Annotated in this window: 212 protein-coding genes and 1 pseudogene (2 of these 213 cut by a window edge); 117 read left to right on the top strand and 96 right to left on the bottom strand. The window is 69.1% G+C overall.

Annotation, left to right across the window (positions count from 1 at the left end; all coding sequences use genetic code 11):
* The 3 genes from ACLQ2O_RS11400 to ACLQ2O_RS11410 all read right to left on the bottom strand — a co-directional run.
* Positions 1-1,397 carry the 5' portion of an FAD-dependent oxidoreductase gene (locus tag ACLQ2O_RS11400; RefSeq protein ID WP_425830121.1) on the bottom strand. It extends 13 nt beyond the left edge of the window, so 1,397 of the gene's 1,410 nt are visible here — the first part of the coding sequence; the start codon lies at positions 1,395-1,397; its stop codon lies beyond the left edge, outside the window.
* The gene (locus tag ACLQ2O_RS11405) at positions 1,394-2,614 is read right to left on the bottom strand and encodes a M28 family metallopeptidase (RefSeq protein ID WP_425830123.1); all 1,221 of its coding nucleotides are present in this window, start codon (positions 2,612-2,614) and stop codon (positions 1,394-1,396) included. The genes ACLQ2O_RS11400 and ACLQ2O_RS11405 overlap by 4 nt, the downstream gene beginning before the upstream one ends.
* 263 nt (positions 2,615-2,877) lie before the next feature.
* Positions 2,878-3,024: a hypothetical protein gene (locus tag ACLQ2O_RS11410; protein ID WP_425830125.1), complete on the bottom strand. Its 147-nt coding sequence runs from the start codon at positions 3,022-3,024 to the stop codon at positions 2,878-2,880.
* Positions 3,025-3,139: 115 nt separating this feature from the next.
* On the opposite strand from ACLQ2O_RS11410, the gene ACLQ2O_RS11415 reads away from it, so the two are divergent.
* The 4 genes from ACLQ2O_RS11415 to ACLQ2O_RS11430 all read left to right on the top strand — a co-directional run bounded on the left by ACLQ2O_RS11415 (position 3,140) and on the right by ACLQ2O_RS11430 (position 5,726).
* Entirely contained in the window at positions 3,140-3,505 is a 366-nt protein-coding gene (locus tag ACLQ2O_RS11415) for an ArsR/SmtB family transcription factor (protein ID WP_425830127.1), read from the top strand.
* 66 nt (positions 3,506-3,571) lie between these two features.
* Positions 3,572-4,234 (top strand): three-helix bundle dimerization domain-containing protein, encoded by a 663-nt coding sequence (locus tag ACLQ2O_RS11420; RefSeq protein WP_425830129.1) that lies wholly within the window; start codon positions 3,572-3,574, stop codon positions 4,232-4,234.
* Positions 4,231-5,313, top strand: coding sequence for an ACR3 family arsenite efflux transporter (gene arsB, locus ACLQ2O_RS11425; RefSeq protein WP_425830131.1), 1,083 nt, complete (start codon positions 4,231-4,233; stop codon positions 5,311-5,313). Before ACLQ2O_RS11420 ends, arsB begins: the two co-directional genes overlap by 4 nt.
* Complete coding sequence (locus tag ACLQ2O_RS11430) at positions 5,313-5,726, top strand: arsenate reductase ArsC (protein ID WP_425830133.1); 414 nt, start codon at positions 5,313-5,315, stop codon at positions 5,724-5,726. The genes arsB and ACLQ2O_RS11430 overlap by 1 nt, the downstream gene beginning before the upstream one ends.
* A 407-nt stretch (positions 5,727-6,133) precedes the next feature.
* Here the strand turns inward: ACLQ2O_RS11430 and ACLQ2O_RS11435 are convergent, their stop codons facing one another.
* On the bottom strand, positions 6,134-6,313 hold the full coding sequence (locus ACLQ2O_RS11435; RefSeq protein ID WP_425830135.1) for a hypothetical protein: 180 nt from the start codon (positions 6,311-6,313) through the stop codon (positions 6,134-6,136).
* Positions 6,314-6,404: 91 nt separating this feature from the next.
* Between ACLQ2O_RS11435 and ACLQ2O_RS11440 the strand changes: the two genes are divergently transcribed.
* From ACLQ2O_RS11440 to ACLQ2O_RS11465, 6 genes are all read left to right on the top strand, one after another.
* A complete protein-coding gene (locus tag ACLQ2O_RS11440) occupies positions 6,405-7,847 on the top strand; it encodes a TetR family transcriptional regulator (RefSeq protein ID WP_425830137.1) in 1,443 nt (480 codons plus the stop codon).
* Entirely contained in the window at positions 7,844-9,043 is a 1,200-nt protein-coding gene (locus ACLQ2O_RS11445) for an NAD(P)/FAD-dependent oxidoreductase (protein WP_425830139.1), read from the top strand. Before ACLQ2O_RS11440 ends, ACLQ2O_RS11445 begins: the two co-directional genes overlap by 4 nt.
* Positions 9,044-9,085: 42 nt before the next feature.
* Positions 9,086-9,238, top strand: a complete 153-nt coding sequence (locus ACLQ2O_RS11450) for a hypothetical protein (protein ID WP_425830141.1) — start codon at positions 9,086-9,088, stop codon at positions 9,236-9,238.
* 47 nt (positions 9,239-9,285) lie between these two features.
* Positions 9,286-10,242: a sigma-70 family RNA polymerase sigma factor gene (locus ACLQ2O_RS11455; RefSeq protein ID WP_425830143.1), complete on the top strand. Its 957-nt coding sequence runs from the start codon at positions 9,286-9,288 to the stop codon at positions 10,240-10,242.
* A 214-nt stretch (positions 10,243-10,456) separates the two neighbouring features.
* On the top strand, positions 10,457-11,080 hold the full coding sequence (locus ACLQ2O_RS11460; protein WP_425830145.1) for an HAD-IA family hydrolase: 624 nt from the start codon (positions 10,457-10,459) through the stop codon (positions 11,078-11,080).
* Between the two features lie 196 nt (positions 11,081-11,276).
* Positions 11,277-12,023: an SDR family NAD(P)-dependent oxidoreductase gene (locus ACLQ2O_RS11465; RefSeq protein ID WP_425830147.1), complete on the top strand. Its 747-nt coding sequence runs from the start codon at positions 11,277-11,279 to the stop codon at positions 12,021-12,023.
* Between the two features lie 333 nt (positions 12,024-12,356).
* On the opposite strand, the gene ACLQ2O_RS11470 is transcribed toward ACLQ2O_RS11465, so the two are convergent.
* The gene (locus tag ACLQ2O_RS11470; RefSeq protein ID WP_425830149.1) at positions 12,357-13,271 is read right to left on the bottom strand and encodes a hypothetical protein; all 915 of its coding nucleotides are present in this window, start codon (positions 13,269-13,271) and stop codon (positions 12,357-12,359) included.
* 165 nt (positions 13,272-13,436) lie between these two features.
* On the opposite strand from ACLQ2O_RS11470, the gene ACLQ2O_RS11475 reads away from it, so the two are divergent.
* Positions 13,437-13,892, top strand: a complete 456-nt coding sequence (locus ACLQ2O_RS11475) for a hypothetical protein (protein WP_425830151.1) — start codon at positions 13,437-13,439, stop codon at positions 13,890-13,892.
* A gap of 83 nt (positions 13,893-13,975) precedes the next feature.
* Here the strand turns inward: ACLQ2O_RS11475 and ACLQ2O_RS11480 are convergent, their stop codons facing one another.
* The gene (locus ACLQ2O_RS11480; RefSeq protein WP_425830153.1) at positions 13,976-14,791 is read right to left on the bottom strand and encodes a helix-turn-helix transcriptional regulator; all 816 of its coding nucleotides are present in this window, start codon (positions 14,789-14,791) and stop codon (positions 13,976-13,978) included.
* Positions 14,792-14,926: 135 nt separating this feature from the next.
* Between ACLQ2O_RS11480 and ACLQ2O_RS11485 the strand changes: the two genes are divergently transcribed.
* Both ACLQ2O_RS11485 and ACLQ2O_RS11490 read left to right on the top strand, forming a co-directional pair.
* A complete protein-coding gene (locus ACLQ2O_RS11485; protein ID WP_425830155.1) occupies positions 14,927-15,844 on the top strand; it encodes an SDR family NAD(P)-dependent oxidoreductase in 918 nt (305 codons plus the stop codon).
* A 778-nt stretch (positions 15,845-16,622) separates the two neighbouring features.
* Entirely contained in the window at positions 16,623-16,766 is a 144-nt protein-coding gene (locus ACLQ2O_RS11490; RefSeq protein WP_425830157.1) for a hypothetical protein, read from the top strand.
* A gap of 94 nt (positions 16,767-16,860) precedes the next feature.
* Here the strand turns inward: ACLQ2O_RS11490 and ACLQ2O_RS11495 are convergent, their stop codons facing one another.
* Entirely contained in the window at positions 16,861-18,213 is a 1,353-nt protein-coding gene (locus ACLQ2O_RS11495) for a hypothetical protein (protein WP_425830159.1), read from the bottom strand.
* Between the two features lie 260 nt (positions 18,214-18,473).
* Entirely contained in the window at positions 18,474-20,825 is a 2,352-nt protein-coding gene (locus ACLQ2O_RS11500; protein ID WP_425830161.1) for a sialidase family protein, read from the bottom strand.
* 157 nt (positions 20,826-20,982) lie between these two features.
* Here ACLQ2O_RS11500 and ACLQ2O_RS11505 point away from each other — a divergent pair, with 157 nt between their 5' ends.
* From ACLQ2O_RS11505 to ACLQ2O_RS11525, 5 genes are all read left to right on the top strand, one after another.
* On the top strand, positions 20,983-23,466 hold the full coding sequence (locus ACLQ2O_RS11505; protein WP_425830163.1) for a glycoside hydrolase family 20 zincin-like fold domain-containing protein: 2,484 nt from the start codon (positions 20,983-20,985) through the stop codon (positions 23,464-23,466).
* Between the two features lie 133 nt (positions 23,467-23,599).
* Positions 23,600-24,436, top strand: a complete 837-nt coding sequence (locus ACLQ2O_RS11510; protein WP_425830165.1) for a family 16 glycosylhydrolase — start codon at positions 23,600-23,602, stop codon at positions 24,434-24,436.
* 45 nt (positions 24,437-24,481) lie between these two features.
* The gene (locus ACLQ2O_RS11515; protein ID WP_425830167.1) at positions 24,482-25,483 is read left to right on the top strand and encodes an ArsR/SmtB family transcription factor; all 1,002 of its coding nucleotides are present in this window, start codon (positions 24,482-24,484) and stop codon (positions 25,481-25,483) included.
* Between the two features lie 128 nt (positions 25,484-25,611).
* Entirely contained in the window at positions 25,612-31,839 is a 6,228-nt protein-coding gene (locus ACLQ2O_RS11520; protein WP_425830169.1) for an RHS repeat-associated core domain-containing protein, read from the top strand.
* On the top strand, positions 31,832-35,782 hold the full coding sequence (locus ACLQ2O_RS11525) for an RICIN domain-containing protein (RefSeq protein ID WP_425830171.1): 3,951 nt from the start codon (positions 31,832-31,834) through the stop codon (positions 35,780-35,782). The genes ACLQ2O_RS11520 and ACLQ2O_RS11525 overlap by 8 nt, the downstream gene beginning before the upstream one ends.
* Before the next feature lie 73 nt (positions 35,783-35,855).
* Here the strand turns inward: ACLQ2O_RS11525 and ACLQ2O_RS11530 are convergent, their stop codons facing one another.
* Positions 35,856-36,761 carry a ParB N-terminal domain-containing protein gene (locus tag ACLQ2O_RS11530; protein WP_425830173.1) on the bottom strand — a complete coding sequence of 302 codons (906 nt, stop codon included), beginning with the start codon at positions 36,759-36,761 and terminating at the stop codon, positions 35,856-35,858.
* A 399-nt stretch (positions 36,762-37,160) separates the two neighbouring features.
* Here ACLQ2O_RS11530 and glf point away from each other — a divergent pair, with 399 nt between their 5' ends.
* The gene (glf, locus tag ACLQ2O_RS11535; protein ID WP_425830175.1) at positions 37,161-38,378 is read left to right on the top strand and encodes a UDP-galactopyranose mutase; all 1,218 of its coding nucleotides are present in this window, start codon (positions 37,161-37,163) and stop codon (positions 38,376-38,378) included.
* 21 nt (positions 38,379-38,399) lie between these two features.
* On the opposite strand, the gene ACLQ2O_RS11540 is transcribed toward glf, so the two are convergent.
* The 3 genes from ACLQ2O_RS11540 to ACLQ2O_RS11550 form a co-directional block, all read right to left on the bottom strand.
* Positions 38,400-39,260: a PEP/pyruvate-binding domain-containing protein gene (locus ACLQ2O_RS11540; protein WP_425830177.1), complete on the bottom strand. Its 861-nt coding sequence runs from the start codon at positions 39,258-39,260 to the stop codon at positions 38,400-38,402.
* An 11-nt stretch (positions 39,261-39,271) separates the two neighbouring features.
* A complete protein-coding gene (locus ACLQ2O_RS11545) occupies positions 39,272-41,065 on the bottom strand; it encodes a PEP-utilizing enzyme (protein WP_425830179.1) in 1,794 nt (597 codons plus the stop codon).
* A gap of 1,124 nt (positions 41,066-42,189) precedes the next feature.
* Positions 42,190-42,969, bottom strand: coding sequence for a class I SAM-dependent methyltransferase (locus tag ACLQ2O_RS11550; protein ID WP_425830181.1), 780 nt, complete (start codon positions 42,967-42,969; stop codon positions 42,190-42,192).
* 109 nt (positions 42,970-43,078) lie between these two features.
* On the opposite strand from ACLQ2O_RS11550, the gene ACLQ2O_RS11555 reads away from it, so the two are divergent.
* The 4 genes from ACLQ2O_RS11555 to ACLQ2O_RS11570 are packed head-to-tail and all read left to right on the top strand — an operon-like array spanning position 43,079 to position 46,895.
* A complete protein-coding gene (locus ACLQ2O_RS11555; RefSeq protein ID WP_425830183.1) occupies positions 43,079-43,870 on the top strand; it encodes an aminoglycoside 6-adenylyltransferase in 792 nt (263 codons plus the stop codon).
* A gap of 9 nt (positions 43,871-43,879) precedes the next feature.
* Complete coding sequence (locus ACLQ2O_RS11560; RefSeq protein WP_425830185.1) at positions 43,880-45,160, top strand: protoporphyrinogen/coproporphyrinogen oxidase; 1,281 nt, start codon at positions 43,880-43,882, stop codon at positions 45,158-45,160.
* Entirely contained in the window at positions 45,157-46,344 is a 1,188-nt protein-coding gene (locus ACLQ2O_RS11565; protein ID WP_425830187.1) for a glycosyltransferase, read from the top strand. The genes ACLQ2O_RS11560 and ACLQ2O_RS11565 overlap by 4 nt, the downstream gene beginning before the upstream one ends.
* On the top strand, positions 46,341-46,895 hold the full coding sequence (locus tag ACLQ2O_RS11570) for a 2'-5' RNA ligase family protein (protein ID WP_425830189.1): 555 nt from the start codon (positions 46,341-46,343) through the stop codon (positions 46,893-46,895). The genes ACLQ2O_RS11565 and ACLQ2O_RS11570 overlap by 4 nt, the downstream gene beginning before the upstream one ends.
* On the opposite strand, the gene ACLQ2O_RS11575 is transcribed toward ACLQ2O_RS11570, so the two are convergent.
* Complete coding sequence (locus ACLQ2O_RS11575) at positions 46,883-48,043, bottom strand: cytochrome P450 (RefSeq protein ID WP_425830191.1); 1,161 nt, start codon at positions 48,041-48,043, stop codon at positions 46,883-46,885. The genes ACLQ2O_RS11570 and ACLQ2O_RS11575 overlap by 13 nt on opposite strands.
* A gap of 108 nt (positions 48,044-48,151) precedes the next feature.
* On the opposite strand from ACLQ2O_RS11575, the gene ACLQ2O_RS11580 reads away from it, so the two are divergent.
* Entirely contained in the window at positions 48,152-49,840 is a 1,689-nt protein-coding gene (locus ACLQ2O_RS11580; RefSeq protein WP_425830193.1) for an ABC transporter ATP-binding protein, read from the top strand.
* Positions 49,837-51,657, top strand: a complete 1,821-nt coding sequence (locus ACLQ2O_RS11585) for an ABC transporter ATP-binding protein (RefSeq protein WP_425830196.1) — start codon at positions 49,837-49,839, stop codon at positions 51,655-51,657. The genes ACLQ2O_RS11580 and ACLQ2O_RS11585 overlap by 4 nt, the downstream gene beginning before the upstream one ends.
* Positions 51,658-51,664: 7 nt before the next feature.
* Here ACLQ2O_RS11585 and ACLQ2O_RS11590 read toward each other — a convergent pair whose 3' ends face one another.
* On the bottom strand, positions 51,665-52,423 hold the full coding sequence (locus tag ACLQ2O_RS11590; protein WP_425830198.1) for a class I SAM-dependent methyltransferase: 759 nt from the start codon (positions 52,421-52,423) through the stop codon (positions 51,665-51,667).
* Positions 52,424-52,582: 159 nt separating this feature from the next.
* Here ACLQ2O_RS11590 and ACLQ2O_RS11595 point away from each other — a divergent pair, with 159 nt between their 5' ends.
* A complete protein-coding gene (locus ACLQ2O_RS11595) occupies positions 52,583-53,470 on the top strand; it encodes an NAD-dependent epimerase/dehydratase family protein (protein ID WP_425830200.1) in 888 nt (295 codons plus the stop codon).
* On the opposite strand, the gene ACLQ2O_RS11600 is transcribed toward ACLQ2O_RS11595, so the two are convergent.
* Positions 53,471-55,405: a glycosyltransferase gene (locus tag ACLQ2O_RS11600; RefSeq protein ID WP_425830202.1), complete on the bottom strand. Its 1,935-nt coding sequence runs from the start codon at positions 55,403-55,405 to the stop codon at positions 53,471-53,473. It lies immediately after the preceding gene.
* A gap of 74 nt (positions 55,406-55,479) precedes the next feature.
* On the opposite strand from ACLQ2O_RS11600, the gene ACLQ2O_RS11605 reads away from it, so the two are divergent.
* The 8 genes from ACLQ2O_RS11605 (at position 55,480) to ACLQ2O_RS11640 (ending at position 62,245) form a co-directional block, all read left to right on the top strand.
* Entirely contained in the window at positions 55,480-56,124 is a 645-nt protein-coding gene (locus ACLQ2O_RS11605) for an MOSC domain-containing protein (RefSeq protein WP_425830204.1), read from the top strand.
* A 303-nt stretch (positions 56,125-56,427) separates the two neighbouring features.
* Entirely contained in the window at positions 56,428-57,297 is an 870-nt protein-coding gene (locus ACLQ2O_RS11610) for a glycosyltransferase family 2 protein (RefSeq protein WP_425830206.1), read from the top strand.
* A 41-nt stretch (positions 57,298-57,338) separates the two neighbouring features.
* Positions 57,339-57,707 carry a VOC family protein gene (locus ACLQ2O_RS11615; RefSeq protein ID WP_425830208.1) on the top strand — a complete coding sequence of 123 codons (369 nt, stop codon included), beginning with the start codon at positions 57,339-57,341 and terminating at the stop codon, positions 57,705-57,707.
* A 223-nt stretch (positions 57,708-57,930) separates the two neighbouring features.
* The gene (locus tag ACLQ2O_RS11620) at positions 57,931-58,083 is read left to right on the top strand and encodes a hypothetical protein (protein ID WP_425830210.1); all 153 of its coding nucleotides are present in this window, start codon (positions 57,931-57,933) and stop codon (positions 58,081-58,083) included.
* Positions 58,084-58,088: 5 nt separating this feature from the next.
* The gene (locus ACLQ2O_RS11625) at positions 58,089-59,939 is read left to right on the top strand and encodes a YcaO-like family protein (RefSeq protein ID WP_425830212.1); all 1,851 of its coding nucleotides are present in this window, start codon (positions 58,089-58,091) and stop codon (positions 59,937-59,939) included.
* Positions 59,932-60,942 (top strand): M24 family metallopeptidase, encoded by a 1,011-nt coding sequence (locus tag ACLQ2O_RS11630; protein WP_425830214.1) that lies wholly within the window; start codon positions 59,932-59,934, stop codon positions 60,940-60,942. The genes ACLQ2O_RS11625 and ACLQ2O_RS11630 overlap by 8 nt, the downstream gene beginning before the upstream one ends.
* Before the next feature lie 27 nt (positions 60,943-60,969).
* Positions 60,970-61,560 carry a class I SAM-dependent methyltransferase gene (locus ACLQ2O_RS11635; protein ID WP_425830216.1) on the top strand — a complete coding sequence of 197 codons (591 nt, stop codon included), beginning with the start codon at positions 60,970-60,972 and terminating at the stop codon, positions 61,558-61,560.
* A gap of 268 nt (positions 61,561-61,828) precedes the next feature.
* On the top strand, positions 61,829-62,245 hold the full coding sequence (locus ACLQ2O_RS11640; protein WP_425830218.1) for a hypothetical protein: 417 nt from the start codon (positions 61,829-61,831) through the stop codon (positions 62,243-62,245).
* Between the two features lie 10 nt (positions 62,246-62,255).
* Here ACLQ2O_RS11640 and ACLQ2O_RS11645 read toward each other — a convergent pair whose 3' ends face one another.
* On the bottom strand, positions 62,256-63,104 hold the full coding sequence (locus ACLQ2O_RS11645) for an LLM class flavin-dependent oxidoreductase (RefSeq protein ID WP_425830220.1): 849 nt from the start codon (positions 63,102-63,104) through the stop codon (positions 62,256-62,258).
* Positions 63,105-63,153: 49 nt separating this feature from the next.
* On the opposite strand from ACLQ2O_RS11645, the gene ACLQ2O_RS11650 reads away from it, so the two are divergent.
* Positions 63,154-64,200 carry a JmjC domain-containing protein gene (locus ACLQ2O_RS11650; protein ID WP_425830222.1) on the top strand — a complete coding sequence of 349 codons (1,047 nt, stop codon included), beginning with the start codon at positions 63,154-63,156 and terminating at the stop codon, positions 64,198-64,200.
* On the opposite strand, the gene ACLQ2O_RS11655 is transcribed toward ACLQ2O_RS11650, so the two are convergent.
* Genes ACLQ2O_RS11655 through ACLQ2O_RS11675 form a run of 5 tightly spaced genes read right to left on the bottom strand, consistent with a single transcriptional unit; the run spans position 64,194 to position 70,639 of the window.
* On the bottom strand, positions 64,194-65,219 hold the full coding sequence (locus ACLQ2O_RS11655; protein ID WP_425830224.1) for a hypothetical protein: 1,026 nt from the start codon (positions 65,217-65,219) through the stop codon (positions 64,194-64,196). The two genes, ACLQ2O_RS11650 and ACLQ2O_RS11655, sit on opposite strands and share 7 nt — an antisense overlap.
* 54 nt (positions 65,220-65,273) lie before the next feature.
* Positions 65,274-66,176 (bottom strand): glycosyltransferase, encoded by a 903-nt coding sequence (locus ACLQ2O_RS11660; protein ID WP_425830226.1) that lies wholly within the window; start codon positions 66,174-66,176, stop codon positions 65,274-65,276.
* A 2-nt stretch (positions 66,177-66,178) separates the two neighbouring features.
* Entirely contained in the window at positions 66,179-67,048 is an 870-nt protein-coding gene (locus ACLQ2O_RS11665) for a class I SAM-dependent methyltransferase (RefSeq protein ID WP_425830228.1), read from the bottom strand.
* Between the two features lie 10 nt (positions 67,049-67,058).
* A complete protein-coding gene (locus ACLQ2O_RS11670) occupies positions 67,059-68,867 on the bottom strand; it encodes an ABC transporter ATP-binding protein (RefSeq protein ID WP_425830230.1) in 1,809 nt (602 codons plus the stop codon).
* Positions 68,864-70,639, bottom strand: a complete 1,776-nt coding sequence (locus tag ACLQ2O_RS11675; protein ID WP_425830232.1) for an ABC transporter ATP-binding protein — start codon at positions 70,637-70,639, stop codon at positions 68,864-68,866. Before ACLQ2O_RS11675 ends, ACLQ2O_RS11670 begins: the two co-directional genes overlap by 4 nt.
* 356 nt (positions 70,640-70,995) lie before the next feature.
* On the opposite strand from ACLQ2O_RS11675, the gene ACLQ2O_RS11680 reads away from it, so the two are divergent.
* A complete protein-coding gene (locus ACLQ2O_RS11680) occupies positions 70,996-72,810 on the top strand; it encodes an alpha/beta hydrolase family protein (protein ID WP_425830234.1) in 1,815 nt (604 codons plus the stop codon).
* Here the strand turns inward: ACLQ2O_RS11680 and ACLQ2O_RS11685 are convergent.
* A complete protein-coding gene (locus ACLQ2O_RS11685) occupies positions 72,800-72,958 on the bottom strand; it encodes a CopG family transcriptional regulator (protein WP_425830236.1) in 159 nt (52 codons plus the stop codon). The genes ACLQ2O_RS11680 and ACLQ2O_RS11685 overlap by 11 nt on opposite strands.
* A gap of 34 nt (positions 72,959-72,992) precedes the next feature.
* On the opposite strand from ACLQ2O_RS11685, the gene ACLQ2O_RS11690 reads away from it, so the two are divergent.
* Positions 72,993-73,745, top strand: a complete 753-nt coding sequence (locus ACLQ2O_RS11690; RefSeq protein WP_425830238.1) for a glycosyltransferase — start codon at positions 72,993-72,995, stop codon at positions 73,743-73,745.
* A 156-nt stretch (positions 73,746-73,901) separates the two neighbouring features.
* Here the strand turns inward: ACLQ2O_RS11690 and ACLQ2O_RS11695 are convergent, their stop codons facing one another.
* On the bottom strand, positions 73,902-74,504 hold the full coding sequence (locus ACLQ2O_RS11695; RefSeq protein ID WP_425830240.1) for a CGNR zinc finger domain-containing protein: 603 nt from the start codon (positions 74,502-74,504) through the stop codon (positions 73,902-73,904).
* A 71-nt stretch (positions 74,505-74,575) separates the two neighbouring features.
* Between ACLQ2O_RS11695 and ACLQ2O_RS11700 the strand changes: the two genes are divergently transcribed.
* Positions 74,576-74,827, top strand: coding sequence for a hypothetical protein (locus ACLQ2O_RS11700; RefSeq protein WP_425830242.1), 252 nt, complete (start codon positions 74,576-74,578; stop codon positions 74,825-74,827).
* A gap of 50 nt (positions 74,828-74,877) precedes the next feature.
* Here ACLQ2O_RS11700 and ACLQ2O_RS11705 read toward each other — a convergent pair whose 3' ends face one another.
* Entirely contained in the window at positions 74,878-75,651 is a 774-nt protein-coding gene (locus ACLQ2O_RS11705) for an LLM class F420-dependent oxidoreductase (protein WP_425830244.1), read from the bottom strand.
* A 75-nt stretch (positions 75,652-75,726) separates the two neighbouring features.
* On the opposite strand from ACLQ2O_RS11705, the gene ACLQ2O_RS11710 reads away from it, so the two are divergent.
* The 4 genes from ACLQ2O_RS11710 to ACLQ2O_RS11725 all read left to right on the top strand — a co-directional run bounded on the left by ACLQ2O_RS11710 (position 75,727) and on the right by ACLQ2O_RS11725 (position 78,452).
* On the top strand, positions 75,727-76,410 hold the full coding sequence (locus ACLQ2O_RS11710) for a TetR/AcrR family transcriptional regulator (RefSeq protein ID WP_425830246.1): 684 nt from the start codon (positions 75,727-75,729) through the stop codon (positions 76,408-76,410).
* Between the two features lie 106 nt (positions 76,411-76,516).
* Complete coding sequence (locus ACLQ2O_RS11715) at positions 76,517-77,164, top strand: DUF3159 domain-containing protein (RefSeq protein WP_425830248.1); 648 nt, start codon at positions 76,517-76,519, stop codon at positions 77,162-77,164.
* Positions 77,165-77,166: 2 nt separating this feature from the next.
* On the top strand, positions 77,167-77,595 hold the full coding sequence (locus tag ACLQ2O_RS11720; RefSeq protein WP_425830250.1) for a hypothetical protein: 429 nt from the start codon (positions 77,167-77,169) through the stop codon (positions 77,593-77,595).
* Positions 77,596-77,897: 302 nt separating this feature from the next.
* Entirely contained in the window at positions 77,898-78,452 is a 555-nt protein-coding gene (locus ACLQ2O_RS11725) for a hypothetical protein (RefSeq protein WP_425830252.1), read from the top strand.
* Here ACLQ2O_RS11725 and ACLQ2O_RS11730 read toward each other — a convergent pair.
* From ACLQ2O_RS11730 to ACLQ2O_RS11740, 3 genes are all read right to left on the bottom strand, one after another.
* Positions 78,441-79,307 carry a hypothetical protein gene (locus ACLQ2O_RS11730; RefSeq protein ID WP_425830254.1) on the bottom strand — a complete coding sequence of 289 codons (867 nt, stop codon included), beginning with the start codon at positions 79,305-79,307 and terminating at the stop codon, positions 78,441-78,443. The genes ACLQ2O_RS11725 and ACLQ2O_RS11730 overlap by 12 nt on opposite strands.
* A 101-nt stretch (positions 79,308-79,408) precedes the next feature.
* On the bottom strand, positions 79,409-79,747 hold the full coding sequence (locus tag ACLQ2O_RS11735) for a PadR family transcriptional regulator (protein WP_425830256.1): 339 nt from the start codon (positions 79,745-79,747) through the stop codon (positions 79,409-79,411).
* 158 nt (positions 79,748-79,905) lie between these two features.
* Entirely contained in the window at positions 79,906-82,242 is a 2,337-nt protein-coding gene (locus ACLQ2O_RS11740) for a chitobiase/beta-hexosaminidase C-terminal domain-containing protein (protein ID WP_425830258.1), read from the bottom strand.
* 184 nt (positions 82,243-82,426) lie between these two features.
* Here ACLQ2O_RS11740 and ACLQ2O_RS11745 point away from each other — a divergent pair, with 184 nt between their 5' ends.
* From ACLQ2O_RS11745 to ACLQ2O_RS11755, 3 genes are all read left to right on the top strand, one after another.
* On the top strand, positions 82,427-83,386 hold the full coding sequence (locus ACLQ2O_RS11745) for a helix-turn-helix domain-containing protein (RefSeq protein ID WP_425830260.1): 960 nt from the start codon (positions 82,427-82,429) through the stop codon (positions 83,384-83,386).
* 4 nt (positions 83,387-83,390) lie between these two features.
* Positions 83,391-83,825: an SgcJ/EcaC family oxidoreductase gene (locus ACLQ2O_RS11750; RefSeq protein WP_425830262.1), complete on the top strand. Its 435-nt coding sequence runs from the start codon at positions 83,391-83,393 to the stop codon at positions 83,823-83,825.
* Positions 83,826-83,964: 139 nt separating this feature from the next.
* Positions 83,965-84,951: a hypothetical protein gene (locus tag ACLQ2O_RS11755; RefSeq protein WP_425830264.1), complete on the top strand. Its 987-nt coding sequence runs from the start codon at positions 83,965-83,967 to the stop codon at positions 84,949-84,951.
* 122 nt (positions 84,952-85,073) lie between these two features.
* On the opposite strand, the gene ACLQ2O_RS11760 is transcribed toward ACLQ2O_RS11755, so the two are convergent.
* Complete coding sequence (locus ACLQ2O_RS11760; RefSeq protein WP_425830266.1) at positions 85,074-85,292, bottom strand: DUF2945 domain-containing protein; 219 nt, start codon at positions 85,290-85,292, stop codon at positions 85,074-85,076.
* Positions 85,285-85,620 (bottom strand): hypothetical protein, encoded by a 336-nt coding sequence (locus ACLQ2O_RS11765; RefSeq protein ID WP_425830268.1) that lies wholly within the window; start codon positions 85,618-85,620, stop codon positions 85,285-85,287. The genes ACLQ2O_RS11760 and ACLQ2O_RS11765 overlap by 8 nt, the downstream gene beginning before the upstream one ends.
* Positions 85,621-85,715: 95 nt before the next feature.
* On the opposite strand from ACLQ2O_RS11765, the gene ACLQ2O_RS11770 reads away from it, so the two are divergent.
* Both ACLQ2O_RS11770 and ACLQ2O_RS11775 read left to right on the top strand, forming a co-directional pair.
* Positions 85,716-86,096, top strand: coding sequence for a MerR family transcriptional regulator (locus ACLQ2O_RS11770; protein WP_425830270.1), 381 nt, complete (start codon positions 85,716-85,718; stop codon positions 86,094-86,096).
* A gap of 93 nt (positions 86,097-86,189) precedes the next feature.
* Complete coding sequence (locus ACLQ2O_RS11775; RefSeq protein ID WP_425830272.1) at positions 86,190-86,888, top strand: hypothetical protein; 699 nt, start codon at positions 86,190-86,192, stop codon at positions 86,886-86,888.
* A 21-nt stretch (positions 86,889-86,909) separates the two neighbouring features.
* On the opposite strand, the gene ACLQ2O_RS11780 is transcribed toward ACLQ2O_RS11775, so the two are convergent.
* Positions 86,910-87,335 (bottom strand): MarR family winged helix-turn-helix transcriptional regulator, encoded by a 426-nt coding sequence (locus ACLQ2O_RS11780; protein WP_425830274.1) that lies wholly within the window; start codon positions 87,333-87,335, stop codon positions 86,910-86,912.
* Positions 87,336-87,415: 80 nt separating this feature from the next.
* On the opposite strand from ACLQ2O_RS11780, the gene ACLQ2O_RS11785 reads away from it, so the two are divergent.
* From ACLQ2O_RS11785 to ACLQ2O_RS11795, 3 genes are all read left to right on the top strand, one after another.
* Positions 87,416-89,215 carry an ABC transporter ATP-binding protein gene (locus ACLQ2O_RS11785; RefSeq protein ID WP_425830276.1) on the top strand — a complete coding sequence of 600 codons (1,800 nt, stop codon included), beginning with the start codon at positions 87,416-87,418 and terminating at the stop codon, positions 89,213-89,215.
* 179 nt (positions 89,216-89,394) lie between these two features.
* Positions 89,395-89,697: a DUF6355 family natural product biosynthesis protein gene (locus tag ACLQ2O_RS11790; RefSeq protein ID WP_425830278.1), complete on the top strand. Its 303-nt coding sequence runs from the start codon at positions 89,395-89,397 to the stop codon at positions 89,695-89,697.
* Positions 89,698-89,781: 84 nt separating this feature from the next.
* Positions 89,782-90,132 (top strand): DUF6355 family natural product biosynthesis protein, encoded by a 351-nt coding sequence (locus tag ACLQ2O_RS11795; protein WP_425830944.1) that lies wholly within the window; start codon positions 89,782-89,784, stop codon positions 90,130-90,132.
* A gap of 7 nt (positions 90,133-90,139) precedes the next feature.
* Here ACLQ2O_RS11795 and ACLQ2O_RS11800 read toward each other — a convergent pair whose 3' ends face one another.
* Complete coding sequence (locus tag ACLQ2O_RS11800; protein ID WP_425830280.1) at positions 90,140-90,835, bottom strand: TetR/AcrR family transcriptional regulator C-terminal domain-containing protein; 696 nt, start codon at positions 90,833-90,835, stop codon at positions 90,140-90,142.
* 55 nt (positions 90,836-90,890) lie between these two features.
* On the opposite strand from ACLQ2O_RS11800, the gene ACLQ2O_RS11805 reads away from it, so the two are divergent.
* The 16 genes from ACLQ2O_RS11805 to ACLQ2O_RS11880 all read left to right on the top strand — a co-directional run bounded on the left by ACLQ2O_RS11805 (position 90,891) and on the right by ACLQ2O_RS11880 (position 111,690).
* Positions 90,891-92,477 (top strand): FAD-dependent monooxygenase, encoded by a 1,587-nt coding sequence (locus tag ACLQ2O_RS11805; RefSeq protein WP_425830282.1) that lies wholly within the window; start codon positions 90,891-90,893, stop codon positions 92,475-92,477.
* Between the two features lie 195 nt (positions 92,478-92,672).
* A complete protein-coding gene (locus tag ACLQ2O_RS11810) occupies positions 92,673-93,506 on the top strand; it encodes a SigB/SigF/SigG family RNA polymerase sigma factor (RefSeq protein ID WP_425830284.1) in 834 nt (277 codons plus the stop codon).
* Positions 93,507-93,637: 131 nt separating this feature from the next.
* Entirely contained in the window at positions 93,638-94,234 is a 597-nt protein-coding gene (locus ACLQ2O_RS11815; RefSeq protein ID WP_425830286.1) for a TetR/AcrR family transcriptional regulator, read from the top strand.
* Positions 94,231-95,394, top strand: coding sequence for a GDSL-type esterase/lipase family protein (locus ACLQ2O_RS11820; protein WP_425830288.1), 1,164 nt, complete (start codon positions 94,231-94,233; stop codon positions 95,392-95,394). Before ACLQ2O_RS11815 ends, ACLQ2O_RS11820 begins: the two co-directional genes overlap by 4 nt.
* A gap of 108 nt (positions 95,395-95,502) precedes the next feature.
* A complete protein-coding gene (locus tag ACLQ2O_RS11825; protein ID WP_425830290.1) occupies positions 95,503-96,813 on the top strand; it encodes an NAD(P)/FAD-dependent oxidoreductase in 1,311 nt (436 codons plus the stop codon).
* Positions 96,814-96,840: 27 nt separating this feature from the next.
* The gene (locus ACLQ2O_RS11830) at positions 96,841-98,823 is read left to right on the top strand and encodes a prolyl oligopeptidase family serine peptidase (protein WP_425830292.1); all 1,983 of its coding nucleotides are present in this window, start codon (positions 96,841-96,843) and stop codon (positions 98,821-98,823) included.
* Positions 98,820-100,562: a CocE/NonD family hydrolase gene (locus tag ACLQ2O_RS11835; RefSeq protein WP_425830294.1), complete on the top strand. Its 1,743-nt coding sequence runs from the start codon at positions 98,820-98,822 to the stop codon at positions 100,560-100,562. Before ACLQ2O_RS11830 ends, ACLQ2O_RS11835 begins: the two co-directional genes overlap by 4 nt.
* A gap of 56 nt (positions 100,563-100,618) precedes the next feature.
* On the top strand, positions 100,619-101,989 hold the full coding sequence (locus tag ACLQ2O_RS11840; protein ID WP_425830296.1) for a serine hydrolase domain-containing protein: 1,371 nt from the start codon (positions 100,619-100,621) through the stop codon (positions 101,987-101,989).
* A gap of 3 nt (positions 101,990-101,992) precedes the next feature.
* On the top strand, positions 101,993-102,658 hold the full coding sequence (locus tag ACLQ2O_RS11845; protein ID WP_425830298.1) for a TetR/AcrR family transcriptional regulator: 666 nt from the start codon (positions 101,993-101,995) through the stop codon (positions 102,656-102,658).
* Entirely contained in the window at positions 102,655-104,361 is a 1,707-nt protein-coding gene (locus tag ACLQ2O_RS11850) for a CocE/NonD family hydrolase (RefSeq protein ID WP_425830300.1), read from the top strand. Before ACLQ2O_RS11845 ends, ACLQ2O_RS11850 begins: the two co-directional genes overlap by 4 nt.
* Positions 104,362-104,558: 197 nt before the next feature.
* Positions 104,559-105,815: a PucR family transcriptional regulator gene (locus ACLQ2O_RS11855; protein ID WP_425830302.1), complete on the top strand. Its 1,257-nt coding sequence runs from the start codon at positions 104,559-104,561 to the stop codon at positions 105,813-105,815.
* Positions 105,816-105,957: 142 nt separating this feature from the next.
* A complete protein-coding gene (locus ACLQ2O_RS11860; protein WP_425830304.1) occupies positions 105,958-107,178 on the top strand; it encodes a sensor histidine kinase in 1,221 nt (406 codons plus the stop codon).
* Positions 107,175-107,822 carry a response regulator gene (locus ACLQ2O_RS11865; protein WP_425830306.1) on the top strand — a complete coding sequence of 216 codons (648 nt, stop codon included), beginning with the start codon at positions 107,175-107,177 and terminating at the stop codon, positions 107,820-107,822. The genes ACLQ2O_RS11860 and ACLQ2O_RS11865 overlap by 4 nt, the downstream gene beginning before the upstream one ends.
* 134 nt (positions 107,823-107,956) lie before the next feature.
* Positions 107,957-109,453, top strand: a complete 1,497-nt coding sequence (locus ACLQ2O_RS11870; RefSeq protein ID WP_425830308.1) for an alpha/beta hydrolase — start codon at positions 107,957-107,959, stop codon at positions 109,451-109,453.
* A 33-nt stretch (positions 109,454-109,486) separates the two neighbouring features.
* Entirely contained in the window at positions 109,487-110,140 is a 654-nt protein-coding gene (locus ACLQ2O_RS11875) for a hypothetical protein (protein WP_425830310.1), read from the top strand.
* A 62-nt stretch (positions 110,141-110,202) separates the two neighbouring features.
* Positions 110,203-111,690, top strand: a complete 1,488-nt coding sequence (locus ACLQ2O_RS11880; protein WP_425830312.1) for an alpha/beta hydrolase — start codon at positions 110,203-110,205, stop codon at positions 111,688-111,690.
* Between the two features lie 62 nt (positions 111,691-111,752).
* Here the strand turns inward: ACLQ2O_RS11880 and ACLQ2O_RS11885 are convergent.
* From ACLQ2O_RS11885 to ACLQ2O_RS11895, 3 genes and pseudogenes are all read right to left on the bottom strand, one after another.
* Positions 111,753-112,576: pseudogene (locus tag ACLQ2O_RS11885) on the bottom strand (phytanoyl-CoA dioxygenase family protein).
* 32 nt (positions 112,577-112,608) lie between these two features.
* Positions 112,609-113,343, bottom strand: a complete 735-nt coding sequence (locus tag ACLQ2O_RS11890) for a lipoate--protein ligase family protein (protein ID WP_425830314.1) — start codon at positions 113,341-113,343, stop codon at positions 112,609-112,611.
* A 35-nt stretch (positions 113,344-113,378) separates the two neighbouring features.
* The gene (locus tag ACLQ2O_RS11895) at positions 113,379-114,269 is read right to left on the bottom strand and encodes an aminoglycoside phosphotransferase family protein (RefSeq protein WP_425830316.1); all 891 of its coding nucleotides are present in this window, start codon (positions 114,267-114,269) and stop codon (positions 113,379-113,381) included.
* A 272-nt stretch (positions 114,270-114,541) separates the two neighbouring features.
* Between ACLQ2O_RS11895 and ACLQ2O_RS11900 the strand changes: the two genes are divergently transcribed.
* Entirely contained in the window at positions 114,542-115,540 is a 999-nt protein-coding gene (locus ACLQ2O_RS11900; protein WP_425830318.1) for a hypothetical protein, read from the top strand.
* 55 nt (positions 115,541-115,595) lie between these two features.
* On the opposite strand, the gene ACLQ2O_RS11905 is transcribed toward ACLQ2O_RS11900, so the two are convergent.
* On the bottom strand, positions 115,596-115,742 hold the full coding sequence (locus tag ACLQ2O_RS11905) for a hypothetical protein (protein WP_425830320.1): 147 nt from the start codon (positions 115,740-115,742) through the stop codon (positions 115,596-115,598).
* 120 nt (positions 115,743-115,862) lie between these two features.
* Between ACLQ2O_RS11905 and ACLQ2O_RS11910 the strand changes: the two genes are divergently transcribed.
* Positions 115,863-116,471 (top strand): flavodoxin family protein, encoded by a 609-nt coding sequence (locus ACLQ2O_RS11910; RefSeq protein ID WP_425830322.1) that lies wholly within the window; start codon positions 115,863-115,865, stop codon positions 116,469-116,471.
* A 6-nt stretch (positions 116,472-116,477) separates the two neighbouring features.
* Here the strand turns inward: ACLQ2O_RS11910 and ACLQ2O_RS11915 are convergent, their stop codons facing one another.
* Positions 116,478-116,705 carry a hypothetical protein gene (locus tag ACLQ2O_RS11915; RefSeq protein ID WP_425830324.1) on the bottom strand — a complete coding sequence of 76 codons (228 nt, stop codon included), beginning with the start codon at positions 116,703-116,705 and terminating at the stop codon, positions 116,478-116,480.
* A gap of 95 nt (positions 116,706-116,800) precedes the next feature.
* Between ACLQ2O_RS11915 and ACLQ2O_RS11920 the strand changes: the two genes are divergently transcribed.
* The 4 genes from ACLQ2O_RS11920 to ACLQ2O_RS11935 are packed head-to-tail and all read left to right on the top strand — an operon-like array spanning position 116,801 to position 120,466.
* On the top strand, positions 116,801-117,829 hold the full coding sequence (locus ACLQ2O_RS11920) for an ABC transporter substrate-binding protein (RefSeq protein WP_425830946.1): 1,029 nt from the start codon (positions 116,801-116,803) through the stop codon (positions 117,827-117,829).
* Entirely contained in the window at positions 117,826-118,581 is a 756-nt protein-coding gene (locus ACLQ2O_RS11925) for a class I SAM-dependent methyltransferase (protein ID WP_425830326.1), read from the top strand. Before ACLQ2O_RS11920 ends, ACLQ2O_RS11925 begins: the two co-directional genes overlap by 4 nt.
* Complete coding sequence (locus ACLQ2O_RS11930; RefSeq protein WP_425830328.1) at positions 118,578-119,687, top strand: FecCD family ABC transporter permease; 1,110 nt, start codon at positions 118,578-118,580, stop codon at positions 119,685-119,687. The genes ACLQ2O_RS11925 and ACLQ2O_RS11930 overlap by 4 nt, the downstream gene beginning before the upstream one ends.
* Positions 119,684-120,466 (top strand): ABC transporter ATP-binding protein, encoded by a 783-nt coding sequence (locus ACLQ2O_RS11935; RefSeq protein ID WP_425830330.1) that lies wholly within the window; start codon positions 119,684-119,686, stop codon positions 120,464-120,466. Before ACLQ2O_RS11930 ends, ACLQ2O_RS11935 begins: the two co-directional genes overlap by 4 nt.
* Here the strand turns inward: ACLQ2O_RS11935 and ACLQ2O_RS11940 are convergent.
* Positions 120,463-123,135 (bottom strand): LuxR C-terminal-related transcriptional regulator, encoded by a 2,673-nt coding sequence (locus ACLQ2O_RS11940; RefSeq protein ID WP_425830332.1) that lies wholly within the window; start codon positions 123,133-123,135, stop codon positions 120,463-120,465. The two genes, ACLQ2O_RS11935 and ACLQ2O_RS11940, sit on opposite strands and share 4 nt — an antisense overlap.
* A gap of 135 nt (positions 123,136-123,270) precedes the next feature.
* Here ACLQ2O_RS11940 and ACLQ2O_RS11945 point away from each other — a divergent pair, with 135 nt between their 5' ends.
* Genes ACLQ2O_RS11945 through ACLQ2O_RS11965 form a run of 5 tightly spaced genes read left to right on the top strand, consistent with a single transcriptional unit; the run spans position 123,271 to position 127,954 of the window.
* Entirely contained in the window at positions 123,271-124,065 is a 795-nt protein-coding gene (locus ACLQ2O_RS11945) for an ABC transporter ATP-binding protein (RefSeq protein WP_425830334.1), read from the top strand.
* Complete coding sequence (locus ACLQ2O_RS11950; protein ID WP_425830336.1) at positions 124,058-124,777, top strand: ABC transporter ATP-binding protein; 720 nt, start codon at positions 124,058-124,060, stop codon at positions 124,775-124,777. Before ACLQ2O_RS11945 ends, ACLQ2O_RS11950 begins: the two co-directional genes overlap by 8 nt.
* The gene (locus ACLQ2O_RS11955; RefSeq protein ID WP_425830338.1) at positions 124,774-125,625 is read left to right on the top strand and encodes a branched-chain amino acid ABC transporter permease; all 852 of its coding nucleotides are present in this window, start codon (positions 124,774-124,776) and stop codon (positions 125,623-125,625) included. Before ACLQ2O_RS11950 ends, ACLQ2O_RS11955 begins: the two co-directional genes overlap by 4 nt.
* Positions 125,622-126,638 (top strand): branched-chain amino acid ABC transporter permease, encoded by a 1,017-nt coding sequence (locus tag ACLQ2O_RS11960; protein ID WP_425830340.1) that lies wholly within the window; start codon positions 125,622-125,624, stop codon positions 126,636-126,638. The genes ACLQ2O_RS11955 and ACLQ2O_RS11960 overlap by 4 nt, the downstream gene beginning before the upstream one ends.
* The gene (locus ACLQ2O_RS11965; protein WP_425830342.1) at positions 126,635-127,954 is read left to right on the top strand and encodes an ABC transporter substrate-binding protein; all 1,320 of its coding nucleotides are present in this window, start codon (positions 126,635-126,637) and stop codon (positions 127,952-127,954) included. The genes ACLQ2O_RS11960 and ACLQ2O_RS11965 overlap by 4 nt, the downstream gene beginning before the upstream one ends.
* A 25-nt stretch (positions 127,955-127,979) precedes the next feature.
* On the opposite strand, the gene ACLQ2O_RS11970 is transcribed toward ACLQ2O_RS11965, so the two are convergent.
* Both ACLQ2O_RS11970 and ACLQ2O_RS11975 read right to left on the bottom strand, forming a co-directional pair.
* Positions 127,980-128,477, bottom strand: coding sequence for a GNAT family N-acetyltransferase (locus tag ACLQ2O_RS11970; protein WP_425830344.1), 498 nt, complete (start codon positions 128,475-128,477; stop codon positions 127,980-127,982).
* Between the two features lie 76 nt (positions 128,478-128,553).
* Entirely contained in the window at positions 128,554-129,414 is an 861-nt protein-coding gene (locus tag ACLQ2O_RS11975) for a LysR family transcriptional regulator (protein ID WP_425830346.1), read from the bottom strand.
* Positions 129,415-129,503: 89 nt separating this feature from the next.
* Here ACLQ2O_RS11975 and ACLQ2O_RS11980 point away from each other — a divergent pair, with 89 nt between their 5' ends.
* Both ACLQ2O_RS11980 and ACLQ2O_RS11985 read left to right on the top strand, forming a co-directional pair.
* On the top strand, positions 129,504-130,403 hold the full coding sequence (locus ACLQ2O_RS11980; protein ID WP_425830348.1) for a TIGR03564 family F420-dependent LLM class oxidoreductase: 900 nt from the start codon (positions 129,504-129,506) through the stop codon (positions 130,401-130,403).
* A gap of 113 nt (positions 130,404-130,516) precedes the next feature.
* A complete protein-coding gene (locus tag ACLQ2O_RS11985) occupies positions 130,517-131,503 on the top strand; it encodes an ABC transporter substrate-binding protein (protein ID WP_425830350.1) in 987 nt (328 codons plus the stop codon).
* A gap of 54 nt (positions 131,504-131,557) precedes the next feature.
* Here the strand turns inward: ACLQ2O_RS11985 and ACLQ2O_RS11990 are convergent, their stop codons facing one another.
* Both ACLQ2O_RS11990 and ACLQ2O_RS11995 read right to left on the bottom strand, forming a co-directional pair.
* Positions 131,558-132,124: a sigma-70 family RNA polymerase sigma factor gene (locus ACLQ2O_RS11990; RefSeq protein ID WP_425830352.1), complete on the bottom strand. Its 567-nt coding sequence runs from the start codon at positions 132,122-132,124 to the stop codon at positions 131,558-131,560.
* 126 nt (positions 132,125-132,250) lie between these two features.
* Positions 132,251-132,796, bottom strand: a complete 546-nt coding sequence (locus ACLQ2O_RS11995) for a hypothetical protein (RefSeq protein ID WP_425830354.1) — start codon at positions 132,794-132,796, stop codon at positions 132,251-132,253.
* A 133-nt stretch (positions 132,797-132,929) separates the two neighbouring features.
* Between ACLQ2O_RS11995 and ACLQ2O_RS12000 the strand changes: the two genes are divergently transcribed.
* The gene (locus ACLQ2O_RS12000) at positions 132,930-134,336 is read left to right on the top strand and encodes a PepSY-associated TM helix domain-containing protein (RefSeq protein WP_425830356.1); all 1,407 of its coding nucleotides are present in this window, start codon (positions 132,930-132,932) and stop codon (positions 134,334-134,336) included.
* On the opposite strand, the gene ACLQ2O_RS12005 is transcribed toward ACLQ2O_RS12000, so the two are convergent.
* Both ACLQ2O_RS12005 and ACLQ2O_RS12010 read right to left on the bottom strand, forming a co-directional pair.
* On the bottom strand, positions 134,333-135,127 hold the full coding sequence (locus ACLQ2O_RS12005; protein ID WP_425830358.1) for an endonuclease/exonuclease/phosphatase family protein: 795 nt from the start codon (positions 135,125-135,127) through the stop codon (positions 134,333-134,335). The genes ACLQ2O_RS12000 and ACLQ2O_RS12005 overlap by 4 nt on opposite strands.
* 29 nt (positions 135,128-135,156) lie before the next feature.
* On the bottom strand, positions 135,157-136,215 hold the full coding sequence (locus ACLQ2O_RS12010; RefSeq protein WP_425830360.1) for an aldo/keto reductase: 1,059 nt from the start codon (positions 136,213-136,215) through the stop codon (positions 135,157-135,159).
* A 117-nt stretch (positions 136,216-136,332) separates the two neighbouring features.
* Here ACLQ2O_RS12010 and ACLQ2O_RS12015 point away from each other — a divergent pair, with 117 nt between their 5' ends.
* Both ACLQ2O_RS12015 and ACLQ2O_RS12020 read left to right on the top strand, forming a co-directional pair.
* Positions 136,333-137,166 carry a helix-turn-helix transcriptional regulator gene (locus tag ACLQ2O_RS12015; protein WP_425830362.1) on the top strand — a complete coding sequence of 278 codons (834 nt, stop codon included), beginning with the start codon at positions 136,333-136,335 and terminating at the stop codon, positions 137,164-137,166.
* A gap of 42 nt (positions 137,167-137,208) precedes the next feature.
* Entirely contained in the window at positions 137,209-137,847 is a 639-nt protein-coding gene (locus tag ACLQ2O_RS12020; RefSeq protein WP_425830364.1) for a DUF2461 family protein, read from the top strand.
* 9 nt (positions 137,848-137,856) lie between these two features.
* Here the strand turns inward: ACLQ2O_RS12020 and ACLQ2O_RS12025 are convergent, their stop codons facing one another.
* The 6 genes from ACLQ2O_RS12025 to ACLQ2O_RS12050 form a co-directional block, all read right to left on the bottom strand.
* Complete coding sequence (locus ACLQ2O_RS12025; protein ID WP_425830366.1) at positions 137,857-139,494, bottom strand: carboxylesterase/lipase family protein; 1,638 nt, start codon at positions 139,492-139,494, stop codon at positions 137,857-137,859.
* Complete coding sequence (locus tag ACLQ2O_RS12030) at positions 139,491-140,111, bottom strand: TetR/AcrR family transcriptional regulator (RefSeq protein WP_425830368.1); 621 nt, start codon at positions 140,109-140,111, stop codon at positions 139,491-139,493. Before ACLQ2O_RS12030 ends, ACLQ2O_RS12025 begins: the two co-directional genes overlap by 4 nt.
* Positions 140,112-140,232: 121 nt before the next feature.
* A complete protein-coding gene (locus ACLQ2O_RS12035) occupies positions 140,233-141,216 on the bottom strand; it encodes an ABC transporter substrate-binding protein (RefSeq protein WP_425830370.1) in 984 nt (327 codons plus the stop codon).
* A complete protein-coding gene (locus ACLQ2O_RS12040) occupies positions 141,213-141,995 on the bottom strand; it encodes an ABC transporter ATP-binding protein (RefSeq protein WP_425830372.1) in 783 nt (260 codons plus the stop codon). The genes ACLQ2O_RS12035 and ACLQ2O_RS12040 overlap by 4 nt, the downstream gene beginning before the upstream one ends.
* On the bottom strand, positions 141,995-143,032 hold the full coding sequence (locus tag ACLQ2O_RS12045; RefSeq protein ID WP_425830374.1) for a FecCD family ABC transporter permease: 1,038 nt from the start codon (positions 143,030-143,032) through the stop codon (positions 141,995-141,997). Before ACLQ2O_RS12045 ends, ACLQ2O_RS12040 begins: the two co-directional genes overlap by 1 nt.
* Before the next feature lie 132 nt (positions 143,033-143,164).
* A complete protein-coding gene (locus ACLQ2O_RS12050) occupies positions 143,165-144,034 on the bottom strand; it encodes a helix-turn-helix domain-containing protein (protein WP_425830376.1) in 870 nt (289 codons plus the stop codon).
* Between the two features lie 85 nt (positions 144,035-144,119).
* On the opposite strand from ACLQ2O_RS12050, the gene ACLQ2O_RS12055 reads away from it, so the two are divergent.
* The 3 genes from ACLQ2O_RS12055 to ACLQ2O_RS12065 all read left to right on the top strand — a co-directional run bounded on the left by ACLQ2O_RS12055 (position 144,120) and on the right by ACLQ2O_RS12065 (position 147,964).
* Positions 144,120-144,284: a hypothetical protein gene (locus tag ACLQ2O_RS12055; protein WP_425830378.1), complete on the top strand. Its 165-nt coding sequence runs from the start codon at positions 144,120-144,122 to the stop codon at positions 144,282-144,284.
* 213 nt (positions 144,285-144,497) lie between these two features.
* Complete coding sequence (locus ACLQ2O_RS12060) at positions 144,498-146,015, top strand: alpha/beta hydrolase (RefSeq protein WP_425830379.1); 1,518 nt, start codon at positions 144,498-144,500, stop codon at positions 146,013-146,015.
* A 113-nt stretch (positions 146,016-146,128) separates the two neighbouring features.
* A complete protein-coding gene (locus tag ACLQ2O_RS12065) occupies positions 146,129-147,964 on the top strand; it encodes a carboxylesterase/lipase family protein (protein WP_425830381.1) in 1,836 nt (611 codons plus the stop codon).
* A 3-nt stretch (positions 147,965-147,967) separates the two neighbouring features.
* Here ACLQ2O_RS12065 and ACLQ2O_RS12070 read toward each other — a convergent pair whose 3' ends face one another.
* Entirely contained in the window at positions 147,968-148,564 is a 597-nt protein-coding gene (locus ACLQ2O_RS12070) for a TetR/AcrR family transcriptional regulator (RefSeq protein WP_425830383.1), read from the bottom strand.
* Between the two features lie 111 nt (positions 148,565-148,675).
* Here ACLQ2O_RS12070 and ACLQ2O_RS12075 point away from each other — a divergent pair, with 111 nt between their 5' ends.
* Positions 148,676-149,644 (top strand): aldo/keto reductase, encoded by a 969-nt coding sequence (locus tag ACLQ2O_RS12075; protein ID WP_425830385.1) that lies wholly within the window; start codon positions 148,676-148,678, stop codon positions 149,642-149,644.
* Positions 149,645-149,673: 29 nt separating this feature from the next.
* Here ACLQ2O_RS12075 and ACLQ2O_RS12080 read toward each other — a convergent pair whose 3' ends face one another.
* The 5 genes from ACLQ2O_RS12080 to ACLQ2O_RS12100 all read right to left on the bottom strand — a co-directional run bounded on the left by ACLQ2O_RS12080 (position 149,674) and on the right by ACLQ2O_RS12100 (position 152,973).
* On the bottom strand, positions 149,674-150,417 hold the full coding sequence (locus tag ACLQ2O_RS12080) for an SDR family NAD(P)-dependent oxidoreductase (protein WP_425830387.1): 744 nt from the start codon (positions 150,415-150,417) through the stop codon (positions 149,674-149,676).
* Positions 150,418-150,507: 90 nt separating this feature from the next.
* A complete protein-coding gene (locus tag ACLQ2O_RS12085) occupies positions 150,508-150,669 on the bottom strand; it encodes a hypothetical protein (protein WP_425830389.1) in 162 nt (53 codons plus the stop codon).
* Positions 150,670-150,911: 242 nt separating this feature from the next.
* On the bottom strand, positions 150,912-151,334 hold the full coding sequence (locus ACLQ2O_RS12090; RefSeq protein WP_425830391.1) for a protein-tyrosine phosphatase family protein: 423 nt from the start codon (positions 151,332-151,334) through the stop codon (positions 150,912-150,914).
* Positions 151,335-151,550: 216 nt separating this feature from the next.
* Positions 151,551-152,258 (bottom strand): hypothetical protein, encoded by a 708-nt coding sequence (locus ACLQ2O_RS12095; protein ID WP_425830393.1) that lies wholly within the window; start codon positions 152,256-152,258, stop codon positions 151,551-151,553.
* Positions 152,259-152,340: 82 nt separating this feature from the next.
* Positions 152,341-152,973: a hypothetical protein gene (locus tag ACLQ2O_RS12100; protein WP_425830395.1), complete on the bottom strand. Its 633-nt coding sequence runs from the start codon at positions 152,971-152,973 to the stop codon at positions 152,341-152,343.
* Between the two features lie 150 nt (positions 152,974-153,123).
* Here ACLQ2O_RS12100 and ACLQ2O_RS12105 point away from each other — a divergent pair, with 150 nt between their 5' ends.
* Positions 153,124-153,480 (top strand): PRC-barrel domain-containing protein, encoded by a 357-nt coding sequence (locus ACLQ2O_RS12105; protein WP_425830397.1) that lies wholly within the window; start codon positions 153,124-153,126, stop codon positions 153,478-153,480.
* Here the strand turns inward: ACLQ2O_RS12105 and ACLQ2O_RS12110 are convergent.
* From ACLQ2O_RS12110 to ACLQ2O_RS12150, 9 genes are all read right to left on the bottom strand, one after another.
* Entirely contained in the window at positions 153,446-154,078 is a 633-nt protein-coding gene (locus tag ACLQ2O_RS12110; protein ID WP_425830399.1) for a methyltransferase family protein, read from the bottom strand. The genes ACLQ2O_RS12105 and ACLQ2O_RS12110 overlap by 35 nt on opposite strands.
* Positions 154,078-154,989: a cation diffusion facilitator family transporter gene (locus tag ACLQ2O_RS12115; RefSeq protein WP_425830401.1), complete on the bottom strand. Its 912-nt coding sequence runs from the start codon at positions 154,987-154,989 to the stop codon at positions 154,078-154,080. The genes ACLQ2O_RS12110 and ACLQ2O_RS12115 overlap by 1 nt, the downstream gene beginning before the upstream one ends.
* A gap of 93 nt (positions 154,990-155,082) precedes the next feature.
* Positions 155,083-156,375: a glycosyltransferase gene (locus tag ACLQ2O_RS12120; RefSeq protein WP_425830403.1), complete on the bottom strand. Its 1,293-nt coding sequence runs from the start codon at positions 156,373-156,375 to the stop codon at positions 155,083-155,085.
* Complete coding sequence (locus ACLQ2O_RS12125) at positions 156,372-157,049, bottom strand: glycoside hydrolase domain-containing protein (RefSeq protein ID WP_425830405.1); 678 nt, start codon at positions 157,047-157,049, stop codon at positions 156,372-156,374. The genes ACLQ2O_RS12120 and ACLQ2O_RS12125 overlap by 4 nt, the downstream gene beginning before the upstream one ends.
* Positions 157,050-157,553: 504 nt before the next feature.
* On the bottom strand, positions 157,554-158,159 hold the full coding sequence (locus ACLQ2O_RS12130) for a vitamin K epoxide reductase family protein (protein WP_425830407.1): 606 nt from the start codon (positions 158,157-158,159) through the stop codon (positions 157,554-157,556).
* The gene (locus ACLQ2O_RS12135; RefSeq protein WP_425830409.1) at positions 158,143-158,811 is read right to left on the bottom strand and encodes a DsbA family protein; all 669 of its coding nucleotides are present in this window, start codon (positions 158,809-158,811) and stop codon (positions 158,143-158,145) included. The genes ACLQ2O_RS12130 and ACLQ2O_RS12135 overlap by 17 nt, the downstream gene beginning before the upstream one ends.
* A gap of 102 nt (positions 158,812-158,913) precedes the next feature.
* Positions 158,914-159,354 carry a DUF6153 family protein gene (locus tag ACLQ2O_RS12140; protein ID WP_425830411.1) on the bottom strand — a complete coding sequence of 147 codons (441 nt, stop codon included), beginning with the start codon at positions 159,352-159,354 and terminating at the stop codon, positions 158,914-158,916.
* Positions 159,355-159,365: 11 nt separating this feature from the next.
* Positions 159,366-159,917, bottom strand: coding sequence for an AAA family ATPase (locus ACLQ2O_RS12145; protein ID WP_425830413.1), 552 nt, complete (start codon positions 159,915-159,917; stop codon positions 159,366-159,368).
* 26 nt (positions 159,918-159,943) lie between these two features.
* A complete protein-coding gene (locus ACLQ2O_RS12150; RefSeq protein WP_425830415.1) occupies positions 159,944-161,332 on the bottom strand; it encodes a cytochrome b in 1,389 nt (462 codons plus the stop codon).
* A gap of 152 nt (positions 161,333-161,484) precedes the next feature.
* Between ACLQ2O_RS12150 and ACLQ2O_RS12155 the strand changes: the two genes are divergently transcribed.
* The 3 genes from ACLQ2O_RS12155 (at position 161,485) to ACLQ2O_RS12165 (ending at position 163,473) form a co-directional block, all read left to right on the top strand.
* Positions 161,485-162,057, top strand: coding sequence for a GNAT family N-acetyltransferase (locus ACLQ2O_RS12155; protein WP_425830417.1), 573 nt, complete (start codon positions 161,485-161,487; stop codon positions 162,055-162,057).
* A gap of 75 nt (positions 162,058-162,132) precedes the next feature.
* Positions 162,133-163,062 carry a prolyl oligopeptidase family serine peptidase gene (locus ACLQ2O_RS12160; protein WP_425830419.1) on the top strand — a complete coding sequence of 310 codons (930 nt, stop codon included), beginning with the start codon at positions 162,133-162,135 and terminating at the stop codon, positions 163,060-163,062.
* A 156-nt stretch (positions 163,063-163,218) separates the two neighbouring features.
* Positions 163,219-163,473 carry a GlsB/YeaQ/YmgE family stress response membrane protein gene (locus tag ACLQ2O_RS12165; protein ID WP_425830421.1) on the top strand — a complete coding sequence of 85 codons (255 nt, stop codon included), beginning with the start codon at positions 163,219-163,221 and terminating at the stop codon, positions 163,471-163,473.
* Positions 163,474-163,703: 230 nt separating this feature from the next.
* Here ACLQ2O_RS12165 and ACLQ2O_RS12170 read toward each other — a convergent pair whose 3' ends face one another.
* The 7 genes from ACLQ2O_RS12170 to ACLQ2O_RS12200 form a co-directional block, all read right to left on the bottom strand.
* Positions 163,704-163,928, bottom strand: a complete 225-nt coding sequence (locus tag ACLQ2O_RS12170) for an alpha/beta hydrolase (protein ID WP_425830423.1) — start codon at positions 163,926-163,928, stop codon at positions 163,704-163,706.
* Positions 163,928-164,644 (bottom strand): alpha/beta fold hydrolase, encoded by a 717-nt coding sequence (locus ACLQ2O_RS12175; RefSeq protein WP_425830425.1) that lies wholly within the window; start codon positions 164,642-164,644, stop codon positions 163,928-163,930. The genes ACLQ2O_RS12170 and ACLQ2O_RS12175 overlap by 1 nt, the downstream gene beginning before the upstream one ends.
* Positions 164,641-165,321 (bottom strand): GOLPH3/VPS74 family protein, encoded by a 681-nt coding sequence (locus ACLQ2O_RS12180; RefSeq protein ID WP_425830427.1) that lies wholly within the window; start codon positions 165,319-165,321, stop codon positions 164,641-164,643. Before ACLQ2O_RS12180 ends, ACLQ2O_RS12175 begins: the two co-directional genes overlap by 4 nt.
* An 18-nt stretch (positions 165,322-165,339) precedes the next feature.
* Complete coding sequence (locus tag ACLQ2O_RS12185) at positions 165,340-166,056, bottom strand: ABC transporter permease (RefSeq protein WP_425830429.1); 717 nt, start codon at positions 166,054-166,056, stop codon at positions 165,340-165,342.
* A gap of 25 nt (positions 166,057-166,081) precedes the next feature.
* Positions 166,082-166,966: an ABC transporter ATP-binding protein gene (locus ACLQ2O_RS12190; protein ID WP_425830431.1), complete on the bottom strand. Its 885-nt coding sequence runs from the start codon at positions 166,964-166,966 to the stop codon at positions 166,082-166,084.
* A gap of 98 nt (positions 166,967-167,064) precedes the next feature.
* Positions 167,065-167,667 (bottom strand): response regulator, encoded by a 603-nt coding sequence (locus ACLQ2O_RS12195; protein WP_425830433.1) that lies wholly within the window; start codon positions 167,665-167,667, stop codon positions 167,065-167,067.
* Complete coding sequence (locus tag ACLQ2O_RS12200; RefSeq protein ID WP_425830435.1) at positions 167,664-168,779, bottom strand: sensor histidine kinase; 1,116 nt, start codon at positions 168,777-168,779, stop codon at positions 167,664-167,666. Before ACLQ2O_RS12200 ends, ACLQ2O_RS12195 begins: the two co-directional genes overlap by 4 nt.
* Before the next feature lie 163 nt (positions 168,780-168,942).
* Between ACLQ2O_RS12200 and ACLQ2O_RS12205 the strand changes: the two genes are divergently transcribed.
* Complete coding sequence (locus tag ACLQ2O_RS12205) at positions 168,943-169,398, top strand: pyridoxamine 5'-phosphate oxidase family protein (RefSeq protein WP_425830437.1); 456 nt, start codon at positions 168,943-168,945, stop codon at positions 169,396-169,398.
* Positions 169,399-169,427: 29 nt separating this feature from the next.
* Here ACLQ2O_RS12205 and ACLQ2O_RS12210 read toward each other — a convergent pair whose 3' ends face one another.
* Positions 169,428-169,877 (bottom strand): winged helix-turn-helix transcriptional regulator, encoded by a 450-nt coding sequence (locus ACLQ2O_RS12210; RefSeq protein ID WP_425830439.1) that lies wholly within the window; start codon positions 169,875-169,877, stop codon positions 169,428-169,430.
* A 130-nt stretch (positions 169,878-170,007) separates the two neighbouring features.
* Between ACLQ2O_RS12210 and ACLQ2O_RS12215 the strand changes: the two genes are divergently transcribed.
* Positions 170,008-170,904, top strand: a complete 897-nt coding sequence (locus tag ACLQ2O_RS12215) for a nitrilase family protein (RefSeq protein WP_425830441.1) — start codon at positions 170,008-170,010, stop codon at positions 170,902-170,904.
* Here the strand turns inward: ACLQ2O_RS12215 and ACLQ2O_RS12220 are convergent, their stop codons facing one another.
* The 8 genes from ACLQ2O_RS12220 to ACLQ2O_RS12255 all read right to left on the bottom strand — a co-directional run bounded on the left by ACLQ2O_RS12220 (position 170,905) and on the right by ACLQ2O_RS12255 (position 180,019).
* The gene (locus ACLQ2O_RS12220) at positions 170,905-171,972 is read right to left on the bottom strand and encodes a LacI family DNA-binding transcriptional regulator (RefSeq protein ID WP_425830443.1); all 1,068 of its coding nucleotides are present in this window, start codon (positions 171,970-171,972) and stop codon (positions 170,905-170,907) included.
* Positions 171,973-171,981: 9 nt separating this feature from the next.
* Positions 171,982-173,958, bottom strand: coding sequence for a DUF2264 domain-containing protein (locus ACLQ2O_RS12225; RefSeq protein WP_425830445.1), 1,977 nt, complete (start codon positions 173,956-173,958; stop codon positions 171,982-171,984).
* Positions 173,955-174,872: a carbohydrate ABC transporter permease gene (locus ACLQ2O_RS12230; protein WP_425830446.1), complete on the bottom strand. Its 918-nt coding sequence runs from the start codon at positions 174,870-174,872 to the stop codon at positions 173,955-173,957. Before ACLQ2O_RS12230 ends, ACLQ2O_RS12225 begins: the two co-directional genes overlap by 4 nt.
* Positions 174,869-175,810 carry a carbohydrate ABC transporter permease gene (locus ACLQ2O_RS12235; protein WP_425830448.1) on the bottom strand — a complete coding sequence of 314 codons (942 nt, stop codon included), beginning with the start codon at positions 175,808-175,810 and terminating at the stop codon, positions 174,869-174,871. The genes ACLQ2O_RS12230 and ACLQ2O_RS12235 overlap by 4 nt, the downstream gene beginning before the upstream one ends.
* Positions 175,807-177,099 carry an extracellular solute-binding protein gene (locus ACLQ2O_RS12240; protein ID WP_425830450.1) on the bottom strand — a complete coding sequence of 431 codons (1,293 nt, stop codon included), beginning with the start codon at positions 177,097-177,099 and terminating at the stop codon, positions 175,807-175,809. The genes ACLQ2O_RS12235 and ACLQ2O_RS12240 overlap by 4 nt, the downstream gene beginning before the upstream one ends.
* Positions 177,100-177,228: 129 nt before the next feature.
* The gene (locus ACLQ2O_RS12245; protein ID WP_425830452.1) at positions 177,229-178,194 is read right to left on the bottom strand and encodes a hydroxyacid dehydrogenase; all 966 of its coding nucleotides are present in this window, start codon (positions 178,192-178,194) and stop codon (positions 177,229-177,231) included.
* Between the two features lie 123 nt (positions 178,195-178,317).
* Entirely contained in the window at positions 178,318-179,265 is a 948-nt protein-coding gene (locus ACLQ2O_RS12250; RefSeq protein WP_425830454.1) for a hypothetical protein, read from the bottom strand.
* A 25-nt stretch (positions 179,266-179,290) separates the two neighbouring features.
* Entirely contained in the window at positions 179,291-180,019 is a 729-nt protein-coding gene (locus tag ACLQ2O_RS12255) for a helix-turn-helix domain-containing protein (RefSeq protein WP_425830456.1), read from the bottom strand.
* Positions 180,020-180,245: 226 nt separating this feature from the next.
* Between ACLQ2O_RS12255 and ACLQ2O_RS12260 the strand changes: the two genes are divergently transcribed.
* Together ACLQ2O_RS12260 and ACLQ2O_RS12265 are read left to right on the top strand one after the other, a co-directional pair.
* Positions 180,246-181,049 (top strand): alpha/beta fold hydrolase, encoded by an 804-nt coding sequence (locus ACLQ2O_RS12260; protein ID WP_425830458.1) that lies wholly within the window; start codon positions 180,246-180,248, stop codon positions 181,047-181,049.
* Positions 181,050-181,142: 93 nt separating this feature from the next.
* Positions 181,143-181,295 carry a hypothetical protein gene (locus ACLQ2O_RS12265; RefSeq protein ID WP_425830460.1) on the top strand — a complete coding sequence of 51 codons (153 nt, stop codon included), beginning with the start codon at positions 181,143-181,145 and terminating at the stop codon, positions 181,293-181,295.
* 6 nt (positions 181,296-181,301) lie between these two features.
* Here ACLQ2O_RS12265 and ACLQ2O_RS12270 read toward each other — a convergent pair whose 3' ends face one another.
* On the bottom strand, positions 181,302-183,404 hold the full coding sequence (locus ACLQ2O_RS12270) for a hypothetical protein (RefSeq protein WP_425830462.1): 2,103 nt from the start codon (positions 183,402-183,404) through the stop codon (positions 181,302-181,304).
* 172 nt (positions 183,405-183,576) lie between these two features.
* On the opposite strand from ACLQ2O_RS12270, the gene ACLQ2O_RS12275 reads away from it, so the two are divergent.
* Positions 183,577-183,777, top strand: a complete 201-nt coding sequence (locus ACLQ2O_RS12275; protein WP_425830464.1) for a three-helix bundle dimerization domain-containing protein — start codon at positions 183,577-183,579, stop codon at positions 183,775-183,777.
* A gap of 9 nt (positions 183,778-183,786) precedes the next feature.
* On the opposite strand, the gene ligA is transcribed toward ACLQ2O_RS12275, so the two are convergent.
* A complete protein-coding gene (gene ligA / locus ACLQ2O_RS12280; RefSeq protein ID WP_425830466.1) occupies positions 183,787-185,781 on the bottom strand; it encodes an NAD-dependent DNA ligase LigA in 1,995 nt (664 codons plus the stop codon).
* A 10-nt stretch (positions 185,782-185,791) separates the two neighbouring features.
* Entirely contained in the window at positions 185,792-189,037 is a 3,246-nt protein-coding gene (locus ACLQ2O_RS12285; RefSeq protein ID WP_425830468.1) for a BTAD domain-containing putative transcriptional regulator, read from the bottom strand.
* Between the two features lie 171 nt (positions 189,038-189,208).
* On the opposite strand from ACLQ2O_RS12285, the gene ACLQ2O_RS12290 reads away from it, so the two are divergent.
* On the top strand, positions 189,209-189,718 hold the full coding sequence (locus ACLQ2O_RS12290) for a hypothetical protein (protein WP_425830470.1): 510 nt from the start codon (positions 189,209-189,211) through the stop codon (positions 189,716-189,718).
* 6 nt (positions 189,719-189,724) lie between these two features.
* On the opposite strand, the gene ACLQ2O_RS12295 is transcribed toward ACLQ2O_RS12290, so the two are convergent.
* Positions 189,725-190,273 (bottom strand): TetR/AcrR family transcriptional regulator, encoded by a 549-nt coding sequence (locus tag ACLQ2O_RS12295; protein ID WP_425830472.1) that lies wholly within the window; start codon positions 190,271-190,273, stop codon positions 189,725-189,727.
* 45 nt (positions 190,274-190,318) lie between these two features.
* Between ACLQ2O_RS12295 and ACLQ2O_RS12300 the strand changes: the two genes are divergently transcribed.
* The 4 genes from ACLQ2O_RS12300 to ACLQ2O_RS12315 are packed head-to-tail and all read left to right on the top strand — an operon-like array spanning position 190,319 to position 195,229.
* Complete coding sequence (locus tag ACLQ2O_RS12300; RefSeq protein WP_425830474.1) at positions 190,319-191,263, top strand: SDR family NAD(P)-dependent oxidoreductase; 945 nt, start codon at positions 190,319-190,321, stop codon at positions 191,261-191,263.
* 9 nt (positions 191,264-191,272) lie between these two features.
* Positions 191,273-193,354: a phosphate acetyltransferase gene (pta, locus tag ACLQ2O_RS12305; protein WP_425830476.1), complete on the top strand. Its 2,082-nt coding sequence runs from the start codon at positions 191,273-191,275 to the stop codon at positions 193,352-193,354.
* On the top strand, positions 193,351-194,541 hold the full coding sequence (locus ACLQ2O_RS12310; protein WP_425830478.1) for an acetate/propionate family kinase: 1,191 nt from the start codon (positions 193,351-193,353) through the stop codon (positions 194,539-194,541). The genes pta and ACLQ2O_RS12310 overlap by 4 nt, the downstream gene beginning before the upstream one ends.
* A gap of 58 nt (positions 194,542-194,599) precedes the next feature.
* Positions 194,600-195,229 carry a carbohydrate ABC transporter permease gene (locus ACLQ2O_RS12315; RefSeq protein ID WP_425830480.1) on the top strand — a complete coding sequence of 210 codons (630 nt, stop codon included), beginning with the start codon at positions 194,600-194,602 and terminating at the stop codon, positions 195,227-195,229.
* Here ACLQ2O_RS12315 and ACLQ2O_RS12320 read toward each other — a convergent pair.
* Positions 195,219-196,184, bottom strand: a complete 966-nt coding sequence (locus ACLQ2O_RS12320) for a Gfo/Idh/MocA family protein (RefSeq protein WP_425830482.1) — start codon at positions 196,182-196,184, stop codon at positions 195,219-195,221. The two genes, ACLQ2O_RS12315 and ACLQ2O_RS12320, sit on opposite strands and share 11 nt — an antisense overlap.
* A 90-nt stretch (positions 196,185-196,274) precedes the next feature.
* Between ACLQ2O_RS12320 and ACLQ2O_RS12325 the strand changes: the two genes are divergently transcribed.
* The 7 genes from ACLQ2O_RS12325 to recD are packed head-to-tail and all read left to right on the top strand — an operon-like array spanning position 196,275 to position 208,501.
* On the top strand, positions 196,275-197,003 hold the full coding sequence (locus ACLQ2O_RS12325) for a FadR/GntR family transcriptional regulator (RefSeq protein ID WP_425830484.1): 729 nt from the start codon (positions 196,275-196,277) through the stop codon (positions 197,001-197,003).
* A complete protein-coding gene (locus ACLQ2O_RS12330) occupies positions 197,003-197,770 on the top strand; it encodes an SDR family oxidoreductase (RefSeq protein ID WP_425830486.1) in 768 nt (255 codons plus the stop codon). Before ACLQ2O_RS12325 ends, ACLQ2O_RS12330 begins: the two co-directional genes overlap by 1 nt.
* Positions 197,771-198,814 carry an L-idonate 5-dehydrogenase gene (locus ACLQ2O_RS12335; protein WP_425830488.1) on the top strand — a complete coding sequence of 348 codons (1,044 nt, stop codon included), beginning with the start codon at positions 197,771-197,773 and terminating at the stop codon, positions 198,812-198,814.
* 40 nt (positions 198,815-198,854) lie between these two features.
* Positions 198,855-200,081: a D-mannonate dehydratase ManD gene (manD, locus tag ACLQ2O_RS12340; RefSeq protein WP_425830490.1), complete on the top strand. Its 1,227-nt coding sequence runs from the start codon at positions 198,855-198,857 to the stop codon at positions 200,079-200,081.
* A gap of 58 nt (positions 200,082-200,139) precedes the next feature.
* Complete coding sequence (recC, locus tag ACLQ2O_RS12345; protein WP_425830492.1) at positions 200,140-203,451, top strand: exodeoxyribonuclease V subunit gamma; 3,312 nt, start codon at positions 200,140-200,142, stop codon at positions 203,449-203,451.
* Complete coding sequence (locus ACLQ2O_RS12350; RefSeq protein ID WP_425830494.1) at positions 203,451-206,729, top strand: UvrD-helicase domain-containing protein; 3,279 nt, start codon at positions 203,451-203,453, stop codon at positions 206,727-206,729. Before recC ends, ACLQ2O_RS12350 begins: the two co-directional genes overlap by 1 nt.
* Complete coding sequence (gene recD / locus ACLQ2O_RS12355) at positions 206,726-208,501, top strand: exodeoxyribonuclease V subunit alpha (protein WP_425830496.1); 1,776 nt, start codon at positions 206,726-206,728, stop codon at positions 208,499-208,501. Before ACLQ2O_RS12350 ends, recD begins: the two co-directional genes overlap by 4 nt.
* Positions 208,502-208,544: 43 nt before the next feature.
* Here the strand turns inward: recD and ACLQ2O_RS12360 are convergent, their stop codons facing one another.
* A complete protein-coding gene (locus ACLQ2O_RS12360) occupies positions 208,545-209,447 on the bottom strand; it encodes an NADP-dependent oxidoreductase (protein ID WP_425830498.1) in 903 nt (300 codons plus the stop codon).
* A gap of 166 nt (positions 209,448-209,613) precedes the next feature.
* Between ACLQ2O_RS12360 and ACLQ2O_RS12365 the strand changes: the two genes are divergently transcribed.
* Positions 209,614-210,228, top strand: a complete 615-nt coding sequence (locus tag ACLQ2O_RS12365) for an HD domain-containing protein (protein ID WP_425830500.1) — start codon at positions 209,614-209,616, stop codon at positions 210,226-210,228.
* On the opposite strand, the gene ACLQ2O_RS12370 is transcribed toward ACLQ2O_RS12365, so the two are convergent.
* Positions 210,148-211,086: a sigma-70 family RNA polymerase sigma factor gene (locus ACLQ2O_RS12370; protein ID WP_425830502.1), complete on the bottom strand. Its 939-nt coding sequence runs from the start codon at positions 211,084-211,086 to the stop codon at positions 210,148-210,150. The genes ACLQ2O_RS12365 and ACLQ2O_RS12370 overlap by 81 nt on opposite strands.
* 122 nt (positions 211,087-211,208) lie before the next feature.
* Here ACLQ2O_RS12370 and ACLQ2O_RS12375 point away from each other — a divergent pair, with 122 nt between their 5' ends.
* On the top strand, positions 211,209-211,577 hold the full coding sequence (locus ACLQ2O_RS12375; RefSeq protein WP_425830504.1) for a DoxX family protein: 369 nt from the start codon (positions 211,209-211,211) through the stop codon (positions 211,575-211,577).
* A 35-nt stretch (positions 211,578-211,612) separates the two neighbouring features.
* Here ACLQ2O_RS12375 and ACLQ2O_RS12380 read toward each other — a convergent pair whose 3' ends face one another.
* Together ACLQ2O_RS12380 and ACLQ2O_RS12385 are read right to left on the bottom strand one after the other, a co-directional pair.
* Positions 211,613-213,328, bottom strand: a complete 1,716-nt coding sequence (locus ACLQ2O_RS12380; RefSeq protein ID WP_425830506.1) for a cation:proton antiporter — start codon at positions 213,326-213,328, stop codon at positions 211,613-211,615.
* A 148-nt stretch (positions 213,329-213,476) separates the two neighbouring features.
* The gene (locus ACLQ2O_RS12385; RefSeq protein WP_425830508.1) at positions 213,477-214,325 is read right to left on the bottom strand and encodes an SDR family NAD(P)-dependent oxidoreductase; all 849 of its coding nucleotides are present in this window, start codon (positions 214,323-214,325) and stop codon (positions 213,477-213,479) included.
* Between the two features lie 52 nt (positions 214,326-214,377).
* Between ACLQ2O_RS12385 and ACLQ2O_RS12390 the strand changes: the two genes are divergently transcribed.
* The gene (locus tag ACLQ2O_RS12390) at positions 214,378-214,953 is read left to right on the top strand and encodes a TetR/AcrR family transcriptional regulator (protein WP_425830510.1); all 576 of its coding nucleotides are present in this window, start codon (positions 214,378-214,380) and stop codon (positions 214,951-214,953) included.
* 115 nt (positions 214,954-215,068) lie between these two features.
* Here the strand turns inward: ACLQ2O_RS12390 and ACLQ2O_RS12395 are convergent, their stop codons facing one another.
* From ACLQ2O_RS12395 to ACLQ2O_RS12420, 6 genes are all read right to left on the bottom strand, one after another.
* Complete coding sequence (locus ACLQ2O_RS12395; RefSeq protein ID WP_425830512.1) at positions 215,069-215,698, bottom strand: ferritin-like domain-containing protein; 630 nt, start codon at positions 215,696-215,698, stop codon at positions 215,069-215,071.
* Positions 215,699-215,710: 12 nt separating this feature from the next.
* Entirely contained in the window at positions 215,711-216,370 is a 660-nt protein-coding gene (locus ACLQ2O_RS12400; RefSeq protein WP_425830514.1) for a ferritin-like domain-containing protein, read from the bottom strand.
* An 86-nt stretch (positions 216,371-216,456) separates the two neighbouring features.
* Complete coding sequence (locus ACLQ2O_RS12405) at positions 216,457-217,155, bottom strand: class E sortase (protein ID WP_425830516.1); 699 nt, start codon at positions 217,153-217,155, stop codon at positions 216,457-216,459.
* 63 nt (positions 217,156-217,218) lie between these two features.
* Complete coding sequence (locus ACLQ2O_RS12410) at positions 217,219-218,379, bottom strand: PrsW family intramembrane metalloprotease (RefSeq protein WP_425830518.1); 1,161 nt, start codon at positions 218,377-218,379, stop codon at positions 217,219-217,221.
* Complete coding sequence (locus ACLQ2O_RS12415; RefSeq protein WP_425830520.1) at positions 218,376-218,999, bottom strand: hypothetical protein; 624 nt, start codon at positions 218,997-218,999, stop codon at positions 218,376-218,378. Before ACLQ2O_RS12415 ends, ACLQ2O_RS12410 begins: the two co-directional genes overlap by 4 nt.
* Positions 219,000-219,047: 48 nt before the next feature.
* Positions 219,048-219,191, bottom strand: coding sequence for a hypothetical protein (locus tag ACLQ2O_RS12420; RefSeq protein ID WP_425830522.1), 144 nt, complete (start codon positions 219,189-219,191; stop codon positions 219,048-219,050).
* 679 nt (positions 219,192-219,870) lie between these two features.
* Between ACLQ2O_RS12420 and ACLQ2O_RS12425 the strand changes: the two genes are divergently transcribed.
* Both ACLQ2O_RS12425 and ACLQ2O_RS12430 read left to right on the top strand, forming a co-directional pair.
* Positions 219,871-220,377 (top strand): histidine phosphatase family protein, encoded by a 507-nt coding sequence (locus tag ACLQ2O_RS12425; RefSeq protein ID WP_425830524.1) that lies wholly within the window; start codon positions 219,871-219,873, stop codon positions 220,375-220,377.
* 51 nt (positions 220,378-220,428) lie between these two features.
* Complete coding sequence (locus tag ACLQ2O_RS12430; RefSeq protein ID WP_425830526.1) at positions 220,429-221,127, top strand: HNH endonuclease family protein; 699 nt, start codon at positions 220,429-220,431, stop codon at positions 221,125-221,127.
* A 19-nt stretch (positions 221,128-221,146) separates the two neighbouring features.
* Here ACLQ2O_RS12430 and ACLQ2O_RS12435 read toward each other — a convergent pair whose 3' ends face one another.
* Entirely contained in the window at positions 221,147-221,977 is an 831-nt protein-coding gene (locus ACLQ2O_RS12435) for an oxidoreductase (protein ID WP_425830528.1), read from the bottom strand.
* A 114-nt stretch (positions 221,978-222,091) separates the two neighbouring features.
* On the opposite strand from ACLQ2O_RS12435, the gene ACLQ2O_RS12440 reads away from it, so the two are divergent.
* The 5 genes in view from ACLQ2O_RS12440 to ACLQ2O_RS12460 are tightly spaced (at most 44 nt apart) and all read left to right on the top strand, a layout consistent with a single transcriptional unit that may run on beyond the window.
* Complete coding sequence (locus tag ACLQ2O_RS12440; RefSeq protein ID WP_425830530.1) at positions 222,092-222,448, top strand: VOC family protein; 357 nt, start codon at positions 222,092-222,094, stop codon at positions 222,446-222,448.
* Positions 222,449-222,492: 44 nt separating this feature from the next.
* Positions 222,493-223,461, top strand: a complete 969-nt coding sequence (locus tag ACLQ2O_RS12445) for an acyl-CoA dehydrogenase family protein (RefSeq protein ID WP_425830532.1) — start codon at positions 222,493-222,495, stop codon at positions 223,459-223,461.
* Entirely contained in the window at positions 223,458-224,744 is a 1,287-nt protein-coding gene (locus ACLQ2O_RS12450; protein WP_425830534.1) for a PIG-L family deacetylase, read from the top strand. The genes ACLQ2O_RS12445 and ACLQ2O_RS12450 overlap by 4 nt, the downstream gene beginning before the upstream one ends.
* A complete protein-coding gene (locus tag ACLQ2O_RS12455) occupies positions 224,741-225,454 on the top strand; it encodes a glycosyltransferase (RefSeq protein WP_425830536.1) in 714 nt (237 codons plus the stop codon). Before ACLQ2O_RS12450 ends, ACLQ2O_RS12455 begins: the two co-directional genes overlap by 4 nt.
* Before the next feature lie 22 nt (positions 225,455-225,476).
* Positions 225,477-227,066: the 5' portion of a catalase gene (locus ACLQ2O_RS12460; RefSeq protein ID WP_425830538.1), read on the top strand. It continues 564 nt past the right edge of the window; 1,590 of the gene's 2,154 nt are visible here — the first part of the coding sequence; the start codon lies at positions 225,477-225,479; its stop codon lies beyond the right edge, outside the window.

A 227,066-nucleotide genomic window follows, 5' to 3' on the forward strand; every position in this document is an offset into this window, starting at 1 on the left:
CCCGAGTCCGTGGCGGGCTTGGTGTCGACGACGGTGAGTAGGCCGCCGGCGATACCGGTTGCCAGACCACGCCCGGCCGGTGCGGACAGCTCGACCGCCTGCGGCGCCGGGCCGCAGCAGCCACCGGCTGCCTCACCAGTGGTCGGGCTGTCGGTGAGGTTGGAGGAGCACACACCGGTCTCCGGCAGGTCGAGCTGGACGTCGCGCGCTGCGTCCCAGTCGCCGGCCAGGGCGGCGACCACGGAACGGGCCTGCTCGTACCCGGTGGCCAGCAGGAACGTAGGCGCGCGGCCGTAGGATTTCGCGCCGACGGCGTAGTAGCCCGGTTCGGGGTGGGCGAGCTCGTCGGCGCCGTGCGGCGGGACGGTGCCGCAGGAGTGCTGGTTGGGGTCGATCAGCGGCGCCAGCGCCCGGGTGGAGCCGAGGATCGGGTCGAGGTCGAGCCGCAGCTCGCCGACGATGTCGTGGTCGGGGCGGAACCCGGTCGAGTTCACCACCGTGTCCACGGCGACGCGCCGTTCACCGGCGACCAGTTCGATGCGGCCGTCGCTGGTCTGGTCGACGGCCTCGATCCGGAAGCTGCTGACCAGCTCGACCCGGCCTGACTGTACGAGGTTGTGCAGGCGGGATCCGAGGGCGCCGCGGGCGGGCAGTTCGTCGGCGTCGCCGCCGCCATAGGTGCGGGCCTGGTCCGCGCCGCGCACCACCCACACGACCTCGGTGCCGGGAACCTCTTCGGCTAGCACGCCGAGGTCGAGCAGCGTGGTCGCGGCGGAGTGTCCGGCGCCGACGACCGCCGTACGGCGTCCGGCAAACCGGTCACGGTCGCGGCCCAAGACATCGGGCAGCGCCCGGGAGACGTTGGCCGCTGCGGCTGCTTCGCCGCGGGCCGGGATTCCGGAGCCGCCGAGCACGTTCGGGCGCCGCCAGGTGCCGGCCGCGTCGACCACGGCCGAGGCGAGCAGTTCGGACCCGTCGGCCAGGCGGATGAGGAACGGTGCGTCTTCGCGGCCGGCGGTGCGGATCCGGTCGAACCCGACGCGGGTGACGGCTTCCACGGCCGAGTTGTAGCGGATCTTGTTGCCGAGTTGCGGGGTCTTGGTCAGTGGTGCGAGGTAGGAGTCGATCAGGTCGCCGCCGGTGGGCAGGATGCCGGGGTCGGGTTCGGTCCAGCCGCCGGCCTGTTCCAGGAGCCGGCGGGCGGCGCTGTCGATGTCGTAGCGCCAGGGGCTGAACAGCTTGACGTGGCGCCATTCGTCGATTGCCGCGGCGACGGTCGGGCCGGACTCGAGGACGACGAAGTCGAGGCCGCGTTCGGCGAGGTGCGCGGCAGCGGCCAGGCCGATCGGGCCTGCGCCGATGACCACGACCGGTAGGTCGGATCCAGTGACGCTCATGGTGTTTCTCCAAGCTGTGCAGGGTTTTCGATGAGGTGGTTCACGGTCGCCACGACGAGGTTGGTCGCGGCGAGCAGCGTTCGTGCTTCGACCCGGTCGGGGGTCTCGACGGTGGTCTGGTAACCGGGCATGCCCATGCCGATACCGATCGCGGGCAGCCCGACGGCGGCGTAGCGGCGGTTGTCGGAGGCCATCGCGCCCGCTTGCAGCGGCACACCGGTCAGGCGGCCCGCCTGGTCGACGGCTGCCAGGAGCGGTTCGGCCGGTCCACCGGCCTCGACCGCGGCCGCGCTACCGAGCTGGGCGGCGCCATCGACGTTGATCACGTACGTGCCGGGAGCGAGCTGGGGCGCGTGATGTGCGGATCCGCGGGCGCCGACTTCTTCACCGTCGAGCAACGCGACCGACAGGCCAACGCCGGTCGGAAGGTGGCCTGCGAGCAGCCGGGCGGCTTCGAGGACGACCGCGACGCCGGAGGCGTTGTCGCCCGCCGCGGGGTGGCGCAGCTGCGGGTCGTCGCTGACACCGTCGAAGTGTGCCGTCAGCAGCACCGCGACCTGACCGGCCTCCGGTTTCGCGAACACCCCGTAGACGTTGGTCCCGGTCGCGGTGACGGTCCGCATCGGCACCGACGCCGTCACCGTGTCGCCCGGAGTGCGGGTCAGTTCGGCGTGCAGATCGGTGCGTACCGACAAGATCGCGACCTTGCCCGTGGGCGGTCCGGCGATCATCTTCGGCATCCAGCCCGCCTCGTCGACGCCGCGGGGAACCAGCAGTCCGGCAGCCTGCTCGGCTTCGGCCCGGGCCACGGCCGCTGTGTCGGCGGCTGCGACGGCGACCCAGCCTCCACGCCACGAGTCGGCGTCCGCGGACACGAGCGGGCCGGATCTCGGTGTGGCGACTTCGGCGGAGCTGAGTTGCTCGGCGAAGTCGCGCCGATGGACCAGTACCCGCCGCCCGATGCTCAGGCTCGGGGTTGCCTGCAGTTCCTTCACTCCACCGGCCTCGAACGCGTCGAGCATGACTGCGGCGCCCAAGCCTCGCAGTTGGTCGGCCAGCCAGTGAGCGGCAGCCTGCCCGCCCGGCGTACCGATCCGGCGCCCGTAGTACTGGTCGGAGGCGAGTTCTCGGACCGTGGCCGCCATGGCCTCGGCAGCCGCGCCGCCCCGGGCTGCGGCGGCCTCAGCCGCGAGCGGCCAGGGCGACGCGGTGCTCATCCGCAGCACCCGCCGGCAGTGGCCTTGTCCGCAGTCGCCTCGGCGATCGGGGCGGAGCCGCAGCACGAGCTGGCCTCAACCGCTGTGTCGGTCCCGCAGCAACCGCCCGTCGACTCAGCCGTGGCCTGCCCGGCCGGGGTGCTTCCGCAACAGCTGCCCGCGGACGGGGGAGCGAACGCCTGCGCCGGGTCACCGGCGAACCCGCCGGCCGGACTGGTCGTGGTGGTCTCGGTAGCCATCGTCTTGTCCTTCGTGTCGAGCGGTCAGCGGGGGAACTGGATGTGGGTGTGGCGGGCGCGGACCCGGTCGCGGTGAGCCTCAGAACGGCACGCCGCAGTACAGACCTCGCTGCACGACTCGCAGAACTCCACGCTCCCCAGACGGCCGAGCCGCCGAATGAGCTTCACCATCACTGGCTCCTTTCCGCGCCGTCGGCCGGGTTACCCGGCCGGGCACTAAGTTGATGTTCATCTAAACAGCGATCCCCACCTTGCATCCTGGTTAGACAGAAGTCAAGATAGACATATGTCGAAACAAGATCTGCCTCTGGTCCGCAGCGGTGGGTGCTGCACGCCGATCTCGGTCGCGGCCCTCGACGAGGCCACGGCGACCGAAGGGGCGGCGGTGTTCAAGGCCCTGTCGGACCCGATCCGGCTGCGTCTGATGTCGATCATCGCCTCGGCCGGCGAAGAGGTCTGCGTCTGCGACATCACCCCGCACTTCAACGTGTCGGGCCCGACGATCTCCCACCACCTGCGGGTGCTGCGCGAGGCCGGACTGGTCGACTGCGAGCGCCGCGGCACGTGGGTCTACTACTGGCCACTGCCGGACCGGCTGCAGTGGGTCTCCTCGCTCCTGTCGGTTCCTGAGGCCGCCGCGCTGGTCCACTAAGCATCGGCGGCGCCTCGACTCGCCGCTGCCCCTCGTTCCGCGTGCCCTCATCAGGGAGACATCGTCATGCCCACATCTGCCGAAGAACTCGCGCTGCTCGACACCGACACGGTCCTCGGGCGAGCCGCCGAGCGGCTGGCCGACAAGTACACCGGCATCTTCAGCCCCGAGACCGTCGACCGGGTCGTGCACGAGTCCTACGTCGCGCGCTACCGCACCGCCAGAATCCACCGGCACCTCCCGGCTCTGGCAGAACACTTCGCCGGCGACCGGCTCGCCGCCCTGGCCCACGCCAAGGGCGCGAATACCAACCCCGTCCCGCAGGTGCTGTTCTTGTGCGTCGCCAACGCCGGACGCTCCCAGATGGCCGCCGCACTGCTGGCCCACCACGCCGCCGGCGCGGTCACCGTCCGCTCGGCCGGCTCCCACCCGGCCGTGGACCTCGAGACCCCGGTCGCCGCCGTACTGGGCGAGCTCGGCCTCGACCTGCACCAGGCCTACCCGAAACCGCTGACCGACGACGTCGTCCGTGCCGCCGACGTGGTCGTCACGATGGGCTGCGGTGACGCCTGCCCGGTCCTGCCCGGCAAGCGGTACTACGACTGGGCGATCGACGACCCCGCCGGACAGAGCCCGGCCGCGGTACGCCGGATCCGCGACGACATCGACACCCGCGTCCAAGCGCTGCTGGCCGAGCTCGTCGACCAGGCCCCCGGAGCCACCGCGTGACCCACACCGCTACGACAGCTGTCGATGGTCCGGTCGTCGCGAAACTGTCGTTCCTCGACCGGTTCCTCGCGGTCTGGATCATCGCCGCCATGGCACTCGGGCTGATCCTCGGCCGGGTCATCCCCGGTTTGGACGACGCACTCGACGCGGTCAAGGTCGGCTCGGTCAGCCTGCCGATCGCGATCGGGCTGCTGCTGATGATGTACCCGGTCCTCGCCAAGGTCCGCTACACCGAAACCAGCCGCGTCACCGGCGACCGCAAACTCCTCATCGCTTCTCTCGTCCTGAACTGGGTCGTCGGACCTGCACTGATGTTCGCGTTGGCCTGGCTCCTGCTGCCCGATCTGCCGGAGTACCGGACCGGTCTGGTGATCGTCGGGCTGGCGCGGTGTATCGCCATGGTGCTGATCTGGAACGACCTGTCCTGCGGCGACCGCGAAGCCGCCGCCGTGCTGGTCGCGATCAACTCCGTGTTCCAGATCGTCGCCTTCGCAGGCCTCGGCTGGTTCTACCTGCAGACCCTGCCGGGCTGGCTCGGCCTGGAGACCACGAGCGCGGAGTTCTCGATCGGCGCGATCGCTGTGAGCGTGCTGGTGTTTCTCGGGATCCCGCTGCTGGCCGGTTACCTGACCCGCACCATCGGCGAACGATCCAAGGGCCGCGACTGGTACGAGTCGCGGTTCCTGCCCAAGATCGGCCCGGTCGCCCTCTACGGGCTGCTGTTCACGATCGTCATGCTGTTCGCGCTGCAAGGCGACGCGATCACCAGCGCCCCGCTCGACGTCGTCCGCATCGCCCTGCCGCTGCTGGCCTACTTCGTGATCATGTTCGGCGGGTCCTTCGCCCTCGGCCACCGCCTGCGCCTCGGCTACGCCAAGACCGCGACCCTGGCGTTCACCGCCGCCGGCAACAACTTCGAACTCGCCATCGCCGTCGCGATCGGCACTTTCGGTGTCACCTCCGGCCAAGCCCTCGCCGGGGTCGTCGGGCCCCTCATCGAAGTCCCCGTCCTCGTCGGCCTGGTCTACGTCTCCCTGTGGGCACAGCGCCGCTTCTACCCGAACCACCAGGAGAACTGATGTCCGAAACCACACCTGAGGTGCTGTTCGTCTGCATCCACAACGCCGGCCGGTCCCAGATGGCCGCCGGGCTTCTGCACCACCATGCGCAAGGCCGCGTCGTCGTGCGCTCCGCCGGATCGCAACCGGCTGACCAGCTCAACCCTGCCGTCGTCGAAGCCATGGCCGAGATCGGGCTCGACATCTCCAAGGAGTTCCCCAAGCCGCTCACCGACGACGCCGTACGAGCCTCCGACGTCGTCATCACCATGGGCTGCGGCGACGAATGCCCCTACTTCCCGGGCAAGACCTACCTCGACTGGGAACTCGACGACCCCGCGGGTCAAGCCATCGACGCCGTGCGGCCGATCCGCGACGACATCGACCGCCGCGTACGCGCCCTGCTGACCGAGCTCGTCGGCGACCAGCAGTAGCTGAGACACAGCCGAGCGAGAACCGAACGCACCCGGCTGCGTCACACCGGGACGTCGACGGTGAGCACCGGGAGCAGTCCGAAGAACGCCAGGGTGACGAAGACACCGGCGAACCACAAGGTCAGTCCCTGAGCGAAGCTCGCGAAGGAACGGACCGCACCTGGTCGTCCATCGGCGGCTCAGCTTTCCAGCCCGGCGGCGAACCGCAGCGCCGCCGGCATCGAGCGGATGGTGGCGATGTCGGGATCGGTTTGATCGGATCGTCCGCGACACTTCGCTGCCCAGCCGTTGGCGTGATCCGTAGCCGCACCGACCGTCGGGCGTTCGCCACGACGAGCCGCTGGAACGGTGCCGGGCGAAGCGGACTGGCGAAAGGGGCTGCCGTCGGCGTCGTCGAGGTGTCGGCATCATCGGCCACACCGCTGCACGGTTGCTGTCGGCTCACTCTCGCCGGCGGGACGGCGCAGCAGTGCTTCGCGCAGCAGGATCTCGCCGGGGGAGACGGTCAGGTCGGCGCCACGAATGCCGGTGCCGTAGTCCGCCACCTGTTGATCGGTGCCTTGGGCAACCAGTGCGTCGGTGACCACGGTTTCGGTGGCTGCGGTCCCGGCTGCGAGATCGGCGCGTAGTGATGTGCGTTCAACGGCGACCTCTGCGGCCGCTCCCGGTGAGTCGACCGTGGAGCGGATCCGAGATGCCGCGGTGCTGCGGTTCGGCCGCGACGGCTTCCCGGCGTCGCTGCGCACGATCGCCGCCGACGCCGGGGTGACCGCGGGGCTGGTGGTGCATCACTTCGGTTCCAAGGACGGACTGCGGCGGGCCTGCGACGAGCATGTGCTGGGCGTCATCCGTTCCGAGAAGTTGCGGGCAGCAACGGCGTCGAGCGCCGCCGGGATGCTCGCGCAGCTGGCAGAGGTGGAGCAGTACGGTCCGTTCGCGCTGTACGCCGTACGAAGTCTGCAGGCCGGTGGTGAGCTCGCCACGACGTTCATCGAGCAGATGGTGCGTGACGCCGAGCAGTACCTCACGGCGGGTGTCGAGGCGGGCACGATTCGACCCAGCCGGAATCCGGCCGGACGGGCGAAGTATCTGACGTACCAGAACGTGGGATCGCTCATGCTGTGGATCTCACTGCGTCCCGAGACGGTCTCGGTCGACGACATCCGGTCGGCGCTGCGGGAGATCTCCGACCAGATCACGCTGCCTGCCCTCGAGCTGTTCACCGAGGGCTTGTTCGTGTTCGCGGTCGCTACCGGTTCGTTGAGCGACTCGGTCACCGACGCGGTGGCGGAGAACCCGACGATGGGGCAGATGTTCGCCCGCAACGGTCTCGACCCGACGGACGGCTTTTACTCGACGATGGCGCTGTTCTTCGCGCTGTTGATCGCGGCCTTCGCGGTCACGTCGGTCCTGCGGCTGCGCTCGGAGGAGCGGACCGGGCACACCGAAGCGGTACTCGCGACCGCGGTGAGCCGGCGCCGGTGGATTTCGGCCTGGGTCGGGTTCACTGTCCTCGCCGCGATCGTTCTCCTCCTGGTCAGCGGTCTCGGTGTCGGCCTGGCCGCGGCGCTGTTCGGCCTCCGCCCGGGCCTGGCAGTGTGGGCCTGGCTGCTCGTCGGCCATGCCTTCTTCTTCGGCACGTTCGGCGCACTGCTCGACCTGCCGTCACTGGTCGTGGACCTGTCGCCGTTCAGCCATCTCACCGTCATGCCGCCGGCCGGCCTGGAAGCCACACCGCTGATCGCCCTGACTGTGATCGGCGGGGCTCTGACCTTCGTCGGTCGAACGCTCTTCAGCGCCGCGACCTCGACGCGCCCTGAGCAGGTGCAACTCACCCGATCAGGTCACGACCGCGCGACTGCTCCCTTCGTGGACGATGAGGTCGGCGGCCTGATCGGCAGCCTCGGCATGAGCCTGCTCGGCCTGCCGCACGAGTTTCAGGCCGCGGCGCTTTACGGGCTCGTAGCAACTATCGGCAGAGCGGTGATGAGCTGCTCCCGGTTCGCCGTGGGCCCAGTCCTGTTGTCCTGTGCTCCAGCTCACATTTGGTTCTGTCAGCAATCGAGGCGCTGCTCCGCTCAAGTCGTCGAAGCAGGCGAATCGACAGGAGCAACCCAATGAAACATCGCATCGTCGTCCTCGGCGCCGGATATGCCGGGGCCTACGTGGCCGGCAACTTGGCCCGCCGCCTTTCACCGGCGGACGTCGAGATCACCGTGGTCAACGCTGAGCCGGACTTCGTCCAGCGGCAGCGCCTGAACCAATTGGCGGCCGGCCGGGAGATCAAGGCTCCGAAGCTCGGCGAGGTCTTCGCGGGCACGGGGATACGACTGCGCGTGGCCCGTGTCACCGCCGTCGATCCTGAACGCGGGATCGTTGCCGTGGCCGACTCCAACGGCGGTGGCGAGGTCGGCTACGACACGCTTGTGTACGCGCTCGGCAGCCATGTTGCTGATCAGCACGTCCCCGGTGTGGCCGTGCACGCCTTCGACGTCGCCAGCCGGCCCGCGGCGCTCCGACTGCGTGAACGCCTGGACAGACTGGAAAACCGGGGAGAAGGGGGGAGCGTGGTGCTCGTCGGTGACGGACTGACAGGTATCGAGACCGCCACCGAGATCGCGGAGTCCCGGCCCCGCCTGTCGGTGACGCTCGTAGCCCGCGGCGAACTCGGAGCCCGCCTCTCCGCCGGAGCACGCAGCCACCTGCGCCGGGCCTGCGATCGTTTCGGCATCACAGTCCTGGAGCACACCAGCGTCGATGCCGTCGAAGCGGCGCGGGTGGTGTGCGCCGACGCCAGCGTTCTGGCGTCCGACGCAACCGTGTGGACGGCGGGGTTCGCGGTCAGCCCGATCGCGGCCGCTGGTGGTCTCGACGTGACCGACAACGGTCAGATCGTCGTTGATCGCACCATGCGGTCGATCTCGCACCCCAATGTCTACGCGGTCGGCGACAGTGTGTACACCCTCGGCGACAATGGCCGGCAGTTGCCGATGAACTGCGGATCGGCCGGCTTCACCGGCCGGCAGGCGATCAACGCGATCGTGGGGCGTCTGACCGGCCGGAAAATCGCCAGCATCAAGCTGGTCTATCAGTACAACGCGATCAGCCTCGGGCAACGGGACGGGATCCTGCAACTGATCGACGGTGCGGCACAGACGAGGCCGAAGTTCCTGGGCGGCCGGAAGGCAGTGCGCGTCAAGGGGGCCATCCAGAACGGGGCGTTGTGGGGGACCTCGCACCCGACCTTCAGCCTGCCCAAACGCCGGCACCGCCTGGCTGCCCCGTCGGAAAGGTCTGCCGAGAAGACAGCAGGATAGCCACCTGCTCAGCAGATTCGTCACCAAGAATGGAGTGTTATCGTGCGGATCACGGCCCGTGCGGACCTCGCCGCCAGCATGCTGAGCCTGCTGGACGACGACCGCTGTCACCGCACCACCGTTGGTGTCATCACAACCGTCGACAACCCCACCTTGCTCCAGTGGGTCCGGCGCGATGCACTCGCCGAGAAGTGAACCAATGCGTCCGTATCCGGACGCAAGGTCCAACCTAGGGTGGCAGCGTGGACAGCATCGTCACTGATCCTTTCGACACTGACCGGTTCGAGGCCAGCCGGCCCCGGCTGGCCTCGCTGGCCTACCGACTGCTGGGCTCGGCCGCCGACGCCGAGGACGCCGTGCAGGACGCGTTCCTGCGCTGGCAGGCCGCGGAACGGCAGCTGATCAAGGTGCCCGAAGCATGGCTGACCAAGGTCGTCACCAATCTGTGCCTCGACCGGCTGCGTTCGGCGCAATCCCGCCGCGAACGCGTGCGCGCCTGGCTGCCGGAACCGCTCCTCGACGGCGACCGGATGCTCGGTCCGGCCGACACATTCGAGCAGCGCGAATCGGTCTCACTGGCCGTGCTGACTCTGATGGAGCGCCTGTCACCTCTCGAGCGGGCCGTCTACGTCCTGCGCGAAGCGTTCTCCTACAGCCACGCCGACATCACCGAGATCCTCGACATCACCGAGTCCGCAAGCCAGCAGCACCTCCACCGGGCCCGGCGCCGCCTCACCGCCGTGGGCCGCCGCGGCGGCGAAGTGGACCCAGCCTCCGCTCGCAGGATCGTCGAGGAATTCCTCGCCGCCGCCTCCTCGGGCCGCACCGACCGGCTGGTGGCGCTGCTCACCGACGACGCGACCGCAATCTCGGACTCCAACGCCGTTGGCCCTGCCGACACGCTGCTGCAGTACAACACCCCACAGGGCATCGCTGCCGTCGCAAGAGCCGGACTCAAACCCACACCTGCGAAACGGCGACTTGCCGGCGGCACGCCTGGCATCCACTACGCACTCGTCAACGGCGCCCCCGCCATCCTCTTCGTACTCGACGACCAAGTCATCGGCGTCGTCACGTTCGACATCACCAACGGCAAGATCGCCACCATCCGCGGGATCGCCGCCCCCACTCGCCTCACCCGCCTCGCTGAAGCCTGGCGGCAACACGAGCCGGACCCGCCACTCATCACCCAATGGTGACCGGACTTCCTGGGGACCGCCAGCGACGGAGATCGATGATCATGGACATCAGCATGTACTACTTGAGCACCGGGCGCCTCGGCGCCATCGTGGCCGCCCTGCTCGGGCTGGCATTGGCCCAGTCCCACCGCAACACCCGGCCAAGGCCCAGACGGCCCTGAACTCCTGCAGTTCGCAGCCGCGCGGCTACCCCTTCAACAACGGGAGAACATCCGTGAGCCGAATCGGACCACCCATCGAGGCGCTCATCTTCGACCTCTTCGGCGTGATCATCGCCTTCGACAATGACATCGTGCCGGCTCGGCTCGCCAAGCATTGCACCGATCCTGACGACGCCCTTCGACGCCTCGACGGGCTCATGGCCCGCCGCGAGATCATCACCGGCGAGGTGACCTTGCAGCAAGTACATCGCCAACTCGTCGATGCACACGGACTCACGCTGGCCTACCCGCGGTTCGAAGCCGCCTGGCTAGAGCCCTACTCCTGGCCCATGCCCGGCATGGCCGACTTCGTCAAGGCCCTCTCAGAGAACCACCGCCTTGTTCTGCTCTCCAACGTCGACCACTACTACTGGCAGGTCGTGCGGGCGATGCAGCCGGAGCTCGAGTTCTTCACAGAGCTGCTGGTGTCCTGCGACCACGGGTTCGCGAAGCCGGAGTCTGAGGCCTTTCTGCGGGCGAGCCAGGCCGCCGGCGCAGACCCGGCGCAGTGCCTCTTCGTCGATGACACGAGGACGAACATCGAGGCGGCTCAGGCACTCGACTTCCAAACACACCGGTTCCTCGATACTCCCGGCCTCCACCGGATCCTGCAAGGCGCAACGGCAAGGAGCTTCTAGCCTCCGCACCCGGACACGGGGCACCAGCGTGAGCCGCCAAGGCCGACACGACCGGTAGCTGCACGCTCGAAGCTCGTGTGCCGATGCGCGTTCGGCCCGGCTGGACCATCGACGCCTCCACCAGCATTTCCCCAAGTGCCCGAGTTCTCCCCTGAGGTGGGTGTCATAGCCGGGTGGCGCGTTTCGTCGTAGAGGCATGACGAGCGCAGAACAGACCTCGGTGCTGATCACCGGAGGCAACAAGGGAATCGGTCTTGAGGTGGCCAGGCGGCTTGGGGAACAGGGATGGATGATCTTCCTCGGTTCACGCGATCGAGATCGGGGACGCGCGGCCGCTGACCGGCTGACCGGCGATGGCGCGGACGTGATCATGGTGCCGCTCGACGTGACCTCGGACGAGTCGGTGCGCGACGCGGAGCGGCTCGTCCGAGAGCACACCGACCGGCTGGACGTGTTGATCAACAACGCGGGCGTGTCGGGTCGGGGCACCACGCCCGCGGACGCGACAGCGCACGAGATCCATTCCGTCTACGACACCAACGTCTACGGACCGGTGAGAGTCACGCACGCATTCCTTTCCCTGCTGGAGACGGCGGATCATCCACGGGTGGTCATGGTGTCCGGTCCCGGTGGTTCCATCAGGATCGTGACCGACCCGGCCCAGCCCGTCTCGAAGATGCACGAGCTTGCCTACACCTCATCGAAGGCAGCGCTGAACATGATCACCGTCCGCTACGCCCAGGCGCTCCCGGGGATCAAGTTCAACCTCGCCGCTCCGGGAGATATCGCCAACCGCAAATACGCCGCCACCGACATGAACAGGAACACGGGCAGCGGCTTGACGATCACCGAGGCCACCGACTCGATCATCCAACTCGCGATGATCGACGCGGAGGGGCCGACCGGCACCTTCATCGACCGTCTTGGCGCTGCTCCGTGGTGACCGCCGCCAACCCGCGCCAGTCAACGCTGCCGAGATCACAGGTCACGGCAGCACCGGCCGGTCACCGGATACGACCGTGTCTTGTGACTTGTTCAGCGGGTCCCGGTTCACAAGACCGCCAAACCAGACGGTAACGGCTCTCGGTCTGACCGGACGCGCGTTCGCCGGCGTCGCGACGATGACCGCGCAACTCACCGAGCACGCCAGATCGTCCTCCAGCCTGGCGGTGGCGGTGGCGGAGAACCCGACGATGGGGAGATGTTCGCCCGCGACGGTCTCGGCCCGATGGGCGCTTCTACGAGATGAACTATCTGATCGATGCCCAGCACCGCTTCAACTCCGCACGGCCGGCGTTCTCGCGATCACCGGGTTTGGGGGTGCCGCGGCGCCAGACTTCGGCGATCGCGCTGGTTGTGGTGATGTCGTTGGTGGGGTCGCCGTGGACCAGTAGCAGGTCGGCGCGGAGCCGGGGGCGATGCGGCCGCGGTCGGTCAGGCCGAAGTACCGGGCCGGAGCGCTGGTGACGGACGCGATCCGGGTCGCCAGGTCGCGGGCGGTCGAGTCCTCCGGCCCGGCATCGGCGTACACGTGGGCCAAGCCGTCGATCCCCGCGTCCAGCGCGATCTCCACCTCTCGCGCGGTGGTTGCATGAGCGATCGTCAGCAGCCCGGCGGCCTGTCCGGCTTCGACCAGCGCGGCCACGATGCCCGGTGCGAGGGCCGGAAGCACAGTGCCGTACGTCGAGCCGCCGTCGATGACGACCTTCAGGTAGTCGATGCCCTGCGCCACCCGTGCATCGACGAACGTCTTCGCCTGGCTCGCGTCGGCCACCCCGTCGGAAGTGCCGGCCGTGGCGCCGAGGCCGTCCAGCATGGCCTGGTCCATTCCCGCCAGCAATTGACTTGGGTGCCCGCCGGGCGCGGTGGCGAGGAGCCCTGCGCTGCGGAGATCGGCCACGTTGTCGCTCTCCGCGGCGAGCCGGCGCTGCTTGTCGAGGTTCGCCGGGAGGCAGAACATGTCGAGCTCCGTGGTCACCCCGTGGGCCAGCGCCTGGGCGAGGCTGCCGTCGGAGGTGTGGGTGTGTGCGTCGATCAGCCCCGGAAGCAAGGTCTTTCCAGTCCCGTCGACTTCGACGTCCACCCGGCGACTGTCTGGTTCGGCAATCCGGTTGCCGTCGATCAGTACGTCGGTCCGGGCCGCGGTCTGCTCGCCGTCGAAGACACGGACATCGCGGATCAGGGTGCGCATTGTTCTCTCCCGGGATCTCGGAGCCGGCAGGTCCGGCTGCTGGAGATAGGAGTGCGAGCCGGGTACCAGGTGTGACGTCACCACAGCTGGTACGGCGTACAAGGCCCCGGTACGCCGTACCGGCTGGTCCGGATCGCGGTGAACCAGGTGCTGGCGCGTCGTGCGGTGATCAACCGCCGACGCGAGACGTACGTCGGCCAGTGGCTCCCCGAACCGTTGCTCACCGAAGATCCGGAAGACCCGGTCGAGCGGCTCGACTCCTCGTCGATGGCCTTGCTGGTGGTGCTGGAGCTCCTCGAGTTGCTCGCCCCCGACGTGACGCTGTGGACCGACGGCGGCGGCAAGGGCGCGGCCCGAAGTCTGCAGCCTGTCCACGGCCGCGACCGCGTTGCCGAACTCTTCATCGCCGTCTCGGCCGCCTCCGCGATCTCCCTCGACATCCACTACCGAACGGTTAACGGCGACCCCTCAGCCGTACTGTTCACCGGCGACGCCCCCTTCGCGGTCCTCGTCCTCGACCTCACCCCACCTGGCGACCGGATCGCCGGCATCTACTCGGTCACCAATCCCGACAAGCTCACCCGGATCACCCCACGCGAACACTGTCCCAGCTGTCCCTGACCGAGCAGGAGTGCGCCGGTTGGCGAGAACGAACCGCACTCACCTGACATGCTCCGACGTACGACCTACTCGCCGCGGTCCAGTCAGCCGACCGGTGCCGAAGCCGGGGGAGCGGAAGGCGTGAAGAGCATGACCCAGTGGTCGCTTTCGGGGTCGTGGAGCAGCTGGCTGTCGAAGGCGAGCAGGCCTCTCTCCGGATGGTTCACGCGCTTCATCGCGGACGTCCAGGTCCCGATTTCTCCTCGCTCCCAATGGCTGCTGAACTCGGGACTGCTCGTGGAGAGCTCGCTGAACAAGGACCGAAGACGGTCGTCGTCCGGGTAGACACTGAGCGCTTTGCGAAGCTCGGCGGCGGCCACTCGGGCCAGTGTCTCTGCCCCGTCGATCCCGAGGACCGCGCGCAGTCCCGTCGACGTGAAGGCCTGGTGGACGATGTTGTGGCCGAACGGGCCGTCGCCGAAGATGGGCCCGAACAGCTCCGCCGCGGCACGGTTGAACGCCAGCATGTCGAGCCGGCCGTCGTGAACCGTGACCGGCATGGTGTCGTCCAGACCGTCCAGCAGTTGCTGGAGCCCCGGCCGGATGTGCGCGGCTGGTGCTCGCTGCTGCGGAGGCAGCTCACCGGCAAGCCGGAACAAGTGGTGGGTCTCGGCTGTCGAGAGTTGGAAGGCTCGTCCCAACGCGCTGAGGACTTCCCGGGAGGGGCGCGGTGCTCGTCCCTGCTCGAGGCGCGTGTAGTACTCGACGGAGATCCCGGCGACGTCGGAGAGTTCCTGACGGCGCAGCCCCGGCACGCGCCGGACGGAGGACCGCAGGTCGCCCGGCCGATCGGGTGGAGTCATCTGCGCCCGTCGGTGACGCAGGAACTCCCCGAACTCCGGCCGACCGTTGTGCCCCATCGGCCGATTGTCCCACCGGTTCGATCGGCGTGGAGCCTGCTGCATGGTCCTCTCGATACCAGCCTGGAGAGGGTCTTCCTCCTTCTCGCGTCGTTCCACACGCTGAGAGCCACGCGACAGACCTAGGAGAAGCAGATGGCCGCAGCAACTCGAACTCTTGTCATGACCGGTGCCACCCGGGGGATCGGTCTCGCAGCGGCCCGCGAGGTCCTTCGCCGCAGCCCTGACACCCACCTCGTGGTGCTCGGGCGAGCCTCCTCGACCGTCGAGGTGTTACCGGGCCTGCAAGATGTCTCTCCCCACGTCTCGACGGTGGACGTCGATCTGTCGAGCAGCGCGAGCGTCGATGCTGCCGGCGTACGGCTGGAAGATCGTCTCGATTCCGGTGAGCTGCCTCCTCTGCGGGGCCTCGTCTTCAACGCGGGGGTCCATCTGGCCAACGCGCTGGAGACCACGGTGGACGGATACGAGCGGACGTTCGCCGTGAACGTCATGTCCACTCATCAGCTGCTGAGACAACTGCACCCCCATGTTCAGGCGCCGGCGCGCATCATTGTCACGGTCAGCGACGCGCACTTCGGAGATCTCCGACACACCGGGGGGACCATGCCCGCACCACGATGGGCTATCCCGGAGATCTCCCGCCCCGGAGCGTTCGACCGTTCCGGGAGCGTCCGCGCCGGTCGGCGCGCCTACGTGACGAGCAAGCTCGGCGGTGTGCACCTGGTCCACGCATGGGCCCGCCGGCTGCCCGACGGCACCGACATCGTCGCCTACAACCCCAGCCTCGTGGTCGGAACCGGGCTCGCGCGCGAAGCAGGGGGAGTCTTTCCCTTCCTGATGAGCAAGATCATCCCGCTGCTCGCGATCACGCCCCTGGTGGACACGCCGATTCCGGCAGGCCACAAGCTCGCTGACGTCGTCCTCGGCGTCACGCCTGCCGGGACCGGCGCCTACATCCATCGCACGAAGGCCACGGCCTCGTCGGCCGAGTCCTACGACATCGACCGCGAACGTGAGCTCTGGAACTGGCTCGAGGTGGTCGCCCGTTGACCGGGAGACCAGCTCGATCAGGCACCTGTGGCGACGGTGATGCGCAGTCCGTTGCTGAAGGCATCGATTTGCCCGCGCGAAGCTGTCGGCGCTGATCGCTCCGGGGCAGGGGTATCCCAGTGCCTGCCTCGTCCCGGGGCGCTCTGGCAGACTTTCCTGAAGTCATCCCAATCCGCCTGGCCTGCCTCCGTGCGTCCGGCGACGCAGGGAGGAAGGAGCGCCTTGACCGATCTCGGTGCGCGTCGTCCGAACGATGCCGAGACAGAGCCAGAGGCGCCACAGGACACGCGATCAGCGACCGCGGTGGCCCTTCCCAATGCTCCAGGTGCCCGGATCGCCATCACGGTCGGGAACTACGGCAACGTGTTCCCGCAGACCGGTGAGGAAGGTGCCGGGGTCGGCGATGAGGGCGCCGAAGACAGCGATGGCAACCGCTCCGCCGACCTGACGGAAGGTGTTGAAGACTGCGCTGGCGGTTCCGGCGTGCTCGGCGGGAACACCTCGCAACCAGCTTGGGCCTGGCCCCCCGCCCCGGCGCTCTGGCAAGCCTTCCAGCAGATCTACCAGGTCGTTGGCTCTGACCCACCGCAGGTGATCTCGCCGATGCTCGGTCGGGTTCGACTACTCGGCCGCCGGCCACTGTGCCTTCGAGGACATCAAGTCGTACTACCGCAACATCGCGGTCTGGATCGCGAGCCCGACCGTGGCGCCCGCGCCCACCGCTACCTGATCCGCCACTGGACGCTCCGGCAGAGCTCGCGTAGCGACGCCGGACCTGGTGGACGCGTTGTACGCCGAGGTGCTGGTCGACGCTGTCACGGGAGCTGCCGTGTATGCCGAGGCCTCCCGCTACCCCGCCGCCGTCGAGGAAGCACTGGATCGGGCGGCGGCCGAGGATCTCGTGGCCGGCAGGTTGGAGTAAGGCGACGGTGATCATGACCGTGTCCGCGCGAAGTCGTTACACCTTGTGACTGAATGGCCAACGCCCGCCGCTGCTGACGCGCACGGCGTCCGCGTCAGTGGTTGTACGTGGCTTCAAGTTTGGTGCGGCGGGTGGTGACGTCGTCATGATCGTCGCCGAAGACGATCAGGTGCAGCGTGGTCTGGTTGATCGTGTTGTCGGTGCGGCGGGGGTCGTGGCCGCCGGTGACGATGAGCCCTCCGCGCTGCAGCGCGGGCCGCAGCGCGGCCAGCAGTGCGGCGATGGATGCGGAGGTGGTGAGTTTCGTCGACTCCGACGGACGGTCCAGGGCGTCGGGGCGGATGGTGTGCAGCGCCAGCAGCGGGATGGACCCGCTGGTGATGCGGAAGTTGAGGTCGAGCATGACGAGTCTGCCGTCGTAGGTCTGGGCGCAGTCGAGGCTGCACATGCCGCGGTAGCCGACGTCGGCGGCGCGCTGGGCGATCGCCAGGCATTCGGTGAGCAGGTCGGCGGGCAGGGGGACGATGAGCCCGAAGCGGCCGCCGGCGTAGACGCCGTCAGCGTCGATACGCTGGTCGGTCACGGCGAGCAGGCGAGCCCGGCCGTCGGCGGCGACGTACAGTTGCACGCCCCAGTTGTGGTGGAGGTTCAGGTACTCCTCGACGACCACCTCGGTGAGGATGTCGGTGAACGCGGGCAGGATCACCGGGTCCCCCGCTCGGTGCAGGTAGACGTCGAGGCTGGCGCCGTGAGCGGCGTTGGTGGCGGCTTTGAGCACCCAGGACTTCTCGGCGGGGGTGGCTTCGGCAAGCTCGTCGATGGTGACGATCTGGCGGCGGGCCTGGAAGCGGGGGTCGACGAAGGTGCTGATGCTGGCTTTGTTGTTGAGGTAGCCGACGAGCTCGGCGCTTTTCACGGAGCGTTCGTCGGGGTACAGCGCCGTGGGCTGCGGGTATTCCATGGACATGAGCAGGCCGTCGCTGAGGGCTTCGGTGACGCGGGCGGCGAACTCGGCCTCGGTGCGGAACTCACGTGGATCGGTGCCGACGGGCAGGCCGCCGTCGCGGAGGGCGGCGAGGAGGTTGGGTTCAGTGCCGCCCGCGCTGGTGATGACGGGGGTGTCGCCCGCGATGGCGAGGGGGCGGGCGGACAGGACGTCGCGGGTGTTGCGGTGCCTGCTCGACGGAACAGCCGGTTCCTGGGCGGGGCGTGCGCAGACGGCGATACCGGGGCCGTAGATGTCGGTGAGAGTGCGAGGGGAGGCCAGGATCGGTGTGAGCGCAGAGGCGGTAATGGGAGATCTCTCTGTGAGGTGGTGCTTGTACCCGGTCCTGGCGTGAAGTCGTGCGAAATGACCGGGAGCGGTGAAACGCGCCTGGATGAGGCGGCGTCCACTCCGGGGTGAGGACGCCCGCGGGTGTGAACCCGGGGCGGGCGTAGATGTCAACTGTCTCACGTTTCGCGAGGCTCGGCGCTGTCGGCGGCGCGAGAGCAGAGGCAGCGGGCCGCCAACGCACCTCTGTGCACCTCAATCAGCGCGCGATGATCGTCAACGATGAGAACCTGCGTGCACCATCCAACGAGCCAACGCCTAGCCGGCAAGGCAGTCCGCTCACCTGTGGCAGACAGTGATCAACCTCGGCTGTAAATCAGCGCTTCTGTCTTCTGCTCGGCCTGTGACCTGCCGGCTGGGACGCCGAGCAACCGTCAAGTGTTGTTCAGGTCGATGGTGCGGGACCAGATGCGTGGGACGGCGGGACGGACAGGTGCCCAGTCGGCACCGCGGTCGCCGAAGACGACCAGCTGGTTCGGGCCGGTTGCCACGACGGTTCCGTTGCCGGAGTTGCGGTAGTCGATCGTGATCGGGTCCGTCCAGGCTGTGCCGTTGCCGTCGTCGGACACCAGCAGCGACTGGCCGGGGCGGCCGATGGACAGCACGAGTTTGCCGCCGGGCATCGAGAGCAGGGTCGGGTAGATGCCGGTGACGGTGAGGGCGGCCGGTCCGGCGCGGAGCGGGGCCGGCGTCGTCCAGTGGAATCCGTTGTCGGTCGAGCGGGACACGTACATCGGCTGGAAGCTTCCGGTGCGCATCACCGCGAGCAGGGATCCGTCGGCCACGCGTTCGATCGCTGCTTCGTCGAAGCCTTCGTACCGCGGATCGCCGGACAGACCAGGGTTGACGGCGATCGTCGCCCGCAGGTTCCAGTTGACTCCCCGGTCGGTCGAGGTCAGCAGGATCTGCCGGTACTTGGGGTCGCCCTCCAGGTAGCCGTAGGCGGACTGGTGGAGCGTGCCGTCGGGATCCTCGACGGCGTTGTGCACCAGGACGAAGCCACCCATGGTTCGTCCGGGTCTGCTCGAGTGCGGATCGATGGGGCGCATCGGTTGGGGGCTGGTCATGGTGCCGGTGCGCTGGGTCCACGTGCGGCCCTGATCCCGCGAGATCGCCGTCACCACGTCGGCCTTGCGGTTCTGCGAGCCCGGTGTCATGAAGGTGTGGTAGAGCATCGCCATCAGGTCACCGTTGCGCAGCCGGGTGAAGTTGAAGGACTGTTCGTCGGCGAACGGATTGCGAGGATCCTGGCGCTGCCAGGTCCGTGCCCCGTCGGTGCTGGCCGACAAGCGGGTTCCGACGGCTCCACTCGCGTCACCGTGGGCGGCGTAGGTGGTCAGCAGCTCCGGAGCAGCGCCGGTGATCGAGACCGCGGAGTGCGGCATCTGCAGTACCAATCCCGTCGTCTGCTCGACGGTCACATCCGGTCCGACCTGCAGGAGGGATCCGCCGGCCGGTGGAAGCTGCGCGGCGGCGCCCGGTGTGAGGTCGTCGACGAAGATCTGGTCGCCGGCCGTCGCGGTACCGTAACTCGCGAACTGGTAGCCGGTGATCGAGCCCACCGCACGTACGCCGACCGGCCCGAGTACGCCGACAGCCAACCCGTCGACCGTCACCTGGGCGCGTTCCTGGTCCGGCGCGACCCGAAGCCGCAGCGTGCTCCAGGTCCCGGACGGAACCGTCCCCGGTGGAGTCAGAGCTGTCCAGCCGAGCCAGTCGAACCATCGGACCGACCCGTCGGCGAACACCGCGATCTGGTAGACGACCCGAGGCGCTCCGGCGACACCGTCGAGTGCACCCAGTACAGCGAACGAGAAGCCGTTGGTCAGGCTCACGGGATGGACGGCGAACTCGAGATCGACACCGCGCTGCGGGACGACCGGGCAGACGACGACGGCCTGTGCGGTGGTCGACCGGTCGTCGACGAGCAGCGATCTGCGGCCTTCGTGAGCTCGCGTGTCGCTCACCGTCGCAGCCGACTTGCCCGGCGGGGTGGCGCAACCCGTCGGCACGTTGCCGACCGGTTCGGTCTCGAACCCCCGGACTTCGTCGACCGAGAGGTCGTCGAAGTACACCTCGTCGCCCTGGGGTGCCGTCCCGTAGCTGGAGAGCTGGTAGCCGCTGAGGTCGATCGCGGCGGCACCGGCCACCGGTCGTCCTGTACCGACCACCTGGTCGCCGACCGCGACGGAAACAGACAGCTGATCGGTGGGCACCTGCAGGCGAAGCACGGTCCAGTTGCCGGTCGCAACGGTCCCGGCGGGGGCGAGCTGGGTCCAGGTGGCTCCGTCGTACCACTGGACGGCACCGTTCGCGACCACGCCGAGATGGAAGGCCGAGCGGGACTGGCTCAGCAACGAGACGGTGAATCCGTTCGCGAGGCTCACGGGCTGCACGGCCAGCTGCAGATTCAGGCCGCGCTGGGGAGCGAAGGGGCACTGGACGACGGTCTGCAGGCTGCTCGACCTGTCGTTGATCCACAGCGAACGGGTGCCGGTGTGCCCTCGTGTACCGCTGACCGTCGCGGCCGCCTTACCGGCCGGCGTTGTGCAACCGGTCGCGACCTGGCCGATCGTTTCGGTCTCGAAGGTCCGGACCGAGGTGACGGGTCGCGCGGTCGCCCCGGCCGCGGCCGGAGTGGGGGCAGCCCACTGCTGGAGCACTGTGCACAACAAGGCGGTGAGGACGAGTAGGCAGAGTGACGGTCTGGGGCGCGCAGTACTCATCGGTGGCTACCTCCGGCTCGGGCGTTCGCTGTGAGTGTGATCGAGGGCAGCGAAGGCGGGCCAGGGTTTCGTCTGCGCTCGAAGGGGCTGCGTTCGGCGAGAGATGACGGTTCGATGACCGCACGAACCGCGTCTCCGGCGAGTAGGGGTGATCACGATGACGGAGCTGAACCGCCGTACCGTGCTGGGCTCGATCGGTGCTGCCGCCGTCGGTCCCATGATCGGTCACCTGTCGGGCAGTCGGATGCCGTTGACGGCTGCCGCCGCGGCGGCACTGCCGACGATTCCGGCCGTTCAGAGCTGGACACCGGGCACGGGGACCTTCCGGTTCACGGCGACGACGAGGCTCGTCGTCGACATCACCACGGCGAGCGGCCTGAGTACGACGGCCGCCACCTTCAGCGACGACCTGGTCGAGGTCTGCGGGCGCAGGCTGAGTCCGGTGCAGTCGACCGCGCCGGCGGCCGGTGACATCTTCGTCTCCCTGGCCACCGCCGACACCGACCTGGGCGCCGAGGGGTACCGGATGACGATCGGCGCCGCGATCCGGATCGAGGCCCGGACGGCCAGGGGAGCCTTCTACGGCACCCGCACCGCGTTGCAGCTCCTGCGTTCCTCGTCGACAGTTGCCGCAGGCACCATTCGGGACCTGCCGCGGTACGCGGAGCGCGGTCTGCTGATCGCCAACGAGAACAAGCAGTTCAGCGGCCGGTGGTGGCAGGACCAGATCCGCGAGCTGGCCTATCTCAAGCTCAACATGCTCTGGCTGTACGTCGGCTACCCGAAGGCCCCGGCCGGTGAGATGGCAGCTGTGGCCGAGTTCGCCCGTCGCTACCACGTGACCGTGGTGCCGCAGTTCAACATGCCCGGTCACCTGGACGGGGTTCCGGGCCGGCCCTACCTCAAGGGCAATCCGGCGCGCGGCATCCCGGACCGGCCGCAGAGCCTGGACCTGTCGGTCCAGGCGGGTTACGACTGGGCCCAGGGCAAGCTGTCGCAGCTGGTGCCTGCCATCGGGTCGTCGTACTGGCACACCGGCGCCGACGAGTACATGATCGGTGGTCGCTACGAGGACTACCCGCAGCTCACGACGTACGCCCGGGAACATTACGGGCCGTCGGCCTCGGCGCGCGACACCGTGTACGGGTTCATCAACCTGGTCAACGACGCGGTGCGCGCGCAGGGTCGCACACTGCGGATCTGGAACGACGGCATCTACCCGAACGCCGTCGTCCCGATCGCCACGAACGTCCAGGTCGAGCACTGGCTGGACTCCGGCCGATCCGCGGCAGATCTGCTGGCCGCCGGGTACCAGGTGCAGAACTGCCACCTCAAGCAGCTGTACTACGACGTCGGTGGCCCGAGCGTTCTCGACCCGGCTGTTGTCTACGAGCAGTTCAGGGTCGGTGCGTTCCACGGCAGTTCTGTGGCCGACGATCACCCCGGCCTGCTCGGTGCGAAGGCTCACGTCTGGGTCCCGGTCGGCACGACGATCGGCGAGGCCGAGATCGGCACGACCCTGTTCGCTCCTCTGCGATCCCTGGCCCAGGTCACCTGGGGCTCCCCGAAAGCAGCACCCCGGTACGCCGATTTCGCGCCCCTCGTGAGCCGGGTCGGTCACGCACCGGGGAGCGGTTACTGGCTGTCCGAGACGGCCGGCCTGCCCGGCCGGGCCTTCGTGAAGCCGGGTGAGCAACACGTGCTCGCGACTGCGGGACCTGCCGGAGGCGTTCTGCACTGGCGGTACCGCGACGTCCTGGCCGCAGAGCACTGGCCCGGGCCGGTCGTCACCGGCCAGCCGATCGGCTTTCGGCACGGCGAAGAGCACCACGTGTTCGCGCGGCTGGCCGACAACTCGCTGGCCCACTGGACCGGGGCGCCCGGCCAGCTCGACGAGCTCCCGCACCTGAGCGACTGGGGAACCGGCGCCGGGACGGTGTACTCGGACCCCGCCGGCTGTGCCTACTTCGATCAGCAGCACATCTTCTACCGCGGCTCGACCGGAGCTCTGGAGCACCGTTTCCGGGATCGTTCCTCCGGCACGGTGGTGTCCGAGAGCTGGGGCGGCGAGCTCACCGGCGCACCCACCGCCATCACCTACCTGGACGAATTCCACGTGTTCGGCGCGGGGCCGGACGGCGCCGTACGGCACTGGTGGTACACGCCGCGGCAAACCACGTCACCCCAACGGGAGACCTGGGGACCTGGTGGCGCCGTGACGAGCGGGCTGTCCGGCTACGCCGTCGGCGATCAGCTGCATGTCTACTTCCGCGGTCCCACCGGGAGGCTGACGCACTACTTCCACGACAGGTCCGACGACCGGCTGGTCCAACAGGACTGGGGTGGTGAGCTGACCGGCGATCCGGTCGCCTACGTGTTCGGCACCGAGCAGCACGTCTTCGGCCGCGGTCCGGACGATTCGCTCAGACACTGGTTCAGTACGCCGGGGATGGCGCAACCGCCCGGCCGCGACAGCTGGACCACGCCTGGAGTGGTGACCTCCGGTCCGGCGGGATACGCCGTCGGCAACCAGCAGCATGCGTACTTCCGCACGAACGACGGCCGGCTGGGGCACCGCTTCTGGGACTCGGCCGCACACCGCCTCGTCGTCGACGACTGGCCGGGCGACATCCCGGTCTGAGCTCGCGGGGTTCGCCCCCGGCCCTCACGGGCTTGACCTGTTCCTGCCAACGTCCGGACACAGTGGGTGTCCGGGGCTGTACTGAGCGTCAGACCTCGCTCGGTGCGGCCGCCGAAGCTATCCAGGAGGACCGATGTTACGTAACACCCGGAAAAAGATCGTGGCCCTGACGGGCGGACTGACCGCGGCGGCACTGCTGACCGCCGGGTCCCTTGCGGCGGGTCCGGTGACAGCTGCCGTACAAGCCCCGGACACTGTTCGCGACGACGGTGTGACGGCGGCGACGACCTTCGGCTGGGGTACTCCGCTGGCCGGGTCGGACGAGTTCGACTACACCGGTGCGCCGGACAGCTCGAAGTGGAACCAGGCCGGGGAGTGCTGGCCGGGCCACGCCGGCAACGGCCGGCGCTGCGCCTCGAAGTCGACTGTTGCCAACGGCTTCCTCCGCCAGACCGGTCTCGCGAACGGTGACTCGGCGTGGCTCGCTTCCAAGGTGGAGAAGCAGTACGGCCGGTGGGAAGCCCGGATCCGGTCGACGCCGCAAGGCGCCGACAACGGTCGTCAGTACCACCCGTTGCTGATTGTCTGGCCGTCGTCCGACCGCTGGCCCCAGGACGGCGAGTACGACTTCCTCGAGAACGGCGCACCCGGCCAGGCCTGCGCCGAGTCCTTCATGCACTATCCGCACAACGCGGGGATCGCCACCCAGCAGATCTTCGCCAAGGAGACGAACTGCGGCTCGGCACTGACCGAGTGGCACAACGTGGCGCTGGAGTGGACCCCGGACGTCGTCCGCGGATTCATCGACGGCAAGCAGTGGTTCAGCTACTCCGGCGGCGCCAACAGTGTTCGCAAATGCATCCAGTGCATGCCGTCCGGCCATCTGACCATCCAGCTGGACAACTTCTACGGCACCACGATGCAACCGGCCACCTACGACGTCGACTGGGTCCGGATCTACAACCTCTGACCCCGACCGGTCGCCGAATCCCAGCCGCCCCGCGGGAGGAACGCCGTGCTTCGGATCCACTTCACCGGCCAGGACCTGCGGCGCATCACCGTGGCCGCCGGGCCTGCTTCGATGTGGGAACTGCTGCTCAGCCTGCACATGGTTCAGCATCGGGACGGGCGGCTGGTGTTCGGCGACTGGCGCCGTGATGTCCGGGCGAAGGTCGCGCCGGACCAGCTGAGGCTGCTGCTCGAGCTGGCGCCTGCCAGCGGCTACTCACCCGATTTCCTCACCCCGGCGGAGCCGCCGGCAGGCTTCGAGGCCGCGTTGCAGACCGTCCTGTCCACTCCGCGGCAGTCGCTTCGGCAGCAGCTGTCCATGATCAGCGGCAGGCGGCCGCCGTCGACGTGGATCCAGGCCTTGGCCAACGGCGAACCACGGGCCCTGCGAAGACTGGACGACGCGATCCGCGCCTACCACGAGGCCGCGATCGCGCCGTACTGGAGCTCGATCGGCATGCTGGTCGCGGCTGATCAGGCCCGGCGTGGCCGGACGCTGGTCAGTCACGGGGTCGACGACCTGCTGTCGTCCCTGCACCCGCGGGTTCGGTGGGAGCCACCGGAGTTGCAGGTGCTCGGGATGCGTGACCGCCATCTGCAGCTGGAAGGGCGGGGCATCCACCTCCAGCCGTCCGCGTTCTGCTGGCAGGTGCCGACCAAGTTGCGCGATCCCCGGCTGCCGCCGATCCTCGTCTACCCCGTCGACCACACACCGGGCATCCTCGGCCCGGGCCTCGGCGGGGCAGTCCAGGCAGCGGACCCGCTGAGTGTGCTGCTCGGCGTCACGCGGGCGACTGCGCTCGAGGCGACCTTCTCCGGTTGCACGACCACCCAGATGGCCGAGCTCTGTCAGGTTTCGCTCGCATCGGCGAGCCATCAGGCAGGCGTGCTGCGTTCGGCCGGGTTGATCACGACGCGCCGGACGGGCTCTTCCGTCCGCCACGAGATCACCGAGCGTGGCCTGTGCCTGTTGTCCGCGCGTCAGCAGTTCGGCAGGCCGGCCCACTGAGCGGTGGGGCGACGCGAAGAGGCTTGGCTCCGCTGGGGGAGCAGGTCCCTTCGGCCGGAGACTAAACGATCGCGCGCGGTGGACCGCTACCTCACTCTGTGGGCGAAGCCGTGAGCGAGGAGACCATCATGTCGGATTCGTCCCACCGACCCTTCGGACGCCGTACCCTCCGCCGTTGTTCCCGGAACGGTCTGGCCACGGTGGTGAGTCTGGCGCTACTCGCCGGCAGTCAGGACGGCGGCCTGACCGCTGCGGCGGCCGCGTCCCCCGCTGATCCGCAGATCGCCCTGCGCCGGGACGTTTCGGTGCCCGGCGTCGAGGCGAAGCCCGCCGCGCGCCCGGCCGATCCGGCGATGGCCGACGCGACCCGGAAGCGTACGCCGCAGCTGATCTGGCCCACGGCCGGAACGGCGGAGGTCGCCGTACCGCGGATCGGCGACGGTACGAGCCGCGGCCGGTGGGACGCTCTGCTGTCGGGCCGTCCCAAGGTGACCAGGCAACGCGCCGGCAACCTGCCGGTGTGGATCGGCCCCGGGACCGAAGCCGTCCGGAACTGGGTGTCCACCGGAAAGACCAGTGGCCCGGCCAAGGTCCGGGTGTCGATCAGCGGTCGCCAGGGGGACGCGCTGGCCGTCGAAGTCCGGCGTACAGACGGACTGAAGGCCGCGGGCACGGTCGGGCTGACGCTGGACTACTCCGCCTTCGCCGACACCTACGGTGGCGGTTGGGCGAGCCGGCTGCGCCTGTACGACGTGAAGTCCGGCAAGTCGTACGCGAGCAGCAACAAGGGCGACGGCACCGTGCGGGCCGAGGTCCCGGCCAACTCGTCGCTGCGGATGGTCGCGGCCGAGTCAGGTGGTGGCGGCGACTACGGCAAGGGAGACTTGTCCGGCGGCGCGGCCAAGTGGACGGTCGGGGGACCGTCGGGTGCCTTCGAGTGGTCGCTGCCGGTGGAGGCGCCGCCCGGCATCGGCGGACCGCAGCCGTCCGTCGCCCTGCAGTACTCGTCGTCCACCCTCGACGGCCTCACCTCGTCGTCGAACAACCAGGTGTCGGCGACCGGACAGGGCTTCGACGTCGCCGGCGGTGGAACCATCGAGCGCCGGTTCAAGAGCTGCTCCAAGGACAAGGGCAACAACGGCGCCAAGATCACCGGTGACTTCTGCTTCGCCGGCGAGAACGCCGGCCTGGCGATGACCGGTAAGACCGGTGACCTGTTCCTGGTGGCGAAGACCTCCACGTCGGAGACCTGGCGGCTGCGCGGTGACGACGGCACCGTGGTCGAGAAGCTGTGGGGCGCCGCGAACGGCGACGAAGGTGTCGCGGCCGCCGAGAAGGGTGAGTACTGGCGGGTGACCACCAAGGAGGGGATGAGGTTCTACTTCGGGCTGAACCGGCTGCCCGGCTGGGCGTCCGGCCGGCCGGAGACGCGCTCCGCGATGACGATGCCGGTGTTCGGCAACCACGCGGGAGAACAGTGCAACCGCGCCGCTTTCGCCGACTCGTGGTGTCAGCAGGCGTTCCGCTGGAACCTCGACTACGTGGTCGACCGGCACGGCAACACGATGAGCCTGTACTACGACAACGAGACCAACAACTACGCCCGCGCCGTCGTCTCCACCGCGGTCAGCCCGTACACCCGAGCCGGCAACCTGGTCAGGATCGAGTACGGCCAGCGCGACGGACAGGCCTACACCCAGAACCCGATCGGCAAGGTCCTGTTCACGCTGGCCGAGCGGTGTGAGGGCGCGAACTGCGGCCCGGCCCAGCCGGCGACGTACCCGGACACTCCGTTCGACCTGCGCTGCACGAGTACGACGAACTGCAACAACCACTTCACGCCGACGTTCTGGTCACAGAAGCGGCTTGCCAAGGTCACCACGCAGGTGTGGCGGGACACCGGCTTCAGCGACGTACAGACCTGGACTCTCCGGCACGAGTACACCAACGGCGCCGGTAGCGGACGGGCACTGTGGCTGGAAGGGGTGACGACCAACGGCAAGGTGGGTGGCGACGCCCAGATGCCGGAGACCAACTTCGACGGTGTCGGCCTGGACAACCGGGTCGATCCGGCCAACCCCGACCTGCCGAGCATGGTGTGGTTCCGCATCCAGTCCGTGCACTACGGCACCGGTGGCGACCTGGCGGTCAGCTACTCGGGCAAGCAGTGCACCGCCTCGAGCCTGCCGGATCCGGCCAACAACGACCGCCTGTGCCATCCACAACGCTGGACCCCACCGGACCAGGGCGAGCGCCAGGACTGGTTCCACAAGTACGTCGTGACCGAGGCGAACGAACTGGACCGCAGCGCGACTTCCAGTGTGCCCGCGGCGCCGGTCCCGGTGACCAGCAAGGTCGAGTACCTCGGTACGCCGGCCTGGCACTACGACGAACAGGACGGTCTGGCGGACACCACGACGCACACCTGGAACCAGTGGCGTGGGTTCGAGCGCGTCCGGCTGCGCAAGGGCGCCGCCAGTGAGCCGCAGTCGGTCACCGAGACGCTGTACTACCGCGGCATGGACGACGACCGCAGGTCGGACGGCTCCGCACGGGACGTCAAGCTGATCGACTCCACCGGCGTCGCGGTCGACGACATCAACGAGTTCTCCGGTCAGGTGCGTGAGCAGATCACCTACAACGGGTCGGCGGTCGTTGACAGGACCATCAGCGACTACTGGCGCTCCGACCAGCCCACAGCCGTCGAATCCCGTCCGTGGGGCACCCGGTACGCGTACCTCACGGGACAGAAGGGCATCACCCAGTACCAGGCCGTCGACGGCGGGGTGCTGCAGGTCGCGAACCGGCAGGAGTACGACACCAGGGGCCGGCTCCTCTGGAAACACTTCGCCAACGACGCCGGCACCACAGCCGACGACAGCTGCACCCGCTACGAGTACCTCGACAACCCGGTCACCGGGCTCCAGGAGCTCCTCAGCCGCGAGCAGACCGTCGCCGTCGGATGCGACAAGCCCTACACCAAGGACCAGGTGCTGAGCGACGAGCGGATGTACTACGACAACAACACCTCCACGACCGCCACCCCGACCCGTGGCCTGCCGACCAGAGGTGAGCGGCTGGCCGGCTTCGACGGCGGCGGCAACCCGACGTACGAGACGGTCTTCACCGCGACGTACGACGCCTACGGGCGCCGGACCACCATCTCGAACGCGGAGAACAAGACGGCGCGGGTCACGTTCTTCCCCGAGTACGGACCGACCAGCAAGGTCACCGAGACCGCACCGAACGGCATGCAGTCGTCGGAGGAGTTCGAGCCGGCCTGGGGCGAGCAGATCGCGGCCACCTCACCGGACGGCAAGCGCGCGGAGGTCACCCTCGACCCGCTCGGCCGGACCGCGAAGGTCTGGAACCCGGGACACTCCCGCGGTTCCGGCCCGGCCGACATCGAGTACGAGTACCTGCTCCGCGGCGATGCCTCGTCGGCGGTTGTCACCAGGGCCAGACTCGGCGAGGGCCGCTACGACGTGACCTACGAGCTGTACGACGGGCTGCAGCGGCTCCGGCAGACGCAGGAAGGTACGCCGGCCGGAGGCCGCCTGGTCACCGACTACCGCTACGACAGCCGTGGCAAGCAGAACATCGTCTCGGGGGCGTACTTCAACCAGGCCGCACCGAGCACCGAGATCCTGTACGTCGACGACGCCGTCGTCCCCAAGCAGGAAGTGAGCGTCCTCGACGGCGCCGACCGGCCGGTCGCGCAGATCTTCCGGTCCGAGGGACAGGAGAAGTACCGGACCAGCCACCAGATGACCGCGACCCGGCAGAGCATCGACCCGCCTCAGGGGCAGGCACCGACGACCAGGCTCACCGACGCTCGGGGCCGGCTCACCGAGGTGCGTCAGTACCAGGGCGACAGCTGGACCGGGGCCTACGACAGCACCAGGTACACCTACACCGCTCTCGGTCAGCTGAAGACGCTGACCGATGCCGGGGGCAACGTCTGGAGCTACCAGTACGACGTCCAGGGCCGCCGGACCACCGAGACCGACCCGGACCGCGGAACCACCAGGTACCAGTTCAACGCGGCCGACCAGATCGTGTCGAGCACCGACGCCCGCGGCGTGACGACCGCGTTCACGTACGACGACGTCGGGCGGAAGACCTCACAGCGCAGCGGGTCGCCGACCGGACCGGTGCAGATCGCCTGGACCTACGACACGCTGGCCAAGGGGCGTCCGAGCTCGATGACGCGCTACGTGAACGGGAACCCGTACACGACCCAGTTCACTGGCTACGACGACGCCGGCCGGGCGACCGGTCAATCCGTGACCCTGCCGGCCTCCGAAGGAGCATTGGCCGGGACCTACACGGTCTCGCAGACCTATACCGACGACGGCAAGGTGGCGACCCGCGAACTGCCCGCGGTCGGCGGACTGGCCGCCGAGACCCTCTCGACGACCTACAACGACCAGAGCCTGCCGACGGCCATGAGCAGCGAGCTGGGGACGTACGTCCGCGACAGCAGCTACACGCCGTTCGAGGAGACGGACACGCTGACGCTCGGCGAGACCAAGGGGCGCTGGGTCCAGCAACGGTTCGAGTACGAGTACGGCACCCGCCGACTGACCCGCGTGGTGACCGACCGGGAGCTGTCGCCGCGACGGATCTCGGACACGCAGTACAACTACGACCCGGCCGGCAACGTCACCAAGATCACCGACACCCCGTCGACCGCCAGCGACGAGTCGATCGACACCCAGTGCTTCGGCTACGACTACCTGCGTCGGCTCACCCGCGCCTGGACACCTGGATCGGGTGACTGTGCGGCCGCTCCGACGGCGGCCGGTCTGGGCGGCCCGGCGCCGTACTGGCACAGCTGGACGTTCGACAAGTCCGGCAACCGGCAGACCGAGAAGAAGGTGACACCGACCGGTGACACCACGACCAGTACCTACAGCTACGGCGTCGGTACGTCGGCCAACGCGCTGAAGAGCGTCACCACCGCGGGGCCCGCCGGCACGACGACGAACAACTACACCTACGACGCCACCGGAAACCTGACGTCACGCACCCAGGGCGGAAGCAGCGAGACGCTGAGCTGGACCGACGACGGCAAGCTCGCCGCCACCAGCAAGGGCTCGTCGTTCGTGTACGACGGCGACGGCAACCGGATCCTGCGCCGCGACTCCAGCGGGACCACGCTCTCTCTCGGCGAGACCGAGCTCCGGCTCGGCACCGACGGCAAACTGAGCGGCACCCGCTACTACACGTTCGGCGACGACCTGGTCGCCGTCCGGACCGACGGCAAGCTGAGCTGGCTGCTGGCCGACCTCCACGGCACTCCGGCCATCGCCGTGGACTCGACCAGTCAGGTCGTTCAACGTCGCAGGACCACGCCGTACGGCGACGTCCGCGGTACGGCGCCCGTGGACTGGCCCGGGCAGAAGGGATTCCACAAGGGCACTGCCGACCCGGACACCGGACTGGTCCACCTGGGTGCCCGGGAGTACGACCCATCGCTCGGCCGGTTCATCTCGGTCGATCCGGAGGTCGATCCGGAGGAACCGCAGTCGCTGAACGCCTACGCGTACGCGAACAACAGTCCGGTGACCTTCGAGGACTCCGACGGCCGGGTCGCGGTCGTCCTGGTTCCGGTGGCCCTGAGCGTGGTGGTCCTCGCGGTCGTGGTCGTGATCGTCGCGATCCTCGTCGCGATGGTCATCGAGCAGCTGGTCCCGGTCATCACCTGGGTCGCCGACCGGGTCTGGAGCTGGCTGGGGGCGGTGTTCCGGGCCGTCGCGCGGGCGATCGTCGTCTGGGTGACGGTGTTTCGGACCGTCCTGAAGGTCGTGATGAAACGGGTCGTCAAGTACGTGGCGAAGGTCATCGTCAAGATCATCTGGCGGTACAAGAAGGTCGCCGACAAGATCCGCAAGGCGGTGCGCAAACCACCACAGTCGATCAAACCGAAACCCAGCAAGCCGCGCCCACCGGTGCGGCAGAAACCCAGCGCCGGCGGGAACAAACCCGGGGGAGCCAACCGGCCGGGCGGCAAACCGGACAAACCGAACCGCGGCAACCCCGGGGAGCGGATCAAGCAGGATCGCGCCCAGCAACGCGCCGAGCAGGAGCGCCGCCTGGAGGAGATGCGAGAGCAGGTCCGGGAGCAGGTGGGCAACCCCCGGCGTGAGGAATGGCAGAACGAGACCGCCCAGGAGGTCAACCCGCATCCGACCAAGTACCCCGACGGCACCTCGAAGTGGAAAGAGCCCTTCAAGGGCGGAGACTTCGGTTCCATGACCGGAACGAGCGGTGGCTGGAAGGTCATCCTGACCGGCGGGTTCCTGGTCGAGGTCGTGAAGCTGATCAAGTGGTTCGGGAGTGCCGGTGGCTAGGCGGCGCGGTCTGTTGGCCGGCTTCCTCGCGCTGCTCCTGGCGGTCCCCGGGCTGGGAACCGCCGAGGCGGTCGAGCAACCTTCGACACCGGTCGACGCCACGAAGCCGGTCGAGCAACCTTCGACACCGGTCGACGCCACGAAGCCGGTCGAGCTGACGCACCTGCGCACAAAAAGCACCGAGGTGTACGCCGACTCCTCCGGCATGCGCACCCTGGTCGCACACCCCAGCCCGGTCCGCGCCCGCCGTGGGAAGGACTGGGTGCCGATCGACACCACCCTGCACCGCGGTGCCGACGGCACGGTGCGGCCGGGGGCGACCGTGACCGGACTGGCGCTGTCCGGTGGTGGTGACCGGGCGCTGGTCACCCTCACCGACCGCTCGACGAGCCTTGGTCTCACCTGGCCGACCGCGCTACCGAAGCCGGAGTTGGAGGGTGACACGGCGACCTACCGTGAAGTGTTTCCAGGAGTCGACCTCGGGGTCCGGGCGGAGCCGGACGGATTCGCGCAGTTCCTGGTGGTGAAGAACCGGACGGCCGCCGAACGGCTGACGAAGATCGACTTCGGCCTGACCACGGCCGGCCTCCGGGTCCAGGACGGCCCGGCCGGATCGACGGTTGCCGTCGACAACAATGGCCGTCCGGTGTTCAGCGCCGACAAGGCGGTGATGTGGGACAGCGCGGCCCGGCACGCGACGATGCCGACCAGGCGGTCCGGCACCGGGCTGAGCGTCGTACCGGACCGGGCACTGCTCACCGCGCCGACCACCGAGTTCCCGGTCTCCATCGATCCGTCCTGGACCGCGGGGCATCAACTGTGGACGCACGTCAACCAGATGTCGCCGAACCAGTCGTACTGGAACTACGACCGGGCCGAAGGTGCGAAGGTCGGACTGTCCTGGGACCTGGCCGTGCGGTACCGATCGTTCTTCCAGTTCGACACCAGCGCGCTGGCCGGGTCGAAAGTGGTCTCGGCAGCTTTCGACATCGTGCTCGACCACTCGCCGTCCGGCAGCCCGACGCCGGCGGCGCTGTGGCGGACCGCCGCGATCGACGCCGGGCAGCCACTGACGTGGAGCAACTCCGGTGGCCAGTGGCTCGAGGAGCTGGCCCGGGCCAGCGGCAACGCGTGGACCGGTCATCAGCCGGACATGGGTATGCGCTTCACCAGCGACACGGTCCGGACCATGATCCAGGGGATCGCGACGGCCAGGACGACCAAGGCCACCTTCGGCCTGCGGGCGCCGGACGAGGGCAACAAGTACCAGTGGAAGAAGTTCTTCCCGAACACCGCCGCTTTGGTGGTCCGTTACAACAACGTACCCCGGCCGCCGAGCAAGGTGAACTTCTCCCGGCCACGGCCGTGCGGTACGCCGGACGCGCCGACCGTGGTCAGCGGGCTGGTCCCGCCGTCGTTCTCCGCGGTGGCCAGTGACCCGGACAACGACAACCTCACCACCAAGCTGTCGATCCGCCTGGCCGGCGACGACTCCGTGGCCTACGAGTCGACCTCCACCACGACGACCTCCGGCGCGGCGTTCGCCTGGCCGCAGTTGGCCTCCGGCGCGCTGACGCCGGGCGTTCCCTACTACTACATTGCCAGTAGCAACGACAACGTGCCCGACGACGGGATCGATTTCGGCGCCGAGAGTCCGCGCTGCTATTTCGTGCTGGACGCACAGTCGCCGGCGGTGCCACAGCTGACTTCGACCGACTTCCCGGCCACCGGGGAGCCCGGCATCCCGGCCCGCACCACCGGGGTGGTCACCATCCGGCCGGGCGCCGGCGAGACCGACGTTGCCGAGTACCTGTACGGCGTCCAGCAGGACCGGGTCCTGTCCCGCGTCAAGGCCGGTGCCGATGGAGTGGCCAAGCTGCCGGTGACGGTCTGGCCCGATCCCACCACCGGTATCCCGCAACAGCGGCTCTACGTCCGCGCGGTCGACCGGGCCGGGAACGCCGGCGCGGTGACCCGTGCCTACGATCTCGTTGCCTCCGGCAATGATGCGGTGATCCCGCGGGTGCGTGGGGACATCAACGGGGACGGACGCGCGGACGTCAGCGCCGTACTCGACCAGGGGTGGGGGCGGACGGCGGTCTGGAACGTCCTGTCCAAGCCCGGTGGGTTGCAGACCGGGACTCTGGCCTGGGACTCGGGGGAGAACGGCGGGTTCGCGCTCTACCGGACCAGGCCGGTGCAGGGCGACTTCGACGGTGACCAGCGGTCCGACACCGTCCTGTTCCGCGAAGAGGCGGGTCGCCGGATCTCGGCGTACCTGCTGAAGTCCGACGGGAACTCCTACACCGCGGGCTCTACGCCGGTCTGGTACTCAGGATCGGCAGGCTGGCCGTTGAGCGGCGCCCGGATCGTGTCCGGCGACGTCAACGGCGATCAGCTGGACGACATCGCGGTGCAGCTCGACAACGGCAACGGCACGTGGCGAGTAATGCTGTATCCCGGTGGCAACCTGGGTACGCCGGTGCAATGGGTCACCACCAACGGCGACTGGTCACGCAGTGCCCCACTGCTCGCGGACATCGACGGTGACGGCCTCGACGACCTCGTCGACATGATGAACCTGGGCAACTGCCGTACGCAGGTCACCGTGCGCAGATCCACCGGGACGTCGTTCAGCGCGACCTCGACCACGGTGTACGACGGGTCGTCGTACTGCTGGGAGAAGAGCCGGCCGGTCGTTGCCGACGTCAACGGTGACGGGCTGGACGACGTGGTGGCGATGTACGAGCACGGGCCGTCCGATCTCGCGCTGCGCGTGTTCTTGTCCAACCGGACCGCCCTGACCGAGTCGCAGTGGTACCGCGGAGCGCTCGATCCGGCCAAGGCGGCGCTGAGCGCAGGCGACTACACAGGCGAAGGGAAGGACGACGTCGCGCTCGTGTACGCGCTGGGCGGCGGCGGCCGGGACGTGTTCACGCTCGTGTCGAACGGGTCCTCGTTCGCTGCGCCGGTCTCGAAATGGCGTGAGCCCGCGGTCGGTGCCACCACCGGTCCCAAGTTCGACATCGACAACCGAGCCTACGAGTTGGTCGCGCGGCACAGCAGCAAGTGCCTCGACGTACCGAACGCGAGCCAGACCGACGGTGTGGCCTTCCAGCAGTACCAGTGCGTCGGCACGCTCCAGCAGAGGTTCCGGCTGGTCCAGATCGCAGGCACTGACCAGTTCGAGGTGCACACGGTGCACGCGAACGGTGTCGCCGTCGACGGCAGACCGCGCTGCCTGGACGTTGACCGGATGCTGCAGGACGACGACGTTGCCCTGCAGCAGAGGCCCTGCTCGAATACGGCCAGCCAGCAGCTGACGGTGGAGTATCTGGAGGGCAGTAGTTACGACACCGTGGTGCGCTTGCGCTTCGCGCACAGTGCGAAGTGCGCCGGGGTACGGCAGTCGTCGCTGGGAGACGGCGCGCCGGTGGTCCAGCAGACGTGTTCGGCGGAAGCCAGTCAGCAGTGGATCCTGCGGCCGGTCTTCACCGGGCAAACACTGAGCGGCCGCTACCGCATCGCCTCGGCCCGCGGTGGCAAGGTGCTGGACATCGTGGACTGTGGGACGAATCCGTCCACCATGGACATCCGGACGTGGTACTGGGTGCCTGCAAGTCCCTGTCAACGCTGGCAGATCGTGCCCAAGGGCGATGACATCTACCAGCTGCACGACCCGAACTCGCGGACCGACATCGACGTCCAAGGCTGCCCCGGCAGCGCTGGATCGCCTGTGGTTCCGGTGCTGCCGAACGACACCGCGGAATGCCAGGCCTGGCGTATCGAACCAGCAGCCGACAACACCTGGAGCATCGTGCAGAACACCTCCGGACGCTCGATGGACGTGGCCGGCTGCAGTGACCTGGTCGGCGCCGACGTGATCACCTGGCCGTACTGGAACGGCGCCTGCCAGCGCTGGGTGCTGACGCCGATGAACTGACTGCGCCGTCCATACTTCGTCGGGAGCCACTCTGCTGTACAGCGCGGCGTGCACCGTGCCGGCGGTCTTCGTGTCAGCCGGTACGGTCCTGTGATCCGAACGCCGAGTTGGCGATATCCCCCCACCTCACGGCATTTCGGCGGCTCAGTTCAGCGATCCGCTGCAAGCTGAGCGCCGGTAGGCCATGCACCGCTTGACCTTCGATGAGGTCCGCCTGGAGCCGAAAGGAGCTGAGGACCGTCCGTCCCGCTTCCGTGTACCGCAGGGAGGGGTCGCGCATCAGGCTGTCCAGGAGTGCGCCGGGCGCGCGATCCTCGGGCATCGAAGAGGCGCCAGTGGACCGGTTCTTCGCCCTCGTGGTCGCCTGACGTGGTTGTACCGGATCCTCACCTCGCTCGAGCCGCGCTTTGACATCACGCACCGTTGACGCCGATATTCCCGCGGATCTGGCCACCTCACGGAGTGAGGCGTCCGGTCGGCGCTCCAGGATCTCAGTGGCCATCCTGCGTCCTGCGGCCGCGTTGATGGGCCGGACTCTCCCGTCCAGGCCGCGCCGCGCAGTGCGAGCGCTGGCTCGGCGATCCGCGCGTCTGATCACTCCCACGACCTTCGCCGACAGTCCGACTTCGCGTCCGACTGCGCGGTCGGACCAGTCTGGGCGGATCGCGATGATCCCAGCGGCGGCCGCCTTGCGGTCGGCCGGTTCAAGAGGCAAGCCATGCGCACCATTCGCGCGGACGGCTCTCAAGAAGGCCTCTTCGTCGTCGTCGTCAACGAGGATGGCAAGGATCTGCGCCGAACCGCGCAGGTGTGCCGCACGCCAACGGTGCAATCCATCGACGATTCGCAACGACTCCCGCTGAACCAGTACCGGCGCGAACTCCGCATCCGAATCAGCGAGCCGAACCGCGTAGTCCTCGTCGACGCCGACCCGTCGGAGCACCACTCCGGGGCTGAGTCTGCTGAGTTCGATCGGCACTGCCGCTACCTCATGGTCGGCGCTACTCCACGACGAACTGGGCGGTCGGGAAGACAAGCTGGCACCCCCATCGAATCCTGCAGGGTCGCGGACCGAGCGCCCCGAGGCGGACGGAACCTGGCAAGCGGACTAGATTGGTAACGTTCAGCGACACTACGACGGCATTGCGGTCTGCGCCAGGTACAACCCATACAGTTCGCGTTGTATCAGTCGCGAGATCTCGTTGCGCGTACTCTCGTTCTTCCGTTCGAGTGCAGACGATCCGCAGTTGCACAGTTGCGACCACGCAGTACGGCGAGGAAGCGTTGGTGTTCGTCTGTGGCGAGTTCGCCGGAGGGGTAGGTGTGCTGACGTGATTGCCGAAGCGCAACGGCGCTGCTGTCGAACAGGCCTGGTCTGATGACAGGGCAGGCCTCCTGCACACCTCGACCAGGTGATGCCCTGCAACAGACAGATCTTGTGGTCGTAGGGTCCGGCCTCTTCGGTCTGACTGTGGCCGAGCGGGTAGCGCGCGACTCCCGACGTCGGGTCTTGATCCTGGAGCGACGCCCGCATCTCGGCGGCAACGCCTATTCGGAAGCCGACAGCACGACCGGTATCGAGGTCCACCGCTACGGATCTCATCTCTTCCATACTTCGAGCGACCGGGTCTGGCAGTACGTCAACCAGTTCACGGCCTTCACGAACTATCGCCATCGGGTCTTCACCGTCCATCGCGGACAGGTTTATCCAATGCCGGTCAACCTTGCGACGATCTGTGCGTTCATCGGCCGGCACCTCAGCCCAACTGATGCGCGCGCATTCGTGGCGGCGCAGGCACAGGAGGCCGCCGGCGCCGCCGGGAACTTCGAAGAGAAGGCCATCTCTGTCGTCGGACGCGCTCTCTACGAGGCCTTCTACCGCGACTACACCGCGAAGCAATGGCAAACTGATCCGCGCGAGCTTCCGGCATCGCTGGTCGGCAGGCTCCCGGTCCGGTACACCTTCGACGACAGCTACTTCGACGACAAGTACCAGGGCCTCCCGCTCGACGGATACACCACCTGGCTGCGCGGGATGGCGGACCATCCGAACATACAGCTCGAACTCGACGTCGACTTCGCCGAAGTGCGGCACCTCGTTCCACCGACGACGCCCGTGGTCTACACAGGCGCGTTGGATGAGTACTTCGGCCGAAGCCGCGGCGCGCTCGGCTGGCGTACGCTGGACTTCTCTCGCGAAGTCGTCGACACGGGGGACTTCCAAGGGACCGCGGTGGTCAACTACGCCGACCGCGAGGTCGCGTTCACGCGAATTCACGAGTTCCGGCATCTCCACCCGGAGCGGACTTCCTATCCCAGGGATCGCACCGTCATCATGCGTGAGTTCTCCCGAGCCGCTGGAGAGCGGGACGAACCGTACTATCCGGTCAACACGCCCGCGGATCGGCAACTGGTGAAGTGTTACCGCGAACTCGCCGCCGCGGAGTCGCGCCGGGCCAACGTGCTGTTCGGTGGTCGGCTGGGGACCTATCAGTACCTGGACATGCACATGGCGATCGCATCGGCGCTGACCCTGTACGAGAACAGGATTTCTCCGCACTTCTCGCAGGGGCGTCCGCTGTGGAGTGCCGACTGAGGTCCGCGTCGGCTACTGGTTTCACAGCCTCCGCAAGACATCCGCGACGCCGAACTTCTGCCCGGCGGTCGATGGCAGCGTGGTGATCGCCCGGGATTGAAGGATGCTCACTCGAGGACGCTCGCCGTCCTGTGCGGCCCACTCGACATCTTGTGGGCCGCCGAGCGCCTGCTCGAGTGCCAGGCCGACGCGGGCCACTTCGGCGACCAGAGGCGAGTCGGGCGTGATGCCGCCGTCGGCAGCAGGCCCGTCGAGGACGCTGAGCGAGAGACGATCAACGCGGTACCGGAGCGGGTCGACGCTTCCGTCGCAGACGAGGGCGGCGGACTGCGGCACCAGCTCGACCACCAGGACCGCCGGATCCGGCCGGACAGGGTCGACCGAGAAGAGCACACCGGCCCAGTCGGCACGCACCATTTCCTGAACAAGAACGGGCATCTGCCGAAACGACGGTTCGTCGGCCTCTGCACCGGACTCGGCCTCGAGGTGGGTCCGGTAGCGCTCGGCCCGGCCATCACGTCCACTGGCGCGGCAGCGTGCGACCGCATCGATGATGGCCTCGATGCCGCAGACATCGAGGAAGCTGGTGAACTGACCGGCGAAGGATCGCTGCGGCCCGTCTTCTGCGACGGCGCTGGAGCGGACGGCCACCGCTCGGCCATGACCGATCCACCTGCGGCACGCGGCGGTCAGTTCGGCGTGTGTCAGCGGGTGGCACTCGGACCCGTCCTGTTCCGCCTCTTGACCGGCACCGGTCAGTACCGGCGCGTTCTCGGTGATCACGAAACCCGGCGGCACGGCGAAACCGTCGCGGCGGAGCCGCCCGAGGACATGAGCCTTCCCGCCCACCAACCGGCGATCGTCAACCTCCGACAGCGGCACGATGCGACTGGTCAGCTTTCCTCCTCGACCGGGATGACGGTTCCGGCGGAGCCGTCGAGGACGACCCGCTGGCCGGTGGACAGCGTGCTGCAGGCGGAGCGCACGCCGACGACCGCCGGTACGCCGTACTCGCGCGCGACGATCGCGGCGTGGGCCATCACGCCACCGATCTCGGTGACGAAACCCCCGATGATGTCGAAAACCCCCGTCCAGACGGCGGATGCGGTCGCCGCCACCAGGATGTCGCCGGGTTGGACCAGGTCGAGCTCGGTATCACTGCGAACCACCCGCACCCGTCCTTGCACCCGGCCAGGACTCGCCGCGTGACCGGACAGGCCGACTGCCGGCCGCGGCTGGTCGCCGTCCGCGCCGAAGAGCAGGCGGATCGCTGGATCGCCTCCGGCGGTCGGCTCGTTGCCAAGGCCGGCGGGCGGCTGCCAGCGCTTCAACGCGTCGATGATCTCGAGCCGCCGTCGAACACGATCCTGGATGCGGCGACGCATGCCGGTGGGCGCACCGGTGCTCCAGGACGCGGCGGCTTCGTACAAGGCCTGAGCGACCTCGAACCTGTTCAGCAGGAAGACATCATCCTGCGTGCGCAGAAGGTCGGCGTTCACCAGTACCGTCGCGAACTCCCGGATCTTGCGCCAGAAGACGAGGTGGAACCAGTTCTCCAGGTAGAACGAGTGATCCTCGACGAACGCGCAGACCTGCCGCGCGGAGTCCAGGGCGCCGTCGAACTGTTGCCGTGCTTCGGGCGAGCTGAGGAGGCGTCGATAGGAGGCGGCCAGTTCGTCCGCCTGTCGACGGCGGTCGGCGGCCGTGGGTCGGGCGGCGGACCCGGAGGTGTCGCCGAGTCGTTGCCGGATGTGGTTCCAGACCACTTCTGGGTGGTCCCGCCATGATCTGCTGTCGTGCTTCAGCCCGCTGTCGCTCGCGATGTTGAACCAGGGATCCGCGAGGTCCTGCCACGCCGCCAGCCATGCACGTCCTGTCTCACGTTGCTGCAGGAGGGGAAGAGCTTCGAAGTAGTCGTGCCCGTGGATCAGGTCCTCGAGACCGTACTGCGTCGCAGTCGCGGCGAGCCGTACGACTCCGTCCTGGGCGCGAAAGAGCACGCTGTCGTGGCCGGCCAGCAGGTGGGCGACAGTCTGGTCGGTGACGCCGGGGAAGTAGTGCTGGGCCAGGTCGTACAGGCTGAGGTAGGCCGAATATCCCAGCGTCAGCAGCTCGAAGTGATGCTGCCAGGCCGTGAACAGATTGGCGATCGTTCGGTCGTACCGCTCGAGGAGCAGCCTGCTGCTGGCCCTGACGGCGCCGTCGCGCAGGACTTGATCCTTTTCCAGCGTGGGCAGATCCGGGACGGCAACGGCGTCGGTGTCGGCGATCAGCGCCGTCACCCGGTCCAGCCATCTGCGGTGAAGGCGTGGCCAGTTCGCGTAGTAGTAGTCGGATCGATCGGCGAAGACCTCGGCGCGGACCGCTCGCTCCTGGGTGTCGGTCACCGGCACCGGGCTCAGATACGAATAACCGTTGAGGATCCGGTGTTCGGTGCCGTAACCGCCGGGCAGGGAGAACACCCGTGAGGTCCATTGCCCTTTGGCCAGGCGCACCGCCTCGTTGACGATCGAGTCGAAGGGGTACTTCACGCCGGGATGGTGCAGGCTGTCCTGGAGCCAGAACGCGCTGCTTTCCCACGTCGAGTTCTCGGGGCTGAAGAGAAGGTACTCGGGATACATCTCCTGCCAGCCCTCGGCACCGGGCGGCGTCTTGATGTCGTGCGGAGCGGACTCTCCCGCCTGCATGCGGCCTCCTGCCTCTGCCGGATCTCACGGCGTCACAGCGCACCAAGTCCGGGGAGTTTACCCGCGCTGCAGGCTGAGCATAAGGTCCGCAGGGCCGGCCGCCACTTCCTACGATGGCAGCGAACGGCTGGGCCCTGGACCTGGGAGGCGCGGTATGGCGGACGATCCCGACCACGGGGCCTGGGTTCTCTCAGCGGTCCGCCTGGCGTCGGCGCGGACGCTCCTGCACGATGCCTCGAGACCGGTCACGTTGTGGCGCCAGCGGGCCCGGTACGCGCTCCTGGTCGGGATCACCCGCTCGATCGGCCTCAGCGCGAGCTCGGTCGGTCGTCGGCACTGCCGGGTGATCCACGCTACGCCTGGTCACTGCGTCCTGATGTACCCCGAACGCGAGGCTGACGTGGTCGAAGCGAACCTCGCCGCGTCGCGGGACTGGCTGACCGGGATCGGCATCCTCACCACGCTGCACCGCGCCGATGAAGCAGTCGGCCTGGAGCCCGGATCATGGCCGCGGTTCGAGGCGGCCTGGCGCCTGGTTCAGCGCGACCCGGCGCCGAAGGAGGCGTTGCGCACGAAGTTCTCCGGTAGCTCGCCGATCTCCCTCGACGATGTCGGTGCGGCGTTGGCGACCGCGCGGCATCCGTTCGCCCGGCAGATCAGCAGGGAATGGCGGTCGGTCGTCGCATGCTGGGATCCCGCGGGGTTCCCTGCGTTCCTGGGCCACATGTCGGTGGAAGACCTGCTGGCACGTGAGGTGGTGCCGAACGGGCTCGGCCTGGCACGTCTGGACGCGCGCGGCTTCCGGCCGGCGTTGGTGGGCGAGGTGCTGTCCGGCCGCGAGCTTCTGGCGCGTGGAGCTCAGCTCGGGCGGTGGTTCATCGTGGAAGTTCCGCGGCTTGTCGCCGGAATCAACGACGGACAGCCGGCAGCTGGTCGGGTCGGCGTCCTGCTGTCGGTTTCCGACGACATCGTGCTGGTGGGCAGCACGCCAGTTGTTGCCGCCGCTCATCGTCTCCTTGCCCGGGAGTGGGCCGTCAGCGGTGTCGGCGTGCTGGTAGCAGGGATGTCCTCGCCGGGGTCGGGGAGCACCTTGGCCGACTTGAGCCGGGCTGCCCTTGCCGATCTCACTGTGCGGACTGCTGAATTCCGAGCACATGAACCAGTCGGGCCGTTGCCCGGTAGGGATCTCGGCGACTCGCCTCGTACTCGACGGCCTGGAGCAGCAGCAGTTCGTCCTCGGGCAGGCTGTCCAGGTCAGCGCGATGATCGCTGAACACGCCGACTCCGTACCAGGCCTGCTGTGAAACGCCGTATCGCTGCAGGACGGCCGTCAATCCCTCGACCGTGTCGCCACGGGTGGCGGCGCCGAGCCATCCGGTCGTGCTCTGAGCCCCGAAGCTGGCGAGCGCCTCGGCAAAGTCCCCTTGCAAGGCCGGTCGGTAGGCGAGCGCGGCCGCGTTCTTGGTGACCACCGAGACGAGTCCGCCGGGGGCGCAGAGACGAACGAGGGCGCGGACCTGGGGCTCCGGATCGGCGCTGTACATCAGAACGCCGTGGCACAGCACTCCGTCGAAACCACCGGCGGGCAGTTCATCGGCCGCTTCTTCGGCGGTCATCGCAAGGACTGTCATCCGGGCCCGCAGTCCGGGGGGCAGGCTGCTGATCAGTTCTTCGGCCCGGCGCCGCATTAGCGGCGACGGCTCCACCAAGGTGACATGGTGTCCTTGACGCGCGAGCGCGACCGCCTGCTGACCGCCGCCGGCGCCCACGTCGACGAGTCGGGCCGGCCGTACGGCGAGGTGCTCGCCGATCTGGCGCGTGATCAACTCGATGCGCACTCGCCCTCGCGGGGTCCGGTAGTGCTTCAGGAACCGGTCGACGACGGCGTGATCCTCGTTCCACATCCGAACCATCGTATGGACCATGCCGCTGCGTCGCCACCGCGCGACACCGTGTTGTCAGGGCATCTCGAACTTCATAGAGTGCTACAAACCACGGCAGACTGGGGCGACGATGAATTCGGACAAGCTGATCAACAGCATCAGCCAGGCTCTGCAGGATGATTCGCGCGTGTTGGCGGCGTGGCTGAGTGGTAGCCGCGGGCGGGGCACGGCTGATCGTTACAGCGATGTGGATGTCTGGCTGGTGGTGTCGGCTGACGACGTGGCCGGTTTCATCGAGGACTGGCCCGAACTGTCCGATCGGATCACGCCGACGGTGCTGCGGCAACAAGTGGGTGGCGGGCCGGTGTTCAATGCGGTCACGCCGGACTGGCAGCGCTTCGACATCGCGATCGGCACCCCCGAGGACGTCCCCAACCGCAGCCGCTCGACGCTCCGGCCGCTGTTCGACCGGGCCGGTCTGACCGAGAAACTCAAGGACGTCGGTGAGGCGTTGGCGCCGAATCCTGGCCGGGTCGCGGGCCTGACGACCGAGTTCTTGCGGGTCCTCGGTCTGCTTCCTGTGGTGGTCGGGAGAGAAGAGTACGTGGTCGCGGCGTCCGGCACGGGTTTGCTGCGGCAGTTGCTGATCCAGTTGATGCTCGAGGACGTCGCGGTCGAGGACCGCGGCGGCGTGCTGCGTCTGAAGGGACTGCTGCCGCCGCAGCGGCTGGCCGAGTTGGCCGAACTGCCGGCGATCGAGGCGACTCGCGCCGCCGCCCTGGCCGGTCACCTTGCCTGCGCCCGGGCCTTTCTGCCGCTGTCCAGGGAACTGCACGGTCGCTGCGATCTGGAGTGGCCCGAGGAACTGGAGGCAGCCGCCCGTCGGCACCTGCGAGCCGAGCTCGATCTGGAACTCGACTGAGGTCCGGCCGTGCGGACCGTGGTGGTGGGCGCCGGCCCGGTCGGTCTCGGCGTCGCCTATGCCCTTGGTGATCAGGACTGCATCGTGCTCGAGCGGGAGTCCGAGGCGGGTGGTCTGTGCCGCTCGTTCACGGTCGGCGGTGCGACGTTCGACTACGGCGGCCACGCCTTCTTCACCAAGCACGCCGAGGTCGACGAGTTGCTGACCCGGTTCGCGCCGCACGAGCTGTACCGCCAGCCACGCAACGCCTGGGTCTACGCGTACGGCACGTTCGTGCCCTACCCGTTCCAGTCCAACCTCTTCGGCCTGCCGGTCGACGTCGTCGCGGACTGTCTGCTCGGTGCGGCGCGGCAAGCCGCGGCTGCCGGCGACCCACCCGCCAGTCTTCGGGAGTGGATCACCGCATCCTTCGGTGACGGCATCGCCCGGCATTTCCTGATGCCGTACAACGAGAAGCTGTGGGCGCATCCGCTCGACGTCGTGGCACCGCAGTGGACAGGTGAACGGATCGTGCAGCCCGATCTCGAGGACATCGTGCTCGGTGCGCTGTCGCGACGCGACTACCGCAAGTACCCCAACGCCAACGTCCGCTATCCCCACCAGGGCGGCTTCGTCGAGCTCTACCGCCCGCTGAGCACAGCGGTAGAGCACCGGATCCAGTACGACGAGTTCCGGCAGGTGGATCTGGCCCGGCGGACAGTGGTGACCAAGTCCGGGACGGCGTTGCCGTTCGACGCTCTGGTGGCGACGCTGCCGTTGCCGGACCTGGTCGCCCGAACCATCGACGCACCCGCTGAGGTCAGGAGCATCGCGCAGCGTCTGCGGCACAACTCCCTGTATCTGGTGAGCCTTGCAGTGGATCCGGCGAACGCGTCGGACATGCACCGGGTGTACGCCGCTGATCCGGAGATTCCGTTCCACAAGCTGGTGCTCAACAACAACTCGTCGTCGTCGCTCGCCGCGGCCCCGGTTTTCGGCATGCAGGCCGAGGTCTCGTTCTCCGAACACAAGCAGGTCGCGCGTGACGGTCTGGTCGACCGGGTGGTCGCGGCGCTGGTGCGGATGGGACTGCTGCGCTCGCCGGCCGACGTCGGCGCCTGCGACGTGCGCGAAGTTCGCTATGCGTATCCGGTCGCGACGACCCAGACACCGGCCGCGGTCGCGGACCTGCGAGAGTTCTACGCCGGACACGGCGTCATCCTCGGCGGCCGGTTCGGAGAGTGGTCCTACATCAACTCCGACAGTGCCCTGCAACGGGGACTGGACATCGGCAGGGAACTGGTCCGGTGACGCCGCCGGGCGCGATGGTCGTCGTACCGCCCACCGTCGGGCATGTCAATCACGGCGTCGCCCTCGCGAACGTGGTCCGGGAGGCAGGTTTCCTACCGGTCTTGATCACCGGCACCGCGGCACTCGGCCACGTGCGCCGGCTGAACCTGGAGTACCCGTGGGCTTGCCTGCCGTCGCACGACCTGGAACACCTGGACCGGGACGACCCGCGGCGCCGACCGCACCTCGAGCAGCTTTGCGACCCCCGGTTGGTTCGGGCCGCAGTGCGCGACCAACGCGATCTGGTCGCTCGGCACCGCGCCGCGATGGTCATCGGGAAGGACTACTTCGCTGCCGTCCTGACCGCTGCCGCCTGCGGCATCCCGTACGTGTCCTACTACACGGATGGCGTCGAGGCGCTCCTCCACGCAACGTCGCGTCAGACAGTTTCGGACCCGGACGGGCTGACCAGGAACCTGCGGGAGGTCGCCGCCAAGGAAGCGATCGACGTCGACCTGGCGACAGTGCCGGACACGCTGCGGTCCGGTGTCCTCAACATCGTGCGGGGCTTCCCCCGGACCGCCGCGGTCGCTCCGCAGGCCTGGCAGGCAGACGAGGACACGATCGTGTTCGCAGGTGCGCTGACCTATGACGCCTCGGTGGCGGAGGTCGATCGGTGGTCGCGGCTGATCGCCGAGCTGGGGCGGCCGCTGTACTACGTCACCTTCGGAACGACGCTCGGTGACCCGCGTCGCTTCGCCGCTGTCGCCGATGCCGCGCAGTCGCCTGCCGGACGCTGGCTGGTCGCCGATCCGGACGACGAGTTTCCCGCGGCCGCCTCCCACGTGGTCGTCGAGCGTTACGTTCCCAATGCCGCCGCACTGGCCAACGCCACCGTGGTGATGCACCACGGTGGCCACGGCACCACCTTGTCGGCGCTGATGGCCGGCGTTCCACAGTTGGTCGTTCCGGACAATCCGCGGACCCAGCAGTCCACTCACGGCCTGGTACTGCAGGAACTCGGGGTCGGTCAGCTGATGAGTGCGCAGGAGTGCTCCGGAGAGGCCATCGTGGATGGCATCGCGAACCTGAGTCAGCCGGCGGTCCGCGCCCGGGCGCTTGGCTTGAGCGACCGGCTTCGTGCTGATTCCGAGGCGTACCGATCCGAGCTGACGCGTCGCCTCGCCGCCGTGGGGCGAGGATGAGCGGACTCTCCCCGGCTTATCCGCGCTGCTTCGTCGCTGTCGCCCCGTGCGAGTCCCTGTCAGTCGCACAGCACTGCCGGCTGTCAGGTGACGTTCCCGTCGCCTTGGATTGGGCCGAACCCGCGGTTCTTCATGTCACCTTGGCCTTCCTCGGCTGGCTGACCGCGGAGCGCTGTGATGTCGTCCGCAAGGTCGTCGGCCGTGTGGAGACCAAACCTCCGGCCAGGCTCACACTGACGGGCAGGGCCCGCGTTGTCGGCGCGGAGGAGACTCGAAGTCTGGTCGCCGAAGTGGCTCCCGACCCAGCGTTGATGGACTATCGGTCCGCAGTGGCCGAGGCGCTTGCCGCGCAGTTCGGATCAGTGGCTCCGGCTGACCGGTACTGGCCGCACGTGACCATCGCCAAGGTGGCACCCGGTCCGCTGCCGGCCGACGAGGCATGGGTCGTCGACCGGATCAGCTTCGCCGTGTCGTCTGCACGGCTCTGTGCCGGGCGAACGCTCTGGATCGAGCCGCCGGAGCCGCCGCCTGATGAGGATCAGGCCAGGTAGCCGTGGATCGCCTGGTAACGCCGGATGGGAAGTTCTGGTGCACGGATCACCGATTCCGGCTGGAAGACCAGATCCGACGCCGACAGGCTGCCGAGCAGGCTCCCTGTGATGCCTTTGGCGATGCCCACACCTGGGCAGTAGTGACGCCCGCCGCCGAAGGTGAACGAGCGGGCGGACCCGCTGCGGTTGGCCCACCGCAGCGGGTGGGGAAAGGCGGTGGGGTCGAGATTGGCGGTGGCAAGACCGATGACCACTCGATCCCCGATCGACAGCCGATGTCCGCCGATCGTGACCGGTCGTCGAGGGTATCTGCTCGTGAAGCGGAAGGGCGTGGCCAGCCGCAACGCCTCGTCCCGCAGCGTCTCCAGTGGCAGGGTACGCAACGCGGCTCGGTCGAGAGACTCACCGATCAGACCGACCGTGGCGACGACGGGATCGTAGGCGCCGGTGACGACCTGGGCGAGTGCGGCGGTCGCCGCCTCCGGCCCCGCAGCCGGTGAGTTCCACAGCGCCGAGAGCTCGGCGACGAGTGGTGCGGTGGCTCCGCGGCCGGCCCGGATCTGCGCGTCGAGCCAGCCGTGCAGCTCAGAGATCGCGGCCATCGTCTCCGCCGCGCGGTCGGCCTGCAGCGCAGGTGTCGCCAGCTCGTCGATCAGAACAGATCCCCAGGCGATGAGCTGGGCCGCATCGTCGCCCACGATGGACGACACCGCGTGCTCGGCGACCGGACGGGCGACGTCGGCCATCCAGTCGAATCTCTCGCCGCGCAGTTCGGTGATCCGCCGTGTCGCAAAGGACTTCCACGCCGGCTCGGCCTGGGCCAACGACAGCCGACGAAGACCGCGGACGATCGCCGACCGAACCCGGTCGTGGTACTCCCCGTCCGAGAACACCGGCCATTTGGCGAAGAACCCTCTCGTGCTCTCGAACAGCTGCCGGTGCGCGGGATCCGCGGTGTCGAGTCGGCGGCTGGAGCTCCGGTCACTCCACAGGGACTCGTCGGCCAGGACTCGGCCGGCGTGGTGGGCCGAGTACACCAACAGTCCACTCCGCGTTCGCTCCACCGCGCGATCGGCCACGGTGGCGGCGAGTACGAGGTTCGCGTCGTCAGCGCTGTAGTCGGCAAAGATGTCCAGTGCGCGGCCCATCAGCCGAAGGTAACATGACGTTTCGAGGAGGAGCGGTTGCCAACTCAGCGGCGTCACACCCCCGCGCTCACAGCGCTGTTGCGTGGCCGGTTCGGGTCCCATCGCAAGGTGATCGGCATCCTTGGCGTGGTGCACACCGTGCAGGTGCTGGCCACGCTGCTGATCCCCACGCTGTACGCCGATGTCATCGACCACGGAGTACTGGTCGACGACATCGGCCACGTCATCTCTGGTGGCGGCCTCATGCTGGCCCTCACCGTCCTGCAGGTCTGCTGTGCGGCATGGGCCGTTCGGCTGAGCGCCGGCATCGCGATGAACCTGGGCAACCAGGTCCGTACCGACGTGTTCGCACAGGTGCAGCGATTCTCCGGGCTCGACGTCGCACGTTTCGGTGTCGCGTCGTTGTTGACCCGGACCACCAACGACGTGCAGCTGATTCAGATGCTGGTCTTCACTGCCTTGGCGATCTCCTTTCCCGCGCCTCTGATCGGCATCGGCGGCGTGGCCCTCGCGCTGGGGCAAAGTGTGTCGTTGTCGGCCGTGCTCGCCGTCGAGCTGCCGATCCTGGTGGCGGTCATCGGGTTTGTCATCGGCCGGATGATTCCCCATGCCACCGCTACCCAGCGCCACGTCGATCGCGTCAACAAGGTGATGCGGGAACAGATCATCGGCACCAGGGTGATTCGGGCGTTCGTACGTACCACCCATGAACAACGCCGCTTCGCCGATGCCGTCCAGGAGCTGACCGCGGCAGGAGTCCGGACCGGACGACTGCAGGTGTTCTTCGGCGCGACGGCGATCCTGATCTCCACCCTTGCCGCTGTGGTGGTGATCGGGATCGGCGGTCCTCGCGTTGCCGCGGGGCAGCTCGAGCCGGGAACTCTCATCGCGGTCCTGAGCTATCTGGCCTTGGCACTGAACGCGGTGATGGTGGCGATGGGCGTCTTCATCATGCTGCCGGCCGCCCGGGCCAGTGCTGTGCGGATCGGCGAGGTGCTGACCACCACACCTTCGATCATCGACCCCGTGGCGCCTGACCCATCGCCGTCGGGCCCCGGACAGCTGGAACTCAGCGGGGTCAGTTTCGGCTATCCGGGCGCGGAGGAGCCGGCCGTACGGGATGTCGACCTTGTGGCCCGGCCAGGCCGGCTCACCGCGGTCGTGGGTTCCACGGGGAGCGGTAAGACGACGCTGGTCAAGCTCATCGCCCGACTGCTCGACACGGAGGCCGGCACCCTTTCGATCGACGGTACAGACGTCCACCGGATGCGCAGGAGCGATCTTGTTCGGCTGGTCGGCCTGGTGCCACAGCAGCCGTTCCTCTTCTCCGGAACAGTTGCCTTCAATCTGCGCTACGGCAATCCCGATGCCACTGACGACGAGCTGTGGCATTCGCTGGAGGTCGCGCAGGCGCGTGACTTCGTCGAGGCGATGCCCGGCGGACTCGACGCAGCGGTAGGACAGGGAGGCTGCAGCGTGTCCGGCGGCCAGCGTCAGCGGCTGGCGATTGCCCGGGTGCTGGTGGCCAAACCGCGGATCTACCTGTTCGACGACGCGTTCTCCGCCCTCGATGCGGCGACCGAGGCGGCGTTGCGACAAGCCCTGACGACGGAGATCGGCCATGCCACCCAAGTGGACGTCTCCCAACAGGTGTCGACCGTTCACGATGCCGATCACATCATCGTTCTCAGTTCTGGCCGGGTCGAGGCGGCCGGTACGCATCAAGAGTTGCTCGCCGCGAGCTCCACCTATGCAGAGCTTGTCAGCTCGCAGCTCTCGTCGTGGCAGTTGCGATGAGTGGGTCCCCACAGCCCGCGGCGCACAAGGTGCGGTTCCGCATCACCGCGCTGAGGGTCGTTGCGACTCTGGGGGTTGACCGCGCCCGGCTCGTCGCGGTCGTCGTCCTCGCGGTCACCGGCGTCGGCTTGACCGTTGTCGTGCCGACGTTGCTCGGGCAGGCAACCGACTTGGGCGTCAAGGGCATCCGCGGCGACGGAGTCGACCATGCCGCGCTGCGGCGGCTGCTCCTGATCGCCGCGGGGTTGACCGTCTGTTCGTGGCTGCTCCAGATCGCGCAGGGGCGTTTGATAGCGGCTGTCGTGCAGGCGATGGCAGGCAGGCTTCGGGTCGGCATCGAGGCCAAGATCTTTCGGCTACCGGTCAGCTACTTCGACCTTCGGCCGCGGGGTGAGGTCCTGTCCCGTGCCACCAGCGACATCGACAACCTCGCGAACACGTTGCAGCGGGTCTTCGCGCGTGTGCTCGGATCGAGCCTGCTGATCGTCGGGACGCTCGCGATGATGTTGCGGATCTCGCCGGTTCTGGCTGGAATCGTCCTCGCGACAGCGCCGCTCACCGTGCTCACGGCACGGGGGATCGGCAAGCAGGCGCAGCCGGCCTTCGCCAAGCAGTGGGCCGTGGCCGGCAAGCTGGCCGGCCACGTCGAGGAGACCTACAGCGGGCACGACCTCATCGCTGCGTTCGGCCGTCAGGATCAGGCGGCCCGCGTCCTGGGTTCGTCCAACGACGAACTGCGGGATGCGAGTGTGCGGTCGCAGTTCGTCTCCGGTCTCACCGCGCCGGTCACAGCATTCATCGGCAACGCCACGTACGTGCTGGTGGCCGTTATCGGTGCTTTGCAGGTGGCCGCCGGTACGTTGACCATCGGTGGCATCCAGGCGTTCGTCCAGTACGTCCTGAACTTCAACCAACCGGTGACGACGCTCGCGTCCCTGGCCGGGCAGATCCAGTCGGCAGTCACGTCGGCTGAGCGCGTCTTCGACCTCCAGGACGTGGAGGAAGAGCCGGCAGGGACCTCGGCCGGGCGGCCCGCCGTCATCGCCGAAGGCCGAGTCGTGTTCGACCGGGTCTCCTTTCGCTATCGCGCCGACGTGCCAGTGATCGAAGATCTCTCGCTGACCGTCGAGCCGGGACGGATGGTCGCGATCGTCGGTCCTACCGGTGGCGGGAAGACGACGCTGATCAACCTGCTGTTGCGCTTCTACGAGGTCGATGCCGGCACGATCAGCATCGACGGAACCGGCATCACCGCGATGACCCGGCAGTCCCTTCGCCGGCACATCGGGATGGTTCCGCAGGACACCTGGCTGGCCAGCGGAACCATCGCCGAGAACATCGCCTACGGGCGCCCGGACGCGTCCCGCGAGGAGGTCGTCGACGCGGCTCTCGCCGCGCACGCGCACCACCTGATCCGTACCTTGCCCGATGGCTACGAGACCAGGCTGGACGCAGAGTCCGGTCTCAGCGCCGGTGAGCGGCAGCTGATCTCGATCGCTCGGGCGTTCTTGGTCAGGCCGCCGATCCTGGTACTCGACGAGGCGACCAGTGCTGTCGACACCCGCACCGAGATGCTGATCCAGCAGGCCACGACCTCACTGCTGCGAGACCGGACCAGCTTCGTGGTCGCCCATCGCCTGTCGACCGTGCGGAACGCCGAACTGATCCTCGTCATGGAGCGGGGACGGATCGTCGAGCAAGGCCGCCACCAGGATCTCGTCCGTGCCAACGGGACCTATGCCCGACTGTACGAGGCCCAGTTCGCCCGTGTGGCCGATCTCCAGCGCTCCGGTGAGGCGGAGCCCGGGGACCGTTGATCCTTCCTCACCCGGCGTGCGCCGGTGTGAGGATGACAGCCTCGTGGACCGTCGTACGATCGATCGGTTTCACCGGGTCGGGAAGCGCTCGCAGCGCGGCGACGGTCGGTAGCACGATCTCGTGCCACTGTTGCTCGTTCACGTCCTGCAGGCTGGAGAAATTGCGGGTCTCGATCTCGCGTGCCATGGCCTCGGGGGCGTGCTGATAGCTCTGGACGAGCTCTCGCCGTCCGGCCAGCGTGAAGCCACACCGCGCGGCCAGCTGAAGGAGCTCGTCGGCACCACCTTTTTGGGACTGCTCGCCCAACAGCTTCGTCTGCATGGCGAACATCAGTCGCCCGATCGCGTCTTCGCGCGGCCGGTTGCTGGCCGGTACCACCACAAGGCGGCCGCCCGGCCGCAGTACGCGCCGGACCTCGGCCAGCGCAACGGAGACATCCGACGCCAGATGCAACATCCAAATCGCGTAGCAACCGGCCAAGGATTCGTTCCGGAAGGGCAGCCGGCAAACGTCGGCGAGAGCCAGCCGGCCAGGCATCCGGTCCCGCGCATGGCTGAGCATGCCCGCTGAGATGTCCATCCCGAAGACCTGGTAGCCGTGCCCGGCAAGCGCACCGCCGACCAGAGCCGTGCCCACCCCCAACTCCAGGATCGGCCCTTCGTCGTCGAACAGGTCGGCAATCACGCTCGCGAACCGTTCACCGCGTTCGGTCCCGCCCCTGCTCTCGTCGTAGCGATCCGCGATCAGGTCGAAAGGTGCCTTCATCCTGGCAACGATAGCTGCCGCGCCCGCCGATCAGGAGACACCGAGGAAATCTCCTCCGGCCCGGCAACGATCTACTATTGCCAGAAGGTGCTTCGGCCAGCTTTTGCGTTGTGAGGAGATGATCGCGTTGGACGACAACGCCCGCCCACTCGCCGGCAGATGAGTACCGTCGTGACGGGAGCCTCCGGGTTCATCGGGCGCTTGCTCTGCCGCGAGCTCGCCAGTGCCGGACACGATGTCGTGGCCATCGACCGGGCGTCCCTGGTGCCAACGGCGAAGACTGTCACCCTGACTGCCGATCTGCTCGCCGGAGATGCTCGGGTCGACGACGTACTGGCGGAGGCAACGACGGTGTTCCACCTCGCGGCGCGACCAGGAGTCCGCGATCAGCAGCCTGACATCGAGCACCTCCGGTACCGGGACAATGTTCTCGCCACCGAGTACGTGCTGAACCACGTGCGCCCGCGAACGCACGTCGTCTTCACTTCATCGTCGAGCGTCTATGGGCACGGTCAGCGGGAACGAGCCAGTGTGGAAAGCGATCCGCTGACACCTCGCAGCGACTACGCCCGGAGCAAGATCGCGGCCGAAGAGCTCTGCCGGCGGCGAATGGCCTCCGACGGCTGCACGACCACGACCGTCGTCCGTCCGTTCACGGTCGTCGGTGAAGGGCAGCGCAGCGATATGGCTCTGCATCGCTGGATTCGCCAGGCGAAGACGGGCCGGCCGGTCACGATCTTCGGATCTCCGCAGCGGACCAGGGATTTCACCGATGTCCGGGAGGTGGTTCGAGCGCTGATCGCCCTTGCCGATCAGCGGGTCAACGACGTCGTCAACGTCGGGACCGGCGACCCCTGCCGGTTGAGCGAGGTGGTCTCCGCGATCGCGACGGTGACCGGCACCCGGCCGCGGATCGAGACCGTCACCGCCGATGTCGCCGAGGTTCCCCACACGTGGGCAGACATCACACGGCTGGTCCGATTGACGGGAATCCGCCCGCAGCTGGATCTGTGCGCTGTGGTGAAGCGTGTGGCTGACGACCTGTGATCAGCTGAAGTGACGAGCCCACTCACCGCGGCTGCCCAGCGCCGAGTGGGCCCGCCGGTACCGCGTACGAACCTTGCTGAACTGACGCCCCAAGGCGAGATGGAGGCGTAGCCCGGTGATCAGCAAGGACCAGAAGGCTCTGCGGTCCCGCTTCCGAAAGGCGACCCCCGATCCGCCCCGGGCAGACACGGAGACGCCGTCCAGGCCGGACAGCCGGTACCACTGCGCCTCGTCGGCCGGGAGATGGAGCTGTGGAACTTCGTGGTGCTGAGGCCGGGGACGCCTGGCGTTGTGGAGAAAGGCGGAGGCATACCGTCGGGCGGTAGCTAGTGCCCCGACGGGGCGGGCGTCGTTGGTCGCGGCGGCGGGCAGGCCAGGCGAGGGGTGCGGCACGTCGGTCCTCGGGACCATGCGGCCGTCGGGGTAACGGTCGCGGCAGGCGGTCACTCGACGGAGCACCCGGGGCAGGTCGTCGGACAGCCGCTCGGGACCATCGAGGAAATCGTTGATCGCCATCAATCTCAAGGCGACGCTCGAGTACTCCATCGCGAGCAGGTGGCGGGCCGTCCGACGGAGGCTGGAGCGAACGAGCTCGGCCGGCAGTTGTTCCGGTCCGTGGAGCGCGGCGGTGATCAAGCGGTTCCGCACATAGAAGTACGTCTGCCAGCCGGCGAGTTGCTCACGGTCGGACCAAGGCATGTGCCAAACGGCGATACCGGGAACCGTCGCCGTAGGGTGACCGTGGTCGGCCGCGCGGAGGCCGTACTCCGCGTCGTCCCACTTGAGGAACAGCGGCAGAGGCAGGCCGATGGTTTCCGCTGTCGTGCGCGGAATCAAGCACATCCACCAGCCGTTGTAGTCCACGTCGATCCGGCGATGCAGCCACTCGGTGCCCACGAAGGACGCCCGGCCGAGATCGTGGTCGTACTCGGTGCCGGGAGCCTTGCGCCACCCGAAGTGATGCCGATCGATGATCTCGCCCATCGAGTGAAGGTGGGACCTGTTCTTCAGATTCAGCATCTGAGCCCCCACCAGCGTCGGACGCCGCGCGAAGCGAGCGAACGCGATGGCGCGATGGATGGATTCGGGTTCGACGACGATGTCGTCGTCCATCAGCATGATGTGGTCCGCGGTGGTGCCGAGTGCTTCGTGGATGACGCGGGCGAACCCGCCGCTACCGCCCAGGTTCGGTTGGTCGACCAGCTTGAGTCGTCCCTCCAGACGACGGTCGACAGCGGCCAGAGCGGGCTGAGCAGCGACCTTCTCGTTCCCCTGGTCGACAACGACGACGGCGAGAGTCGTGGCAAGGAGGTCGGTGTCGTCGGCGACCGTTTCGAGAATCCTGACGCACATCTCCGGACGATCCATGGTCGGTATGCCGAGGACCGTGTCCGCACCGATCGCTGGAGCGGCGAGTGCGTACCACCGGGGATCGTGGACGTCCATCACCTCGCCGTCCACCGGGATGACGTCGAACCAGTACCAGCCGCCTGCTTCGAACGGCTCGAGGTCCAAGGTCACCGCGATATCGATCGAGGTTCCCTCCGGGCAGGGGATGCTTCGGACCAAGGTGCGTTGCGCCCTCGGGTCCGAGCGGTAGACCTCGATCCGGCCGCGACCGCTGACGCGCAACCTCAGTTGTATCTCGGTGACTGTTGTCCAGCGCCGCCAGTAGCTTGCCGGAAACGCGTTGAAATAGGTTCCGAACGAGACCTCGCCCTGTCCCTCGACACGAAGGGTGTGCGGGTCGAGAACCCGCGCGGACGGCGAGCTGTTCGGGGATGCGCCGAAGTACATCGACCGCACGTTCTCCGGATCGTCCGGCGACGGCAGAATCGTGCGTTGAAGCAGCGTGCCCGACACCGATCCCAGGCCGTGGCGTGAGCGCTCGTGGCCGGTTCCGAGCCCGACGTCGAGTGGGCCGTCAGCAGTCACGTCGCCCTCCTGATGACATGGCTATGCATGCTAGGGCGTGACCGTGGTGAACAGCTAGGCTTGACGATGTGGACATGGCACAGGTGATCGCCGTCAACGTTGTCCATGCGCTGATTCCAGGCGCGAAGGGGACCAACTTGACGGCGATCGACAAGCGACCGCAGCCGGGACGCATCGCGGTCACCGAGCTCGGTCTGGTCGGCGACTCCCATCAGTACCGCCGACATGGCGGCCCGGACCAGGCTCTCTACCTGTACGCCCGCGAAGACGCCGACTGGTGGGCTGCTCAACTCGATCGGGAGATTCCGTCCGGGTACTTCGGAGAGAACCTCGATTCGATCGGCTTGGACGTCTCCAACGCGCTCATCGGCGAACGATGGCGGATCGGGACCGGCGCCGACGCCGTCGAGGTCGAGGTTCGATCGCCGAGAACACCGTGCCGAAACTTCGCGTTCCGCATGGCGGTACCTGGCTGGACCAGGAGATTCGCCCACGCACGACGCCCCGGCGCCTACCTCAAGGTGCTGCGCACAGGCAGAATCGGCGCCGGCGATCCCGTCTCGGTCTTGTTCCAGCCTGACCATGACGTGTCGGTGGGCGATTGCGCGTTCGACCCCAGCCCAGAGCGGATGGCTCGGATGCTGGATTCTGGGATCGATCTCATGCCGGCGATTCGAGAACTCGCAGAACGCGTGTCCGGGCGCTCGACCGCGAGCTGAAGGACCGTCCTCGGCATGAACGACTGACCCGGAGTGATCGCCGAGGATCGATTGCAGGTTGGTGCAACGGGCCTTGCGATGCCTTTCGCGCGAAGTTAACGTGTCGGGGTGTGCGCGTCGGATCACCTTAGGTAACCACAGCTCAGCCAAGCAGCTCCTCACAGAGCCAGGGAGGTTGAAGAGCATGTTGGACATCCGCCGGACCTGGCCACCATGGTTCTGTCCAGCGATCAGGAGCTCCGCCTGCCCCCGCCACAGCTGTCTCGGGGTTGTCGCAGGTGCCGGAGCGGATCGAGCACCAGAGTGAAGCCCGAAGTGTCGGTGATTCTCCCGGTCCACAACGAGGAGAGATACCTGCCTTCGGCCATGAAGTCGCTCGCTGATCAGACCTTCACCAGGTTCGAACTGGTAGTGGTGGATGACGAATCATCCGATCGGTCGATGGAGATCGTGGCGGGCTTCGCGGGCGCCTTGCGGATCCGCATCCTGCCGAACGAGAGCACTCGCGGGATCGCTGGAGCCCTGAACACCGGCCTGAAGCACGCTCGAGCGCCGCTGATCGCCAGGCAAGACGCCGACGACGTCTCGTTGCCGAGGCGGCTGCAGAGTCAAGTCGGCTTCATGGAGCGGAACCCTCACGTCGCCTGTGCGGGTACGCGGGCGACGCTGATCGACAAGAACGGCGAACCGATCGGCCCGAACCACTTGCCTCGTGACCGGCCTGTTCCGTGCTCCGACGGCGAGTTGCAGCAGATCTTGCCGTGGATCTGCCCGTTCACCCATGGGTCCATGATGATGCGGCGAACAACCATCGAGGATGCCGGCGGATATCGTGTGCCTTTTGTCTTCGCGGAGGACTACGACTTGTGGCTCCGGGTGTCGGGCACTGCGACGCTCGCCAACCTTCCTGAATCGCTGTATCTGTACCGGCGTCATGACGACAGTATGTGGGGTTCGAAATGGAAAGCCGGGAAGGTGTTCGCACAGGTTGCTCAGAGCCTGGCCCGTGAAAGGTTCTACCGCGGCACGGACATACTTATGGACGCCGGTGTCGAGGCATTCTGGGATCGCTACGGTTCCGCATTCCGGAACGTCTTGTCCGATGCCGAGATGGCGTATCTCGATGAGCGGATGGATGAGCCGAGGCTCGGGGCGCACGCGCCGGCCACCTGAAGAGTGGATATTGCTGCAAATGATTCGAAAGTGAGGATCCCGTGAGTGCTGCGCGCTTCAAGGGACTATTGGTGATGTGTGTGGATGTCGCCGCGACGGCCGCGATCTACGAAGAGGTCTTGGGGTTCGAGCGCCGCGAGGAAGCCGACGGGGACGTCAGCATGACGGTCGGTGTGGACGGAGCACCGGGCGCGACCGTTGAGATCTATCTGCATCCGGCGAAGGATGCCCAACCCACCAGGCTCGGAACGTACGTCGTGGACGACGTCGACGCGACCGTGCAGATCCTCGACGAGGCGGGCTGCACGGTGACGTCCCCGCCTGACGATACGCCGTGGGGGAGCCGCGAGGCGTCGGTCCGTGATCAGAACGGCCACGAGTTCACCTTCACCGCGCCGACCCGCGGTTAACAGTCGACAGTTCTTCTCGCTCCGCCTGCGGTGCCGATTCCGAATTGCCATGACGGCTGCATTGTTGTGTGCCTAGGAATTCGTGTGCCGGTGGGCCGGATCGGTAGTGCCCAATTCACTGCGCCGGAAAATACAGGAAAACACGGGTCGGGGGTTGCGACCCAATCATTTGTTTGGAAGGGTCGACAGCGTCAGTATTTCGACACGCTGGAAGGAGAGTTCGATGAGTGAATCCGAACTGCCTGAGGGTGGAGCGAAGTCTGTTCCCTCGGAGGCTGAGCTGCAGGAAATGGTGGAGCTGCTCGACGAGGTCGGCCTGGACTTCGCGCTCCATCAGCACCACCCGCTCTCGTACCTCGAGGGCGAAGCTGTCTGATTTCCATGCTTTCTTGGCAGCTTGATGATGGCCGTAGGTGCCACACCGACAATTTCGGTGCGACGCACCGGGTCGGCGCTGTCGCCTGCGGTCATCATCGTCCACAGGCGCCACGATGGACAAATGCCGGCGAATCCTGGTTTTTTCTGACACCGTTCGCGGCGCCCGTAGCGTGGACACGACAGGTCCCGGCCGGGCGGCCGTTCCGGCCGGCCTTCTACCACCGCGGCAAAGTCATGATCGGGCCCGTGTTCGGGGAGGCGGCCGCGGTCTGTGCGTGGTGCATGGCGCTCCGGCTGGCGCAAAGCCATCCGCACCCGTCCGTCTTTCGTCCGCTCATGTCCGGGGCCACGGTGGGCTCCGACGATCCGTCCTGGGCGACGCTGCTGCAAGAGTCGGTCGCCAGGCTTGCCGCCGCCGATTCCCAGCTGGCTTACTCGTGTGACGCCAACGATGAGTCCGCAGAGTTCGACAGCCACGTAGTACGGCCTGTTCCCAGCTCTCCGACTACCCGAGACCTGTTGATGCCGACGGCCGGAACCTGCTCGTGTGCCGGCCTCCGGACCGGCGACGTCGAAGCGGTGACCGACCGGATGGTGGGGCCGGTGTCAGAGGTCAGGCCTACCCGCGTCGATGGTTCTGCTCCACCAGCTCTGAAGGGTTGGGTAGCCACCATCGGGCATCTCGCGGAGTATGTGCGATGGGCCCCGGACGTCACCGGCAGCGGTCTGGCATTCGACGACGAGGCAGCACGCCTGGCTGCGATCGGCGAAGCTGTCGAACGCTACTCCGGGAACTTCCCACTCCCGCGGGCGACGGCCGAGGCCTCTGCTGAAGACCTGAGATCTCGGCAGTACCGAGTCATCGAGCCCGATCAGGACTCGTACATCCCCCAGCGGGCTTGGGACAAGGGGGTGTTCCGCCGGTTCGACGAACACGAAGCCGAGCAATGGGTTTGCGGGGAGTCCGTCACCGAGCCGCAGCGGAAGGTCTTCGCCCTTGCGGAGCAGGTGATCTTGAACTTCACGAGATTTTCCCGGCGTCGACCGTTGCTGCCGGTCGCGTTGTCCGGGATCGCCTGCGGGGCCGACTTCCACCACGCGAAGCAGGCGGCGACAGCGGAGTTGGTCGAGCGAGACGCGACCATGCGGTGGTGGCACGGACGAGTTCCCGCCCGCCGGCTCACTCGGCTCCCTGAGGAGTGGCAGCGGTCGATCTCCTGCCCCGATCCCGCGGTGGACACGTGGTTCCTGGTGCTGGCGAGGAGACCGCCGTACGTCGTCGTTGCCGGGTGCGCGCACGATCGCGTCAACGACATCGTGACCACGGGGTACTCGGCCAGGACAAGCCTCCGGGACGCGACGCAGAAGGCTGCGGCCGAGGTGTGGCAGAGCATCACGCTGAGCCGAGCCCTGCTGGATCGCGGATCCGAACTCTGGGCCCATGTCGATGCCGGACGGCTCCCTGTCCCGACGCTCGATTGGAGCGAGGAACGCAACTATGCGCAGGTGCCGGTGGCCGACATGTGGCAACTGGCGCTGAACCTCCAGTACTACCTGGATCGCAAGGTTCAGCCCGCCGCACTCCGGCGTCTCCGGGGCGATGGAGACGTCGAGTGGCCCGCTCTCAGCACCGCCGACAAGGATGCGGAAGACGTGGGGTGGGACGCACCACTGGGCAGTCGTGCTGCCTGGTTCGATCTGACCACTGACGACGTGAGACCCCTTGGCTACCGCGTCGTCCGGGTGATCGACCCGGAACTGGTCGGGAACTCTCCGGCGGGCCTCGTTCCGGCCCGGCATCCTCGCCTTCGATCACTGCAGCCTCTAGAGATGGGACCGATTCCCCATGCCTGAGTTCGGCGCTGTCGACGATCCGCACGAGTTGGCCGTCCAACGCCTGAAGAGCACCTTCGCCGGACGTCGACGACGTACGGCGGACGCCCTGGCCGCGGACGGCTTCAGTACCGTGCTCATCATCGATCGCTGGGTCTGGAACTGGCTGGGTTTCACCTGCGAGGCGGGGCTTTGGCACGATGGCGAGTGGCGGCCGGCAGCCAAGGCCGACGCGATCACCAAGTGCTTCGAGCAGGACGGCAGTGTCGGGTGGACCGGGCACGCTCTTCCCGAAGCCATCCAGGCGTTTGCCGCCCGGGGAGTGCGTGATGCAGACGCCACCCTGAGGAAGGTTCGTGAGATCAAGGACGACCTCGACCTGATCCTCCTTCGCCGGGCCGCCCAACACCATGCCGCCGCACTGGACAGCCTGACGGTCACTGTGGCGGCTACGTCGCGCGAAGTAGTGCAGGAGCTCGAACGAGTTCTTTTCGGTCAGGGCTGGGAAGGGACGTGGTCCTTCGACCCGAGTGCTCCCGTCGATGGGCAACACTCCGTCGATTGGTACAACCCCGACGCAACGAGGGTCGACAGTTGCGGCATCGTCTCCGTGGACAGCGGCATCCGCCTGCAGGGTGTCTGCACAGACCTCACCAGGATCTGGGTCCCCGGTGACATCTCCGCCGAGGCGAAGGCTGCGGTCCAGCTGGTCGAGGGCGTCATGGATGAGCTTGCTGACGGGCTTCGACCCGGGCGGGAAGCGCGCTCGGTGGTCTCCGACGCGATGTCGATGATTACCCAGGCAGACCTGCAGCCCGCACCAGGAATCGCCTTCGGACACGGAATCGGTGTCGAGGTCCATGAGCTGCCGGTCCTCACGTCCGACTCGAGTGCCGAACTGCGAGAAGGCATGGTGGTGTGCGTCGAGCCCGGTGTCCAACTCAGCTCGGGCTGGCGGATTCGCTCGGAAGGAATGTTCGTCGTACAGGACGGCGGAGGTGGCCGGCTTGATCTGGCGAAGTAGAGCGGTCGCCCCTGGGAGGGCCGCACGATGACGGACGAGATTCACGATTCCTACGACCGTCCGGCGCTGCTGCGGCTTGCGGGAGAGTTGCAAGGTGCGAGGGTTCTCGATGCCGGCGGGGGAGTGGGCGCACTCTCGGTCGAGCTGCTGCGCCGTCAGGCCGAGGTGTCATTGTGTGACCTGGACGCACGGGCGTGTGCGGAAGCCGATCGCATCCTCGGCGCGTGGGTCGACGTGAGGTGCGTCGACCTGACCGTTCTCCCGTGGCCGTACGAGGACAAGGCCTTCGACCTGGTCGTGATGTCACTGGTACTCGATCTGGTCGGACCACTCGACTGCCTGTCGGAGGTACGACGCGTGCTGGATCCCAACGGACGGTGCATCGTCTCGCTACGGCACCCCGGAGCGTACGGCAGCGGCGACGCGGACAGCCGGGACGAGGTCGTCGAGACCGCGACGTCGGCGACGACACGCACCTGGTACGCCCGGTCCTTCAGCATCTGGCTCAACGCGTTCAGCAGCGCCGGGCTGCACGTCCGTCAATGCCAGGAGCCGGTACCGCCTGATGGCGGCGATCCATGGATCGTTGTCTTCGAGCTGGTGCCGCGGCATGCTTGAGCGCGCCGGACTGACCTCGGCAGAACAGTCGGTCCTCGACGCACTGGAGACCGCTCGACCGCGGTCGCCGATCTCTCGCCACGCGGCGACTTCCCCAACGATGCCTGCCGTGGGTGACCCAGGTGTGAGTCTCGAGGTCGGCTGGGCTCCAGAACGCCGGTCGGTGAGATCATTCGGGTCGTGTGACGCCTCGACTGTCTGCACCGTCCTGCGTGTTGCCGTAGCCAGGCAGAGCAGCGGAAGACTCGCTACTCCGACCTCTGGCGGCGTGGATCATCTGCGCTGGATGCTCGTGCTGTCGAACATCCGGGGGATGCGGGACGGAGCGTTCGTTCCCGTCGTACAGGGTAGGACGATCACCTTGACCGAGATCGACGGCGAGATCTCGGGTCTGGTGCAGGCGGACGTCCGTCGGCGTACCGGATCGCAAGAAGCTCCGCCGATCGTGCTCGCGGCTTTCAGCGATCCGCGACTTGTCAGTCGGCGCTACGAGAACTGCACCCTGGCGACCGCGCTCTGGGACGCGGGCGCGGCGTTGGGCCAGACGCACGCCGCACTCAGCGCACAGGGGATCGGTTCGTGCATCGTCAGTTCGGCGATCAGCGGGGAACTCGAGTCCGGCCTTCCGGCGTCCCTGGTGTCGTGCGTGCACGTTGGCTCGTTGATGGCCGGCGAGCTCGCATGAACCCCGTCAGTCAGGCATCGACCGAACGAATGGCCTCGCCGATGAGGTTGAGGTTGGCGGCCAGGAGGGGGACGTAGATGACGACGTGGTGCACGGACCCGATCGTCAGCCAGGACTCGAGTCTGCGAGCGATTTCGGCCGGGCTCAGGGCGACCTTGTGATCCGGCCCGTGCGGGATCACGATGCAGGCAACCGTTCCTGGCGGACTCGGGACGGCGTACTGGTCGATCGTCCCGCGCATGGCCTGGTACTTCTCGTCCGGCGTCTCCAGCCATGGCGTGACCCAGAGGTCGGCGTACTTCGCCACCAGGCGGAGGTTCCTCGGCCCTTCGGCGGAGACGGCGACCAGCGGCCGCGGTGCCCGCGGAGCGAGTTTGGCGGCCAGGTGGGCGCCGAGCTGCTCGCCGGAGTGATCGACGGCGCCCGACCGAAGGATCGACGAATAGATCGTGAGCCAGTCCGGAAATCCCCGGGCGAAGGCGGGATCACCGCCCAGGGCGTCGATCTCGTCCTTCTTCCAGCCCGCGCCGACGCCGACGACGGTCTTCGCGGTCGCGTTGTAGTGCAGGGTCTCGGTCATCCGGGCGAGCAACGCGGGGTTGCGGTAGGCAGAGCAGAGAACTGTCGTGCCGAACAAGAGGTCGGGCAGGCAGGTGCTGATCTGGGACAAGATGGTCCAGGTCTCCCAAGCAGCGCCGGCCGGATCGGCGCCCGGCTCGGCCACGAGATGATCGCCGAACCACAGCGAGCCGTACCCGAGACCCCGCGCGAGCTCACCGAGCTTGACGTACGCGCGCAGATCGCGGACCCGTCCGGTCTCCGACACACCTCCAAGAGGCACCGCGAGGCCGATGGTCATCGTCTGAAGATATCAACTGTTCAGAGCCAATCTCGGAAGGAGACCTTCGATGTGGGAGAGGATTTCTCGACTGCTGCCGGAGACGCTGCCGGCCAGGCCGGAAGTGTTCGGATGCCTGGGCGCGCCCTTGATCGCTGAAACAGATCTGGACTACCTCATCGGCCGGCGACTGTCTCGTCAGGCACTGCGCGTCACGCTCAGAGGCCGTGCGCTGCCGGAGGAGCTGTACTGCCAGGTCGACGACGTCCTGCCGAACGGCAAGCAGCAACCGTTCGTCGACCGTGATCGCGTGGTGGACCTTTTGCGCAGCGGGGCGACGGGGATCGTCAGTCGCGCCGATCTCCTCTTCCCCGAGATCGAAGAGGTCTCCAACGGGCTGGAGGACCGAACCAGGACGCCCTGGAAGGCATCCCTGTTCATGACCGGGCGCGGCGCGCAGGGGCTCAAGCCCCATCTCGACGGCGAGTCCGTGATCGTGATCCAGCTGGCGGGTAGCAAGAGCTGGATGGTCAGCAGACTGCCGGTGGAGCAGAACGCGACCATCACCCGGAACCTCACACCGGAGGAGACCGAGGCCGCGGACTGGGAAGAATGGCAGTTGAAGGTCGGTGACGTGGCCTGGATCCCACGCGGATTCGCGCATCAGGCGGCAGCCAACGAGACCGGGTCCGTTCATGTCTCGATGGCAGCCGAGGCACTGACGTGGTGGCGGTTGGTGTCCGACTTCGTCGACCGAGTTGCTCGAGAACACCCGGAGACACGGGAACAGCTCCCAGCCGACTACTGGAAGGGTGGGCCCGAGGTCGCGAAGGAGATCGTGGACCGTCTCCTCCTGGTGTCGCAGGAGATGCAGAGTTCACCCGAGGTGGCAGAGGAACTCGCGGCGGACCTGGCAGCCGAGCAGTACTGGATGTCGCGGAGGGGGCAGAAGGGAGGCCTGGCCGCGGCTCTGGGTGGCAAGGCTGCGGAATCGCGGCGGCAGCTTGTCGATGAGGACAACAACGCGACCGCGGTGGTAGTTGACCGGGAAGCCGCGCTCGCGGCCGTTGGCGCGGAGCGTGCCGGCAAGGGCAGGGCCTCCACGACAGCTCAATGACAACTGCTCCACAGCTGCTCTATCAGATCAACCGCCCGCGGCAGGTCCCGTGGCGTGGAACTGAACAGCGCAGTGATGGCCCCGGAGAGTCGATCTCGTTGCTCGACGTCAGCCAGTTGTTGTTCCACCGGGCGCAGCAGGTCTGCTCGCCCGGTGGCTGTTCGTAGCGCGGCGACCAGAGACTCGTCGAAGGCGTCCGTGGTGAGCGGAGGTGTCCAGGTCAGCTCGCTCGGGAGCCCGAACCGAGCAAGCTCGTTCAGCTGCGCCAGTTGCGTGGCATTGGCCGGCGGAAGCACACAGGTCGGTAGTCCGGTCAGCCAAGCATCTGAGAGACTCCCGATCCCCGCGGTCGTCACGAACAGCGGCGCCGATCGCAATGTTTCGCGGTACCGGTCGTTGGGGAGCGTCTCGGCCCGGATGGCCGCCGGCTCAAGCAGAGCGGAGATCGGCGGACTGGTGAGGACCCGTGGCCTGGCGTGCCCGTGACGGTCGAAGAGCTCCATCAAACAGGGGACGAGAAGCTGGGCGTAGAGGGTCTCCGGGGTGTGGTCTTCCCGGCCGCTGAGCCACAAACCGCCGAGGTGCAGAAGTGGAGGCTCGTTCCCTTCGTGCGCTGCGCGAGGTTCGATCGGCCGGACGACTGGCTGCACGCGCGCGGCGTTGGCGGCTGACGGAACCGGTAGATCTCCGAAGGACTGGTACAACACGAGGTCGGCGAGACCAACAGCTGGATGCGGCGGAATCTGCCCCCACCACCCCAAAGTGTTCAGCAGCACGCACGGCTTCCCCAGCTGATGCGCGATCACGATGGAGTCGTACTCCATCGAGCTCAGCACGAGGGCGGCGTCCGCGATGGCAACCGTCAGCTGTCTGATCCGGGTTTCGCGTTCCTCGGCCAGGACCAGGACGTCCCGCACGAACTCCTGCTCCGGCGCGAGCCCGATATTGACCCGCCGGCCGGCCAGATCAACCTGCCAGTCCTGGGCCAGGTCGGGCACTACGGCCGCCAGGGTGGCCATCGGGCCGAAGGCGTAGGCGCTCGCGACGCCGAGGACAGTTCGCGTCATCGTCGATCAGACTCCGTCGAGAATCGTTCCGAGTTCGGTCGCGCGGGCTTCCCAGTCGCCAACCTCAGCTACGCGTTGGGTGTTCCGCTCCACCAGCTCCCGGTAGTCGTCGAGCTGGTCGAGAACGGTGGTGAGCTGTGACGACGAGTTGATCCAGTCGATCTCGACGACCGGGTTGTACCCGAATAATGACGTCAACTGAGCGGGAGCGCTGCCAAGCACGAGTGTCCCGGCCGCGAAGGATTCCAGGTACCGGCACGTCATCGTCTCCAGGCCTCCGGTCTGCAGGGGATCCGTGTACGCCCGTGGGATGCAGACAGAGACCGCGGCGGTCCGCAGGCGCTCGATGAACTCCTGCCGTCTGGCCGGTCCGGTGGCTTCTCCCGGTACGGCGGCGTTGTAGTCATGAGCGATGCCTGAAGACGCGAGCGTCTCCCGGGCCATCGCGTGCCAGATCGGATCACGCCTGCCGAACTCCACGACACGTCTCTCGCGCAGCAAGAAGCTGGGGGAGGGTCCGAAGACGCCGAGGTTCACAGCCTCGGCGCAGTAGCAGACCTTCCGGTCGGGGAGAAGCATCTGTAGTGCTCGCTGAGACGGCCGGCTCGTCACCAAGAGGGTGCGGATCGTGCTCGCGCCGATGACACCGGCGATTCGTTTCCAGTTGGTGGGGAAGGCATCATAAATGAGTGGCACCACCTGTTCCGACTGGTGCGGCAGCAGCTCTTCGACCCGCCATCCCATCGCGAAAGTCAGGCAGGGTGACTCGTCTGGGGTGGACACGTCCCCCTGGATCGGAGTCAGCCCGAGTTCGGCAAGCCGCCGTACGGACTCGTCGAGAACGTCGTTCCATGACTGGTCGGTCCAGTTGATCGGAGCGACGTATCCACCCCCACCGAGCGGTCGCATGCTCAGTCCGCGCTCTCGTCGCGACGTACCAGGCACATCATGAGCCAGCGAGTTGTGATCGTGGCGTCCGAAGGCATCCGGCTCAGCGCGGTCTCCGCCGCGGCACGGCACTGCTCCGGGGTGAGACCTGGAAGGCTGTGCGTATACATGGGGATGGCCATCCAGGCCCTCGACTCCTCGAGGTTGACGGACTGGTCCACCAGGTCCCGGGAGTCGACGTCGATGCCGGCCTCGTTGATCGTCCGGGTGAGACTGTCGATGGTCTCCTTCGGTCGCGGTCCTGCTTGGACGGCCCCAGGTTCTCGCGGGTCCGGCAGGTTCATGCCGAGCTCGAATCCCGCTCGGAGCAGCTCCGTGAGGTACTTTCGGTTGCCTGGGGCAAGGACTACGTCAGGCAGATCGATGAATGACTCGCCGATGTTGAAGACGAAGCGGCCACCGGCTGTGAGACGCCGCGCGATCTCCTGGAACAGCCGGGGCCGGTCCATGTGCCAGATCGACGACGAGCACACGACCAGGTCGAGTGACGGCAGGTCGAGGCCACCCAAGTCTTCGGCGGCACCCGACAGATGCGTGACTTGGGGAGGGTCGGTCTGCCGGGCCTGGTCCTGCATCGACATCTGCGGTTCCAGCGCGAAGACGCGACTGCCGGTGAACCTGCCCGCGATCAACCTGGTCGAGATGCCAGTACCGGACCCGATGTCGAGTGCGGTGCGAACCTGGATGTCCGGCGGTAGCAGTGTCAGCAGATGTTCAGGTACGAACCGTGCGCTCTCCGACTGATGCCCGTACGCCGCGTAGTACTCGCCTGATTCAGGTACGGCGACTTCATCGATGGGACTTCTCCTCTCGACGGTACTTCGGTTTGTCACGACCGTGGCGCTAGGGGCGATCGCTACCCCGCAGGTACGCCTCCGCCTGTGTCGTGTAGAGCTCGCTGTAGGTGCCCCGCTGGTTCATCAGCTCCTCGTGTGAGCCCTGCTCGATCACCCGCGCACCGTCCATGACGAGGATGTGGTCAGCCATACTCACGGTGGAGAACCGGTGCGAGACCAGGATCGTCGTCACACTGTCATCGGCGGCATCCGCGTACCTGGCGAACAGTTCGTGCTCGGTTTCGGCGTCGAGGGCGGAGGTCGGCTCGTCGAGGAAGCGGATCATGGGCGAGCCACGCATGAAGCAGCGGGACAACGCGACCTTCTGCCACTCGCCTCCACTGAGGTCAACGCCATCTGGCCAGCGGTGGCCCAGTTGGGTGTCGAGGCCCCGTGGAAGGCGGGCGACGAGACTGGCGGCACCGCCACGCCGGGCGGCCGTCAGCACCGCGGCGTCGTCAGCGAGATGATCGGGATCTCCTAGGCCGATCGACTCTCGGAGCGGCAACTCGAAGCGGCTGAAGTCCTGGAAGCATCCGGACAGGTGCTTTCGCCATGCTTCGACATCGACCTGGGACAGCTCGACCCCGCCGACGGTGAGCCGGCCGGAGTCGGCGACGTAGAACCCGGCCAGAAGCTTGACCAGTGTCGACTTGCCCGCGCCGTTCTCGCCGACAACGGCAACGACGGAGCCGGGCGGAATGTCGAGGTTGACGCCGGTGACTGCCGGCTTGGTCGACCCCGGGTAGGTGAACGCGAGGTCGCGAGCTTGGATCCCGTTCGCTTCGAGCCTCGGTGGCTGCAGGTGGCCGTGGTGGCGCGCGCTCTTGGCGTAGGCCTCGAGCCACGCCATGCGCTCAGCGCCTTCCATCCAGGTGCCGCGGATGTAGCCGACTTCTGACAGCAGCGTGGACACGAAGCTTCCGAGTTGCTGCCCACCGAGAAGGAGGATCACCGCGTCACCGGCTGTTGCCTCTGCTCCGGCAGAGAGGCCGATCACGACAACCATGCACACGAAGAAGACGCTCCAGGCAGCGGTGGTACTGAGCGCGGTCATGTTCCGGCTGCGTGCGATGGTCCGATGCCAGGCGATCCATTCCTTCTGGCGCCGCTGGGTCAGCGGCGATCCGAGGTCGAGGACACGGATTTCCTTGGATGCTTCGGACGAGGTCAGAACCCTGTGCAGGTGATCAGCCAGCCTCTTGGACGCCGCGGCCTGGCCCTCCGCATGCCGCTCGCGGAGCGGTCGGACGATGCTGACAACAGCGATCGGGACCAGCGCGACCAAGAGAATCAGCGACAAGGGACTGACCGCGGTCAACAGGATCAGAACGCTGATGATCCGGCTCAGCCACATGACTGCCTGAAGCACCGTCGAGTACATGTGATCGAGCACGTAGGTTTCGTTGCGGAGTACCGCGAGCCGGTCCAGCACACTGGAGCGCTCATGGTGCTCCAGGGTCGGGATCTGAGACTGAAGTAGCGCGATCCGTGTTTCGAAGACGGCGCTCATGCGCCCCTGGAAGCGTTTGGTGACCCGGCCGCTGACCAGCTTCAGTATCCAGCCGACGCAGAGCGAAGCGCCAAGCGCGCCGGCAGCGAGCGCGATGGTCGACTCGTCGCGGTCCGCCAGACCGTTGATGAACAGACCGGTCCAGTAGATCATCAGGGTCTGCGGAAGGCTGGCGAGCGCGGCGAGACCGATCGCGGTGATCATCAGGCGTCGTTCGGCCTTGAACCCATAGCCGAACAGGTCGCGCATGGCGCGCAGCTGACCGACCTGGTCGTCGCGTGCCGTCACGTCCGGGCTGGTCACGATCGGCCTTCGACGAATCGGCTCGCCTGCAGGTTGTACATCCGCGCGTACTCCTGTCCTCTGTCCATCAGTTCGTCGTGCGACCCGGCTTCCGTGATGGCTCCGTTCTCCAGGACGACGATCCGGTCGGCCATGCGCACCGTCGAGAACCGATGGCTGATCAGGATCCTGGTGGCGCCGGACGTGTGATCGAGGTAGTCGCGGAAGACCTCGTGTTCACCCCTCACGTCGAGGTTCGCGGTGGGTTCGTCGAGGAGAACCAGCCTCGCCCCGTTGCGGACAGCACAGATCGAGCGGGCCAGAGCGACGCGTTGCCACTGCCCGCCGGAGAGATCGGTTCCTCCGGGAAGGGTCTTGCCGAGGACGACCGTCGGCTCCAGCTCCGGCAGGCCGGCGTCGGCGAGCGCCTGGACTACCTCGCTGTGGCTGGCCCTACCTCCAGGGTCGACGTTCTCAGCCACTGTGAGGTGCAGTTTGAGGATCTCCTGGAAGACCGCGGTGATATCGGCACGCCATTCTTCCGGGTCGGTAGCAGACAGTTGACGGCCGTCGGTGTAGATCTCACCGGACGCCGGCTCGTAGAAGCGACAGATCAGCTTCGCAAGGGTGGTTTTGCCCGCGCCATTTGCGCCGACAATTGCCAATGACTCGCCCGCCTGTACCCGGAAGGACAGCCCGCTGAGGATGAGGCGATCATCGCTCGGATAGCGAAACTTCACGTCGTCGAAATCCAGTTGAACGCCAGAAACCCGCTCGGGGACGGTTGCCCTCGGCACGGCGGTTGCTTGCCCGCTGTCTCGGGCTGCCGAGTGGACCACCGGACTTGAGGGCCGACCTGGTACAGCGGCCCGCAGCCGGCGAACGGCGTCGATGGGGGCGGTTCCGTCGTCCAGCACCCAACTCAACGTGCCGAAGGCGACAGCCTGCACGGCGATGATGAGTTGGGTCACCGTGACGACAGCGTCCAGCGGGCGGCCATTGCTCGCGGACGACGCCAGCCAGCCGAAGGCCGCGATATTTGCCAGCAGGATTACCGCTCCGGCGGTCGCCAGCCAGAACGGTGACAACCTGGTGTCTGCGTACTGGAGGTCGAACAGGCGTCTCCTGGCTCGCGTGAAACGCGCAACGATGAAGGAAGCCAGTCCGAAGAGCCGAACCTCTTTCGCGTCGGTCGGCTGTACGGCGACGTTGAAGTAGTACTCCGATTCGCGGCGCGCGTCGTTCGCGTCGTCCGAGTTGCGCCCGGCCCACACCGCGGATCGTTTGAGCGCCCAGTGGGTGAACAGCCAGGCGCCGATCAGCGGAACTGGCATCCACCAATCGTAGGCAACCAGTGTGATCGCGGCAATCCATCCGGCTGCGAACGGGACCAGCTCGGCCGTGACGAACTCCACCGACATCCACATCGGCAGACTCGTTATTCCGTAGTCGAACTCGCGCGCGATGTTGATGTCGTCGGCCAGTTCAGATGTCTCCAGATGCCCGATTCCAGTGGGCTGGGTGCTCAGCTCGATGAGTTGGTCGGTGATCCTGGCGCCGGTGAGCGCGCCGAGATTCTGACTCACTGCGGTGTGTATCGGTGGCAGGACCTGTGACAACAGCGCCACGAAGATGCTGAGGAGCACCGTCGGCTGCCAGATGCCATCGCGGACAAGGTCGACCGAGGCGATGCCCAGGAAGACGGCAAAGGCGGACGGCAGCAGCATGCGCACTACGCAAAGCAATGCCCACGTCACGAAAAGTGCGGGACTCGCCCGCAGCATGGTGTCCATCAGCCGGACGAGTCGCGACCTTTGGAGCAAGGACGCTCCGGGAGTCGACTCGAGTTCCGGCTGTTGGGCTGCTGGCGAGGTCAAGATCATCTCCTGCCGGTCGCGTGGACGCCCCGCTCGCGCTACCAGGGCCATCCGTGGTGAAGCGTCTGACTCGGCGAACCCGGACGTGTCCGCCAGGCGCGTAACAGACGGTACAACAGGACTGCCTGTGGGTCACGGTCCGTCTCGACCCTCATTGTCCGTGGAGGGAAGACACGCTCACACTGGCATGGGGTTACCGCTGTTGGGTAAGTTGACGACGGTCGTGCATGAAATGCCGCAGATTCTCTTCGACTCGCGGAGGTGCGGTCGGCGTGGACAACGACATGCGGTATCCGGATTACCCGCAATGGGTTGGCAACGAAATATGGTGGCAGGAGTCGGACCTCCGGTCGGGCAGAACAATCATCCGGTCTTGCGATGCCGAGATGCAGCAGGTGATCGATCGTCTTCCGCCTCCGTGGAGCGTACGGTCGTGGCTCAGCCGCTCAGGCTCGTCGCGCGCCTGGAGGGCAGTTCGTTGCGGCGGCGAAAAGGTTGATGGGCCGTCTGTGCAGATCGTCCTCTTCATTGACGAGAGCACCGGAGAACTACTGTCGCTGCAGGACGGCGAGGTGGTGCCGTTCGGGCCCGCGGGCTGGCAGCAGGGGTTGGTGGTCGCAGATGTTTGTGACAGGGCCGTCGGTTCTGCGGTACTGGTATCCGTACTCCGGGTCGCTGACAGGTCATGGCAGATCGTCGCGGTCCCGAGCGATGACGGCCGCTCGGTGGCTCGGCTCCATCGGTCGAATTCGCCCATTCTGAACCTGTCGGTCTCGGAGGGCCTTCGTCGAGTAGCGTGGATGCGGCCAGGAACTCGTGATCCTTGGTCCTTCTCGACGATCGTGACTGCACAGATCTCGTCGGCCTCTGAGTTGTCCTTGAGCAGCGTGAAAGACATTCCGCGGTTCGAGGACGAGACGCAGCACAGTCCGCAATGGCTTGACGACCAGAGGCTGGTGTACTGCGGTGACCGTGATGGTGGGCAGCTGCTGTGGATTTGGGATGGCAATCTGCCGGCCCGGCCGGTGCCTGTCGCCGGCGGTGATGTCGGGCGGGAGCCCTGGGCGGCCGGCCAGGCAGCGTTCTGCCTGGTAAGGCGTGGCAACGGGCTCGAAGCGGTGACGACCGTTGGTGGGGGGAGTCGGCTTCTCTCTGTGGACCTGCTGAGGAGCCCCTTGGTGGAGGTGACGACTACGGGCTACGCGCGCATCGAGAACCGATGGAGCCGGGGCGGGGTGAGCGTTGCTCGCTCAGGCGACGGCTCGCGCACAGTAATCCGTGTTGTCGAAGGGACCGCGGTCCCCGTCGGAGTGGGGACGGAAACCCGCGTGGCCGCCCCTGACGTGATTGAGTTCCAGTCCGTCTCAGGAGTCCGGGTTGAGGGATACCTGCATCAGCCGATCGGAGCCTGCCAGTCGCCGCCACCCCTCGTCGTGAATGTTCACGGTGGCCCGAACAGCGAGGTACCCAGCTGGGAGAATCATGTCGTTCGTGCGATCAGACAGATGGGGATCGCAGTCTTCACGCCGGCAGTTGTGGGATCTCTGGGGTTCGGCAAGAAGCATCGTGATGCGGCGTACGGCTTGTGGAGCACCGAGTATGCGCGCGACTGTGTCGTGGCAACTCGAGCGCTGCTGGCGCTGCGGGAGTTCGACGCGGAGCGCGTCGCGATACGAGGGGTGAGCTCGGGTGGCTGGGCCGCACTCCACTGCATGTGCGACGGCTCCGGATTGTTCAGGTGTGCGGTGGTGCAGAGTGCTCCGACATCCGCTCAGGTACTTCTGTCCGCGGGTACGCACTGGCAGCGACGGCATGTCGAGTCGCTTCTGGGTGATTTCCGGGCGTCCGATGACGCCGAGCCGGATGTGAGCCGGCTGGCGGGCCCGGTCCTGCAGATTCACGGCGCCGGGGATCGATCCATTCCTGTCGCGAGCATTCAGGACTTTGCCGCGCGGGCCGCACAGGTGCAGCCCGCAAGCAGACTCGCGATTCTCGATGCTGAAGGCCATCAGTTTGTTGAGCCGGAGTCGATTGTCGTTGTCAAGCAAATGGAGGTCGACTTCTTCGCGACGAATCTTATGAGGTAGGTCTTTTCAAGTAGGACTCCAATGCGGACTCGACCAGCGCCGACACGCTGCGGCCTTCATCGACTGCTCGGTGCTTGACCCGGCGAGCGAGGTCTCGCGGTAGGTACACATTGAATTGTATCTTCGGATCCGGAGTATCCTCAGTCATGCTAGCATGTTAGCGCATTTCGAGTGTGCAGGTCGTGGCCGATGAAAGGCAATCGATGCACGTGCGGAACGATGCCATGCAAACGCTGTGGGTTGGATCCAGCCTGTCGGCGCTCGAGCAGCTGTCGCTGGCTTCGTTCGTCAAGAACGGGCATGACGTACATCTCTATGTGTACGAGGAGGTCCGAAGCGTTCCGGCCGGAGTGGGTCTCAGAGATGCCGGCACCATTCTGCCCGAAGATCAAATCTTCACTTACGGGTCGCAAGCAGGGCCCGGTAAGGGCAGTGTTGCCGCCTTCGCGAATCTGTTCCGCTATAAAATGCTCTTGGAAAAGGGTGGCTGGTGGTTTGATTCGGACATGATCTGCTTGAAGCCGTTCGACTTCGCCGAGCCCTACGTCTTTGCTCGTCAAGACGATGTCGTCGTCAATAATGCAGTCCTGCGTGTTCCGGCGGAGTCGCGTCTCATGGAAAGACTCTACGATCGAGCAACGAAGCTCGGCCGCGACCTGTCGTGGGGTGAAACGGGACCTCAGTTGCTCACGGAGCAGATCTCTCAGGAGGGGCTGGAGGATTTCGTACTTCCATCCGATACGTTCTACCCCGTCGGATACTGGAGTGCGCCGGACCTGTTTCGCGCGGATCCTGGCGGCCAGCAGATGGAACGACTCGAGGGGTCTTACGGCGTCCACCTGTGGAATGAGATCCTCCGGCGGGCGAAGATTGATAAAGAGGCGACATTCGCATCTTCGAGCGTTGTCGAGTCTTTGAAGCGGAGATACTGCTGACGGACCTCACGAACACCGGTGAGTTCCTGCTCGAGGACATCCCGTTGCTGGGGCTGTCGGTCTGGACGCTGGTGGACTCCGTCAGAGCAGCAGCGTCGCGGTCAACTGCCGACTGAGTGCAGCGCCGGGGTGAAGGCGAAGCGCGCGGTCCTTCGTTCAGTCGTGCCGGGCGTGGTGCCGCTGGTAGTGGCGAGCGACGCGGGCCCGGTTGCCGCACTGCGCTGAGCACCAGTCCCGGCGGGTCTGTCGCTTGTAGAAGAAGAGCAGGCAGTTGGGTGCCAGACAGGCTCTGAGTCGCTCACGGTCAGGGCCGGCCAGCAGTTCGACTCCCTGATGGGCGATCAGACCGACGACGAGATCAGCGGGAGGACCCGCGGTGCGGAAAGCCCGCGTCGGCTCCCCATCCGCCGGCCAGGTCAGCTCCGGCCACGTCCGCGCGAGGGCGTTCAGCTGGGCGATCGCGTCCGCTCGGGTCAGGGCGGGAGCTGTGGCCGCGGGTCGCGGATCGTCGGTCACCTCGGCGGCCAGCGTGCGCAGGGCGTCGCGGAGATCCCGCAGTCGGCTCGTCAGGTCGGTGTCGTCCAGGTCGACCACGCCGGTCGTTCCCGCCTCGACCTGGATGCGGGTGCCGAGGCTGTCGAGCCAGGCCGCGGCTCCGGCGGGGGGCGCCAGGGCGTCCTGAACCTCCTCGCGCTCGAACCTGACGGTGTTCATCAGCCCGACCACCAGCGGTTCTGCCGCGTCGTACTCGCTGCTCATGCCCTCCAAGCTAACACAGGCTAATGGTTAGCGCTGCGCGATCCATTTGACAAACGATTCTCTGATGCTTCATGGTGACCAAGGCGATGGCCAACAGTCCCGCCCTGCTGCAGGGGTACCTGGGACTGTCCGACGCCATCGTCCAAGGCCGTGGAGTCATCGACGACGCGGACGTGAAGACAGCCCGTGCGGCTGGGGTGACGGACGCGGAGATCGCCGAGGTCGTCGGCAACCTGGCCCTGAACCTCCTGACCAACTACTTCAACATCCTCGCCGACACGACCCCCGACCTCCCGGTGGTCACACCGCACGACCACTCCTGACCAATGTCCTTGTGATCCCGGGTGTAAGTACGCCGTGCGGTCTCGCTTTGTCAGGCGTTTTGTTCGTCGCGCCAGGAGATCCAGTGGCGGATGGTGTCGAGGTCGTAGTCGGGGCCGCTGGTGGTGATGGTGAAGAGGCTGACGCCGAGCTCACGCAACGGCGGGCCGGCCTCCCAGGGATCGCCTCCGGTGTGGACGGAGATCTCGATCGTCGAGAAGTCGCGGCCGATCTCGGCGCAGTAGCGTTCGAGCAGTCCGAGCTTGCGGACCAGGTCCTCGCCCTCGGCGAAGGTGTTCCAGATGTTCGCGTGCCGGGCGACGACGCGGAGCATCTTCTGCTCGCCGCCGCCGGCAACGAGAATCGGCATCGGGCCCGTCGGTGGCGGGTTCAGCGCGGCGAGCCGCTGCTCGATCCGCGGTAGAGCAGCGGCGAGATCGGCGATCCGACGACCGGGCGAAGGGAAGTCGTAGCCGTACTCGACGAATTCACGCTCCTTGAATCCGGCGCCGATCCCCAGGACGACGCGGCCACCGCTGATGTGGTCGACGGTCCTGGACATGTCGGCCAGGAGATCGGGGTTGCGGTAGCTGTTGCAGCTGACGAGCACCCCGAGTCCGATCCGAGTGGTTTGCTCGGCCCAGGCGCCGAGAATCGTCCAGCCTTCGAAGTGCGGGCCGTCGGCGTCCTTGCCCAGCGGGAAGAAGTGATCCCAGGTGAAGAGGATGTCCGCGCCCTCTTCCTCGACCGCGGCCGCCGCGCGCCGGATGTCGGCGTACGCCGCTCGCTGTGGCGCGACCTGAGCACCGATACGGACAGGTTTCACGGAGGGCGACTCCTCTCTCGGGGGATCGGCGCTTTATGGCGTAAAGCTAGCATGCCTGAGGTGTACGGTGATCCGGTGAGCAGAAGTTCTTCGGAGGCGTCGAAACCCACGCTGTCGGCGGCGCAGATTCTGAGAGTGGCGGTGTCGCTCGCTGATCGCGAGGGTCTGGAGTCGGTGTCGATGCGCCGGCTGGGGCGCGAGCTGTCGGTGAGCCCGATGGGCGTCTACTGGCACTTCAAGGACAAGGACAGCCTGCTCGACGCCATGACCGAATCGGTGATCGCGACGGGGAGGTTCGACGACCTGCCGGGAGCAGCCTGGGAGGACAGGCTGCGCGGGGTCCTGCTCGCGCTGGTGGCCCAGCTTCGCGACCACCCCTGGGTGGGCCGGCTGGTGATCGAGCGGCTCGTCCCGTTGCCCAGGTTCATGGCGGCACTGGAGATCATGCTCGACAGCGCCCGGCAGGCAGGCCTCAGCCCGCAGGACGGCGCGATGCTGATCCAGCTGGCAACGCAGTCTGCCGTGGCGCTCGTCGAGCACGCGCCGGATCTCAAGCTGAAGACGCTGAAACAGCCGAGCCAGTACGCCGACGAGCGCGACGAGCTCGCCGAGCTGGCCTCCGCGCGGTACCCGAACATCCGGGCCGCGGCGGAACCGTTGACCGGCCGGCAGAACGCCGAGGACTACTACCGGCTGGGCATCGACATGATCGTCCTCGGCATCGGCGCGGTCGCGCGCCGGTCGAACCCGGCCTCGTAGTCCATCGCGACGCCGCTGGTGCTGGGAGGTAGCTGCGGGTAGGCAGCTTTACGGTGTACGGTGAATTGCAAGATTACGCCGTAAACTGCTTGCGGGAGGGATTGTGATGGCTTCGACGGGTGCGCACGAGGACGTGAATCTGTCGGATGCGGTACGGACGGCCTGGCAGTCTCTGCGCCGCTCGGGCCTCCTCGCGCCGGAGCTGCCACCGATCCTGTTCATCGCGGTCGCCAGCAGCACAGGCTTCTGGTGGGGGCTAGGAGTGGGTGTCGTGGTGCTCGCCTGCATCGCGGCGGCAGCGCACCGCCGGCGGTGGTCGAAGTCGACGGTCATCGGCGGCGCCGTCGGACTGGCGATCGCGGCGACCATCGCCCGTGTCACCGGGGTGGCAGCGGGCGGTCTCGTCGCCGACATCTGCCTTGATCTGGCGCTAGGGAGCGTCCTCGTCGGATCTGTCGCCGTACGACGCCCGCTGTTCGCAGTGCTGTGGGGCCTCGTACGTCATCGATCCCTGCTGCGGCACGTCGATCGCCGTATCCGGGCCGTCTACAACCTCACCACCGTGACAGCCGGCGTTGCCCTGGTGATGCGCTCGGTCGCGCTGGGCGTCGTCTACCTCAACGACGAACCTGTCGCCTGGCTGCTGATCGTCAGGGTCGTCCTGGGGCTACCCGTCACGCTCGTCGTCATCGCCGCCGCGTACGCCGCCGGTGGCATCGAGAACACTCGTGCGGTCACGGAAGAAGAGAACTGACGATGCCCCACTTCCTCATCCGCAGCCTCCCCGACCTCGACGCGGTCAGCCGATACATCGAGAACGAGCCCTACCAGCACGCCGGCGCCTACCGGAGTCACCAGGTCTGGCACTTCGACGACGTCCTCGGCCGCACGATGGGGGACACCGTCCACCGTGCCGATCGCGTCCGCTATTTCGTTCTCGTCGCCGAGGATCATGCGGCGCCGGCATCGCCCAAGCACGCGGAGCACTCTTGGAGCACGGCCGAAGGACTCGTCGTCTTCGGGCAGCTGCGCGCTCCGCACACCGGCTCGCCTCGAGGCGTCGCATTGGCCGCACAGGTCCCGTCGCGCCGCCACCTCGACGTTGTGCTGGAGCAGACGATCGGCGCACCTGCCGCCGGCGACGACCTCGAAGTCATCGACTGGGATTTCAGCGGACGCCGCTGACGGCCAGCGAGGAGCAGGCCGAGCTTTGTCGCCTCGATGAGTAGGTGGTGTGGCTGGCAGATCGATACGCCCTTGACTACAAGGTGATCCCTCCCTGCCGGGAAGAGCGTGGAGCCTTGGTCGAGGAAGTGGTGCTGCCGCTACAGCGATGGTCAACAGGTTCCAGGTCTCCCCAAGCGGGTACGTGACGATCGATCGGGAGGGGATCAGATGCGGGAGTTGGGGACCGAAGAACCGGCGGCTGTTTGCTTTCGTCAACATCCGAGCCATCGGCTCCAGCTCAGGGTGGTGACGGGTAGGTGATGCGCGCATATCTGCTCACCGCTCCGCGCTGGATCCTCTGTCTGTTGTACGGACTGCCGTTCGGCGCGATCATGACCGTCGGCATTCTCTGGGACAACGCGTCCGGGGCGCTGGAGGTCATCTTGTTCGGCCTGGTCGTCGGACTGCTGTACGGCGTCGGTGTGACGATCGTGAACGAGAAGCCGCGGCGCGAGGTGCGGGCGCTGATCGGTGAAGTCCCGCGCGAACAGATCAGCGCGGTCTTCCGCGGGGCGCGGAGTGGACGGGTGCCCGCTGATCGAGAGGTCCGAGCGGCCGCGCTGAGACCGGCCGATCACGACTCATCTCGGGCGCTCCGCGGAGCGATCATCGGCATCCCTTTCGCCGTACTGATCATCGCGGCCGCGATCTCCGGCAGGAACGCACCGCGGTTCCCACTCTTCGCTGCCTCGGCGGTGCTGCTTGTCGTCGTCACCGCACACCAGTGCTACCGCTGGCGAAGCCTGAAGCGACGCATCGAGCTGCTCACGCCGACCAAGGATTCGGTCCAGGCCCATCGCCGCTCAGGTCTTTGAACACGATGCCGAGTTGTCAAGGCGATGGTTGCGGCCGGCGAGTGGTGCCAGGGCGGCTCCGCCGGTGAGGAACGCGGCTAGGACAAGTAGTGGAATTGGGGTGATGGTCGATGCCGTGTTGTGGATGCCGCCGGGGGTTGGCATCAGTGCGATCACGCTGAGTGCGACCAGGCCGTTCGCGACGAATGCTGCGGACCAGGTTCGGTGGTTGGTCAGGAGGAGGGTCGCCGCGATGCCGAAGGATGCGAGGGCGAAGTACAGGCAGTTGTAGCGCTCGTTGCCGTAGTACAGGCCGTCGGAGAAGGGGACGGCGTGGAAGTAGAGGGCGAAGGCGGCCGCAGCCGAGATGGTTGCGGCGGTGGTGAGCCAGAGCAGGCGGCGGCGGGCGGTGCGGTCTTGGCCGAGGCGCCCGGAGGCGGCCAGCAAGCAGAGCAGGGCTAGGAAGCTCATCAGCCAGCGTGGGCCGTGTGCGTGATGGGTCGCGGTTGCGAGCGACGGAAGCGCGGCTGCGCCGAGTCCGGTGAGTATGAGCAGCAGTCTTGCGATCTTGCTGTGGCCCAGGACAGCCATCGCGACGGCGAGTAGCCAGGCCAGGTAAATCGGTGCGCTCATCGTGAGGTCGTGGCGAGGCGCAGGCATCGGTACGCCGAGTCCGCCTTCGGCGAATATGAGCAGGCTGACGCAGAAGGCCGCACCGGTCACCGCGGCGACGAGGGCCGCACGATCACGCACTCGACTCGACGCTGCGCGAACTGGTTGGCCCAAGCGCGTTCGTAGCCCATGGGCAGCCAGATCGAGGAGATCGAGACGGGCAAGGCGGTTTCGGCCTTCAGCCTCGGCGCTGTCGAGCATCACCGTGAGCACCTCCTCGCCATGCTTCGCTCGCCACCACCGCGGATAACACAAGAGAGCAAGGCGATACGCCCGTCCTGAAGGCAGGGGTTGAGTGGGGGCGCTCACGCGACACCGCCGACGGGGCGAAGACGGAGGCGGCGAAGAGCCTGCTCGGCATTGGACTGGAGACGGGCAGCTTCAGTGGCGAGCGACTCGGCGCCCGCGTCGGTGATCTCGTAGTACCGGCGGAGGCGGCCGTCGACCACCTCCTCGCCGGCCGGCTGAACCAACTTCTCCGCGGAGAGCCGATCCAGCGCTGTGTAGAGCGTGCCTGGTCGAAGTCGCACCCGATCGTCGGACAGCTTCGACACCTCGGAGATCACCCCGTATCCGTGCTTGGGGCCGTCGGCGAGCGCGGCCAGGATCAGGAACGTCGGCTCACGCATCTCGGAAGATGTCATGCCCACAACATAGTCAGTTCATCGGTATATAACAATGAAGAGACTCAGCTCCGGCCAGTCGGGTGTCCGTTCGGCGGCACTCCTGTAGGTCGACGACGACATTGGTTCCGGCCCGGATCACCTCGCGATGATCCGGGCCGGGCGCCGCGCTGGTCAGCTCACGGGTAGCTCACCACGTTGACCGGGACGGTGCCGGGTGGTGTCACCCCGCCGGTGTCGTTGATGACGTGGGTGATCGTGCCCTGGTAGTTCAGGGACACCGTGCACAGGCTGTGGAAGCGGACTCCTGCGTTGTTGGGTGCCTCGAAGGCGTTGTAGGCGCTGACCGAGGGGTTCACGTTGAAGAAGTTGTAGCTTCCCAGACCCCAGGCCTCGTGCGAGGTGACGTTGTCGCCGACCTTGTACGCCGCGTAGCCGTTGCGGCCGCTCGGCCGGTTCCAGCTCGCCTGGTTCGGGACGTCGTACGGCATCTCGTTCTGGAAGAAGATCGTCTTGCCGCCCTGGCCGTTCCAGATCACCTGGGTCTTCTGGTAGTGCTCCACGAACAGGCCGGTGGCCAGCACGTTGTTGCCGTTGACAATCAATCCGGTGTCGCCGGTGGCCTGGGTCCAGCCCCAGGTGCCGGCGTTGCCGTGGTCGGCGCGCCAGGCCCAGATGTGGTCGATGATCGTGTTGTGGCTGTTGACGACCAGGCTCGTGGTCGCGTGGCCGGCGATCGACCCGCCGATGCGGAAGAAGACGTCCTGCAGCGTCGTCGGGTTCGCCGCGTGGTTCGCGGACGAGCCCGAGGGACCGACGGTCAGCAGGGCCGCGGAGTTCGTCGTACCGGCGTCGAACAGCAGACCCTTGACGCGTACGCCGTCGACGTCGGCGACCTGCATCGCGTTGACGCCGTTGTCCGGGATCAGCGTCGGGTAGCCGATGCCGAGCACGACCGTGTTGGCCCTGGTCACGTTCAGGGTCTGGTTGAGGTGGTAGACGCCCGGCGTGAAGAACAGGTTGCAGCCCGAGGCCAGCGCCGAGTTGATGGTCGACGCGGTGTCGCCGGCCTTGACGACGTAGAACTGGCTCATCGGGATCGACGTACCGGGGGTGGAGCCGTTGGCCCAGCTCGCGCCGGAGGCGTTGGTGCGCAGTGAGGGGGTGAAGACGCGGTACTTGCCGGTGCTGTCGAGGTAGAGGTACGGCACGTCCCGCGAGACCGGCGTGGTGGCGAGGGTTGTCTCCGGCGGGTTCGGGAAGGTGGTCGGCGGAGCGCCCGGCGTACCGGAGAAGACCATGTTCCAGACGCCACCTGCCCAGCTGCCGAGGTTGCTGTCCCGGGTGTACCACTGCTGCTGCGAGATGGATGCGGTTTCTCCGGACACCTTCGAGTCGGCGATGTAGCCGCCGCTGGCGAAGCCGTAGCTGGCCGGGTAGAGCTGCAGGTTGCCGCGGATGTCCATCCGGCGGAACGGCGCCGCCTGCGCGACGGCCCAGCGGTTCGAGCCGCCGATCGGGTTCACGGCCATGTTCTCCGCGGACCGCCAGAAGTTCTGCAGCGCGACGCCCTGGTCGGACTCGTTGAACGCGTCGACCGTGATGGCGCCGTTGATGACCACATCGCCGGGGTTCTGGCCGAGGCCCGCGACCGACGTGTAGTAGCCGACGTCGTCGTGCACGCTGTACGCGCCGGGCTTGAACAGGTGCGCGATCCGGCGGTTCGCCATCTGCGCGGTCAGGGTGTCCTTCTGTGCGGCGAAGTCGGCGTCGAGCTGCGCCTGGATGGAGGCGGACGACATGCTCGGGTCGAAGATGCGCGTGTTGGGCCCGAAGTTCGGGACGTCCGGCTGCGTCGTACAGCTGACCGGTGCGGTGGTGCCGATCGTGTACGTCGCTGTGGCTGCCACCGAGTTCGCGAGGCCGGCCTTGAGGCCGATCGCGGTGACCGTGCGCGTCGTCGGGACGCTGATCGGTCCGCTGTACAGCGGCGACGACGCGGTCGGCGTGGAACCGTCGACCGTGTAGCGAATCGTGGAGCCCGCCGTCGCCGTCGAGATCGTCACCGTCTGCGCGGTCGAGTAGCTGCCGCCGGCGGGGGAGAAGGTGGAAGTCGCGACAGCCGGCGTGGTCGAGCCGCCGTGGGTGTAGCTGAAGTGCGGGGTGTCGTACTGCGGACCGCTCTTCTCGTAGGTGAACCAGTAGGCGACGACGGTCCCCGACGACAGTCCACTGACGGTCTTGCGCCAGGTCCCGCCGCTGAGGTCCATCCGGAGGTTCTGCTGACCCTGGCCCGCGACGGTGTAGTGAACGTCGACGTAGACCGCGGCCGTGGTCGGGGTGAAGGTGATCTGGGCCTGGTTCGCGCTGAGCGAGGTGGCTGTCTGCGTGTAGTCGTCGGCCGCCGTCGCTACGCCACCCACCAGGAGGGTCGAGCAGAGGGCCAGGGCCAGCGCGACGACGGCCGCACGCCAGCCGGGACGCCTTCGGTGAGTTCTTTCTGGACTCCGAAACACGGGTACCACCTCCGGGGCGGAAGAGGGCGGGAAGACACTCGCGGTGTGAGAGCGCTCTCACCTGCGGACTGTAAACCGGTTCCCCGCAGTGCGGAAGAGTCAGCGACGAGTTCGCGCACCGCGAGGCGCCGGTGCACTGAAAGGAAGCCATCGGCGTCAGGATCTGGTCGGTACAGTCGGGATCATGAGCAGCGCCGAGGCTTTCCTGGAGACGCTCGCCGCGAGCGAGCTGCCGCCGCTGATCGGCCACCGTCACAACGGCGGTGAGTTCCGCGGTGGGGTGGTGACTCGCGACCTCGGGCCCTTGCGACTGGCCGAGCTGATCAGCCCGGCGGGGGAGTGCTTCCGGGACGAGCGGTCGGCGCGTGCCGCCGACAGCGAGCTGTGGCAGATCGACCTGGTGACCGAGGGGCGGGTGCGAGCCGAGCAGGGCGGCAACACCGCCGAGCTCGGGCCCGCTGACCTGGTACTGATCGACCCGGTCAGGCCGGTTCGGTTCGCCAGCACCGCGACGACGCACGTGACCATGCTGCTGCCGCGAAACTCGCTGCGACTCGGACCGGCCGCCGCCGATCGGCTCGCAGGTGTCCGCATTCCCGGCGACCGCGGACCCGGCGCGCTGGTGTCGGCGCTCGCGGGGCCGATCGCTCGGTCGACGACCGATTTCCGTGCCGATGAGGCGGACCGTACGGCGGCCGCCGTGATCGAGCTGATCGCGGTGGCGCTGACGGCTCAGCTCGGCGATTCCGGTCCGGCCCCCGACGACGCGCTGCGGAGCAGGATCGTCGGTTTCATCGAGGCGAGGCTGTCCGACCGGGACCTCACCCCGGCGAAGGTGGCTGCGGCACACCACATCTCCGTACGCCGCTTGCACAAACTCTTCGAGGACCAGCCGCTGACGGTCGCGGCCCTGATCCGCCGTCGCCGCCTGGACCGGTGCCGGGCGGACCTGGCCGGGACCGATCGCACTGTTGCGGCGGTCGCCGGGCGGTGGGGATTCGCGGACCCGGCGCACTTCAGCCGGCTGTTCAAGGCGACGTACGGGTACAACGCGGCGGCGCTCACGTCCAACAGCCGTACGCGGATGGTCAAGGCGCTGCCGGACCGGAACGGTGAGGATGGTGGGGAACCCAGAGAAAGGTGAACCCATGCAGCAGTCGGTCGAGGCGATGAGCGCCATCCCGGCCCGGATGAACGAAGGCTGGAACAACGGCGACGCGGCGGCGTTCCTGGCCGACTTCGCGGACGACGGCGAGCTCGTCGACTTCGAGGGAACCGTGCACCGGGGACGTGAGCAGATGGTCGCCGCCCACCAGCCGATCTTCGACACGGTGATGAAGGGTTCCCGGCTGCTGCACGGCGAGGTGCTGTTCGCCCGGATCGTCGGTCCGGGCTGGGGCGTGGTCCACCACCGCATGGTGATGGCGCTGCCGGGCGAGCAGGAGCCACGCCCGACCCGCGTCTTCCTCCAGCTCTACGCGATGGTGTGGCAGAACGACCGCTGGGAGATCGCGACGATGCAGAACTCGCGCTTGGTCACGCTGGACACCGCAGCGGCGCTGGAAGCCCTGCCCTCGGTCTGACCGAGGAACCCGCCGCGAGCCTCTCCGGCGCTGAGCATCGGGGCAACCAGTCGCGAGGGCCCAAGTTCCCTCTCGAGGGGGAAGGCCTTCATTCGCTCGAGGGAAGCGGTCGGGGGCCGGGCCGACCAGACTCGGGTGCGTGAAGATCTCGATGAAGCACGCGGCGGGGTACGTCACTGTCGCTGCGATGGTGCCGTACCTCTCGATCAAGACCGCATGGCTTCTGGGCAGCGACGTCGGCGTCGTCGAGACCGGCCTGATGCGTACGGCGCCTTTCGTCGTGGGCAACCTGGTCACCGCCACGATGGAGGTGGCCGGTGCCGCGTTGGCGTTGGCGCTGGTTCACCGGTGGGGGCGGCGGCTGCCTGTGTGGATGGTGTTGTTCCCGTTGTGGGTCGCTACTGGTCTGCTTGCACCGGTGATGTTCGCGGCGCCGATCGGATTCGTTGCTGGGAGCAACGCCACGCCCGCGGTGGACGGTCCCGTCAACGGTCTGCAGGGGTGGGTGTACGGCGTCGTGTACGCGGGCTTCATTCTCCAGGGCGCTGGGCTGGGTGTTGCGTTCGTCCTGCACATCCGCGATCGCTGGGCGCAGGTCTTGCGCGCACCTCTCGAGGCCACGGAATCGCCAGGTTCGATCCGGGTCCGGGTGACCGCCGCTCTCGGCGCGCTGGTCGTTTCGGTTCGCCTGGTCTGGGCCTTCGGTGGTCCTACAGGGCTGGCCAGTGAGGTGCTGGACGGCCGGAGCATCGCCCAACGGGCGCTGGACGTTTCCACGGCAGGTCTCGCGCTCGCGGGTCTGGTCGGCCTGGGCATCCTCGTCTCGCGCCGGCCAGGAGGCCTTCTGGCCTGGGTGCCGTTGGGGGCCGCATGGCTGGGGACCGGCGCGATGTTCTGCTCTGGCGCCTATCAGCTCACCCTCCTGCTGGCGCCCAGCACACCGTTCGACACGGCCGGCGGTGGGTGGTTCGGCCTGATCACGGCCGCCCAGGTGATCGCCGGCTTGCTGGGCGCGACAGTCCTCTGTGGAGTTCGCCTCTCGTCGGCGCCGACGCCTGTGCGGGGACGCGGCCTTGGTCAGGTGACGGTCGGGGAGACCTCGACGCGAAGCCGAACTGGTCGGTGACACGCTGCCGTGCGGCCCGTAGGTCCGGCGCCTTCAACGGTTTCGGTGAACCCCTCGGGATCGATGTCGATCTGGACGGTGACCCGGGTCTGTGTTCGGCGATCTCCGGTCGGGTGCGGTGATCAGTCGCTCGTACGGCGTAACGCCGACGGTTTGTGGACCGCGGTGCGGCCGGACTTCTCGCTGCGGACGAGGTACTGCGGGTCGTCCGCCGAGGCGTCCACGGTGCGTTTGCCGGCGTGCGTGCGTTCGGTGATCTTCTTCTCGACCGTCCCGCGCGCCGTACCGCCGTGGCTGTCCCACTCGACCTTGTCGCCCTGGCGGAACGTTTCGTCAGACATGGTGACGCCTGTCTGTGGAAGCTCGGGAGCGGCGCTTCGCGAGGATGACGCCGCCGATGAACAGGACGGGGATCAGCAGGCCGAGGAAGAGCCACCGCATGCCGGACCAGTCGCTCGTGTCGCCGTCGGCGGAGCCTGGTGGGTTCGCGGCCGGGCTGACGGTTGAACCGAGGGTGGGTGTGGGGGAGTCCGCGGCCGGTTGGGTGGTCGACGTCGGAGCCGCGACGGCGCCGATCGTCGGCGTCACCGCGGTAAGACCGATCACCGCGACCACGAGCGCGAGGAGGCCGATCGGGAGAGCGGACCAGCCACGCCGTTGAAGTGTCATGGTGGCCCGGTACCCAGTCCGATTGCTCGCGAGCGGTCAACCGCGGTCGCGGTCGCGCTTGGAGCCTGCTCCGGTCGAGTTGTTAGGTTTTGGGGATGACGACCTACTCGCCGGCCGAGGCGGCCGCACAGTCCGGGTTCACCATCGACACGCTGCGTTACTACGAGCGCGAGGGCATTCTGCCGCGCATCGAGCGCAGCGCTGGCGGCAAGCGGGTGTACAGCGACGGTGATCTGTGGATGCTCGGCTTCCTGCGGTGCCTGCGGGACACGGGGATGTCGATCGAGCAGTTGCGGCGGTACGGCGAGCTGAGCCGCGACGAGACCACGATGCCGGAGCGGGTCGCGTTGCTCGAGGAGCACGCCGCCTCGATCCGGGCCAGGATGGCCGAGCTCGACGCGACCCTCGCCCGCGTCGAGGAGAAGGCGGACTGGTACCGCGGGGAGCTCCGCCGGACGGGGGACGCGGCTTCCTGACCTGTTCTCGGCCCCCACGCCTCACGTCCGAAGCTGTCCGCGCGTCCCTTCGACCTTCGGCGAAACGGGGTGGGGGTGTGCCAGGGTGCCTTCATGGAGGAAGAACGGGCCGGGCAGGTGCATCCGGGGGAGCCGCGGCTGCCGGCCGCGGTGGGGGTCGTGGTGGCGATCGGGCTGTACGCCGTACTGCCGAGTCATCTGCAGATCGGTCCTCGTTTCGTGATTCCGGCGCTGGAGTCGCTGCTGTTCGTGCCTCTGGTGCTGGCCAACCCGCGCCGGATGACGCGCGAGAACCGGTTGCTGCGGCGGCTGTCGATCGGCCTGGTGCTGTTGATCGCGTTGTCGAACACGACGGCGCTCGTGCTGCTGATCCGTTCCCTGGTGATGGGGGAGGCGACGGCAGGTGCCCAGTTGCTGGCGGCGGCCGCTCAGGTCTGGCTCACCAACGTCCTGGTCTTCGCGCTGGCGTACTGGGAGCTTGATCGCGGGGGACCGGTCACGCGCTTCCGGGTGGCGCGACCGGGACTGCCCGACGCGGACTTCCGGTTTCCGCAGGACGAGGACCACGACGCGATCAGCGAGGTGGCGAACCGGTCGTCGGCCAGGTCCGGGTGGGCGCCGGGCTTCATCGACTACCTGTACGTCTCGGTCACGAACTCGTCGGCCTTCAGCCCGACCGACACCATGCCGCTGACCGTCCGCGCCAAGCTGCTGATGGCGGTCGAGTCGGTCTCGGCCTTGATGCTGTCGGTGCTGGTCGTCTCTTTCGCCATCGGCCTGCTCGGACCGTGAGCCTGTACGGCGTACGGCGGGCTAGTGCTCCGCCTGGCGGAGCTTGCGGAGGATGTCGGTGAGCTCGGCTCGCTCGGCTTCGGTGAGGATGCTGAAGTAGGCCTCGGCCTCCGCGTCGCGGGAGGCTCGGATCGCCTCGCCGACCTTGGTTCCCTCGCCGGTCGGCGCGACCAGCGTCGCCCGGCGGTCCTGCGGGTCGGGGCGTCGTTCGACCAGGCCGCGGTCCTGCAAGGCGTCGACCACTTCGGTGGCCGAGCGGGCCGCGATGCGCAGGTGGTCGGAGAGCTCGTTGAGCCGGAGCGGGCCCTCGCGCATCAGGACGCCGAGGGCGCGCGCGTGCGACGGCGCGATGTCCCACGGGGCGAGGGTCTTCTTCCGCAGGTGGCGCAGCTGATGAGCGACTCCCCAGAACGTCTCGGGGAGGGTCTCCTCTTCGTCATCGGCCATGGGAATAGCGTACCAACCAATCGTGTTGTAACCTCATAGTGAGGTAACCTCAGCAAATCTCCGACAGAACGGTGCTCACCTTGGATCACGAAAATCTCGAGCGCGGCCGCCGCGGCGGCCCGAAATCTGCCACAGCCGCCGAGAAGGCCCAGGCCCGCGAGGTCTCGCTGGCCCGGATCGGACGGCTCTTCATCGCCCACAAACTCGCCCTCGCCGTCGTCACGGCGATCATCGTCGTTTCGTCCGTGGTGGCCATGGCGTCACCGTTCCTGCTCCGCGCGGTCATCGACAACGCGCTGCCGCAGCAGGACCTGAAGCTCCTGATCTGGCTGGTGGTGGGCATGGTCGCCGTCGCCGCCGTGACCTCGGCCTTGGGCGTCGTACAGACCTGGATCAGTACGACGGTCGGCCAGCAGGTCATGCACCGGCTGCGGACCGACGTCTTCGCCCACCTGCAGCGCCAGTCGATCGCCTTCTTCACCCGGACCCGCACCGGCGAGGTGCAGTCCCGGATCACCAACGACATCGGGGGAATGGAACCCGTCGTCACGTCGACGGCCACCTCCATCGCCTCCAACCTCACCACGGCGATCGCCACGACCGTGGCGATGCTCGCGTTGTCGTGGCAGCTCTCGCTCATCTCGCTGGTCGTGATGCCCCCGGCCATCTACCTGACCCGCAAGGTCGCCCGGATGCGTCGCGCCATCACCGCGCAGCGGCAGCGCGAACTCGCCGATCTCAACGTCACCGTCGAGGAAGGCCTGTCGATCAGCGGGATCCAGCTCAGCAAGACCATGGGCACCGCCGCGACGCTGGTCGAACGCTTCACCGCCTCGTCGGCCCGGTTGATCGACCTGGAGCTCCGCTCGGAGCTGGCCGGCCGGTGGCGGATGGCCTCGATGAGCGTCATCTTCGCGGCCATCCCGGCGATCATCTACCTGAGCGCCGGTCTGCCGATCACCGCCGGGACCCTGTCCATCGGCACGCTGATCGCCTTCACCACCCTGCAGGCCGGGCTGTTCCGGCCGCTGATGGGACTGCTCAACGTCGGCATCTCGCTCACCAGTTCGCTGGCGCTGTTCGCGCGGATCTTCGAGTACCTCGACCTGCCGATCGACGTCGACGACCCGGCCGACCCGGTCGAGATCGACCCGGCCCGCCTCGAGGGCCACGTGCGGTTCGAGGACGTCACCTTCGCCTACCCGGGCAGCGAGACGGCCGCCGTTGCGGGCGTCAGCCTGGACGTTCCGGCCGGTACGACGCTGGCGCTGGTCGGCGAGACCGGCTCGGGCAAGAGCACCCTCGCCTCGCTGGTCGCGCGGCTCTACGACCCGACCAGCGGACGCGTCACCATCGACGGCATCGACCTGCGCGATCTGCGCCTGGCCGATCTGGCCGGCGTGGTCGGCGTCGTCAGCCAGGAGACCTACCTGCTGCACACCACGGTGCGCGAGAACCTCCGCTACGCCAAGCCCGACGCCACCGACGCGGAGATCGAGGACGCGGCTCGCGCCGCCCAGGTGCACGAGCTGATCTCCGGACTCCCGGACGGCTACGACACCATGGTCGGGTCGCGCGGACACCGCTTCTCCGGCGGGGAGAAGCAGCGCATCGCGATCGCCCGGACGCTCCTGCGCAACCCGCGGGTCCTGGTCCTGGACGAGGCCACCAGCGCGCTGGACACCGAGACCGAGCGTGCGGTCCAGCAGGCATTCGACCGGCTCGCCGAGGGCCGGACCACCATCACCATCGCCCACCGGCTGTCAACGGTGCGCGACGCCGACCAGCTCGTCGTGGTCGACCACGGCCGGGTGATCGAGTCAGGAACGCACGCCACCCTGGTGGAGAACAACGGCCGCTACGCCCGCCTGGCTACCTGATCGGACAAGTACGCCGTACGGCGCTCGCCGCGGAGTCGTACGCCGTCACCCCGCTCGCCGTGTGAAGCGAGAACCGCAGCGAGGTGTCCGACGGTCCGGTCTGGGCGAAAGCGTGGTGAAAGCGCGGTGAAAGCTCGCTGTGATTAAGGTGAAGAAACGAATTGACGGGAGGAGCTCGGGTGAAATCTCTCAGAGCATCGGCATTACTGCTTCCGGTCGCGCTCGGCGCGGCCGGCCTCGCGGTTTCGGCAACGCCTGCGCAGGCGGGAGTTCCCTGCGGTCAGTACCACACCACTTCGCGACTTCTGTACAACCACTGCGGCGATCACAGTGTTGTGGTCTACGTCAGAAATGCGTACGGATTTGGTGAGGATCTCTGTCTTCACCCCGGGCAGCACGACGTAGGTGAGTGGGGAGTAGGGGTCAACCAAAGGAACGATGCCTGGAGCAACGGCACGCGCTGCTCGTCGGGTGGATGGTGATCCTGAGCAGGTAGGTCGGGCCGGGGCCCGGAGTTGGCGTACTGTACTCACTTTTGATCGGAGAGGTGCATGGCAATCAGAAGCATGATATCGATCGCCGCAGGTATTGGCGTCCTGGCATCAGTTCTCACGTCTGCACTGAGTCCCGCTGTCGCTTCCACCGATGCGGGGCAATCGGCCGGCGCGGTGACAGCCCCGTGCGGTCAGTACTACACCAAAGAAAGCGCCTACTACAACCACTGTGGCAAGACGGACGTCGTCGTGAACATCCGGTGGCAGAACATGAATGAAATCGGGTTCAGGTGGAATGAACCGACGGACGCGATTTGTTTGGCTCCGGGATCACATTATCTCGGCAGGAACGCGGAATCGCTGACACCGCCCATGGGAGGCAGGGGCGTGGACGCCTCCTGGTCGAGTGGAGAAGTCTGCTAGAGATCGGTCAGCGGTCGAAGCGGGTCGCGAGGCCGTCGAGTAAGCACTCCAGGCCGAAGGTGAAATCGACGTCGGGGTCGGGCTCGTCGGCTTCGTGGACGCGGCGGGCGAGCATCGGGTGCTCGCCGGCCGCGAGGACCTTGGTGATGTACGGGCCGAGGCTGTGCTGCCACTGTTCCTTGGTCAAGCCGCTGCGCTGCTCGGCGCGGCGGTCGGCCTGCTGGTCGGCGACCGACCCGAGGACGAAGGCGCGGACGGCGCCGAGCGCCTGCGCGGCCCGGGTGATGTCGGGTGTGAGGGTGACGGCGGCGCGCAGCGCGGCCTCGGACCGACGCAACGAGTTGGGGCCGAGTGAAGGTCTGCCCGCGAGCTCGGCGGCCAGCCACGGGTGGCGCAGCAGGGTCGCGCGGAGCGAGTGCGCGACGGCCGCCAGGTCGGCGCGCCAGCCCTGGCTGGACTCAGGGAGCGCGTCTTCGCCCTGCGCCGCGTCGATCATCAGGTCCACGAGCTCGTCGCGGTTGGTGATGTAGCGGTAGAGGGTGGCGGTCCCGGAACCGAGGTCGCCGGCGACCCGGCGCATCGATACCGCGTCCAGGCCTTCCGTGTCGGCGACAGCCAGCGCGACGGCGACGTACTGGTCGACGCCCGGCGCGCGTCGGCGCGGCTCGGGGCGCTGCCGGGTCCACACCGAGGGGTCGGTCATCGAGCGGTTCCTTTCCTCGTTGACCGTCATCCTAGCTTATGGCTACGGTGTAGCCATGACGGAGGCAGCGTATCCAGAGGTGCCCGTGCTCGTGGTCGGCGGAGGCAGCGTCGGCCTGCTCACGGCGGCGCTTCTCGCCCATCACGGCGTCCCCGCGGTTCTCGTCGAGCGCCGCTCCGGGCCGTCGATCCACCCGCGCGCCACCGGCATCGGGCCGCGCTCCGTCGAGATCCTCCGCGAGCTCGGGCTCGACGCCGCCGCGGACGCGGTCGCGGTCGACCTCCGGGGTGCCGCGGGCAAGGCGGTGGCGCGGACCGTCGTCGAGATGGGCGCGGGCGACGTCGCCACCGTGCCGATGTCCGCCCTGTCCGCCGACGAGCTGGACGTGACGCCGTTCAGGCTGCGCGGGGTCTGCCCGCAGGACCGGCTCGACGCCGTACTGACCGCCGACCTCGTACGCCGGGGAGCGGATCTGCGCTGGTCGACACGTCTGGTCGGCATCGTGCAGGACGACGACGGGGTCGACGTCGAGCTGGAGGGCCCCGACGGCCGGTATTCGTTGCGGTGCGCGCAGGTGGTGGCCGCCGACGGAACGCACAGCGCCGTACGGACAGCGCTCGGTGTGGGAACCTCCGGGGCGGGCGACCTCGGCAAGTCGAAGATCAACATCCTGTTCCGGGCTGACCTTCGGCCGCACCTGCGGGGGATGTCCTTCGGCACCTGCACGATCACGACGCCGGACGCGGCCGGCCTGCTGGTCACCGTGGACGGCGAGACGAGCTGGGTCTTCCACGTGACCTGCGACGCCGACGCGGGCGAACGTCCCGAGGACTTCACGCCCGAGCGCTGCGTCACGATCGTCCGGGCGGTGGTGGGCGATCCCGGCCTCGACGTCGAGGTTCGTAGCGTGTTGCCCTGGCGGCCTCGGAGCTTGCTGGCCGACCGCTTCTCCGTCGGTCGCGTGTTCCTCGTCGGCGACGCCGCGCACACCGTGTCGCCGATCGGCGCGTTCGGCCTCAACACCGGCATCGCCGATGCGCACAACCTGGCGTGGAAGCTGGCCGCCGTCCACCGCGGCGAGGCCGGCGCCGGCCTGCTCGACACGTACGCGCAGGAGCGCGAGCCGGTCGCCGCCGCAACGCTGGACCAGGCGGCGTACAGGTTCGCCGACCCGCGGTTGCACTGGGGGCGTGGGCCCGAGGCCGATGCTGCCCGGGCGGCGGTGGGAGTGTGGGCGCCGCCGATCGTGCATCTGGGCCAGCGGTACGACTCGGACGCTGTCATCGATGCGCGGCCCGAGCTCCCGTCCACGACGGACCTGGCGGTCGTGCTGGACGGATCGCCGGGTTCGCGAGTGCCTCACGCATGGATCGACGGGGTCTCGACGCTCGACCTGGTCGCGTCCCGGTGGACCCTGCTGGTGGGTGCCGCGGGCAGCCGCTGGCTCGCTTCCGCAGCGGACCTCGGCGTACGAGGGCACCGCGTCTCCGTGCCGTGGCTGCCCGACGACGGAGCTTTGCTCGTACGACCGGACGCGATCGTCGCGCTGCGGGTCACCGCACCGGTCACGGACCCGGCGCGGTTCCTCGCCAACGCCCTGAATCAGCTGCTGGCGCGGCCGATCGCGGTGCCGAGCGTCTGAAGCGGAGCGGATCGCCCGCTCCCGCGAACTTATGCAGGCCGCAGTGCGGAGAGGCTGCCAAACTTATGCAACGGCGCTTCTCGGGTACCTTGCGAACAGGGGACGTCCTGCGGATCGGACGTCTACCAGGAATCTCAATGACCGCGGTCCAGAAGTGCGGCCGTGCGGTGACTTACTCCTCGAGAGGTCACGTTCATGACGACTGTTCCGTCCCTGAATCGCCCTGCTGCTCCCGTCAACTGCTCGACGGCCGAACAACGCCTGCTGCGTGAGACGGCGACCCAGAGTCTGCTGGCCAGAAGGGCCGCCACCACCGACGATGCCGAGCGGCAGCAGCTCCTCGAAGAAGTCGTGGAGCTCAACCTCGAGATCGCCCGGGGGATCGCTCGACGGTTCCGTGGCCGAGGTGCCGAGGACGACGACCTGGAGCAAGTGGCCTGCGTGGGGTTGATGAAGGCGGCCACCAACTTCCGTCCAGAGGCCGGTGTGCCGTTCATCGGGTACGCCGTACCGAGCATCCGCGGCGAGGTGAAGCGCTACTTCCGCGACTGCAGCTGGACCGTTCGGATCCCGCGCAGGCTGCAGGAGCTGCAGGGCAAAATCGCCCGCGTGGTTCCCCAACTGGTGCAGGAGCTCGGTCGCGAGCCCGTGGCCGAAGAAGTCGCGGACCGGCTGGGCGTCGACAGCAGCGAAGTACGGGACGCCGATGCGGCCCGGGGCTGCTTCAACGTGCTGTCGCTGGACAAGCCGATCGGGGCCGACGACGGCGACATGCTGCTCGGCGAAGCAATCGCCGACCACGAGGACCCGCGGTTGCGCAGCATCGAGACGTTCTCCCAGCTGGGCCCGCTGATCGGCGGTCTCGACCCGCGCGACCGGCGCATTCTCGAGCTGTCCTTCGTCGAGAACTGGCGGCAGACCGACATCGGCCAGGAGCTGGGGATCAGTCAGATGCAGGTGTCCCGCCTGCTCTCCAAGATCCTGGGCCGCCTACGGAGACAACTGCAGACCGACGACGCGGCCGCCTGACGGATGTGCCGACGCCGGTCATCGTCTACTCACCGGGCTTCGGGACGTCGCGGCTACTCGGTTCGTGCGGTAGCCGTCGAGCCGCTCCCTATGGGTATTAGGCAAATGCCTATCTGTGTTAGATTGGATAGGTGGAGAGAACACAGCTCAACCGGACGACGGTGATCGCGCGAGCGGCCGAGCTCGCTGACGAGACCGGTTTCGACGCGGTGACCCTGGCCGCGATCGCGCGGTCGTTCGGCGTCCGGACGCCCAGCCTCTACGCGCACGTTCGGGACCTCGCGGCGCTGCGGGACGGGATCACGGCGCTCGCGCTGGACGACCTGACGGACCGCATCGCCGACGCCATCGCCGGACGTTCGCAGTACGACGCGCTGCTGGGCTTCGCGGCCGCGCACCGCACGTACCTGCAGGAGCACCCGGGTCGCTGGGAATCGTTGCACCGAAGGGCGGGCGCCGGTGCCGTGGAGGCGCCGGCCGCGCGTCGAATCGTGCGGGTCACCGACGCGGTCCTGCTCGGCTACGGGATCACCGGCGACGACCGCGTGCACGCCACGCGCATCGTCGGAGCCGCCCTGAGCGGGTTCCTCGACCTCGAACGGATCGGGAACTTCGCGCACAGCACGCCGCCGGCCGAGGAGTCGTGGGCCGAGCTGCTGGACGCCCTCCACCTCATCCTCACCCATTGGCATCACCGCGGAGAGCTCCGCGAGAAAGAGATCTCATGATCACCACACCGCTGACCGCGGACCTCCTGCACGGCGCGACCGAACTCGAGCCGACCGAGCGCGGGCTTCGTCCGCACAGACTGCCGAAGACCGTCGTCGAACGGTACGCCGACCAGCACCTCACGCTGATGGAGGCGCAGCCCTCCGGCGTACGGGTCGCCGTGGTCACGACCGCCCGCAGCGTGACCCTCGAGGTCCACGCGACGCGCGTCGCCTACCGCGGGCTGGAGCGTGCCCGTGGCGCCCTCGACGTGGTCGTCGACGGCACCATGCTCGGGTCGTACCCCCTCACGCAGGGAGATCTCGTCGAGCTGGACATGCAGACCGGTACGACCACCTTCGCGGCGGGGACGTCCGATCAGGTCACCGTCATCGATCTGCCGCCCGGTGAGAAGACGATCGAGATCTGGCTCCCGCACAACGAGCAGGTCGATCTGGTGGCGCTGCACTCCGACGCACCGGTGCGTCCCGCGCCGCGGTCGGGTCCCGTGTGGCTGAACCACGGCAGCTCCATCAGCCAGGGCTCCAACGCGACCAGCCCGACCCGCATCTGGCCGGCTGTCGCCGCCCGGAACGCCGGCGCGCAGCTGCACAACCTCGGCTTCGGGGGCAGCGCGCTGGTGGACCCTTTCGTGGCCCGCGTCATGCGGGACCTCCCCGCGGACCTGATCAGCGTGAAGTTCGGGATCAACGTCGTCAACCTCGACGCCATGCGGCTGCGCACCTTCGTACCGGCCGTGCACGGCTTTCTCGACACGATTCGCGACGGCCACCCCACGACGCCGTTGCTCGTCGTGTCGCCGATCTTCTGCGCCATCCACGAGGACACCCCCGGGCCAGGTGCTGTCGACCCGGCCACGTTCGGCACCGACACGGTGAAGTTCATTGCCTCGGGCACCAGAGGGGACACGGCCAACGGCCGCCTGACGCTCCAGGTCGTCCGGCAGGCGCTCGAGGAGCTCGTCGACCGCAGGTCCGACGACCCGAACCTGCACTACCTCGACGGCCGCACCTTGTACGGCGAGACCGACGCGCGACGTCACCCGCTTCCGGACGCACTGCACCCGGACACCAGCACCCACGCCTTGATGGGCGAACGCTTCGCCGAGATCGCCTTCGGCAAAGCGGGAGCGTTCAGCGATCCCGGAGCTGACGTCTAGCCGTCGGGCAAACGTCGGTGCCACGGCCGCAATCGTCGGACACCTGTCGGTCGTATCCGCGGCCCGGACGCGAGAGAGTTCGAGGCAGACCGAGACGTTGGAGGAGCCGTGGCCCGCAAGGCTGATGTCGTTGTCGTCGGAGCCGGTGTGATCGGATCGTCGATCGCCTACGAACTGTCCCGTACGGCGCTGGACGTCGTGGTCGTCGACAAGGCGACCGGCGTCGGCCACGGGTCGACCAGTGCGTCGAGCGCGATCGTCCGGTTCAACTACTCGACGTACGACGGAGTGGCGCTGGCCTGGGAGGCGTTCCACTGCTGGTCGAAGTGGTCGGAGCATCTGGACAGCGGGCCGGGAGCCGACCTCGCGTCGATCACCACCGTCGGCTGCCTGATGCTCGACGTTCCGCAGATGGGGCTGGCCCGGACCCACGCGCTGCTGACGTCGGTCGGCGTCCGGTCGGAGGTGTGGGATCCCGCGACGCTGCGGGCGCGCGTCCCGGGGATCGACCCGGGCAGGTACTGGCCGCCGAAGCGGATCGACGACGACGCGTTCTGGGCCGACGCGACCGGCGAACTGTCGGCGCTCCACATGCCCGACGGCGGGTTCGTCGACGACCCGATGCTGGCCGCGCAGAACCTCGCCGACGCGGCGAAGCGGCACGGGGCGACGTTCCTGTTCAAGCAGCGGGTGGTCGACGTACTGAAGGCGAACGGGCGCGTGGCCGGCGTACAGCTCGAGTCCGGTGAGGTGATCGAGGCGCCGGTCGTGGTGAACGTTGCCGGGCCGTGGTCGTCGGCGCTGAACGAGCTCGCCGGTGTCGGCTCGGACCACACGATCACCGTACGGCCGATGCGCCAGGAGGTGCACCACGTCGAGGCGCCGCCCGGGTACAGCCCCGACGACGACTCGATGGGGCCGGTGGTCGCCGACCTGGATCTCGGTGTCTACCTGCGCCCGGCCAAGGGCAACGGCCTGATGATCGGCGGCACCGAGCCCGAGTGCGAGCCGCTGCAGTGGGTCGACGAGCCCGATGCGATCAACCCGAACCGCACCAAGGACCTGTTCACCTCCCAGGTGATGCGGGCCGCGCGGCGGCTCCCGGGGCTGCAGGTGCCGTCGCAGCCGAAGGGGAGCGCCGGCGTGTACGACGTGGCGTCCGACTGGACGCCGATCTACGACCGGACCGAGCTCGACGGCTTCTACGTCGCGATCGGCACCAGTGGGAACCAGTTCAAGAACGCGCCGGTCGCCGGACGGCTGATGGCGACGCTGATCACGGCGGTGGAGAACGGGCACGACCACGACCGTGATCCCGTGCGGTACGTCTGCCCGCACACCGGGCACACGATCGACCTGGCGTCGTTCTCGCGGAAGCGGGCGGCGAACGGGGACTCTTCGGGCACCGTGCTCGGATAGACGACAACCAGCGGAAAGGGCGAACGGGTGAACGACATCCGGCACACGGAGGAGTACTCGGCGATCGCCGAGCACCTGCGACGGCTGCACGAGCCCGCCTTCGGGCGACCGTCGGCGATCTTCGATCCGCAGATCGCACCGGATGCCACGCAGGTGCTCGTGACGGGAACCGTTCTCGCGGCGCTGGACGGCATGCCGCGGCTGAGGCTGTTCACGGCCCAGGACGGTGAGCTCCGGGCTGTCGCCGACGGCGAAGGCTCCTCGCGAGGCGGACGGTTCTCACCGGACGGCAAGACGGTGGCGCTGCTGTCCGACCAGGCGAAGGAGGGCGAGTTCCAGCTCTGCCTGACCGGAGCCGAGACGCCCGACGCGCTGATCGCCGCACCGCACGTCCCCGGATCAGTCGAGTTCCTGCACTGGTCGCCCGACGGCCGGTCCGTGCTGCTGGGGGTTGCCGACCTCGGCGCCGACGTAGCCGGCCACCAGAACTCGGGGGTGAACCTGGACGCCGGGAGCGACCTGCCGTCCTGGCACCCGGAGGTCGAGATCGGTACGCCGGACTCCGCCTGGCGCACGCTGTGGACCTACGAGCTGGACAGCGGCGAGCTCGCCCAGGTCTCGCCGGCCGGGGTGAACTGCTGGGAGGCGAGTTGGTGCGGCACTGATCAGGTTCTGGCGATCACCAGCAGCCTGCCCAGCGAGGACGCCTGGTACGGCGCGGTCCTGTCGATCATCGACGTGGACAGCCAGACCCACCGGGAGTTGCTCGCGAGCGACGTACAGCTCGGTCTGCCGACGGGATCGCCCGACGGCCGGTACGCCGGTGTCGTGCAGGCCGTCTGCAGCGACCGCGGCATCATCGCCGGAGACCTGATCGTGCTGGACCTGGTGGCCGGAACGCGGACGACGGTCGACACCGCCCACACCGATGTCACGGCGGTGCAGTGGAGCGCGGACCACCTGCTCGGGTACGCCGGACTGCGCGGCCTCGACACGGTCGCCGGTCGCTACGACGCCGCGACCCAGCTGGCCGAGGAGATCTACTGCAGCCCCCTCGCGGGCGGCCCGCGCTACCCCGAGGCCTCGTTCGCGCGGACCGGCGAGATCGCCCTGGTCCAGAACTCGTACCGGCTTCCGCACCAGGTCGTCGTGGTCGCCGACGACGAGGTCACCGTCCGGGCCTCGGTCCGGCACGCCGGCTCGGAGTACCTGCTGACCTTGGCCGGCGAGGCCGAGCCGACGACGTGGACGGCGCCGGACGGACTGACGATCGAGGGTGTGCTGTGCCGCCCGCAGGGCGCGGGGCCGTTCCCCTTGGTGATCAACATCCACGGCGGCCCGATCTGGGCCTTCCAGAACTCGTGGTCGATGCTCTACCAGTGGGTCCCGCTGCTGGTCTCCCGCGGGTACGCCGTACTCAGCCCGAACCCGCGCGGAAGTGGTGGCCGAGGGCAAGATTTCGCGGGGCGGGTCGCCGGTGACATGGGCGGTCTGGACACCTACGACTTCCTGTCCGGCATCGACGCCCTGGTCCAGCGGGGCATCGTCGATCCGGCCCGGGTCGGGCTGATCGGCGGCAGCTACGGCGGGTTCATGGCGTCGTGGCTGGTCACCCAGGACCAGCGGTTCGCCGCCTCGGTGCCGATCTCTCCGGTGACCGACTGGTACAGCCAGTCGTTCACCAGCAACATCGCTGCCTGGGGCAACGCCTTCCTGGGCGCGGATCCCGAGCTGCCGGGGTCGAAAGCCCACACCCGGAGTCCGGTGCTCCAGGCAAGCAAGGTCCGTACGCCGTGCCTGAACGTTGCCGGGGCCAACGATCGCTGCACGCCACCGGCGCAGGCGCGGGAGTTCCACCAGGCCCTGACGGCGCAGGGAGTCGAGTCGGTGCTGGTCGTCTACCCCGAGGAAGGGCACGGCGTCCGTGCGTACCCGGCGATGACCGACTTCCTCACCCGGGTGATGGCATGGTTCGACCGCCACATGCCGGCCCGGCGAGGACCTGCATGACCGGTGAGCCGGCCGAGGAGTTCCCGGTCGGCGGTCGGCCGGCTGCGCGCGCGGGAGCTCCGAAGCCCGTGGAGCTGTGGGTGCAGCACGATCTCCGGGTGCCGATGCGTGACGGGGTCGAGCTCGCACTCGACCTCGTGCGCCCGCGGAGGGAAGGCCCGTTGCCGGTGGTGCTCGTGCGGACGCCGTACGACAAGACGATGACGCGGGCCGGCGACGCGGCGCAGTTCCGGCGGATCGCGGGGGAGGGGTACATCGTCGCGGTGAACGACTGCCGGGGGCGGTTCAACTCCGACGGCGAGTTCTTCCCGTACCTGAACGAGCACGACGACGGCTACGACACGGTCGAGTGGATCGCCGCGCAGGAGTGGTGCGACGGCAACGTCGGCATGATCGGCGGCTCGTACGCCGGCCAGACCCAGTGGTTCGCCGCCTCCCGCGTACCGCCGCACCTCAGGGCGATCGTGCCGATGGTCTCGCCGCCGAGCTCGCTGTGGCGCAACGAGCCGATCTTCAACGGCGTCCTGATGCTCGGGATGAGCGAGTGGATGGTCGGGATGGGCCGCCGGTCCTGGCAGGACGCCTCGTTCGGGGCCCTGTTCAGCGAGCAGAAGGACTACTTCGAGGCGCTGCCGGTGTCGTCGATCCCCGCGCGGGCGGGCGTCGCCGGCGACTGGTGGCAGGAGATGCTGCGGCACCCGACGCTCGACGGCTTCTGGAAGCGCGGCCAGTACGACCGGTACGCCGAGATGACCGTTCCGGCCCTGAACGTCACCGGCTGGTGGGACATGAACTTCCCCGGTGCGCCGACCAACTTCGAGGCGATGCGCCGGTACGCCGCGACGCCGGAGGCCCGGGCCGGCCAGAAGCTCGTGATCGGCCCGTGGCCGCACCTGCTCAACCGGTCGCGCGAGGTGTCCGGTCTCGACTTCGGTGCGGACGCGCTCGTCGACCTGGACGCGTACGTCGTCCGGTTCTTCGACCGGTACCTGAAGAGCGAGGCCAACGCGATCGAGCACGAGAAGCCGGTGCACGTGTTCGTGACCGGCGCCGACGAGTGGTGGGCCGAGGACGACTGGCCGCTGCCCGGCACCGAAGAGGTGCCCTTCTACTTCCACTCCGGAGGCAGCGCCAACACGTACGACGGCGACGGCACACTCTCGACCGATCCGCCGGCAACGGAGGAGCCGGCGGATCAGTACGTCTACGACCCGCTCGATCCGGGCCGCGTGCTGTGGAACTTCCGGGAAGGTCCGGTGGACGACCGTGCGGCGACGGCCCGCGAGGACGTGCTCTGCTACACGAGTCAGGTCCTGACCGAGCCGTTGGACGTGGTCGGGTGGGTGACCTGCCGCCTGGTGGCGAGCTCGTCGGCCACCGACACGGACTGGCACGTCCGTCTGGTGGACGTCCACCCCGACGGCTCCGCCCGGTTCCTGTGCCGGGGTGCGCTCCGGGCCCGCTTCCGGGAGTCCTTCGAGCACCCGACCCTGCTCGAGCCGGGGCGCCCGACGACGTTCGAGTTCACCATGGACGCGACCGGCGTCCGCTTCTTGCCGGGCCACCGGATCCGGGTCGAGGTCTGCAGCTCCTGGTTCACCCAGTACGACCGGAACCTGAACAGCGGGGCCGAGAACCCGTTCGGTGACGACGATCCGCGGCCCGCGACCCAGACCGTTCTGCACCAGCCGGGGCGTGCGTCGCACGTCGTTCTGCCGGTGATCCGCCGGACTCCTTGACCAATACGCTACGGCGTAGCAAGATGCGAGAACCCCGGAGCGGAGGAGACGGACCTGTGATCACGCAGCAGCAGTTGCAGGCGCGGCTGGACAGCACGGCCCGCAAGCTGAACGTGCCTGGCGCGGCGATCGCCGTGGCCAAGGGCGATCAGGTCGTCACCGCGGTGACCGGGGTGACCAACGTGACGACGGGCGCTCCCGTCGTACCGGAGACGCTCTTCGCCGCCGGCTCGGTTACCAAGGTCTTCACGGCCACGCTGGTGATGACACTGGTCGACGAAGGTCTGGTGGACCTGGACACACCGGTGCGCGAGTACCTGCCCGACTTCGCGGTCGGCGAGGACCCGCGGTCGGCCGAGGTGACCACCCGGATGCTGCTCAACCACTCCAGCGGTCTGCCGGGCAACTTCACCTACGACCTGCCCAAGGGACCGGACAACGTCGCCGGCTTCGTGGAGCTGCTGCGCGAGTACGAGTTCAACTCGCCGCCGGGCAGCTACTGGTCGTACTCGAACGCCGGACTGGTCACGGCCGGCCGGGTCGCCGAGGTGGTGACCGGGCGGACGTTCGACCAGGCGCTGGCCGAGCGGGTGCTGCGTCCGCTCGAGCTGAACGCGACGTCGGACACCGACGAGATGATCCTGGGCTCGACCGCCGTCGGCCACGTCGTCGATGCCCAGGGCAACATTCAGCGGGTGCCGCGGTTCCAGCTCGGCACCAACGCGCCGTCGGGCTCAGCGCTCGCCCTGGACGTCGGCGCGCTCGTCACGTTCGGCCGGATGCACCTGGCCAACGGCCGGACCGAGGATCGCCGGCGAGTGCTGACGCCCGAGTCGGTCACGGCCATGCAGGTACCGCAGCTGGACCTGCCGTGGCGCATCGGGTACGACGCGTTCGGGCTCGGCTGGGCGATCCGGAACCTGAACGGCCACACGCTGCTCGGTCACACCGGGGCCAGCGCGGGGCAGCACTCGACGCTCGACATCATCCCTGACCAGCAAGGCGTTCTGGCGGCGCTGACGAACAGCACGACCGGCGCGGCCCTGTTCGCCGAGCTGTGCGCCGAGCTGCTCGACGAGTGTTTCGACGCCCGGCCGGACGCTCCGCCGGCCGCGTCCGACGCAGCGATCGAGGTCGACCTCGATCCGTACGTCGGCGTCTACACGGCCGACGACGGCCGTCTGGTGGTGACGGAGGACGACGGCGCGCTGCGGGTCCAGATCGAGGCCGATCCGTTGTTCGGCGAGATGATGAAGCTGATCCTCGGTGAGACCGCGTTCCCGCCACCCCCGCTGCGGCTGACGCCGTACGCCGCGGACGGCCGCTTCGTCAGCGACGTCGGCATCCCGATCCAGTTCGTCACGCCCGTGGGGTCCGAGGGCGTCGACTACGCCTACGCCGGGCGCATCTACCGGCGCGGGGCCTGATCGATGCCCGCGGCAAGCGAAGCGCGGCGGCCGGGTCCGGCCCGGAGCCTGAGCCGCGAGCTGATCCTGGAGACGGCGCTGGAGATCATGGCGACCGACGGGCTGGACGCGGTCTCGTTCCGGAGCGTGTCGAAGGCGTTCGGCGTCAACCCGATGGCGCTCTACACGTACCTGAAGGACAAGAACGAGCTGCTCGCTGGCATGTACGACACGGCCATGCGCCGGATCGAACCGCCGCCGGCGAAGTCACGGGCAACGGCCGAGAACCAGCTCGTTGCCTACTTCGGCGCCGTACGGCAGACGCTGATCGAGAACGCGGACCTGTACCGGCTCGCCCGGCCGATCGGAGTGCCCGGTGCCGACCTGGATGTTGCCGAACGCATCGCGGCGTTGTTCGACCGGCTGGGTCTGCCGGCGGCGGCCGCGGTCGAGACGCAGCTGAGCCTGATCCAGTACACGATCGGCAACGCGTTGTTCTACGCGTCCCTCGACGCCGACGCGCTGGCCTCGTCGATGCGCGAAGCGTTCGCCGACGTCGACCCCGACGTTCATCCGCGGCTGCACCAGCTGCGCGAGGTCGAAGCGATCACGGCGCCGGCCGCGGCGTACGAGGCCACTGTGCGTTCGATGATCCGTTCGGCCGTCGCCAACCACGGCAGGGACCTGTGACCGACCCGCTGCCGCTCGGCCCGGAGACGCTGCCGGAGTTCTTCGCCTGCCTCAAGGGTGAGCTGAAGGCGTGCGCTCCCGATCTCGAGGTGCGGATCCCGATGCGGGACGGTGTCGAGCTCGCCGCCGGTGTCTACCTTCCGGCCGACCAGAAGGACGCCGTACCGGCGATCGTCCAGATCACGCCGTACGACAAGTCGTCGGCCGTCTGGTCACGCGAGGCACGCTGGTACGCCGACCACGGGTACGCGGCGGTGGTCGTGGACGTTCGGGGGATCCTGGAGTCCGGCGGGGACTTCCACTGGTTCGTGCACGACGGAGAAGACGGCTACGACGTCGTCGAGTGGGTCGCCGAGCAGCCGTGGTGCAACGGCTCGATCGGTACGACGGGGATCTCGTACATGGGCTGGGTCCAGTGGGCCCTCGCCGCGGAGCGCCCGCCGCACCTGAGGTGCATGATCTCCAGCGCGGCCGCGGGCCGGTGGATGCAGGACATCCCGTCCACGTGGGGAATCCTGCAGAGCTACTTCCCGATGTGGCTGTACGGGATCCAGCAGCAGGCGAACCCACGCCCGGCAACACACCACGAGACTGTGCCCGAGCTGCTTTCGACCTGGCCGCTGGCCGGCATCGGCGACAAGCTCGGGCTCGAAGGGCCCTCGTGGGGCGACCTGTCCGAGCACTCGTCGTACGACGAGTTCTGGAAATCGTTGCGCTTCGACGGGTCGTACGCCGCGATCGACGTGCCCTGTCTGCACGTCGCCGGATGGTTCGACCTGGAGAACCTGACCGGCGCGATGCACCACTACGAACAGATGATCAGCGCTTCGCCGGCGGCCGCCGACCAGACCCTGCTCGTCGGGCCGTGGTCGCACGCCGGGGTGCGCTACCCCCACAGCACCTACGACGGCACCGACTTCGGGCCCGCGGGCTCGGTGGACATGAACGAGCTGCACCTGCGGTGGTTCGACAAGTGGCTGCGCGGCGACGAGGACCGCTGGACGCTTCCGTCGACCGCGGTCTTCGACACCGGGGCACGGGAGTGGAAGCTCGGCGAGGGCTGGACGGACGCTACCGCTCCTCGGTCGTTGCATCTCGCCGACGACGGGCGGCTCAGCGAGAAGCCCGAGTCGGTGCCCGGGCAGTCGAGCTACCAGTTCGATCCTTCGGTGACTCCGGTGCCGCGCTTCGACTTCCGGGCCTATCCGTTGACGGACTATCCGTTCGACGAGACGGCGGTGGACCAGCGTGACGACGTACTGACGTGGACGACCGAGGTCCTGGACACGCCGTTGACGCTGACCGGCTGGTCGCGGCTGCTCCTGCACGCGAGCACGGACGGCACGGACACCGACTGGCACGTCAAGCTCACCGACGTCGACCCCGACGGACGCTCCGTCCGCGTGACGTCGGGATGCCTGCGGGCGAGCTGTCGGACCGGCCTGGACAACCCCGAACCCGTCGAACCCGGGGTCCCGACCGAGTACGCGGTCGAGCTGTGGCCGGCCCAGCACACGTTCCGGCCAGGGCATCGCCTGCGCGTCCAGCTGGCGAGCTCCGACTTCCCGTGGTTCACGCTCAGCAGCAACCGGTTCGGGCCTCCGATGACGACCGGAGATCCCCGGCCGTGCGTCAACACGGTGCTGTACGGCGGCGCGCACCCCTCCCGGATCGTGCTGGGCACCACCCGCCTGGAGCCCTAGGGCGTGCCGCCCAACATCTGTCGCAATCACCGGCTGGAAGCTCTCGTCATCGGTCGGTCGTTCCCGGGAGCGGTGAGTGGTCAGCTTGTCCTGTTGGCTCGACGACGGGAGAACCCATGACCAGCGGCGCGGACGGGGCGGTCGTGGACTGCTTCGGATGCCGCACGGTTGGGTGAAGACGTTGATCGAGGAGCGTGATGACTGGTTCAGTGGGCGGCATGGACTCCCGCGGACTGCAGCCGATCGTGGACCGGCTGGCCGAGCAGATCGGCCGGAACGTCGCGATCGACGACCCGCAGATGCACCTGCTCGCCTACTCCGCGCAGGTCGGTCCGACGGACCTGCAGCGCGTGCAGTCGGTGCTGCAGATGAAGGTCGAGGAGTCGCTGGTCAAGCACGTCTACCGGCAGGGCATCGGGTCCGCGGAGGCTCCGGTGCTGGTCCGGGGGATCGCCGAGCTCGCGTTCCTCGACCGGCGGTGCTTCCCGGTCCGGTGCCAGGGGCTGCTGTTCGGGTTCCTCTGGATCATCGACGAGGACCACTCGCTCCCGGCGGAGTCGATGGAGCTCTGCGTCGCGGCGGCCGTCGCGGCCGGCGAGATCCTGATGCGCGAGCGGTTCCTCAACGACGAACGACGGGTGCGGGAGGCCGACCTTCTGGGTGGGCTGCTCGGTTCCGACGAGCGGGTACGTGCCCGCAGCTACGACGAAGGGTTGCAGGAGCAACTGTTCGGCCCGGCCGAGGCCTGCTGCTGCGTCCTGATCCGGGACCTGGGCAACGACGGCAGCACGCCCGGCTCCGCGACGGCGCTGGATCACCTGTTGCGCAACCTCGGGCAGCGCGTGGCGCCGTTGAGCGCGATGGCGCTGGTGAAGGACCGCGGGGCGCGCGGCGTACTGCTGGTGCACGGGGACGAGCAGACGATCGGACGCTTCGTCGACGACACCGCGCGGGCGCTGCTCACCGAGGCGGTCGAGTCGTTGCCGGAGGCCGTCGTACCGAGTGTGGGTGTGGGCAGCGTGGAGAGGTCGGTAGCCCAAGCCAGATCGAGCTACCAGACCGCGAAGCTCGCGACGACGGTCGGTTCGCACGTCGAGGAGTTCGGCACGGTGACGGTGTGGAGCCGGCTCGGCGTCTACCAGTTGCTCGCCCGGTTCCCGGGAGTCGCGACCCGCGAGGCGCCGCTGCCGGCCGCCGTACGGACACTCCTGGAGGACAAGAACGCCGAGCAGATGGTCGAGACGCTGGAGGCGTACCTCGACCTCGGCGGGAGCGTCCAGGCGTGCGTCAAGCAGCTCCAGCTGCACCGGACGAGCCTGTACTACCGGATCTCCAGGATCGAGCAGCTGACTGGTCTTTCGTTGTCGAACGGCGAGGACCGGCTGTTGCTCCACGTCGGCCTCAAGCTGGCGCGGCTCCAGGGCGCTCTGCCCGGCCAGTACGGCGTGAAGTAAACCCTTCCCGGGCAATTCCGGGTGCACCGCCGGAAAAGGCGGTCTCGTACTTTCGGTTGACCCGAAATGGCCACGGGTGGGAAGTGCGCGGGGACGATTCCGTGAAGACTCGAAACGGTCAGAACGCTGTGTGGAAAAGCTGATGGAGGACGACCCCGTGATCCGCGCCAACAGCCCGCTGCTGCGCCGTGGTCTGGTGGTTGCCGAGATTGTCGTCGTGGTGGGTCTGAACACCGAGAAGACCATCGCGCGCCTGCTCTTCCCCGACCAGCCGCCACCACCGGGCGAGACGCTTTACATCTGCGTCGGGGTGGTGGTCGGAGCGCTCGCGCTGCTCCGGCGCCGCCGGCCCGGACGGCTCGTCCAGTTCGCGGCGGTGGCGATCGCCTGCTCGTTGCTGGCCAGCGCGGCGGGTGTCCTGACCGAGCACGGCGGATCGATCAGTGGTGACAGCGAGACGCTGGGCCTGCTGCTGCTGATCGGAGCGAGCTGTCACCAGCTGCGGCCGCCCCAGGCGGCCGCGATCGCGGTGGCCGGCGGCTTGGCCGTGATCCTCGCACCGTCCCTGCGGTACGGCGGCGGCTCGGTCACCTTCACCGTCGCGGCGCTGTGGGCGGCCCTGTGGGGCATCAGTGTCGCGGTCGGGCTGATCCTGCGCGACGGAGAGACCCGGCACGAGGTTGCTCTGGCGACCGCCCGGAACACGGAACGGCTCGTGCTGGCCAGGGAGCTGCACGACCTGGTGGCGCACCACATCACGGGCGTCGTCGTACGTACCCAGGCCGCGCGGGTAGTGCTTGCCGATGGCACGGAGCGGGAGATGCTCGAGGACATCGAGCGAGCCGGTGCCGAGGCACTCGGCGCCGTACGGCGGTTGGTCATGATGCTGCGGAGTCCCGAGTCGCTGTCGCCCGGCACCGGGGACCTGGTGGAGACGGTCGAGGCAGCGGTCGGCGGCGACCCGGCCGTCACGGTGCGGCTGGCCCCGGAACTCGTCGACCTCGCCGTGGCCTCGGAGACGGTGACGACGGTGCACCGCGTCGTCCTCGAGTCGTTGACCAACGTGCGCAGGCACGCGCCGGACGCTCGCCGGGTGACCGTCTCGGTCGAGACGGTGGTGTCCGCGGGGCGGCAGTACCTCCGCGTCGAGGTGCTGAACGACGGGCGCCGGTACAGCCGGAGCCGCAACCGCCGGACGACGGAGGGCTACGGACTGGTCGGGATGCGCGAGCGGATCGCCGCGCTGGACGGACAGCTGACGGTCGGGGAGCACGGCGACCACGAATGGCGGGTGCTCGCCGAGCTTCCGCTGCCAGGCGAAGCCGCGGCGGCCCGGCCGCCGGGGGAGATGGTGACCCGATGACACTGCGAATCCTACTCGCCGACGACCAGGCAATGGTCCGGACCGGGTTCCGGCTGATCCTGGAACGAGAGCCCGACCTCGAGGTGATCGGGGAGGCCCAGGACGGCAAGCAAGCGGTGGCGCTGGCCCAGCAGTTGCGCCCCGACGTCACGTTGATGGACATCCGGATGCCGCTGATGGACGGGCTGGCCGCCACGCGGCTGCTGGCGGGTCCCGGGGTCGGCAGACCGCTGCGGGTGCTGGTCGTGACGACCTTCGACCTCGACGAGCTCGTGCACGAGGCGCTCCGGTCCGGTGCCTGCGGGTTTCTGCTGAAGGATGCCGGCCCGAGGCTGCTGGTGGAGGCCGTGCACGCCGCGGCCAACGGCGACGCCCTGGTCTCACCGTCGATCACCACTCGGCTACTCGGCCATTTCGCCACCGGCAGCAGCCGCCCCCGGGCCGCCGAACCGGCGCTGACCGAACGCGAGCTGGACGCCGTGAAGGCGGTCGCCCGGGGCCGGACCAACGTCGAGATCAGCGCGGACCTGCTGGTCTCGCTGTCGACCGTGAAGTCCCACCTCGGCTCGGTCCAGCGCAAGATCTCCGCCCGGAACCGTACCGAAATCGCGGTCTGGGCCTGGGAATCGGGCCTGATGCGCTGAACCGGCGCGCATTTGTTCTTTCGGTCGGCGAAGGTGCACGAACGGTGGATGTCCCGGGCCGGGGCGGAAAACTAGATTTCTTGACGACCGCAGTAATCGGCGCCCAGCGCGCGCCCCCTTTGGAGGACATCACAATGCACAGGACCTTGACCATCGCTCTGGCCGCCACCGCGGTCGTGGCGGCGGCTGTACCAGCAGTGTCGATGGCGAAGGCGCCGGAAGTCTCGGCGGCGACGACGCCGGCCGTGGCGGCGAAGACCTCGCCGAGCACCCTGAAGTGGGGAGCGTGCCCGAAGGACGTCGTCACGCCGCTGCCGCTGGAGTGCTCGACGCTCGACGTACCGCTGGACTACCGCAAGCCGAACGGCCGGCAGATCGAGATCGCGATCTCCCGCCTGGCCTCGAAGGAGCCGACGCAGCGCCGCGGCATCCTGCTGACCAACCCCGGCGGTCCGGGGGTCAAGGGGCTCATCTATCCGGCCCAGCTCGTCGAGAGCGGCCTCCCGCAGGAAGTGCAGAACGCCTACGACGTGATCGGCGTCGATCCTCGCGGCGTCGGCCACAGCACGCCGCTCACGTGCGACACCACCCTGGAGCAGCAGGCGCTCGGAAGTTTCGCGACGTACGCCCACAGCCCGTCCGACGTCGTCACGGAGGCGAAGTACGCAAAGTCCCTCGCCAAGCAATGCGCCTCGTCGAAGACCGGGGACATCCTCCCGTACATCACCACGCCGAACACCGCCCGGGACCTGGACCGGGTCCGTGCGGCGCTGGGCGAGAAGAAGGCCTCGTACCTCGGCGCCTCCTACGGTAGCTACCTCGGCGCGGTCTACACGACGCTGTTCCCGAAGACCACCGACCGGGTCGTGATCGACAGCGTCATCAACCCCGACGGGTACGACGTCAAGCAGATGCGGATGTTCGCCCGCGGTCTGGACGACCGGTTCCCGGACTTCCAGAAGTACGTCGTCGCGCACCCGGAGCTCGGGCTGGGCAAGACCCCGCAGCAGGTGAAGGCGAAGTTCTTCGAGCTCGCGAAGGAGCTGCGGGCCAAGCCGGTCGAGGGCATGACCGAGACGGGGTTCCGGGCGCTGACGTTCGCCGGGATGTACAGCGACGGCGTCATGCCTTACCTGGCCGGCACCTGGCAGAAACTCGACAAGAACCTGCCGCTGAACCTGAAGCCGGCGGAGGACAGCGACAACATCATGTCCATCCGGCTGACCGTGTCCTGCAACAACCCGGGATGGCCGGAGAAGCTCCGCGAGTACCAGCGCACCGCCCTGGTCGACCGGATCAAGCGCCCGATGCTGGGCGGATCCACGGGCAACATCGGACCGTGCGCCTTCTGGCCGAAGCACCACAAGGAGCTGGTGAAGATCACCGACCGGGGTCCGTCGAACGTGATGCTGGTCCAGTTCCAGCGTGACCCGGGCACCCCGCTGGCCGGCGCGCGGCAGATGCGCGCGGCACTCGGGCAGCGGGCCAAGATGGTCACCGACCCCGGCGGTGGTCACGGTGTCTACCCCGGGACCCCGAACACCTGCTCGAAGAACGCGGTGACGACCTTCCTGCTCACCGGTGAGCGCCCGGCCAAGGACCTCGCCTGCGCGGCCAACCCGAGCAAGTAGGCGACAGATCGAGCAGCCGAAGGGAGTACAGAGATGTTCAAGGAGTGGCAGCAGCGCCGAGCGGTGCAACGCGTCAAGCCTGGCGACGGGCGGGAACTGCAGCGCGTGCGGTGGTGGCAGTCGCTCGGCCGGGCACTGTTCTCCCTCCGGCTGACCGGCGACGACGGCCGGCCGACGGTGTACGCCGTTGACGTCAGGCACTGGGGCAACCAGAGCGCGGGCGACACCACCGCCGACCTGTACCTCAACGGCCGGCAGCACGCCGTGTGCAGGCTGCCGGCCGTCTTCCCGGTCGAAGGCGGCGTCATCGAGGTGCGGATGAGTAACTTCGGGCTCAAGCGCTGCCACTACGTGACCGACCGGGGAGCGGAGTACCAGCTCGAGCCGGATCCGCACACCGCCGAGGGACGCCGCGCGCGGCTCGACCGCGCGCATCCCACGCTGAGCCGCGCGATCGGCGTCTTCTCGGCGACCGTGCTCGGCATCGCCGTACTGCTGCTCGTCCCGCAGATCGTCGGCCCGGTCACCCGGATCCCGCCGGTCGCCGAGCACCTCGGCGTGTTCGACTCGCCGGTCCGGCTGCCCGCCTGGCTGAACGTCACGATCATCGTCGTCACCCTGCTGGCCAGCACGGAGCGGGCCCTGCGGCTGCGCTTCGACCGGCTGCTCGACGGCGCCGCGGGCTGATCGAGCAGCTTCCCCGGCACGACCATTTTCGGCGCCTTCGCGCGCCCTCTGGAGGACATCAGATGCGAAGAACACCAGTGCTCGCTGTCGCCGCCACCGCACTGGCGGCGGCGATCGCCGTACCGGCCTTGACCGTGACGTCGCCGAAGGTGTCGGCGGCAACGAAGCCGGCCGCGTCGAGCACCGTCAAGTGGGCGCCGTGCCCGCCGGACGTCGTGCAGTACGTGCCGCTCGAGTGCGCGAAGCTCGCCGTACCGCTGGACTACCGCAAGCCCGACGGCCGGCAGATCGAGCTCGCGCTGTCCCGGCTGGCGAGCAAGGACCCGTCGAAGCGTCGCGGCATCCTGCTGACCAATCCCGGCGGCCCCGGTTCCACCGGGATCGACTACCCGGGATATTTCGCCAGAGCAGGCGCGTCCAAGGACGTGCTGGACGCCTACGACGTGATCGGCATGGACCCGCGCGGCGTCGGCCGCAGTGCGCCGGTGACCTGCGACCTCACGCCGGCCCAGCAGAGCCACGGCTCCTTCGCGACGTACGCGCACTCCGCGGCCGACGTCGCCAAGGAAGCGCCGTACGCGCGGGCCATCGCGAAGCAGTGCGCCACCTCGAAGACCGCGTCGATGCTGCCCTTCATCACCTCCGCGAACACCGCGCGGGACCTGGACCGGGTGCGCGCGGCGCTGGGCGAGGAGAAGGCCTCGTACCTGGGGCTGTCGTACGGCAGCTACCTCGGCGCGGTCTACACGACGATGTTCCCGAGGACCAGTGACCGGGTGGTGATCGACAGCGTCATGGGTCCCGGCGGGTACGACGAGAACGCGATGCGGATGTTCGGCCGGGGGCTGGAGGACCGGTTCCCGGACTTCCAGAAGTACGTCGTCGCGCACCCGGAGCTCGGGCTCGGCACAACCCCGCCGCAGGTGAAGGCGAAGTTCTTCGAGCTCGCGCGGAAGCTGCGCGTGCAGCCGGTCAAGGGGATGACCGAGACGGACTTCCGCGCGACCGCGTTCGGGTTGCTCTACGGCGAGGCGAACCTGCCCGTCCTGGCCAAGGTCTGGCAGGACATCGACGCCGGCAAGCCGCTGGAGGTCCCGCCGGCGACCGGCGACGACAACGCCATGGCCGCCAGGCTGTACGTCGCCTGCACCGACAGCCGCTGGCCGACGTCGGTCCGCGAGTACCAGCGCAACGTCGCGATCGACCGGATCAAGCACCCGATGCTGGGCGCCGCCGCGGCGGGTATCCAGCCGTGCGCGTTCTGGCCGAACCGGCGCGTCGAACCGCCGGTGAAGATCACCGACCGGGGCCCGTCGAACGTGCTCCTGGTGCAGAACGAGCGCGACCCGGGGACGCCGCTGGTCGGCGCTCAGAAGATGCGCCGCGCCCTCGGCGACCGCGCCACGATGGTGACCGTCGACGGCGGCGGGCACGGCGTCTACCCGGTCACGAAGAACACGTGCGCGAAGGACGCGGTGGTGACGTTCCTGACCACCGGGGAGCGCCCGTCCCGGGATCTTGCCTGCGCGGCGGAAGCCCCGAAGAAGTAGCAGCTGGGTACGGGACGCAGTGGGCCACGTCCCGTACCCAGCTATCTGAGGTTGCGGTTCCGTCAAACGGTGCGGCCGTCGTACAGGACGGGGTTGCGGGGGGTGTCCGGGACCTGGCCGACGACGGCGCCGGGCATCCACGCGAGGTCGCTGACCTGGTTGTCGTTCGTGGGTTCGGTGATCCGGATGTCGGCGTCGAGGTAGATGACGGTCATCACCCGGCGGGGGACCGTGCTGTGGTTCGGGCCGGCGTGGTGGAAGGTCCAGCCGCGGTGGAAGCTGGCGTCGCCGAGCGCGAAGGGTTCGACGACGTCCTCGAACCGCTGCTCGGCGACGGCTCGATCCAGTTTCGTCTCCGACTCGTCGCTGATCGGCAGGTCGCGGCCGGAGGAGAAGTTGTGGCTGCCGCGCGCGAAGGCGAGCGGGCCCATCTCCACCGGCGTGTCCTGCAGCGGCAGCCAGAGCGGCAGACCCGGTCGCTGGACAGGGGCCAGTAGTACTGGTCCGCGTGCCAGGGTGTGATGCCGCCGCTGGGCTCCTTGTAGAGCGCCTGGTCGTGGTAGAGCCGGACCGCGTGAACGCCCAGGAGCCTGGCGGCGATACCGGCCAGCCGCTGGGAGTGGACCAGGTCCCGGACGGTCTCGTTGTGCTCCCAGAGGTTGGTCACCTGGAGAAACGCCTTGCCGTAGGTGCCGCGTTCGGCGAGCGGGAGATGCTGGGTGTTCAGCCGGATGACCTCGTCGGTGACCGTCGGCTCGAAGTACCGAACGGTCTCCGGCGACAGCACGTCCGACAGGTGCACGAAACCGTCGTGCGCGAAGTCGGCGGTGGCGGTGCTCGGCAACGGATAGATCCGGTCGAGCTCCGAGGTGACGAGGGCACTCATCAGGCTTCGCTCCTTGAAGAGGGGAGATTGCGTCACAGGACGCGGTGGTCCGGGGCGTACGAGGTGGCCAGGTCCAGCGTGGGCTGGTCGAGGGTTGACGGCGTCGTGCCGGCCGCGAAGACAGCGTGGAAGTGTTGCTCTACGGCGGTTGCTGTCAGCTCGGGGCGTTCGGTCGCCAGGGAGCCCACGGTGGCGGGGTCGAGGGGGAGTTCGAGGTGGGCGTAGACCTCGGTCAGGAGCGAGCGGATCCGGTCGGCGTCGCCGATGACGGTGAGCGAGCTGAAGAGCCAGGCGTGCTGGACGACTCGCTGGGCGGTGCCGACCAGCTTGACGGCGCCGCGGGCGTTGATGCTCTGCGCGCCGGGGCAGTACTCGCCGGGGACCTCGCCGACGCGCGCGTCGATGCCGAGGGCGCGTAGCGCGTCGGCGTACTGGGTTCCGAAGGTGCCGAAGCGGCGCTGGTGGTCCTCGGTCGCTCGCAAGTCGTGCCGCACGTGGTCGACCACGACCGCTTCGGAGGTGTAGGCGACCGGTCGTCCACCGACGGCGCGGACGAGCGGCTGGAACCCGGCATCCCGCCCAGCCTGTACGGCGGACCGGAAGCCGGGATGGCGCGTGTCCCGCCGCCCGAAGACCAGCACCGGCTCGGCCGGCCGGTAGATCCGGACCGCGTCGGTCACTTCGCCGCCGGATGCCCGGCGTACCAGGGCGTTGGCCAGTGCCAGTTCCATCGCCGCTTCGCCTACGGGGCCCGAGAACACCTGCATACCCACATCGTGTCACCTGGCCGGCGGAGGCGGCCTCACTCCATCGACTCCAGAAGGCGGTCGAGGGTCCGGCGCCCCATGCTGCTCATGGTCGGATTGGTCTCGACGTAGTACCAGACAACGCCCATCGCCTGCTGGAACGCCCAGGCCTTGCCGCGCTCCCACTCCAGATCGTCACAGGCCAAAGCCCGCCGCAGCACCTCCCGCGGCCCTGGCTGCAACAGGTGCCAAGCGCCGACCAGGTCCAGCGCGGGATCGGCCGGGCCGAAACCTCCGGTGTCCAGTACGCCGCTGAGCCGGTCGCCGTTGACCAGTACGTTGCCGGCGATCAGATCACCGTGGCTCATCACGTCGGCGTCTTTGCGTGGCAACTCCCGAAGGTCGCCCCACACCTGACGCAGCCGAGGCACGTCGAGCAGCCCCGCACTCTCGTCGAAGCACTTCGCCATCCACTCGTCGTGGTCGGTGAGTACGCCGCCACGACCTTCGCCGCTGAAAACCCGACCGCGCGTCTCGGCGCCCCGCAGGGCCGCGATGAAGGCCGCGAGGTCCTCGGCGAACGCGTCCGACCCACTCGGGTCGGCCTCGAAGGCGATCGTTCCCGGCAGCCAGGTCTGGACCGACCACGGCATGGGGTAGCCCGCTCCGGGCTTTCCCAGGGCGACGGGTTCCGGGACGGGGAACCGCGACACCTGCGCCAGCTCCGCGCTCGCGCGGGCTTCCCCTTCCAGAACCGCCAGGACCTCGGCAGCGTCGGACAGGCGCAGCGGGAACCGCGCGGCGAGATCGTCGCCGACGCGGAAGATGGCGCTGACCGTTCCGGTCGACGGCACGAGCCGGATCGCCCGGCCGTTCCACTGCGGGAACTGTTCCTGGATCAGGGTCGCGACGATCTCGGTGCTCACGTCCACTTCGTCGTCGTGCATGGTCACGCCTGCGGGCCTTTCACCGGATCAACTGGGACGACAGCCAGTATTCCCGCTCCAGGCTCCGGAGCAACCGAGTTACCGGCCCCTTTTGATTGCCGTTGGCATCGATCGTACGACGTACCGGCACGGCGCGGGGCGTTCTGCAGCTAGCTGCAAGGTCTCCCGAAGGCCTTGCCCTGATGGCGGCCCCGCGCCGAAGGTTGTCGTCCGTGAGGCAGCAACGCGCTGTGCCGGATCGAGTGCACAAGGGGACATCCGTGAGAAGAAGCGTGACTTTGAAGGCCGTCGTGGGGATCGCCGTGATGGCGGTGGCAACGATCTCGGCCACCAGCAGCGGCAACGCTCAGCAGGGCGAGACGTTCGAGCGGCCCGCGGTGGCGCGGCAGTCGCTGACCGCGCAGGCCGCCGCGACGCAGGTCGATGACCTGTGGCGGTCCAAGGGCAGCTGGGCCGGCACGTACGCCGGCGACATCGCCGCGATCCATCCCGACAACGGCCAGCTGATGGTGCTGGTGAAGGACCACGTCGACGAGATTCACCAACGGGTCCCGAGTGCGCTGCGGTCCTACGTGACTGTCGTTCGCGGCGGCGTGGCGCAGGCCGCGGGTTCGCCGTCCAGCGACCGCGGTGGCTGGACCGCCGGCAACCACATCACCTCGACCAACGGCGCGGGTGCGAGCGTCGCCTGCACCCAGGGCTTCGCCTGGAAGAGCTGGGCCACGGGCGCGGTCCTCGGCAGCACCGCGCTGCACTGCTACCAGGGCACCAACCCGTTCATCGAGTGGTACCACGACGGTCGCCACCTCGGCACCAGGACCCAGGCCGGTACGGCGAACAACGACGTTCTCCTGCTCCGTCCCGCGCCCAACACGTCGTTCAGCGCCAGCACCTGGGTGCGGCTGTCCGGCGGCGGCGCCTCGGAGCGCACGGTGACCACCGCGACCCCGAACAAGGTCGGTCAGGCCGTCGGCTTCTACGGACGGACCTCCGGCGGTGGCCTCGGCACGATCCAGTCGACCGCCTTGAACGGCCAGACCGGTCTCATCTGGGCCAACGCGACCCAGGTCCGGCCCGGCGACTCCGGCGGCCCGGTCTACCGGACGAACTCCGACGGCACGGTCGATGCCCGCGGCACCGTTTCGGCGCTGACCTACCAGGACTCCAACGGCAACGGCGACTACGACTCCGGCGAGCCGGTCACCGGCCTGGCCTACATCGATGCCGCCTACACCTCGGCCAACCTGCGCGCCTCGATCTACACCCCGTAGGCGACTGCACCACTCGCGCCGGCCGCAGCAGCCCGTACGGCGTACCGCCAGTCGGTCAGTCGCGGGGGAGCTGCTCGTTCGGGTCCTCCTCGGGGTTCCACTCGGGCTCGCGGTCCGGGTTCTCGGTGGGGTCGAGGTCCGGGTTGTCGGGGTCGGGCTCGGGGAGGATCGGCGGGACGGGCGGGATGGGATTGGTCGACATGTCGCACCTCCGGTGGGATTCAGGTGTCGTTCCGGTACCCGCCCGTATTCCGTCCGCCGGTGTTGCTTCGGTCAACTGATGGGTACAGCGAGGGAGCTGACCCGATCTAGGAGATCTGACATGACGACTTTGCGTGCTGTGGTGCTCGGGTGTTCGCTGAAGAAGTCTCCGGCGCCGTCGAGCTCGGAGTTGCTGGGCCGGGAGGTGCTGGCGGCGCTGGCCGATCACGACACCGACGGTGAGGTGGTCCGGATCGTCGACCACACCGTGAAGTTCGGGGTGACGACCGACGAAGGCGACGGTGACGAGTGGCCGCGGATCCGGGAGAAGGTGCTGGCGGCGGACATCCTGGTGATCGCGACGCCGATCTGGATGGGGCAGCCGTCCAGCGTGGCGAAGGTGGTGCTGGAGCGGCTCGACGCCGAGCTGGCGGAGACCGACGACCAGGGGCGGTTGCTGACGTTCGGCAAGGTCGCGGCGGTGGCCGTGGTCGGCAACGAGGACGGTGCGCACCACGTGACGGCCGAGCTGCTGCAGGGGCTGAACGATGTCGGGTTCAGCGTCGCGGCCAACGGTTCGACGTACTGGGTCGGGGAAGCGATGGGCAAGGTCGACTACAACGACGCCGGGCCGAAGGCCGAAACCACCGGTGCCGCGACCAAGACGCTCGCCGCGAACACGGCCCACCTGGCCAGGCTCCTGAAGGCCCAGCAGTACCCGCCGAGCTGAGGCGGCTCAGAGGTCCTCGGGCGAGGGGAGCGGCTTCTTGCGCTCGTTCTGCACCTGGATCTCGAGGTGGGACTCAGCAGCGGTTGGGCGCCACATCTCGTCGAACGGGCCCATCATCGAGCCGCTGATCCCGTGCCGGCGCGCCCGGGCCGCGGCCCACGCGAGCAGTGCGAGGAACGCGACAACCACCGCCAGCGCGGCGAAAAGCATCCAGATCCCGTCGATCGCGACCACCTCCTGACCTGACAACGGAGGTGGTCGCGCGGTCGTTCCATCGGCCCCCGGTTCGACTGCCTGGTCAGGGACTCGGTTACGCTCCGCCTGTGAAAATGAAAATGATTGTCGTTGCAGTCTCGGCCGGGCTGGCGTGCGCGCTGACCGGCTGCGGCGGGGGATCGGCGCCGGCGGCGGACGTGGCTGCCGGCCCGACGTCCTCCGGTACGACGACCTACCCGCTCAGCTACGACAACTGCGGGACGAAGGTGTCGGTGCCGAAGGCACCTACTCGCGCGGTGTCGCTCAACCAGTCCGCGACGGAGATCATGCTCCGGCTCGGCCTCGGCGACCGGATGGCCGGTACGGCGTACGAGACCGACCCGGTCCCGTCCGATCTCGCGGCGGCGTACCGGAAGGTTCCCCTGCTCAGCAAGGGACTGCTGAAGCACGAGACCCTGCTCCAGGCTGAGCCGGACTTCGTGTACTCGTCGTTCGCCTCGTTCCTCACCGCGCAGAACGCGGGGGAGCGGGCCGAGCTGCACAAGCTCGGCGTACCGACGTACCTGACCGAGTTCGACTGCACGTACCACGCGGCGGTCGCCGGAGGTGCCACCTTCGCGATGCTGTTCGACGAGATCAGGACGATCGCCCGGATTTTCGACGTCCGGGACGCCGGTGAGAAGCTCGTCGCCGAGCAGCAGGCCGTCGTCGACCAGGGCCGCAAGGTCGCGGAGCAGATCGAGGGCAAGCCGCGGCTGGTGTGGTTCTACTCGACGGCCGCGTCGTCCAGGACGCCCTCGGTGGCCGGGCCGGGTGGCCTGCCGCAGACCGTGACCGAGATGCTCGGGGCGGAGAACCTGTTCAAGGACGCCTCGACCAAGTGGCCCGAGGTCAGCTGGGACGAGTTCGTGGCGCGCGATCCGGACGTGATCGTGCTGGCCGACCTGACCCGCGGCTACCCCGGCGACACCGCCAAGGAGAAGATCGACTTCCTCGAGCACGACCCGCTCACGTCGCGGTTGGATGCCGTACGCAACGACCGCTTCATCGTCGTGCCGGGGCAGGCGATGGATCCCTCGCTGCACAGCGTGGAGGCGATCTCCGCGGTCGCGCAGGGACTCGTCAAGCTGGGTGCGCGATGACGGCGATCGAGCAGTTGGTCCAGCGGTGGGACGACCAGCAGGCGGCCTACATCACCCATCGCGAGCAGCGGTTCGAGGTCATGCTCGACGTGATCGCCCGGCTGGCGGCAGCCGAGGACGGCGGGCGGCTGACGGTGCTCGACCTGGCCTGTGGTCCGGGCAGCCTCGCCGGACGGATCCTCGAGCGGTTTCCCGACGTACAGGTGATCGGGCTCGACTACGACCCTGTCCTGCTGACGCTCGCCGACACCTGGCTCGGTGACCGCTTCACCGCGGTGGACGCTGACCTGGCCCGACCGGGTTGGGAGACGAAGCTGCCGCCCGGACCGATCCACGCAGCGGTGTCGTCGACCGCGCTGCACTGGCTGAAGCCCGCCGAACTCGTCGCCGGCTACGCGACCCTCGGGACGCTCCTGCCGTCGAACGGCGTGTTCATGAACGCCGACCACCTCCGCTACGACCCGCAGACTCAACCCTTCCTCACGGAGGCGGCGGCCGCGGACGACGAACGCACCCAACGCACCGCCCGAGCGGCCGGAGCACAGACCTGGGACGAGTGGTGGGCCGACGCCGTCGCGGTTCCCGCACTCGGAGAGCGGTTGGCCGAGCGCGAGCGCAGGTTCGCCGACCGTCCGCCCACTCCGCACGCGCCGCTCGGCCTGCACCTGCAAGCGCTCGGCACCGCGGGCTTCGCCGAGACCGGCACGATCTGGCGGTACTACGACGACGTCGTGGTGTTCGCGCGGCGATGACGAACCTGATGGGAACCCGGCCCGGCCCCGCTGAGACAGCGCCGCCGACCGATGCCGAGACATCCCGCGGAGGCGGCGTACGGAGTGGTCGTTCGCTGCTGCTGATCGGAGGTTTCAGCGTCGTACTGTGCGTGTCCGTCGTCGCGGCGGCGTTCGTCGGTACGGCGAGCATCGGCGCTGCCGACGTGGTCGGCGTCATCCTGCATCACGTCGGCCTGGGCACTCTCGCGCCCGGGCCGCCGGCGTCACCACTCGTCGACGCGCTGATCTGGGAGTCCCGGCTCCCGCGGGTGTTGCTGGCGGCGGTGATCGGACTCGGTCTCTCGATCTGCGGCGCGGTCCTGCAGTCCATCACCCGCAACCCGCTCGCCGAGCCCTACCTGCTCGGGGTCTCCTCCGGAGCGTCGACCGGTGCGGTGTCGGTGACGATCCTTGGTCTCGGCTCCGGTGCGGTCACCTTGTCGACCGGCGCGTTCGCCGGGGCGCTGACGGCCTTCGCGATCGTGCTGGTACTGATCGGCGGCGGCCGGGTGTCGAATCCCTCCCGCGTCGTGCTCACCGGGGTGCTGGTGTCCCAGTTCTTCTCCGCGGCCACCTCGCTGGTGCTGATGCTCGACGGCGACGCCGACGCCACCCGCGCCTTCACCTACTGGCTGCTCGGCTCGCTCGGCGGTGCTCGGTGGCAGTCCTTGAGCGTCGCCGCTGCGGTCATCGTGGCGGGCGCTCTGTGTTGCCTGCTCTACAGCGCGGCCTTGGACGCGTTCGTCTTCGGCTGGGACACGGCAGCGTCGCTGGGGATCGATGTCACCAGGGCGCGGGTCGTCCTGATGATCATCACTGCGTTGATGACCGCGGCGGCCGTCGCGGCGTCCGGTGCGATCGGCTTCATCGGCTTGCTGGTGCCACACGTCGTCCGGCTGATCGCCGGCGGCAGCCACCGGCTGCTGCTGCCGCTGACCGGCCTCGGCGGCGCGATCTTCCTGATCTGGATCGACGCCTTCGCCCGGACGGCGTTCTCACCGCGCGAGGTCCCGGTCGGCGTGATCACCGCGCTGATCGGCGCACCGGTGTTCGCGCTGGTGCTCCGCAAGGCGGCCCGGCAGTGACCGCCGTGGTTGCCTCCGGCATCGACTGGTCGGTGGACGGTACTCCGATCCTCGACGGCGTGGACCTCGAGGCGCCGGCCGGTCAGGTCCTCGGGGTGCTCGGCCCGAACGGCGCGGGCAAGACCTCGCTGCTCCGCATCCTGGCCGGGCTCCGGCAGCCTCACAGGGGAACGGTCCTGCTCGGCGGCACGCCGCTGAGGGGCGCCGCCCGGCGTACCGTCGCACGCCGCCTGGCAATCGTCGAGCAGTCGCCGGAGGTGCACTCCGACATCACGGTGGACGAGACGGTGGCCCTCGGCCGGACGCCGCACCGTGGCACGTTCGCCGCGCTGGGCAGCAACGACCATGCCGCGATCGAGCACGCGCTGGCGGTCACGGGCATGACCGCCTACCGCCACCGCTACTGGCGGACCCTGTCCGGCGGCGAGCGCCAGCGGGCGCAACTGGCCCGGGCCCTGGCCCAGGAGCCGGAGACCATCGTCCTCGACGAGCCGACGAACCACCTCGACATCCGCTACCAACTGGAGATGCTCACCCTTCTGCGCGTCCTCGGCCTCACGGTCGTCACGGCCCTGCACGACCTCAATCTCGCCGCGCGCTTCTGCGACCGGGTGGTCGTGCTCCGCCAGGGCCGGGTCGTCGCGACCGGCACTCCGACCCAGGTGCTGACCGCGACACTGATCCACGACGTGTACGCCGTTGACGCGGTCGTCGAGCTGTCACCCCACACCGGCGCCCCCAGCACGACCTTCCTGGCCCCGACAAGCGCGAGGCCCTAGCCGAGCAGGCGGGTGAGCTCGACCCGGGAGCGGACGTCCAGGCGAGTGAAGATGTTGCGCAGGTGGTGCTCGACCGTGCGGTGGCTGATGAACAGTTGCGCGGCGATCTCCCGGTTGGTCGCGCCACCGGCGACGAGCTCGGCGATCTGGGACTGTTGCGGAGTCAGCTGGGCGGCGTGCGTCGGCCGGGGTCGGGTGATGGTGTCGCCGGAGGCTCGGAGCTCGGCGCGGACCAGGCCGACGAAGTGGCCGGCGTCGTACTGCTGGAAGATCTGCAGCGCGTCGCGGAGGTGCTGCCGGGCGGCCTTCGGCTGACGGTCGAGGCGCAGCCGGTGGCCGTAGAAGAGCTCGGTCTTGGCAAGCTCCATGGGAGTACCACTCACCCGGTGCAGGCGGATGGCCTCCCGGAAGTGTTCGTCCGCTGTCGGGTCGGCGCCGGCCAGCAACGCCTGCGAACGGTGGGAGAGCGCGAGCCGGGCCGGGCAGCCCGTGCTGGTCGCCCAGCCTTCGAACTGCTTGAGCACCTTGGTCGCCGCTGCCTGCCGGCCGCAGGCCACGGCGGCCTCGACGTAGTGCGGTGCGGTCATCACCTTGATGCCGGGGTGCACGCGGCCGGTGTCGACGGCGAGCAGGCGGAGGCGGTTGAGCGCGTCGGCGGGCCGGTTGTCGACCAGGTCGACGCAGGCCAGCGTCCACGACCCGAACGTGCTGGGACGGCCGAGGCCGCGGCGCGTGACGTCGGCGGCGGCCAGGTGCAACCGGTGGACGGCGGTGGTCTTGTCGCCCTGCAGCGCGGCCATCAGCGCGAGGATCGTCAGATGGTCGACCACGGTGTTGGGCTGACCCATCGAGGTCGCCTCGCGCACGCCTTCCAGCGAGCAGTCCAGCGAGATCGAGTGCTGGTCGAGCAGCAGCGCGGCCAGCGACTTGTAGACCAGTGCCCAAGGGACGAGCGAGGTCATCCCGGTGTCGCGCGCCCCGGCCACCGCCTGCGTGGCGAGCTCCAGGGAACGACCGGCCCGGCCCAGGACGTACGCGGCCTGACTGCCCCAGATCTTCGAGCGCGGATCGGGCAGCTCTCCTGCCAGCCGTACGGCGCGGTCGAGGGCGGCCCTGGCCTCCCGGTGATGACCGGCGAACGTGGCGGCCATGCCTTCGAGGTGGTCGAACATCAGGGCCGTGACGGGTGGTTCGTCGGCGCGGCGAAGAGCGGCCGCCCGGGCAGCAGTGCTGGCGTGCTCGGCCTGGTCGCCTGCGATGCTGGCGGCCTCCGCTGCGAAGACCAGTGCGGTGACGGCGAGCGTGCGGTGCGAGTCGAGCAGTTCGCCGGACGCCTTGAGCAGGCTGCGGACCGCCGTACCGGGTGCGCTGTCGCCCAGCTCGACGCCGCCGCGGACGAAGTCGGCGAGCCCGTGCAGCTCCCGGCCACGCACGTGGACAGCGGCTTCGCGCAGGATCGCGCGGGACGTCCGTGGCCGGCCGGTCGACCACTGATCGGCCGCGGCGGCGATCAGGTGCGCGGCCTTGGCCTGCGGCGACACCGCCAGGGTCGCCGCGCGCTGCGAGGCCGCCGAGGCCACGGAGTAGTTCCCCGTACGACGGGAGCGCGCCGCCGCGGCCCCGAGCTCGTCAGCCTGGTTGCCGGCCTCAGCGCGACTCAACGCCGTACGGCTCATTGCTGCTCGGTGCCACAGCCAGCGTGCGGTGTGCTGCTCGGGATCGAGCACGTTCGCGAGTACGGCGTGGGCTCGCCGCTGCTCACTCAGAGGGACTTCGGTCCGCAGAACGAACCGAGTCAGCTGAGCCAACCCGACGCGATCGCCCTCCACCACCAGCAGTCCACTGTCTCGCGCCTCGTCCAAGGCATCGAGCTCGGATCGGACCACGGTGTCGAGCTCGAGATCCTCGTCGACCACCGCGAGCAGGACGAGTAGCTGGGCGTCGGGGGACAGGGCACGGAAGCGGTCGCGAAGCCGAGCCCGCAACGCGCTGTCGTGCGGTAGTCGGCCGGTCGACGCGAGCTCCGTCAGCGCCAGCGGATTGCCGCCGGCGAGGTGGAGGATGTCTTCGGCGAGGTCCTCCGGCAGACCCAGGGGAGTGAGGTCGGAGAGCAGCTCCATCGCGGCAGGATCGTCCAACGGCCCCAGAGCCAGCGTCGGCAGCCCGGTCAGCGGATTCTCACCGCGCTGTGGCTCGAGGGCGAACAGTACGGCGAGCTGATGGCCGGTGACCCGGCGGGCGACGAACGCCAGCGCTTCCAGCGACGGCCGGTCGAGCAGGCCGGCGTCGTCGGCGAGCACGAGCACGGGCTGCTCGGCCGCCAGCTCGCAGAGCAGCCGATGGACCTCGGTGTGGAGCGCGAAGGTTGCGCCTGGTGATCCCGCAGCGAGTCCCGTTGCCTTCCGCAACGACTGTGGGAGCCGATCGGCCACTGGGTGCAGCAGCCGGTGCAGACCGGCGGGCTCGTGCGCGGACTCGGTCGGAACGCCTTGGGTGATCAGGACCCGGAACCCCGCGGTCGGTGCGCTGCGTAGCAGCGACGATTTGCCCGAGCCGGGGCCGCCGGTGATCGCCAAGGCGGATCCGTCGCCGGCGTGGGCGGCCGCGAGCGCCTCCTGCACCGCGGCGCGCTCCTGCTCCCGTCCGCGGAGCACGACCTCGGCAGCCATACCGGACAGTGTTGGCCGCCGTACGGGAGCTGGGAAGGGCTGGCGCGGAATTCCCACGACTGGTGGTTGTACCGATGCCGTCCGGGAGGGATCGGCTCAGACTGCTGCACACCATCGCCGGCGGGAAGGAGCCAGATGACGATCCCCTTCCCCGAGAAGGTGCTGGACGTCAGGAGAGTCACCGTACGGTTCGGCGGACTCGTCGCGCTGCGTGAGGTCTCGCTGAGCATCTCGGCGCGCAGCGTGCTGGGCGTGATCGGGCCCAACGGTGCCGGCAAGACGACGCTCTTCAACGTGATCTGCGGCCTGGTCCGGCCGGAGACGGGCGAGCTGCGCTGGAAGGACCGCGCACTGGGGAACCACCGCCCGGACCAGCTGGCCCGGCTCGGTATCGCCCGAACGCTGCAGGGGCTCGGCCTGTTCGGCGGTCTCACCGTGCTCGAGAACGTGATGGCCGGCGCGGGTGGGTTCGCCCGGACCGGTTCGATCGCGGCCTTGCTCGGTACGGCGGGAGCCGCTCGCGACGAACGCGAACTGCGCAGCCGAGCCCTCAGGCTGCTGCGCGAGCTCGACCTCGCCGACGTCCGCGACCACCTTCCCGGCGCGCTTCCGTACGGATCCCGCAAGCGGGTAGCGCTGGCCCGGGCGCTGGTGTCCGAACCCGAGCTGCTGCTGCTCGACGAGCCCGCCAGTGGCCTGTCGACGGCGGAGACCCACGAACTGGCCGCCCGGATCCGTGCGCTGACGGAGGCGACCGCGGTCGTGCTGGTCGAGCACCACATGGATCTCGTGATGGGTGTCTGCGACGAGGTGGTGGTGCTCGACTTCGGCGAGGTGATCGCGATCGGGTCGCCGGACGACGTACGGGCCGATCCTGCCGTCGCCGACGCGTATCTGGGCCTCGCCCCCGGGGAGAGGCCCAGTGCTTGAGATCGAGGCGCTGACCGTCCACCACGGACTCGTCCGCGCGCTCTCGAACGTGACGCTCCGCGTGGGGGAAGGCAGCATCACCGCCGTCCTCGGCGCGAACGGTGCGGGCAAGACGACCCTCCTGCGGGCGGTCAGCGGCCTGATCCGGCCCACCGCGGGACGGATCACCGCGTTCGGCCAGGACCTCACCGGGCTGCCCGCCGACCGGATCGCGCGGTCCGGGATCGCGCACGTTCCCGAGGGCGGCGGCGTAATTCCGGAGCTCACGGTCGCGGAGAACCTCCGGCTCGGTGCGCTGTGGAGACCGGACCGCAAGGATCGCGCCGCCGCCCTGGGCGTGATGCTCGAGCTGTTCCCGCCGCTGGCGCCGCGGCTCGACAAGGCGGCCGGGACGCTGTCCGGTGGTGAGCGGCAGATGCTGGCGATCGGCCGCGGCCTGATGGGCCGGCCGCGGATGCTGCTGCTGGACGAGCCCTCGCTCGGCCTGGCGCCGCTGGTCGCCGCCAAGATCATGGGCGTACTGCGCGACCTCCGGGCCGGCACCGGGCTGACCGTCGTACTGGTCGAGCAGAACGCGCGCAGCGCGCTGTCGGTCGCCGACCACGGCTTCGTCCTGGGCCTGGGGGAGCTGGTCGCCTCGAACGACGCGGCCTCCCTGCTCGCGGACGAGCAGTTGAGGGACGCGTACCTCGGCCTGAAGGGGGCACGGTGACCACCTTCCTCAACCTGACCGTGGCGGGTCTGTCCAGCGGTGCCGTGTACGCCGCCTTGGGGCTGTCGCTGGTGATCATCTACCGCGCGACCCGGGTGGTGAACTTCGCCCAGCCCGCCCTCGCCTTGATCTCGGGCTACCTCGCGTACTCGGTCACCAAGAGCACCGGCAGCTACTGGCTCGGGTTCGCTGTCGCCGTCGTGGCGGGCACCTTGCTCGGGGTCGCGGTCGAGCGGTTCCTGATCCGGCCGCTCCGCAACGCGGGCGAGCTCAGCGCGATCATCGTGACGCTGGGGCTTCTGCTGGTGCTGCAGGCGGTCGCGGGGATGATCTGGTCCAACGAACCGCACGCGTTCTCCTACCCGTTCGACTTCCGCGGCCGGTTCTCGGCCAGCGATCTGTTCGCCGTACTGGCTGTTGTCGGCACGGCGGCCGGGGTGCTGCTGCTGTTCAAGTTCACGGCGCTGGGGCTGCGGATGCGGGCGGCGGCCTTCAATCCCGAGGTGGCGCGGCTGCTCGGCGTACGGGTGAGGGTGATGCTGACGATCGGCTGGGGGCTGGCCGCGGCCGTGGGGTCGCTGGCCGGGATGCTCGCGATTCCGCCGTTCATCTCGCCGACGGTGCTCGACGAGGTGTTCGTCTACGCGCTGACCGCGGCGGTGATCGGCGGGCTCGACAACCCGCTCGGCACGATCGTCGGCGGGCTCGCGCTCGGGATCGGCCTGTCGTACGTGTCGGGGCTGCTGGGGCCGGAGCTGGTGCCGTTGGCCGCGCTGGCGATTCTTGTCGCTGTGCTGGCGATCCGGCCTGCCGGGCTCTTCGGTCGAGCAACGGCGAGGCGGGCATGAGGAGGCTCCCACCCTTCGTCGTCCACCTGGCTGCAGCCTGCGGTGCCATGGTGCTGCTGGTCCTGCTCACTGTCGCCACGGATCCGTTCACGAACCTGCGGATCGCGACCGTCGGCTACTACCTGATCGCGGTCGCCGGGCTGGCGCTGCTGGCCGGTTTCAACGGGCAGATCTCCTTGGGGCACGGCGCGTTCATGTTCATCGGTGCCTACACGGTCGCACTTCTGGTACTACGGGTGCCGGCGCTCCCGATCTGGGTCGACCTCGTCCTGGCGGCGGTCGCGGGAGGTCTCGCCGGCCTGCTGGCCGGCGCGGCCGCGGCCCGGTTGCGCGGGCCTTACCTCGCGGGTGCCACGCTCGCGCTGGCGGTCGGGCTTCCCGCGGTCACGCAACGCTTCCCGGACTTGCTTGCCGGTAGCAACGGGTTGAGCTTCACGGTCAACAGTCAGCCCGCGGGCCTCAGCGCCGTACCGGCCACTCGCTGGCAGGCCTGGATCGTCTGGGCGGCCGTCCTGCTCGCCCTGGTGGTGCTCGCGAATCTCGCGCGCGGCCGGGTGGGACGCACCTTGCGGGCGGTCCGGGACGACGAGGTCGCCGCCGCGCTCGCCGGCGTCCACGTCGGCCGGACGAAGATCCTCGCGTTCCTCGTCAGCTCGGCGTGCGGCGGGCTCGCGGGTGGTCTGCAGGCGTTCCTGCTCGGTACGGCGGCGCCCGGCTCGTTCACGCCGGCGCTGTCGCTCTCGCTGCTCGCCGCGTTGGTCCTCGGCGGGCTCGGGAGCTTGTGGGGCGCGCTGTGGGGCGCGATCGCACTCGTCTACGTCCAGGTCTGGACCGACGACCTCGCCGAGCTGCTCAGCCTGCGCAGCAACCTGTCCGACAACCTCCCGCTCGCCCTGTACGGCGTGGTGCTCATCGTGATCGTCCTCGCCTTCCCGGCGGGGATCCAAGGCGGCCTGCGCAAGGTCCGGAGCCGGGTGCGACGCCCGGCTCCTTCTCAACGAGGAGAACAATGAGGAACAAGCGTTCTGCCGTCGCGGTCGCCCTGGCCTCCGCGCTGGCGCTCAGCGGGTGCGGTGGTGCCGGCGAGACACCGGCCAACAGCGGTACGGAGAAGGGCGAAGCGGCGCCCGGCGTGACCGACACCGAGGTGGTGATCGGTACGCACCAACCGCTCACCGGTCCGGCCGCGCCCGGGTACAGCAAGATCTCCGTCGGCGCCAAGGCCGTGTACGACCACCTCAACGACAGCGGTGGCGTCAACGGGCGCAAGATCACGTACAAGGTCGAGGACGACGGCTACAACCCGACCAGGACGGTCGAGGTGGTCAAGAAGCTGGTCCTGCAGGACAAGGTCTTCGCGATCGTCGGCGGCCTGGGAACGCCGACGCACTCGAAGGTCCTCGACTACCTGACGGCCGAGGGCGTACCGGACCTGCTGGTGTCGTCGGGCGCGCTGCTGTGGAACTCACCGGACAAGCACCCGAACACCTTCGGCTACCAGGTCGACTACACCCGCGAGGGCAAGGTCCAGGGCCAGTACATCAAGGAGAAGTTCGCCGGGAAGAAGGTCGGTCTGCTGGTCCAGGGCGACGACGTCGGCACCGACACCCAGAAGGGCCTCGACCAGTTCATCACGCCGCAGATCGTGGCCCGCAAGACCTACGACCCGGCCAACACCGACGTCACGCCGCAGATCTCGGCGCTGAAGGCGTCCGGCGCCGACGTACTGGTGTGCGAGTGCATCCCGGCCTTCACCGCGCTGACGATCCTCACCTCGCTGAAGCTCGGCTACAAGCCGCAGCTCGTGGTGAGCAGCATCGGGGCCGACCCTGCGACGCTGACCGGGCTGGTCGAGCAGTTCGCCAAGCAGGGCGGGAGCGAGGTGTCCGGCGCCGCGCTGCTGGCCGGCGTGATCGGCACCCGGTACCTGCCGAGCTCGCGCGCGACCGACGACCCGTGGACCGCCTTCTTCCAGGGGATCCACGACAAGTACATCCCGAAGGAGCCGTTCACCGACACGCTCTTGTACGGCATGGTGCAGGCCTACACCTTCGGGCAGGTGCTCAAGGCCGCCGGCCGTGACCTGACCCGGCAGAAGCTGATCGACGCGATGTCGTCCGGCGAGCTCAAGGGGCCGGGCCTGACGCCGTTCGCCTTCAGCAAGGACAACCATGCCGGGTACACCGGTGCCCTCGTGTTCCAGATCGCTGCCGACGGCAACGTCAAGACGCTGCAGGAGCCGCGGGTGACCGACCGGGACAGCGGCGCGGTGACGCCGTACGAGGAGAAGCGGTCGACGCCGGAGGAGATCGGCCTCGTCAGCCGGTGATCGCCTCGGCGGCGTCATCACCTGATCAGTTGGTGCGGGCGAACTCCAGCTGGGCGAGCGGGTGACCGTCGCCGAAGTCGCGGTCGCGGGTCTGCCCGGTCTCGGCGAAACCGGACTTGACGTAGAAGCGGCGGGAACGCGGTGTGTCGCGCAGGGTCCAGAGATGGACCTGGCGGTAGCCGTCCTGGCGGAGGTGCTCCAGGGTGGTCGTCATCAGCTCGGCGGCCACCCCGGTGCCCCAACCGTCGGGATGCGCGTACAGGCTGAGGATTTCGCCGTGCCCCGGTCGCTCGGTGGAGGGCACGCTCCAGGAGAGGCCCAGTGGCCGGTCGTCGAGTCGCGCGAGCAGGATCAGGCCGCTGGGGTTGCGCAGGCGATCGTGCCAGCGGGTGAGCCGGGAGTCGATCTCGGCGGCGGCGAACTCGCGGTCGAAGAACGGCGCGTACGCGGCGGCCCAGGAGGCCGCGTGCACCGCGCCGACCGCGGCGCCGTCGGTGGGTGCGGCCGGTCGTACGTCGATCATCTGCTGAGCTCCGATCCTCGGTCCGGATCCGAGCATATGCGATCAGGTCGCATGTGGAGCCCTGGGTTCGACCTGGTTAGCTGAAGGCTTGGGTCAGGGCGTCCAGGCACAGCGGCGAGCGGTCGGCGGCGACGATCAGGTGGCCGGGGACGGTGAGGGCCGGCGTCAGTGGGCCCATCCAGAGCGCGCCTTCGGGGGCTTTGCAGCCGGCGCCGTACAGGACCGTCCAGGCGGGGGAGCCGTTGGTCATCTCGACGATCGCGTCGTCGAGGCTGTCGATCGGCCGGCCGGGAACGGGATCGAAGCCGGCCGTGCGGCAGGCGGCGTGGATCGTCGCGTGGAGAGCGGCGTCGTCCGATCGTGGCGGGAGACGCAGGGGGAGCTCGGCCAGGTCGATCAGCTTCAGCTCGCCGCCGGAGCGGTACTCGGCTGGTACGAGAACCGACAACGGCTCGTCCCACAAGGGGATCGCGCGCAGAGAGCGTGAGGTCACGGCGCCGCGGATGAAGGCGACGTCGAGCTCACCGGACCGCAGCGCCTGGAGCTGCTCGGCGGGTGGGCGCGAGCTCAGCTTGATCTCGATGCCGGGTGAGGACGACCGGAGGACGGCCAGGCCGCGTTCGAGCCGGTCGCGAAGGCCGGGGCTGGTGCCGATGCGGAAGACGCCGGCCTGCCCGGCGGCGAGTTCGCCGGCGACGGTGGTCGCGCGATCGGCGGCGGCGAGTACGGCGCGGGCCTCGCGGAGCATGCGCTCGCCGTCACCGGTCAGGGCGACCCGGCGGGACGATCGGTCGAACAGGCGCAGACCGAGCTCGCGTTCGAGCCGGGCCACCTGCTGACTGACCGCGGGCTGCACGATGTCCAGACGTTCCGCGGCCTTGCCGAAGTGCAGCTCCTCGGCGACGGTGACGAAGTACCTCAGTTGCCGCAGTTCCATCGGGCCTCCCGCGATCGATCACGAAAGCTTATCGCTGCGCGGGTCGAGCGGGTCTTGGTCGAGGTCCGCCGAGTGTCTTGACTGAGGGCATGAGAATCGGACTGTGGATCGAGGACGACGCCCGCACGATCGACGAGATCGCGACCGACGCGCGGACGGCCGGGGACAGCGGCATCAGCCGGATCTGGTTCAGTCAACGCGCCGGCTGGGACGCGCTGACGCTGATCGCCGCGCTCGGCCCGCGGGTTCCCCGCATCCAGTACGCCGTCGGCGTCGTACCGGTCTATCCGCGGCACCCGCTGGCCCTGGCGGCGCAGGCGCTCAGCGTGCAGGCCGCGACGGGGAACCGGCTCACGCTCGGCATCGGCTCCAGCCATCCGGTGATCGTCGAAGGCCAGTACGGGATCTCGATGAAACGGCCGGCGACCTACCTGCGCGAGTACGTCGAAGCGCTGGCGCCGCTGCTGCGAGGTGAGCCGGTCGACGTCCATGGTGAGCTGCTGACGGCGGTCGGGCAGTTGAGCGTCGTGGGCGCGAGGCCGCCCGAACTCATCCTTGCGGCGCTGGGCCCCCGAATGCTCGAGATCGCCGGCGAGCTGACCGACGGGACCGTGACGAGCTGGGCCAGCCCAGAGGTGATCGGCGACTACGTCCGGCCGACGATCGACAAGGCCGCCGGCAGCCGGCCGGCCCCGCAGGTCATCGCCTGCGTCTGCGTCGCCGTGACCGACGACCCGGACGGCGCCCGCGGTTGGATCAAGCAGCACTACGGCTTGGCGGGATCGCTGCCGGCGTACCGGGCAATCCTCGACCGGGGCGCGGCCAGCGGGCCCGAGGACACCGCGGTCGTCGGCGACGAGGCCGAGGTCGCCCGCCAGCTCCAACGCTTCGCCGACGCGGGCACGACGGAGTTCATGGTCGCCCCGGTCGGCACGCCGCAGGAACAGGCCCGCACGATCGCTTTCACCCACGCCCTCGCAGCGGGCTAGTGGTCCCTTGCTCGCCTAGAGTTAGGCGTGCCTAGCCTAAGCATGCCAACTCATCGGAGATCGTCTTGACGCCCACGCTTGCCCCGGCCGTAGATCGTGACTTCGCTGCCCTGGTGGACGAACTGACCCGCCGCGGCTTTCTGGCCGGCGGTCTGAGCACGGCCGCCCTTCTCGCGCTGACCGGCTGCTCCACCGACGACCAACCGGCCGGAGCGCCCGCCTCGGCGGGGCCGGTCGAGCACAAGTACGGCGCGACGACGCCGACGACCAAACCGCAGCGCGTGGTGAGCCTGGGCTACACGGATCACGAGCCCTTGCTGGCGCTCGGTGTGCGTCCCGTCGGTGTCGTCGACTTCTTCGGCGAACGCCCGTACGGCAACTGGCCGTGGCAGTCCCCGCTCTGGTCCGGCAGCACGCCGGAGATCGTCGGGGAGCGCGACGAGTACCAGTACGAGAAGATCGCGGCGTTGCGGCCCGACCTCATCGTCGGCCTGTACTCCGGGATGACCAAGGAGAACTACGACACGCTCAGCAAACTGGCGCCGGTGGTCGCGCAGCCCCGTGACTACGCCGACTTCGCCGCTCCCTGGACGGTGATGACGCAACAGGCCGGTGCCGCCCTCGGTCTGCGGGCCGAGGCCGACAAGTTGATCACCGGCATCACGGCCCAGTTCGTGGAAGCCCGTCAGACCCATCCCGAGTGGGCCGGCCGGACCGTCGCCGTCGCCGAGCCCGCCAAGGCCGACCAGTGGGCCGTCTTCGGCGCCGGCGACCCCAAGCTCCAGTTCTTCGAGGGTCTCGGGTTCAAGGTCGCGCCGTCGGTGCGTGAGCTGGAGCCTGGTGGCGACGTGGCCCAGATCAGCCTGGAACGGCTGGACCTGCTCGACGTCGACCAACTGGTCATGCTCATCGACACCGGCGACCAGACCGAGGCCCAGGTCCGCGCGAACCCTCTGTTCAGCAAACTCGCCGTGGCCCGCGAGGACCGCACCATCTACCTCCCCTTCAGCGCGGCCCCGGCGACCGGCGCCGCCCTGTCCTTCAACTCGGTCCTGAGCATCCCCTTCGGCATCACCCAGGTCGTCACCGCGCTGAGCTGACGACGGCGGTCCTTCCGTACGGCGTACCGGTTGGCCGGTACGCCGTACGGGGTGTCAGGCGGCGAGCAGGTCGGCCAGGGTGGTTCTTGCTCGGGCTACCCGGGAGCGGACGGTGCCGATCGGGCAGCCCAGGTGGGCGGCTGCTTCGGCGTAGGGGACGCCGGCGAGTTGGGTGAGGACGAAGACCTCGCGGCGGTCGTGGGGGAGTTGGTCGAGGAGCTCGGTGAGGGCGATGGCGTCGTCGAAGCCGGGGAGGTTGCGGGGTTGGGTCTGGTCGGCGGCGAGTTGCCAGTCGCGGTCGGCGATGCGGGGGCGGGACGCGCGGCGGCGGAGGTCGTCGACGACCGTACGGCGGGCGATGGTCAGCAGCCAGGCGCGGGCCGGTGAGCGGCCCTCGAAGCGGTGCAGGCTGGTGAGTGCTCGCAGGAACGTTTCCTGGGTGAGGTCGTCGGCCGACTGCGGATCGGCGGCGAGGTGGGCGACGTACCGGCGGACGTCGCGCTGGAGCGCGCGGACGAAGTGGTCGAGGGCGGTCAGGTCACCGTCGCGGGCGGCGAGCGCCAGGTGCGTGCAGAGGTCGTCGGCGGGCGGAGGCGCGCCGTCCAACGGGGTAGACGTCATGGCTGAATGTCCTTCTGAGGTTCAGGATCCGGCGACGCTGAGCCGCCGGCGGGCGGAGTACGCGGCCTGCCGGAAACCGGCATGGCTCGGACCCGGGCGGTGTCGTGCCCGGGTGATGCGTGGCTGTCAGGCGACAGCGGTTCCGCGCGGTGGACCTCTGGAGGTGATGGCGTCCGCGAGCAGCCGCTGCTGGGTCGGAGCCACCCAGTACGCCGGCCGGAGGCGCGGCCACGACGGGTCGCTCCGCCAAGGCCGGAGAAGGAGCAGGATCCGGTCGGCGACAGTTCGCAGTACGGCGAAGGTCGCGTTCTCGCCGTACGCGAGCCAGAGACCGCACAGCAGCGCTGCGAACAAGTGCGCGGCCAGCATTCCTGCGGACCCCGCACCGGCCATGTGATGGTGCATCGGCGCCGGCGTCAGGGACTGCGCGAGCGTGAACACGACGTGCAGCTCGGCCTGGGCGACGACCGTGCCCACGACGACGAACGGCACCGAGCGTTCCCGGTCGGCCAGGATCCAGGCAGCGGCGGCGATCGACGCGGACGCAGGAACGACCGCCCACCACGGGACCGCCGCCGCGGACATCACGACGTGGCCGAGGACGGCGAGCAGCACGCAGACGGCCGTGAACATCACGGCGCGAGCGGCTCGGATTCCCCAGTGCTGCTGCATGGCCGGACCATCGTCGCATCCCGCCGCGGCGCCCGGCGTACCGGAGGTGTGACCCAGGTCATGACGGTCCGCTGGAACTGGACGGCCGCGCGAACCGACTCCTGCTCCGGACGATGAACAGAAGGAGTGAGGCGTGAGCGCAGTACAAAGCCTTCCGGCGGAGGTCGCGAGCCCGGTGGCCCGCGGTCGTGGTTCGGGGTTGTTCCGGGCGTTCTGGCGCTGGCACTTCTACGCGAGCTTCCTGGTGATCCCGGTTCTGCTGATCCTGGCCACGACCGGGTTGATCTACCTGTTCCGCTTCCAGCTCGAACCGGTCCTGCACGCCGACCTGATGAAGGTCGACCATCCCGCCGGCCTGGTCGCCCAGCCGTACTCGACGCAGCTCGACGAGGTGCGGCAGGCTCTTCCCGGCGCGACCGTGGTCTCGATGACCGAACCGTCCGGCCCGGACCGTTCGACGGTCTTCTCGGTCGACACCGCTGTCGGCCCGCGTGACGTCTTCGTCGATCCGTACGAGGGAACGGTCCTGGGGTCGCTGAACCCCGACCGGACGCTGTCGGGCGCCGCGATCCTGCTGCACGGAGAACTGATGGCCGGTCGCGTGGGTGACTTCGTCATCGAGGTCGCCGCCTGTTGGGCGATCGTGATGGCGCTGACCGGCTACTACCTGTTCGTGCGGGGCCGGGTCGCGCGGGCGCGGCGCAGGGCCGCCGGCGCGGCAGGCGCCGTACTGCGGTCCCGGCACGGCCGGACCGGCGCGATCCTCGGTGTGGGGCTGCTGTTCCTGATCGTGTCCGGTCTGCCGTGGACCGGGTTCTGGGGTGCCAAGACGCAGGAGTTCGCGACCAGTCACGGGACGTCGTTCTGGGGTGCCGATCCGGGCGCGCTGTCGAAGCCGACCTCGACGCTCGACGAGTCGCTCCCGCACAGCCACACCGTGCCGTGGGGGCTCGGCAACACCGAGGTGCCGCGGTCGAACCCCGAGGACGGGCGCCGCTCGGTCGCCACCGTCGACACCGCGATCGCGGTCGGTCAGCGCAACGGGCTGCGGCGCCCGATGACGATCGCCCTGCCGGCCGACGACGAAGGCGTCTACTCCGCGATCGGCTACGCGTTCAACGACCCCGGCAAGGAACGCACCCTGCACGTCGACCAGTACGGCGGCCGCGTGGTCTCGACGTACGGGTACAGCGACTACCCGGTGCTGGCGAAGGTCGTTGCCCAGGGCATCGCCCTGCACGAGGGGCGGCGCCTGGGCACGCTGAACTTCTGGCTGACCACGGTCTTCTGCCTCGGTGTGATGTTCATGTGCGTCAGCGGCCCGCTGATGTGGTGGCGCCGGCGCCCGAAGACCAAGGCACTCGGCGCGCCCCGCGGCCGCCTCCCGCTGCGCGCGACCCCGGCGCTGGCGGTCCTTGTCGTTGCCCTTGCCCTGTTCCTGCCGCTGTTCGGGATCACCCTGGTCGCCGTTCTGCTGCTCGACCAGTTCGTCCTCCGCCGGGTCGGCGCCCTGCGTGCCTGGTTCAACGTCGCGCGCTAGAACTCCAGCATCAAGGCTCGGTGGTCGGAGACCTCCGGGTCCGGCAGGATCTCGAAGTTCTTGACGGCAGAGGGGTCCGAGACCAGCAGGTAGCTCGCGTGCCGGCTGGGCTTGGTGTACGCCGACGTACGGGTGTCGGCCGAGCCCACCAGATCGGTCAGACCGACCTTCTCCAGTACGGCGAAAGTCTCGCTGCCGGGCAGGAGGTTGAGGTCGCCGCACACGACGACCAGGTCGCCGGGCGAGCTCGCCCGCTCGACCAGCTCGGCGAGCCGCTCGGCCTGAGCGCGCCGCGCCGGGCTGTCCTGCTTGCCGGCCGGGTCACGGAGGCCGTGCAGCTGGACCACCGTGACGAACCGGTCGCCCGCCCGATCGGCGACACGGGTCGCCAGCGCGGCCCGCGGCCGGTCGTCGATCGACCAGTCCTCGTGGTCGACGAACTCGCCGTGCACGAACGAGCTGTCGAGCCCGACCACCGGCCGGCCGGCGCCGGCGAAGGTCGCGATCCCGAAGTCCTGCCGGCGCCGTACGGCGTGGTCGTCGGTCACCGGTCCGGCGTCACTGACGAGCAGGAACCCCTGATCGGTGGGCCGCAGCGCCCGGACGTCCTCGAAGAGATTCGCGCGCTGCGGGAGCGACCGCTCGCCGTCCTCGAAACGGGTCCAGCCGGACGCGCCCGGCGTACGGGTCATCTCCTGCAGGCAGAGCACGTCGGCGTCGACCGCCTGGAGCCAGGGAGCGAGGTGGTCGAACATCGCGCCACCCCAGGCGTTGAGAGAAACGATCCGCATACCAGAACCCTAGCGACCACGGCGGGTTGTCACCTGCGAGTTTCGATCTTCAGACCACCTTTGGTCACGGCGCGGATGTGGTCGCCCGCGAGCAGGTCGTGCGGGTAGCCGAGCTCGATCGCGCTCGCCGTGTCCAGGCGGGCCAGTTGATCAGCGGTGAATTCGACGTCCAGAGCCCCCAGGTTTCCCTCCAGCTGCTCGATCGTGCGCGCGCCGATGATCGGTGCGGTCACGGCCGGGTTCTGCAGGGTCCAGGCCAGCCCGACCTGTGCCGGGGTGTGGCCCAGCTCCGTCGCGATCTCCCGCACGACGTCGGCGATGCCGAGGTTCCGCTCGGTGATCATGCCCAAGCCGGCGTTGAAGCTCTTCCGAGCGCTCTCCGAGGTGTCCGTCGAGGTCAGGTCGGAGCGGCTGTACTTGCCGGTCAGCAGGCCGCCGGCCAGCGGCGAGTACGGCGTCACGCCCAGCCCCATCGCCCGAGCCATCGGGATCAGATCACGTTCGGCGGCCCGGTTGATCAGGTTGTACTCGACCTGCAGCCCGACGAGCGGCGACCAGCCGCGCAGGTCGGCGACCGCCTGCAGGTGGGAGATCTCCCAGGCCGGGGCGTTCGACATGGCGACGTACAGGACCTTGCCCTGCCGGACGAGATCGTCCAGCCCGCGAAGGATCTCGTCGACCGGCGTCGTGAAGTCCCACACGTGCAGGTAGAGCAGATCGAGGTAGCCGGTGTTCAGTTGCCGCAGGCTCGCTTCCACCGACGCGAACATGCTCTTGCGGTGAGAACCTCCGGAGTTCGGGTCGCCGGGCCGGCGGAGCGTCGAGTACTTCGTCGCCAGTACGAGGCTCTCGCGGTGTTCGCGAGTGAACTCGCCCAGCAGGCGCTCGGAGCTGCCGTCGGTGTAGGTGCTGGCGGTGTCGATGAAGTTCCCGCCGTGCTCGACGTAGGTGTCGAACAGCTTGCGTGCCTCGTCCTTCTCGGCGCCCCAGCCCCACTCGGTACCGAACGTGGCCGTGCCCAGTGCCAGTGGCGAGACCCACAGCCCGGACCGGCCGAGCAGCCGGTAGGTGTCGAGGGTGAGCGGCATGGTGGTCTCCTTCGCTTGTGATCGGTGTCGTCCACCAGCCTGCAGGCGTCGCGGGCCGGGGATAAGGGAAAGAAGTGCCTGGGAACACGAGTCCTACCCAGGCTGTTGGAACCGGGTATGACGACTCCCACCGTGGACACGATCCAGGCGTTGGCCGCGTTCCTGCGGACCCGGCGCGAGCGCCTGGACCCGGCTGACTTCGGTTTGCCGTCGCGTCGGCAGCGGCGGCGTACCCCGGGACTGCGCCGCGAAGAGGTCGCCGAACTGGCCGGGGTCAGCATCGACTACATCGTGCGACTGGAGCAGGCTCGAGGGCTGAAGCCCTCGGCGGAGGTGCTGGAGGCGTTGGCGGGCGCGTTGCGCCTGGCGCCGGACGAACGCGCCTACCTGTTCGACCTCACTCAGCAGCGTTCCCGCAGCGCGGACAAGCCGGCGGCGACCGCGGCACCGGCGCTCGCTCAGATGGTCGCGGACCTGGCGCCGTTGCCGGCCATGGTGCTGAACCACCGCTTCGACATCCTCAGCTGGAACGGCGAGATGGCGCGGCTGCTGCTTGATTTCGACACCCTGCCGCCGTCGCAGCGCAACGCGATCTGGCTGTGCCTGCTGTCGCCGGGCATGCGTGACTTCTACGACGACCGCGACAGCGTCGTACGGGACGGCATCGCCTACCTGCGCACCGCCTGGGCCGCGCATCCGGACGACGAGGTGCTGGCTGACATCATCGGCGAAGTGGCGAGCGGCCACGGGGAGCTCGCGCGGTTGTGGGCCGAGCAGGACGTCAAGGTCAACGGCCGCGGACGCAAGGCGCTGCGGCACCCCGCCATCGGTCCGGTCGCGGTGACCTTCGAAACCCTCGCTCCGCTGCAGGATCCGACCCAGCTGCTGGTGATCTACCGCGCGGCCGACGAGCAGAGCCAGTTGGCGCTGGACCAGCTGTCGGCTGGGTGACTCAGGCCCGTACGGCGTAGGTGCTGGCTAAGCTGTTCGGTCGTGACAGATGTCTTCGAGGGGTGGCCGAGGTCGGCGTTCGACGTCCTGCTGCAACTGGAGGGGGAGCCTTCGGCCGAGGTCAGGCGGCAGTGCCGGCGGGATCGGGAGGAGCTGGTCCGGGTCCCGATGGTCAAGTTGCTCGACGCGATGGCCTCCGCGGACCCGGCGTACGAGGACTTCGCGGTCTGGCGCTACGGCGGGGTGCTGATGGAGGCGTGGCAGCGGCAGCACGCGATCGTCCGGATGGCTCGGAACGTCGAGCTGGGAGTCCGGTTCGACCTCGACGGGCTGGAGATCGCGCTCTCGTGGTGGTACGCGCCGCCGGAGCAGATCGAGCGGTACCGGGCCGCGGTGGCGGGCCCGGGTTCCGGGCCGCGGTTGGTCGCGATCCTCCGGAAGCTCGAGCGCGAGGGGTACGAGATCTCGGGGGACGTGCTGAAGCGGCCGCTGCGGGGGCATCCGGTCGATCATCCGCGGGCGACGCTGCTGCGGCACAGGTCCGTGATCGCCTCCCAGGGGCTTGGCTGCGAGGACTGGATCCACACGCGGGAGGCGGCCGATCGGGTGCTGGCCGCGTTCACCGAGCTCCGCCCGCTGACTCGGTGGCTGGTGAAGAACGTGGCACTCACCCGACCGTGAGGCCGGCGGTCAGAAGTCGATTGTTGCCCAGAGCCCGCAGTGGTGCTCCGCGGCGAGATCGACCGGCTTGGTCGTCGGGGCGAGTTGCAGCGTCGGGCCGTCCGCACCGGTCAGCTGCGGCCACCCCGGTGCGTCGGTAGCGCTGGGCGTGCCCGAGCGGGCGAAGCTCGTCCAGTAGTCGATCATCTGGTTCGCGAGGGCCTGCTGCGCGGCGGTCTTCAGCAGGTTCTTCCCGGTCAGGTCGAACAGGTACGGGACGTCGGTGGCGTGGGCCGCACCCTGCTTGACCTCCTTCGTCGGTACGCCGTTGACGTTGGGCGAGTCGGGGTCGGCGAACTCGTAGCCGAAGACGGCGACGCCGTGGCCGGCCAGGGCCGCGTTGCCGCGTAGCGTCGGGCAGGCCCAGGACGCGTCGGTGACGAGCTGGGCGAAGGCGCTGGCCGCATTGGGGTAGCCGTCGAGCGGGTACTGGGCGGCGACCTTCGAGGCGTTCGCGCCGAAGGCTTCCTTCAGCAGGGTGGGATAGGTGGCCGCGGTGTAGAACGGCTTGACCGACTGGACGCCGGCGACGATCGCGGCCTGCTCGTTCTGGTTGCCGCCGGACAGCACGCGGACTCCGTCGGCCACGTCGCCGTCGTCGAGGGCGCGGCTGAGGTCCTTCGGGAGCAGCGGAGTGCCGTAGGTCAGGACGTTGGAGAAGTTGCCGAAGATCTTCAGCAGCTCGGCGACCGGCTTGCCACGAAGGCAGTTGAGGGCCGCGGCGCCGGTGCAGCTGAGCGTCTTGGCTTGCGCCTGACCGAACTGCTCACCGGCGGCCAAGGACGTGTACGGCGTCTGGGCCGGAAGGCCCGGTGCGAGGCCGCCGTTCGGCCAGTCCAGCTTGCACGAGCCCGAGGACATCGCCACCTTGCTGACCAGGTCCCGCGCCGCGGGTGAGGTCAGCAGCGCACACGCCGACATGCCGCCGGCCGACTCGCCGAAGACGGTGATGTTCCCCGGGTCGCCACCGAACGCGTCGGCGTTCTGCCGCGCCCACGTGGTCGCGAGGATCTGGTCGGCCAGCCCGAAGTTGCCGCTGCCGGGGAGACCGGGCAGCGAGAGGTAACCGAAGACGCCGAGGCGGTAGTTGACCGTGACAACCATGACGTGGCCGCGGTTCGCGAGCCGCTGGGCGTCGTACGCCGCACCGGAGCCGCTGGTGTAACCGCCGCCGTGCCACCAGACCATCACCGGGAGCTTCTCGTCCTCGCGTAGCTGCTTGGGCGTGGTGACGTTGAGGAACAGGCAGTCCTCGTTCGTCGACGCGGTCGCCTCGGCACCGGGCGCGGTGCCTGCTTGGGCGCAGCTCGGCCCTGGCTTGGTCGCCGGGACGACACCGCTCGCCTGCGGCGCGAGCACCGGGTTCGTCCAGCGGTGCTCACCGGCCACCGACTGCCCGTACCGGACCCCGAGGAACTGTCGCGCGCTCCCGGCCGCCGTCCCCTGGAGCTGGCCGCTGGAGGTCTGGACCGTCAACGGGGCGTCGCGCGAAACCTCAGGATCAGCGGCCTTGCTGTCAGCGGCCTTGCTCGTGCAGGCCGACAGCAGACCGGCGATCGCGAGGCAGGCGGCGATGCGGCGGGTGTTGGTCCGGTGGCGCAGGTTCATGGCGTGCGCTCCTTCGTCGAAGGGTTGGTGCCGGCCGTGGTCATGGCATCGACAGCGCTGACAAGTTCTTCCCGCAGTACGGCGACGTCGACGGTGTTCTCCCGCAGCCGGGCGACCGCGGAGTCGAGCACGCCGCGCACGATGCCGGCCATCACGTCGGCGTCGAAGGCCCGCAACTGCCCGGCCGCCTGGCCGGCCCGCAGCAACGTGACGACGTCGTCGACCTCGCGCTGGTGCTGCTCGGTGCTGTCCCGCGCGCGGCGGGCGAAGATCTCGCTCAGGGCGGTGAGGTGCCGGGGAAACGTGGTGTAGAAGTCGATGCTGCCGGCAACGAATCGCAGCAGCGCCTCGCGCGGCGTCGGGGCGTCGGCGACCGGCCGGCTCAGCTGCTCCGCGCCGATCCGGTAGACCTCGCGCACCACCGCGTCGTACAGGTCGGCGAGGTCGTGGAAGTGGTAGGCGACGACCCCGCGGCTGACCCCGGCGTGCTGGGCGATCCTGACGACCGACGCCCGCTCGGCGCCCAGCTCGGCGATCACCGCGATCGCGCTCTGCACGAGCTGGTCGCGGCGCGCGGCGTGGATGAACGAGCCAGGTGTCTGCTCTGGAGAGGTCACCGCACTGAAACTAGCAGGCCTGCCTAAAAATTGACAGGGCTGCACAATCTCGGCTGAAACCGTTGGTCCCCGCCGATCCGGCTTCAGCGGCCTTCGTCGGCGTGGCCGCCGCCGGTCACCCTCAGCGGCCGATCGACCGCAGGTAGGTCGCCAGCTTCTCGGCGGCGTCGATGTTGCGGGGGCTGCTGACGAGCTCGGCGATGGTGAGGACGACGAAGCGGTTGTTGCGGATCGCCGGGGTGGTGCGCAAGGCCGGCTGCTTCTCGAGGAAGGCGATCTTGTCCGCGGCGGGCTGGTCGGCGTAGTCGACGACGACGATGACCTCCGGCTGCCGCCCGGTGACGGACTCCCAGCCGACCGAGGCCCAGTCCTCGTCGAGGTCGGCCATGATGTTGGCGCCGCCCGCCGCGGTGATGATGTCGTTCGGGGCGGCGTGACGGCCCGCGGTGTAGGGCTGCTCGGTGCTGGAGTCGTAAACGAAGACGCGCGCCGGCGGACCGCTGGGACGCGTGGCCTCGAGGGCCTTGAAGCGGGTGCGCAGATCGGCGACGACCTGGTCCGAGCGGTCCTCGACGCCGAAGATGCGGCCGAGGTTGTCGAGGTCGGTGTAGAGCGCTTCGAGAGGCGGGACGTCGACCGGCTGGTCGCCGTAGCTGAAGCAGGTCTCGGTGTGGATGTAGCTCTTGATGCCGACCTGGTCGAGCAGCGCCGGGGTGATGCCGCGGTCGTCGGCGAACCCGGCGCCCCAGCCGGCCAGCACCCAGTCGGCCTTCGCGCTGACGACGATCTCCTTGGTGATCCGGGCGTCGCCGAGCCGTTCGACCTTCGCGTAGTCGGCCTTCCAGGGAGAGCCGGTGATGCCCGGGTCGAACACCTTGTTGACGACGTAGCCCCGCATCCGGTCGGCCAGACCGAGGGCGAACATCTTCTCGGTGCCGCTGACGTCGTACGCGACCGGACGCTGAGGCCGGGCGTAGGTCTGCTCCTGCCCGCAGTTGGTGACCGTGACGGTCGATCCGGACTCCGGGTCCTCCTCGACGGTCGCTCCGCAGGCGACGGTGAGCGTGATGATCGGCAGCAGACCGGCGGCGAGTCGAGGGTTCATGAAGGGGCCTCCGTAGCGGTGAGGTCGTGAAGGAGTTGCGGTACGCCGGTCAGCGGATGCCGTACGACGGCCATCGCGACACCGAAGACGTCCCGCAGGTTCGCGGGGGTGAGCACCTCGGCCGGGGTGCCGACGGCAACTAATCGGCCCTCGTCGAGCACACCGATCCGGTCGCACACCGCTGCGGCGAGGTTGAGGTCGTGCAGGGCGATCAGCACGGTCAGGTCCGTGTCCCGCAGGAAGCGCATCAGTTCCGCCTGGTGCCGCAGGTCCAGGTGGTTCGTGGGCTCGTCGAGCACGAGCACGGAGGGCTGCTGCGCAAGAGCACGAGCCAGTACGACGCGCTGCCGCTCACCACCGGACAACGTGAGGACAGACCGGCCGGCCAGGTGCTCGGTGCCCGTTCGTTCCATCGCGGCCCGGCAGATCGCATGGTCGCGCGAGCCGAGCGCGCGGTTGCCGGGAAGGTGCGGGCTGCGCCCGAGCTGGACGATCTCGGCGACGGTGAAGTCGAGATCGGTCTGCTGGTCCTGGGTCATCGCCGCGACCTGCTGCGCGGTGTCGCGCAAAGTGAGGCCGGCGACGTCCCTGCCGTCGAGCAGGACCGCGCCCGTGCTCGGCCGCAGGGCGCGGTAGACGCAGCGCAACGCGGTCGATTTGCCGCTGCCGTTCGGCCCGACGATGCCGACGATCTCGCCGGGCGAGGCCGTCAGGTCGAGACGGTCCACCAGCGCGCGCTGGGCGATCTCGACGGTGACGCCGGCCAGGTCGATCCGCATCAGCGCCCGCCGAACAGGTAGCCGCGGCGGCGCAGCAGGACGACGAAGACCGGTACACCGATGAGCGCGGTCACCACCCCGATCGGGAGCTCCTGCGGCGCGACGACGGTTCGGCAGACGACGTCGACCCACACCATGAACACGGCGCCCGCGAGGGGAGCGATCACCAGCACGCGCCGGTGCCCGGCGCCGACGAGCATCCGGGCCAGGTGGGGGAGGACCAGCCCGACGAACCCGACCGCGCCGCTCACCGCGACCAGTACGCCGGTGACGACCGCGGTGAGCGCGAACAGCTTGCGGCGCAGCGTCTCGGCCGGCGTACCGAGACTGGCAGCTGTTTCGTCGCCCAGGGCAAGGACGTCGAGTCCCCGGCTCCAGCGCCACAGCACGACGAGGCCGGCGGCAACCACAATGGTTGCCAACGGCAGCGATCCCCAGGTCGCCGAGCCGAGGCTGCCGAGCAACCAGAACAGCACCGTCCGTGCCGCCTCGCCCTGGGGCGACAGGAACACGATCAGACTCATCGCCGCCTGGAACCCGTAGGCCATCGCGACACCGGTCAGCACCAGCCGGAGCGGGTTGAGTCCCGCGCTCGACCGCGCCGCGGCGTACACGAGAACGGAGGCCAGGAGCGCGCCGAGGAAGGCGGCGAAGGACAGGGCGTAGATGCCGAGCGCGGCGAACAGACCGAAGACGACGACGGCGCTCGCGCCGACCGATGCTCCCGACGAGACGCCCAGGACGAAGGGGTCGGCCAGGGCGTTGCGGACCATCACCTGCACCGCCACGCCGACACTCGAAAGCCCCGCGCCGACCACGGCCGCGAGCAGCACTCGCGGTGTCCGGACGTCCCAGATCACCGAGTACGCCGCGACATCGTCGCCGCTGATCACGCCGCCGGTGAGGCCGGCCCACAGGTAGCGCAGCGCGTCGTCGTACGGGACCTGGATCGCGCCGAGCCCGACCGCGAGCAGCAGGGAGACGACGAGGGTGACGGACAGTCCGGCGACGATCAGCGCCTGCCGATCACCGGCCACGGCCGAAGACCGCACCGACTCCGCAGCGCGCACATCACTCCCGATCGATCGGTGGCCGGTCCTCCAACCGGCTACTACGAACGACAGCCGAACGCAGTTCCCGCTCCCGCGAAATCGCCGGCAGAGGCGCGATCAGGACAGGTCTTTGAGCGCGTCGAGGATGAGGCGCTCGGACTCCTTGGGCGGCGGTGCCGCGACGGTGAGGGTGTCCATCGCGACGCTGTACTTCTCCACGTCGTGCGGCTTGTCCAGGTACAGCGCGCTGGTCAGGTGCTCGACGTACGCGATGTCGGGGAGCTCGGCGTCGGAGAAGCGCAGGACGCTGAAGGCGCCGGCGGTCGCGCGGTGGCGGCCTGAGTCGAAGGGCAGCACCTGGATGGTCGTGTACAGCTCGCGCGTCGAGTCGAGCAGTGATTCGAGCTGTCCGCGCAGTACGGCGCGGCTGCCGATCGGCCGCCGGAGGATCGCCTCGTCGAGGACCGCCCACAGCCGGGGCCGCGTCGAGCGCGCGAGGATCTTCTGGCGGTCCAGCCGGAGTGCGACCTTCTGCTCGATCTCCTGCTGCGGCAGCGGGACGTCCTCCATCTGGACGACCTCGCGCGCGTAGTCCGCGGTCTGCAGCAGGCCCGGGACGAACTGGAGCTCGAAGGTTCGGATCAGGCTGGCCGCGGCTTCGAGGCCGAGGTAGGAGTAGAACCACGTCGGTGTCACCTGGTCGTACCGCTGCCACCAGCCGGGGTCGTTGGCGGCCACGGCAAGTGAGATCAGCTCGGCGCGCTCGGCCTCGTCGTCGACCTCGTACAGCGTCAGCAGGTCGCGGATGTCGCGTTCCTTGAAGCTGACCCGGCCGAGCTCCATCCGGCTGATCTTGGACTCCGACGCGCGGATCGCCCAGCCGGCGTCCGCCCGACTGACGCCCAGCCTCTCGCGAAGCCGCCGGAGGTTGGCGCCGAGGATCATCCGCAGGGCGGTCGGCCCGCTCTGCTCGATCGGCTCTTTCACGCTCGCCTCCTGACCCGACGCCCGCTCATCCGACCAACCTATCCGACCCGGTGCCTGCTCGGCGCGTCATGAGGATCGGCGCCGGGTGCGAGCCGTACGGCGAGGAGCCGGAGAGCCGGCCGCGGCCGGCCCGGACGGAGCGACAGGCGGCGAGGTGCCGACCGCGCCGCCGACCACACCTCCGCCGGTGCCGACCGCATCGCCGCCGGCGACGACCGCGCCGCCGCTGGCGTCGTGGACCGCCCGGTAGATGCGGGCGAAGGACTCGTCGTCGGCTGCCTCCTGAGGGTTTGGTCGCCGCTGAGCCCGCTCGGCGTGACGTGGTCCTCGAGCGACACGTCCAGCGGCCAGCGCCGCCAGGCCGCCAGGAACCAGGACCAGCTGTGCGCGACGATCGGCTCGGCGCAGCTCTCACTGCTGTTAGCGTGGCACTTAGTGCCACGTTGCCGACCTGGGGAGTGCTGTGGACAGCGGAACGTCCTTCCAGAAGCTGATGCGACGCAAGACGTTGCCTGCAGCAATCATCTCGCTGGCACTGGTGGCCACCGTCGGCGGAGTCTCGACGGCCGCCGGCCCGGAGGCGGTGCCGCAGCCGCCGGTGAAGTGGGGGCCGTGCCCGGCCGACGCGACCGGGCCCGGGCTGCAGTGCTCGACACTCGACGTTCCGCTGGACTACGCGCGCCCGGACGGACCGAAGATCACCGTCGCGTTCTCGCGGCTGGCGAGCGTCAAGCCGGAGAAGCGTCGCGGTGTCCTCCTGCTCAATCAGGGTGGACCCGGCCTGGCCGGCCTGAACTTCGCCGACGTACTGGTGAAGGGCGGCCTGCCCCAGGAGGTGCTGGACAGCTACGACCTGATCGGCTTCGATCCGCGCGGGATCGGTCACAGCACACCGTTGACCTGCGACCTGACGCCGGAGCAGCAAGCCGAGGCGTCGAATCCGCACGCGCCGTCCAAGCTGGCGGACGTGAAGACCGCCGCGGTGTTCGCGAAGACCGTCGCCGGCAAGTGCGCCGCGTCGGCGACCGGATCGCTGCTGCCGTACATCACCACCAAGAACACCGCGCGCGACATGGACCGGATCCGCGAAGCACTCGGTGCGCCGAAGCTCTCGTACTACGGCGCGTCGTACGGCACCTACCTCGGCGCGGTGTACGCGACGATGTTCCCGGGCCGCAGCGATCGCATGGTGCTCGACAGCAACCTCGGCCCGAACGGCTACGACAGCGACGCGCTGCGCAAGCAGGCGCTCGGTGTCCAGCTCCGGTTCCCCGACTTCGCGAAGCTGGTGTCGGCCGACCCGGGCAAGTACGGCCTGGGCAGTACGCCGGCGGCGGTGACGGCGAAGTACTACGAGCTCGCCAAGCGCCTGGACAAGAAGCCCGTGGACGGGTACGACGGCACACTGTTCCGCGTCATCACCGCGACCTACCTTCGCTCGGACGCGCTGATGCTCCAGCTCGGCCCGCTGTGGCGTCAGCTGGAGACCGGGCTCGACACCGGCAAGGCCGCCCCGGCCGCCGCTGCCGGCCGTGCCGCGGCACCGACCGGCGACAACTTCCAGGCCGGCTACTTCGCGGTGGTGTGTGGCGACACGCGCTGGCCGACCACGGTGCACACCTACCAGGCCAACGTGGCGGTCGACCGCATCCGCTACCCGCTGTACGGCGCCTTCGCGGCCAACATCCGTCCGTGCGCGTTCTGGCCGGACCCGATCGAGCCGCAGGTCAAGATCACCGACCGCGGCCCGGCGAACGTCCTGATGGTCCAGAACCTCCGCGACCCGGCGACACCGATGCCGCCGGCGTTGCAGCTGCGCAAGGCCTTCGGTGACCGGGCGCGGCTCGTCACGATCGACCAGGGCGGTCACGGTGCCTATGTGTTCACCCCGAGCAAGTGCGGCAACGCCGCGGTGACCGACTTCCTGGTCAGCGGTCGCCGACCGGTGCACGACAAGTTCTGCGCCGCACCGCCGGCCTGACGACGGGAGCCATCGTTGCGCCAGGCAACGAGTGACGTGGTGTCACTCGTTGTCCGGCCGCCGAGTCACTGGAACGGCGGTGATCGCCGATTTCCGAGCTGTACGGTGCTTGAATGGACGGCCGGACAGTCATCACGAAGGCGCTCCGGCGCGGGGGACCGTTCGTCGCGCTCGCGGCGATCGCGGTGGTGCTCGCTTGGCTGAACCGGAGCCCGTGGTGGGCCTGGCTCCTCCTTGCCACGCTTCTTGCGGCTCTGGTCACGACCGCCCGCTGGTGGTTACGCGGACGCGCTGTGCTCAAGGTGGGGGCATGGCTGCTGGCGGCGGCGCTCGTGTCGGCCGCGGCCGTCCTTGCCTACCCGCCGCCGCAGAACCGGCTCGCCGGCGGCACCGAGCCGCGGCCGTCCGCGCTCGTCGCGACCCGGGAAGGCCCTGTGCGTGGGGTGTCCAACGACGCTCGTACGGTCGAGATCTTCGCCGGGATTCCTTACGCCCAGCCGCCGGTCGGGGATCTGCGCTGGCGCGCGCCCCGGCCGCCCGCGCCGCGATCGGACGTGCTCACCGCCGACCGGTTCTCCGACGTACCGGTTCAGGGCACGTCGACCTTCGTCACCCGCGCGCTCTCGAGAGTCGTCGAGGTGCCGCTGGAGAAGACGCTGCTCAACCCGTTCCCGGTGAGCGAGGACAGCCTCACCCTCAACCTCTGGCGCAGCGCGAATCTCAGGTCGCCGAAGCTTCCCGTGCTCGTCTACATCCCCGGCGGCGGCTTCGCGACCGGGTCCGGAGCGCTGCCCCTGTACGACGGTGAGGCGCTCGCCGCGAGCGGCGAGGTGCTCACCGTCACGCTCAACTACCGGCTCGGCGTCCTCGGCTTCCTCGCTCATCCCGAGCTCGCGGCGGAGTCCGAGGAAGGTGCCTCAGGCAACTACGGGATCCTGGACCAGCTCGCCGCCCTGCGGTGGATCCAGCAGAACGTCGCGGCGTTCGGCGGCGACCCGGACCGGGTGACGATCGCGGGGGAGTCGGCCGGCGGCGAGAGCGTCTGCATCCTCGGCGCGACCCGGCTCGCCAAAGGGTTGGTCGACGGGATCATCGGCGCGAGCGGGGCCTGCATGGGCACGGTCGGCGACACCGCGCGCGACGACCAGACCGACACGAAGGCGGTGGCCGCGGCCGCGGGCCGGCGGCTGACCGACAAGCTCGGTGGCGCCAGCGTGGAGGAGTTGCGCGCGATGCCGGTCGAGCGGGTCCTCGATGCGGCGAAGTCGATCAAAGGACACTGGCGTCCGTCGCTCGACGGGTACGTGCTCGATCGACCGCCCGCGGAGATCTACGCCGCCGGCCACCAACTCGACGTACCGACGCTGGTCGGCAGCAACGCGGACGAGGCTTCGCTGGCCCTGGCCAGTCCGCCGGACTCCGACGTGGACAAGTACCAGGCGTCGGTGCGCGAGACTCACGGCGCCAACGCCGAGCGCTTCCTGCAGCTGTACCCGGGTGAGACCGAGAAGCAGGTGCTCGAGTCGCTGCTGCAGGCCGAGACCGACAAGATCATGACCCGCGCGATGTACCGCTGGGCGGGGCTGCAGACGCGGACGGGTGAGGCGTCGGCGTACCTCTACCACTTCACACGCACCCCGCCGGAGCCAGGTCTGGAGAAGTTCGGTGCCTACCACGGCGCTGAGGTGATGTACGCCTACGGCAACCTGGGCAAGGACAACTCCGCCGAGTACGGCGATGCCGACTACCGGCTGCGCGACCAGATGAGTGCCTACTGGATCAACTTCGTCCGCTCCGGTGATCCGAATTCGCCCGGCCTGCCCGCCTGGCCGACCTTCGCGCAGACGCCCGAGCAGGTGATGGAGTTCGGCGACGACAGCGCGATGGCGCCGCGGCCCCGGCGTACGGCGATCGACTTCTGGATGGGCTACGGCGGGCCGATCGCCTAGCGCTCAGGGCTGCCAGGTGCGGAGCGTCGTGTCGACGATCTCGTCGAGCTGGGCGTGATCGAGGCCGTTGGAGGCCTGGACGGCGATGCCGAACGCGATGGTCATGACGTAACGGGCGAGCTGCTCCGGGTCGGCGTCGGGCCGCAGGTCGCCTTCGTCGACGGCGCGCTGGAAGCGCGCCTCGAGATTCGCTCCTGCTTCGTTGCGCCAGTCAACTAGTACGTCGTGCGCCGGCCGGTTGGCGTCGCTGGATGCCAGCGCGCCCTGAATGGTCAGACAGCCGGAGAACGTCTTGGGCAGGGTCGTCGTCCGCGCCGCTCCCCGCAGGATCGCCTCGGCGACGCCGCGCGCCGTCGGCTCCTCCAGGGCAAGCGACGCGTAGGCGGCCGGGCCTTCCTTGTAACGCTCCAGCGCCTTGAGGAACAGTTGCTCCTTGTTCCCGAACGCGGCGTACATGCTGGTCTTGGTGATGCCCATCGCGCCGGTCAGGTCGGTCAGGCTCGCACCCTCGTAACCCTGCTCCCAGAACACCCGCATCGCGCGCTCGAGCGCCTCGTCGGCATCGAACCCCCGAGGGCGACCCATGACAGTACCTTCCATGGTTTCGAGTGTACCCCTCGGTACAGAAGTCCCGTTGTGTACCGAGCGGTGCTGATGTATGACTGTTGTGTACCGATTGGAACTGAAATACTCGGAAGGGACTCCGTAGTCATGAAGAAGATCTCGCTGGGCGGCCTCGAGGTGTCGCGCCTCGGCCTCGGGGTGATGGGAATGTCGGACTTCTACACCGGCGCCAACCAGGACGACGCGTCGGTCCGCACGATCCACCACGCTCTGGACGTCGGCGTCACGCACCTCGACACCGCCGAGCTCTACGGCCCGTACACCAATGAGGAGCTGGTCGGGCGCGCCCTGGCCGGACGCCGTGACGGTGTGGTCGTGGCAACCAAGTTCGGGTTGATCTCCCACACTGACCGGCAAGGCCCGGACGGTACGCCGGCCAACGTGCGACTGGCGGTCGAAGGGTCGTTGCGGCGGCTGGGGACCGACTACATCGACCTGTACTACCAGCATCGGGTCGATCCCGGGACGCCGATCGAGGAGACCGTCGGCGTGCTCGCCGAACTGGTTGCTGAGGGCAAGGTTCGCCACATCGGCCTGTCGGAGGCGAGCGCGGCGACGATCCGGCGGGCGCACGCCGTCCATCCGCTGGCCGCGGTCCAGACCGAGTACTCGCTGTGGACGCGCGACCCCGAGGCCGAGATCCTGCCCGTACTGCGGGAGCTGGGCATCGGGTTGGTGCCGTACTCGCCGCTCGGCCACGGCTTCCTCACCGGGAAGATCCGCTCGCTGGACGGCCTGGACGCCGACGACTGGCGCCGGTCGAACCCTCGGTTCAGCGGCGGCAACCTCGAACGCAACCTGCGCATCGTCGACGAGGTGGAAGCTGTCGCCGCCGAGGCCGAGGTCACGCCAGCCCAGGTGGCTCTGGCCTGGCTGCTGGCCCAGGGGAGTGACATCGCCCCCATCCCGGGCACCACGCGGATCGCCCGGGTGGACGAGAACGCCGCGGTGGACGGCATCGGGCTCACCTCCGGCCAGGTCGCTCGCCTGAATGCGCTGGCTCCGGCGTCAGGTGAGCGCTTCGACGAGGGCAACATGGCGGTCATCGACCGGTGACGGGCTGCGGCCGCCGTTGCCCTTCTGCTTCAGAGCTGGTTCTCACCGCCGTCGACGTACAGGTTGGCGCCGAGCACGAAGCTGCTCTGGTCCGAGGCGAGGAAGGCGACGGCGGCCGCGACCTCCGCCGGGGTTCCCATCCGTCCGACCGGAACCTTGGCCGCGAACTCCGCTTTCACCGCCGCGGCCTTCTCCTCGCCCACCATGCCGACGACCGCGGGGGTGTCGATCGCGCCCGGTGAGACCGCGTTGACCCGGATGCCGCGGCCCTTGAGCTCGTTGGCCCAGGTCCGGGTGTACGACCGCAGAGCGGCCTTCGACGCGGCGTACGTACCGAACGCCTCGATGCCGTCGTCGGCGCGGACCGACGAGTTGATGATCACCGAGGCGCCCTCGTTGAGCAGCGGCAGTGCCTTCTGCACGGTGAACACCGTGCCCCGGACATTGACGTTGAACGTGGTGTCGAAGTGCTCCGGCGTGATCTGCTCGAGGGTCGCGAACCCGGCCGTTCCGGCGTTGGCGAACAACAGGTCCAGACCCTTGCCCCGGGCCCGGACCGCCTCGTAGAGCCGGTCGAGGTCGGCCGGGTCCGCGATGTCACCCGGTACGGCGGTCGCCGAGCCGATCGCCTCGACCGCCGCGTCCAGCTCGTCCTTGCGGCGGCCGGTGACGAAGACGTGCGCGCCCTCGGCCGCGAAGCGCTCGGCGACGGCCAGGCCGATGCCGCTGCTGCCGCCGGTCACGACCGCTGTCTTGCCTTCGAACTGCTTCATGGTGCTGCTCTCCTCCTAGATCAGTACCGTTTGGTACTGAAGTAGAGCGTAGCACTTCCGGACCAAGCGGTACCGAACTGTCGTGGAGGGTCAGCTGGTGGGAAGCTCGTACGGCTCCCCGCACAGGTACTCGTTCAGCGTGTTCAGGCCGGCCAGGATCACCATCGGGGCTTTCGGGTCCTGGGGGTTGGGCCGGTCGACGTTCATCGAGAGCGTGATGCTGCGAGTCCCGGCCGCGTTCGCGAACACCATGGTCTGGAACCCGACGGTCTGGCCGGTGCCGCCCCAGTGCAGGCCGCAGGTGAGTGCGGCCGAGGTGATGCCCAGGCCGTAGTACGGGCGGCCGCTGAGTTTCTCGATGAGCAGCCCGAGGACGATTGGTCACCGGCCGGAACCGGGCGTTCGACGGCATCGGGCTGCCGCGGTCCACGTCGGCGCCCCCGCTGGTCGCCGTCCACTGGTGGGTTCGTCGGTCGATCGACGGACGTCGTACGTCAGAATCCGCGGACGAAACGCTTCTGCCAGGGAGTTTCCACGGCGTGGCGGTCGTAGTTGGTGCGGACGAAGGTGATGGCTTCGTCGGGCGGTACGCCGTCGAGGATGGACAGGCAGGCCAGGGCTGTGCCGGTTCGGCCTTTACCGCCTCCGCAGGCGAACTCCACTCGGTCGTGGTCGAGGCGGGCGAGGGCTTGGGTGAGGATTTTGCGGGCCTCGGCCGGGTCGGCAGGTAGGCGGAAGTCGGGCCAGCGGATCCACTGGGACTCCCAGGTGACGGGTGGCGGGGTCTTGCCCAGCAGGTAGACGCCGAAGGTCGGTTCGGGGCCGGAGGGGAGTCCCTTGCGGAGGCCGCGGCCGCGGACCAGCCGGCCCGACGGTAGGCGGAGTACGCCCGGGGTGTTGCTGTCCCACTGATCCACTGCTTCTCCGTTCGTCGTGGTCTGTCGTTCAGCAGTAGATGGTGCTGAAGTGCGAGACGAGAGTAGTGGCACCTCGGTCTGACGCCAGACGACCACCCGCGTCATCGAGCAGGTAGGGGGTCCTCACTGGTGCGCCGGCCAGAGCGCACCGGCCAGGAGCTCCCGCAGTAGCCAGCCAGCGCCCAGCGGCACCCCCGCCCGGTGCCGCTCAGCTGCCTACGGCGCTCCGTCGCCGAACAACGGGTTGTTCGCGTAGATGTTGATCAGCCGCGGCCCGTCAACCTGCGGAGTCACCCGCTTGCCGTTGTTGAGCTCCGGCATCATGGAGTTCTCGGTCGCGGGGACGTGGTTGAGGCCGGCCGCGTGACCGATCTCGTGCTCGAACAGCGCGGGCCACGTGACAGCTGTCCGGCAGCCCACGCGGCTCGGGTGTTCGTTGATGTAGATGTCGGCCGCCCGGACGTACGCGCCCGAGATCCAGGTCGAGGCGTAACCGCACCAGCCGTCCGCGGCGTTGGAGTAGCTGTGCACCCTGATCTGCTGAGGTATCGGGTACCCACGACTGGTGCACCCGTTGAGCCGCGTCTCCGGCGTGAGCACCAGAGTGTTCTTCGTCGCGGCGAGGTAGTCGTTCCGCGCCGACGCCAGCGGCGCCAACGCACGGGTCGACTCCACACAAACAGTCCGGCCTTTGAACTGATGCCCACTGGCCCAGTACGGCAGCGCCGATGCGCCCTGGCCCCGTTCGACGCCCTGCTGCTCGCAGACCGCGGCCGTCGGATCGCACACCGAATGAACGATCTGGATCGCCCGGACCTCGGCCGTAGTCCCCTCGCGCCGCTCAGCTGCCGCCGCCGGCGAGGTGCCCCCACCACTCGCCAGTACGACACCGGTCAGCAGCAGCATCGCTTTCACTTTGTTCACTTGTTTCCCCCTTTTGTGTGCCCGCACCCGCCTATCGCCGGGCGAACCCAATGCGTTACCAAGGCATGTCCGGGAGTCGCGGTCAGCGGTTGATGAACTTCGGTACGGCGTGGGTCATCGTGCCTCGCTTGGGGGATGCGTACTTGTTTCGCGGGAGGGTCTCGTTCCAGTCGCCGTCTCGGTCGTAGGAGGCGGCTCGGCAGCCTCGGCCGCCGGGGGAGGGGAGGGGGAGGCCGGTGACGGTGCAGTGCAGCCAGACGGCGTGGTCGTCGTCGAGGCAGGTGATGCGGTGGTGGCAGTGGCGGCAGTCGGCCCAGAGGATCAGGGGGTCTTCGAAGGTGCCGTGCTTGCTGAGGTCTTCCAGGCGGGTTGTGCACCAGTCGACTTCTTCGGCGAGGGTTTGCTGACGGTCTTCGCGTGAACCGGACGTGCGGAGTCTTGTCCGGTGGTCGGTGGCTTCTTGGCGGCGGGCGAAGAGGTCGGTGGTCAGGGCCTCGAGGTCGTCTTCGGGGAGGTCGTCGGTGGGGGTTTCGTGGAGGTGCCGGCGTTCGGTGCGGAGGTGCTCGAGGTGGGTGGCGGGGGCTGCTACTCGGCGGTCGTGCTCTGCTCGGTCGATGCGGTTCTCGATCCAGTCGAGGGTGAGGCGGTTGATCTCCGCTTGGTGTACGGCGAGGTCCTGCCGGACTCGTCGGAGTTCGTTCCGCAATTCGCCCACCGGTGGACTCCTGTTCTGCTCGGAGGGCCATGTGTACTACGACCATGGTCCGATAGCCGCTGCCCGCGGCGGGCACCGCGGATCCGGCTCGGGGAAGTCGTCCGACGACGGGCCGGGTTGGTGGGTGAGGAATCCGGGTACCAGCGGGGCATGTTTCCCGCGGAGAACTTGAGAGATTGGTCCGGGCAGAAGGTCATCGATCCCGACGGGGCGAAGATCGGGGAGTTGGAGGCCGTGTACGTCGACACCTCGACCGACGAGCCGGCGTTCGTGACGGTCAAGGTGGGGATGCTGGGGCGGTCCCGGCTGGTGTTCGTGCCGGTGAACGGCGCGACGGTGACGCCCTCGGCGGTGCGGGTCCAGTACCCGAAGAAGCTGGTCCACGACGCGCCGTCGATCGAGACCGACGGGGAGCTCACGGGCGCCGAGGAACCGAAGGTGTTCGCGCACTACGACCTGCCCTACACCGCGACTACCGTCGGCGAACGGCGCCTCGGGCGGCGGTGAGCGAACGGCCCAGCCCGGGGAGGAAGCGACCGGTCTGGGCCGTGTACGTGGTGTAGGACTCCGCGTGAGTACTACGAAGGTATGGCTCCTCCACCACACGCACCTGGAGCTGGATGGCGACGAACAACGCGACCCAGCCGGCGACGCCGAGCAGGTTCGGTGCCATGAGTGTCAGGCCTGCGGCCGTGAGGAGCATGGCGGTGAAGACCGGGTTGCGGACCCAGGCGAAGACGCCGGTGGTCCTCAGCTCGGTTCGCTCGGTGGCGTCGACGCCGACGCGCCAGGACGTACCCATGGAAACCTGAGAGACCGTCGTCGCCGCCATGCCGGCCAAGGCGATGACCAGGCCGGCGACCTGGATCCAGCGCGCGGTGAGGAACTCCAGCGGCGAGAGGCCGAGCAGCGCCGCGATCGGGGCGAACAGGCCCATCAGGACAGCCAGCGCGAAGAGGACGCCCGCCCACCAAGGCGCGGAGCCCGGCGTACCGGACAGGCCGCGGAAGCCCGCGTCGCCGGTACGGCGGCGGTGGATCACCGCGCGGATTCCGAACGCGAACGCGAACCAGACGACGTACAGGACCAGTGCGGTGAGCGCCATCAGCGGTGGCCAACGAGTTCGTGGTCGGTGTGGCCGGCGGGTTCGAGCTGGAACGTCGAGTGCTCGACGTCGAAGTGGCCGGCCAGGCAGGTCTGCAGCCGGTCGAGGAGTTGTGGCGCGTGGCCGTCCTGGAAGCAGTCCGGGTCGACGACGACGTGGGCGCTCAAGACGGGCAGCCCCGAGGTGACCGTGTAGACGTGCAGATCGTGGACGTCGTGGACATGGTCGACCGAGGTGATGTGCTGACGGATGTCGTCCAGGTCGAGGTCGGCCGGCGCGGCTTCGAGCAGGATGTTCGCGGCGTCGCGTAGAAGCTTCAACGCACGCGGCACGATGATGGCGCCGATCAGCAGCGAGACGATCGCGTCGGCGCGGGTGAAGCCGGTCAGCGCGATCACGAGCGCGGCGACCAGTACGCCGACCGAGGTTGCCGAGTCGGTGGCGACCTCCAGGAACGCGCCGCGCAGGTTCAGGCTCGCCGTCCGCGCGCGGTAGAGCAGAGCGACGCCGACCAGGTTCCCGATCAGGCCGATCGCGCCGAAGATCGCCATGCCACCCGGTTCGAGCGCGACCGGGTCGATCAGCCGCCGGATGCCCTGGATCACGACGTACCCGCCGACCCCGGTGAGGATCAGCCCGTTGGCGGCGGCCGCCAGGATCTCGGCGCGGGCCCAGCCGAACGTACGACGGCCGGCCGCCGGTCGCGCGGCGAGCAAGGTCGCGCCGAGCGCCATCGCGACCCCGCCGGCGTCGGCCAGGACGTGGCCCGCGTCGGCGAGCAGCGCGAGGCTTCCGGTGACGAGGGCACCGACGACCTGGACGGCGGCGATCCCGAGCGAGATGACGAGAGTCGCGGCCAGCAGCCCGCGGTGCTGGCCGGTCGCGGTCTCCGCGTGACCGTGCCCGCTCATCGCCACATCCCCAGTTGCACATCTGAAGAATTGTTCATATGTCTACGATAGGGCTGATCAGTCCCGGTGTCGACCGCCCGGAGTACAGCCGGCTCAGGCGACGTTGACGGCCGAAGGCTCCGCCGGCGCGAAGAGGCGATCGAAGACCGAAGCCCGATCGAACTGCAACGCATAAGCCCGAGCGCGTTGCTCGGCCGCCGCCCGCTGCTCGGCACTCCAGTCGCACACGACCTCGTCGAGCACGGCCCGCAGCGTGGCCGGGTCGTGCTGCGGCACCAGCAGAGCCGTGTCGCCAACAGCTTCCGGTACGCCGCCGGTCGCGCAGGTGATCACCGGCCCGCCGCCGGCGAGCGCCTTCTCGACCAGCGCGATCCCGAACGTCTCGACGAACTCCGGCTGCTCGCGGGTCGGCAGCACGAACGCCGCGCTCCCGGCCATCAGCGCCGGCTTCTCCGCGTCGTCCACGTCGGTGAACACCCGCACCCGCTCACCAAGCCCCGCCGCCGCTACCCTCGCCAGCACCTCGGCTTCCTGAGGCCCGCGCCCGGCCAGGACCAGCTGCACCCGCTCGGCCGACCGCGAGCCGGCGTACGCGTCGATCAGGTCGTCGATCCCCTTCGCCGAGGCGATCCGGGACAGGAACAGCACGTACCCGTCCCGCGAAAGGCCCCGCCGCGCAAGGGTTTCGGCGATCCGGTCCTCGGTGAGCGACAGGTACGACCAGGAGTCGACCGCCGGGTAGGAGATCGCGATCCGTTCACGGCACCGCTGCGCGAACGTCGTACCGTGCATGGCGTCGAGGGCTGCCGCCGAGGAGACGATCAGTTCCTTGGTGTACTCCGACACGGCCACGCAGTGGTCGGCCGCCAGGTAGATCGACAGGATGTGCGCGGCAGCTCCGAAGCGACCGGTGTTCACGCACTCGCGGACGACGTTGGTGATGTCGGAGCCCACGGCCTCGGCCACCGTGACGACCTGGGTGGGGCCGATGCCGCGCGCCACCTGAACAGCCTCCTGTACGGCGATCGCGTGCGGACTCAGGTAGAGCGACATCGCAACCGTCGGCACTCCGTCGGTGAACAGCTCGACGAGCCGCCCGATGAGCCCGGACAGGTAGCGTCCGTCGGGAACCCGGTAGTCGCCGACGGGCCCGGGCCGCTCCACAGTGATGCCAGGGCTGTACGGCGGCACGCCGTCGAGCGGTTTCATCGGCAGCCCGGCCGCCTCCAGTGCGTCCAGCGGCCAGGTCACGATCCGTACGTCGTCGAACCCGCGGGTGAGCGCCACCTCGGCGAGGCACCGGGCTTCACCGGAGTGCCCGCAGATCACCGGGTCCGCGCGGACGACGATGACCAGACGGCGGGTGGGAGTGGACGAGATGTTCATGCCTCACCTCCAGTGGTGTCGGACGTGGATGGTGGTCTGATCCGGGTGCCCCAGTCGGAGGGCCGGGGGCCGAGCTCGATGTGCAGGTTGCGCAGGTGCCGCAGTTCGCGGCCGGAGATCCACGGGCGTTCGAGGGTCTTGCCGTTCACCGCGACCGACTGGACGTAGGAGACCGGCCCGCCGGCCACGGCCGGAGCACTCACCAGGAACAGGTTTCGCCCGGCCACCGGGAACAGCCCGAGCGCCGCCCACACGTACCAAGCGGACAGCCCACCCGAGTCGTCGTTGCCTGGCAACCCGCCCCGGCCGGTGACCGGTACGGCGTCGTACTCGAAGAACCGGTCGAGCAGGTCCACGAACGCCTCGTCGCCGCCGGCGAGCGCGATCCGGGCGCGCATGTCGTGCAGCAACCGGAAGGAGTAGTTCCACCGGCCGCCCTCGTAGAACGTCGAGTCGCGCAGCAGGCCGGTGCCCGGGTCGTACGCCGCCCGCCGGCCTTGGGCGTGCTCGCGCATCTGCTGGGCCAGCGGCCGGTCGCGCACCTTCTCGGCGATCGCCGCGGTGCACTGGCAGGCGTAGGCCAGGTCGAGGGTGTGGCTGATCGGGTGCGCGACTCCGTGCACCAGGTAGTCCTCGCCGTACGTGCGGCGCAGGTCCATCTCCAGGTGGACCATGGCCCAGTCCAGTCCCAGTCGATGCCCGGCAGGTCCAGCTGGCACAGGTCGGCCAGGAAGGGAACAACGTGGTCATCAGCGGCAGGTGCGTGCGGTAGATGTCCCACATCGTGCAGATGTCGAACGCGTACGGGCCCTCGGTCGTCCACGACGGGCTCTCGTCCGGGGCGTCGACCTCCAGGTGGACGGGCAGCGGCACGCCTTCGACGTGGATCTCCCCCTGCGCCACGCCCGGCTCGGCGACCTCGTCCAGCAGGTCCCACGTGGTGCCCAGGTCGTCGAGCGGACCGAGCATCGGCGTGACCCGGAAGTAGTTGTAGTACGTGCGGATCGCGCCACCACCAGATCCCTGCCAGGCCCTTGGGCGCGGGCAGGTCGGTGGCGCCGGTCCCGATCAACGGGTCAACGTGGTCGTACATGGCCTCACCGCCTCGCGCGGCCGACGTGGGATCTCACCGTAGGAAGCGGATGTTTCCGGTCGGTGTCCGAGGCTCGACGCGGGAGTTACAGCAAGGTCCGCCAGTACGACCAGAACCGCTCGGCGATCAGCGAGAGGATCACGACCGCCCATCCGGTCAGCACCACGCCGTGGTAGCGCGCCGCGATCCGCCGTACCGGCTCGAGGTTGTGCAGGGTGACGTACCAGAAGACGGGGATCGTGACCGTCCACACGACCATGCAGTACGGGCAGAGTGCGCCGATGCGGTAGAGGCTCTGGAAGATCAGCCAGTGGACGAAGACGACCCCGAAGGTCGCGCCCGCCTGGAGACCGAGCCAGAACCAGCGGCGGAAGGCCGCGCCGGCCAGCAGGGCCGCGCCGACGGTCGCGACGACGGCGAACCCCGCGATCCCGAGCAGGGGATTGGGGAAGCCGAACGCCTCCGCCTGCGGCTTGGTCATCACCGAGCCGCAGGACAGGACGGGGTTGATGCTGCACGAGGGCACGTACGACGGATCGCGCAGGATCGCGAGCTTCTCCACCGTGAGGACGGCCGCCGCGAGCAGTCCGGCCAGGCCGCCGACGAGCAGGACCCACGGCAGCAACCGCGGGAACGGCCCGGACCCGAGCGTGGGATCCGAGCCGCTCGCCTGACTACTTGAGTGCGGCATCGATGCTCGCGGCCAGGTCCTGTGCCGACTCGGGCTGCAGCTTCTCGCCGTTGAGGAAGAAGGTCGGCGTCCCGTTGACCCCGAGGGCCTCGCCGTCGGCGACGTCCTTCTTGATCCGCGCGAGCGTCGCGGGATCGTCGTACGCCGTGCCGAAGGCGGCCAGGTCGAGGCCGAGCTCCTTCGCGAACCCGCGGAAGCGGTCGTCGGCCGGCACGCGCTGCTCGCCCCACTCGGTCTGGGTCTCGTACATCTTCTGGTACATCTGCTCGAACTTGCCCTGCTGGGCGGCGGCCTCGACCGCGCGCGCGGCGCGCTCGGCGTTGAAGTGCGACGGGATCGGGAAGTACCGGACGACGAAGGTGACCTTGCCGGCGTAGTCCTTGCGGAGCTGCTCCACGGCCGGGAAGGCGGCGCGGCACGACTCGCACTCGAAGTCGAGGAACTCGACGAAGGTGACCTTGTTGTCGGGGGCAACGTCGAGCTTGTGGCTGTCCGGGCGGACCAGGCGTTCGTGCCGGTCGACGTCCGTGCTGGAACCGGTCGCGGAAGGCTCGTCGGAGCCGCCGGCGTTGATCGCCAGCAGCACCCCGACCACGACCGCGAACGCGGCCGCGATACCGATCGAGATTCTGGCGTTGGGACTGAGACTCATGGGGGTGTCCTTCGGGAGGTACGGCGTTCGGGCGTGCGTCAGCGTCTGGGCAGTAGTTGCCCAGAGCAAGAGAGCGTGATTACGGCGCGGTGAGGCCGCGGATCACGTGCGCAGAACGCACAGCTTCGCCAGGACGGGCGCCCGCCGTACGGGCCGCCTCAGGCGGGGGATCGAGCTCGTCGGCTCGGGAAGACGCGCCACGTCACCGAAGCGGCGACGGCGCAGCGCCAGCCAAAAGGTGAGCAGCAGCACCGAACTGGCCAGCAGCGCGAGGCACGGCAGCAGCAGGTGCTGGTGGCCGACCGAGTCCTGGGCCAGCACCGACGGCGACACCGTCGCGAGCTGCTCGAGGCCTTCGATCGCCTCGTGCGCAACGGGTCCCGCGACGGTGTCGCTGATCGCAGGAGCCTGGTCGTCCAGCGGGCTCAGGCTGTGCAACGCGAACACACCGAGCAGCGCTCCCAGGATCACCAGGGAACGCACACTCTTCGAGCAGCTGGTCCACGCAAGATTCGACCAGCCGGTCCGCCGCGACGAGTCCATCACCACAAAGCCTAGCGGGTCCCACCGACGAGCCCGCCGCGCGCGACGATGAGGTCGGCGGTCCGAGCGGGAGTGAGGTCCGCGGTGTCGATCCACCAGCCGGCGTCGCCGAGCTCCCGTTTCATCGCGGCCTCGAGAGCCTCGTAGCCGTCGAAGTCGAAGCGGTCCTCAGGGTCTCGGACGGTGTTGCGGTAGCGGCAGATCTCGATTCCTGGTGCGAGTACGACGAGCAGCACGCGGCGCGGCGCGAGCAGGTCGACGAAGAAGTCGAGCTTCTCGCGGGACGGGATCATCGCGTCGATCAGCGGGGTGAAACCGGCGTCGGAGAAGTTGCCCGCGAGCGCGCACAGGTTGCGGTGCAGCAGCTCGACCTGCCGGGCCGCTTCGTCGGCGGGCTCGCCGAGGGCCCAGACGAACCCGTTCACGATCATCGCGTTCACCTCGTCGCCGCCGAGGCGGGCGGAGCGGTCCAGCCGTTGGGCGACGAGCTTGGTGACGGTCGACTTCCCGGCACCGGGCATCCCGGTGACCAGCAGGCAGTCCGGCGCTTCGATGCTGCTCATGGCCGAAATCGTTGCACGGACGCGGATCAGGAGGCCTGCTGCTCGAGTTGCTGAGCCTCGGCCGGCGCGGCAACTGTCCGGGAGGCGAGCACGGGTCGGTGGAGCTCGACGTACCCGCCGTCGGGCTGCCGGATGATCTGGCCGGTCTCGATGCCGTGCAGCGCGATCTCTCCATCGCGTTCCCGCAGGCCGAGGCAGATGCGACAGGTGATCAGTAGCGCGGCCGGTGGGCCGAGGATCAGGAGGACCTGGAAGGCGTGCAGCAGCGCGTTGACCGAGAGGTGGAACTGCAGAGCCATCGTGTCGGCCGCGGCGGCGGCCCAGAGGACGCCGTAGAAGGTGAACCCGGCGACGCCGATGCCCGTCCGAATCGGGTTGTCGCGCGGCCGCTCGAGCACGTGGTGGTGCCTCCGGTCGCCGGTGAGGCGTTCCTCGATGAACGGGTAGACGGCCACGAGCACGAGGAACAGCGTGCAGAGCCCGACCGGCAGCAGGATGGCCAGGCTGAACGTCCTGTCCCACAGCACGAACTCCCAGCCGGGCGCCAGCCGCAGCGAGCCGTCGAGGAAGGCGAGGTACCACGCCGGACCGACGCCGGCCGAGGCGTTCGCCGCGTCCGCGGGCCCGTACAGCCACACCGGGTTGATGGTCGCCGTCGCGGCCATCAGGAGCGTGATCCCCGCGACGAAGCAGAACAGGCCGGCACTCTTGACCGCGGCAACGATCGCCGGCTGTCCTTCCACCTTGTCCTCGGTTCGCCCGGGTCCGGCGCACTGCGCGGGCCGGTGCCTGAGCGCGAGGACCGCGGCGGCAACGAAGAGCAGCACCAGTACTGCGGGCAGCACGATCACGTGCAGCGGGTAGAACCACGCGATCACGTTGCCCGGGAACTGCCCGCCGAACAGCAGTTCCGAGAGCGCCGTACCGACGAACGGCGTCGCCTTCAGGACCCCGTCGAGTACGGCGAGACTCGTGCCCGACGCCATGTCGTCCGGGAGCGAGGTGCCGGTCAGGGACGCGCCGAGCGTGACGACGAGCAGCCCGAAGACCACGAACCAGCCCGCGCGCCGTGGCCGGCGGAACCCGCCGGTGAAGAACAGCCGCAGCAGGTGCAGCGTGATCGCCGCCACCATCACCAGCGTGGCCCAGTGGTGGACCTGCCGGATCAGCAGCCCGCCGCGGACCTCGAAGCTGATCTTAAGGATGGACTCCAGGGCCCGTGACATCGGTACGCCGCGCAGCGGTGCGTACGGTCCGTCGTACACGACGTGATCGAGCGACGGCTCGTAGTACACGGTCAGAACGACGCCGCTGAGCACGATCACGACGAAGCTGTAGAACGCGATCTGGCCGAACAGCAACGACCAGTGGTCGGGAAAGACCCTTGCTCGCAGGTTGCTCCGTAGCCGGTGCATGCTCGACCTCCTTGCCCACGCGGTCCGCGAGATGCGGTCACCCCTATGACCCCGCAGCCCCCGCGACTGTGACGCGTCGTGTCACACATCACGCGCACGGGCTGAGACAGAGCTTCCTCGGTGGCCGGCTCCGGCTGTGGCATCGTGGGGGAATGGTGATCGAGATCCGGCCGGCGGCGGTGTTCGAGGACGTCCGGGCGGTGGTCGGGCCGAAGTCGCCGACGGCGAACGTGTGCTGGTGCCTGAGCTACCGAGTCCCGTCGAAGCTGAACAACGAGCTGATAGGCCCGGCCAGGGGCGAGTACGTCGCCGAACTGTGCAAGGCCGACACCGCGCCCGGAGTTCTCGCGTACGACGGGGAGACGCCGGTCGGCTGGGCGGCGATCGCGCCGCGGTCCGACACGTCGTTCGCCCGCAACCGCAAGATCCCGCACGTCGACGACCTGCCGGTCTGGTCGCTCTGGTGCGTCCGCGTCAGACCCGGGCACCGCAAGCAGGGCATCTCCCACGCGCTGATCACCGGCGCCGCCGAGTTCGCCCGCGAGCACGGCGCCCCGGCCGTCGAGGCCTACCCCCTGGACAACCGCGGCGCGAAGGTCGACCTGACCATGGCGTACGCCGGCCTGCGCAAGAACTTCGAACGCGCCGGCTTCACCAAGGTCGCCGACACCACCTCGGTCCTGGCCCGGCACCCCCGAGTCCTGATGCGCCTCGAACTGCGCTGACTGCTAGCGCGTGATTCCGCCGTAAGCGACGCGGTGGTGGCTACCCTGGAGGCAGTCGACGAAAGGGACACCGGCGTGAAGCTCGCGATGCGGGTCGTCACCGTGCTGGCCGCGCTGAGCGGCCACCCGATCCGGTTCTCGAAGGTCGCCGCGCCCGACCGTGATCCCGACAGCGTGGCCATCACGCCCGGCCCGCGCGCGGCGATCGGGACCGTCCGTGGTCTGCGCTCCCACAAGAGCATCCCGTACGCCGGCAAGCTCCGCATGGACATCCTCGCGCCGCAGGGGAGCGGCCCGCACCCGCTCGTGCTCTACCTGCCGGGCGGCGGCTTCGTGTCGGCCCGCCGGCAGATGGCCGCCAAGCAACGCCAGTACGTCGCCGCCGCCGGGTTCGTTGTCGCGAGCATCGACTACCGCACGGCCTCGGTCGGTGCGTCGTACCGGGACGGTCTGACGGACGTCGCCACGGCGCTCGACTTCCTGCGCGCCAACGCCACCGAGTACGGCGTGGACACCGGCAAGTCCGCGGTCTGGGGCGAGTCCGCCGGCGGTTATCTCGCCGCGATGGCCGGTACGGACCCCGGCAACAAGCTTGACGCCGTCGTCGACGTGTTCGGCGCCTCCAACCTGGCGATGGTTGCCGACGGCTTCGACGCCGACACGGTCACCGCCTACACCAGCGCCGGCTCACCGATCCAGGCGTACATCCTGGGACCGGATCGCGCCCCCGCCGACCACCCCGACGAGATGCGCCAGGCCGACCCAGCCGGCCGCGTCACCGCGGACACGCCGCCGTTCCTCCTGCTGCACGGCGACGACGACCGGATCATCACCCCGGCCCAGACCGCCCGCCTCCACCAGGCCCTGCTCCAGGCCGGCGTCGACAGCACCCGGTACGTCGTCCAGGGCGGCGGCCACGGCGAGCTGTCCGACCACCCCGACCTGTGGAACAACACCGACCTGATGGACCGCGTCGTCACCTTCCTCCGCCAGCACCTGACCTGAGAGGTCAGTGCAGAGGGTTTCCGGACCTCAGGGGCGAATCAGGGGACACGTCGGGGACCGGACCGGCCCGACCTCGATGGTTCCGGGCCGGTGAGGTGACAGAGTTGTGGTTGTGGGGCCGCACCTGGAGCGGCCCGGACCTGTGGAGGACGCAGCATGATCGGATTCATCGTCGCCGGCCTCGTCATCGGCGCGCTGGCTCGCCTGTTCACCCCGGGCAAGCAGAAGCTCGGCCTGCTCTGGACGCTGCTGCTCGGCCTGGCCGGCTCAGTGATCGGCGGGGTCATCGCCAACGTGCTCGGCACCGGCGGCATCTTCGAGCTCAACGTGCTCGGCTTCATCGTGGCGGTCGTCGCCTCGGTCCTGCTGGTCGGCACCGCGGAAGGCCTCGCGGCCCGCACCAAGCGCTGACCACCCCGTACGGCGAAAGCTCTCCGAGAGGTACGCCGGACAGATAGTCGTCCGGCGCACCGATCCGGAGCGCCGCGGGAACCGAAGTACCGGTGTTGCCGCCGACGGTCTCGTCGGCCGGCCGCACCGGGTCCGTGCCGCCAAGCCATCCCACCCCGGTGGCCCTGGCCCAAGCACCACCGGTGGTGCCTCCCCACTCCAGGGAGGCACCACCGTTCTGCGTCCGACGCTCAGCGCGGTTCGGCCGCGGCGGTGCAGTGGTAGTCGTACTTCGGGCGGTCGCCCGTGGTGAGGAACTCCGTCACCGCGTGGTTCGCGCAGCGGTTCTTGCCGCCCGGGTAGACCCCGTGACCGCCCTGGTCGGCGGTGACCATCGTGGCCCGGTCACCGAACGCCTTGCGCAGCTGCTGGGCGCCGGCCAGCGGGGTGGCCGGGTCGCGGAGGTTCTGGACCATCAGGACGTTGGACGGGCCGCGGTCGGTGATCCGGACCGGCGTCTGGCCGGGTCCGCCCAGTAGGCGCACGGCGTGATGTTGGCGCCGGCCGCACCGAACAGCGGGTACTTGATCCGGTAGTCCCAGCCGCCGGGGCCGAGGTTGCTGTCCAGCACGATCCGGTCGCTGCGCTGGGGGAACATCGTGGTGTAGACCGCGCCGAGGTAGGTGCCCCACGAGGCGCCGGCGTACGAGATCTTCGGCTCGCCGAGCGCGACCCGGATGCTGTCCATGTCCCGGGCGGTGTTGGCGGCGCTGATGTGCGGCAGCATCCACGAGGTCTTCGAGGTGGCGCACTGCTTGGCGATCTGTTGCACCAGCGCGGCGTGCTTGGCCACGGCGGCGCTGTCACGCGCGTACGGCGGAATGCTGCCGGTGCCCTGCTGCTCAGTGGTGAGGTCGCACGTCACCGGGGTGCTCTTGCCGATCCCGCGAGGGTCGAACCCGATCACGTCGTACGCGTCGCGCACGCTCTGCGGCAGGCCCATCGCGACCAGGAAAGCGGGATAGTTCTGCCCGGCGCTCGGCCCGCCAGGGTTGGTCAGCAAGACACCGCGGCGCGCCTCGGGCTTCTTGCTGGGCAGGCGCGACACGGCGATGTCGATCGTGCGGCCGTCGGGCTGGCCGTAGTCGAGCGGCACCTTCAGCGTGCCGCACTGCATTCCCTCCGGTTTCACTGCTGGGGGAGTACGGTCACGGCCACGACGGCATTGCTGACGATGGTGGCCGTCACGGTGCGCGTGACTGCTTCGGCGGCTGCTCCGGCGCCCCAGTTGCCGCGCTCGAGCTCCTTGGCCCGCGCGATGACCGTGGAGTCCCACGGGATCTCGCGATGGAACTGGGGGAGCGTTCCGCTGCCCGAGATCAGCGCCGCCAGGGCGGCCACCCGGGCCGTCGGGTCGACGCCGTCCACGAGTGCTTCCCGGACCGCGGCGAGGAGTTGCGCCCGTCGCCCGTTCCGGCCTTCCTTCAGCGCCTTCGTGGTGAAGAAGAAGAGCGTCTTGCGCTCGACCTGGTCGAGGTCGCCCCGCTCGACCAGACGCTCGAGCAGCGGCCCGCGCAACGCCGGGCCGACGGCCGCGAGCACGGTCTGGACGCGGCGCGGCTTCTCGTCGATGTAGTCCCACGCGGACCGCAGGCTGGGATCGGCGGGGAAGCGGTCGCTGGTCGTCTCCAGCTTGCCTCCGGTCGCTTCGCCGACGGTCACGTGCTCGTGCAGGGCGAGGTCGGCGAGCACCGCGCCGCCGAGGGCGTAGAACAAGGTGTTCTCGCCGGCGATGGTGCCGGAGCTCGGCTGGAACAGCAGGAGCAGCAGGTCCTCTGCCAGGGTCGGTTCTTCAGCTCGGGTGTTCATAGGTGTCCTTTCCGGGACTCAGCGGCGGGGTTCCCACTGGAAGTACTTGAGGGCGAGTGCGGCCGAGACGACCACCCAGGCCACGGTCGGCGCGATGAGCACCAGGACGTCGGCTCCGGGGACGCCGCCGCCCCAGGCCCGGGTCAACAGCTCGGTCGCCGCGCCGCCGGGGAGGGCACGCTTGAGCACGGTCAGTTCCTCGGTGCCGGTGATCGCGACCCAGTTCACGATCGCGATCACGGCCAGGCTGACCGGAAGGGTCGTCACCTGCGCGTGCTCGGGCGAACGCGTCACGCCGGCCGTCGCCAGGCCCAGGCCGATCATCATGGCGAGCACGAGCAGCGTGCCGACGACCAGCAGCACGACGTCGCTGGGCCGGCCGGTCACGACGCCGAGGATGACCAGGACGAGGATCGTCTGGACCGCGGCCAGGACGGCCGCCGGCAGGACCATCCCGACCAGGATCCCGGCGTCGCTCTCCGAGGTGGACCGCAGGCGCTTGAGGAACAGGTTCTGCCGCCGCCCGGCCAGCGAGGTCACGGCGCTGCCGTAGAGACCGAAGGCGGCGATGGTGAACACGACCAGAGCGGCGATGAACCCCTGGCCGACGGAGACGAAGATCTCGCGGCGCCAGACGAAGAACACGCTGGCCGCGACCGGCATGAAGAAGCTGGTGATGAGGATGGATCGGTTGCGGAAGATCTGAGCGAGTTCGCTCCGGGCGATGTCGAGCATGTCGGTCCTTGTCTGCGAGAGGTGGTCAGCCGCGGTCGATCGACCGGAAGATGTCGTCGAGCCGGGTCGGCCCGGCCGCGAGCTCGGCCAGTGGGACGGAGGCGCTGTGCGCCCAGTTGAGCAACGTGCGCAGGTCCGCCTCGAGCCCGAAGGTCTCGATGCGGTGGACGCCGTGCTCGTTGCGGGTCGCCTTCAGCGGCGGCAGCGGAGCCTGGTCGGGGAGCCGGAAGCTGATCACGGCCGGCAGCGTGCTGGTGAGCTCCAGCACGGTTCCCTCGCGGTAGAACGTGCCCTTGTGCATCAGGCCGATCCGGTCGGCGCGCTGCTGCGCCTCCTCCAGGTAGTGCGTGGTCAGTACGACGGTCGAGCCGTCCTCGCGCAGCCGGTCGACGGCGTCCCACAGCGCGTCGCGGGACTGGATGTCCAGCCCGGTCGTCGGCTCGTCGAGGAAGACGAGCTCCGGAGCGCCGTACACGGCGGTGGCGAAGTCGAGGCGCCGCTTCTCGCCGCCGGACAGCTGGGAGACCCGGGTCGTTGCCTTGTGCATCAGATCGACGACCGTCAGCACCCGCTCGACATCGTCGGTACGGCGGGACAGGCGGCCGATCAGGTGCACGGTCTCGCGGACCGTGAGGTCGGGGGAGAAGCCGCTCTCCTGCAGCATGATGCCCATCCGGGGCCGGGTCCGGCCGCGGTTGCGCGGGTCGGTGCCGAAGACGCGGACCGAGCCCGAGGTCGGCGCGCGGTGCCCCTCGACGACCTCCAGCGTGGAGGTCTTGCCCGCTCCGTTGGTGCCGAGCAGGGCGTACAGCTCACCCTGGCGGACCTCGAACGAGAGGTCCTTGACGGCGTGGAACTCGCCGTACGCGAGGTTGAGTGCTTCGACTTCGATCACTGCGGTGGAGGACATGTCTCCATTGCAGTCGATCGATGCCCGCGGCCACAGTGTGCCTGCGTCACCACCGGCCGTGAAGTATGTCAGGGGTCAGGTATGACACCACGTCACTACTACAGCCAGTCGTGCTCGCGGGCGTAGCGGGCGGCCTCGTGCCGGCTCTTGGCCTGCGTCTTGCGCATCGCGTTGGACAGGTAGTTGCGAACGGTGCCCTCGGCAAGGAACAGGCGGGTCGCGATGTCGGCCACGGCGTACCCCTCGCTGGTCAGCCGGAGGGCGTCGAGCTCGCGGTCGGTCAGCGGGTTGTCGTCGACGACGGCCCGCGCCGAGACCTCCGGGTCGATCCACCGTTTGCCCTCGTGCAGGAGGCCGATCACGGACGCGATGTGGGCCGGTTCCGCGGCCTTGCTGACGAAGCCTTGTACGCCGAGCTTGAGCGCGCGCCGGAGCACGCCTGGCTTAGCGTGCCGGGTCAGCATCAGCACCGCCTGGTCCGGCAGCGTCCGCCGGATCGTGGCGACGGCCGCGAGACCGTCCGTGCCGGGCATCTCCAGATCGATGACCAGTACGTCGGGACGCTCGCGCAAGGTCGCTTGCGCCGCCTCCGCGCCGTCGGTGGCTTCGGCGAGCACCTGGATCTCGCCTTCCATCGGCAGCAGCTTCGCGAGCGCCTTGCGCAGCAGCGCCTCGTCGTCGGCCAGCACGATCGTGATCATCGCGACGACCCGGTGCCGAAGACGACTGCCGTCCGGAAGGTCTCACCGTGCTGCTCCGCGACGAGGGTGCCGCCGCCGTCCACGACGCGTTCCCGCAAGCCGGCCAGGCCGCGCAGCTCGGGGACGCGAGTGCCGTCGGCCCCGTCGTTGGTGATCTCCAGGCCCGTCGTGCCCAGCGCGATCCGGACCTCGCGGGCCTGCGCGTGGCGCAGGATGTTGGTGGTGGTCTCCCGCAGGGCCTGGCTCAAGGGGTCGCTCCATCCCGGATCGGGTTCGCCGTCCCGCTCGATCGTGACCTTGGCGCCGGCCGCCTCGAGCAGGTTCTTAGCGTTCTCCAGCTCGGCCTGGAGGTTCAGCCGCCGCTGACCGTAGGCCAGCGCCTTGGTCTGGCTGATCGTGTCGACGACCAGCGCGTGGATCTCGCGCAGCTCCTGCTCGGCCTGGCCCGCGTCGGAGCGCAGGATCTTCTGGGCGAGCGCCACCTTCAGCTTCACCACGTGCAGGGTGTGGCCCTGGATGTCGTGCAGGTCGCCGGCGAAGCGGATCCGCTCGCGCATCACCGCCAGCTCGGCCTCCCGCTCGCGGGTCTCCTCCAGGTCCCGGACCACGTCGTAGAAGTTGCGGTTCGGAAACCTCAACCCGACCACGACGGCGGTGATCGCCGCCGGGACGAGCACGAACCTGATCAGGTCGCCGCGGAACTCCTCCGGTGCGAGCCACAGCTTGGTCGAGCCCACGACAGCCACGAAGACGACCAGGGCCACGGCCGCGGCGAGGCGGTGCCGCTTCAGGTCCGGTACGACGAGCGGACCCACGATCAGCAGCCCGATGAACGACCCGCCGCTGTCGCCCACCGCCGCACCGAACAGCCAGACGGCGCCCGCGACCAGCAGGCACGGTACGGCGACCGTCATCAGCTTGCCGCCGGCCCACCGGACGAAGGCCACCACACCCGCGGCCGCCCCGGCGGCCAGCACGATCGCGTGCCACCAGTTCTGCGCGTCCGTGGCGACGTGCAGCACGCCGCCGGCCACGACGAACGGCAGCAGCTTGTACAGGTTCAGCCGTCGCAGAGTCGCCTTGGACCCGCTCGCAGCCAGCTCAGACGGCATTCTCCACCCTGTGTCGGTCCGGTTCCTGACCGCCAGTATGTCTGCGTCGCCCCCGCCGAACCAGTGACGTGGTGTCACCTGTTCCGTTGCCTTGCCCAAGGCAACGGAACGGAGACCGGCCGCCACGGATGCGCGCGCTCGGCCGATGTACGAGGCTGGCTGCATGACGCCAGAGGACATCGCTCGCCGGATCATCGACGCCAACAACTACCTGACGCTCGCCACCGCCGACCGTGAGGGACGCCCCTGGGCCTCGCCGGTCTGCTACACCCCGGACGGCGGCAGCGACTTCTACTGGGTGTCCCGGCCGGACACCCGGCACTCCCGCAACCTCGCCGAGCGGCCGGAGGTCGGCATCGTCATCTTCGACTCCCAGGTGCCGCTGTTCGGCGCCGAAGCCGTCTACCTGACGGCGTACGCCGAACAGGTCGCGGCGTCCGACCTCGCCCGCTGCGCCGCGATCTACAGCAGCCGGTTTCCCGAGCTCGCGTCGTTCGGCGCCGCAAGGTTGCAGGCGCCGGAGGCCCTTCGGCTCTACCGCGCGCACGTCCTCGAAGCCTCCGTGCTGATCAACGACGACGGGCCTGATGTCCGGGTGCCTGTCACGGTTCCGGTGTGACAGCCGTCTTCAGAACGTCGGTGCACCACTTACTCGCCGACCTTGTGGACGACGGTCTCGGCGGAGGTGACGACGCGGCCGGTGTGGTCGGTGGCCTGGAGCTTGCGTAGTGGCTTGCCGGACTTCGTGTCGCGGAGGACCGAGTGTGGTTCGGCCGTGTCGAACAGGTGGGTCTCGCCCCACTGGCGCAGGCTGACCAGGAGGACGAAGAGGTCGCGGCCCTTCGGGGTCAAGGCGTACTCGTGGTAGGCGCTGCCGTCGGCGCCGGGGAGGATCTCGAGGATGCCGTGCGCGGTCAGCTCGCGCAGCCGCGAGGAGAGGATGTTCTTCGCCAGGCCGAGGTTGCGCTGGTACTCGCTGAACCGGCGGATGCCGTCGAAGGCGTCCCGGACGATCAGCAGCGTCCAGCGGTCGCCGATCACGTCGACCGCGCGGGCGACCGGGCAGTCCGCGTCCTCGTGCGTCACGCGCTGCGGCATTCGCGGTCCCTCCGGCTGACGACAGCCGCACCGGGGTGCGGCTAAGTGGTTGCAAGTATAAACCACCTGCTCTAGGCTCTCGCTCAACCGGTTTCACGTTGAAACCAGTTGAGTGAAGCGAGGAGTCGTCATGGCACAGCTGGATCAGCGGGTGAGTCCGGTCCGGGTCGCGGTCGTGCAGTGCGAACCGCGGGTCGGGGTCGAGAACCTCAAGGCCAACGCACTGGCGGTCGAGCAGCGGCTGACGGCGGCCGCCGATGCGGGAGCCGGGCTGATCGTGCTCCCGGAGCTGGCGACCACCGGCTACGTGTTCGAGACCCGGGACGAGGCCTACGCCCACGCCGAGGCGGTCCCGGACGGCCCGACCGTCGAGTCGTTCGCGCGGATCGCCGCGGCGCGGAACGTGTACATCGTCGGCTGCGTGCCCGAGCTCGACGGTGTGACGCTGTACGACACCGCCGTACTGGTCGGCCCCGACGGCTACATCGGCCGCTATCGCAAGACGCACCTGTGGAACACCGAGAAGCTGTGGTTCACCCCCGGCAACGAGGGGTTCCAGGTGTTCGACACCAGGATCGGCAGGATCGGCCTGCTGGTCTGCTGGGACATCTGGTTCCCCGAGACCGCGCGGATCGTGGCGCAGATGGGGGCCGACATCATCTGCGTCCCGACCGGTTGGGTCTGGACCCCACCACCCCTGTACGACGCGAGCGGCGTCTGCATGGCGGCGTACCTGACCATGACCGCGGCTCACGCCAACAACGTCGTCATCGCCACCGCGGACCGGACCGGCCAGGAACGCGGCGCGGGGTTCATGGGCAACTCCCTGATCGCCGGCACGAACGGCTGGCCGATCGACCGCATCGCCGGCCCGGACGAGGACACCATCGTGTACGCCGACCTCGACCTGACCGCCGCCCGCACGGCGCCGATCTGGAACCAGCTCAACGACCTGCACCGCGACCGCCGTACCGACCTCTACGATCAGATGCTCGGCTACACCGGCCACGCACCGCTCCCGAGGTGATCAGCGGGGCGCGGTGAGCGGTTTGACCGACGTACGGATGACGATGTGGGTGCCGAGGAGCTGGCGTTCGCGGCCGGAGCCGGGGGCCGGGCGTTCGACGGCCAGGCGGACTGCTGCCTTGCCCATCTCTTCGTGCGGCATGTAGACGGTGGTCAGTGGAGGCGACAGCTCCTGGGCGACCGGGATGTTGTCGTAGCCGACCAACGAGATGTCGTCCGGCACGCTCAGCCCGTGCTCCTTCAGCGCGGCCAGCGCACCCGATGCCATCACGTCGTTGTGCGCGAAGATCGCGGTGAACTCGAGGTCGTCCCCGAGCGCCCGCTGGCAGCTCTGGTACGCGCCGCTGCGGTCGGCCGAGCTCGGGATCACCAGCGCGGAATCGACCTCGACACCGAAGTCCGCGTGCGCCTGCCGGTACCCGTCGACCCGCCCGAGCGTCGTGGTCGAACGCTCCGGCCCGGTCAGCGTGAGGATCCGCCGGTGCCCCATCGACAGCAGGTGGCTCGTCGCGGCGTACGCGCCACCGCGGTTGTCGTACTCGACGACCAACGCCGGTACGCCGGCCGGCAGCGGCGGCCGCCCGCACAGCACCAGCTGCGATCCCCGGGCATGCAGCGCGCGAGCGTGAGCCGCCATCCGCTCCTCGTACTCGTCGGTGACCTCGACGCCACCGACGACGATCACGGCCTCGACGTCGTCCTGCTCCTCGAGCCGCGAGAACACCTGGTCCTCGCGTCGCGGGTCGCCGCCGGTGATGTAGACCGAGCTGAGCCGCCCGTAGTCGCCGGCCGCCTCGGCCATGCCGGTGGCTACCAGGCTGCGCAGCGGCGAGATGACGTCCGAGACCACCATCGCGATCAGCGACGCGGCCGGGTTGCGTTTCGGCGCCCGCGTCGTGACGACGTAGTTCAGCTCCTCGACCGCCTGCAGCACCTTCGCCCGGGTCGGTTCGGCGACCGGGTAGTCACTGGTCAGCGCCCGGGACGCGGTCGCCACCGAGACCTGGGCGCGCCGGGCCACGTCACGCAGCGTCGGTCCACTCCGCCGCGCCCCCTCGATCTCAGCCATTCGTACTTCTTACCTGATCCCGGCGAAGATTGCGTCCAGGTCGAAGGCCTGTTCCCGATCCGGCCAGCGAACCGTGACGACCGCGCCCTCGACCGAGGCGTCGACCGACTCCTCGAGGGGCACTCCGCTGAGCGACGCCGCCGCGACGTGCACGGTGTTCTCCGCCGACGTCGTCCCCAGCAGTTCCGGTACGACGGCCCACTCGCCGTACGCCGTCCCGTACGGCGCCGGCGCCGTACCGGCCGACTCCCAGCCGTGCAGGCCGACGACCCCGGACCGGAGCCCACCGGCCTCGACGCCGACCGAGAGGCCGCCCGCAACGATCTCGAAATCGCGCGGATGCGCACCGGCGACAGCCCAACCGCCGAGCCGAAGCGGCAGCGAAGGCGGCACCCAGACCAGCCGGTGGATCCGAACCTCGAGCGCACCCCGTACGGCGGTCACACTCTCGATCCGTGCCGACGGCAACACCGGTCCGCCGTCCGCGGAGTCGCTGCCCTCCCACGGCGAGAACTGCGGGAACCGCGGCGCGTGCCAGGACGCCGCCCAGTTGTCACCGGTCTCGACGCGGTGGATCCGCCGGCGCGCGCTCCACACCCGCCGGATCCGCACCTGCAGGTCGTTGTCGGACGGGTCGTGCAACGACGTCGGCCCGGTCCGCGTCGAGTAGCCGAACCGCGAGTACAGCGGATCCGGCGCACCCGCGTCGGCCGCGTCCGGCTTCAGGTGGTCGCTGCCGTGGTTGTGCACCCGGACCAGCCCGTCAGCGGCCGTGTTCTGGATCAGCAGCCCGACCCCGAGCGAACGAACATGATCGGAGGAGTCAGCAGGCAGCGCTTCCTCGGTCGCCGTCCAGACCGGGTGATCGGCCGGCAGCATCAATGCGAGAAAGCCCTTGGAGGCCCAGTACGGCGAACCAGGGCCGGAGTAGCGCTGAATGCTCGGCAGGTGTTCGCCGTGCCAACCGAGCGACAGTACGCCGTGGTCGGTGATCGAGCCGCGTTCGACGAAGTAGCGCAGCCCGGCCGAGAGGATCCGGCGGGACTGGCCGGGCGTCAGGGGAGTGCGGCCGACGGCTTCGCCGAGGGCGACCGCCGCGAGCGTCGCGGTCCGGTACGTCATGCTGCGGCCGTAGTACAAGGGTGAGCCGTCGCGGTCGAACGTGCGACCGAAGCTGTCGAGGAACTCGTCGAGCCGGGGGCCGAGCTTCTCCTCCAACTCGGTGAGGCCGCGCAGGCGTGCGTGCAGCACCGGGTAGAGGTGCATCGCCCAGCCGACGTAGTGGTCGTACGCCTCGCCGGCGCCGTCGGAGTACCAGCCCTCGCCGCGGTACCAGACCTCGATCAGCCCGAGCGCCCGGTCGAGCACGTACCGCGTTTGGTCGTCGGCGCGGCCGACGCCTTCGAGGAAGCTGGCGATCGTCGCGGGGAACAGGTACCAGTTGTTCGGCGACGGCTCCTTCTCGATGGTCGACCGGAACCACGCGGCCAGCCGGTCCTGCTCGTCCGGCTCGAGGCGGCCCCAGCTGTCGTCCTTGGTCAGGTGCAGGCTGAGCGCGATCCCGGCGGCCTCGACGTGCGGCTGCCCGGTCCGGCCGACGTGACCGACCTCGGGCCAGGACTCGTTGTCATCGGCACCGACCGTACGGGTGCCGGCGACCAGGCCGTCGACGTACTTCTGCAGGTGGTTGTTGCGGTCCGCGCCACCGGCGTGCAGGAACGCGGCCAGCAGGAACGTCCGCGCGAAACCCTCCAGCCCGTCGGTCGCCGGGCCCTGCTGGGAGGGGCGGCCGGGAAAGTTGATCCGGGCACCTTCTGGCGAGCGGTACGCGTCGGCCGACGTCAGCAGGTGGTCGGCGACCGCGATCCAGTGCTCCCGGGTGATTCCGGTGTACGGGCTCAACGCCCGGTCCTCCGGCGGGAGGAGTGCGGCCGGCGGACCGGTGAGGTCCAGCGGAGCGAGCTTCATCGAGTGCCTCTCTGTCATCCCTTGATCCCTGACGTGGCCATGCCGGCGATGAAGTAGCGCTGGCCGAAGACGAACAGCAGGATCATCGGCAGCGTAGCGAGCGCGGACATCGCCATCAGGAACGGCCACTGCACGCTGCCCTGTCCCTGGGCGAAGGTGGCCAGGCCGAACTGCAGCGGCCGCAGGTTCTCCGAGCTGGTCGCGACCAGCGGCCAGATGAACCCGTTCCAGGCCGACTCCACGTTGAACAGCGCGATCGTGACGAACGCGGGTGCGGCCAGCGGTGCCATGATCCGGAAGAAGATGCCGATCTCGGAGACGCCGTCGACCCGGGCCGCGTCGGCCAGTTCGGCCGGCAGCGAGACGAAGAACTGCCGGGCCAGGAAGGTGAACAACGGCGCGGACACGAACGGCACGATCAGTGCCGCCCACGTGTTCAGCCAGCCGGTGCCGCCGTTGCCGAGGATGTCGTTGCCACCAGCCAGCGGAACCCGCCGTACGACGAGGAACAGCGGCACGATCAGCACCTGGAACGGCACGATCAGCAGCAGGATGAAGTAGTTCAGGATCCCCTTGCGGCCGCGGATCGGCAGCTGGGCGAGCGCGTAGCCGGCCGCCGTGCAGAACAGCAGGACCGGGATCGTCTGGCCGACCACGACGATCACGCTGTTGCGGAAGTACGTCGCGAACGGCGCGGCCTTGAGCGCGTTGACGTAGTTCATCCACTCGACGTGGTCGGGGAGCCAGGCGAAGCCGTTGACCTCGTTGAGGGTCTTGAACGACGTGAGGATCATCCAGAGGAACGGCACCACCATGAGGAAGCCGCCGAGTGCGAGGACCACCATCAGCACGGTCTTCCCGGGGGTCAGCCGGTCCTCGCGGTCGCGGCGTACCGGCGTACGGGCTGGTCGGGTCAGAGCAGCTGAGCTCACAGGTCCTCCCGGTTGCTGCGCAGGCTGAGGCGGCCGAGGCTGATCAGGATGCCGACGAAGACCAGCATCACCACGGTCTCGGCCGAGGCGTACCCGATGTGCAGCCGCTCGAAGGCGTTGCTGAAGATGTCGAAGGTGAGCACGTTGGTGGCGTTGGCCGGGCCACCGCCGGTGGTCACGTAGATCAGGTCGAACACCTGGAACGAGCTGGCGATCGAAGTGACCAGGACGAAGAAGTGCACCGGCGCGAGCCCGGGCCAGGTGACGTTCCAGAAGGTCTGCCATTTCGAGGCGCCGTCCAGCTTGGCCGCCTCGAGCAGGTCGGGGGAGATGCTCTGCAGGGCGGCCAGGTAGATGATCATCTTCGCGCCCAGGCCCTGCCAGATGCCGACCAGCATCAGGGCCGGCAGTGCGACGTCGGGATCGGTGAGCCAGCCGGAGCGGGCCACGCCGAAGAACGCGAGCACCTGGTTGCCCAGGCCGGCGGCCGGGTTGTAGATCCACAACCAGACCGCCGCGACGGCGACCGTCGAGGTGACCACCGGGATATAGAACAGCGTGCGGAACAAGGCCCGGCCGGGGATCTTCTGGTTCAGCCCGATCGCGACGGCCAGCGAGATGCCCATCGCGACCGGCACCACGGCGACCGTGTAGAGCAGCGTGTTCTTCAGCGCCCGCAGGAAGTCCGCGTCCTGGAAGAGATCGAGGTAGTTCTTGACCCCGATCCACTCGCCCTGGCCGGCCACCCGCGCGTTGGTGAAGCTCAGGTAGACCGCCATGAGGCCGGGGATCGCGATGAAGATGACCGAGTGGACCAGCGACGGCGCGAGCAGCAGCCAGCCGGCCCGGGCCTTGGCCCGCTCGACACCGTTGCGCCGGCGCCGGACCGGCCGCGGCTCAGCGGCCGCGACCGGGCGATCGATGGTCCGGGTGCTCATTTGCGGGCCACACCGTCCAGCTCCTTCAGCACGTCCTGCGGCGACTTGCGGCCGAGGATGACCTCGTCGAGCGACGGGCCGAACTTGCTGCGGAAGTCGAGGAAGGTGGCGCCGCCGTACTCGAAGACGGACTTGTCCAGGTTCTTCCAGGCGAACGAACCGGCCGGGTTGGCCTTCACGAACGCACTGTCACCGGCGGTGCTGCTGATCGGGACGCCGACGTCGAGCTTCGAGATCGCCTCCTGCGACTTCTGGTCCTGCATCGCCTTGACGAACGCCAGCGCGGCCTGCGGGTACTTGGTGCCCTCGCCGACCGAGGCGACGCGGCCACCGACGTACATGACCTCCTTGCTGTCCTTCAGGTTGAAGTAGACGAGGTCCTTGCACTTGTCACCGATGCCCTCGCCGCCCTTGCCGCAGTCGACGTACGGGCTGGCGAAGCCCATCGCGGCCTCGCCGGTGGTGACCAGCGCGGTCTTCGCGCTGTTCTGGTAGCCGTACGTCGAGGACTTGTCGACGCCGACCATGTCGTGCATGAGTTGCAGCGCCTCGGTCCCGGCCGGGCTGTCGAAGCTCGGCTGGCCGTCCTCGGCGAACATCTGACCGCCCTTGGCGCCCATGAACGCGACGAACTGCTGCCGGTAGTTGCTGGCCGGCGCCCAGAAGTCGAAACCGGTCCGGGTGATCTGGCCCTTGGCGTCGCGCTTGGTCAGCTTCTTCGCGTCCTCGCGCAGCTCGGTCAGCGTCTGCGGCGGCTTGGCCGGGTCGAGCCCGGCCTCGGTGAACGCACTCTTGCTGTAGGCAAGCAGTCGCGGGTTGGCGACCACCGGTACGGCGTACAGGTCGTTGTCGAACTTCATCGGCGGGACGAAGGCCGGGTAGACGGTCTTCTCCAGCTCCTCGGTGCTGACGCCGAGCTTGGTCAGCGACTGGATCGCGCCGAGGTCGGCCAGCGGCTGGACCCAGCCGATGCCGGCGCTGACCACGTCGTAGTTGCTGCCGGCCGAGAGCGCGGTGGAGATCTTCTGGTTCAGGTTGTCGTACGGGACGAAGTCGGGCTCGACCTTCATCTGCGGGTAGGTCTTGTGGAAGATGTCCACGATCCCCTGGAAGACCGCCTGGCCCTCGTTGTCGGCCGAGAAGTTCGGCACCACCACGCGCAGGGTGCCGGTGGCGGTCGCCGGGTCCTGGCCCTCGGCCTGGTCGCCGTCGCCTCCCGAAGAGCAACCGGCCAGCACTGTCGTCAGCGCGACGGCCAGCGCGGCCGCGGCCTTGAGTCCTCGCTGCATGTCCTTCACCACTTCCTGTCGGCGGCCGCTCGATGAGGCCGGTAAACGCTTCCCGCCACAGTAGGCATTTCTAGTATCGTTTCGCAATACCCGAGTGATCTCTCTGAAACAGATCGGCTCAGAGCAGGCTCAGGCCATCAGGTCGTAGGTGTCGCCGCGGACCTCGTGACGCAGCTCCAGGCCGGCCAGGAACCGGCGGATCTCGTCGACGACGATCGCGCCCTGGGTCCGGCGCGAGTGCCAGGTCTGGGCGCCGAGGTGCGGGGTGAGCAGCACGTTGGGCAGGCGCCACCACTCGGAGTCGGCGGGCAGCGGCTCGCTGTCGAAGACGTCGAGGGCCGCGCTGAGCCGGCCCTTGCGCAGCTCTTCGAGAAGCGCCTCGGTGTCCACCAGTGCGGATCGCGCGGTGTTGATCAGGACGCCGCGGTCCGGGATCAGGGCGAGGTTCTTCGCGTCGAGCATCAGACGGGTCTCGTCGGTGACCGGCGCGTGCAGGGCGACGACGGCCGACGTGCTCAGCAGGTGCTCGAGCGGGACCAGGCGGGCACCGAGCTCCTTGGCCTCGCGCTCGTCCAGGTACGGGTCGTAGAGCAGGACCTGGGCGCCGGAAGCGACCACCAGCTTGAGGTACGCGCGTCCGACGCGGCTCGCGCCGATCACGCCGACCGTCGTACCGGCGAGCGTGCGGCCGAGCCCGAAGTCGGCGTTGTGCCAGGCCTGGTCGCGCAGGTTCGTGGTCATCACCCGATCGATCTGGTCCAGGTCGCGCAGGCGGGAGATGGTCATGAAAAGGGCCAGCTCGGCGACCGACTGCGCCATGCCGGCCGAGGCCTGGCTGACGCGGACGCCGCGGTCGAGAAGTTCCGGTGGCACCAGATGGCGAATCGTTCCGGCGCTGTGGACGACCAGTTTCAGTCGGGGTCCCGGCTCGGCCGGCAGCGGCTCGGAGCCCCAGCCGGTGACGAGGACGTCGGCGTCCAGGCGGTTGCCTCCGCCGCGGATCACCTGACCGAATCCCTCCAGCCGCGTCAGCTCCTCCGGCCCGAACAGCTCTCCTTCGAGATCGGACGGCAGATCGACGTACAAGGCGACCATGGAACGGCCTTTCGCTGGGCAGTAACAGCTAGATTGTTTCTAGATGTGTTACTGCCCAGAGTAAGCAGACGTCTACGGCTGCTGCAAACGCTTGCCGGTGAGTGGATCTCCTGTGGCTGCTGATCAGTTCGGCATCAGGCGGCACAGTCGACAGCCCTGTCGTGCGAGATCCTGCACGGGCGTCGGTCGTAGTGAGGTGGCGATCCGCAGCAGGAACTCGTCTCCGGCCCCTGCTTCGCCGTACCTGCTGGTGTTCACGCCGGTGACGTACTCCCGGATGGTGACGACGGTGTTGTCCCGCGGCAGGAAGTACGACGCGTCCGAGCGCTCGTTGACGTACTCGGCCCGGTAGATCCCGGGCGCGACCTCGGTGCAGCCGGTCATCGGCGGACCGTCCAGGAGCTTGCTGAAGCAGTCGTCGGACACGGCGGGGCGACTCTTCACCCGTTGGTGCGCGACGGAAGCGAAGGGCGGTCCGCCGGTCTCGGCGACCTGGTAGGACACGCCGGTGTACAGGCCGTGGAACTCGCGCACGTGCAGGCCGGGAGCGGTCGGTGCCAGCGGCGGGTCGATCAGTTCGGTCAACGCCTTGGTGTCGTCCCGCCACGTCCGAAGATCGTCCACCGCCAGCGGAATCGTGCCCAGCACTGCGATTCCCAGGACCACCGGTACGACGGAGGACCAGCGGCGCCGGCGACCCGGGCTGGTCAGCCAGCTGAGCCCCAGCAGTGTCGCGAAGGCGGCGATCGCGACCGCGTGGCCTTCGCTGTAACCGGTGCTCCAGCCGAGCAGACCGATCAGGGTCAGCAGTACGGTGGCGGCGCCGAAGATCGCGCCAAGGCCGGTCCGAACGCACAGCCACACGATCCAGGCCACGCAGACCAGCACGCCGGAGATGACGCCGAAGCTGAGTACCTCCAGGTCGTACGCGTTACTGACGTTGCCGAAGATCGTCCCGGCGATGAGTCCCGCCACCAGTCCGAACATCGTCCCGCCGGCCGCGCAGGCGATCGTCAGGGCGACCCGGGCTCGTCCGGTCGGGGTCTCGGGCCGGCGCTTCGGCGTCACCATTCGCGCAGACTAGGGGTGCGTCGGGTCAGGGCCGCTCGTCCGGAGCCGGCGGGGTGTGCAGGACCTCGCGCACCTGTTCGGCGGCGCGGAGGATGGTCTCGGCGATGAAGTCGCTGAAGCGGGCGATGTTCTCCAGGCGGGTGGCGGCGTTGCTGCCGTGGCCGAGCACGGGGACGCCCTGCCGGGCGACGTCGGCGAGCTGGGCGGAGCCGCGCGCGCTGGCGATGGTCGACTGGTACCAGACGTCGTTGTCGGCGAAGTAGCGCTCGCGGCGGCGTTCGTCGCGTTCCCGGCGGATCAGGCCCTGCTCGTCGAGGAAGGCGATCGCCTTGGAGACCGACGCGGGACTGACCTGCAGGTGGTGGACGAGCTCGGACGCCGTGACGCTGCCGGCCTCGGCGATGAGCAGGCAGGTCAGCACGCGCGCCGCCATCTTGGGCAGGCCCTGCGCGGTCAGCAGCGTGGTGAACAGGTCCTCGTACTGACGCACGGCCTCGGGGTCGCCTCGGTGCCCGAGGGTCGGTGCGCCGTGGGCGCGAGGGGTCGTCTGCTTGGGGCGATGGGCGCGGCGTTCGGTCGCACGGTGGGCCGCGTCGGCGCGGTAGTCGGTCGGGCCGCCGTTGCGCATCACCTCGCGGGTGATCGTCGACGTGGGCCGGTCGAGCCGCCGGGCGATCTCGGCGTACGCCAGCCCGTCACCCAGCCCCAGGGCGATCTGCTGCCGTTCCTTCTGACTGAGCCTGCCACCGGACACCGTGCTCTCCCAACCTCGCCGCGAATGCTGTCAGCGTAGCGTTAGGCGACAGGCCAACGCAACGCCTGTCGCGAGTATTGTTGCGTTAGTTCTACGCGGCGCGCAACAATTTCCACGTTGCGACCTGCAGTTATGCCTTTTCCGGTCTCTGATCTAGTTGCCGAAATCTTGAACGCAACGTAGCGTTTCGGCCATCAGAAACATGACGGCGGAGCAGGAGCCCACGATGACGAACAACAGCACCGGCGCGACCACCGCACCGTGGACCGGCATGGTTCCGGTCGACGACACGGCCCTGGCCGTCACCGACACCGGCGGCGCCGGGATCACTGTCCTCTACCTCAACGGCCAGTTCGCCACGCAGGGCTACTGGCGCCGCGTCATCGCCGACCTCGGTCCGGACCTCCGGCACCTCACGTACGACGAGCGGGCGCGCGGCCGGAAGTCGAAGCGGTCGGCGGACTACTCGTTCGAGGCGGCCGTCCGCGACGTCGACGTCGTGCTCGCGGCCAGGGGTGTCGAGCGTGCGCTGGTCGTCGGTTGGTCGTACGGCGCGTTCGTCGCGGCGCACTGGGCCAGCCGGAACCCGAGCCGGGCGCTGGGCGCGGTCCTGGTCGACGGCGCGCAGCCGTACGACTGGCTGGACGACGCGATGGAGATCCGGATCCGCAAGATGTTCCGGCGGATGGGCTGGTTCCTGCCGCTGCTGCGCCCGACCGGTCTGGTGCCGCGGATGAGCGCCGACCAGCAGGCCGACAGCAACATCGAGCTCGGCAAGCTCGGCCGGGCGAACGAGCTCGGCCCGGTGCTGGACAGCATCACCGTTCCGACCCGGTACGTCCTCGCGTCGGGCTCGTCGCTCGGCAGCCGCGGCGACGAGCAGGAGCAGATCCGCACCAGCATCGACGGCGTGGTCGCGCGCAACCCCAACATCAAGCTCAGCGCGAAGGTCGCGAGCAACCACGGCGCGATCCTGCGCAAGGACGCACACGCCATCGCCGAGGCCGCCCGCGACGCTCTCCAGCAGTAGTTGTCACGGGCTCTTGCGTGGTCGTGAGCACGTTGGTGTTAGAGACCTGTGAGGACCGCTGGGATCGGGTAGTTGACTCGGTAGGGTTCCCGGATGCTCATCGGGAACCTGGTCTGGGTCGTCGGTCTCGCCGCCGTGCTGCTGGGCCTCGTCGCGACCCTGCGCTACCGCCTGGTGGCCGGCGCGCTGCTGATCGTGCTCGGCTTCGCCATCGGCATCGCCGGCACCGAGGTCGTCATCAACTGACTCCGGTCAGAACTCGATCAACACCCGAGTGCCGGCCGGTACGCCGGGGTGACGCAGCCACAGCACGCCCACCTCCGCGTCGTACTGCACGGAGACGCCGTCGCCCTGGACCGCTGTCGGTGCGGTCGGGACGCGAAGGGCAGTGACCACCTCGACTCCACTGGGCGCCTCGCAGCTGAAGCGGATGCTGGTCGCAGTGCTCTGCCAGTCGAGGACCCGGCCGGCGGAGGCGAGCAGCGGGTCGTCGTCGTACGCGAGGTCACGCAGCCACGTAAGTCCACCCGGGCCCAGCTCGCGGTGCCGGACGAGTCCCAGCCGCGGGTCGAGCAGGTCGAGGTAGTTGCCCTCGACAACATGTGTGCCACCGGTCTCCTCCAGCACGGCGCCGATGAGGTACGGGCCGCGCTGGACCGACAGCCAGTTGGTGGGTTCCCACGGATGACCGGCGGCCTCGGCCAGTTCGCGGATCGCCGCGACCAGCTCGGCGGCGCGTTCGGGAGACTCGGTGAAGTCGGCAGGCCGGGACGGCAGGAATCGGACCCGGCCCGCGCCGATCGGCTGGACGCCGTCCTGGTCGTGGTCCGCGCCGAGCGCCTCGGCCAGGTGGTGGGCGCAGGTGGGGTAGCGGCCCGTCCACCAGGAGCGGATCTCGTGGTACGGATCGGCGCCGTCGCCGACGTACAGAAGGCTGCCCCCGCGGTTGACCCAGCCGACGAGCGCGTAGTGGATGCCGGGGGCAAGCGGCTTCTGGAACTCGTAGCTCAGGACCAGTACGTCGACGTCGTCGAGCGCGTCGGGCGTGTCGATGACGTTCTCGAGCTGGACCGGGACGACCTGCTGGCCGTCGTACAGGGGTGGTAGGGCCAGGCCGTAGAAGTCGGAGAACTGCAGCTGCTCGCGGCCCTCCAGCGCCAGGGCGTCCTGGAGGCCGTCGTAGTGTCCACTGTCGCCGCCGGGGGACCAGCGCTGGAACATGGCGGTGTCCGAGAGCGCGATCCCGATCCGCGGACCGTCCGACGCCCGGCGGACGTCGGGCTGGTCCAGGTCCCGCAGGCTGTTCATCGCGATCAGGTAGCTGGTGGCGGTCTCCGGCGGGATGGGCTGCCGTTCGGTGGAGCCCTCGCGCAGGTACGGGCGGTTGAAGATTCGGTTCGGCCACGGCGCGACCTCGTAGCGCGAGACGCCCGGGTGCAGCAGCGAGGCGATCAGGGTGCGCTGGTAGTTGGCGAGGTAGTCCTCCCAGGTGCGGTCGGGGTGGTCCTCGATCGGGTCGTGCAGGAACCACATCCGGCGGTCGGTCCCGCGGGTCAGGTCCTGGGCGATGCCGTACTCCAGGTACGCCGTCTCGAACGTGCGCTCGGCGGCCTGGCCGGCGTACACGTTCGGGGTCCGGGCGGTGCCGGTCCACACCTGCGCGATGGCGCCGTCGATCGAGGGCAGCGCGCGCAGGCGCGATTCCGGGCTGACGATCTGCCACTGGGTGTAGTTGAGCAGGCTGTGGGTCGGCACGTAGAAGCGCACCTCGCGACCCTGCTGGAGCGCCTCGTCGCGCAAGACCGAGGTGACCCGGTCGAGGCTGCGGGAGAGCAGGTGCTGCTTGAGCTGCCCGGAGCGGAAGTGTGCTTCGGCGGTGCTGTGCGGCGGCTGCCACGGCTCACCGAAGAAGGCCTGCCACTCCCGCTTGAACGACTCCGAGTACCCGGCGCGGGCCCAGAACTCCGGCTCCTCGAGGTGGATGCCTTCGACGCCCAGCTCGAGGATCGGGCGCAGCTTCTGGACCAGGTACTCGGTGAAGGCGAAGGTCGGGACCATGTACGGGATGTCGGTGCTGCGGCCGTGCAGGATCGGCGAGCCGTCCCCCGCGGTCTGCGCGTCGGCCCAGTGGTCGGCGCCGTCCCACCGCCCGTCGAGGTAGTCCTGGTAGTTGCCCCAGGAGATGCCGGTCATCAGGTGCACGCGGTACCCGGCGTCGCGCCAGCGGGCGATCCGCTCCGGCGTGGAGTCGTTGAGTCCGTAGACCATCACGAAGTCGGTCCGCAGGTCGATCGTCGCGTCGTACGGCGCCTGCTCCTGAAACCCGGTGCTCTCGCGGTCTTTGCTGTCCGTCATCCGCCGCTCCCGTTCCGTCGCCTTCCGTTCACCCTCTCCGGTGGAGTCCCCGGATTCCAGGGTGACGTCCGGAATCGGACAGCACCGGGCGCGGATGGACAGCAGGTGAACAAATCCGCCCACGGCGACGATCCGGTTGTGTCACCCGGTGGCCCGAGCGATCGTTGAGGACATGGACAGGTCAGAAGAGCACCGGGCCATCAACGAGGTCGTCAACCGGCTGGCGAAGCAGTTCCCCGGCGTACCGACGGAGAACGTCGCCGAGGTCGTCCAGCAGGTGCAGCCGGAGTTCGAGCAGGCACCGATCAGGGACTTCGTGCCGCTGTTCGTCGAGCGCGACGCCAAACAACGCCTCCGCCAGACCTCTAGTTAGCCAGACCCGTCAGACAGTGAGTCCCGCGGCGAAGAGCAGGGGCCAGATCTCGGACTGATCAGCAACCTGTACGCCGAGCTTCTCGGCCTTGGTGAGCTTGGCCGCGCCCACGTCCGCGCCCGTGATCAGCAGGTCGGTGGTCGCCGAGACCGACGAGGCGATGGTCGCGCCGGCTGTCTCGCAGAGGCGCTGGAACGCGGGCCGCGGCACCTTCTCACCGGAACGCGGGTCACTGATCGAGCCCGTCACGACCACCGTCTTGCCGGCCAGCGGAGCGCCGGCGGCGACGACCGGCGGCAGGTCCTCCTCCAGTACGTCGAGCGAGACGCCCGCCGCGCGCAGCCGCTCCAGCTCGGGCCGCAGGCGGGTCAGGTGCTCGATCAGCGACGCGGCCACCTTCGGGCCGATGTCGTCGACCGCGACCAGGCCTTCCTCGCCGGCTTCGACGACCGCCTCCAGCGAGCCGAAGCCCGCGCGGCACAGACGCGCCGCCGTGCCTTCGGAGGCCATCGGGATCGCCAGGCCGATCAGGGCGCGGCGGAGACCGACCTGACGGCTGGTGTCGATCGACTCGATCATCCGCGCGGCCGAGACCTCGCCGATCCGGTCGAACTCGAGCAGGCCTTCCTTGGTCAGCCGGTAGAAGTCGGACGGGTGCTCCAGGATCCCGGCCTCGGCCAGGCGCTCGATCCACACGCCGCCGATCGCGTCGATGTCGGCCGCGGCGCGGGAGGCCCAGTGGATCAGGCGGCGGACGGTCTGAGCCGGGCAGGAGACGTTCGTGCAGAACAGCTCGCGGCTGTTGCCTTGCTCGGTCAGCGGCTGCTCGCACGACGGGCAGACGGTCGGCGGGACGATGTCCTTCTCGGCGCCGGTGCGCTTCGAGGCATCCAGTACGCCGGCCACGAACGGGATCACGTCACCGGCCCGGCGGACCAGGACCGTGTCGCCGATCTTGATGCCGCGGGCCCGGATCACCTCCTGGTTGGCGAGCGTCGCGCGGGTGACCGTCGTACCGCCGACGAAGACAGGCTCGAGCCAGGCGACCGGGGCGATCTTGCCGGTTTTCCCGACGTCCCAGACCACGTCGGCCAGCACGGTGGTCTTCTCCTCGGCGGCGAACTTGAACGCCAGCGCGCCGCGCGGTGAGCTCGACCGCGTCCCCGCGGCGGCGAACGCGTCCCGGTCGGCCAGGCGCAGCACCGCGCCGTCGAGGTCGTAGTCGAGTTCGTTGCGCTGCTCCTCGATCGTCGTGATCACCGCCTGCGCGGCGGTCGCGTCGTCGCAGTGCCGCATGTCGGCGGCGGTGAACCCGAGGGTCCGCAGCGCGCGGTCCAGGTCGGAGTCGGTGCTGTCGGGATCGGTGAGCAGGTCGAAGGCGAGGAACTGCAGCCGGCGCTCGGCGACCGTCGCCGGATCCTTCGCCCGCAGCGTGCCGGCGGCGGCGTTGCGCGGGTTGATCAGCGGCTTGTCGAGGTGGTTGGCGTTGTACGCCGCGAAGGTCGAGCGCAGCATCACCGCCTCACCGCGCACCTCGACCCGCCCCGGCGCGTCGACCGAAGCCGGTACGCCGTCCGCGAGCGCCCGGACCAGCGGGGTCACGTCGTCGCCGGTCGTCCCGTCGCCGCGGGTGATCGCGCGCTTCAGGCGGCCGTCCTCGTACACCAGAGCCAGCGACAGCCCGTCGAGCTTCGGCATCACCACCACCGAGCGCCCCGGGAACCGGTTGAAGAACGCCTCGACCTGCTCCGGCTTCGTCGCCTTCTCCAGCGACAGCATCGGACGTGAGTGCCGCACCGGTGCGTGCAGCACTGCCGGCGCCCCGACCTGCTCGAGCGGGTTCGGGTCCGGTGCCAGCGAAGGGTTCGCCACGATCAGCGCGCGCAGCTCGTCCTCGATCGCGTCGTACTCCGCGTCGGCTACCGCCGGCGTCCCCCGGTAGTAGCTGTCGCGCAGCTCCACGATCTGGTCGGCGAGCTGCTTGATGCGTTCCCCATCGTTCACGGAGGCGACGCTACCGTCCGGCGCCGACAATCCGGCGTAGCTCGGCCAGGGCGTTGGTGGCTTCGGTTTCGAGCAGGGCGAAGCCGCGGGTGCCGGCGATCGAGGCGGCCTGGGTGGTGAGCTCGATCGCGGCGACGGGGTCGCCGGTGGCGTGGAGAGCCGTGGCCAGACAGAGCAGGGCCTCGGTCTCGATGTACGGGTAGAGGTCGCGGGCGATCGTGAGGCACTGCTCGCTCTGCTTGACGGCAGCGTCGTTCGCGCCGAGCGCCAGGTGCGCCCGGGCGACGGTCACGCCGGTCTGGGCCTGCGCCTTGCGGTCCTGCACAGCGCTCGCGAGGTCGTGGGCGCGCTGGGCCAGCTCCAGCGCGCCGGTCCCGTCGCCGCGCTGAATCTGCAGCTGGGCCAGATCGTCCAGCGTCGACAGCTCGCCGCGCGGCTGCGAGTGCTGCCGGTACCCCACCAGCACCTCGTCGAGCAGCTCGGCCGCGCGGTCGACCTCGCCGAGCTGCCGCAGGGCGCCGGCCAGGTTGCCGCGGATGGTGAGGACGGACGTCGCGAGCGGATTCTCGTACATCCGCAGTGCGGTCGAGAACAGCTCGGCGGCCTCGCGGAGCCGGCCCTGGTACAGGCGGGTCATCCCGAGACCGTTGAGTGCGATGGCCCGGACGTGGCTGTGCGGTTCGTCCTCGGTCCACTCCAGCGCGCGGCTCATCCAGAGGGCGGCGTCGTCGAGAGTGCCTCGTACGACGTGCAGCCAGCCGATCTGGTGAGCCGTGTAACCGGCAGCGGTGCTCCAGCCGACGGCCAGCGCGAGAGCATGCCCGGCCAGCGAGTCCGCCATCGCGTCGTCGTCGCGGCCGACGGCCCCCAACGCCTGGCTGCGGTTCATCAGCATCGCGACGCGGGCTACGTCGTCGCCGGCCGCCGTGGCGGCAGCGAGTCCGGCCCGGGCCACCGGCAGCCAGCCGTCGGCGTCGCGGCGAAGCCAGTAATACCCCCGGAGCTGGTCGGTGATCTGCCAGGCGGTCCGGTGGTCGCCGGCGGCCGCGGTGGCCTCCACGACCGCCAACAAGGCGCGCAGTTCGTCCTCCAGCCAGTCGAACGCCGTGGCCGCGGAGGTGAAGAAGCGCTCCGGTGCGGGATGGCCACCGAGCCGGACGAGTTGCGGGTAGACCCACTCGATCGCGGCCGTCAGCGCTTCGGCGTACCAGGAGTAGAGGCGCTCGCGTACGGCGTCGGTCTCGGGGTCCTCGGCGCGCAGGCGGCCGGCGTACAGGCCGAGGAGGTCGTGGAAGCGGTAGCGGTTCTTCGTGTGCTGCATCAGCATGTTCGCCTCGAGCAGGTCCTCGAGGAGGCGTTCGGCGTCGGCCGTCGGCAGATCCAGGAGGATGCCGGTGCCGTCGGCACTGAAGTCGTCGCCGGGGTGCAGGCTGCACAGCCGGAACGCGCGCTGGGCCCCGGGAGCCAGGTCGGCGTAGCTGAGTTGGAAGCTGTTGAGCACGCTGGACTCGCCGAGGCTCAGCTCGGACAGACGGCGGTTGCCGTCGTCCAGCCGGCGGGCCAGGTCGGCGACGGTCCACTCCGGCCGGGTCGCGAGACGCGCGCCGGCGATGCGGAGCGCGAGCGGAAGGCGGGCGCACGCCTCGGCCAGCGCCGTCACGTCCTCGGTCCCGGCCTCGAGGGTGCGGGCGGTGGAGGTGATCAGCCGGACCGCGTCGTCGGGGGTCAGCGGCTCGAGGTTGACGACGTCCGCCGTGTCCAGGTCCGGCAGCCGCCGCCGGCTGGTGACGATCACGTCGCTCCTGCCCGCGCCGGGCAGCAAGGGCCGGATCTGCGCCACGTCCTGCGCGTTGTCGAGCAGGACCAGGATCCGCCGGTCGGCCAGCTCGCTGCGGAACAACGCGGCCGCCTCGGCCTCGTCGGTACCGATCCGCCGGCCGGACACTCCGAGGGCGCGCAGGAACCGGCTGAGCACCTGCAGCGGTGCGGGCGTCACGGTGTCGTTGCCGCGCAGGTCGGCGTACAGCTGTCCGTCCGGGTAGTCCGCGCGGAGGTGATGGGCCGCGGTCAGGGCGAGCGCGGTCTTGCCGACACCGGCGATGCCGTTGACGAGGACGGCGCGTGACGAGACGGCGCCCGGTCGTCTGAGCGCCGTACAGATGGTGGCGAGCTCTTCGGCGCGGCCGACGAAGTCCGGTGGTGCTGACGGCGCCTGCTGGACGGTCGCTTGCTTCCCACCATTCTGCTGGCGCAGCACCGCGAGCTGCACCGCGCGGAGCCGCTCGCCGGGGTCGATGCCCAACTGCTCGGCGAGCGCCGCACGGATCCGGTCGTACGCCGAGAGCGCCTCGGCCTGTCGCCCGGCCGCGGCGAGGGTCTGGATCAGCTCGGCGTGCAGCGGCTCGTCGAGCTCGTGCCGCGACGTCAGGTCCCGCAGGGTCTTCAGAGCCTGCTCCGGTACGCCGGCCTCGCGCGCCAGGTCGGCGAAGGCGTGCACGGCCTCGGCGTGCTCGTTCGCGATCGCCAGGCCGAGCGGGTGGGACCCGAGCGTCTCGGCATCGGGGTCGCCACGCCACAGGGTCAGCGCGTCCGTGAGGTCGGCCAGCGCGGCCTCCGGATCGTCGTCGGCAGCCTTCGCGACGAGCTCGCGAAACCTCAGCAGGTCGAGGTTGCCGGGGCTCGCTTCCAGCCGGTAGCCGGCGCGGCCGCCGACGATCATCGGGGTGCTCGGGTCTCCGGACTCCAGCAGGCGGCGGAGCCGGGTGATCCGGGTCTGCAGCAGGTTCGCCACGTTGGCCGGCAGGCCGCGCGGCCACAGGAGGTCGACGAGCTCGTCCTGGCTCACCGTCGCGCCGGCCGCGAGGGCGAGGCGGACCAGCAACGTGCGCTGCGGGGCGGAGTTGATGGACAGCGGGGCGTCGCCGTACCGGACCTCGAGCGGACCGAGGATGCCGATCCGCAGCGCGCCGGAGGTCGGCGCGGGAGTGGGGGAGCGGTGGGTCTTGGCGGCGGAGTGCAGGAGGGTGGTGTCGTGGTCGCTCAGCGCGAGGACGGCCGCGATGGCGTCGATCGAGTCCGGCTTCGGGCTCCTGGTCCGGCCCTGCTCCAGATCGCGGATCGCCGCCGTGCTGAGCCCGGCGAGGTCGGCCAGTCCGCGTTGGGTGAAGTCGGCCTGCCGCCGGAAGGAACGCAGCAGCTCGCCGAATCGGTGGGCAGGGGAAGCACCCGGTGCGTCGATGTGCGGGCGTCCGGCCACGGTCCGCAGTGTACTGACACCGCCAGGTCACCCGGGCCCGGTCCACCGGCCGGATGCTTGCGCTGAGCAACAGTCCGCCTCGGGGAGGACGGTAGACCGTGAAGGAATCGTCGCGCTGCCCGTACTCCTCCCGTACTGTCCGCCGCCTCGCGAAGCGGTACGGTCCGGACCGTGAACAGGTACGTGAACCCGGTGGACGTCCTCGGACCGGACGTCGCCAAGCGCGTCGGGACCCTCAAGAACGGCCGGCGGTACGTCCAAGCGGGCCAGCTGGCGACGGGCATGGCGTGGCTGGCCGACTTCCTGGTGTTCGTGGTCGGCCTGGTGGCCGGCACGGTGGTTCTCGCCTCCAGACCAACCCTCGACGACGGGCAGCGTGGGCTGGGCGTGATCATCCTGCTGGTCGCGGTTCCCTTGCTGTACGGCGTGTTCTACGGCACTGGCCGAGGACTCGGCGGCCTCCTGGCCGGTACCCGGCTCGTCCGGGTCAAGGACGGCGGCCGCGTGGGCTTCGCCGGGCCGTGGGCGATGCTGGTCCGGGTCCTGCTGCTGCCGTTCGTGATCGTCGCTGTGGTGTTCGGCGGCGGTGTCGGGTCGCCGCCCGGCTCGTTCCGCCGGGTGAGCCTGGACGTCGCCGCCACCAACCGCCTCTGGGCGGCCGAGGCACCCGCGAACAGCTGAGGACCCTCAGAGAGAGCCGGTGAGCAGCTCGACCGCGACGGCGAGCCCCTTCCGGTACGCCGGCCGCGTCCGGACCTGGTACTTCAGGCCGACCGACACGCTGATCAGCGTCTGCGCCACCTGACGCGCCGACCCCGCGCCCGAGCCGGCGGCGATCGCGTCGGTGACCAGCTTCTCGAACCGCCTCGGCGCGGTCTCGACGATCGCCCCGAGCAGCTCCGGCTGTTCCTCGACAACGTCGGCGAGGTCCCGCTTCGCAGGCCCGAGGTAGCGTCCGGTCCACTGGTCGAACGCGTCGACCAACCGCCGCTGCAGTGAGCGCTCGGTCGCGGCCAGGATCCTTTCGGCCGCGGCGAGGTCCAGCTCGAGCGCCCGCGTGACAGCCTCGCGGAACAGGGCTTCCTTCGACGCGAACAGGAAGTACAGGCCCGGCCGTGAGATGTGCGCCTGTCGCGCGACCTCCTCCATCGAGGTCTTGCGGTAGCCGAACCGCGCGAACGTCTGCAGCGCCGACTCGAGAACGGCGTCACGCCGCCCGGCCTCGGGGTTCTCCATGGGAACGAACTATACAAGTTGAGCTTAGTTTGTATAGTGAAGGTCATGGCCCGTCGAGAGTTGATCACCACACCGTTCACCGCGTCCAGCACGGCGGACGACGTACTGAAGGGGGTCGACCTCCGCGGTGTCCGCGCGATCGTGACCGGGGCGTCCTCGGGGATCGGCGCCGAGACCGCCCGCGCGCTGGCGGCCGCGGGCGCCGAGGTGACCCTCGCTGTGAGGAACCCGCACACCACAGGCCGGGTCGCGACGCTGGATCTCGCCGACCGCGCGTCGGTCCGGCGCTTCGTCGAGAGCTGGGACGGCCCGCTGCACCTGCTGGTCAACAACGCCGGCCTCGTCACCGGCGGCCTCGAGCGGACCAGGGAGGGCTGGGAGCTGCAGTTCGCGACGAACCACCTCGGACACTTCGCCCTCACCACCGGCCTGCACGACGCGCTGGCCCGCGGGGCGGTGGAGCGTGGTGAGGCGCGGATCGTCGTGCTCAGCTCCACGGCTCACATGCGCTCCGGGGTCGACTTCGACGACCTGCAGTTCGTACGGCGCCCCTACGACCCTCAGCTCGCGTACGCGCGGTCGAAGACGGCCAACTCGCTGTTCGCCGTCGAGGCGACCCGCAGGTGGCAGCGCGACGGCATCTTCGCGAACGCCGTGAACCCCGGTGGCGTGGCGACCGGGCTGCAGCGGAACTTCACCACGGCGCAGCGGGAGTCGCTGGCGGCGGCCGAGGCGGCCGGCGTCTTCTCGTACAAGACGGTCGCGCAGGGCGCCGCGACGAGCATCGTCGCCGCGGTCGCTCCCGAGCTCGCCCACACCGGCGGTCACTACCTCGACGACGCCCAGGAGGCGTACACCGTGGGGAACGACGCCGAGCTCGCCGACCATCCGCACGGTGTCAAGGAGTGGGCGCTCGACCCGGTCCTGGCCGAGCGCCTCTGGACCGCCTCCGCCGAGTTGCTGAGGGCCCGTGACGGGGAGACTGGATAGGGTTCCCCCATGGCGAGCAGCGTGTACGTCGCATCCGTCGAAGGCTCGACCGGGAAGTCGACGGTGGCGCTCGGGGTCCTGCAGCAGCTGTCGCGACGGGTGGGCCGGGTGGCCGTGTTCCGCCCGATCGTCCGGCCGGACACCGATCGGCACGGTGGGCGCGACTACGTGCTCGACCTGCTGATCTCGCACGACGCGGTGGACCTGGCGTACGAGGACTGTGTCGGCGTCACCTACGACGAGGTGCACGACGACCCCGAGGCCGCGCTGGACGTGATCGTCCGGCGCTACCACGCCGTCGCCGAGCAGGCCGACGCGGTGCTCGTGGTCGGCAGCGACTACACCGACGTCGGGACGCCGACCGAGTTCTCCTACAACGCCAAGATCGCGGCCAACCTCGGGACGCCGGTGCTGCTGGTGCTCAACGGCTTCCGGCGGACGCTCGACGACCTGCAGGCGATCGCGGAGCTGTCCATCGCCGAACTGACCGCCAACCACGGCGCGCTCGCGGCGGTGGTCGTGAACCGGGGTGACCCCGACGGCCTCGACCGGATCGCGGAGGCGTTGGCGGTGACCGGCGTACCGGCGTACGCGCTGCCGGAGGAGCCGGTGCTCAGCCAGCCGACTCCAGCGGACCTGCTGGCGCCGATCGGCGGCCGGATGCTGAGCGGCGACCCGGAGTTGCTGTCGCGGGAGGTCACCGGGCTGCTGGTCGCCGGGATGACGATGCCGAACGTGCTCGACCGGCTGTTCGACGGGGCCGCGGTGATCACGGCGGCGGACCGTCCGGAGGTCGTGCTCGGCGTGCTGATGGCCCACGTGTCGCGGACCTTCCCGCAGATCTCGACGATCGTGCTCAACGGCGGGTTCACGCTGCCGCCGCAGGTCCAGACGCTGATCGAGAGCCTCGGGGTGACGCTGCCGATCCTGGAGACCGATCTCGACACCCAGGCGGCGTCGGCGGCGCTGACCGCCGTCCGAGGGCGGCTGACCAAGGACTCGCCGCGCAAGATCGACCTGGCGCTCGCGCTGTTCGAGCAGCACGTCGACAGCCAGGCGCTGCTGGACCAGCTGGCCGTTGCCCGGAGCAACGCGGTGACGCCGTTGATGTTCGAGCACCAGCTGATCGACGCGGCCGTTGCCGACCGCAAGCACATCGTGCTGCCGGAGGGCGAGGAGGAGCGGATCCTCCGGGCGGCCGACATCCTGCTACGGCGTGGAGTCGCCGAGCTGACCCTGCTCGGCGACCCGGTCGCGATCAGCGCGAAGACGGCCGGGCTCGGCCTCGACCTGTCCGCGGCGCGTGTCGTCGATCCCGAGAACGATCCGCTCGCCGAGCAGTTCGCGGCGGAGCTGCACCGGCTGCGGCAGCACCGAGGCGTCGACCTCGACCGGGCGCGCGAGCTGGTCAAGGACGTCTCGTACTTCGGCACGATGATGGTCCAGCTCGGCCTGGCCGACGGGATGGTGTCGGGCTCGGTGCACACCACCGCGCATACGATCCGGCCGGCGCTGGAGATCGTCAAGACCGTGCCCGGCGTCTCGGTCGTGTCCTCGGTGTTCTTCATGTGCCTGCAGCACCAGGTTCTCGTGTACGGCGACTGCGCGGTCAACCCGGACCCGACCGCCGAGCAGCTGGCCGACATCGGCATCTCGTCGGCCGCGACCGCCGTTGCCTTCGGCATCGAGCCGCGGATCGCGATGCTGTCGTACTCGACCGGTTCCTCGGGCACCGGCACCGACGTGGAGAAGGTGTCGAAGGCGACCGCCATCGTCCGCGAGCGCGCACCGGAGCTGCTGGTCGAGGGCCCGATCCAGTACGACGCGGCGATCGATGCCGCCGTCGCCCGGACGAAGCTGCCGGACTCGCCGGTGGCCGGCCGCGCGACCGTGTTCATCTTTCCCGACCTCAACACCGGTAACAACACGTACAAGGCCGTGCAGCGGTCCGCGAACGCGGTCGCCGTCGGACCGGTCCTGCAAGGCCTGCGTAAACCGGTGAACGACCTGTCCCGAGGAGCCACGGTGCGAGACATCGTCAACACGGTCGCGATCACCGCGCTGCAGGCGCAGCAGGGCGGCAACCGATGAGCGACCACGTGCTGGTGATCAACGCGGGCTCGTCCTCGCTCAAGTACAGCCTGATCGACGCCGGGTCCGGCGAGGCGCTCGCCGACGGACTGATCGAGCGCATCGGCGAGTCCGAGAGCCACCAGAAGCACCGCGGCCCGGACGGCGAGGCCGAGAGCTCCGACGCGATCGGCTCGCACGAGGACGCGTTGCGCGCGGCGCTCGACGCGTTCGAGACCCACGGCCCGTCGCTCGACGACCTGGAGCTCGCGGCGGTCGGCCATCGCGTCGTCCACGGCGGGTCGAAGTTTTCAAAGCCGACCCTGATCGACGACGCCCTGGTGGCCGAGGTCACCGAGCTGGTGCCGCTGGCGCCGCTGCACAACCCGGCGAACCTGGAGGGCATCAAGGTCGCGCGCCGGATGTTCCCGGACCTGCCGCAGGTGGCGGTGTTCGACACGGCGTTCCACCAGACGCTGCCGCCGCACGCCTACACGTACGCCGTACCGTCGGAGTGGCTGGAGGAGCACGGCATCCGCCGGTACGGGTTCCACGGGACGTCGTACTCGTTCGTCTCCGGGCAGGCCGCTCGGGAGCTCGGGCGCGATCTCAGCGACCTCAACCTGATCGTGCTGCACCTCGGCAACGGCTGCTCCGTGTCGGCGGTCCGGGGCGGCCGATCGGTCGAGACCTCGATGGGGATGACGCCGCTCGAAGGCCTGGTGATGGGCACCCGCTCGGGCGACCTCGACCCAGCGGTCCACGGCCACCTGGTCCGCGAGCTCGGCTGGTCGGTCGACGAGATCGACAAGGCGCTCAACTCCAAGGCGGGGCTCAAAGGCCTGGCCGGAGAGAACGACTTCCGGGAGCTGTCCCGGCTGCGGGACTCCGGTGACGCCAACGCCCAGCTGGCCTTCGACGTCTACTGCCACCGGATCAAGAAGTACGTCGGCGCGTACTACGCCGTGCTCGGCACGGTCGACGCGATCGTGTTCACCGCCGGCGTCGGCCAGAACTCCGCCGACGTCCGCGCCGTCGCGCTCGAGGGACTGGAGCGTCTCGGCATCCGGCTCGACCCGGTGCGCAACGCCGACCCGGCCGAGGACGGCGTCGTCTCCACCGACGACAGCGGCGTCGCCGTGCTGGTGGTCCCGACCAACGAGGAGTGGGAGATCGCCCGCCAGGCGGTCGATCTCGTCCGCGGCTGAGGCCGCAGAACCCCAGGATCAGTTGCCGTTCCGGCCTTCGAGCGGTCTGCTCAGGAACATGCGGAAACGTGGTGTGGTGGTCCTGGTCGTCACCGGGACGGTGCTGACCTGCGCGCTGGCGGCGTTCAGCTTCTCCCGGCTGCGCTGGCGCGGCCGCAACCTGGTCTTCGGCCTGCTGCTCACCGGCGTCATGCTCCCGTACGCCGTGACGCTGATCCCGACCTTCGTGATGTGGGGATCGATCGGCGCGCTGGACACCTTCGTGCCGCTCACCCTGCCGGCCTGGTTCGCCGGCGCCGGTGGCGGCGTGTTCAACATCTTCCTGTTCCGCCAGTTCTTCCTGACCATCCCGTACGAGCTGGACGAGGCGGCGTACATCGACGGCGCGACGCCGTGGAAGGTGTTCTGGTCGGTGATCATGCCGCTGTCGAAGCCGGTGATCGTGGTGGTGGTGATCTTCACCTTCATCGGGGTCTGGAACGACTTCCTCGGTCCGCTGCTCTACCTGACCGACGACAGCAAGTTCACGCTGGCGCTCGGGCTGGCCGGCTTCCAGAGCACCTACACGGCGCAGTGGGGCTTCCTGATGGCGGCGTCGCTGGTCGTCATCCTGCCGATCACGCTGATCTTCTTCGCCCTCCAGCGTTACTTCGTGGAAGGAGTCACGCTGACCGGCGTCAAAGGCTGACGAATGCTCCGTCGGCCGCCAACGAGTCCGCGGCGGCGAGTACGACGGCCAGGTCGGCCGATCCTTCGGTGCCGTCGACCAGAGGGTCGCGGTGGTGCTCGATGGCTGCTGCCCAGTCGTTCACGATCGCGGCGTGACTGGCGTAGTAGTTCTCGGCACCCCGGTGCTCGCTGCGCGCGGGTGTCCAGAGCGCGCACCCGCCCAGGTGCTGCTCGTAGTCGACGACGACGTCGAGCCGTCCGGTCTCACCGAAGACGGTCGCCTCGGTCTGGTCCCAGGTCCCCGGGCTCTGCCAGGTGAGCAGCGACTGCGCGGTGATCCCACTCGCGAGCTGCAGTGTCAGGCTGAGCGTCTCGTGCGAGCCGACGGCCGACACCGCGACGACCGGTCCGGCCAGCTGCCGGATCAAGCTGACCTGGTGCGTTCCCTGGTCGAGCAGGATGCCGCCCGCGGGGCCAGTACCTTCTCGCCAGTCGCGCCGCCAGACTCCGTCGAGCTGATAGGCCCGCGTCGACCGTACGGCGATCGGCCGCCCGATCGCGTTCTCGCCCAGCAGTGCCCGCGCGTCCTGGACGGCCTGCAGGTGTGGGTAGTTCTCGGCGACGGCCAGAACGACTCCGGCCGCGCGGGCGGCGTCCACGATCCGGCGCGCATCCTCGACGGTGGTGGCGATCGGCTTCTCGACCAGGACGTGCTTGCCGTGCTCGATCGCGGTCAGGGCGACCTCGGTGTGCAGGTGGTGCGGCACCCGGACGTCGACCGCGTCGATCTCGTCCAGCACGTCGACCAGCGCTCCGGCCGCCCGGGCTCCGGTGTGCCGCGCGACCTGTACCGCCCGATCGAGGTCCGGATCGACGACCGCGGTCAGCGCGACCGTGGTCAGTCCCGGATAGATGTCACGGGCAACGATCTCGCCGATCGCGCCACCGCCGGCCAACGCCACCCGGACCGTCATCGGTGCTTCCTCTCCGTCGGACCAGCTCCTGGCCGGATGTATAGTCTGTTTAATCATACTTTTGCAACCTCGCCGGTTCAGGAGCGCTCGATGAACCCACCCGCAGACCAGGGCCCGCGGTCGCGTGGCCTGCACGGACGCATCGTGGACGCCCTCGGCCAACGGATCGCGCACGGCGACCTGCCGGCCGGGGGAGTGGTCTCGCCCGAGCAGGTGGAGGCCGAGTACGAGGTCTCCCGCTCGGTCGTCCGCGAAGCGCTGCGCACGCTGGAGGTGCTCGGCATGGTCCGCCCGCGGCACAAGGTCGGCACGACCGTTCAGCCCGCGACGGCGTGGGCGCTGCTCGACCCGCAGGTGATCGCGTGGCGGTCCGACGGACCGGACGCCGACCGTCAGCTGTCCGAGCTGCTGGCGTTGCGTGAGGCCGTCGAGCCGGCGGCCGCGGGTCTCGCCGCGCGGGCAGCGGCGGATGATCTGAGTGCCAGGCTCAGCGAGTACCTGCAGGCGATGCGCGAGGCGTACGACGCCCGCAACCGGAGCGCGTTCGTCACCGCGGACACCGGCTTCCACCGCACGATGCTCGAAGGCTCCGAGAACGCCGTACTGAGTCAGCTCGTGCAGACCCTGCTCGCGACCCTGCAGGCCAGATACTCCGATCGCCACCAGTTCTTCACCGCTGACACCCCCGCGTCACTGCAGCGGCACGAGCAGGTGGTCGACGCGATCGCGGCCCACGACGCCAAGGCGGCCGAGGCCGCGGCGACCGCGCTGGTGCAGGCGTCACGGGTCGAGGTCCTCGGGCCGGAAGGAGCGCGCTGATGTTCGACCTGTCCGGACGACTGGCTCTGGTCACCGGCTCCAGCCGCGGCATCGGCCTGGGGATCGCCCGCGGCTACCTGTCGGCGGGAGCGCGGGTCGTGCTGAACGGACGTGACCCCGTCCGGCTGGCCGAGACGGCGAAGGCCTTGTACGCCGAGCTCGGCGTACCGGAGGAGAACGTTCAGGTGGCCGCGTTCGACGTGGTCGATGAGGCGGCGGTCGAGCAGGCGGCCGAGGAGATCGTCGCGGCGTACGGGTGTCCGGACATCCTGGTCAACAACGCCGGGATCCAGGTCCGCGGCGCGCTGACCGAGCTGCCCACCGAGGACTGGCGACGGGTCGTCGACGTCAACCTGACCAGTGCGTTCGTCGTCGGCCGGACCTTCGCCCGGCCGATGCTGGTCAGGGGCAGCGGCAAGATCGTGAACATCTGCTCGGTGCAGACCCAGTTGGTGCGGCCGTCGACCGCGCCGTACGCGGCGGCGAAGAGCGGACTGGGTGGACTGACGCAGAGCATGTGTGCCGAGTGGGCTCCGCACGGCCTGCAGGTCAACGGACTCGCTCCCGGCTACCTGGACACCGACCTGAACGCGTCGCTCGTCGCCGATCCCGAGTTCAGCGACTGGATCACTCGCCGGACGCCGGCCCGGCGATGGGGACAGGTGGACGACGTCGTCGGACCGGCGATCTGGCTCGCCTCGGCGGCGTCGGACTTCGTCAACGGCCAGGTCATCTACGTCGACGGCGGCCTGACGGCGGTGATCTGAGTGCTGACGAAGGCAGTGGTGGTCGTGCGTACCGGCGTACTGGCCCTCGACGATCGGCCAGTCCCACAGGCCCAGCCGGACCAGGCCGTCGTACGGGTCGTGTACGGCGGAATCTGCGGCTCCGACCTGCACTACTGGCGGTCGGGACGGATCGGCGAGTCGGTCCTGCGAGCCCCGATGGTGCTGGGGCACGAGATCGTCGGCGTCGTCGAACGCGCGGCAGGCGACGGATCAGGACCCGCCGCGGGGACCAGGGTCGCCGTGCATCCGGCTCAAGTGTGCGGAGCGTGTGAACTGTGCGGACGCGGTGATCAGCACCTGTGCCCGGAGCTGCGCTACTTCGGCAGCGCGGCCCGCGATCCGCACACCGACGGCGGTTTCGCCGAGCACCTGGTGGTGCCGGCCGGACGGTTGGTGCCGATCCCGGACGGCCTCGACCTCCGAACCGCTGCCCTGGCCGAGCCTGCCTCGGTGGTGCTGCACGGTCTGCGGCGGCTCGAACGCCTGGGACAGTCCGTCGAGGGTCGCGATGTGCTGGTCACCGGGGCCGGCCCGATCGGCCTGCTCGCGGTCGCTCTGACGCACGCCGCCAACGCGCGGAGCGTGACGGTGACCGACCTTCACGATCAGCCGCTCGACGTGGCGCGGCGCATCGGTGCGACGCGGACCATCCGCGCCGACCAGGCCACAGAGGTCCCCGCCGTCGACGTCGCGGTCGAGTCGTCGGGCGCGCCACCGGCCGTCACGATGGCGCTCGAGGCGCTGCGGCCAGGTGGTGCGATCGTGCAGATCGGGCACCTTCCGGTCGACGGCGTCACCGCACCGCTGCACCTCGCGGTGACCAGGGAACTGACCGTCGCCGGTTCGAGCCGCTTCTCGTCCGAGCTGCCGGAAGCGCTCGCGATCATGGCTGCGCATCCTGAGCACTTCGCTCCCGTCGTCAGCGCGGTCTTCCCGTACGGCGAGGTCGAGGCGGCGTTCCACCAGGCGGCCGACCCGAGCCGGTCGAGCAAGGTCCTGCTGGCCTTCGGCGCCGACTCGTGATGGCCTTGAGGCTCACCCCACCGAAGGAGAAGACCGCAGCGTGAACATCGCCACCGCCGCAGTGATCGTGACGAGCCCGGACCGGAACTTCGTCACGCTCAAGCTGACCACCGACGACGGACTGGTCGGCTGGGGTGACGCCACCTTGAACGGCCGCGAGCTGTCGGTCGCGTCGTACCTGACCGACCATGTCGTCCCGTTGCTGATCGGCCGCGACGCGCACCGGATCGAGGACACCTGGCAGTTCCTCTACCGCTCGGCGTACTGGCGGCGCGGGCCGGTCACGATGGCCGCGATCGCCGCGGTCGACGTCGCGCTGTGGGACCTCAAGGCCAAGTCCGCCGGGATGCCGCTGTACCAGCTGCTCGGCGGCGCGTCGCGGAACGGGCTGATGGCGTACGGCCACGCGTCCGGGCGTGACCAGGAGGAGCTGTTCGACTCGATCCGCCTGCGCCTCGACCAGGGGTTCCGCTCGATCCGGGTGCAGACGTCGATCCCGGGCATCGACGCCGTGTACGGCGTACGAGCGCCTGCCGGCCAGGAGTCCGAGCAGCACTACGAGCCGGCCCAGCGGATCGCGCGGCCGATGGAGGAGGACTGGGACACCCGCGCCTACCTGCGGCACATCCCGACGGTCTTCGAGGCGGTCCGGAACGAGTTCGGGCCCGAGCTGCCGCTGCTGCACGACGTCCACCACCGGCTGACGCCGATCCAGGCCGCGCGGCTGGGCAAGGACCTCGAGCCGTACGACCTGTTCTGGATGGAGGACTGCACCCCGGCCGAGAACCAGGACGCCCTGCGGCTGGTCCGTCAGCACACCACGACGCCGCTGGCGATCGGCGAGGTCTTCAACACGATCTGGGACTACCAGACGCTGATCAAAGACCAGCTGATCGACTACGTGCGGTCCGCGGTCACCCACACCGGCGGGATCACCGCGATGCGCAAGCTGCTCGACTACGCCGCGCAGTACCAGATCAAGTCCGGCATCCACGGGCCGACCGACATCTCCCCGGTCGGGATGGCGGCCGGGCTGCACCTCGACCTGGCGATCCACAACTTCGGGATCCAGGAGTACATGCAGCACGGCGACGTGACCAACGAGGTCTTCCGGCAGAGCTTCACCTTCGAGAACGGCTACCTCCACCCCGGCAACGAGGTCGGTCTCGGCGTCGAGCTGGACGAGGAAGCAGCGGCCAGGCACCCGTACCAGCCGGCCTACCTGCCGTACAACCGGCTGAAGGACGGCACCGTCCACGACTGGTAGTCCACACCTCCCGGAGGACGTGCGGCCTGGCCGTGACAGTCATGGCATGCTTTCCACGATGACCTTGTACCTGCACCGCGCCGAGCGGACGGATGTGCTCGCCGACGGTCTGGGCGACCTGCTCGCCGTACCGCTCGGCGACCCGTTCGCCGAGGAGTTCGTCGTGGTGCCGGCCAAGGGCGTGGAGCGCTGGTTGTCGCAGCGGCTGTCCCATCGGCTGGGTGCTGGTCCGACCGGTCGGGACGGTGTGTGCGCTGGCGTCCGGTTCACGTCGCCGCGCTCGCTGATGTCGACGGTGCTCGGGATCAGCGACGACGACCCGTGGGCCTCGGACGCGATGGCGTGGCCGCTGCTCGCCGTACTGGATGAATCGCTCGACCAGCCGTGGTGCGAGCCGGTCGCCCGGCACCTCGGCCACTTCGACACCGGCGCCGAGGGCGAGCTGCGGCGTGGACGCCGGTACGCCGTCGCGTCGCGGCTGGCGCGGTTGTTCGCGGCGTACGCCGTCCAGCGCCCGACGTTGCTCGCGGACTGGAGCAACGGGCGGGACACCGACGGTATCGGCGCGGCGATCGACAGGGACCTGTCCTGGCAGCCCGAGCTGTGGCGTCGGCTGGTCGACCGGATCGACGCGCCGCCGCCCTCTGTCCGCCACGCGGAGACCGTCGCGCAACTCCGTGCGCAGCCGTCGTCCTTCGAGCTGCCGAGCCGGCTTTCGCTCTTCGGGCACACGCGCCTGCCGTCGACGGAGATCGAGCTGATCGGCGCGCTGGCCGAGCACCGCGACGTCCACGTCTGGCTGCCCAACCCGAGCGGTGCGCTCTGGGAGCGTCTGCGTGGCGCGACCGCGGGCGTTCGTGCCGACGACACGAGTCATCAGCAGGCGGATCACCCGTTGCTGGCGACCCTCGGCCGGGACAGTCGCGAGCTGGAGCTGGGCCTCGCCGTGATTCCGACCGTCGACAGTCACCTCGGAGCAGTGCAGGCACCCGACACGCTGCTCGGCTGGCTGCAGCAGGACCTGCGCGGCAACACCGTTGCCGCCGAGGGACGCAGGCTCGCTCCCCACGACCGCAGCGTGCAGGTGCATGCCTGTCACGGGACCGCCCGGCAGGTCGACGTGCTGCGGGAAGTGCTGCTCGGGATGCTCCAGGCCGACCCGACGCTGGAGCCGCGGGACATCCTCGTGATGTGCCCGGACATCGAGACGTACGCGCCGCTGATCAGCGCCCGCTTCGGGCTGGCCGACCTCGACCGCAACGGTCACCCGGCCCACAAGCTGCGCGTGCAGCTGGCCGACCGGTCGCTGACCCAGACGAACCCGCTGCTCGCTGTCGCCTCCCAGCTGCTCGATCTCGCCGGCAGCCGCGTCACAGCCAGCCAGGTGCTCGACCTGGCCCAGGCCGAACCGGTACGACGACGCTTCCGCTTCACCGACGACGACCTCGACACCGTCACCGCCTGGGTCCGCGAGTCCGGCGTCCGGTGGGCGTTCGGTCGCGAGGGCAGGGACCAGTTCGGCCTGACCGACTTCCCGCAGAACACCTGGCAGTTCGGGCTCGACCGGGTGCTCGCGGGCGTGACGATGTCCGCCGACGCGCACGCCTGGATCGACACCACGCTGCCGCTCGACGACGTCGGCAGCACGCGGATCGAGCTGGCCGGACGGTTCACCGAGTACGTCGATCGGTTGCGTACGGCAACTGATCTGCTCGACGGCACCCAGCCGCTCGCGGCCTGGCTCGACGCGTTGCGCGGCGGCATCGACCGGCTGACCTCCGTCGGTCACGACGACGGCTGGCAGGTCGGGCAGGTCCAGCGCGAGTTCGCCCAGGTCTCGGCAGGCGCCGGGGAGCTCGCCGGGACATCGTTGCGGCTGGCCGACGTACGGGCTTTGCTGTCGGCGCACCTGGCCGGGCGGCCGACCCGCGCGAACTTCCGCAGCGGCACGTTGACGGTCTGCACGATGGTCCCGATGCGGTCGGTGCCGCACCGGGTGATCTGCCTGCTCGGGCTGGACGACGGCGTGTTCCCGCGGTTCGGGCTGGCCGACGGCGACGACGTACTGGCTCGGCGTCCGGTGACCGGTGAGCGTGACGTTCGCAGCGAGGACCGGCAGTTGATGCTCGACGCGATCCTGGCCGCCACCGAGTCGCTGGTGATCACCTACACCGGCGCCAACGAGTACTCCGGCCAGCCGCGGCCTCCCGCCGTACCGCTGGGTGAGCTCGTCGATGCACTCGACCGTACGACGGAGTCGCCGGTCCGGGAGACAGTCGTCGTGAAGCACCCGCTGCAGCCCTTCGACCGCAAGAACCTCGAGCCCGGCCGGCTCGGTGCGCCGGGGCCGTTCACGTTCGACCCGACCGCGCTCGTGGCGGCGCGCGTCGGCGGTGGATCGCGGTCGCCGCGACCGGAGTTCGTGGAGGAGCCGCTGGCCCTGACCAGCGGTGAGGACGTCGGGCTGGCGGAGCTGATCGCGTTCTTCAAGGATCCCGTGAAGGGGTTCTTCCGGGCGCTCGACGTGACGCTGCCGTGGGAGGTCGACGGCGTCTCGGACGCGATGCCGGTCGAGATCGACAACCTGGAGAAGTGGTCGGTCGGCGACCGGATGCTGCACGACATGCTCAGTGGGATCCACCCGGACGCGGCGCTGCAGGCCGAGTGGCGCCGGGGCACGTTGCCGCCCGGACGACTCGGCTGGCGGACCGCGACGGAGATCCGCGACATCGCGCGCGGCCTGGCGGTCGCGGCCCATCCGCATCGCCAAGGCGAGGCCAAGGCGTTCGACGTGGACATCGACCTCGGCGGCAGGCGGCTGACCGGGACGGTGCCGGGCGTCTACGGGCACCGCCTGGTCTCGGTGAGCTACTCGCGGCTCGACGCGAAGCAGTTGCTGACCTCCTGGATCCAGCTGCTGGCGCTGTCGGCCAACGACGAGGACCACAACTGGACGGGACTGGCGATCGGCCGGCCCAGCAATCCCCGGGCCTCCGGATCGGGAACTCGCGGGTTCGGCCCGGTCGATGCGCAGGCCCGTGGGTTCCTCAACGACCTGGTCGCCGTGTACGACGCCGGCCGCCAGGCACCGCTGCCGTTGCCGTTGAAGACGTCGTTCGCCTGGTGCCAGGCCCGGCGTACCGACGACGACCCGGTGATCGCGGCCGGCCGGCGGTGGAAGCCGACGAACTACGACGGCGAGAACGCCGACCTCGCCGTCGTGAAGGTCTGGGGACCGAACACGCCGCTCAAGGTCCTGCTCGAACCGACGCGTCCCGGCGAGGAGCGGCAGGGCGAACCGACCCGCCTCGGTGCCTTCGCGGCCCGCGTATGGGAACCGATGCTGCGCTTCGAGCAGGCGGCCCGCTGATGGACTCCTTCGACCTCCTCGGCCCGCTGCCGACCGGGACCACCGTGCTCGAAGCCAGCGCGGGCACCGGCAAGACCTACGCCCTGGCAGGGCTCGTCACCCGGTACGTCGCCGAAGGCGCGGCCCGGCTCGACGAGATGCTGCTGATCACCTTCGGCCGCGCGGCCAGCCAGGAGCTGCGCGAACGGGTGCGCTCGCAGATCTCCGACGCCGAGCAGGCACTCGCCGATCCCAAGGCGTGGCAGGACGATCGCGGCCTGCTGGGTCATCTCGCCCGCGGCAGCGAGGACGAGGTCGCCGTCCGGCACGGTCGGTTGCGCGACGCGCTGGCCAACTTCGACGCGGCCACCATCGCGACGACGCACCAGTTCTGCCAGCTCGTGCTGCGCTCGCTCGGCGTGGCCGGCGACACCGACGCCGGAGTGACCTTGGTCGAGGATCTGACCGACCTGGTGACCGAGGTCGTGGACGACCTGTACCTCGCGCTGTTCGCGCGATCCGCCGACAAACCGCCGATCACCCGGGCGGTCGCGGTGGAGCTCGCCCTCAAGGTGGTCAACAATCCGCACACCCGGCTGGTGCCCGAGCAGGCCGACGCGACCTCGCCGGCGGGCGTGCGGGTCGCGTTCGCGCACGCCGTACTGGCTGAGGTCGAGCGGCGCAAACGCCGGCTCGGCATCCTCGGGTACGACGACCTGCTGACCCGGCTCGCGACCGCGCTGGAAGAGCCGCGGGCGCCGGCCCGGCAGCGGATGCAGCGGCGGTGGTCGGTGGTGATGGTCGACGAGTTCCAGGACACCGACCCGGTGCAGTGGAAGGTGATCGACCGGGCCTTCAACGGGCACAGCACGCTGGTCCTGATCGGCGATCCGAAGCAGGCCATCTACGCCTTCCGCGGCGGCGACATCGCGACGTACCTGACCGCGGCCGCGACCGCTGGGCAGCGGCGAACGCTCGGGACCAACTGGCGCAGCGACCAGCCGCTGGTGGACTGCCTGCAGGTCGTGCTCGGCGGCGCCCGGCTCGGGCACGAGGACATCGTGGTCCACCCCGTCGAGGCGCATCACCAGGGCACGCGACTGGTCGGCGCTCCCAGTGACGCGCCGTTCCGGCTGCGGGTCGCGGAGCGCGAGCTGTTCGGCTCGCCGCGGCGCAAGAGCGTGCCGATGGACGAGCTGCGCGACCACATCACCCGGGATCTCGCGGCCGACATCGGTCGGCTGCTCGGCTCCGGTGCGACGTACGACGGCCGGCCGCTGCGCGCGGGTGATGTCGCGGTGATCGTCGAGGCGCACAAGGACGCACGGGCCTGCCGGGAAGCGCTGGCCAAGGCCGGGATCCCCGCTGTGTACTCCGGTGACCTCGACATCTTCTCGTCGCAGGCGGCGAAGGACTGGCTCTGCCTGCTGGAGGCCTTCGACCAGCCACATCGTTCGGGGCTGGTCCGCGCGGCCGCGACCACGATGTTCTTCGGGAAGACCGCGGCCGGCCTGTACGCCGGCGGCGAGGACCTGACCGATCGCATCGGGCAGACGCTGCGGGCCTGGGCCGACCTGCTGCGGACGCGTGGGGTCGCCGCGGTCTTCGAGGCCGCTCAGCTCGGCGGGATGGCCGATCGCGTGCTCGGCTGGCGTGGTGGCGAACGGGACATGACCGACCTCGCCCACCTGGCCGAGCTGCTGCACGAGACCGCCCACCGCGAGCGGTTCGGGCTGCCCGCGCTGCTCGACTGGCTGCGTCAGGAGTCCACCGGCAAGGGCCGTACGGCGGAGCGCACGCGGCGGCTCGACAGCGACGCCGCGGCGGTCCAGATCATGACGGTGTGGGTGAGCAAGGGGCTGCAGTACCCGATCGTCTACCTGCCGTTCGGGTTCAACCGGCACATCTTCGACGACGAGGAACTGCTGCTGTTCCACCAGGACGGCATCCGGAGTCTCGACATCGGCGGGCGGAACCGCCCGGGGTACTCGGCGAACGAGAAGCGCTGGCGCGCCGAGGTCGCCGGCGACGACATCCGGCTGACGTACGTCGCGCTGACGCGCGCGCAGTCGCAGGTCGTCGCCTGGTGGGCGCCCTCGTGGGACGAGATCAACGGGGGAGTCTCCCGGTTGCTGCGCGGTCGCAAGCAGGGCGAGCCGGTGGTTCCCGACCAGCTGGATCGGTCGTCGTCGGACGACGAGGTCCTGCTGTGGCTGCGGCGCTGGCAGCAGGCGGGCGGGCCGGTGATCGAGGAGTCCGTGGTCGGCGAGCAGGTCGAGCCGGTGGACGAGGTGCTGCCCGGCGGGCTGGGGATCGCGACGTTCTCGCGGGAAGTGGACCTGGCGTGGCGGCGTACGTCGTACTCGGGGTTGATCCGGGCGGCCGATCAGCAGACCGGTGTCACGAGCGAGCCGGAGGACGGGCAGCTCGAGGACGAGGCGGTGGATCTGGTGCCGACGGCAACCTTGGCCGTCGACGCGTTGCCGTCGCCGATGGACGGGCTGCCGGTCGGGGCCGAGTTCGGGTCGCTGGTGCACGGCGTACTGGAGGAGGCCGATCCTCACGCGGTCGACCTGCACGCCGAGCTGACCGAGCGGATCCGGGAGCAGCTGCCGTTGTGGCGGGTCGACGTGGCGCCCGACGTGCTGGCGACGGCGATGCTGCCGATGCACGCGACGCCGCTCGGGCCGCTGGTCCCTGGGCTGACGCTTCGCGATCTCGGGCGCGGTGATCGGCTGCGGGAGCTGGACTTCGAGATCCCGCTGGCCGGTGGCGACGACGCGGGGGTCGACGTCCGGCTGGAGGAGCTGGCGCCGTTGCTGCGCAGGCATCTGCCTTCGGATGATCCGTTGCTCGCGTACGCCGAACGGCTGGAGCAGCCCTTGCTCGGCGGGCAGAGCCTGCGGGGGTACCTGACCGGATCGATCGACGTCGTGCTGCGGGTGCCTGGCGATCGGTTCGTGGTGGTCGACTACAAGACGAACCGGCTCGGGGATCAGGAACTGCCGTCGACGTCCGGGGAGTACACGCAGGATCAGCTGGGTGCGGCGATGCTGCACTCGGACTATCCGCTGCAGGCCCTGCTCTACTCGGTCGTGCTGCACAGGTACCTGCGGTGGAGGTTGCCGGGGTACGAGCCTTCGAAGCATCTTGGCGGGGTGGTCTACCTGTACCTGCGCGGGATGTGTGGTGCGGAGACGCCGGTGGTGGACGGTCATCCGACCGGGGTGTTCAGCTGGCCGTTGCCTTCGGCGCTGGTTGTGGCGCTGTCCTCGTTGCTGGACGGGAGGTCCGGATGAGCACGCCTGTGGAGGAGTTCGACTCGTCGCTGGCGCTCGCCGCTGTGGGGCGGCTGCGGGAATTCAACCAGGCGGGCGTGATCCTGGCTGCCGACGTGCATGTCGCGTCGCGGTTGACGGCGATGCTGGGGGAGGGCGACGAGACCGTCGCGCTCGCGTGTGCGCTGGTGGCGCGCGCCGTACGGGCCGGGTCGATCTGCCTCGACCTGACCGAGGTGCGCGACGAGGTCGGCGAGGAGGGCGCTGAGCTGGACTGGCCGCCGCTTGATGCCTGGCTGGCCGCGCTCGCGGCCAGTCCGTTGCTGGGGGCACCTTTTCCGTTGCGGCTCGAGGGCACGCTCCTGTACTTCGATCGCTACTGGCGGGAGGAGTCGCAGGTCGAGGAGGATCTCCGCGGACGGACCTCGCGGCTGCCGCCGGCGATCCCCAACGAGACCGTCCTGCGGGCAGGGCTCGACCGGCTGTTCCCTGGCGACTCGTACGTCGAGCAGCGGGCTGCGGCGGAGACCGCCGCTCGGCAGTGGACGACTGTGCTCACTGGCGGGCCGGGGACGGGGAAGACGACGACGGTTGCGGGGTTGCTGGCGGTGCTGGCCGAGCAGGCGGAGATTGCCGGCGAGCGGCGGCCGTGGATCGCGCTGACCGCTCCGACCGGCAAGGCCGCGGCTCGACTGGAGGAGGCGGTACGGCGGGAGATGTCGGACCGGCTCTCGCCTGAGGACACCGCGCGGCTGGGGGACTTCCACGCCCGGACGCTGCACATGCTGCTCGGTCGCCGGCCTGATTCGTCCAGCCGGTTCCGGCATGATCGGACGAACCGGCTGCCGCACGACATCATCGTGGTCGACGAGACGTCGATGGTCTCGCTGACGATGATGGCGCGGCTGCTGGAGGCGGTCCGGCCTGGGGCCCGGCTGGTGCTGGTCGGTGATCCCGACCAGTTGGCGTCGATCGAGGCCGGTGCCGTGCTGGCTGATCTGGTCGACGGGCTGGTTGCCGGAGGCCACATCGAGGCGGCTGAGCTGCGCACGTCCCACCGCTTCGGGAGCGAGATCGGTGAGCTGGCGCTGGCCGTGCGGGAGGACCGCGCGGACGACGTGCTCACGGTGTTGCGTGGAGGTGATGAGCGGGTTCTCTTCGTCGAGGACGAGGATCCGCGGGAGCGGTTGCGGGCGGCGATGCTGCCCGACGTACTGGCTGTTCGCGCTGCTGCCGAGGCGGGGGATGCCGATGCGGCGCTGGCGGCGGTCGACCGGCATCGTCTGCTCTGCGCGCACCGGGAGGGTCCGTGGGGTGTGCAGCAGTGGAACCGGACGGTCGAGCGCTGGATCACCGAGGAGACCGAGGACCCGCTCTGGGACACCTGGTACGTCGGCCGTCCGGTGCTGGTGACCGCGAACGACTACGCGCTGGGCATCTACAACGGCGACGTCGGGGTGACGATCCGCCGGCCGGACGGATCCTTGCGGGTGTGCATCGCCGGTGCTCGTGGCCGGCGCGACTTCGCACCCAGCCGGCTCGGCAACATCGAGACGTTGCACGCGATGACCATCCACAAGTCCCAGGGCAGCCAGGCCGCCGAGGTCACCGTGCTGCTGCCGAACGAGGAGTCGAGGCTGCTGACCCGGGAGCTGTTCTACACGGCGATCACCCGGGCGGTGGATCGGGTGCGCGTGGTCGGGCAGGAGGACTCGGTCCGGTTGGCGCTGAGCCGCCGCGCCCTGCGAGCTACGGGCCTCAGGCAACGACTAGGAACCGGCCCACGCGACTGAGACCAGCCGCGCGGGCCTGCCTTCTCCGTGCGCGCTCGATCGTCTACTCGGCGACCTTGATGATCGTTCGCCCGCGGGCCGGCTTGAAGGCGGCAGGTGCCTCGTCGAGCGGGACGACCGTGGTCACCAGCGGCTTCAGCCGGCCGTCGTCGAGACGGGTGGCCAGCTGGGTGAGCTGCTCCCGGTTCGGTTCGACGACGAAGAAGATCGCGCGGGTGTTCGCCGGCTGAGCGGTCGGGGGATCGGCGATCGTCACCAGCGTGCCGCCGGCCCGCAGCAACCCGGTCGACCGATCCCGGATCTCCCCACCGATGACGTCGAACACGACGTCCACCGGCCCGGCGCTCTCGAGCTCCGAGCCCGCCAGATCGACGAACCGATGCGCCCCCAACTCGGCAGCGCGCGCCTCGTCCGCGGCACGCCCGGTGCCGATGACGTGCGCCCCGGCCTCCCGCGCCAGCTGCGCGGCGACCGAACCGACAGCCCCCGCGATCCCGTGAATGAGTACGGTCTGCCCCGGCTGCAGATCCGCGTGGTCGAACAGCGCCTGCCAAGCGGTCAGCCCGGACACCGGAAGCGCAGCAGCACTGACGTGGTCGACGTTCGCGGGCAGCGGCGCGAGATTGCGCGCCTCCACAGCGACGTACTCGGCGAGTGTGCCGTCCCGAAGCCAGTCGGTCAGCCCGAAGACCCGCTGGCCGACCGTGAGCCCGGTCGTCCCGTAGCCGAGGTCGACCACGACCCCCGACACCTCGTGCCCGGGGACGCTCGGCGTGCGATCGCGACCGGCGCGATCGGTCCAGGTCCCCGGCCACTCCAGCTCGCCGCGGGTGAAGCCGGCGGCGTGGACCTGCACGACGACGTCGTTCTCGGCGGCGTGAGGATAGGGCAGGTCGGTGAGGGACAGGCTGCCGGAGTCGCGGTCCTGAACGGTGATCGCACGCATGAGGGGTCCTTGCGGTGTCGTGGTGGAGGGGTCGTCTTCGACAGTACGCAGTCAGCCGGCACCGTCGCTGGGCCATTTCCGGGCGGCTTTGGTGGGCCAAGTGGCCCACGCCCCCGCAGGTCGAATGGACCAGCGCCGTGGGCCTCCGGCGGCGTACCGTCAAAGTATGATCATTTTCAACGACCTCGTGATCCCGGCGACCACCGCGTCGACGGCGGCGCTCGAGGTGGCCACGGCGTACCAGTCGCCGACCCTACTGAGCCACTCGCGCCGGGTGTACGTCTGGGCCGTGGCGCTGGCCGCGCAGGAAGGCATCACGTACGACGACGAGCTGCTGTTCGTCGCCGCGATGTTCCACGACCTCGGCCTGATGCCCGAGTTCGACAGTCACACCGTCTCCTTCGAGGAGGCCGCCGGCCACGTCGCCCGGGTCTTCGCCGCCGGAGCCGGCTGGCCGCGCGAGCGTCAGGACCGCCTCGCCGAGGTCATCGTCCGGCACATGTGGCCGGACGTGGACGTGAACGACGACCCCGAGGGCCACCTGATCTCCCGGGCGGCCGCGCTGGACATCGTCGGCCGCAACGTCGACGAGCTCAGCCCCGAGTTCCGCGCCGACGTACTGCGTCAGCACCCACGCCTCGGCCTCGCCGACGAGTTCCTCGCCTGCTTCGAGGCGCAGGCCGAACGCAAGACCAGCAGCTCAGCGGCGCGGGCGGTCGCCTCCGGGCTGAGCGCCCGGATCGTCGGCAACCCCCTCGACGAGGTCCTGGAGAACTCGTAGTCCGAGGTCGGAGGCGCGCCTCGACTCCACCCGGTCGGTCGGTTGGAGGGGAGCGATCGCGATCCGGGTGATGGTCTCGCCCGAGAAGTCGAAGGTGATCACCGCCAGCGGGTGCCCGCCCGGGGCGATGACCGCGGCGGAAGCGCCGTTGACGAGCATCGGGATGCTGGCGTGAACCCGGTCGGCGAAGGACCGGGTCTCTTCCGCGACGGCGCGGTTCCCGATGACCTCGACAGCTCCGTCCTCGGGCAGCAGAGCTCTGTCGGCGACCCTGACGACGTCCGGAGCCATCAGTGTGATCAGCGTGTCGATGCGTCCGCCACGGGCGGCGGCGAGGAACGCGTCAACGATCGGCCAGTGGGCCGCTGTCTGCGCGACCTCGTCGGCGTCCACCTCTGCGAGGCGTTGCCGTGCACGGCTGGCCGACTTCTTCGCGTTCGGCGGTGTGGTGTCCAGCACGACGGCGACCTCGCCGAACGGGACGCGGAAGAGGTCGTGCAGGACGTAGGCCACCCGCTGGGTCGGAGTGAGCTGGTCGAGCAGTACGAGGAGGGCGCGGGACACGTCCTCGCGGCGGAGGAATTCCTCGTCAGCGGCGAGCGTGTCAGCAGGGATCGCGTCCGCGAGGAGCGGCAACTCTCCACGGCGTGCGCGTGATCGCAGCTGGTCGAGGCACAGGCGTGCGGTCACCGTCGTGAACCATCCGGGCGGGTTGTCGATCTGGGGCTGGTCCACGGCGTGCACCCGCAGCCAAGCGGTCTGTACGGCGTCCTCGGCGTCCTCGACCGAGCCGAGGATCCGGTGGGCCAGGGAGAGCAGCCGAGGGCGTGCGGCCTCGAACTCGTCGATCAGTTCCACGGGAGCGGTCACCTTTCGGTCGTGCCGGGCGTCATGACGGGCGACCAACCAGCCAATGACAGGGCCTGCACGGAGGAGTTCCCCATGAGCGTACAGATCGGTGCCGACCTGCGGTGCACCGCGTGAGCGACGGTGCATCGACGGCCCTGCTGACCGTGACGGTCGCGTGCGTCGCGGCCAATGTCTTCATCGTTGCCGCGGACCTGGCACGCGCCAGGTTCGTGCTCGCGAACTCGGCCGAGGTCGGCTTGCGGCCCGAGGTCGTGCCCTGGCTTGCCGTCCTGAAGGGAGCCGGCGCAGCCGGCCTGGTGGTCGGGCTCGCGGGCATGACACCTCTGGGGCTCGCCGCGGCGGTGGGGCTGGTCCTGTTCTACCTGTGCGCGGTCGGAGCGCACATCCGGGCGGCGGTCTTCCGCACCATCGCGTTCCCGCTGCTCTTCTTGGCGTTGTCGGTGAGCGCGCTGACCTACTTCACCGTCGTCGCCGAGTAACGCGGGACGGCGTCGTCACCACCGCGCATCAGGGGTCAGCCGGCCCGGAAGCGTTGTTCGATGCTGTCCAGCAGGGACTCGACCTGGCGGTAGGCCTCGGAGCTGTAGGCGCCGATGCTGCGTTCGGAGCCGAGGGCGTCGCGCATCGCGTCGAGGTAGCGGCGTTGCACGATCAGCATCTGCTCGTGCGTGTCGGGCCTGGTCTCGCGCAGTTCACGGGTGCCGGAGACCAGCCGGGGGACGATGCGCTCCTTCATCGTGCTGACCAGTTCGCGGTCGAGCGGCTCGCCGTCGACGGTCTGTTCCTCCAGCGGGCCGAGGGTGTCGATCGCGGACTCGCCGACCCGTCGGAGCAGGGCCTGCACCGAGTCCCGCTTGTCCTCCGCGCTCTCGGGACGGAAGTTCATCCGCGTGATCACCGTCGGCAGGGTCAGCCCGAACAGCACCAGCGTGATCAGCGCCACCAGGAACGCAGCCAGTACGACGGTGTCGACGTGCGGCGTACCGGCCGGGATCGTCTGGACGGCGGCGACCGTGACGACGCCGCGCATACCGGCCCACCCCAGGACGGCGTACCCGCGTCCGGTGATCGGTTCGCGTTCCTCGAACTCGACGTCGGCCCGGCCGCGGGCGAGCCGACGGCGGGCCCAGGCGAGCCGGTTCTCCTCCCGCTGGTCCGCGGGCGTCATCGCGTCGAGGTGCTCCTCGAACTGTCCGAGCTTGGCGCGCGTCTGCTCGTTGCGGCTGGGCCGGCCGAACCGTTCGCGCAGCGCGGGCCCGGCCAGGCCGACGAACCGCAGAGCGACCAGCAGGGCGACGACGAGCAGGACCAGGCCGGTGATCTCGCCGGTGGTGGTCTCGGTCCGCGCGGCCTCCACGAGCTCGGGGAGTTGGTAGCCCATGGCAAGGAACACGGCGCTCTCGAGGATGAAGCTGATCGTCGTCCAGGTCGTTGCCTGGGTCTGCCGGTCGCGAGCACTGAACCGCTTGCTGCCCAGGGCACCGGTCAGCAGACCGGCCACCACCACAGCCAGTACGCCGGACGCGTCGACCTGCTCGGCCGGGAAGTACGCCAGGAAAGGGACCGCGAAGGAGATCGTGGTGTTCAGCACCGGATCGTCGAGGCGCCGGCGCAGCAGCGCGGTCGCCCAGCCGACCACCCCACCGATCAGCGCGGCGCCGATCACGGCCCAGCCGAACTCGAGGATCGTCTCTCCGAGGTCGAACGCGGAGGACGCGGCGATCGCGGCGACCGCCGTCCGGAGAACGACGAGCGCGGAGGCGTCGTTGACGAGGCTTTCGCCTTCGAGGACCGTCATCAGCCGCGGCGGCAGCCCGGCCCGGTGCCCGATCGCGGTCGCGGCGACGGCGTCCGTCGGGACCACCACGGCGCCGAGCGCGCACGCCAGAGCGAAGGAGATCCCCGGGAACACCGCGTGCACCACCGCGCCGATGGCCAGCGCCGAGACGATGACCATGACGACCGACTGCCAGGCGATCAGCGCGACGTTGCGTCGTACGTCGAGCACCGGGAGCTGGACGGCCGATGCGTACAGCAACGGTGGGAGGACCCCCGCGAGGACGAGCTCCGGCTCGACGTGGATGGTGGGCGTGCTGGGCAGGTAGCTCGCGGCGATGCCGAGCCCGACCAGCAGGAGCGGCGCCGCGACACCGGTACGCCGGGCGAACACGGACGCCGCGATCATGATCGCGAGCCCGGCGCCGGCCACGAGCAGGAACTGATGGTCCACGCGACGGCAGTCTAGGTGTGCACCAGCCGCCACACCGCGCACAGCGAGAACACGGTGTGGCGGCCGGAGCTCGAGGGGCGCACGTCTGTCGCCACGACCCCTTGACCGTTGACCGGTGACAGCCTGGCCGGTGTCAGCCTGGCCGGTGTCAGGCCGGCTGGTTCGGCCAGCTGAACGCCGGGTCGTGCGCGTAGTCGTCGCGACGCCACTCCAGCGCTGCACTCACCATGTCGTGCGCGCCGGTGCCGATGATCTTGCGCAGCGGTGGTTCCGGGTCGTCGAGCAGGGCGAGCAGCGCCTGGGCGGCGACGGCGGGCGACTCCTCGGTGGACGGTTCCGCTTCGCTGAGCATCGCCGCGGTCGGGTAGCCCGGCATGCCGAGCATGCCTTCGCGCGTTCCGTCGTACGCCGGGTGCGCGGTGGTGAAGCGCATGCTCGAACCGAACCAGTCGGTGGCGAATCCGCCCAACTGCAGGAGATGGACGCCGATGCCGAACGGCGCGACCTCCGCGGCGAGCGCGGAGCTGAGCCCTTCGAGCGCCCACTTCGACGCGTTGTAGGCGCCGAACAGCGGCAGGTGACCGACCGCGCCGACGGTCGACACCTGCACGATCTTGCCCGATCCGCGCTCGCGCAGGTGTGGCAGGACCGCTTGGGTGACCCAGACCGCGCCGTACAGGTTGACGTCGAACTGGGCGCGGAGCTCGTCCTCGGTCAGCTCCTCGACGGCGCCGACCAGGCCGAAGCCGGCGTTGTTCACCACGACGTCCGGCGTACCGACCGTTGCCACTGTCTCCGCGACGACACTCTGCACCTCGGCGTGGGAGGAGACGTCCAGGCGCCGGGGGAGGACACGGTCGCCGTACTGCTTGACCAGGTCGTCGAGTACGCCGTCCTGCCGGATCGTTGCGACCACGCGGTCGCCGTGCTCCAGCGCAGCCTCGGTAAAGGCACGGCCGAGGCCCCGGCCCGCTCCGGTGATCATCCATAGCCTCATCGGTGGCTCCTCTCGCTTGAATTCCAACGAGACGGACCGTAGCGTCTCGCTCATGAGAAGTCCAGACGAGCGGCGGCGCAGCGACCGGGCCCGGACCGCGATCCTGACCGCGGCCGCCTCGGCCGTCGCCGAGCTCGGGTATGCCAAGACCTCGATCGAGGGCATCGCCGCGCGGGCCGGCGTCGGCAAGCAGACGATCTACCGCTGGTGGCCGTCGAAGGGCGCGGTGGTGCTCGACGCGCTGGTCGTCGAGCAGCCCGACGTCGAATGGCCCGACACCGGCGACCTGACCGCCGACCTCCGCCTGGTCCTCCGCGCGACCGTCGCGGAGTTCGCCGACGATACGAGGTCGGCGACCCTGCGCGCGCTGATGATCGACATGCAGCAGGACGCCGCGCTCAGCGAGCAGGTTCACAGCCGGATGCTCGACCCTCAGCTCGCCGCCACCAAGCGCCGCCTGGAGTCGGCCCAGCGAGCCGGACAGGTTGCCCCCGGCATCGACCTGGACGCGGCGGTCGAGCTGGTCTTCGGGCCCATCTACCACCGCTGGATCCTGCGCACCCACCGCTTTGACGAGCCGTACGCCGACGCCCTCACCGACCTCGCCGTACGGGCTCTCAGGCCGTGAAGGACGTAGCCGGCGAACTTGAGAAGAAGGCAGCCGCCGGAGGCTCGTAAGCCTCCGGCGGCTGTGGCGTGCCGGTCCCGGCGCTACCTCACCGAGCGCCGGGACCGCCCCCAGGTCAGTAGGTGATCGCGGCAACGACCTTGGCGGGGTCGACCAGGAACGGCGAGACCGCGGTCAGGACGTTGGTCTTCGAGGCGCCCTTCTCGAACGAGCCGTTGTAGACGCCGCCCTCGGCCTTGAGGCCGAGCAGGTTGCCGACGACGGCGGCGTGCCGGGCCTCGACGCCGAAGATGCCGGCCGCGGCCTGCAGGATCATCTTGTCCTTCACGAACCCGGCCGCGCCGAGGTAGGCCCCGACGCCCTTGTTCTCGAAGATGTGCGCGGTGGTGAGGTAGCTCTTGCGGTTCTCGAACGCGCCACCGAAGTCGACGGCGGGTGCGCCGATCGGCGAGCCGCCGAGCTTCTGGATGGTGGCGGTCAGGGTCGCGACGTGCGAGGCCTCGTCCGCGCCGATCTGCATCAGGTACTGCTTCTCCTTGCCGGAAACCAGGTTCGCGGCGTTGCCCTGCCGGTAGAACTCGGCCTCGAGGTACTCCAGCGCGAGCGCGTAGTTCAGGACCTCGATGTCGTTCTTGAAGTCCTTGGCGCTGGCCAGGTGGAAGCCGTTGTTGAGGGCCCCGATCGCGACGCCCGCCGGGACGGCGGAGGCGTTGCCGTGGATCAGGTCTGCGGTGGTGTCAGTCATCTGCTGCTCCTCTCACTTCGCGATGAACGGCATGGCGGCCTGGAGGACCGGACCCATCGCCAGGTGGGCCTCGATCGGCGCCGGGAACGGGTTCCCGCCGCTGATCTGGGCGATGATCGCCGCGTGCCGCGACTCGACGCCGGCGATGGAGGCCGCCGCCGCGAGCAGGTCCGGGTTCTTCACCAGCGGGACCTGGCCGTGGTACGCCTTCACGCCGAGCTCCTCGAAGGTCGCCGCGGTCTTCAGGAACGCCGCCCGGCTGGTGAACGTGCCGGCCGGGAACTTCACCTTCGGCTGCGCGACCGGCTTGCCGCCCAGATCGGTGATCGTGGTCCGCACGGTGGCGACGTGGTCGGCCTCGTGCTGCTGGATCGGGTCGATCAGGTCCTTCTCGCGGCCCTTCAGCAGGTTCGCCTTGAGCCCGGCGGTGTAGAACGCGGACTCCAGGTACTCCAGCGTCAGCGCGTAGTTCAGGATGTCGAGGTCGGACTTGTCCACCTCGGCACCGAACGCGCGGTCGGCCTGGCCGAACGCCACCGGGTCACCCGGTCGGGTGGCGACGTACGTGACGCCGACGCCGATCAGCGCGGCGTTGCGCAGGAAGCTGCGGCGGCTGTGCTCGTCGGCGAACTCGAGGACCGGACGGCCCCCGAAGATCTGCTTGATACCCATTGCTGTCTCCTCAAGCTGTTCTCGTTCGACCGTGGACGGGTCCCGCCCACGGAACATGCCTTCGGACTCCGGGGAATATCGCCTCCTCAGGCGGCGCGGGCCTCGACGACGATGCGCTGGTAGTGGGCGGTGATCGGGTTGCAGGCGAACAAGGTGAGCACCTTGTCGTCCGCCTTGGCCGGCTTGCGCAGGATGAAGGACACGTAGGTCTCCTGCGGCACGATCGTGGTCTTGGAGACCTTGTACGTCGTGCTCTTGGCGCCGACGGTGACCTTGATCGGGTCACCCGGGCGCAGCCGGTCCAGGTACAGGAAGGGTTTGCCGTTCGTGCTGCGGTGGCCGCTGATCACACTGTTGCCCGCGGCACCGGGCAGCGGCGTACCGGGCCAGTGCCCGACACCCTTGACCAGCGCGGGCTCGTCGACGCCGTTGTTCAGCACCTGGTCGACCTTCAGCTTCGGGATCTGCAGGCGGCCCAGCCGCAGCTGCTCACCCGGCCTGGCCTTGATCGCCTCGATCGGTACGCCGGCGGCCGGGTTGTCACCGGCCGCGAACTGCGACTCGACCGGTTTGCCCGCGCGCAGCTGGTCGAGCATCCGGTTGACCAGCGCCTCGTCGTCGGCCGCTGCCGACGAGGAGGGAGAACCGGCCGATGTCGTCGGCGCGGGTGATGCTTTCGGTGGGTCGTCGTGGCCGAAGACGATCACTCCGACGGTGACAGCGAGTACGAAGACCGTGCTCGCGGCCACCCAGCGCCACAGGTTGCCAACTTTCAGGTGTCGCACCAGCGACCACCTCCTCAGCAGGGCCTTCGGAGGCCTCGCCGGGGTGGATGGGTGCTGAGTCAGCTATTTGTTGCGGAGGCGGAGCAATTCGTTGCGCGCGTGCGTCACGGCGGCGGACTCGTTGCCGCCCGAGTAGGCCAGCTCGCGGGACAGGTCCGAGGCAGCTTCCTGCAGGTGGCGGGCGGTTCTGCGGCTGTGCAGGTGCTTGCGGTAGGCCTTGCGGTCCTTGTGCAGACCGCTGACCGCGTCGAGCAGCGGCGGGTCGATGGCGCCGGTCGCCAGCTCGGGAGTCAGCAGCGCGCGGGTCCAGGCGCGTTCCCGGCGGGCCGCGTGCCGCAGGACGTAGAAGAGCGTGATCAGCTCGATGACCGCGATCACGAACGGCAGGACGGCGACCGCCGCGGTGCCGCCGCCGAGACCGCCCATGTCGTCCCACGCGAAGTGGAAGACCATCGCGGCGAGCATCGTCAGGACACCCCGGAGCACGTTGCGTTCGCCCGGGGTGCGGCCGAGGACCCACATCAGGCCGGCGCAGAAGATCGCGCTGAACAAGGCGTGCGACACGATGCCGGCGGCGCCGCGGGTCACGAACACCTGCAGCGACGTGACGAACTGGTCGACGCCGTACTGCTGGGTCGCGCCGTTGTAGACGTACAGGACGTCCTCGAACACCTGGAAGCCCAGGCCGATGAACGCGCCGATGATGAACCCGTCGTACGCGCTGCGGACCAGGCGCGGCGCGAGACCGATCAGCAGGACGAGACCGAGCGCCTTGCCCCACTCCTCGTTGATCGGGGCGGTGAGCCCGGCGGCCCAGTCGGCGGCGAACGACGTACCGCCGGCCTTGGCCCAGATCTCCAGGAGCGCGCCGTTGGCCGGGAGCGCGATCCAGAACGTCGCGGCGACGCCGCCCCAGACGAAGCCGGTCGCGAGCAGTTTCGCGGGCTGCGCGGTGAAGCGGTTGTGGTGGCGGAGCAGCAGCAGCCACGGGATCAGGTACAGCCCGAACAGCAGGACGCCGCCGGCCAGCGCCGGCGTGTAGAAGGAGCCGCCGGAACCGAAGTACTTCAGCATCGTCAGCAGGCCGCCGCCGACGCCGAGCAGGTAGACCCAGAAGGACACGTTGTGCGGCTGGAGGAAACGGAACGGCTGCCCCCAGCCCGACTCCTCGATCGCCGCGAGCTGCTCGGCCCGGGCGTTGCCGGTCACTGTCACGTCGCTCATCGGGCCGCTCCCGGGGTGATGCTGCGCAGCAGGGCCGCGACCTCGTCCTGGTAGTGCTCGAACTGGCCGGAGGATGTGCGGATCCGGACGAGCAACGCCGGCGCGGCCTCGACCACCTCGGCGCTGCCGATGGCCATCTTGAACGCGGCGTTGAGGTCGTCCCCGCCGCTGGGTGACGTGCTGCTGTCGACCACACCGACCAGGCCGGCGCTGGTGGTCAGCGTGCCGCGCTCGGCGTTCACACCCGCGCCGTTGCCGTCGGCCCGCTCGACCTGGTCGAGGAAGGCGTCGGCGGTGCCGTCGTACGAGGAGCCGGACAGTTCGATCGTGGCGCCGCCGCTGGCGAGTGTGATCGACAGGCTGGTCGCGTTACCGCCGGCCAGCGTCCCGCTCTCCAGCTGCCATCCGACCGGCGGCACGGCCGTCGCGCCGTCGCCCAGCTCGAGGACCTGGCCGGCCTTGATCTCGTTGTGCCACGGGATCGCCGAGTTGAGCAAGGGGAAGCCGTAGATCAGCACCAGGGCGATCACCAGGGCGATCAGCCCCGGCTTCGCCGTACGCCGATCCAGCCCGAACCACCGATGCTCCACCGGCACCCAGCCCTGCGTACTGACAGCCATACCGATCACTGTAAGGGCGTCAGATCTCGGCGGACCATCGAAAGTTGTTCAGGTGCAGTCGAGAATGCGCTTACCCAGCGCTGGGCGGTCGATGAGCTTCTCGGCAGGCGTCAGGATCCACAGGGCAGTGCCGCGGACGTCGGCTTCGCGCGCCATCACCACTGGTCGGCCCGGCTGGGCACCCTCACTCACAACCCCGACGGCACCACCACCATCACCGCCACGGTCGCCGACCAGACCCAGCTGTACGGCGTACTAGCCACCCTCCGAGACCTGAGCGCAGTCCTCCTGGACTTCCACCTCACCTGACAACTGGGTTCTGCTCCAGACTGGTGGGGAGAAGAAGGTGGCCTACAACCACCCGCTCGACCCCGGCGGGTGATCGCCGAGAAGGGGGATTGGGGGCTTCGGGCAAGTACGGGGTGATGACGCACACCAGTACGGCGGAACGCCCCGCCTCGCCGCCGTCGTACGCGCGTTGGCTTTCCCCGGTGGACCGGCGGGTCCTGTACCTGTACGCGCTGACCCGCGTCGCGGTCTGGTTGACGGCGTACTGCGCGCGCCGGCTGTTCCCCGGCGACGCCGGCACCCATGACCCGGCGGCGATCGTGGTGCAGTTCGCCGTCACCGTGCATCGGAAGTGGTCCGCTCTGCCGTGGCCGGCCGTGCCCGGCCTGCCGGTCGTCGGTCTGGTCGTGCTTGCGCTGCCCAGGCAACACTCTTGTGGTGGCCGCTGTGGGTCGGTCTGGGCGTCTGGAGCCTGCGCCGCCTCTGGGTCAGGACCACGTAGCTGTGCGTCGTCGTCCCGCTGTCGACCGTCGTCGCCCTCACCTTCTTCACCGGCCGCTGGGCCGGGTAGTAGCTTGTCCGGATGCTCGTCCTCGTCCGCCACGCCATGCCTGTCCATGGGCCGGAGACGCCCGCGCGTGATTGGGTGCTCGGTCCGGAGGGGCGGGAGGCGGCGCGGGAGTTGTGCGCGCGGCTCCCGGCGGGGGCTCGGCTGGTGGCGAGCACCGAGCCGAAGGCGATCGCGACGATCGAGCCGCTCGGCCCGGTCGTCACCGACGCGCGCTTCGACGAGATCGCGCGGGTCGAGGCGTACGACGGCGATTTCCGGACCCGACGGCGGCTGTACGTCGAGGGGACGGACCTCGCCGATTGGGAACCGCGGGAGGAGGTTGTCCGGCGGTTCGGGGCCGGCGTTGCCGAGTACGCCACGGGTGGTCCGGTGGTCATCGCGTCGCACGGGATGGCGACGACTTTGTGGCTGACGGCAACTGTTGGGCTGACGGATCCGGGGGCGTTCTGGGACGACCTGCGGTTCCCGGACGCGGTGGTGGTGGACCTCGAGGCCAAGACGGTGGTTCGGTGGCCGTAGTACGGCGCGTGCGGCGGAGGATGAGGGCGTTTCGCGGGTAACTTTCCGTCGGTGATCCGCCTGCTGCTTGTTGCTGTCCTGTTCGTTTCCGGGTGCACGGTCGCCGGCGCTGGGCCGACGCCCACCGCGCGGCCCAGTTCGCCTCCACCTTCGGTGGCCAAGCCGCAGGGAGCGACCGCCAAGGCGATCGATGCGGAGCTGCGCGGGGCTCGGGTCGTGGTGACGAGACCGAAGGCCGGCGGGTACAAGCGGGACAAGTTCGGGCAGAGCTGGACCGACAATCACAGTGGGCCCGGTGGGCACAACGGGTGCGACACCCGGAACGACGTACTGGCCGCGCAGTTGACCGCCGTGCACAATCGCACGGCGAAGAGCTGCGTCGTGGTCGAGGGCACGTTGACCACCGAGCCGTACACCGGGCGCCGGGTCGAGTTCCGGAAGGCGGCGGCGACCAAGGTGCAGATCGATCACCTCTACCCGCTGGCCAGGGCGTGGGACATGGGAGCGGCGCGTTGGACAACGCAGCGCCGGGTCGACTTCGCCAACGATCAGGCCGCCAACCTGCTCGCCGTGGACGGCCCGGCCAACGCGTCCAAGAACGACTCCGGACCGGGGGAGTGGATGCCGCTCAACCGCGCCTACCGCTGCGTCTACGTCCTGCGCTACCTGCAGGTCGCCCGCAAGTACACGCTGCCCATCACCGCCGCCGACCGCGACACCGCGAAGACGATCATGCCGACCTGTCGCTAGCCAGGCTGGGGAGTTCCGCCTACTTGTCGAAGTCGGTGGCGCGGCTGACCAGTTCCCACTGGTCGACCTCGGTGCGGAGGGCGTCGAGCGCGGTGCGGAAAGCCGTCGACGCGTCGTTCCCGAGGAGCAGCATGTACGGCGGGGAGTCGGACTCCACGGCCTCGATCAGCGCGGCGGCGGCCTTGGCCGGGTCGCCGGGCTGGGTACCGTGGACCGTGTCGTTCTCCTTGCGGCGCTTGCCCGCCGTACCGGCGTAGTCGGCGATCGGTTCGGCGGCCTGCAGCAGCGAGCGGCCGGCGAAGTCGGTGCGGAAGCCGCCGGGCTCGACGACGAGCGCGGTGATGCCGAGCGGCGCGACCTCCTTGCGCAGCGAGAGGGTCAGCGACTCGACCGCGGACTTGACGGCGGCGTAGTAGCCCGAGCCCTCGGGGCAGATCCGCGCGCCGATCGAGGAGAGGTTGACGATCGTGCCGGACCGCCGGGCGCGCATGCTCGGCAGAACGGCCTTGATGGTCCGAACCGTACCGAAGACGTGGGTGTCGAAGAGTTGCCGGACGTCCTCGTCGTCGCCCTCCTCGACGGCGGCGCGGTAGCCGTAGCCGGCGTTGTTGACCAGGACGTTGATCTCACCGAACCGCTTCTCGGCCGCGGCCACCGCATCGGTCACCTGGGCGTCGCTGGTGACGTCGAGAGGGAGTGCGAGCGCGGTGTCCGGGTAGGCGTCCGCGAGGTCCTGGACCTTCGCGACGTCGCGCGCGGTGACGACGACGTTGTCGCCGCGGGTGAGCAGCGCCTCGGCGAACGCGCGCCCGAGGCCGGTCGAGCAGCCTGTGATGAACCAGGTCGACATGGTGTTCCTTCCGTGAACGGCTTGGTCGTCCATCGAACAGCACTTCGGACAGTTCGTGGGAGTGCCTGGCGTGCCAGGTACCAGCAGGACCCCTCAGGTGCGAGGGTTGGTGTCATGGACGACATACCTGAGCTGGCGGCGGTCGCTGTCGACTGTGCCGATCCCTGGGCGGTCGGGCGGTTCTGGCAGCGGTTCCTCGGGGGTGAGCTGCGGGCGAGCGGTGACGAGGTCGTGGAGTTGCACGGGGCAACGGTCCGCCTGGACTTCTGTCTGGTCGCGGACCCGCCGTACGACCGCAAGAACCCGGTCCACCTCGACCTGCGTGTCCCGGCTGCTCGCCGCGACGCCGCGATCGACCGCGCCCTGTCCCTCGGCGCCACCAGGGCGCTCGACATCTACGACGGCGACGAGTGGGCCTGCCTGCGCGATCCCGCCGGCCACGAGTTCTGCCTGGTCTGGGGCGCGGCCTGACGCTCAGGTGAAGCGGGTGGTTCGCGCTCGGGTACCGGTGCGGAATGGGCAACGACTTGGTGGACGGGGTGCGGCGGACGGCGCGATCGGTGGCGGAGAGGCTTCGGGAGCTCGCGGACAGTGGGGACCTGGAGCTGCCCGATCCAGGAGCAGGCCGTACGGCGGACCGGTGGCGCGCGCTGACCGAGCTGGGCCGGACCGATCTCGCGCTGGCGAGACTGGCCGAGGGCCACACCGACGCGACCTCGATCCTGCGGCAGGCCGGGGTCGCACCGGAGCCGCAGGCGCTGTACGGCGTGTGGGCGGCACGGTCGGGAGGGACCGGCGCGGTGCTCAGGGACGGACGGCTGTCGGGGACGGTGCGGTTCTGCTCGGGCGCTCATTCGCTGGACCGCGCGTTGGTGGTCGCGTTGTCCGTCGAGGGCGAGAGCAGCATGTACGACGTACCGCTGGATCAGGCGGGCATCGTTCGGGTGGCCGACACCTGGCAGGCGGTGGGGATGGATGCGTCCGACAGCCCGGACGTGATCTTCGAGAATGTTGCCGTCGGCCCCCGGATCGGTGGGCCCGGCTTCTACACGAGTCGTCCTGGGTTCTGGTGGGGTGGCGGAGGGGTGGCCGCGGTCTGGTACGGCGGTTCGCTCGGTCTGGTGGATCGGACGACCGACTACCTGCGCGCCGGTAAAGGTGTGGACGACCATCAGCTGGCGCACCTCGGAGAGCTCCGGACGTCCCTGGCGGCGACCGAGGGCCTGTTGCGCCAGACCGCGGCGGCGATCGACGCGGATCCGAAGGCGGACGTGATGACGGAGGTCTGGTTGCTTCGGGCAAGCGCTGAGCAGACGGCCCGCGCGGTGGCCGACCGGGTGCCGCGGATCGTGGGGCCGACGCCGCTGTCGCGGGACCGTGGGTTCGCCCAGTTGTTCGCCGACCTGCAGGTGTACGTTCGCCAGCACCACGCGGAGCGCGACTACGCCGCACTGGGCCTACGGTTCCTGGAGGCGACGGCGTGACGCGGGCGCTGACCGGCGAGGACCAGTGGGTCGAGTTCTTCGCGGCCCGGGAGCTTCCGGTGTTCGACGCGACGGCGCCGCGGCGGGTCGTCGTACTGGCTGCTCATCCGGACGACGAGACGCTCGGCGTGGGCGGAACGGTGCAGGCGCTGCATGCCGCGGGTGCGGACGTGACCGTGGTGGTGGCGAGTGATGGCGAGGCGGCCTTTCCGGCGCTCGGTGCTGCGGACCGGGCCGACCTGGCCGCGCGCCGGCGCGACGAGCTGGCGACGGCGATGGACGTCCTTGGTTCGGGGAAGGTCGAGGTGAGCTATCTCGGCTTGCCTGATTCCGGCCTGGCCGAGTGTGAGGACGAGTTGCGGGAGCTGCTGGTCGAGCTGCTGCGCGGCGCCGACTGCGTGCTGCTGCCGTGGACCGGTGACCCCCATCCGGATCACGCGGCCGTCGGCCGGGCCGGGCTGGCGGCGGCGCCGGTCGAGGCGCACCGCTGGTCGTACCCGGTCTGGATGTGGCACTGGATGACGCCGTACGACGAACGGCCGCCGTGGGCGCGTGCTGTCCGGATGCCGTTGCCGGAGCGGCTGCGGGTGGGCAAGGAGAAGGCCCTGGCGGCGTTCGTCTCCCAGCTCGTGCCGGGCCCGAACGGGGAGGACCCGATCGTGGATCCGCTGATGCTGACGCACTTCGACCGGGACTTCGAGGTGTTGTTCCGGGAGCCGCGGACGGAGTCGGCGCCGGTCGAGCGGTTCGCCGAGCTCTACCGGGCGGCGGACGATCCGTGGCACACGGCGGACAGCTGGTACGAACGACGGAAGCGGGCGGTGCTGCTCGCCGCGTTGCCGTTGGAGCGGTACCGGCGGGTGCTGGAACCGGCCTGTGGGGTCGGCGAGCTGACGCGGGAACTGGTGGATCGGGCGGATCAGGTGCTGGCGTTCGACCCGGTGCCGGAGGCGGTGGAGCGGGCTCGCCAGGCGGCGCCGGCCGCGGAGGTAGTCGTCGCTGCGCTGCCGCTCGGGCCGCCGCTTGGCTCAGTCGATCTGGTGGTGCTGAGCGAAATCCTCTACTACCTGGACGACGCCGCACTGACAGCGACGCTGGACGTCGTACTGGCGGCTCTCGAGCCCGGCGGTGACCTGATCGCCGTGCACTGGCGGCCGTGGGCGCCCGAGGCACCGCGGGACGGGGATGCCGCGCACCGGATCGTGCTGGCGCGCGACGAGCTGGAGGTTCTGGTCGAGCACGTGGAGGACGACTTCGTCCTGCACGTGCTGCGCCGCCGATGATCGCGGCGATCGGCGTCGTCGTCCCCGCGCACGACGAGGAACTGGTGATCGGGGACTGCCTGCGCGCGCTGAAAGCTGCTGTGGGCACCGATCGCGAAGCGGTGGTTTGCGTGGTCGCCGACCGGTGCACGGACGGGACCGTCCGGATCGTCCGGGAGACGATGCCTGGGGCAACAGTCGTCGAGGTTCGCGAGGCCGCAACGCTCGGCGAGTTGCGGGACCTGGGCGCGCGGACCGTGCTCGACCTGCTGGCTGGTCATGATCCGGAGGAGATCTGGTTGCTGGGCACGGACGCGGACACCCAGGTCGCGCCCGATTGGGTACGACGGCAACTGGCGCACGCGGACGCCGGCGCCGACGCGGTGACCGGGCTGGTCGACCTTCAGCCGGCGACGCATCTGACCGACGTACTGCGGGCTCGTTACGCGCGCGTGGTGGCGGACGGGATCCGGCCGTTGAGCCACGATCACGTGCACGGTGCGAACTTCGGCGTCCGGGGGAGTGCGTTCCTCGCGGTCGGTGGTTACCGGCCGATCGCGACCGGGGAGGACCGGGACCTGTGGTTCCGGTTGCTGGAGGCTGGGTTCCGTGGGGTGCAGCCGCTGGACCTGACCGTACGCACGAGTGCGCGGGTGGTGGGCCGGGCGCGGGGTGGGCTCGCTGATCTGCTGGCCGACCTGATTGCGCCCGGGTACCGGGATGTGTCATAACCAGCCACCTGAGGAGACACCCGTGCCCCCGAAACGCAAGGCCGACCAAGCAGCACCGACGGCAGCCGGTCCCACCGGACGGAAGGCGGCGGCCAAGGCAGGGAGCAGGCGGACGGCCCGGGGCAACGAAGCAACAGGTGCTGGGACAAGGGCGGCGAGCGCCGACGCCGTACAGACCGCACGGGCGCAGGCGGGTGACTACCTGACGACCGCGCAGGGGGTGCGGCTGCCGGACACGGACCACTCGCTGAAGGCAGGATCGCGCGGGCCGACGCTGCTCGAGGACTTCCACCTGCGCGAGAAGATCACGCACTTCGACCACGAGCGGATCCCGGAGCGCGTCGTGCACGCGCGCGGGGCGGCCGCGCACGGCACCTTCACGGCGTACGGGAACGCGACGGCGGCGAGCAAGGCCGGGTTCCTGCGGAAAGACCGGGAGACGCCGGTGTTCGCGCGGTTCTCGACCGTGCTCGGGTCGCGCGGCTCGGCCGACACCGTGCGCGACGTGCGTGGTTTCGCGGTGAAGTTCTACACCGAGGAGGGCAACTTCGACCTCGTCGGCAACAACATGCCGGTGTTCTTCATCCAGGACGGGATCAAGTTCCCCGACATCATCCACGCCGGCAAGCCGCACCCGGACCGGGAGATCCCGCAGGCGCAGTCCGCGCACGACACGTTCTGGGACTTCGTGTCGCTGCACACCGAGGCGACCCACCATGTGATGTGGGCGATGTCGGACCGCGGCATCCCGCGCTCGTACCGGACGATGGAGGGCTTCGGCGTCCACACCTTCCGGCTGGTGAACGGCGACGGCGCGACGGCGCTGGCCAAGTTCCACTGGAAGCCGGTGGCCGGCGTGCACTCACTGGTCTGGGAGGAGGCGCAGCTCGCGGCCGGGACCGATCCGGACTTCCACCGCCGGGACATGGCCGACGGGATCGAGAACGGCGCGCCGCTCGAGTTCGAGCTGGGGCTGCAGCTGTTCCCGGACTCCGCGGACGAGACCTTCGAGGGGATCGACCTGCTCGACCCGACGAAGCTCGTGCCGGAGGAGCTGGCCGAGGTGCAACTGGTCGGCAAGCTGACGCTGGACCGCAACCCGACCAACTACTTCGCCGAGACCGAGCAGGTCGCGTTCCACACCGGAAACCTGGTGCCGGGGATCGAGGTGACCAACGATCCGTTGATGCAGGCCCGCTTGTTCTCGTACCTGGACACCCAGCTGACGCGGCTCGGCGGACCCAACTTCACCCAGCTGCCGATCAACTGCCCGCACGCCGCGGTCAACGACAACCTGCGCGACGGCATGCACCAGACCGCCGTGCACCAAGGTGTTTCGCCGTACCTGCCGAACAGCATCGACGCCGCGCCGCAGCCCGCGCGGGAGGACGAGGGCGGGTACGTGCAGGTGCCGCGCGAGATCGAGGGACGGGCGGTCCGGGAGAACCCGGTGTCGTTCGCGGACCACTTCTCGCAGGCGACGCTGTTCTGGGCGAGCATGAGCGAGGTGGAGAAGGTCCACATCGTCGAGGCGTTCACGTTCGAGCTCGGCAAGTGCTACGAGCAACCGATTCGCGAGCGGATGCTCGGCGTGCTGGCGAACGTCGACGCG

The organism is Kribbella sp. DT2 (genome assembly GCF_049844575.1).
Taxonomy (GTDB): Bacteria; Actinomycetota; Actinomycetes; order Propionibacteriales; family Kribbellaceae; genus Kribbella.

Coding starts and splice junctions, on each gene's coding strand:
- ACLQ2O_RS11405 (WP_425830123.1), bottom strand. CDS start 2,614: ATGAGCACCGCGTCGCCCTGGCCGCTCGCGGCTGAGGCCGCCGCAGCC.
- ACLQ2O_RS11410 (WP_425830125.1), bottom strand. CDS start 3,024: ATGGTGAAGCTCATTCGGCGGCTCGGCCGTCTGGGGAGCGTGGAGTTC.
- ACLQ2O_RS11415 (WP_425830127.1), top strand. CDS start 3,140: ATGTCGAAACAAGATCTGCCTCTGGTCCGCAGCGGTGGGTGCTGCACG.
- ACLQ2O_RS11420 (WP_425830129.1), top strand. CDS start 3,572: ATGCCCACATCTGCCGAAGAACTCGCGCTGCTCGACACCGACACGGTC.
- ACLQ2O_RS11430 (WP_425830133.1), top strand. CDS start 5,313: ATGTCCGAAACCACACCTGAGGTGCTGTTCGTCTGCATCCACAACGCC.
- ACLQ2O_RS11445 (WP_425830139.1), top strand. CDS start 7,844: ATGAAACATCGCATCGTCGTCCTCGGCGCCGGATATGCCGGGGCCTAC.
- ACLQ2O_RS11465 (WP_425830147.1), top strand. CDS start 11,277: ATGACGAGCGCAGAACAGACCTCGGTGCTGATCACCGGAGGCAACAAG.
- ACLQ2O_RS11470 (WP_425830149.1), bottom strand. CDS start 13,271: ATGCGCACCCTGATCCGCGATGTCCGTGTCTTCGACGGCGAGCAGACC.
- ACLQ2O_RS11480 (WP_425830153.1), bottom strand. CDS start 14,791: ATGGGGCACAACGGTCGGCCGGAGTTCGGGGAGTTCCTGCGTCACCGA.
- ACLQ2O_RS11485 (WP_425830155.1), top strand. CDS start 14,927: ATGGCCGCAGCAACTCGAACTCTTGTCATGACCGGTGCCACCCGGGGG.
- ACLQ2O_RS11500 (WP_425830161.1), bottom strand. CDS start 20,825: ATGAGTACTGCGCGCCCCAGACCGTCACTCTGCCTACTCGTCCTCACC.
- ACLQ2O_RS11505 (WP_425830163.1), top strand. CDS start 20,983: ATGACGGAGCTGAACCGCCGTACCGTGCTGGGCTCGATCGGTGCTGCC.
- ACLQ2O_RS11510 (WP_425830165.1), top strand. CDS start 23,600: ATGTTACGTAACACCCGGAAAAAGATCGTGGCCCTGACGGGCGGACTG.
- ACLQ2O_RS11520 (WP_425830169.1), top strand. CDS start 25,612: ATGTCGGATTCGTCCCACCGACCCTTCGGACGCCGTACCCTCCGCCGT.
- glf (WP_425830175.1), top strand. CDS start 37,161: ATGACAGGGCAGGCCTCCTGCACACCTCGACCAGGTGATGCCCTGCAA.
- ACLQ2O_RS11545 (WP_425830179.1), bottom strand. CDS start 41,065: ATGCAGGCGGGAGAGTCCGCTCCGCACGACATCAAGACGCCGCCCGGT.
- ACLQ2O_RS11550 (WP_425830181.1), bottom strand. CDS start 42,969: ATGTGGAACGAGGATCACGCCGTCGTCGACCGGTTCCTGAAGCACTAC.
- ACLQ2O_RS11555 (WP_425830183.1), top strand. CDS start 43,079: ATGAATTCGGACAAGCTGATCAACAGCATCAGCCAGGCTCTGCAGGAT.
- ACLQ2O_RS11570 (WP_425830189.1), top strand. CDS start 46,341: ATGAGCGGACTCTCCCCGGCTTATCCGCGCTGCTTCGTCGCTGTCGCC.
- ACLQ2O_RS11575 (WP_425830191.1), bottom strand. CDS start 48,043: ATGGGCCGCGCACTGGACATCTTTGCCGACTACAGCGCTGACGACGCG.
- ACLQ2O_RS11585 (WP_425830196.1), top strand. CDS start 49,837: ATGAGTGGGTCCCCACAGCCCGCGGCGCACAAGGTGCGGTTCCGCATC.
- ACLQ2O_RS11590 (WP_425830198.1), bottom strand. CDS start 52,423: ATGAAGGCACCTTTCGACCTGATCGCGGATCGCTACGACGAGAGCAGG.
- ACLQ2O_RS11595 (WP_425830200.1), top strand. CDS start 52,583: ATGAGTACCGTCGTGACGGGAGCCTCCGGGTTCATCGGGCGCTTGCTC.
- ACLQ2O_RS11605 (WP_425830204.1), top strand. CDS start 55,480: ATGGCACAGGTGATCGCCGTCAACGTTGTCCATGCGCTGATTCCAGGC.
- ACLQ2O_RS11620 (WP_425830210.1), top strand. CDS start 57,931: ATGAGTGAATCCGAACTGCCTGAGGGTGGAGCGAAGTCTGTTCCCTCG.
- ACLQ2O_RS11625 (WP_425830212.1), top strand. CDS start 58,089: ATGCTTTCTTGGCAGCTTGATGATGGCCGTAGGTGCCACACCGACAAT.
- ACLQ2O_RS11630 (WP_425830214.1), top strand. CDS start 59,932: ATGCCTGAGTTCGGCGCTGTCGACGATCCGCACGAGTTGGCCGTCCAA.
- ACLQ2O_RS11635 (WP_425830216.1), top strand. CDS start 60,970: ATGACGGACGAGATTCACGATTCCTACGACCGTCCGGCGCTGCTGCGG.
- ACLQ2O_RS11645 (WP_425830220.1), bottom strand. CDS start 63,104: ATGACCATCGGCCTCGCGGTGCCTCTTGGAGGTGTGTCGGAGACCGGA.
- ACLQ2O_RS11650 (WP_425830222.1), top strand. CDS start 63,154: ATGTGGGAGAGGATTTCTCGACTGCTGCCGGAGACGCTGCCGGCCAGG.
- ACLQ2O_RS11655 (WP_425830224.1), bottom strand. CDS start 65,219: ATGGCCACCCTGGCGGCCGTAGTGCCCGACCTGGCCCAGGACTGGCAG.
- ACLQ2O_RS11660 (WP_425830226.1), bottom strand. CDS start 66,176: ATGCGACCGCTCGGTGGGGGTGGATACGTCGCTCCGATCAACTGGACC.
- ACLQ2O_RS11675 (WP_425830232.1), bottom strand. CDS start 70,639: ATGGACACCATGCTGCGGGCGAGTCCCGCACTTTTCGTGACGTGGGCA.
- ACLQ2O_RS11685 (WP_425830236.1), bottom strand. CDS start 72,958: ATGACTGAGGATACTCCGGATCCGAAGATACAATTCAATGTGTACCTA.
- ACLQ2O_RS11695 (WP_425830240.1), bottom strand. CDS start 74,504: ATGAGCAGCGAGTACGACGCGGCAGAACCGCTGGTGGTCGGGCTGATG.
- ACLQ2O_RS11700 (WP_425830242.1), top strand. CDS start 74,576: ATGGTGACCAAGGCGATGGCCAACAGTCCCGCCCTGCTGCAGGGGTAC.
- ACLQ2O_RS11715 (WP_425830248.1), top strand. CDS start 76,517: ATGGCTTCGACGGGTGCGCACGAGGACGTGAATCTGTCGGATGCGGTA.
- ACLQ2O_RS11720 (WP_425830250.1), top strand. CDS start 77,167: ATGCCCCACTTCCTCATCCGCAGCCTCCCCGACCTCGACGCGGTCAGC.
- ACLQ2O_RS11725 (WP_425830252.1), top strand. CDS start 77,898: ATGCGCGCATATCTGCTCACCGCTCCGCGCTGGATCCTCTGTCTGTTG.
- ACLQ2O_RS11735 (WP_425830256.1), bottom strand. CDS start 79,747: ATGACATCTTCCGAGATGCGTGAGCCGACGTTCCTGATCCTGGCCGCG.
- ACLQ2O_RS11745 (WP_425830260.1), top strand. CDS start 82,427: ATGAGCAGCGCCGAGGCTTTCCTGGAGACGCTCGCCGCGAGCGAGCTG.
- ACLQ2O_RS11750 (WP_425830262.1), top strand. CDS start 83,391: ATGCAGCAGTCGGTCGAGGCGATGAGCGCCATCCCGGCCCGGATGAAC.
- ACLQ2O_RS11760 (WP_425830266.1), bottom strand. CDS start 85,292: ATGTCTGACGAAACGTTCCGCCAGGGCGACAAGGTCGAGTGGGACAGC.
- ACLQ2O_RS11765 (WP_425830268.1), bottom strand. CDS start 85,620: ATGACACTTCAACGGCGTGGCTGGTCCGCTCTCCCGATCGGCCTCCTC.
- ACLQ2O_RS11770 (WP_425830270.1), top strand. CDS start 85,716: ATGACGACCTACTCGCCGGCCGAGGCGGCCGCACAGTCCGGGTTCACC.
- ACLQ2O_RS11775 (WP_425830272.1), top strand. CDS start 86,190: ATGGAGGAAGAACGGGCCGGGCAGGTGCATCCGGGGGAGCCGCGGCTG.
- ACLQ2O_RS11780 (WP_425830274.1), bottom strand. CDS start 87,335: ATGGCCGATGACGAAGAGGAGACCCTCCCCGAGACGTTCTGGGGAGTC.
- ACLQ2O_RS11795 (WP_425830944.1), top strand. CDS start 89,782: ATGATATCGATCGCCGCAGGTATTGGCGTCCTGGCATCAGTTCTCACG.
- ACLQ2O_RS11800 (WP_425830280.1), bottom strand. CDS start 90,835: ATGACCGACCCCTCGGTGTGGACCCGGCAGCGCCCCGAGCCGCGCCGA.
- ACLQ2O_RS11805 (WP_425830282.1), top strand. CDS start 90,891: ATGACGGAGGCAGCGTATCCAGAGGTGCCCGTGCTCGTGGTCGGCGGA.
- ACLQ2O_RS11810 (WP_425830284.1), top strand. CDS start 92,673: ATGACGACTGTTCCGTCCCTGAATCGCCCTGCTGCTCCCGTCAACTGC.
- ACLQ2O_RS11820 (WP_425830288.1), top strand. CDS start 94,231: ATGATCACCACACCGCTGACCGCGGACCTCCTGCACGGCGCGACCGAA.
- ACLQ2O_RS11835 (WP_425830294.1), top strand. CDS start 98,820: ATGACCGGTGAGCCGGCCGAGGAGTTCCCGGTCGGCGGTCGGCCGGCT.
- ACLQ2O_RS11845 (WP_425830298.1), top strand. CDS start 101,993: ATGCCCGCGGCAAGCGAAGCGCGGCGGCCGGGTCCGGCCCGGAGCCTG.
- ACLQ2O_RS11855 (WP_425830302.1), top strand. CDS start 104,559: ATGACTGGTTCAGTGGGCGGCATGGACTCCCGCGGACTGCAGCCGATC.
- ACLQ2O_RS11860 (WP_425830304.1), top strand. CDS start 105,958: ATGGAGGACGACCCCGTGATCCGCGCCAACAGCCCGCTGCTGCGCCGT.
- ACLQ2O_RS11865 (WP_425830306.1), top strand. CDS start 107,175: ATGACACTGCGAATCCTACTCGCCGACGACCAGGCAATGGTCCGGACC.
- ACLQ2O_RS11870 (WP_425830308.1), top strand. CDS start 107,957: ATGCACAGGACCTTGACCATCGCTCTGGCCGCCACCGCGGTCGTGGCG.
- ACLQ2O_RS11875 (WP_425830310.1), top strand. CDS start 109,487: ATGTTCAAGGAGTGGCAGCAGCGCCGAGCGGTGCAACGCGTCAAGCCT.
- ACLQ2O_RS11880 (WP_425830312.1), top strand. CDS start 110,203: ATGCGAAGAACACCAGTGCTCGCTGTCGCCGCCACCGCACTGGCGGCG.
- ACLQ2O_RS11890 (WP_425830314.1), bottom strand. CDS start 113,343: ATGCAGGTGTTCTCGGGCCCCGTAGGCGAAGCGGCGATGGAACTGGCA.
- ACLQ2O_RS11895 (WP_425830316.1), bottom strand. CDS start 114,269: ATGCACGACGACGAAGTGGACGTGAGCACCGAGATCGTCGCGACCCTG.
- ACLQ2O_RS11905 (WP_425830320.1), bottom strand. CDS start 115,742: ATGTCGACCAATCCCATCCCGCCCGTCCCGCCGATCCTCCCCGAGCCC.
- ACLQ2O_RS11910 (WP_425830322.1), top strand. CDS start 115,863: ATGACGACTTTGCGTGCTGTGGTGCTCGGGTGTTCGCTGAAGAAGTCT.
- ACLQ2O_RS11920 (WP_425830946.1), top strand. CDS start 116,801: ATGAAAATGATTGTCGTTGCAGTCTCGGCCGGGCTGGCGTGCGCGCTG.
- ACLQ2O_RS11925 (WP_425830326.1), top strand. CDS start 117,826: ATGACGGCGATCGAGCAGTTGGTCCAGCGGTGGGACGACCAGCAGGCG.
- ACLQ2O_RS11930 (WP_425830328.1), top strand. CDS start 118,578: ATGACGAACCTGATGGGAACCCGGCCCGGCCCCGCTGAGACAGCGCCG.
- ACLQ2O_RS11940 (WP_425830332.1), bottom strand. CDS start 123,135: ATGGCTGCCGAGGTCGTGCTCCGCGGACGGGAGCAGGAGCGCGCCGCG.
- ACLQ2O_RS11945 (WP_425830334.1), top strand. CDS start 123,271: ATGACGATCCCCTTCCCCGAGAAGGTGCTGGACGTCAGGAGAGTCACC.
- ACLQ2O_RS11960 (WP_425830340.1), top strand. CDS start 125,622: ATGAGGAGGCTCCCACCCTTCGTCGTCCACCTGGCTGCAGCCTGCGGT.
- ACLQ2O_RS11965 (WP_425830342.1), top strand. CDS start 126,635: ATGAGGAACAAGCGTTCTGCCGTCGCGGTCGCCCTGGCCTCCGCGCTG.
- ACLQ2O_RS11970 (WP_425830344.1), bottom strand. CDS start 128,477: ATGATCGACGTACGACCGGCCGCACCCACCGACGGCGCCGCGGTCGGC.
- ACLQ2O_RS11975 (WP_425830346.1), bottom strand. CDS start 129,414: ATGGAACTGCGGCAACTGAGGTACTTCGTCACCGTCGCCGAGGAGCTG.
- ACLQ2O_RS11980 (WP_425830348.1), top strand. CDS start 129,504: ATGAGAATCGGACTGTGGATCGAGGACGACGCCCGCACGATCGACGAG.
- ACLQ2O_RS11990 (WP_425830352.1), bottom strand. CDS start 132,124: ATGACGTCTACCCCGTTGGACGGCGCGCCTCCGCCCGCCGACGACCTC.
- ACLQ2O_RS11995 (WP_425830354.1), bottom strand. CDS start 132,796: ATGCAGCAGCACTGGGGAATCCGAGCCGCTCGCGCCGTGATGTTCACG.
- ACLQ2O_RS12005 (WP_425830358.1), bottom strand. CDS start 135,127: ATGCGGATCGTTTCTCTCAACGCCTGGGGTGGCGCGATGTTCGACCAC.
- ACLQ2O_RS12010 (WP_425830360.1), bottom strand. CDS start 136,215: ATGCCGCTCACCCTCGACACCTACCGGCTGCTCGGCCGGTCCGGGCTG.
- ACLQ2O_RS12015 (WP_425830362.1), top strand. CDS start 136,333: ATGACGACTCCCACCGTGGACACGATCCAGGCGTTGGCCGCGTTCCTG.
- ACLQ2O_RS12025 (WP_425830366.1), bottom strand. CDS start 139,494: ATGAACCTGCGCCACCGGACCAACACCCGCCGCATCGCCGCCTGCCTC.
- ACLQ2O_RS12035 (WP_425830370.1), bottom strand. CDS start 141,216: ATGAACCCTCGACTCGCCGCCGGTCTGCTGCCGATCATCACGCTCACC.
- ACLQ2O_RS12040 (WP_425830372.1), bottom strand. CDS start 141,995: ATGCGGATCGACCTGGCCGGCGTCACCGTCGAGATCGCCCAGCGCGCG.
- ACLQ2O_RS12065 (WP_425830381.1), top strand. CDS start 146,129: ATGGACGGCCGGACAGTCATCACGAAGGCGCTCCGGCGCGGGGGACCG.
- ACLQ2O_RS12070 (WP_425830383.1), bottom strand. CDS start 148,564: ATGGAAGGTACTGTCATGGGTCGCCCTCGGGGGTTCGATGCCGACGAG.
- ACLQ2O_RS12075 (WP_425830385.1), top strand. CDS start 148,676: ATGAAGAAGATCTCGCTGGGCGGCCTCGAGGTGTCGCGCCTCGGCCTC.
- ACLQ2O_RS12080 (WP_425830387.1), bottom strand. CDS start 150,417: ATGAAGCAGTTCGAAGGCAAGACAGCGGTCGTGACCGGCGGCAGCAGC.
- ACLQ2O_RS12085 (WP_425830389.1), bottom strand. CDS start 150,669: ATGGTGTTCGCGAACGCGGCCGGGACTCGCAGCATCACGCTCTCGATG.
- ACLQ2O_RS12105 (WP_425830397.1), top strand. CDS start 153,124: ATGTTTCCCGCGGAGAACTTGAGAGATTGGTCCGGGCAGAAGGTCATC.
- ACLQ2O_RS12110 (WP_425830399.1), bottom strand. CDS start 154,078: ATGGCGCTCACCGCACTGGTCCTGTACGTCGTCTGGTTCGCGTTCGCG.
- ACLQ2O_RS12115 (WP_425830401.1), bottom strand. CDS start 154,989: ATGAGCGGGCACGGTCACGCGGAGACCGCGACCGGCCAGCACCGCGGG.
- ACLQ2O_RS12120 (WP_425830403.1), bottom strand. CDS start 156,375: ATGAACATCTCGTCCACTCCCACCCGCCGTCTGGTCATCGTCGTCCGC.
- ACLQ2O_RS12125 (WP_425830405.1), bottom strand. CDS start 157,049: ATGGTCCACCTGGAGATGGACCTGCGCCGCACGTACGGCGAGGACTAC.
- ACLQ2O_RS12130 (WP_425830407.1), bottom strand. CDS start 158,159: ATGCCGCACTCAAGTAGTCAGGCGAGCGGCTCGGATCCCACGCTCGGG.
- ACLQ2O_RS12135 (WP_425830409.1), bottom strand. CDS start 158,811: ATGAGTCTCAGTCCCAACGCCAGAATCTCGATCGGTATCGCGGCCGCG.
- ACLQ2O_RS12140 (WP_425830411.1), bottom strand. CDS start 159,354: ATGGACTCGTCGCGGCGGACCGGCTGGTCGAATCTTGCGTGGACCAGC.
- ACLQ2O_RS12145 (WP_425830413.1), bottom strand. CDS start 159,917: ATGAGCAGCATCGAAGCGCCGGACTGCCTGCTGGTCACCGGGATGCCC.
- ACLQ2O_RS12150 (WP_425830415.1), bottom strand. CDS start 161,332: ATGCACCGGCTACGGAGCAACCTGCGAGCAAGGGTCTTTCCCGACCAC.
- ACLQ2O_RS12155 (WP_425830417.1), top strand. CDS start 161,485: ATGGTGATCGAGATCCGGCCGGCGGCGGTGTTCGAGGACGTCCGGGCG.
- ACLQ2O_RS12165 (WP_425830421.1), top strand. CDS start 163,219: ATGATCGGATTCATCGTCGCCGGCCTCGTCATCGGCGCGCTGGCTCGC.
- ACLQ2O_RS12170 (WP_425830423.1), bottom strand. CDS start 163,928: ATGGTCCAGAACCTCCGCGACCCGGCCACCCCGCTGGCCGGCGCCCAG.
- ACLQ2O_RS12180 (WP_425830427.1), bottom strand. CDS start 165,321: ATGAACACCCGAGCTGAAGAACCGACCCTGGCAGAGGACCTGCTGCTC.
- ACLQ2O_RS12185 (WP_425830429.1), bottom strand. CDS start 166,056: ATGCTCGACATCGCCCGGAGCGAACTCGCTCAGATCTTCCGCAACCGA.
- ACLQ2O_RS12190 (WP_425830431.1), bottom strand. CDS start 166,966: ATGTCCTCCACCGCAGTGATCGAAGTCGAAGCACTCAACCTCGCGTAC.
- ACLQ2O_RS12195 (WP_425830433.1), bottom strand. CDS start 167,667: ATGATCACGATCGTGCTGGCCGACGACGAGGCGCTGCTGCGCAAGGCG.
- ACLQ2O_RS12200 (WP_425830435.1), bottom strand. CDS start 168,779: ATGCCGTCTGAGCTGGCTGCGAGCGGGTCCAAGGCGACTCTGCGACGG.
- ACLQ2O_RS12205 (WP_425830437.1), top strand. CDS start 168,943: ATGACGCCAGAGGACATCGCTCGCCGGATCATCGACGCCAACAACTAC.
- ACLQ2O_RS12210 (WP_425830439.1), bottom strand. CDS start 169,877: ATGCCGCAGCGCGTGACGCACGAGGACGCGGACTGCCCGGTCGCCCGC.
- ACLQ2O_RS12215 (WP_425830441.1), top strand. CDS start 170,008: ATGGCACAGCTGGATCAGCGGGTGAGTCCGGTCCGGGTCGCGGTCGTG.
- ACLQ2O_RS12220 (WP_425830443.1), bottom strand. CDS start 171,972: ATGGCTGAGATCGAGGGGGCGCGGCGGAGTGGACCGACGCTGCGTGAC.
- ACLQ2O_RS12225 (WP_425830445.1), bottom strand. CDS start 173,958: ATGACAGAGAGGCACTCGATGAAGCTCGCTCCGCTGGACCTCACCGGT.
- ACLQ2O_RS12235 (WP_425830448.1), bottom strand. CDS start 175,810: ATGAGCACCCGGACCATCGATCGCCCGGTCGCGGCCGCTGAGCCGCGG.
- ACLQ2O_RS12240 (WP_425830450.1), bottom strand. CDS start 177,099: ATGCAGCGAGGACTCAAGGCCGCGGCCGCGCTGGCCGTCGCGCTGACG.
- ACLQ2O_RS12245 (WP_425830452.1), bottom strand. CDS start 178,194: ATGGTCGCCTTGTACGTCGATCTGCCGTCCGATCTCGAAGGAGAGCTG.
- ACLQ2O_RS12250 (WP_425830454.1), bottom strand. CDS start 179,265: ATGGTGACGCCGAAGCGCCGGCCCGAGACCCCGACCGGACGAGCCCGG.
- ACLQ2O_RS12260 (WP_425830458.1), top strand. CDS start 180,246: ATGACGAACAACAGCACCGGCGCGACCACCGCACCGTGGACCGGCATG.
- ACLQ2O_RS12265 (WP_425830460.1), top strand. CDS start 181,143: ATGCTCATCGGGAACCTGGTCTGGGTCGTCGGTCTCGCCGCCGTGCTG.
- ACLQ2O_RS12270 (WP_425830462.1), bottom strand. CDS start 183,404: ATGACGGACAGCAAAGACCGCGAGAGCACCGGGTTTCAGGAGCAGGCG.
- ACLQ2O_RS12275 (WP_425830464.1), top strand. CDS start 183,577: ATGGACAGGTCAGAAGAGCACCGGGCCATCAACGAGGTCGTCAACCGG.
- ACLQ2O_RS12295 (WP_425830472.1), bottom strand. CDS start 190,273: ATGGAGAACCCCGAGGCCGGGCGGCGTGACGCCGTTCTCGAGTCGGCG.
- ACLQ2O_RS12300 (WP_425830474.1), top strand. CDS start 190,319: ATGGCCCGTCGAGAGTTGATCACCACACCGTTCACCGCGTCCAGCACG.
- pta (WP_425830476.1), top strand. CDS start 191,273: ATGGCGAGCAGCGTGTACGTCGCATCCGTCGAAGGCTCGACCGGGAAG.
- ACLQ2O_RS12310 (WP_425830478.1), top strand. CDS start 193,351: ATGAGCGACCACGTGCTGGTGATCAACGCGGGCTCGTCCTCGCTCAAG.
- ACLQ2O_RS12315 (WP_425830480.1), top strand. CDS start 194,600: ATGCGGAAACGTGGTGTGGTGGTCCTGGTCGTCACCGGGACGGTGCTG.
- ACLQ2O_RS12320 (WP_425830482.1), bottom strand. CDS start 196,184: ATGACGGTCCGGGTGGCGTTGGCCGGCGGTGGCGCGATCGGCGAGATC.
- ACLQ2O_RS12325 (WP_425830484.1), top strand. CDS start 196,275: ATGAACCCACCCGCAGACCAGGGCCCGCGGTCGCGTGGCCTGCACGGA.
- ACLQ2O_RS12330 (WP_425830486.1), top strand. CDS start 197,003: ATGTTCGACCTGTCCGGACGACTGGCTCTGGTCACCGGCTCCAGCCGC.
- recC (WP_425830492.1), top strand. CDS start 200,140: ATGACCTTGTACCTGCACCGCGCCGAGCGGACGGATGTGCTCGCCGAC.
- ACLQ2O_RS12350 (WP_425830494.1), top strand. CDS start 203,451: ATGGACTCCTTCGACCTCCTCGGCCCGCTGCCGACCGGGACCACCGTG.
- recD (WP_425830496.1), top strand. CDS start 206,726: ATGAGCACGCCTGTGGAGGAGTTCGACTCGTCGCTGGCGCTCGCCGCT.
- ACLQ2O_RS12360 (WP_425830498.1), bottom strand. CDS start 209,447: ATGCGTGCGATCACCGTTCAGGACCGCGACTCCGGCAGCCTGTCCCTC.
- ACLQ2O_RS12365 (WP_425830500.1), top strand. CDS start 209,614: ATGATCATTTTCAACGACCTCGTGATCCCGGCGACCACCGCGTCGACG.
- ACLQ2O_RS12385 (WP_425830508.1), bottom strand. CDS start 214,325: ATGAGGCTATGGATGATCACCGGAGCGGGCCGGGGCCTCGGCCGTGCC.
- ACLQ2O_RS12390 (WP_425830510.1), top strand. CDS start 214,378: ATGAGAAGTCCAGACGAGCGGCGGCGCAGCGACCGGGCCCGGACCGCG.
- ACLQ2O_RS12395 (WP_425830512.1), bottom strand. CDS start 215,698: ATGACTGACACCACCGCAGACCTGATCCACGGCAACGCCTCCGCCGTC.
- ACLQ2O_RS12400 (WP_425830514.1), bottom strand. CDS start 216,370: ATGGGTATCAAGCAGATCTTCGGGGGCCGTCCGGTCCTCGAGTTCGCC.
- ACLQ2O_RS12410 (WP_425830518.1), bottom strand. CDS start 218,379: ATGAGCGACGTGACAGTGACCGGCAACGCCCGGGCCGAGCAGCTCGCG.
- ACLQ2O_RS12415 (WP_425830520.1), bottom strand. CDS start 218,999: ATGGCTGTCAGTACGCAGGGCTGGGTGCCGGTGGAGCATCGGTGGTTC.
- ACLQ2O_RS12425 (WP_425830524.1), top strand. CDS start 219,871: ATGCTCGTCCTCGTCCGCCACGCCATGCCTGTCCATGGGCCGGAGACG.
- ACLQ2O_RS12435 (WP_425830528.1), bottom strand. CDS start 221,977: ATGTCGACCTGGTTCATCACAGGCTGCTCGACCGGCCTCGGGCGCGCG.
- ACLQ2O_RS12440 (WP_425830530.1), top strand. CDS start 222,092: ATGGACGACATACCTGAGCTGGCGGCGGTCGCTGTCGACTGTGCCGAT.
- ACLQ2O_RS12445 (WP_425830532.1), top strand. CDS start 222,493: ATGGGCAACGACTTGGTGGACGGGGTGCGGCGGACGGCGCGATCGGTG.
- ACLQ2O_RS12455 (WP_425830536.1), top strand. CDS start 224,741: ATGATCGCGGCGATCGGCGTCGTCGTCCCCGCGCACGACGAGGAACTG.